General features: G+C 43.1%; 160 protein-coding genes, 2 tRNA genes, 1 other RNA gene, 10 pseudogenes and 1 riboswitch (1 of these 174 cut by a window edge). Of the genes and pseudogenes, 25 read left to right on the forward strand and 148 right to left on the reverse strand.

Translation table 11 applies throughout. The annotated features are described in order from the left end of the window. Together DXA60_RS00300 and DXA60_RS00305 are read right to left on the reverse strand one after the other, a co-directional pair. Positions 1-514, reverse strand: the 5' portion of a protein-coding gene (locus tag DXA60_RS00300) for an MATE family efflux transporter (RefSeq protein WP_117918553.1). The gene continues 833 nt to the left of window position 1, outside the view; 514 of the gene's 1347 nt are visible here — the first part of the coding sequence; its start codon is at positions 512-514; its stop codon lies off the left edge, out of view. A 138-nt stretch (positions 515-652) separates the two neighbouring features. Continuing rightward, positions 653-2539 (reverse strand): ATP-dependent nuclease, encoded by a 1887-nt coding sequence (locus DXA60_RS00305; RefSeq protein WP_117918555.1) that lies wholly within the window; start codon positions 2537-2539, stop codon positions 653-655. A gap of 188 nt (positions 2540-2727) precedes the next feature. Then, a riboswitch (THF riboswitch) is annotated at positions 2728-2837 on the forward strand. A gap of 63 nt (positions 2838-2900) precedes the next feature. Here DXA60_RS00305 and DXA60_RS00310 point away from each other — a divergent pair. After that, the gene (locus tag DXA60_RS00310; RefSeq protein ID WP_117918557.1) at positions 2901-3482 is read left to right on the forward strand and encodes a folate family ECF transporter S component; all 582 of its coding nucleotides are present in this window, start codon (positions 2901-2903) and stop codon (positions 3480-3482) included. Between the two features lie 78 nt (positions 3483-3560). On the opposite strand, the pseudogene DXA60_RS19865 reads toward DXA60_RS00310, so the two are convergent. The 69 genes and pseudogenes from DXA60_RS19865 to DXA60_RS00645 all read right to left on the reverse strand — a co-directional run. Further along, a pseudogene (locus DXA60_RS19865) lies at positions 3561-3848 on the reverse strand (MATE family efflux transporter); the annotation flags it as partial. Between the two features lie 50 nt (positions 3849-3898). Beyond that, entirely contained in the window at positions 3899-4147 is a 249-nt protein-coding gene (locus DXA60_RS19870; protein WP_330418357.1) for an MATE family efflux transporter, read from the reverse strand. Between the two features lie 117 nt (positions 4148-4264). Beyond that, complete coding sequence (locus tag DXA60_RS00325; protein WP_117918563.1) at positions 4265-5806, reverse strand: RsmF rRNA methyltransferase first C-terminal domain-containing protein; 1542 nt, start codon at positions 5804-5806, stop codon at positions 4265-4267. A gap of 62 nt (positions 5807-5868) precedes the next feature. Then, positions 5869-7371, reverse strand: a complete 1503-nt coding sequence (locus DXA60_RS00330) for an ATP-binding protein (protein ID WP_117918565.1) — start codon at positions 7369-7371, stop codon at positions 5869-5871. Next, positions 7287-7715: a DUF1016 N-terminal domain-containing protein gene (locus DXA60_RS00335; protein WP_330414588.1), complete on the reverse strand. Its 429-nt coding sequence runs from the start codon at positions 7713-7715 to the stop codon at positions 7287-7289. The genes DXA60_RS00330 and DXA60_RS00335 overlap by 85 nt, the downstream gene beginning before the upstream one ends. Before the next feature lie 164 nt (positions 7716-7879). Then, complete coding sequence (locus tag DXA60_RS18795; RefSeq protein WP_199536167.1) at positions 7880-8023, reverse strand: hypothetical protein; 144 nt, start codon at positions 8021-8023, stop codon at positions 7880-7882. 34 nt (positions 8024-8057) lie between these two features. Further along, positions 8058-8513, reverse strand: coding sequence for a hypothetical protein (locus DXA60_RS00340; RefSeq protein ID WP_243006707.1), 456 nt, complete (start codon positions 8511-8513; stop codon positions 8058-8060). Then, on the reverse strand, positions 8461-8709 hold the full coding sequence (locus tag DXA60_RS00345; protein WP_117918567.1) for a hypothetical protein: 249 nt from the start codon (positions 8707-8709) through the stop codon (positions 8461-8463). The genes DXA60_RS00340 and DXA60_RS00345 overlap by 53 nt, the downstream gene beginning before the upstream one ends. Before the next feature lie 64 nt (positions 8710-8773). Further along, positions 8774-11485, reverse strand: a complete 2712-nt coding sequence (locus tag DXA60_RS00350) for a translation factor GTPase family protein (RefSeq protein ID WP_117918569.1) — start codon at positions 11483-11485, stop codon at positions 8774-8776. A gap of 56 nt (positions 11486-11541) precedes the next feature. Then, a complete protein-coding gene (locus DXA60_RS00355; protein WP_117918571.1) occupies positions 11542-12573 on the reverse strand; it encodes a hypothetical protein in 1032 nt (343 codons plus the stop codon). Between the two features lie 16 nt (positions 12574-12589). Next, positions 12590-14011, reverse strand: a complete 1422-nt coding sequence (mgtE, locus tag DXA60_RS00360) for a magnesium transporter (protein WP_117918573.1) — start codon at positions 14009-14011, stop codon at positions 12590-12592. Between the two features lie 263 nt (positions 14012-14274). Next, complete coding sequence (locus DXA60_RS00365; protein WP_117918575.1) at positions 14275-16770, reverse strand: excinuclease ABC subunit UvrA; 2496 nt, start codon at positions 16768-16770, stop codon at positions 14275-14277. A gap of 640 nt (positions 16771-17410) precedes the next feature. Continuing rightward, on the reverse strand, positions 17411-19162 hold the full coding sequence (locus DXA60_RS00370) for an ABC transporter ATP-binding protein (RefSeq protein ID WP_117918576.1): 1752 nt from the start codon (positions 19160-19162) through the stop codon (positions 17411-17413). Next, complete coding sequence (locus DXA60_RS00375) at positions 19162-20955, reverse strand: ABC transporter ATP-binding protein (protein WP_117918578.1); 1794 nt, start codon at positions 20953-20955, stop codon at positions 19162-19164. The genes DXA60_RS00370 and DXA60_RS00375 overlap by 1 nt, the downstream gene beginning before the upstream one ends. A gap of 83 nt (positions 20956-21038) precedes the next feature. Beyond that, positions 21039-21911, reverse strand: a complete 873-nt coding sequence (locus tag DXA60_RS00380) for a hypothetical protein (RefSeq protein ID WP_243006708.1) — start codon at positions 21909-21911, stop codon at positions 21039-21041. Positions 21912-22024: 113 nt separating this feature from the next. Next, complete coding sequence (locus DXA60_RS00385) at positions 22025-23050, reverse strand: helix-turn-helix domain-containing protein (RefSeq protein WP_117918580.1); 1026 nt, start codon at positions 23048-23050, stop codon at positions 22025-22027. Positions 23051-23307: 257 nt separating this feature from the next. Further along, on the reverse strand, positions 23308-23949 hold the full coding sequence (locus tag DXA60_RS00390; RefSeq protein ID WP_117918582.1) for a helix-turn-helix domain-containing protein: 642 nt from the start codon (positions 23947-23949) through the stop codon (positions 23308-23310). After that, entirely contained in the window at positions 23924-24604 is a 681-nt protein-coding gene (locus tag DXA60_RS00395; protein ID WP_117918584.1) for a DUF3990 domain-containing protein, read from the reverse strand. Before DXA60_RS00395 ends, DXA60_RS00390 begins: the two co-directional genes overlap by 26 nt. Before the next feature lie 130 nt (positions 24605-24734). Continuing rightward, positions 24735-26438 carry an ABC-ATPase domain-containing protein gene (locus DXA60_RS00400; protein WP_117918586.1) on the reverse strand — a complete coding sequence of 568 codons (1704 nt, stop codon included), beginning with the start codon at positions 26436-26438 and terminating at the stop codon, positions 24735-24737. Positions 26439-26450: 12 nt separating this feature from the next. Continuing rightward, the gene (locus DXA60_RS00405) at positions 26451-27713 is read right to left on the reverse strand and encodes a Wadjet anti-phage system protein JetD domain-containing protein (protein ID WP_117918588.1); all 1263 of its coding nucleotides are present in this window, start codon (positions 27711-27713) and stop codon (positions 26451-26453) included. 6 nt (positions 27714-27719) lie between these two features. Then, complete coding sequence (locus DXA60_RS00410; RefSeq protein WP_117918590.1) at positions 27720-31076, reverse strand: ATP-binding protein; 3357 nt, start codon at positions 31074-31076, stop codon at positions 27720-27722. After that, on the reverse strand, positions 31051-31803 hold the full coding sequence (locus tag DXA60_RS00415; RefSeq protein ID WP_117918592.1) for a DUF4194 domain-containing protein: 753 nt from the start codon (positions 31801-31803) through the stop codon (positions 31051-31053). Before DXA60_RS00415 ends, DXA60_RS00410 begins: the two co-directional genes overlap by 26 nt. Beyond that, positions 31803-33266 (reverse strand): Wadjet anti-phage system protein JetA family protein, encoded by a 1464-nt coding sequence (locus tag DXA60_RS00420; protein WP_117918594.1) that lies wholly within the window; start codon positions 33264-33266, stop codon positions 31803-31805. Before DXA60_RS00420 ends, DXA60_RS00415 begins: the two co-directional genes overlap by 1 nt. 111 nt (positions 33267-33377) lie before the next feature. Continuing rightward, the gene (locus DXA60_RS00425) at positions 33378-34829 is read right to left on the reverse strand and encodes a nicotinate phosphoribosyltransferase (protein WP_117918596.1); all 1452 of its coding nucleotides are present in this window, start codon (positions 34827-34829) and stop codon (positions 33378-33380) included. Between the two features lie 43 nt (positions 34830-34872). Then, entirely contained in the window at positions 34873-36360 is a 1488-nt protein-coding gene (locus DXA60_RS00430) for an AAA family ATPase (RefSeq protein WP_117918598.1), read from the reverse strand. Positions 36361-36505: 145 nt separating this feature from the next. Continuing rightward, positions 36506-36634, reverse strand: a complete 129-nt coding sequence (locus DXA60_RS19410) for a hypothetical protein (RefSeq protein ID WP_256451912.1) — start codon at positions 36632-36634, stop codon at positions 36506-36508. Then, positions 36624-37976, reverse strand: coding sequence for a glycoside hydrolase family 5 protein (locus tag DXA60_RS00435; protein WP_243006709.1), 1353 nt, complete (start codon positions 37974-37976; stop codon positions 36624-36626). Before DXA60_RS00435 ends, DXA60_RS19410 begins: the two co-directional genes overlap by 11 nt. A gap of 23 nt (positions 37977-37999) precedes the next feature. Continuing rightward, the gene (locus tag DXA60_RS00440) at positions 38000-39022 is read right to left on the reverse strand and encodes a glycoside hydrolase family 130 protein (RefSeq protein WP_117918602.1); all 1023 of its coding nucleotides are present in this window, start codon (positions 39020-39022) and stop codon (positions 38000-38002) included. A gap of 205 nt (positions 39023-39227) precedes the next feature. Further along, positions 39228-40241 (reverse strand): LacI family DNA-binding transcriptional regulator, encoded by a 1014-nt coding sequence (locus DXA60_RS00445; protein WP_117918604.1) that lies wholly within the window; start codon positions 40239-40241, stop codon positions 39228-39230. Between the two features lie 22 nt (positions 40242-40263). After that, positions 40264-40908: a YesL family protein gene (locus DXA60_RS00450; protein WP_147345367.1), complete on the reverse strand. Its 645-nt coding sequence runs from the start codon at positions 40906-40908 to the stop codon at positions 40264-40266. A gap of 419 nt (positions 40909-41327) precedes the next feature. Continuing rightward, a complete protein-coding gene (locus tag DXA60_RS00455) occupies positions 41328-42815 on the reverse strand; it encodes an ABC transporter substrate-binding protein (protein WP_117918608.1) in 1488 nt (495 codons plus the stop codon). Between the two features lie 51 nt (positions 42816-42866). Beyond that, positions 42867-43835: a carbohydrate ABC transporter permease gene (locus DXA60_RS00460; RefSeq protein ID WP_117918610.1), complete on the reverse strand. Its 969-nt coding sequence runs from the start codon at positions 43833-43835 to the stop codon at positions 42867-42869. A 16-nt stretch (positions 43836-43851) separates the two neighbouring features. Next, positions 43852-44760 carry a carbohydrate ABC transporter permease gene (locus DXA60_RS00465; RefSeq protein WP_117918612.1) on the reverse strand — a complete coding sequence of 303 codons (909 nt, stop codon included), beginning with the start codon at positions 44758-44760 and terminating at the stop codon, positions 43852-43854. Continuing rightward, positions 44760-47324, reverse strand: coding sequence for a DUF5696 domain-containing protein (locus DXA60_RS00470; protein WP_117918614.1), 2565 nt, complete (start codon positions 47322-47324; stop codon positions 44760-44762). Before DXA60_RS00470 ends, DXA60_RS00465 begins: the two co-directional genes overlap by 1 nt. Before the next feature lie 27 nt (positions 47325-47351). Then, entirely contained in the window at positions 47352-47972 is a 621-nt protein-coding gene (locus DXA60_RS00475) for a Yip1 family protein (protein ID WP_117918616.1), read from the reverse strand. Next, complete coding sequence (locus DXA60_RS00480) at positions 47965-49443, reverse strand: NHL repeat-containing protein (RefSeq protein WP_117918618.1); 1479 nt, start codon at positions 49441-49443, stop codon at positions 47965-47967. Before DXA60_RS00480 ends, DXA60_RS00475 begins: the two co-directional genes overlap by 8 nt. A gap of 15 nt (positions 49444-49458) precedes the next feature. Next, a complete protein-coding gene (locus DXA60_RS00485; protein WP_186899482.1) occupies positions 49459-50364 on the reverse strand; it encodes a carbohydrate ABC transporter permease in 906 nt (301 codons plus the stop codon). Continuing rightward, the gene (locus DXA60_RS00490; protein ID WP_241070948.1) at positions 50357-51289 is read right to left on the reverse strand and encodes a carbohydrate ABC transporter permease; all 933 of its coding nucleotides are present in this window, start codon (positions 51287-51289) and stop codon (positions 50357-50359) included. The genes DXA60_RS00485 and DXA60_RS00490 overlap by 8 nt, the downstream gene beginning before the upstream one ends. 32 nt (positions 51290-51321) lie before the next feature. After that, a complete protein-coding gene (locus DXA60_RS00495; protein ID WP_117918622.1) occupies positions 51322-54291 on the reverse strand; it encodes an extracellular solute-binding protein in 2970 nt (989 codons plus the stop codon). A 464-nt stretch (positions 54292-54755) separates the two neighbouring features. Further along, positions 54756-55226, reverse strand: coding sequence for a hypothetical protein (locus DXA60_RS00500; RefSeq protein ID WP_117918624.1), 471 nt, complete (start codon positions 55224-55226; stop codon positions 54756-54758). Continuing rightward, the gene (locus DXA60_RS00505; RefSeq protein ID WP_117918626.1) at positions 55216-56535 is read right to left on the reverse strand and encodes a vWA domain-containing protein; all 1320 of its coding nucleotides are present in this window, start codon (positions 56533-56535) and stop codon (positions 55216-55218) included. Before DXA60_RS00505 ends, DXA60_RS00500 begins: the two co-directional genes overlap by 11 nt. A 53-nt stretch (positions 56536-56588) precedes the next feature. After that, on the reverse strand, positions 56589-57608 hold the full coding sequence (locus DXA60_RS00510) for a leucine-rich repeat domain-containing protein (RefSeq protein WP_117918628.1): 1020 nt from the start codon (positions 57606-57608) through the stop codon (positions 56589-56591). A gap of 8 nt (positions 57609-57616) precedes the next feature. Further along, entirely contained in the window at positions 57617-58585 is a 969-nt protein-coding gene (locus tag DXA60_RS00515; protein WP_117918629.1) for a GTP-binding protein, read from the reverse strand. A 135-nt stretch (positions 58586-58720) separates the two neighbouring features. Then, positions 58721-60043, reverse strand: a complete 1323-nt coding sequence (locus tag DXA60_RS00520) for a M14 family metallopeptidase (RefSeq protein WP_117918631.1) — start codon at positions 60041-60043, stop codon at positions 58721-58723. A 63-nt stretch (positions 60044-60106) separates the two neighbouring features. After that, on the reverse strand, positions 60107-62266 hold the full coding sequence (locus DXA60_RS00525; RefSeq protein WP_117918633.1) for an alpha/beta hydrolase family protein: 2160 nt from the start codon (positions 62264-62266) through the stop codon (positions 60107-60109). Positions 62267-62269: 3 nt separating this feature from the next. Continuing rightward, a complete protein-coding gene (locus DXA60_RS00530) occupies positions 62270-64192 on the reverse strand; it encodes a GGDEF domain-containing protein (RefSeq protein ID WP_117918635.1) in 1923 nt (640 codons plus the stop codon). A 105-nt stretch (positions 64193-64297) separates the two neighbouring features. Next, a complete protein-coding gene (efp, locus tag DXA60_RS00535) occupies positions 64298-64855 on the reverse strand; it encodes an elongation factor P (protein WP_015560810.1) in 558 nt (185 codons plus the stop codon). A gap of 126 nt (positions 64856-64981) precedes the next feature. Beyond that, a complete protein-coding gene (gene rpiB, locus DXA60_RS00540) occupies positions 64982-65428 on the reverse strand; it encodes a ribose 5-phosphate isomerase B (protein WP_117918637.1) in 447 nt (148 codons plus the stop codon). Between the two features lie 82 nt (positions 65429-65510). Next, a complete protein-coding gene (locus tag DXA60_RS00545; RefSeq protein ID WP_117918639.1) occupies positions 65511-66029 on the reverse strand; it encodes a YqeG family HAD IIIA-type phosphatase in 519 nt (172 codons plus the stop codon). A 174-nt stretch (positions 66030-66203) separates the two neighbouring features. After that, positions 66204-66578 (reverse strand): hypothetical protein, encoded by a 375-nt coding sequence (locus DXA60_RS00550; protein WP_117918641.1) that lies wholly within the window; start codon positions 66576-66578, stop codon positions 66204-66206. 88 nt (positions 66579-66666) lie between these two features. After that, positions 66667-67119, reverse strand: a complete 453-nt coding sequence (gene nrdR, locus DXA60_RS00555) for a transcriptional regulator NrdR (protein WP_006858655.1) — start codon at positions 67117-67119, stop codon at positions 66667-66669. A 169-nt stretch (positions 67120-67288) separates the two neighbouring features. Continuing rightward, a complete protein-coding gene (locus tag DXA60_RS00560) occupies positions 67289-67549 on the reverse strand; it encodes a YlmC/YmxH family sporulation protein (protein ID WP_117918643.1) in 261 nt (86 codons plus the stop codon). 64 nt (positions 67550-67613) lie between these two features. Continuing rightward, positions 67614-68714: a redox-regulated ATPase YchF gene (gene ychF, locus DXA60_RS00565; protein WP_117918645.1), complete on the reverse strand. Its 1101-nt coding sequence runs from the start codon at positions 68712-68714 to the stop codon at positions 67614-67616. Continuing rightward, complete coding sequence (locus tag DXA60_RS00570; protein ID WP_117918647.1) at positions 68711-70156, reverse strand: hypothetical protein; 1446 nt, start codon at positions 70154-70156, stop codon at positions 68711-68713. Before DXA60_RS00570 ends, ychF begins: the two co-directional genes overlap by 4 nt. A 135-nt stretch (positions 70157-70291) precedes the next feature. Continuing rightward, positions 70292-71380, reverse strand: coding sequence for an HD domain-containing phosphohydrolase (locus DXA60_RS00575; RefSeq protein ID WP_117918649.1), 1089 nt, complete (start codon positions 71378-71380; stop codon positions 70292-70294). Then, positions 71370-72068 carry a FapA family protein gene (locus DXA60_RS00580; protein ID WP_117918651.1) on the reverse strand — a complete coding sequence of 233 codons (699 nt, stop codon included), beginning with the start codon at positions 72066-72068 and terminating at the stop codon, positions 71370-71372. The genes DXA60_RS00575 and DXA60_RS00580 overlap by 11 nt, the downstream gene beginning before the upstream one ends. 126 nt (positions 72069-72194) lie before the next feature. After that, positions 72195-72554: an Hpt domain-containing protein gene (locus tag DXA60_RS00585; protein ID WP_117918653.1), complete on the reverse strand. Its 360-nt coding sequence runs from the start codon at positions 72552-72554 to the stop codon at positions 72195-72197. Between the two features lie 137 nt (positions 72555-72691). Next, positions 72692-73366 (reverse strand): thiamine diphosphokinase, encoded by a 675-nt coding sequence (locus DXA60_RS00590; protein WP_117918794.1) that lies wholly within the window; start codon positions 73364-73366, stop codon positions 72692-72694. Positions 73367-73380: 14 nt separating this feature from the next. Beyond that, positions 73381-74034 (reverse strand): ribulose-phosphate 3-epimerase, encoded by a 654-nt coding sequence (gene rpe / locus DXA60_RS00595; RefSeq protein ID WP_117918655.1) that lies wholly within the window; start codon positions 74032-74034, stop codon positions 73381-73383. A gap of 27 nt (positions 74035-74061) precedes the next feature. Further along, the gene (gene rsgA, locus DXA60_RS00600; protein WP_117918657.1) at positions 74062-74940 is read right to left on the reverse strand and encodes a ribosome small subunit-dependent GTPase A; all 879 of its coding nucleotides are present in this window, start codon (positions 74938-74940) and stop codon (positions 74062-74064) included. Positions 74941-74948: 8 nt separating this feature from the next. Continuing rightward, the gene (pknB, locus tag DXA60_RS00605; protein WP_117918659.1) at positions 74949-77057 is read right to left on the reverse strand and encodes a Stk1 family PASTA domain-containing Ser/Thr kinase; all 2109 of its coding nucleotides are present in this window, start codon (positions 77055-77057) and stop codon (positions 74949-74951) included. Continuing rightward, positions 77051-77797 carry a Stp1/IreP family PP2C-type Ser/Thr phosphatase gene (locus tag DXA60_RS00610; protein ID WP_117918661.1) on the reverse strand — a complete coding sequence of 249 codons (747 nt, stop codon included), beginning with the start codon at positions 77795-77797 and terminating at the stop codon, positions 77051-77053. The genes pknB and DXA60_RS00610 overlap by 7 nt, the downstream gene beginning before the upstream one ends. A 12-nt stretch (positions 77798-77809) precedes the next feature. Continuing rightward, on the reverse strand, positions 77810-78859 hold the full coding sequence (gene rlmN, locus DXA60_RS00615; protein WP_117918663.1) for a 23S rRNA (adenine(2503)-C(2))-methyltransferase RlmN: 1050 nt from the start codon (positions 78857-78859) through the stop codon (positions 77810-77812). A 31-nt stretch (positions 78860-78890) separates the two neighbouring features. Further along, positions 78891-80249, reverse strand: a complete 1359-nt coding sequence (gene rsmB, locus DXA60_RS00620; protein WP_117918665.1) for a 16S rRNA (cytosine(967)-C(5))-methyltransferase RsmB — start codon at positions 80247-80249, stop codon at positions 78891-78893. Then, positions 80242-80952, reverse strand: coding sequence for a zinc metallopeptidase (locus tag DXA60_RS00625; protein WP_117918667.1), 711 nt, complete (start codon positions 80950-80952; stop codon positions 80242-80244). Before DXA60_RS00625 ends, rsmB begins: the two co-directional genes overlap by 8 nt. 19 nt (positions 80953-80971) lie before the next feature. Next, entirely contained in the window at positions 80972-81907 is a 936-nt protein-coding gene (gene fmt / locus DXA60_RS00630; protein WP_117918669.1) for a methionyl-tRNA formyltransferase, read from the reverse strand. A gap of 3 nt (positions 81908-81910) precedes the next feature. Further along, on the reverse strand, positions 81911-82387 hold the full coding sequence (gene def / locus DXA60_RS00635) for a peptide deformylase (RefSeq protein ID WP_186899498.1): 477 nt from the start codon (positions 82385-82387) through the stop codon (positions 81911-81913). Between the two features lie 24 nt (positions 82388-82411). Further along, positions 82412-84655, reverse strand: a complete 2244-nt coding sequence (gene priA, locus DXA60_RS00640) for a replication restart helicase PriA (RefSeq protein WP_117918673.1) — start codon at positions 84653-84655, stop codon at positions 82412-82414. Between the two features lies 1 nt (position 84656). Continuing rightward, entirely contained in the window at positions 84657-86225 is a 1569-nt protein-coding gene (locus DXA60_RS00645; RefSeq protein ID WP_117918675.1) for a UDP-N-acetylmuramoyl-L-alanyl-D-glutamate--2,6-diaminopimelate ligase, read from the reverse strand. A gap of 149 nt (positions 86226-86374) precedes the next feature. Between DXA60_RS00645 and DXA60_RS00650 the strand changes: the two genes are divergently transcribed. From DXA60_RS00650 to DXA60_RS00660, 3 genes are all read left to right on the forward strand, one after another. Continuing rightward, positions 86375-86779, forward strand: a complete 405-nt coding sequence (locus DXA60_RS00650) for a putative ABC transporter permease (RefSeq protein ID WP_117918676.1) — start codon at positions 86375-86377, stop codon at positions 86777-86779. A gap of 157 nt (positions 86780-86936) precedes the next feature. Then, on the forward strand, positions 86937-87857 hold the full coding sequence (gene pyrB / locus DXA60_RS00655) for an aspartate carbamoyltransferase (protein ID WP_117918678.1): 921 nt from the start codon (positions 86937-86939) through the stop codon (positions 87855-87857). A gap of 11 nt (positions 87858-87868) precedes the next feature. Then, complete coding sequence (locus tag DXA60_RS00660; protein WP_117918680.1) at positions 87869-88306, forward strand: aspartate carbamoyltransferase regulatory subunit; 438 nt, start codon at positions 87869-87871, stop codon at positions 88304-88306. 84 nt (positions 88307-88390) lie between these two features. Here DXA60_RS00660 and DXA60_RS00665 read toward each other — a convergent pair whose 3' ends face one another. The 16 genes from DXA60_RS00665 to DXA60_RS00740 all read right to left on the reverse strand — a co-directional run bounded on the left by DXA60_RS00665 (position 88391) and on the right by DXA60_RS00740 (position 105801). After that, complete coding sequence (locus tag DXA60_RS00665; protein ID WP_117918681.1) at positions 88391-89023, reverse strand: DnaJ domain-containing protein; 633 nt, start codon at positions 89021-89023, stop codon at positions 88391-88393. A gap of 13 nt (positions 89024-89036) precedes the next feature. Then, positions 89037-89900 carry a DUF5685 family protein gene (locus tag DXA60_RS00670; protein WP_117918683.1) on the reverse strand — a complete coding sequence of 288 codons (864 nt, stop codon included), beginning with the start codon at positions 89898-89900 and terminating at the stop codon, positions 89037-89039. A gap of 17 nt (positions 89901-89917) precedes the next feature. Then, positions 89918-90313, reverse strand: a complete 396-nt coding sequence (locus DXA60_RS00675) for a hypothetical protein (protein ID WP_117918685.1) — start codon at positions 90311-90313, stop codon at positions 89918-89920. A gap of 186 nt (positions 90314-90499) precedes the next feature. Further along, positions 90500-90859: RNase P RNA component class A (gene rnpB / locus DXA60_RS00680), an RNA gene on the reverse strand. An 89-nt stretch (positions 90860-90948) separates the two neighbouring features. Beyond that, a complete protein-coding gene (locus tag DXA60_RS00685) occupies positions 90949-92619 on the reverse strand; it encodes a nucleoside kinase (RefSeq protein ID WP_117918687.1) in 1671 nt (556 codons plus the stop codon). A 78-nt stretch (positions 92620-92697) separates the two neighbouring features. Further along, entirely contained in the window at positions 92698-93471 is a 774-nt protein-coding gene (locus DXA60_RS00690) for a tRNA (adenine(22)-N(1))-methyltransferase (protein WP_117918689.1), read from the reverse strand. Between the two features lies 1 nt (position 93472). Then, positions 93473-94666, reverse strand: a complete 1194-nt coding sequence (rpoD, locus tag DXA60_RS00695; RefSeq protein WP_117918691.1) for an RNA polymerase sigma factor RpoD — start codon at positions 94664-94666, stop codon at positions 93473-93475. Positions 94667-94703: 37 nt separating this feature from the next. Continuing rightward, positions 94704-96536, reverse strand: a complete 1833-nt coding sequence (dnaG, locus tag DXA60_RS00700) for a DNA primase (RefSeq protein WP_117918693.1) — start codon at positions 96534-96536, stop codon at positions 94704-94706. Between the two features lie 292 nt (positions 96537-96828). Next, positions 96829-97842 carry a deoxyguanosinetriphosphate triphosphohydrolase gene (locus tag DXA60_RS00705; RefSeq protein ID WP_117918695.1) on the reverse strand — a complete coding sequence of 338 codons (1014 nt, stop codon included), beginning with the start codon at positions 97840-97842 and terminating at the stop codon, positions 96829-96831. A gap of 131 nt (positions 97843-97973) precedes the next feature. Then, entirely contained in the window at positions 97974-98954 is a 981-nt protein-coding gene (locus DXA60_RS00710) for a guanosine polyphosphate pyrophosphohydrolase (RefSeq protein WP_117918796.1), read from the reverse strand. 116 nt (positions 98955-99070) lie between these two features. Beyond that, positions 99071-100252: a fibronectin type III domain-containing protein gene (locus DXA60_RS00715; RefSeq protein ID WP_117918697.1), complete on the reverse strand. Its 1182-nt coding sequence runs from the start codon at positions 100250-100252 to the stop codon at positions 99071-99073. Between the two features lie 266 nt (positions 100253-100518). Continuing rightward, a tRNA-Leu gene (locus tag DXA60_RS00720) sits at positions 100519-100602 on the reverse strand. Positions 100603-100629: 27 nt separating this feature from the next. After that, positions 100630-100714 (reverse strand) — tRNA-Leu (locus tag DXA60_RS00725). A 144-nt stretch (positions 100715-100858) separates the two neighbouring features. After that, positions 100859-103510: a sensor domain-containing phosphodiesterase gene (locus DXA60_RS00730; RefSeq protein ID WP_117918699.1), complete on the reverse strand. Its 2652-nt coding sequence runs from the start codon at positions 103508-103510 to the stop codon at positions 100859-100861. Positions 103511-103515: 5 nt separating this feature from the next. After that, a complete protein-coding gene (locus tag DXA60_RS00735) occupies positions 103516-105012 on the reverse strand; it encodes a methyltransferase (RefSeq protein WP_117918701.1) in 1497 nt (498 codons plus the stop codon). A 33-nt stretch (positions 105013-105045) separates the two neighbouring features. Then, on the reverse strand, positions 105046-105801 hold the full coding sequence (locus DXA60_RS00740) for a peptidoglycan recognition protein family protein (RefSeq protein WP_117918703.1): 756 nt from the start codon (positions 105799-105801) through the stop codon (positions 105046-105048). Positions 105802-106084: 283 nt separating this feature from the next. On the opposite strand from DXA60_RS00740, the gene DXA60_RS00745 reads away from it, so the two are divergent. Then, positions 106085-106216 carry a thioredoxin gene (locus tag DXA60_RS00745; protein WP_117918705.1) on the forward strand — a complete coding sequence of 44 codons (132 nt, stop codon included), beginning with the start codon at positions 106085-106087 and terminating at the stop codon, positions 106214-106216. Between the two features lie 65 nt (positions 106217-106281). Here DXA60_RS00745 and fliB read toward each other — a convergent pair whose 3' ends face one another. The 11 genes from fliB to DXA60_RS00800 form a co-directional block, all read right to left on the reverse strand. Further along, positions 106282-107355 carry a flagellin lysine-N-methylase gene (gene fliB, locus DXA60_RS00750; RefSeq protein ID WP_117918707.1) on the reverse strand — a complete coding sequence of 358 codons (1074 nt, stop codon included), beginning with the start codon at positions 107353-107355 and terminating at the stop codon, positions 106282-106284. A gap of 28 nt (positions 107356-107383) precedes the next feature. After that, complete coding sequence (locus DXA60_RS00755; RefSeq protein WP_117918709.1) at positions 107384-107632, reverse strand: phospho-N-acetylmuramoyl-pentapeptide-transferase; 249 nt, start codon at positions 107630-107632, stop codon at positions 107384-107386. 17 nt (positions 107633-107649) lie between these two features. After that, positions 107650-108168: an anaerobic ribonucleoside-triphosphate reductase activating protein gene (gene nrdG / locus DXA60_RS00760; protein ID WP_117918711.1), complete on the reverse strand. Its 519-nt coding sequence runs from the start codon at positions 108166-108168 to the stop codon at positions 107650-107652. Positions 108169-108171: 3 nt separating this feature from the next. After that, positions 108172-109275, reverse strand: a complete 1104-nt coding sequence (locus DXA60_RS00765) for a GntR family transcriptional regulator (protein ID WP_117918713.1) — start codon at positions 109273-109275, stop codon at positions 108172-108174. 23 nt (positions 109276-109298) lie between these two features. Beyond that, on the reverse strand, positions 109299-109949 hold the full coding sequence (locus DXA60_RS00770) for a ribonuclease H1 domain-containing protein (protein ID WP_117918715.1): 651 nt from the start codon (positions 109947-109949) through the stop codon (positions 109299-109301). A 63-nt stretch (positions 109950-110012) separates the two neighbouring features. After that, entirely contained in the window at positions 110013-110783 is a 771-nt protein-coding gene (locus DXA60_RS00775; protein WP_006858825.1) for a YdcF family protein, read from the reverse strand. A gap of 11 nt (positions 110784-110794) precedes the next feature. Further along, entirely contained in the window at positions 110795-111145 is a 351-nt protein-coding gene (locus DXA60_RS00780) for a hypothetical protein (RefSeq protein WP_117918717.1), read from the reverse strand. Between the two features lie 13 nt (positions 111146-111158). Further along, the gene (locus DXA60_RS00785) at positions 111159-111866 is read right to left on the reverse strand and encodes a ZIP family metal transporter (RefSeq protein WP_117918798.1); all 708 of its coding nucleotides are present in this window, start codon (positions 111864-111866) and stop codon (positions 111159-111161) included. A gap of 78 nt (positions 111867-111944) precedes the next feature. Continuing rightward, positions 111945-112334 carry a thioesterase family protein gene (locus DXA60_RS00790; RefSeq protein WP_117918719.1) on the reverse strand — a complete coding sequence of 130 codons (390 nt, stop codon included), beginning with the start codon at positions 112332-112334 and terminating at the stop codon, positions 111945-111947. Positions 112335-112445: 111 nt separating this feature from the next. Continuing rightward, a complete protein-coding gene (gene nrdD / locus DXA60_RS00795; RefSeq protein ID WP_117918721.1) occupies positions 112446-114635 on the reverse strand; it encodes an anaerobic ribonucleoside-triphosphate reductase in 2190 nt (729 codons plus the stop codon). Positions 114636-114910: 275 nt separating this feature from the next. Next, positions 114911-115390, reverse strand: a complete 480-nt coding sequence (locus tag DXA60_RS00800) for a MarR family winged helix-turn-helix transcriptional regulator (RefSeq protein ID WP_243006710.1) — start codon at positions 115388-115390, stop codon at positions 114911-114913. A 124-nt stretch (positions 115391-115514) separates the two neighbouring features. Between DXA60_RS00800 and DXA60_RS00805 the strand changes: the two genes are divergently transcribed. Together DXA60_RS00805 and DXA60_RS00810 are read left to right on the forward strand one after the other, a co-directional pair. Then, positions 115515-117263, forward strand: coding sequence for an ABC transporter ATP-binding protein (locus DXA60_RS00805; RefSeq protein ID WP_117918723.1), 1749 nt, complete (start codon positions 115515-115517; stop codon positions 117261-117263). Continuing rightward, positions 117263-119191, forward strand: a complete 1929-nt coding sequence (locus DXA60_RS00810; RefSeq protein WP_117918725.1) for an ABC transporter ATP-binding protein — start codon at positions 117263-117265, stop codon at positions 119189-119191. Before DXA60_RS00805 ends, DXA60_RS00810 begins: the two co-directional genes overlap by 1 nt. 125 nt (positions 119192-119316) lie before the next feature. Here DXA60_RS00810 and DXA60_RS00815 read toward each other — a convergent pair whose 3' ends face one another. From DXA60_RS00815 to dinB, 19 genes and pseudogenes are all read right to left on the reverse strand, one after another. Further along, positions 119317-119829 carry an HD domain-containing protein gene (locus DXA60_RS00815; RefSeq protein ID WP_330414587.1) on the reverse strand — a complete coding sequence of 171 codons (513 nt, stop codon included), beginning with the start codon at positions 119827-119829 and terminating at the stop codon, positions 119317-119319. A 372-nt stretch (positions 119830-120201) separates the two neighbouring features. Beyond that, positions 120202-121632 carry an Asp-tRNA(Asn)/Glu-tRNA(Gln) amidotransferase subunit GatB gene (gatB, locus tag DXA60_RS00820; protein ID WP_117918728.1) on the reverse strand — a complete coding sequence of 477 codons (1431 nt, stop codon included), beginning with the start codon at positions 121630-121632 and terminating at the stop codon, positions 120202-120204. Between the two features lie 21 nt (positions 121633-121653). After that, a complete protein-coding gene (gene gatA, locus DXA60_RS00825; RefSeq protein ID WP_117918800.1) occupies positions 121654-123111 on the reverse strand; it encodes an Asp-tRNA(Asn)/Glu-tRNA(Gln) amidotransferase subunit GatA in 1458 nt (485 codons plus the stop codon). Positions 123112-123191: 80 nt separating this feature from the next. After that, positions 123192-123509, reverse strand: a complete 318-nt coding sequence (gene gatC, locus DXA60_RS19680; RefSeq protein ID WP_334294382.1) for an Asp-tRNA(Asn)/Glu-tRNA(Gln) amidotransferase subunit GatC — start codon at positions 123507-123509, stop codon at positions 123192-123194. Positions 123510-123659: 150 nt separating this feature from the next. Continuing rightward, a pseudogene (locus tag DXA60_RS19685) lies at positions 123660-124109 on the reverse strand (GNAT family N-acetyltransferase); the annotation flags it as partial. Between the two features lie 122 nt (positions 124110-124231). After that, a complete protein-coding gene (gene aspS / locus DXA60_RS00835) occupies positions 124232-125563 on the reverse strand; it encodes an aspartate--tRNA(Asn) ligase (protein ID WP_117918732.1) in 1332 nt (443 codons plus the stop codon). Positions 125564-126149: 586 nt separating this feature from the next. Then, positions 126150-128465 (reverse strand): Ig-like domain-containing protein, encoded by a 2316-nt coding sequence (locus tag DXA60_RS19050; RefSeq protein ID WP_278336426.1) that lies wholly within the window; start codon positions 128463-128465, stop codon positions 126150-126152. A gap of 114 nt (positions 128466-128579) precedes the next feature. Continuing rightward, positions 128580-131675 (reverse strand): annotated as a pseudogene (locus tag DXA60_RS19495) (alpha-amylase family glycosyl hydrolase); the annotation flags it as partial. Between the two features lie 342 nt (positions 131676-132017). Then, positions 132018-132476 carry a low molecular weight protein-tyrosine-phosphatase gene (locus DXA60_RS00845; protein WP_243006711.1) on the reverse strand — a complete coding sequence of 153 codons (459 nt, stop codon included), beginning with the start codon at positions 132474-132476 and terminating at the stop codon, positions 132018-132020. 286 nt (positions 132477-132762) lie between these two features. Then, positions 132763-133962, reverse strand: a complete 1200-nt coding sequence (locus DXA60_RS00855; protein ID WP_117918736.1) for a site-specific integrase — start codon at positions 133960-133962, stop codon at positions 132763-132765. Between the two features lie 81 nt (positions 133963-134043). Further along, the gene (locus tag DXA60_RS00860; RefSeq protein WP_243006712.1) at positions 134044-134271 is read right to left on the reverse strand and encodes an excisionase; all 228 of its coding nucleotides are present in this window, start codon (positions 134269-134271) and stop codon (positions 134044-134046) included. Next, the gene (locus DXA60_RS00865) at positions 134264-134629 is read right to left on the reverse strand and encodes a type II toxin-antitoxin system PemK/MazF family toxin (RefSeq protein ID WP_117918740.1); all 366 of its coding nucleotides are present in this window, start codon (positions 134627-134629) and stop codon (positions 134264-134266) included. The genes DXA60_RS00860 and DXA60_RS00865 overlap by 8 nt, the downstream gene beginning before the upstream one ends. Then, positions 134626-135045, reverse strand: coding sequence for a recombinase family protein (locus DXA60_RS00870; RefSeq protein WP_117918743.1), 420 nt, complete (start codon positions 135043-135045; stop codon positions 134626-134628). The genes DXA60_RS00865 and DXA60_RS00870 overlap by 4 nt, the downstream gene beginning before the upstream one ends. Before the next feature lies 1 nt (position 135046). Beyond that, complete coding sequence (locus DXA60_RS00875; protein ID WP_117918745.1) at positions 135047-135397, reverse strand: helix-turn-helix transcriptional regulator; 351 nt, start codon at positions 135395-135397, stop codon at positions 135047-135049. Positions 135398-135540: 143 nt separating this feature from the next. Beyond that, entirely contained in the window at positions 135541-135909 is a 369-nt protein-coding gene (locus tag DXA60_RS00880) for a recombinase family protein (protein WP_117918747.1), read from the reverse strand. A gap of 154 nt (positions 135910-136063) precedes the next feature. Then, positions 136064-136411 (reverse strand): helix-turn-helix domain-containing protein, encoded by a 348-nt coding sequence (locus DXA60_RS00885; protein ID WP_117918749.1) that lies wholly within the window; start codon positions 136409-136411, stop codon positions 136064-136066. Positions 136412-136961: 550 nt separating this feature from the next. Continuing rightward, positions 136962-137207, reverse strand: coding sequence for a hypothetical protein (locus DXA60_RS00895; protein WP_154266625.1), 246 nt, complete (start codon positions 137205-137207; stop codon positions 136962-136964). Positions 137208-137221: 14 nt separating this feature from the next. Next, positions 137222-137464 carry a LexA family protein gene (locus DXA60_RS00900; RefSeq protein WP_117918753.1) on the reverse strand — a complete coding sequence of 81 codons (243 nt, stop codon included), beginning with the start codon at positions 137462-137464 and terminating at the stop codon, positions 137222-137224. 163 nt (positions 137465-137627) lie between these two features. After that, the gene (gene dinB, locus DXA60_RS00905) at positions 137628-138878 is read right to left on the reverse strand and encodes a DNA polymerase IV (RefSeq protein WP_117918804.1); all 1251 of its coding nucleotides are present in this window, start codon (positions 138876-138878) and stop codon (positions 137628-137630) included. Positions 138879-139114: 236 nt separating this feature from the next. Here dinB and DXA60_RS00910 point away from each other — a divergent pair, with 236 nt between their 5' ends. Beyond that, complete coding sequence (locus DXA60_RS00910; protein ID WP_117613581.1) at positions 139115-139849, forward strand: XRE family transcriptional regulator; 735 nt, start codon at positions 139115-139117, stop codon at positions 139847-139849. An 85-nt stretch (positions 139850-139934) separates the two neighbouring features. Continuing rightward, positions 139935-140135, forward strand: a complete 201-nt coding sequence (locus DXA60_RS00915; protein ID WP_022171364.1) for a helix-turn-helix transcriptional regulator — start codon at positions 139935-139937, stop codon at positions 140133-140135. Positions 140136-140180: 45 nt separating this feature from the next. Here DXA60_RS00915 and DXA60_RS00920 read toward each other — a convergent pair whose 3' ends face one another. From DXA60_RS00920 to DXA60_RS00935, 4 genes and pseudogenes are all read right to left on the reverse strand, one after another. Further along, a complete protein-coding gene (locus DXA60_RS00920; protein ID WP_117613580.1) occupies positions 140181-140639 on the reverse strand; it encodes a hypothetical protein in 459 nt (152 codons plus the stop codon). Between the two features lie 17 nt (positions 140640-140656). Further along, on the reverse strand, positions 140657-141046 hold the full coding sequence (locus tag DXA60_RS19060) for a DNA-directed RNA polymerase subunit alpha C-terminal domain-containing protein (RefSeq protein WP_242999696.1): 390 nt from the start codon (positions 141044-141046) through the stop codon (positions 140657-140659). A gap of 20 nt (positions 141047-141066) precedes the next feature. Then, positions 141067-141351 (reverse strand): annotated as a pseudogene (locus DXA60_RS00930) (macro domain-containing protein); the annotation flags it as partial. Further along, positions 141334-143033, reverse strand: a pseudogene (locus DXA60_RS00935) (recombinase family protein); the annotation flags it as partial. The pseudogenes DXA60_RS00935 and DXA60_RS00930, both read right to left, overlap by 18 nt. Before the next feature lie 164 nt (positions 143034-143197). Here DXA60_RS00935 and DXA60_RS00940 point away from each other — a divergent pair. The 10 genes and pseudogenes from DXA60_RS00940 to DXA60_RS00985 all read left to right on the forward strand — a co-directional run. Further along, the gene (locus DXA60_RS00940; RefSeq protein WP_002604486.1) at positions 143198-143416 is read left to right on the forward strand and encodes a hypothetical protein; all 219 of its coding nucleotides are present in this window, start codon (positions 143198-143200) and stop codon (positions 143414-143416) included. Positions 143417-143544: 128 nt separating this feature from the next. Next, positions 143545-144489 (forward strand): DUF6017 domain-containing protein, encoded by a 945-nt coding sequence (locus DXA60_RS00945; protein ID WP_002604485.1) that lies wholly within the window; start codon positions 143545-143547, stop codon positions 144487-144489. A 36-nt stretch (positions 144490-144525) separates the two neighbouring features. Beyond that, complete coding sequence (locus DXA60_RS00950) at positions 144526-144999, forward strand: PcfB family protein (protein ID WP_002604484.1); 474 nt, start codon at positions 144526-144528, stop codon at positions 144997-144999. Beyond that, the gene (locus tag DXA60_RS00955) at positions 144996-146780 is read left to right on the forward strand and encodes a VirD4-like conjugal transfer protein, CD1115 family (protein WP_070087586.1); all 1785 of its coding nucleotides are present in this window, start codon (positions 144996-144998) and stop codon (positions 146778-146780) included. The genes DXA60_RS00950 and DXA60_RS00955 overlap by 4 nt, the downstream gene beginning before the upstream one ends. A 63-nt stretch (positions 146781-146843) precedes the next feature. After that, positions 146844-146984: a Maff2 family mobile element protein gene (locus tag DXA60_RS00960; RefSeq protein WP_087292267.1), complete on the forward strand. Its 141-nt coding sequence runs from the start codon at positions 146844-146846 to the stop codon at positions 146982-146984. A gap of 139 nt (positions 146985-147123) precedes the next feature. After that, a complete protein-coding gene (locus tag DXA60_RS00965; RefSeq protein WP_002591345.1) occupies positions 147124-147498 on the forward strand; it encodes a hypothetical protein in 375 nt (124 codons plus the stop codon). A gap of 686 nt (positions 147499-148184) precedes the next feature. Then, entirely contained in the window at positions 148185-150347 is a 2163-nt protein-coding gene (locus DXA60_RS00970) for a HelD family protein (protein ID WP_117500820.1), read from the forward strand. Between the two features lie 206 nt (positions 150348-150553). After that, complete coding sequence (locus DXA60_RS00975) at positions 150554-150973, forward strand: winged helix-turn-helix domain-containing protein (protein ID WP_173821045.1); 420 nt, start codon at positions 150554-150556, stop codon at positions 150971-150973. Between the two features lie 340 nt (positions 150974-151313). Next, positions 151314-151709, forward strand: a complete 396-nt coding sequence (locus tag DXA60_RS00980; protein ID WP_117500819.1) for a plasmid mobilization protein — start codon at positions 151314-151316, stop codon at positions 151707-151709. Positions 151710-151769: 60 nt separating this feature from the next. Further along, positions 151770-152507: pseudogene (locus DXA60_RS00985) on the forward strand (VirB4-like conjugal transfer ATPase, CD1110 family); the annotation flags it as partial. Here DXA60_RS00985 and DXA60_RS00990 read toward each other — a convergent pair. The 3 genes from DXA60_RS00990 to DXA60_RS01000 form a co-directional block, all read right to left on the reverse strand. After that, positions 152458-153765: a relaxase/mobilization nuclease domain-containing protein gene (locus tag DXA60_RS00990; protein ID WP_117500818.1), complete on the reverse strand. Its 1308-nt coding sequence runs from the start codon at positions 153763-153765 to the stop codon at positions 152458-152460. The pseudogene DXA60_RS00985 and the gene DXA60_RS00990 overlap by 50 nt on opposite strands. After that, positions 153726-154055 (reverse strand): plasmid mobilization protein, encoded by a 330-nt coding sequence (locus DXA60_RS00995; protein ID WP_002584958.1) that lies wholly within the window; start codon positions 154053-154055, stop codon positions 153726-153728. Before DXA60_RS00995 ends, DXA60_RS00990 begins: the two co-directional genes overlap by 40 nt. 199 nt (positions 154056-154254) lie before the next feature. Continuing rightward, complete coding sequence (locus tag DXA60_RS01000; RefSeq protein ID WP_044942672.1) at positions 154255-154611, reverse strand: helix-turn-helix transcriptional regulator; 357 nt, start codon at positions 154609-154611, stop codon at positions 154255-154257. Between the two features lie 398 nt (positions 154612-155009). Between DXA60_RS01000 and DXA60_RS01005 the strand changes: the two genes are divergently transcribed. The 6 genes from DXA60_RS01005 to DXA60_RS01035 all read left to right on the forward strand — a co-directional run bounded on the left by DXA60_RS01005 (position 155010) and on the right by DXA60_RS01035 (position 159714). Beyond that, complete coding sequence (locus tag DXA60_RS01005) at positions 155010-155195, forward strand: cysteine-rich KTR domain-containing protein (RefSeq protein WP_003431289.1); 186 nt, start codon at positions 155010-155012, stop codon at positions 155193-155195. 16 nt (positions 155196-155211) lie between these two features. Further along, positions 155212-156198 (forward strand): 23S rRNA (adenine(2503)-C(2))-methyltransferase RlmN, encoded by a 987-nt coding sequence (rlmN, locus tag DXA60_RS01010; protein ID WP_006774449.1) that lies wholly within the window; start codon positions 155212-155214, stop codon positions 156196-156198. Positions 156199-156667: 469 nt separating this feature from the next. After that, positions 156668-157105, forward strand: a complete 438-nt coding sequence (locus DXA60_RS01015; protein WP_002604474.1) for a sigma-70 family RNA polymerase sigma factor — start codon at positions 156668-156670, stop codon at positions 157103-157105. Then, on the forward strand, positions 157089-157331 hold the full coding sequence (locus DXA60_RS01020) for a helix-turn-helix domain-containing protein (protein ID WP_002604473.1): 243 nt from the start codon (positions 157089-157091) through the stop codon (positions 157329-157331). The genes DXA60_RS01015 and DXA60_RS01020 overlap by 17 nt, the downstream gene beginning before the upstream one ends. A gap of 458 nt (positions 157332-157789) precedes the next feature. Then, entirely contained in the window at positions 157790-157963 is a 174-nt protein-coding gene (locus DXA60_RS01030) for a transposon-encoded TnpW family protein (RefSeq protein WP_002604472.1), read from the forward strand. A gap of 77 nt (positions 157964-158040) precedes the next feature. Continuing rightward, on the forward strand, positions 158041-159714 hold the full coding sequence (locus DXA60_RS01035) for a recombinase family protein (RefSeq protein ID WP_002604471.1): 1674 nt from the start codon (positions 158041-158043) through the stop codon (positions 159712-159714). Between the two features lie 7 nt (positions 159715-159721). Here the strand turns inward: DXA60_RS01035 and DXA60_RS01040 are convergent. The 24 genes and pseudogenes from DXA60_RS01040 to DXA60_RS01160 all read right to left on the reverse strand — a co-directional run. Then, positions 159722-159913: pseudogene (locus DXA60_RS01040) on the reverse strand (recombinase family protein); the annotation flags it as partial. 54 nt (positions 159914-159967) lie between these two features. Continuing rightward, a complete protein-coding gene (locus tag DXA60_RS01045; RefSeq protein ID WP_001820669.1) occupies positions 159968-160159 on the reverse strand; it encodes a hypothetical protein in 192 nt (63 codons plus the stop codon). Positions 160160-160230: 71 nt separating this feature from the next. Next, positions 160231-160461 carry a YdbC family protein gene (locus tag DXA60_RS01050; protein WP_001206986.1) on the reverse strand — a complete coding sequence of 77 codons (231 nt, stop codon included), beginning with the start codon at positions 160459-160461 and terminating at the stop codon, positions 160231-160233. Between the two features lie 45 nt (positions 160462-160506). Then, positions 160507-161361 (reverse strand): ParB/RepB/Spo0J family partition protein, encoded by an 855-nt coding sequence (locus tag DXA60_RS01055; RefSeq protein WP_000743700.1) that lies wholly within the window; start codon positions 161359-161361, stop codon positions 160507-160509. 8 nt (positions 161362-161369) lie between these two features. Beyond that, positions 161370-162335, reverse strand: coding sequence for a MobV family relaxase (gene mobV, locus DXA60_RS01060; RefSeq protein WP_001820668.1), 966 nt, complete (start codon positions 162333-162335; stop codon positions 161370-161372). A 517-nt stretch (positions 162336-162852) separates the two neighbouring features. Next, positions 162853-163885, reverse strand: a pseudogene (locus tag DXA60_RS01065) (AAA family ATPase). Positions 163886-164039: 154 nt separating this feature from the next. Next, a pseudogene (locus DXA60_RS01070) lies at positions 164040-164514 on the reverse strand (RNA polymerase sigma factor). Between the two features lie 83 nt (positions 164515-164597). Beyond that, positions 164598-165023 carry a sigma-70 family RNA polymerase sigma factor gene (locus DXA60_RS01075; protein WP_000323895.1) on the reverse strand — a complete coding sequence of 142 codons (426 nt, stop codon included), beginning with the start codon at positions 165021-165023 and terminating at the stop codon, positions 164598-164600. Positions 165024-165117: 94 nt separating this feature from the next. Beyond that, entirely contained in the window at positions 165118-165627 is a 510-nt protein-coding gene (locus DXA60_RS01080; RefSeq protein WP_105116765.1) for a sigma-70 family RNA polymerase sigma factor, read from the reverse strand. Positions 165628-166226: 599 nt separating this feature from the next. Beyond that, a complete protein-coding gene (tet(40), locus tag DXA60_RS01090) occupies positions 166227-167447 on the reverse strand; it encodes a tetracycline efflux MFS transporter Tet(40) (RefSeq protein WP_024407615.1) in 1221 nt (406 codons plus the stop codon). 50 nt (positions 167448-167497) lie between these two features. Beyond that, on the reverse strand, positions 167498-169417 hold the full coding sequence (tet(O), locus tag DXA60_RS01095; RefSeq protein ID WP_117686175.1) for a tetracycline resistance ribosomal protection protein Tet(O): 1920 nt from the start codon (positions 169415-169417) through the stop codon (positions 167498-167500). A gap of 366 nt (positions 169418-169783) precedes the next feature. After that, positions 169784-170158 carry a TnpV protein gene (locus DXA60_RS01100; RefSeq protein ID WP_001129922.1) on the reverse strand — a complete coding sequence of 125 codons (375 nt, stop codon included), beginning with the start codon at positions 170156-170158 and terminating at the stop codon, positions 169784-169786. Between the two features lie 54 nt (positions 170159-170212). Next, a pseudogene (locus DXA60_RS01105) lies at positions 170213-170455 on the reverse strand (macro domain-containing protein); the annotation flags it as partial. After that, entirely contained in the window at positions 170456-170797 is a 342-nt protein-coding gene (locus tag DXA60_RS01110; RefSeq protein ID WP_117918755.1) for an arsenate reductase family protein, read from the reverse strand. A 1-nt stretch (position 170798) separates the two neighbouring features. Continuing rightward, positions 170799-171017 carry an aspartate dehydrogenase gene (locus DXA60_RS01115; protein WP_117918756.1) on the reverse strand — a complete coding sequence of 73 codons (219 nt, stop codon included), beginning with the start codon at positions 171015-171017 and terminating at the stop codon, positions 170799-170801. Continuing rightward, positions 171004-171477 carry a YaiI/YqxD family protein gene (locus tag DXA60_RS01120; protein ID WP_117918759.1) on the reverse strand — a complete coding sequence of 158 codons (474 nt, stop codon included), beginning with the start codon at positions 171475-171477 and terminating at the stop codon, positions 171004-171006. Before DXA60_RS01120 ends, DXA60_RS01115 begins: the two co-directional genes overlap by 14 nt. A 21-nt stretch (positions 171478-171498) precedes the next feature. Next, positions 171499-171870: a VOC family protein gene (locus tag DXA60_RS01125; protein ID WP_117918761.1), complete on the reverse strand. Its 372-nt coding sequence runs from the start codon at positions 171868-171870 to the stop codon at positions 171499-171501. Further along, positions 171867-172247 (reverse strand): DUF4186 domain-containing protein, encoded by a 381-nt coding sequence (locus tag DXA60_RS01130; RefSeq protein ID WP_117918763.1) that lies wholly within the window; start codon positions 172245-172247, stop codon positions 171867-171869. Before DXA60_RS01130 ends, DXA60_RS01125 begins: the two co-directional genes overlap by 4 nt. Before the next feature lie 4 nt (positions 172248-172251). Continuing rightward, the gene (locus DXA60_RS01135; RefSeq protein ID WP_117918765.1) at positions 172252-172938 is read right to left on the reverse strand and encodes a PAS domain-containing protein; all 687 of its coding nucleotides are present in this window, start codon (positions 172936-172938) and stop codon (positions 172252-172254) included. A 135-nt stretch (positions 172939-173073) separates the two neighbouring features. Continuing rightward, on the reverse strand, positions 173074-174000 hold the full coding sequence (locus DXA60_RS01140) for a DUF6674 family protein (RefSeq protein WP_117918767.1): 927 nt from the start codon (positions 173998-174000) through the stop codon (positions 173074-173076). Between the two features lie 60 nt (positions 174001-174060). Then, complete coding sequence (locus tag DXA60_RS01145) at positions 174061-174750, reverse strand: SpoVG family protein (RefSeq protein WP_005340521.1); 690 nt, start codon at positions 174748-174750, stop codon at positions 174061-174063. 33 nt (positions 174751-174783) lie between these two features. Next, a complete protein-coding gene (locus DXA60_RS01150; protein WP_117918769.1) occupies positions 174784-175152 on the reverse strand; it encodes a hypothetical protein in 369 nt (122 codons plus the stop codon). After that, entirely contained in the window at positions 175145-175762 is a 618-nt protein-coding gene (locus DXA60_RS01155) for a class D sortase (protein WP_117918770.1), read from the reverse strand. The genes DXA60_RS01150 and DXA60_RS01155 overlap by 8 nt, the downstream gene beginning before the upstream one ends. 13 nt (positions 175763-175775) lie before the next feature. Next, a partial coding sequence (locus tag DXA60_RS01160; RefSeq protein WP_158570849.1) for a helicase-related protein occupies positions 175776-179862 on the reverse strand: 4087 nt, incomplete at its 5' end.

Raw genomic sequence — 179862 nt, forward strand, 5'->3', positions numbered from 1 at the left:
TCAAAAAGATCAGTGGTGTCATGGAATCCCCGATTGCGCGCAGGACATTTGCACACATATTATAAGCAAGCGTTACGAACATGCCGAGCACCAGAATACTGATATAAGTATACGCCATCTCTTTTTGTTCTGCCGGCACATGCATTACCGTAAGAAGCGGTCGTAAGAATACAAACACTCCTGTTACCAGTATGGCTGCCGTTATAAATCCTAAGAGAATCGTTCCCGCAACACTTCTTTTTAATTTTTCTGTGTCTCCTGCTCCAAAATACCTTGCAGTCACAACCGAAAATCCAAGTGTCATTCCATTAAAGAAACCGGTTAACAGGTTATAAAGGATTGAGACAGAACCGACTGCTGCAAGTGCGCCCTCGCCAAGCGTGCTCCCAACGATTTTTGTATCGATCAACCCATAAAAAAGCTGAAATAAATTGCCTAAAAACACCGGAATCGCAAACTGTAAGATCAGTTTTACTGGTTTTCCATCTGTCAGATTTGCACCATTTCGTTTCATTTTATTTTTATCTCCATATTAATCTCCATTCTTGCGCTGTTTTTTCAATAAAAACAGCGTTTTTATTTGCATCACAAGTTTGTGAGAAGCACAAATCTTGCGTGTGAAAAATGTATTTTTCACACTATGTTCTTCATATTATCTGAAATCTCCGTCCTTTTTTCTGCTCTCAAAATAAATAAAATGATCGATTGCATCTAAAATATCGGAAAAATCTTCCTGCGGCGCAAGGTCAATATAACGTTTTAAAAGCTCCTCTTCCTGATCTTTGTATCTTCCATAAAAAATATCATACAGGTTATGCCCGCGCAGATAGATTTTTATCTCCTCCATATGTTCTTTAATGTCGGATACACTCTGCATCTCATATCCTAATACTTCTGTCAGATGTCTGCCACTGCTGAGACGATACAGATATTCCTTCCATTTATCAAACAGCGTCTCATAAAATGCCTCCTCAGATGCGACCACTCCGAGTTCCGCCATCACTTTCGGATTAAAGAAATAGTTTTCAAAGGAATAATATTTTAAGATCAGAACATTCTCCGGTCTTACCTTTGGCAGTGTGTCGACATCCTCTAAACTCCGCTGTTCATAATAACGGCAGAGCTGTTTTCCTAATTCCATCCTGTCTTTTCCATCTCCGTCACGTATCATCAGAAACTGGTCACGCAGATAGATCTGATTCATATATTTCAGATTGGCATAAGTTTTGATATTTGTACAACTGTTTGTCGTGATGATCGCAATTCTTGAAAGTTTTCCATTTTCATCATAAGTCTCTGAATAATACTTCCGGATCAGAAGCGGCAGACGGCTCTTATCCTGCTTGCCTTCCACGATAAATACGAAATTCACATTCATCAGATCATTTGCCGTATAACCAAGGTCTTCAAGGATCGCACTCACATCCGTCTTTGCACACATCTTTGAATATCCTTCGCCATCTAAAACAATCTGTCTTATCTGCCTGCTGTTAAAATTTGCCAGCAAATTCGGCGAGTGCGTGGAAAAAATCACCTGATTTTTTCTGGACAGACGGTATAAAATCTCACCGGAAACCTTCTGAAGTTTCGGGTGAAGAAATATCTCCGGATCTTCGATCATAAGAATACTTGGAATCCGCCCTTTCGTCCCCGTATAAGTCTCAAGTAAAGACAACATATAAATGCTGCGCATGCCTTTTCCCATCTTCGCTACCGGTCTGGTCAGATTCTGCGCCGGATTATGGATCTCCGTCGTAACTTTTAACATCCGCTCCACATCGCGGTTCATGGAATAAAGGATTTCATCCTGTCCGCCGTTCTTCTTATAATTCTGGTTTACTTTTTTCGCAAATTCATCCAGATTCAACTGGTAAAGTTTATAATCTAACAGCTTTGCTGTCTCAAATGCATCCAGCTCTGCAGGCGACTTTTTCTCGATCAGACCAATACAGGAAAAACAGTGGCCGCATTTTTTTGCCTGATTAAACATACAGGTGTCCGCGCGCATCCGCTTTAACAGCTCATCCTCCTGAAGCATTAAAAGATCTCCCTGAAGCTGATTTAGATCACGCTCTGCATCCAGATAGTATATCTTTGGAAATATCTGTGGGATGCAGGAATTATTTTTGTGCTCCTTATCCTGATACCGCACCCATCCATCCCTGTGCGCGATAAAGGTAAACTGCAGCGCACCGCCTTCTTCGTTATTTTCTTTTACCGAAAAAGAAGGCAGCTTTTTGCAGAAATCTTCAAACCATGTCTCATATCTTTTATACTGGCTGACCACGCCATTCTGATGCAGCCATTTCAGATCTTCATCCAAAAATTCCAGTGACAGATCCATCTCGATATTGGCGCTGTCCCCGTCAAAATCTTCCGAAGAAATGCGATAGTCTCCAAAAGCCGCACGGATCGCCTCTAAGATTGTCGTCTTTCCGGTATTATTCTGCCCTACTAAGATCAGCGCATTTTCAATGTTATCGATCTTCATCTCATGGATTGCTTTAAAATTTTTAATATGGATACCGGTCAGCTTCATTTCCGTCTCCCTTCCTGCATCATTCTTTTCTTTTTTATTTTAACACCGAAATACCCGTCCGTCATCCATCTTTTTCCTTCCATAACTTATCAGTCATATTAAAAAATATAGTATGAAATATAAGTTCTTCTTTACAATGTTATAGCAGTGTGCTATAACAGAACTTGTCAAAACTAATATTTCATATTAGCAGAGTAGAACTCTGTGCGTTAAGTGCCATGTGAACAGGGAGTTGTCACACGGACGAAAAACAAAAGCAATGCTTTTGTTTGCGGTACAGAATTCGCATCCCGCTGCTGCATAAAGGTATATGTCTCCTCTATGCGGTTTTAGGAAACTGCTAAGGAAGGAGGCTTTTTTTATGAAAAAATTAAAAGAACTGTATCAACAATCACTAAAAGAGCTGTGTCGCACAAAGACGATCGTGCTCTGTGGACTCTTAGCTGCACTCGCCATCGTGCTTAGTCTTGTGGCAAGTATCCAGCTTGGTCCCTACATCAAGATCGGCTTTTCCGGTCTGCCGAACCGCATTGTCGAATTTTTGTTTGGTCCGGTTGTCGGATGCCTGTTTGGCGGTGCACTTGACCTGTTAAAGTATGTCTTAAAGCCGGATGGTCCTTTTTTCTTTGGATTCACCTTTAATGCCATGCTTTCCGGTCTGATCTACGGCAGCCTGCTCTACCGTCGTCCAGTCTCCATCAAGCGTATCGTGATCGCCGAGTTTTTTGTAAAGCTGGTCATCAACTGCGGTCTGAATACGCTCTGGATCTCCATGCTTTACGGCAAAGGATTTATTGCACTGCTCGGCCCGCGTGTGATCAAAAACGTGATCATGCTGCCGATCGACAGCTTTATCTTATTTTTCGCCCTGACTTACGCCAGAAAAATCGCAGCACAGTTTGGATTTTTCACAATAACAACAGGTGCCAAAGAGCGCGCCTGACAGGAATCCGATTTCATTAAAACAAGAACAACTTCTGCCCGTAGGGCTTTTTATGTAATAGGGAAAGACACTCCTTCACTACTCTGTGAAAGGGTGTCTTTTTAAATAATATCGGATTCCATACACATCTGCAAGCAGCCATCCGATCGGGATTGCCACCCAGATGCCGATCACTCCTATTCCGGCTATTTTCGGCAGTGTGTATGCCAGAAGAACTCTTGTTCCAAGTGAAATGATCGTCAGTATCAGAGACATTTTCGGAATATTCACCGCCCGGTAATAACCGTAAAGCATAAAAAGTACACCGATTCCGATATAACATGCCCCTTCAATCCTTAAATAGGTCACTCCGACTTCTATGATTTCTTTCTTACCCGCTCCCACAAATGCAGACATTACGACCGTGCCAAAGCTGTTTACGACGGATAACATATATGATAATAGATCATCAGTCCCACTCCCGATATATACTGGGAAATGGTCGTCGCCTCTGCAGTCCCTTTGATTCCCACCGCTGCCATCGCATCCGATCCGATATATCTGCCAACGATCCAGGTATCTGCCAGATTATAAAACTGCTGCATGACATTGCCAAGCATGAGCGGCAGTGCAAACATCCACAGCTTCGATGTGATATTTCCTGTTGTAAGATCCTGCTGTAACATACTAATCTTCATTTTTACACTGTTTTAAGCACAAATCTTGCGTGTAAAAAATGTATTTTTCACACTATCCTCATTTTTTGCTGTTCTTTGTACATTCCATATTTGTACAAAAATACACTACCACGTTTTCCGCAGTCCTTTCGGATAATGATTTTTCATGACTCCACCAGCCAGTTTTCCCCAGCCGGTACTAAATCCAGCCGCCGTGATCAGGTACCAGCCCTTTTCACCATCATAAGAAAATGTTCCACCGTTTAAGTAACTGCGGATCATATCTCCATCCGAAGCTAAATCTGCAGCATAACGAACCTGTTCTTTTTTCAGTGCCAGAGCAAGTGCATGGGATGGCTCCAGACGATTCTTCTTTAACGTTCCAAGATGTAGTCCCGGACGTAAGACTTTAAGACCTTTTACAGACGGCATACCCTTCGGTGCAAGGTAAAGCTGATCTCCAAACTTCAGATATGTACCATTTTTCTCCAGTCCGGCTAATGTCTGCGGATCTAATGTATCTTTCGCAAAATCCAAAAATTCTACAATTCCCTTTCCCTGTACTTTCAGATCTTTTGCCGCGATTCCTTTTTCTTCACCATTCCGGCAATATCCCTGTCTTAGCGTTCCTTCTTTTTTAAGCACAGCCAGATAATGTCCTTCTCCATTTAAATGCTGTGGCCAGAGCCGGATCGTCTGTGCGATCTCCAGGAGTACCTGTCCTTTCTCTTCTTCAAAATAAGCCCACTCCGGTACTCCTGCCGACATGCCTTCTGCCTTTTTTACTTCCACGATATGAAACTCCGGGTGCCGCAACAAAAAGCGTGTCATGCTTCCTTCATTTTCTGCCGGTGCAAAAGTACATGTTGAATACACGATTCTGCCACCCGGTGCAAGCATGGATGCCGCACAGTCTAAAATGCCATCCTGCCTTTCGGCACAGATTTTAACATTTTCTGTACTCCATTCTTCACACGCCGCCTCATTTTTACGGAACATTCCTTCCCCGGAACACGGTGCATCCACCAGAATCCTTGTAAAATACTCCTCAAACACCTCTGCTAAACGCTGCGGTGTTTCATTTGTCACCATCGCATTTGCAATGCCCATCCGCTCCACATTTTCGGACAAAATCTTTGCCCGTGCCGGATGGATCTCGTTACAGATGAGAAGACCCTGCTCGTTCCACTGACCGGATATATACATTTCATTCATTCTTGCCGCGATCTGTGTACTCTTTCCACCCGGTGCTGCGCAAAGATCTAAGATCCGCTCCTGACAGGATGCAGCCTCTTTGTGCGCTATATCATGAAGCTCCGCTTCATGATCGCTATCTACACTCGCTCCGCTCGGCAGTCTTTTTATATCATAATCCCCCATCAGATAAGATACCGGAGCCATGGCACTCGGCTCCTGGATATAATACACACCAGCCTCATGAAGCGGATACTTTCCAGGGGTATCATCCTTTTCATAGTAAAATCCGTCTTTCGCCCATGCTACGGGCTGTAATTGAAACGGCACCTTGTCTTTCATCTGCGCAATATCTCCCTTGATGCTGTTTAACCGCAGTGCCTGATATTTTTCTTTCTCATAACTTTCTAAAAATGCTGGATATTCCTCTCCAAGCATCGATTCCATTCTGTTTAAAAACGCTTGTGGAAGCATTTTAAATCCTCCCTGCTTCTTCTTCCGATTCTTTCTGCTATAATTTTAATTCTTCCATTCGTTCAGCTCTGCTTAATTATCCAATAGCCACTTTTACTTGAGCCCTCATATTCAATTAAGCCATTATCTTTCAATTTATTTATCGAACGCTTAACCGTGCTTAATGAAACCTTCATCTGACTTGCCATTTCGTCCCGTGTCACATGCCCATCCTGGCGAATCAAATTCAAAAGTCCTTCTTCCAAAACACCAAGTCTTTGGGGGTCATTTTGAGGTTCATTTTGGGGTTCATTTTGAGGTTCATTTTGAGGTTCATTTTTTCTCTGATATACCCTACCAATCACATCATTCACCCTCTGGTAAATTTTCTCGTTAATTTCTGTATCAGTCTCCTTTTTTCGATATAAATTTACCCTAAAATCGCCATCAAAATCAATCAGCTCCGGTTTAGGCAAACCATACTCCTCGCAGGCTTCAAATAACCTCGGTATTCCGGTTCCCCATTTTTCAATGATTTTCATGTATGCAAAAGCTCTTGCGATTGCAGGATTTCTCGGTTTTGAGTAACCTTCCATCATTTTTGCAATCGTAACATTGTTCAGAAGCATACCTGGAGAAGTAATCTCCAGCCTGTTATCATACAATGCTACCTGTATGTTTCCCGGTTCCAGGTAACTACGATGTGCAACAGCATTTGCAATCAACTCTCTGATACTGTCTGTAGGCAGCTCATACACATCCTGTCTATACATTCCTTTTATCGTCATACCCATATTGATTTTTTCAAGTACATACTGGTATGCAGCTTCCATCTGTTCCTGAATGGAACCTTCAAATTCTCTTCGATCCACAAAATGGGCTCTATTGATTCCCTTGAATACACCACATTGAATAACTGGCTGCTGAAACATCCGTCCGGTCAGAAGTGCATACGCATTCGTCGGATATACATTTCCGCCTTCTTCCTTCAGAACCCCCCATGAAATCAGCACATTTTTGGTAACATCCTTAATCTTTGCCTTTTCGCTGTCCTGCCATGTATTTCGTATAGCAGTCTCTTTCATGCTCTTACAAAGTTCCTCAATCTCACCGTCAGTTATTTTCATATTCTGGCATATTTCACTGTCAAAATAGCGATTCTTCCCCTCCAGAATCAGTTCTTTTAACATATAATCTTCCACATGTCTGGTCGTGCCTGCCACACGCACATAAGTACCCTCAAACATGCCCTGTGATTTGATATAATACGGACGCTCTGCACCCGGAAGTATCTCCAACACAATCACTGTCTTATCCCTGACGGCCTGCATAGCAACATCTGGTCTGATAGCCGGCTCACAGGAATCAGAAATTGCATTGGTAATGGCATCCATGGTCTTATAAATATTATCTACATCCATTCCAACAACATCTAAAGACTTATCATCTATTCCAAAAACAATCCTGCCACCTCTGCCATTGGCAAAAGCTACCACTGTTTTCATGTATTTTTCGCTTTTTTCTGGTACAGTAATCTTGTACTCAACATTCTTTGATTCGCCGGAAAACAACGTATCTTCTGCCATATTGCTACCTCCTGATCTGAAATCAAATTGGTTTCTTTGTAAAGTTTCTGCAAATTTGTAATAATGCATGCTTCAAGTTTTGTTTCTGTAAAAGATATATCCGGCGTCAGCCCCAAAAATTCAACGACAACCGGATTTTTTATAAACTCCAGTTTATCCTGCTGATAAGTCAGAGTTTTTTCTTTCATTTCATGCTCTACGGGTTCTTTGTCTTTAGACTGTAATAAACGGTAATAATACTGTGTATCTATATTTCTCTGTAACGTGCGCACACTCCAGGTCTGTTCATATGCTTCTTTCTCATACCATTTACGTGCAGCTTCGTCATGCACCTGTAATAAAATTCTATAATGTTCTGTACATCATTCAGGATATTATCTGTTTTTTGAAAATTATTCATAATATCATTATGATCCATTTTTGTCACAACATTCATCCGTCATTTCTCCTCTGATAAAAAGGATCTGGTATATATGCCCAGATCCTTTCAAATTTAATTCCAATTTTCTCAGTCACAGATCGGTATCCGGTATTTTACCTTGCGGAAAATCTTCCACACAATAATTATCGGCATAGCCAATACCAGATAAGCCGTGGACAAAAGTCCTGCGGCACCACCAACGATCATCATAACCCAAATAAGAATCTGCATTTTTTCTACCTCTCATAAAATAATATTTTTGTTTTTATTTCATGAGAGAAAAAATGCCATTCTTTTTTCCATCCGCCCTTCTCACAAACTGCACTAAAAGCAGTCCCCGTGGAATGATCTCATCCGCCCTGCGGTACCAGATACTCCAGAACTGCAGGATCAGTGCCGGCAGTATGACAAGAAGTATCCTTACCGTGACCCCCGCCATTCTGCGCCAGTTTATAGAAGCAAATTCTTTTGCTCTCCCGCTTTCTAATGTCTCAGAGCGTCCTCTGGCAGTCTCTAACAATGCATCATGTGTTTTTACGATACGCTCGCCGGAAAGCATTGTCTGACCGGATGTTTTCTCATAAGATATCAGCTGAAAGACATCCGACTGGCTGCCCACGCAGGTCGTAAGCAGGATCATCCATGCGAAAAATAACGGCAATATTCTTTTATAACAGGTTTGTAAATTTACCAATTTCCTTCGCTTTTTTGTATATCTCATCACAGTTCATCTCCAGATAGACTTCTAACCCTGCTACTTCCTTATCGGAAAATCCATGATTCTTTGTAATTTTTCCCGGCGGAACCATGCCTTCTGCAATATCACTTCCACGTTCAAATCTCACAGACACTCTTTTTTTCCCATCGATCTTTAAAAATCCGGACTGTGTAAAGTTTACTTCTTCCTTTTTATTCATGAGAATCTCCATTCCTGCGCATATCAAGCTGATGCATAAGCACAAATCTTACCTGTGAAAAATGTTATTTTTCACACTGATCCGCTTTTCTGACTGCTTCTGCTACCTCAGCAGAAATATGCTCTGCCATATGTACCTTCTTCTCCGGCTCACGTTTTGCATGATATGTCTCTAACATTTCCCCGCGTTTGCGTGCGATCTCTTTTTCCAGCTCTCTTGCGGAGATCAGCACACATCCGGCTCCCCGGATGATGATCTGCTCTAAACCATCCGAAGTCGCAACCGTCACACGGTATTTTCTGCCATTTTCATGTGCGAATTTCTCGATATACTGATCGGCAGTCTCTGCCTCTCTCGTATAAACCACATGAATATTGTGGTAATCAAACATTTCTGTCTTATGCCCCTGCACACGGTATGCGTCAAACACCACGATCAGCTCACATCCGCGCATACCCTGATAATCACACATAATATCGAGAAGTTTTCCACGCGCCCCGTCTACATTATCACGGGCAAGTTCATTTAACTCATCCCATGCAAAAATGACATTGTAGCCATCCACAAGCAGATATTCTTTTTCCGACAGCGGCGGCGTATAAGTTCTTGTCACCAGCGGTACATTTGCACTGCTCCCTCCTGACCTTTTCCAGACATTGCGCCCCGGAGCAGATTTTTCCCGTTTATTAGCATTGTATGTCTGATTTAAGATTCTGTCAATCTCATCCGTGCCAATCCATTCTTCTTCCCTGCTCTGCTGCTGCATGTAAACCTGCTTTGGCTGCCATTCCTCTGTTTCTTTTGCCGGCTTTAGCACACTTTCCAAATGCATATAATCCATAACCTGATCCCATGGGACAACAAATCCTGCTCCATGGGCACAGAATACGGAACCTGTCGGATTTGCCAGATCGCGCTCTGAATCATAACCAAGCGCCTCGACAACCTCCTCTGTATTATGGCATGGCAGATAACCGTGCAGCGTACAGGTAAGGCTTCCATGTCCCTTGGTATATGCCATAACATCTTTTGCATAATCACGTATCGATGCAACCGGAACGATTCCTGTGAGTACTGCCATCTCCCCGTTCCGGTCCGGAGCATCAAATTTACCTGACATTCCTTCGATATCATTCATGGCACGTCCAATACATTCATTCGGTAGTTCAAGCCTGAAATCATACCATGGCTCTAACAGAACGGACTGTGCCTGTTTTAATCCCTGCCTTAAGGCACGGTAAGTAGCCTGTCTGAAATCGCCGCCCTCTGTATGTTTTAAATGTGCACGTCCGGCAACCAACGTGACCTTCATATCTGTAACCGGTGAGCCTGTCAGCACACCGACATGTTCTTTTTCCTCTAAATGGGTAAGCACCAGTCTCTGCCAGTTTCTTGCCAGCATATCCTCACTGACATCCGCTGCAAAGGTAAGACCGCTGCTGTTTTCTCCCGGCTCTAGCAAAAGATGTACCTCCGCATAATGACGCAGTGGTTCAAAATGTCCCACTCCCTCCACGGTATCTGCGATCGTCTCACGGTAAAGGATCTTTCCTGTGCCAAATTCCACCTCCACACCAAAACGCTCAAAGATCAGTGCTTTTAAAATCTCGATCTGCACTTCCCCCATGATCTGTATCTTGATCTCCTGCAGTTGTTCATTCCACACAATGTGAAGTTCCGGCTCTTCTTCCTCCAACATTGCAAGTTTCGGCATCATTGCCTGTGGCTGCACACCATCCGGCAGGATCAGTTCGTAGGTCAGCACCGGCTCTAAAATCGGCAGTTCCGACTCCGTCTGGATTCCTAATCCCTCACCCGGATAGGTATAGGATAATCCGGTCACGGCACAGATGGTTCCCGCTTCCACCTCATCTTTTGTCTCATATTTTTCACCGGAATAGATACGGATCTGGTTTACCTTTTCCTCCCAGATATCCTCCGGCTTATTCTGTTTATGTCCTGTCAGCAGATTTCTAGCCTTGAGCACACCGCCTGTAACTTTTAAGTGTGTGAGACGGCTGCCCTGCGCATCGCGTGTGATCTTAAATACGGTTGCACCAAACTTTTCCTGATACTCCGGCATTTTCGTATATTCAGAAAGTGCAAAAAGCAGCTCCTCGATCCCTTCCATTTTCAGTGCAGAACCGAAGAAACATGGAAATAACTCCCTTTTCTGTATCATTTCACGGACAGATTCATCTTCGATACTGCCGCCTTCTAAATATGTTTCTAAGACTTTTTCATTGCAGACAGCCACGTTCTCATAAAAATCCTCATCCAGATATGTTCCATCTGTATTTTTTGAAAAATCCACACAGGCACTGCCCAATGTATCTTTGATCTGTGCCAATAATTTGTCGTGGTCTGTTCCCTGCTGATCCATCTTATTGACAAAGATAAACGTCGGGATATTATAACGTGCCAGAAGACGCCAAAGTGTCCTCGTATGTCCCTGCACACCGTCCGCACCGCTTATGATCAGCACAGCATAGTCAAGCACCTGCAAGGTACGCTCCATTTCCGCAGAAAAATCCACATGTCCCGGTGTATCTAACAGTATAAATTCGCATCCTCCATACGAAAAAACTGCCTGTTTGGAAAAAATCGTGATTCCACGGTTTCTTTCCATTTCATTTGTATCTAAAAATGCATCTTTATTATCCACACGTCCGGCTTTGCGGATGCTGCCGCTTTTATATAATAACGCCTCTGATAATGTCGTCTTTCCGGCGTCAACATGTGCTAACATTGCAATATTTATATGAGTCTGTGTCATAAAAATCTCCACTCCTGCTTTCTTTCACCTGCACTCATGATAACACAAAATTTGCATTAATGCCTTGCTTTTTTCTCTTCTCCCAGTATTGTTTTATGACACAAAAATAATTCAACGGATATCTCCCCCTCAAAGCCTTCCTCCACTGCTTCTAACTGGCATACCCTGTTTTTGTATCCCATCGGTCCGATCTGCGTGTCCGGACGCATCGCGAAAAATAATGCCAAAGAATGATGCTTTGGTGCGCATTTCAGATATTCCGTTGTGTAAAACTGCATCTGATAATCCCTGTCGCACTCATATTCGATCATGGGCAGGACACAGCCTTTGGGACATATCTGCGGCAGAAGTTCCATAAAGTCGTGCTTCATCTGTGCAATCTGTTCTTTGCTGAAATGTTCCAGATAGTGTTTATCTTCAAAACGTGTCTCTGCCTCTTTCCAGACATCATGGAAACGGATGCCATGAATATAAACACTGCTTTCTGCCTCTCCGGTCAGATGGAGCACTTTGGGTTTTGTATATTCCCCCGTCTTTAAGCGGAATCTTTTTTGTACCAGAACAGATCGGTGCTGTTCTGACAGCGTAACCGTAACATCCTCATTTCCCATATTCCAGAATGCTTCTTCGGACAATTCCTGCCCGTCTTTTCCCGTCAGTTCATAGCAGGTGATAAACAGCCTGTCAAGCTCCACCTGTTCTAACTCCCCTAACTCCGCTCCCTGTCCAAGCATATATAAAAACTGTATCTGTTCCTCTATATTATATCTCTCGCCAAGACAGGTGCCTGTTGCTGAAGCGGCCTCAAAACAGCAGCCACCGCTTACAATTTTTTCGATCCACACCTGGTCTGCTTCTTCCAGATTCTGCTTTAACTCTGCCCGGTTTGTCTTCGCTTCTTTGTATGTTCTGTTTCTGTGTTCATATTCCTGTTCCGACATGGCTGAAATTTCCCACAGATAAAATGTATCCTCTTTTTTTGCAATCATGGGAAGCACTGTATAATGTTCTCCCTCGCCATATGACAGATTCAGTATTTTTTGTTTCGTTACAGTTGGAAAAAGGGTTCTTAAATTTTGTGTATTCATAATATCTCCGTTCCTCCTAAATATGAAAAATATCGATCAGAAATACCATCGCCAATCCATAATAAGTGATCACTGCAACCAGATCATTCACCGTCGTGATCAGCGGACCGGATGCAACTGCCGGATCAATATGGATCTTGTGGAAGAACATCGGGATGATCGTACCTACAAAACCAGAGATTACCATCGCAACGACCAGAGAAATCCCAACGCACCCGGAAATCAGGAATGCTGACATCCAGGCATATTTTTTGAACAGGTGGATGTAAATGCCAAGAAATACAAGTGCCATGACGCCAAGGCTCGCTCCGTTTAAAAAGCCGATCTTCATTTCTTTTCCGAGAAGAGCCAGTTTTTTTCTGGTATCTAAATCCTCATCCACAAGTACACGGATCGTTACTGCAAGCGACTGCGTACCAACATTTCCTGCCATATCAAGCACCAGCGACTGAAAGCAGATCACGATCGGCAGAACTGCAACCACAGATTCAAATATTCCGACAACAGAGGACACTGTCATCCCAAGGAACAACAGTATGATCAGCCACGGCAGTCTCTTTTTCATACTCACGATCGTCGGTTCCTTTAAATCCTCCTCGGAGGTCAGACCTGCAAGTTTTGCATAGTCATCTCCCATCGCATCATCTACTAACTCCACGATATCTGTTGCAGTCAGAATACCGGCTATCTTTCCATCCTGTGTCAGTACCGGGATGGAATCCTCCTCATAATCTGCGATCTTTTCCACACATTCACTGATATTTTCATGTTCATACACATATGGATAAGAGCTGCTTATGATCTCCTGCAGAGGTGTATTTTCTCTCGCGATGATCAGATCTTTCAGATCGATCGCTCCGGCAAATTTTTCCTCTGTATCAGTAACATAAATCGTTGAAATATTATCATGTTCCCCCGCCTGGCGGACCAGTTCGCTCATCGCTTCCCGGATGGACAGCTCCTCTGAAATACAGACAAAGTTGTTCGTCATGCAGCTTCCAATCTCATCCTCCTCATAGGAGAGCAGTTTCTGCACATCTTTCTGTGCGTCCGCATCCAGATGGCTCACGATCTCATTTTTCTTTGACTCGGACAAATCATCTAACACGTCAAGTGCATCATCTGCATCCATGTAGGAAATTACTTTTGCTGCCTGATCTAAAGACAGTTCCTCCAAGTACATTTCCGCATCATCAAAATAGGAAAATATCTCTGCGATCCTTTCAGAGCCGAGCACACGGTAGAGATGCTTCCGCTCAGTCTCCGTCAGAAATGTGATTGCCTCCGCGATATCTTTCTCATGATAATCTGACAGCAGATTCCGTAATTTCTGCTCATCTTTTGTAACACGGATGATCTTTATCAGTTCTTTTACATAGTCTTTTTTCGGGATTAATACTTTTCTCATTGTGACCTCCTTTTCGCCTGAAATGGGCATAAAAATACATCGCTTCATTGTGATTGCAAGGATCCTCTGATGCGATGTATAAAAAGGTGCTCAACAATATAGAATATGGCGGTCAGACTTTCACAGACAGCCACATTCTTTTTTTACATCTTCGTACATCGCATATTTTACTTCGTCCTACGCTATCGCAACTGTCCATGAAAATTCACCTCCATTAAAATTTGAATTTGGATATATCTAAAAATGACGTGGTCATTGTAGCAGAAATGGATGAGAAACGCAACCCCTGTTCTTTATAGATATTTCCCCGTAACACTCTCCTCATTCGCTGCAATCTGCTCCGGTGTCCCGCAGGCGACCACTCTGCCGCCCTCCTCTCCGCCGCCGGGGCCCATATCAATGATATAATCTGCATTTCGGATCACATCCAGATCATGTTCAATGACGAGCACAGTCGCCCCGTTATCGACCAGCGCCTGAAATACGCCAAGTAACGTCTGTACATCCAACGGATGCAGTCCGATGGTCGGCTCATCAAACACAAAGACAGAATCCGACTGTCCTTTTCCCATTTCACTGGCAAGTTTCAGTCTCTGTGCCTCGCCGCCGGAAAGACTCGGTGTTTCCTCCCCCAGCGTCAGATATCCAAGTCCTAAATTTTTCAGGACACCAAGCCTCTGGTGCACCAGTTTCAGATCCTTGACTGCCTGCAGCGCCGTATTGACATCCATCTCCATCAGTTCCGGCAGGGAATACCTGTTTCCCTGTTTATTTTCATAGCTGATCTGCCATGCCTCTTTCGCGTACCGGGAACCGCCACATTCCGGGCATGGGATGTCCACATCCGGTAAAAACTGTACATCCAGACTGATCTGCCCGGTTCCATCGCAGACCGGGCAGCGCAGCTTTCCAGTATTGTAGGAAAAATCCCCCGCTTTGTATTTCCGGTCTTTCGCATCCGCTGTTTTTGCATAGATTTTGCGGAGTTCATCATGTATGTTTGCATAAGTTGCCACCGTTGAACGGACATTGATACCGATCGGTGAGGCATCGATCAGTTTCACATGGGCAATCCCTTCCGCCGAAATACTCTTCACATGTTTCGGCAGATGTTCCCCGCAAAAAGAGGCTTCCAGTCCCGGAATCAGACTCTCTAAAACCATCGTGGTCTTCCCCGAACCGGAAACACCGGTCACCACGGTAAGTCTGCCCTTTGGAATATCCACTTCCAATGGCTTTACCGTGTGAATGTTATCCGTGGATAAATGCAGTTTTCCAAGTGCAAAAACTTCCTCTTTCCCTGCCTGTGTGCGGACATGCATATCTGCCGTTTTCGCCAGAAAAGGACCGATCATGGATTTTTTATTGGAAATAATCTGCGGAATGCTGCCCTCCGCGATCACATATCCTCCTCCCACACCGGCTTCGGGTCCCATCTCGATCAGCCAGTCCGCCTCCGATAATATCTGCGTATCGTGGTCTACCAGAAGAACGGAATTGCCGTCCGCGACCAGATCATGCATCACGGCATTAAGCCCTTTGATATTCGACGGGTGCAGACCGATCGAAGGCTCATCTAACACAAACAAAACGCCTGTCGTGCGGTTTCGTACCGCTCTGGCAAGCTGCATCCGCTGCCTCTCTCCGGTCGACAATGTTGAGGCCGTCCGGTCAAGCGACAGATAAGAAAGTCCCAGATCCATCAGCCTTTTCGCAACGGCCTGAAACGATTCACAGATGGATTCTGCCATGGGACGCATTTCTTCCGGCAGGGAATCCGGCACTCCTGCCACCCAGTCCACCAGTTCTTTTAAGGTCATTTTGCAGGCTTCATCCAGACTTATCCCACGGAGCCTTGGTGCTCTCGCAGCTTCAGAAAGCCTGCTGCCGCCACATTCCGGACAGATATCTTCCTTTAAAAATTTTTCCACGCGCTTCATGCCCTTCTCATCTTTTACTTTTGCAAGCGCATTTTCCACGGTGTAAACGGCATTATAATAGGTAAAATCCAGTTCACCCGCCTGGTTGGATTTTTTTGCCTTATAAAAAATATGTTTTTTCTCAGCCGGGCCGTGATAGACGATCTCTTTCTCCTCGTCTGTCAGTTCCCGGAATGGGACATCCGTGCGCACGCCCATCTCACGGCAGACATCTGTCATCAGTGACCACATCAGACTGTTCCACGGTGCGACCGCTCCCTCATCAATGCTGATCGAATCGTCCGGCACCAGCGAATCAAAATCCACTGTCAGCACACTTCCCGTACCGCCGCATCTTTGGCACGCCCCCTGTGAATTAAAGGCAAGTTCTTCCGCACTCGGTGCATGTACTTTTTCCCCGCACACCGGACATAAGATTTCCTGCTCTGCTGCTACTTTTAACGTAGGCTCTATGTAATGTCCATTCGGACAGCGGTGGGATGCCAGTCTCGAATACATCAGCCTTAAGCTGTTCAAAAGTTCAGTTCCGGTTCCAAACGTACTGCGGATCCCCGGTATTCCCGGACGCTGATGGAGTGCTAAAGCTGCCGGGACATATAACACCTCGTCCACCTGTGCTTTCGCCGCTCCTGTCATACGCCTTCTTGTATAAGTAGAAAGTGACTCCAGATATCGTCTGGAACCCTCTGCATACAAAACACCAAGTGCCAGCGAAGATTTGCCCGAACCGGACACACCTGCGACCCCCACGATCTGATGCAGGGGGACATCCACATTTACATTTTTCAGGTTGTGGACTCTCGCCCCTTTTACCCTGATATATTTTGGTTCATTATGGTTGGTTTCCATGATGGTACTCCTTATTTATTCGTCTTATCCTGCTCACAGAACAAAGAGTCGCTTGCGACTCTTTCGCGCCCGAGCGGTGCTGTTTACAGCAAACTCTTCTCCGCGAAGAGCGCATCCCGCCCGTAGGGCTTTTTGAGTCATAGGACGTAATTTCCTATGAAGATTCGGGTGTCAAAAGGTGGATTTTAATTTAGTGGCTGGCAAATTGCACAAAGCAGAGACTGTTTTTGTGACTTGGAGAGAAAATTAGAAAATCTTAGTTTGCCTGTCGATGCGCAGTGTTTTGCTGCCATGGACGGCAGCAAAAGTCTTAATGTCCCATGGACGTCATCGTGCCATAACTGGCGCGAGTTTAAGACGTACACGTCACTTTGAGAGAATTTAACACAGGCAGACTTAGATTTTCTTATTTTCGGACAACGGAACAAAACAGCCCCGGCTTTGTACAATTTGACAATCAAAAATTTGGAAGCCACCTTTTGACACCCGAATCCTATGAATCAAAAAACTTTCCTGACACAGTATAACATAAAATAATGGATTGCACTCCCCTCTATCCCCATAAAAAAGACAGGCATCTTAAAAATTCCTCTAAAAGAACCTGTCTTTCTTATGATTTTATCGTTTTTCAGTTCAACTTTTACCTGCCATTCAGCTTCCAGTCCGCCGAAGCCGTCTGCAGTTCTACCAGTCTTGCATAAAGTCCGTTCTTTTTCATCAGTTCATCATGTGTTCCGCTCTCTGCAACAACACCTCCGTCAAGGACAACGATCTTGTCTGCATTTTCAACGGTTCTCATTCTGTGCGCAATGACAAGGACTGTCTTTCCTTTTACCAGCTTAGAAATTGCTTCCTGGATCTCTGTCTCATTGTCCACATCAAGAGACGCTGTCGCTTCGTCTAACAGAATGACCGGCGCATCTTTTAAAAGTGCACGGGCAATGGAAAGACGCTGGCACTCGCCACCGGAAAGTGTGGAGCCGTTTTCTCCGATCACGGTCTGATAGCCGTCCGGCAGTTTTTCAATAAACGTATGACAGCGCGCCGCCTTTGCAGCAGCGATCACCTCTTCATCGGTCGCATCTTTGCGCCCTATACGGATATTTTCCATAATGGTATTGTTGAAAAGAACTACGTTCTGGAATACCACGGAAAAATCTCTCATCATGGCAACTGAATCGATCGGTGCAATATCCGTGCCACCAAGTGTGATTTTTCCACCGTTCACATCGTAAAAACCAGCCGCTAAATTTGCCACCGTACTCTTTCCCCCGCCGGACGGTCCGACAAGGGCTGTTACCTGTCCCTGTTTTGCAGTGAAAGAAACATCCCGCAACACCGGTTTGCCAGGTTCGTAGGCAAAACTTACATGGTCGAATGTAATATCATAGCCGTCTGTCTGATACTCTTTCTTCTTATTTTCCTCTTTATAATCCTGGATTTCTTTCAGGCGCTTTACCTGAAGATCCACGGAAAACAGCTCTGCCATATTTGCCATTGCCCCGGAAAGTGGAGCATATAGTCTTGAAGCTGCGATCAGGAATAAAATGTAGGAAAACAGTGTGGTCTGATGGTTGATCATCAAAGTATTTCCGACAACAATGACCGTCGCAAGTCCAAGCTGCAAAAACATCTGCCCTGTAGTCACAAGGCTTGCCGTTACCATCTCCGAAGAGATCTGTGCCTTTTCCGCGGCATCCATTTTTTCATCCAGCTTTTTCAGATATACCGTTTCCTGATTGCACGCCTTAATGTCCTGCACCGTCTCTAAGCATTCCTGTATTCCATCTGCCAGTGCAAGTTTTGCATCGATATGTTTCTGCCCCTGCTTTGTCTGCAGCTTTCTGGAAAAAAGAACGATTGCAAACGCCACCGGCGCTACCCCAAGCAGCGCAAGTCCCATTCTCCAGTCATAGATCAAAAGCACGATGCACACGATCGCAGTCGACAGGATCGAACCCCAGAACTGCGGTACGGTATGCGAAAATGCGTGTTCAAAACCTGCGCAGTCCCCCATGATCGTACTCGTCAGATCAGACAGATCACGCTCATGGAAAAACCGAAGCGGCATCGTCCTTAACTTTTCCGCGATTGAAATCCTGCGGCGTTCACTCTCCTGATAGGTTCCCATATAGGTCAGTGTATACTGCAGATAATGCATCACAAATATGACTGCTAAAATGACGATTCCGATCACCGTGTACAGTAAAATATTTCCACCCTGCCCGCTGTCCCAGGACAATGCTATAAGGAAAGAATCAAGCACACATGCAAGCAGTGCAACCGGAAGCATCAGGCTGACATAAGCCAGAACTGAATAAAGGATTCCTTTACACAGGTCTTTTGCGCCCTGCTTACTCAATGCATATTTGTTTTGAAAATATTTTGTCATTATTTCGTCTCCTTTCCGACTTTCCAATGAACCGAGGTCTGATAATTGTTCCACATGGACGCATATCTGCCGCCTGCAGCCAGCAGTGAATCATGTGTGCCGCGCTCAATGATTTTTCCTCCATCAAACACTAAAATCAGATCCGCATTCTGTATCGTCGAGAGACGGTGTGCGATCATGAGAACCGTTTTTTCTGCTGTCAGTTTTTCAAAAGCAAGCTGTATCTGATGCTCGTTCTCCGCATCTGCAAAGGCAGTCGCCTCATCCAAGACGATGATCGGAGCGTCCTTTAAAATCGCTCTCGCTAATGCGATTCTCTGATTTTCTCCACCGGATAAATAAGTGCCGCCATTTCCCACAACCGTATCAATCCCGTCCGACAGACGGTCAATGATCTCTCTGCACTGGGCAGCTTCCACGGCACACATCACTTCTTCGCGTGTTGCCTCCGGTCTTGCAGCGCGGATATTTTCAAGCAGAGTATCCCCAAATAGTTTTGTGTTCTGGAATACAAACGCGATCTGGTTCATCAGGGTTTTCTTATCCATCTGTCTGACATCAACGCCTCCTACACAGACACTTCCATCCGTCACATCATAAAACCGTGGGATCAGTTTTGCTGCCGTAGATTTACCACTGCCTGATGCACCCACAAGCGCAACCGTCTTTCCTTCTGGGATCTCAAATGTGATCTGGTCGAGTGCTTTTTCTTTTGTTCCTGCGTAACAGAATGACACATTTTCAAATGCTACAGAAGCATCTTTCGGCTGCATTGGGTTGGAAGGCTCCGCTAACGGCTGTTCTTTTAACACTTCCTCAATACGTATCACTGCACTTTTTGCAGCCATCAACTGCTCACTGGCAAACATGACACGGTTCATCATCGTTGTGCAGACCGGCGTGAACAGACTGTAAAACAGGAAATCCAAAATAACGTCCTGATATGCAGCCTGACCGCTTACTCCCGTCATAATCATACACGCAACCGGAATCAGCAGGATAAATGTGCCATTTAATGCAACCTGAAAACCGGTCAGAGGGATACGGCATTTTAACGCATACCCGGAAGCATATTTTTCGTACTCCCCGATCGCTGCATGGAAATTTTTAAAGGAATAGACCGTCTGCTGGAACACTTTTACAACCGGGATTCCACGGATATATTCGACGGCTTCCTTATTCATGGTTTCAAGTGCTGTCATGTAACCTTCCATAAAGTTTGCATTGTCGCCACCCATCATCTGCTTTAAAAAGAAAAGACTGATGGCAAGCGGAACCATGCAGCAAAGACCTAACCGCCAGTCAAAAACTAAGATCAGCACGAACACTGCGACCGGCATCACCACTGCCCCGGTAAGATCAGGAAGCTGATGTGCCAGAAAATTCTCAGTCAGTCCTGCATTGTCATCAATCACTTTCCTTAGGCGTCCACTGGCATTTGCACTAAAATATCCTAACGGCAGTGTGACGATATGATGCATAGCTGCCTTTTTCATATTTGTTGCAGTGCGGAATGCCGCCAGATGCGAACAGCACAGTGCAATAAAATAAAGTAAAATACTTAAGACCGAAAAACAAACTGCCCACCACGCATAAGTACTGCTATGGGAAGCAAGACTGATATCTCCTTCCATCATCGCATTTAACATGTCACGGACAACAAACCATATACAGACAAACGGGATCATGGACAACACCGTACTCAGTCCCGCAAAGATCATACCTGCGATCGTCAGCCAGTGGCGGTTTCCGGCATATTGAAACATTCTGGATATCTCAGAATTCTTTTTCATGAAAAAATATCCTCCTTATCTAAAAACTGGCAGGAATCCGACACTTTCCTGATTCCTGCCGAAAATGATTCTGCCGTGTTTCTTTACTCAGACAAATTTTCTGTACAGAATAACTGAATGCAGTTCTCGATCATCGTCTGATCATAATCCGTTGAAATACCGGAAGCAAGCCAGTAAGCATAATCTCCGGCATCATACTGACCTAATGCATCCAGATCGCTGCCATAACGTAACTCAATATGATAGGTCGTATCGGAAGTATCCGGCGCGATGCAAAAATAAGTAAACTCTCCGGAATCAGCATCATCGCTCTCATACTCGTACAGACCACGGATCTTTTCCATGCCTACATAGTGATAGGTATGTGCAAACAATTCTTTTCCGTTTTTATCATAACCCTTGATCATCGAAGAATCACCGTCAAATTCCAATGTGTCTACACCCTGTGTGAAAGAACAGTCATAAACTCCATTGCCATCCGTATAGGCTTCCACAGCTTTCTCACCATAAATCTCTCCACTAACCATAGATGCCAGCTTTTCATACGCTGCCTTAGCATTTTCCTCACCAACGAGCTCGCCACAGTTGTCAATCCAGAGTTTTTCATACTCATCTGAAAGGATCACCGGCCAGAGTTCCTGATATGTACCCGTCAGGTCAACAAGAAGCTGCTCTGCTGTTTGACTGTCATCCGCTGTCTCCGTCGCATCTGCAACTTCTTCTGCTGCCGTACTCTCTGATACCTCTGTGTTTTCTGTTGCTATGCTCTCTGATTCCATTGTGCTTTCTGTTGCTGCACTCTCTGATTCCGCTACACTCGCCGAAGTTCCGGCTGCCTCTGTACTCGCATCACCAGTGTCCGCATTTGCCCCGTTACCGGAATTTCCGCATCCGGCTGCCATGGAAAATGCCAATGTTGCTGCCAAAAACAGGTTCATAATTTTTTTCTTTTTCATGATAGATCCTCCTCAAACTGAAAATGCTGCAGTTAGTATTTTCTAACTGCAGCACTCATTCTAAAGGATTCAATTTTGATTTACAATTACTGAACGGTCTTTTTTCTATCCATTCAGACTTTTTTCCGATACTCCCTCGGCGGCATCCCATACTCCGCGCAAAAGGCAGATGTAAACTTATTCGGATTCAGATAACCGATCTGCGCAGCAATCTCCCCCACCGTGAGGCTGCTCTCTTTTAACAGCCGCTCCGCCACCTGCAGGCGGTACCGTTTCATGTAGGCATAGACAGAATCTCCGTAAACGCCCCGGAAACATTTTTTCATGACCGTCGGCGAAATTTCAAACCGCCCGGAAAGCACGTCGATCGTATAATGTTCACTGAAATGTGCCGTGAGAAAAGCATGGATCTGTTTGATCACTTCGATCTGGGTCTCAGAAAAATGTACATGCTCTTCCCTGTCCTCCATGGGGTTTAATTCTGTCAGCACCAAAAGCAGCTCTAAAACTTTTACCCGGATATAACCATGCCGGATTTTTTCAGGGACCGTATACAACTCTGAAAAAATATGTTCTATGGTTGAATTTGCCCGAATGATCGTAAAATCACGCATCCTGGAAAGTTCCCTGATCCGCTCTAAATCTACTGCCAGAAGCTCCAACACATTTTTCATCTCATCTGTGATCATGGAAAAATCAATGGTAACGGTAATACCGTGGTAATGGCTGGTCGGGAATTCCGACTGGTGCGAATTGTCCTGCAGGGAACAAAAAGACAGATCTCCGGCAGACATATAGCAATACTGATGCTCTCCAAACAGACACTCACTCCGTCCCTCCCTGCAATAGTTGATCTCCATCACATCAGAAGCAGGTTCCTGCTGTTTGTTGCAGTACGCCATGTGCATGTCATTGTAGACTAACTCCATGCCGGGAAACACCCGGTACAGCGTGATATCTCCCGTACCACTCTCATTTTCAAGATGAAAACAACTGCTGCTTCCATCGTCTTCGCTCTTTTCATGCACCGAAGCTCCATATAAACCGATGCTGGTAAATCCGTCTGCGGCTGGTGAAATGTCAGACTTGTCCTTATCCTGCTGTAATATATTTTTTGCAAATTCGTAGGGATTGTTCATCCGAACCTCCTTTGCAGCTTTCGTTTGCCATTAAATAACTGTTTCCAATGCTTTTATTTACAGACTTCCATATGTTCTAAGTATCAGACACATTCAGAACAGATCCAGCATATTATCCAGATATATTTCTTCCCTGACCTTTAACTGATACTCAGGTTTTGTCATATAATAGAGCAGGAACTCTAAGATCAGGGCGCTGCCAAGTCCCCTGCCTTCAATTTTGTTCTCATTTTTTTATACTTCTTAATAGAATCCATTTATATCTCTAACAGTGCCTCATCCCTGCAGCCTAATACCCGTGCCAGCCGGAATACATCGATGGCTTTCGTATGGTTGATATCTCTTTGTCTCTGCTCAAAAAGCTGTATCTGTCTGATAGAAACGCCTGATAATTCTGCCAGTTCGCTCTGCGAAAGCCCTGATGCTTTTCTGAGCCTTTTCAAATTTGTATCAACATAATATTCTTTCCACAATTCATTCAACCGTTCAACAAAATGCATAATATCCATCTCATGATATACCTCATACATATCACATATCTGGCTTGGTTTTATCACATTGTTAATCCTTGCAAATGTTCTGACGGTATACCACTGATAATATGCAAGAGCCCACCCTGTCCAATATTCCGGTGACTTATCTATAAACATCTGATCTTCCTGCTGTAAATATGGAAGACCAACGCTTACCACAACTTCCTTAACTATTTCGCAGCCTGTCTTTCCCGCAATATAGGTTGGATTTCCCTCCTGAAACTGCCGTGAAACATCTGACACCAGAAACATGCTGTAATATTCATCTATGTCCATGTCACATGTATTAACGGCAAAGTCAAACATATCCCCTAATATTCTCTGTGCCAGATTAATATAATCATCTGGATAGGCGCGCATCTCCATTTTCCATGCCCTCCCTCATAATGTCAATGATATACAGCTCATGATACGTAGCATCGGCTCTTTTTCTGACCCTGTATTCTTTCTTTGCCTCCCGTTCTCTTTCTCTCTTTTTAGAATAATAGATCTCACAGGAAACATTTTCTTTATCTATAAATTTGATCTGTCGAAATGCTTTTTCACTCTTGAGGACAATTTGTTCCCCTAATTTTCCAAGTCTCATGGCCTCTGATAATTTTTCCAACGAAATCGTACCCGCCACAAAATCCTGTGCAAAAGAAAAATAGGAATCATCTGCCCGGTATCCCCTGATCACATCATACGCTGATATATCAATCAGAAAATGTTTTTTTACATATTCTTTTGCTTCTTCCGCTATCGTTCCATTTTGCCAATAGGTTCTGTTATCCGCAAGAATCGCAAGCCAGTTTAAAATATTGTATTTTGGGTCATTCAAATTGAGTACATTCAGTCCCGACATATCAAATTCATAGATATTCACATATCCGTCATGATTTTTCGCACATGCCCACTCTCTGGCTAATTCTATATCTTCCGTGCAATAAAATCCTCTGCCGTAGTCGTTATTACGCATGCCTTTTCCATATTCCGGAACTTCTATAATGTTTTCTGAACCATGATATAATCTTAATTTCATGTGAGCACCCTCCAGACCTGTATTCCTCAACGGCTTGTATATAATTATATCGCTATTGCGATACTTTTTCAAGCATGGCTACCTTCAGACCAGTTTCCCTCAATGGTTTGTATATCATGACTGCCTACAGCTACAGTCCCAGCTTCCGGTACCGGTTCACGCACGCAAACACTTCCTGCTTTCTTGGCATTGCAAGTCCGCAAGGAAGATAACTGCTCTCGCAGACGGCTGCGATTCCTTTCTTCTGCAAAACATCCCAAAGCGCATCGACCGCCTGTGTCAGTGTATGTTTCCCATCAAAAAAGTGGATCTGCATATATTTTAACATATACCCCAGTGATGCAAGCTGTTCCGTATCCATAAGCTGTTCCACATAGCGGACGTCTATGACTTCCCGGTTGATGGAAATAGAATCCTTTCCCATCGTTTTCATCTTTAAGCGGTTGTCCTCACGAAACATCCGGTCAGGCTTTACTTTTCTATCAAAATCAGGCTGCTTTGACGGAGCAATGTCCTGTTTTGGAAGCGGGAACTCTGCCGCTGCCTGCTTTGCTGACTCAGTGATCTCAATCGGCTCGTAACGGTTCATCTGGATGATGCAGTCTGCCTTGTGAAAATAGGAACCGGAGCTTCCGGCAACAAGAACCGTTGAAATACCATATGTGTGATACAGTTCCTCCACACGGTCAATAAAAGGCACGATCGGCTCTGCATCACGGTTGACCACACGCTGCATCAGCTCGTCACGGATCATAAAGTTCGTTGCACTGGTATCCTCGTCGATCAGAAATGCTTTTGTGCCCGCCTCCATCGCCTCGATTACATTCGCCGCCTGCGACGTGCTTCCGCTGGCATCTTCCGTATAAAAGGATACCGTATCTTTCCCATTCGGCAGGTCATGAATAAACATGGAAATATCCACGTCACGGATGCTTCTTCCATCCTCGGCACGGATTTTCATCGCTGTATCGTCCGTGATGACATACTCCCTGCCATCCCCTGCAATGTGGTTATAGACACCTGTCTCAAGCGCTTTTAACAGTGTTGATTTTCCATGGTAACCACCGCCTACGATCAGCGTGATGCCCTTCTTTATTCCCATTCCGGTCAGTTTTCCGTGGTGTGGCAGCGTCAGCGTGACGGAGAGACTTTCCGGTGACTGAAAACGCACTGCATCCTTCATCGGTCTGCCGGAGACACCGGACTCCCGCGGCAGGATCGCACCATCCGCCACAAACGCACAGAGTCCCATCGGATTTAACTGCTCCCTGATATATTCCTGATCCTCGGCGAGATCTGCTGCTGCCTCTACCGCTTCTTTTTTCAGTGAACGATAATATAGAGAACCTTTCACACACTCCGGCAGAAAATCAAAGAAAATCTTTTCGAGTTCTCTTGCATTGACCGTTCTCCCGTTTGCCGGAAAACCGATCTCCATGCGCAGCACAATATCGCCGTTTTTTGCATCCATCTGACAGGCACTGCGCTCTAACACTTCCTGTCCCGGACGGCTGACCGCCATAAGACCGCTCTTTCCGGAACCTTTCGCTTTAAAGGAAACTTTCTCGACTTGGCGCGCAAACTGGCGCAGCAGATAATCCTGCACAGCGATTCTTCTGCAGTCTTTCTGATAAAGATGTTCCGGAAATCCCGCCTGTTTTCCACGGACATGGATGCTTACCTTCGATGGTGCTGCAAACGGATCTCCCTGCACATGGTCAATGGAAAGCACATATCCAGGAAACTCATAAGTCCCCCTTGTGTCCTTATATGCCGGATAACCTTTATGGTCGATACGCTGTAATAAATTTTTTAACTCTGCTGCTGTCTGCATAATTCCCTCCTGCTAAAAAAGCATACTTTCCTGCTCTATCGTACAACCGGTTTTTAAAATATAATCCTTAAGTTCTTTTAATTCTGCCGGAACTTCTGTGTCCCTTACTTTTTGCAAATATTTTTCATCCCGTTTTTCCCCATATTCCTGATATTTGAAAAACGTCTCCCCATCCATTGCAAGCGGTTTCACATCCGGAAAAATTTTCTCTTTTATATTCATAAATATACGGATTCCGCCATAATCTAAGTCACTGGTATGAAAATACTCTGCCCCCTGCTCTCCCAGACACTCCCTGAGATTTTTCAGGAAAAGCCTCTCTTTCGGTGAGAAAAAACCGTGCGAATAGACAAGCAGCGTTCCCTCTTCATATGACATTTCCATAAAATTGGCTTTATTTTCAACCGTTACAATTTTTCGAATTGTCTGCTCCGGCAATAGTTTTGCATATTTTAATGTCTCTGCATTTAAGATCGTACCATAGGCAAACAGGGCGGTATCAATTTTGTTTCCTGCAAGTTCAAACTGCAGCGAACCTTTGACAGAAAGTTCCTGATGGTATGTCTCAATCCCAATTTCCGATAATACTTCGTCATTTCCCATAACTTCTTCGTCAGCATCCACATCCGGGCAAAATTTTCTCGCATCCGAAATAATTTTATCCTGGACTGCTCTCTGAAATGATTTTGAATTTTTCAGGTATTTTTTACTGAATATCCGTCTTGAAACCGGTTCCTCTATCTCATTTAATCCGGCTAACGTGTTAAAATAAATTTCCTTTGTTTCTTCATCTTTGCATATTTTCGGAATTTTTTCACGTTCCAGGTCATTTTCCAGCTCCCCAATACATTGATCGATCCATGGTTTCCAGGTCTGCTGGCGCCCTCTTAATTTCTGTAACTCCTGACGAAGTTTCAAAAATGGTTCAAAATAGCGCTCATATTTTGGCACCCGCCCATCCATTTCATAAAATCTCGGAATATCAGACAAACGATATACGATCTGCTCTAGTTCACTTCCCCTTGTGTACCATCCACTTATCTTCTGCCCTTTTCCATCCTGTAACAGATGACGTGCCTGCAACTCTAAAACCTGCCTGTTCAGCTCTGTTTTTCCGATTTCATCATACAGCGCCTGAACGATCCTGATAGAACGTTTCCCATCATTTTGCCCCTGATTAGGATATTTTCTCCAATCAGTATCGCCATGTTCATAATCATCAAGGATCACCTGAACGATACTGGTTCTTGTCTCTTTTTCCTTCTCCTTCTTCAACCGCTCTTACTCCTCCTCCACAACCAACTGTGAAAAATCCTTTTTCTCAAACTCCTGAATCGAAATGCTCTTCTTATTCGGATTCGCATAAACGAATGTCTTATCTACATTTTCAATGTAATTCTGGATCTTATCGTTTGTTGCACTGATGATCGCCTGAAAACCAAGCCCGCGGATGAGCTCGATACAGCTCGCCACTTTCTCTGCATCCATCTTGGAAAATGCCTCATCTAAAACAACAAGACGGATCGTCGGACGTCTTGTCAGTCTTGCAGACAGATTGATATGGTATGCCTGCGCAAAACTTGCAAGCAGTGCAATGTAAAGCGGGTTCTGTCCCTCACCACCGGAATTTTTCTTGATCATCTTGCTAAGACCAATGACAAGACGTTCGTCACCTTCCACGATCTGTTCCATCTCAAATGAAAGATACGTACGGTAATCTGCATACTTCACCATGTTCTGTTTTGCCTCATCAAGTTCCTGCTGCGTGGCATTTTCCGGCGGAATAAAGATATGGATCAGATCACTCATCAACATACCGTATTTATTTTCATGCTCCATCGAAAACAGATTCATTTGATGCTCCATCGGCGATGCAAGTGAGGACGGATCGATATCTAAGTCCTCATCCATAAACATATCATAAAATGCGCCGTCGGCTCCCTTATTTCTCGTGATCTTAAACTGATAGCGGTCTTTACCAAAATTCAGGTTGCGGATGATACGGTTTAATTCATCCCTGCGCACATAGGCTTCTTTGATAGCGCTGCGGATCTTGTATACAAAATCCTCCTTAAAATGCTCCACTGCTGCCTTTGCCTGCTCAGCCGCTTTTTTCTGGTATTCTTCCAGTTCATTGCAGGAAAGCTCCGAGAGCAGGCTGTCATAATCGTCATTATTCTCTGCGCTCGCTGAGAAATCACGTTTTGGATGATTCTGAAGATAATTCATACGTACATCCACCAGTTTATTTTTCTGTACATCACACTGACCGGACACCTGTTCCATTTCTCCCTGTGTCGATGCTTTCAGGCTGTCATACTTCTTATTTTTCTGCCCGGCAATATAAACCTCAAATGCCTCTTCTTCCGCAGCGGAACCGCGAAGTTCTCTTTTTTTCGTAAGAAGTTCCTCATTTTTTGTAATGAAATCACTGCTGTCTTTTTCAATGGCATCTTCTTTTTTCCGGATCTGGTATTTTAAGTCATCGATCTTATCTTCCAGATCTTTTTGTTTTTCGTGAATCTCTTCTGCCTGTTTCTTTAAGATCTCAACCGTACCGGCACCGATCTCTGCCATTTTCTTTTCTGTTTTTGCCTTTTGTTTTTCCTTTTCTTTCTTCTCCGAAAGATCTGATATCAGGTTCTGGTATTCCTCGACTGTATCATTTAAAAATTCCTGGGCAAGAATATTTTTCGCCTCTGTCTCGCGCTCTCTGTATTCTGCTCTGTCCTGCTCTAATTTCTCCAGGCTGGCTGCAAGTTCCTTCTGGCGCTGTTTCTTACTCTTTTCACCAATATATACATGTTTCTTATAATTGTCCGGATTTAAACGGCGTAACTGATAACTCTGGTATAATAAACAGTCTGCCGTCACACCGATCTTGCACTGGCGCAGTTCGTCCACCGAAGTACACTTGATGACATTTCCGAGTAAGAAGTCCACAAATGTCCTCACATATGGCTCTTTTGCTTCTACTTCTTCTGCAAGCGCATTGTCTTTTACGCGCCAATCCTCCTGCATCAGTTTTTCCGTATCCACTAAAGATACACGGAAGAAACGCTTCTCGTCGAGTGTTTCGTATACTTCCATCGCCTGTTTGACATAGGCAGGCTCCACGATCAGCGCAAGTTTGTTCCAGGAAAGATAACCCTCGATCGCATTACGCCATGTTTCATCTTTAATATCAATGAGATCTGCAAAAATACGGACCTGGATATTTTTTCCGGTCAGTTCAGAAAGTTTTCTTGCAATTTCGGATCTCGCAAGTTCTAACTCTCTCGGATATGCTTTTTTACCAAGTTTTAACTCTGTGAGTTCTTTCTCTAACACATCCGCTTCTTTATTCATGGAACGGATCTCCGAGGAAGCCTCCTGCCTGTCCTTTTCCGCCTCTTTCTGTACTTCGACCAGGCTTCGTTTCAAACGTTCGATCTCCTCTCCGGTGATCGTGCCTTCTTTGAACTTCTCGATATCCCATAGAATCTGATTCGAAACGATATCTACATCTTCCCAGCCGTTTAATCTTGCACAGATACCATCCCACTTGTTTTTACTTCGCTCTAAAAGGCTTAAGTTTTCTTCCAAACTCTTTAACTGCTCTTCTAATCTTGCATAACCGGTTCCGGCGATCTGCTCATTGATCTCGCCGTATTCTTTTTCATAATTTTCTTTTACCTGAAGCAATTCTGTAAGACTTTCATTCTGCAGTACGACATCCTTTTTCCAGTTTTCCACACGCTGCTGCATTTCCTCTATGGTCTGCTCTAACTGTAAGATCGTCAGTTTGTCCATCCGGTAACGGCAGTTTAACAGTTCTTTTTTCTTCTCCTCCATCACCTGATACTGTGCACTGATCTGCTTTAATTCTTCGATTTCCTGCATCGTGGCTTCGATCTTACGGCACATTCTGCCATAAAGCATCGCCCCCTCCTGCATGTCCTCGATATGGATGTCCTGCTCCATGCAGATATATTCTTTTACAAAATCCTCTAACCGGATATTCATTTTAAATGGGATCGCACGCTTAAACAGGCGCGGGAATTTTTCCATATCCAGTCCGCCTAAATAGACATCATAAAGGTTTCTGCGGAATCTCTCATTATTAGAAGTGTAAAACATCTCATCTTTTGGGAAATTCTGCTGTAAATAGCTGCGCACTTCACTGATCGTCATTGCGCGGCTCTCTGTCCGGTAATCCCCCGGGATCAGCTCGCCCTTATGCCAGAAAAACAGCCTGTTTATCTCATTGGTAGCGGTCTCCACATCAAACACAACACCGATACATTCTTTTTCTTTTGTGATCGTCTGTTCCATCTCAAGAACGATCGTCGTGGAAAAGTTTTTGTTTCGCTTATACTCTGCCTGATTATTCTCACCAATGTTGATCATGCCGCGCAGATACTCGATCAGGCTTCGGTCAGAATCATCTGCCGCTGCCTTGTTGAAAAATCCACGTCCATCCGTGTTCGCATAAAGCACGATCTGCATCGCATCGATTACGGTGGACTTTCCACTGCCGGAATGTCCGGTAAAAAAATTGATGCTCTCGTTTAACCCTAACACCTTACGGTCAATATAATGCCAGTTATTGAGGCAGATTCTGGTAAAAACTTTATATGCCTGATTCATCTGTTCCATCTTCTGTCTCTCCTTCCTCATCCACATTCATTTCTTCTGGTTCAAGATCACTTTCTTCATCCGTCATATCATTTTCTGAAAGTGCTTCCTCACTGTTCCACTCCAGATTCTCCTGACCGGCTACCTCATCACTTTTTACCTCATCAGAAAAACTGCCGAGCAGCCCGTTTACATCCTCCCGCATCAGCACTAAATTGATGCACGGATAGATCATGATCCTCGTATTTTCAAGCTGTTCTTCGAACACATCCAGAAATTCTACCATCTGATATTTCTTTAAAATAGCAAATGCTTTTTTTATCTCAGTCATGGAGGACGGACCTTTGATCAGACGGAACTCTCCTGCTTTTCCATTCAGTTCTCCAAACGTCGTTATAACATTGACACTGGAGGAAACTGCCGCCATCTTTTCGTCGTAGATCAGTTTTAAAAGCAGCAGGTAAATCGTTGCAAGTTTCGGCAGTTTCTCCCCGATTCCGTCTGTTCCCTCCAGATAAATGATTCCAAGCTCTGTATCCTGGCTTAGTTTTATCCCTGCAACCGCAAAATACTCCGTCAGAAATTCCAAATGCCTGTCGCAAAAATCGTACATGCGATCCGGCATCATGCGTCCGTATTTTTTATCATATTTTCGTTCCGGCAGAAATGTCTGGGAGAGCAATGTTCTTATCACTTCCTGCATCCGCTCCACATCCTGCGTATTTAACTCTTCGTAACCTTCAAACATTAATTCTGTTCACTTTCTATTGATTTTTGCTTTGTGCTAAAAGTCATTTTCGGATAACAATAATTGCCATTCTGAATCTGACTATCCTCCACCTGTACCCGGTATCTGCTGTTTTTGCGCATACTGATATCGTAGGCAAGGATCAGCTTTTCAAATGACTCATCATCCGCTATATCCATATGTTCTGTTTCTAAAATACCATCTGTCATCTTCTCTTCGATGAACTCTTCGATCTGTTTTGCCGTATAACGGTGTTCAATCTTATTTAAGCGCAGTACATCTTCCCTGGAAAGCTCTGCATCTTCCTCTTCTTCCTGCAGATCATCCTCAAATTTTCTGCGGCGTCTTCTCTTATAAAGAGGATTATCACTCAAAACATCAAAAGATGACAGATTCATGTGCCCCGCCACTTCTTTTAACATCTCACTCTGTTCACTTTCCGTCTCAGCCGCTCCAAGTCTGTTCAAAAGCAGGATCAGCATACCGTGACGCTCTGTCTCATCACTGAGCAGATAATTTAACCGGCTCACAGTTGCACGGATATACTTGCTGTGTTCTTTGTCCATGTTTGAGATCCGGTGTTCAATGTCATCAAATCCACGCTCGATCTGGTCGATCAGATCCAACACATCTTCCTGTCTGTTTCTTCTCGCATGTAAAAATGGCAGATCCTCTTCTGACCGCTGCGGTTCAAGTACAGAAGACCTGCTTCCTGCATTTTTCTGCTCCATGCGCTGTTTCTGCCGGATGCGCTCCACCCAGACGTCATCCTCCCGCATTTCCTTTAACCAGCGTTTAATGTCCATTTTATAAATATAAAAATTGTCACTCGTCTTTAAAATGTGGTATTTGCGTCTGACAACTTCCTCCACATAGCCCTCTAAATGCTCCTTTAACAGTTCGTCGTAAGACTGTTTGTTCAAAAGGCGTTCAAAAAATTTATCCATGTTGTGCAGCATATCCTGCAGTGCCTTATTCAGTTTTCTGGTATTGACAAGTGCTGTCTTTAACATAGCAAGATTCATGCGGTGGTCATTCTTAAAAGAAAAAAGAGTCGCATAAACATTCTGGATATAAAGATCCGTGTCATCTAACGGTTCGTCCGCTAATTTTTCAAATGCCTCGATCATCACTGCCGCATAATCCGGTATGACGATATTGGTAGTCATTGCCTCATAATCTTCAATTTTTCTAAGCCATTTTGCGCGTACCAGCCAGTTTAGGATTCGTCCCGGCAATGCAGTTTCTACATCTTCCTCTGTCTCATTATCCTCTCTCATAAAGGCATAACGACGAGAGGAGCACATGTCACTTAAAATCTGGACACATGCTTCTCTGCTTAAAAAGTAATTGTTGTACTGGTATTCGTCATTGATGGTCAGAAGTGCTTCTATATAGATGTCCCGGTTTACGGACCGGAACAGGCCCCAGAAAGATGCTGGGATGTCGTATATCAATTTCACGTTATTCTTTCCTTACTATCATTTCTTACAATCTCATGATACACTGCTTATCTGTATCTGCACACGTCTTATTTTTGCACAATGCATGCAGCATATCCGTCTGCACACACTTTATCTGGTGCGTGATTCATGCAGCATATCCATCTTCATCTCGTAATATGCCGGACTCATATCCAGATAATGTTCATGTGGATTTTCAAAACGCTGTTCTTCTTCCCACACTTCGGTATTAAGCTGTTTTTCCACATAAGCTCTGATATCTTCTAAGGTTTCCGGCTCCACGATACGTTTTCCTGCCTTTACGACCTGCTGCTGAAGTTTTTTCGCTGTGCAGTTTTCAAAAGAACGGTTTTTCCATGGTTTTACCGGATCCGCATAGCGGTATGGCACAGACATATCAACTTTCTCTCCTGCCTTTGTGATCAGATCCGCAACGGAGTGTCCTGCTTCATCATAGATACGGTACACATCTTTGAGTCCCGGATTTGTGATCTTCTCCACATTTTCTGAGATCTTGATACGCGGAGCAAATGTACCGTTTTCCTCCACTGCCGAAATCTTATATACGGCACCAAAGACAGGATCTGATTTTGCAGTAATCAGACGTTCACCGACACCAAAACTGTCGATCTTTCCGCCCTGCTGTAAAATGGATGTAATCGTATACTCATCTAAGCTGTTTGAAACAACGATCTTGCAATCCTCTAATCCCACATCATCTAACATCTTACGGATTTTTTTGGAAAGGTATGCAAGGTCACCGCTGTCGATACGGATTCCCTTTAATCTTTTTCCCATCGGCTCTAAAACTTCTTTTGCCACACGGATCGCATTCGGGATACCGGAACCGATGACATCATAAGTATCCACTAAAAGCACTGTCCCATCCGGATAATTCTCTGCATAATGTTTAAATGCCTCAAATTCATCCTTATAATACATCACCCAGCTATGTGCCATGGTCCCGCTGACCGGAATATCAAACATCTGACCGGCAAGCACAGTTGCCGTTCCGACAGCGCCTCCGATATAAGCAGCTCTGGCGCCATAAACTGCAGCATCCATATTATGGGCACGGCGTGCACCAAAATCAGAAACTGCACGTCCCTCTGCCGCACTCACGATACGTCTTGTTTTTGTTGCGATCAGCGACTGATGATTGACCTGTGCAAGCAGTGCTGTCTCAATAAGCTGTGCATCGATTAACGGTGCAACTACCGTAATGACCGGCTCATTCGGGTACATGATCGTTCCTTCCCGGAACGCATAAATATCACCGCTGAATTTAAAATCTTTCAGATAAGTGAGAAAATCTTCGGTAAAAATGTGAAGTGAACGGAAATATGCAATGTCCTCCTCATCAAAATGAAGATTTTCAATGTACTCCAAAATCTGCTCTAATCCTGCAAAGATCGCAAATCCACCGCCGTCCGGATTACTGCGGTAAAATACATCAAATGCAACTCTCGTATCCTTGTCCTGATCGTTAAAATAACCATTTGCCATCGTCATTTCATACAGATCCATCATCATTGTAAGATTTCTTGTTTCACTCTGTTTCATCATAATCCTCCATGCCTGCACCTTGCTGCGCAGGGTGTATTTCCTATCGTTTCAATTCCGATAACAGTTCTCTTTTCCGTTTTCCGATCAGAAGCTGTTCATTATATGTCATATACCGATCACAGGTATGCTCCGCCAAAAACATTGCCGCTTCCGGTGACAAGGTCAATTCTGTCACAAACACAACCATCTCCTCACCATCCTCAAATGCCTGTTCCATAAAATCAAATGCATGCTCTAACGCATCCGATGCATCCTGCTCTGATTCCTCTAATGTCTCTCTTTGGATATCAAATCCTGTCTTCGCCTGCGCAAAACTTTCCTTTGCATCCAGACCTTTATCCGGCATATTTTCTTTCCAGAGAGCAAATATCTGTTCCCATCCGGCTGCCTGTGCCTTCGTACAAAGCTCCGCCTGTTTTTCTGCTTCTACCATTGCCATTTTCTCCTCAAGCAATGCCTGATAACAGTCTGCCGGTGCTTCGCCCTCTTTCAGATGTCTTTGATATTCTTTTAAAAATTCATACCAGTTATCCGTGATCTTTTTCTTTTCCTGCACTTTTACAAAAAATGCAGACAGACCATCCAGCAAAAGATTGACCACACTCAGTCTCTCATCGAATGATGCCGCGTAAATCCTTGCAAATGTCTCCGGTCTTATCCTGCCCGCAAGGATATCTGTGATCCCATAGTCATCCCGGTACTTGCGGTACAGTTCAAAATATGCCGCTGCATCTTCCGCCACATCCTCATGATGGATAAACTCACGGATGACACCCTCATCCACCGGCAGATCCATCTCCTCATAAACCTGCATCAGATTGCTCAAATCTTCCCAGCCACGCGCTGTCACAAAGCGGATACCATCCACATCTGCCTCCACGCGGTAAAAATTTTTCTGTCTGAGTTCCAGATAACTTAAAATGGCATTGTGGAGATGTTTTGCCCTCGCATATTCTTTCCATACCTTATAATCAGCCTCAATATTCAGATAACGCACACGATCTAAGGTGACCATATCAAAATCGCGGACTGACTTGTTGTATTCCGGCGGGTTTCCGGCTGCAACGATCAGCCAGCCTTCCGGGATCGCCTGGTTGCCAAACGTCTTACACTGTAAAAACTGCAGCATCGTCGGCGCCAATGTCTCTGAGACACAGTTAATCTCATCAATAAACAGGATTCCCTCTTTCTGCCCGGTTTTCTTCATCTTGCGGTAAATACTTGCAATGATCTCACTCATGGTATATTCCGTAACAGAATATGTCTTTCCTTCAAAAGACTCCTCTTTTATCATCGGAAGTCCGACTGCACTCTGTCTCGTATGATGAGTGATCGTATAGGCGACCAGTCCGATCTTACACTCTGCGGCGATCTGTTCCATGATCTGCGTCTTTCCAATGCCGGGCGGTCCCATCAGAAGGATCGGACGCTGTCTGATCGCAGGGATACGGTACTCTCCCTGTGCGTCTTTCGCAAGATACGCCATCACCGTATGCTTAATTTCTTCTTTTGCCTGTTTTATATTCATTTTCGAAATCTCGTTCCTTTATTTGTTCGCCTACTATCTTAATACATTTTTGCTGTTTTTCCAATCATTTTTGGATTTTATTTCAAAAAAAGACAGGCAAACACAATCTTTACGATTTGCCTGCCTGCTTTTTCATACTATACCCTTATCTTCCTTCAAGATTCTTAAGAATCACATCCATATCATACTCCGGTGCCATCTGCAACCCAACTTTTAACGATGCTCTTACATCGAGAACATTTCTGTTCCTAATCAGCAACACCTTATTCAGCATACTTCATCATTGCATCCACGATCTCCGGGTATCTCCAGGTAACTGTCTTACGGTCAAGAAGTCCAAATAACTCTCCGTCCCCTGTGAATGCATTATTATCCCACCAGTTGCAGCTCATGCCGTAAGCGCGTGCTGCAGCAACATAGTATGCAGTACAATCTACACGGCTCTGCAGGTTTCCGTTTTTGTCACGGGAACCGAACTCTCCGATCATAACCGGTATCTCATTACTGATGTATTTTGCATACAGTTTTTCCATCATCTGATCGATATCATTGGTACTTGTCTTGTCGGAAGCATCAAAATGATCTGTGCTCTCATTTTCCGCTGCAGCCTGCAGTGCAAAATGATATGGGATATAAGCATGCACAGAAACAATGATCTTCCCATCATTTCCGGCAGTATCTGACGGCAGTACAAACTTGTCATTTAAGACTCCGTCCGCCGACGCATCATAACCCGGCACCATCAGATAGCGTATAGCATTATTGCCTCCGGTTTTCCGCACAACATCCACAAAGTTCTGGTTCCATTCATTGATACATTCTACTGCCTCCACACATTCCGCAGCATTCATATCCAGCCACCACTCATGATCAGTATCTTTCAGCCGCGGCTCGTTGATGCTCTCAAAGATCACATGATCATCATAACCTCCAAAGCGGTCGGCAAGCTGCTCCCAGATGGATGTCATGTAGGAAAGAGACTGTTCTAAATGCTCTTTATCCGGATAACAGTATTCGAGATCCGTATCATGATGGATATTTAAGATCACATACATATCGTTATCTATCGCATAATCTAAAACTTCCTGCACACGGTCAAGCCATGCCGCACTGATCGTATATTGATCCCCGGATACATGATTATGCCATGATACCGGCAGACGCAGCGTCTGAAATCCTGCTGCTTTCACTGCATCGATCATCTCTTTTGTTGTCTTTTCACCGCACCATGACCACTCAATACTAAGTTCATCCTCTTTCTGCGCATTTGTAATTGCATCAAATGTATTACCGAGATTCCAGCCGACTTTCATATTCCGCACAAATGCCATTCCGTCTGTATCCGGTATCTCCTTCGGTTCGATCACAACTTCTGGTATTGTCACCCCAGCATCCTCCATTTCTGTCTCTGAATTATCCTGTTCTGCCACCACATCTTCTGTTGACACGTCTTTCACTTCTGTATCTTCTGCATTTTCATTCTTTTCTGCCGCCACATCAGCAGCACTTCCGGTCTCTGTTACTTTATCCGCCGGATCTCCTGTTCCACAGCCGCTAAGCAGCATACATCCTGCCACGCACAAGGCGGCTAACTTTCCCAATTTATTTAACTTCATAACAATCTCCATTTCAGAGGAACTTATCTTCTTCCGATCTCCGTATCGGATTCCCCTGTTACACTGTGTTCCTTGATATATGTTACAATCTCGTCTGCTGTTGTAAATGCAAGACCGACATAACTGTCCGCAGCACCGTAGTAAATTGCAATTCTTCCGGTTGCAGAGTCGTGGATCGTTGCACATGGGAAGCAGACATTCGGAACAAATCCGCGTTCCTCATACCATTCTTCCGGTGTCAACAGGAAATCCGTACAGCGGTATTTTACGATAGATGGATTTTCTTTATCTAAGATTGCTCCGCCGATCGAGTATACATATCCGTTACAGGTTCCACTGACACCATGATAAAACAGCAGCCAGCTATCTTCCAATTCGATCGGTGCTGCTCCGCCGCCGATCTTTAAAGACTCCCACCATTCATTGCCGCGTCCCATCACATGACGGTGTTTTCCCCAGTAAGTAAGATCTTTGCTCTCACTGATAAAGATATCACCAAACGGTGTATGTCCGCTGTCGGACGGTCTTGACAACATCAGGAAATTTCCATTTACCTTACGCGGGAACAGCACTGCATTCCGATTAAATGGCAGAAATGGATTTTCAATCCTGGTAAATGTCTTAAAGTCCTTTGTCTTAGCCATTCCGATCGCTGCACCATAAAAATCGCCACACCAGATAATATAATAGGTATCTTCTACTTTTACCAGCCGCGGATCATATGCATATACCGGCATAAAATCGTTTCCGTCTTCATCGACAAAGCGTACTTTATCTTTCTCAAAATCCCAGTGAATACCATCTTCACTTCTTCCTAAATAAACATATGGTATTCCATTTGTCTGCTCCCCGCGGAACACACCGATGAACTTTCCTTCATACGGTATGACAGCACTGTTAAAAATCCTTGCCACCCCTTCTACCGGATTTCTTCCAATGATCGGATTCTCCTTATAACGCCATACCGGCGCATTCACGATTTTCTCCGGTCTCTCCTGCCACGGCATGTTTGGCACTGCCGGACTGATCATTTTTACATTTCCCATCTTGCTCCTCCATTCTGCACAGACTTTCATTTTATATTTTTATTTTGTATCTAAAACCTGTGCGATCCTTCTCCATTTTTATTCATAGCGGCATCTGTTTTCTGCCGTTTCTGAATCATTTCATTTATACCCCTGTCAACCGCTTTTTACGGTATCTCTGACTGATTTACGGCTCTGTCGCCGATTAACAGTCATTTCGAAACCGTTACGGCTCCGCCACTCTTCCGGTTGATTCCCGGATCACGATATGACCACTTACCACACGTCTCACAAATGTTTCTCTTTTTTCATTGAGGCGTTCTAATAAAAGTTCTACTCCCTCAGATGCCATCATAGCGATATCCACATCCACAGTCGTGAGTCCCGACGCATTACGCCGGATGAACGGATAATTATCAAAACCTGTGACCGAAATATCCTCCGGCACACGATACCCCATCTTTTCTAACTTTTCGATCAATATACATGCTATCTCATCATTATTGCAGACAAATGCCGTCGGCATATCTTCCGGCAGAACCAGTTCTTTAAATAACCGATCTGCTCCCCTGTCCTCTATCAGATAGTCCTCCCTGTAAGGGATGTTGTAATGATGTAATGCCCTTCTGTATCCCAAATACCGGTCCATGATACTCGTGGTAGCATCAATAGAACCAACATAGGCTATTTTTTTATGTCCAAGTCCGATCAGATACTCTGTCATCTTGTATTCTGCACTGATATTGTCCATACTGACGGAATCCGTCTCCATGGAAAGATCATAGAAATCCATATAGATCATCGGTAGATTAGTCTGTCTGAGTTTTTCCAGATACGATTCATCCAGCTCCCCCATTAAGATCATCCCGTCTAACCGGTTGTCGTCCACGATCTGTGGCAGGATCATCATTTCCTGCATCCGCGTATCAGCCAGTTCAAGCATTGTCGCATAATCATAATTGGTCAGACATTTTGCAACACACTGATACATTTTCACATAAAAAGCATTGCTCGTATCATCTGTATAATAGGAAGGGATAATTACACCAACATTATAATTTTTCCCCTCTTTCAATCCTTTTGCCCCAAGGTTATAACGATATCCAAGCCTGTCGGCTTCTTTTTTTATTTTTTCACGAAGTTCCTCACTGACTCCAGCTTTTCCCGTGAGTGCCTTCGATACGGAAACGATGCTTATTCCCAGCTTTTCCGCAATATCACGCATAGTCACGTTTGCCATCTGAATTCCTCCTAAAAACCGCTTACCGGTAATACCATTTTTCTTCGTCTTCTTTTGTTTCCGGTTTTGCCATATATTTTCTCAAAATCCTCTCCATAAGGAAACTTCCCACATAACAGCATACACCCGGCATAACAAAGATCATCGGAACCGGGATCAATAATGCAGACACTATGCCGGCTGTTACGATCAGTAAAAGTAAAATAGTCGTCGGAAAATGTTTAAAGACCATAAACAATGCCAGTTTAAAGCACGAAAATGCATCCATCGTAAATCTCGACAACACCGGGAACAGATAAAGCACGATCCCTGCGATCACAAACGCAAGTAACAGATATACCATTTCAAGCGCCCCTGCCATGATCGATATCTGCTTTACCGTATAACTGTGATCAAGCCACAACACTGCCGCTAACACAAGAAAAATAACCGTCAGCAGTATCCCCGTTTTTAAATTCTGCCGGTAAGAACGGATAAACTCTTTTGACACATATCCTTCCTCACACCGCACAGCTTTTACCATTGCATAATACATTGCGATCGTCGATGTTCCGATCGTAACAACCGGAATGCATCCGATCAGCCATAAGACCGACACCAGAAGTATATTTCCAATCTTATTCGTTACCTTAAAAAACTTCGTCTCCGGTCCAAACATACTATTCATACTTTCTGTCCCTTTCCCTGAAAAAAATTCTGCAAGATAAATATCGGTCAGATATTTGTTTTGCACAATTCTTTTCGCCGGAATATTTTAATTCCGATCCGGATTACAAATGGTTAGTTATACCACGCAGCGTTTGGCAGATTGATAAAGGCACAGATTATTTTGTGACTTTGGAAGAGAATTAGAAAATCTTAGTATACCTGTCAACATACAGTGTTGTGCTGCCACGGAAGGCAGCGCAAGTCTTAATGTGCCATGGAAGGCACATTTAAGACGTACACGTCACTCTGCCATAAACTATATCAGGTATACTTAGTTTTTCTTATTCTCGTACATTGGAACAAAATCAGCAGTGACTTTATCAATCTGCCAATCACTCAACATGGCATACCATTTGTCATCCGAATCAGAATCACATATTACTGGATCTTTAATGTATCAATCTCATCCTGTAAGATCTGTTTGTTAGACTCAATCGCCTGTGATACTGTGCTGTCGCCATTTACAACATCACCGTAAAATACTTTGCTGACTGCACCCTCAGAGTCAATACTGTTCCAGAGATCATTGTTTGCAAGTGCACCAAGTTTGTTTGCAAGTGCAACCTGATCCTCATCAACGAAACCGGACTCAAACCACTCAGGATCATCACGGTAAGAAATATCATCATGATACCAGTTCATCATCTCCTCAAATACACAGTAAACAGAAGTTGCATCCTCAACACCAACCGGAATCATGTAGTTGTTTGTGATCATAGCAGGTGTCATGCTTCCATCTCCGCTTGGTCCAACCGGTGCCGGGCAGATTCTCATATCAAAATCATGATTGTCGATCTCCTGGATTAAGATCCATGGCTGTGCAAATGCGAAAGCTACTTTTCCGGAAGAGAAAGCTAAAAGATCGTTGTTCCAGTCATCCTGATAAGGTCTTGCAGATTTATCTACATTGTATAACTGATCGATAAAGTTGAATGCCTCAACTGTCTTAGGATCACTTAAACCTTCTGTGTCGGAATCTGCGATCGTAGCATTGTTCGATGCGCAGAAGCCCTGAACCGTCAGTGTCCATGCGCTGCCGTATCCATATACATCCATGTTGCCGTCACCGTCAGTATCCTGTGTGCATGCTTTTGCGTATTCTGCGAATTTATCCCAGGTCCACTCTCCTTTTTCTGCAAGGGATTCCGGAGCCTCTAAACCTAAGGAATCGATCATGGCTGCATTGTATGTCATATACATTGCGCCGGATGGGATCGTGGTTGATTCATGGAATAAATAATCATCATTACCAAGCAGGTTCTGTTTTGTAAATACGGTTCCGTCTGTCATGATATCAGAATCAGCCGGTGCATAATCAGAAATTTTCTGTACATATCCGTTTGCAACCGGTGAGATACCAAACTGAAGATCTGTCAGATAGATATCGCAGTCCGGTGTACCTGCTGTGACAGAGGTATTGATACTGTCGATGATTCCATCCCAGCCAAGATTTACCCATTCGATCTTGCAGTTCCATTTTTCCTCTACGGCACGGACTGCATCCAATTTCATCTGCATAGTCTCCTCATTTGTCCAGGAGCCGCCTGCTGCCTCAATATCATCCAGAGACTGATAATTGCTGTCCCAGTATTCATCCCACCAGAGACCGATCTTTATGGTTCTTCCTCCTAAATCCTTTGCCTCATAACCGCTGTCAGCCACTGCTGCATCAGAGCCTTCCTCAGTATCTGCTGCTGTTTCGCTCTCTGCACTGTTCGTTTCTTCCTTCGCGCCAGCATCTGCTGCGTTATTTCCTGCATCTGCCCCCGTGTTAGCAGTATTTCCACCGCATGCTGTAAGTGATGCTGCAAGTGCACCTGCTAAAAGTACTGAAACCACCTTGTTTCCAACTGTTTTCCTTCTCATGTGAAAACCTCCTTCTTATAAATAAAAATATATGTTTCCGAAGTTACCATGCTAGCCAACGATACCGCTGCGGCTGGCTCCCTCGATAAAACGCTTCTGTAATAAAATGTAAATAATGACGATCGGTATTACCATCAGCACGATTCCGGCATACAGATAAAGCTGTGATACCGCTGTATCTTTGATCTGATCGATAAACTCGATCGATGCCCTTAAAGTAGAAATTCTCATACTCATTAAAAGTTTTGAGTTGATGGAAAATAATTTTGCATAAAATGTATCATTGTACTGCCATACCAGTGAGAAAATGCTGACAGTCAGTACAGACGGCATCGCATTGACTAACATGATACGAAAATACGTGTAAAACGATCCTGCACCATCCACAACCGCTGCTTCTTCAATCTCCTTTGGCAGTCCGCGGAAAAACTGGTTAAAAATATAAATATAAAGTCCTGACCGCAGTCCACAGCCTAATGCTGTCATAATATACATCGGGACTTCCGTGCTTAAAAGATTGATGCCATGTCCTGTCACAAGATGTAATATTCCAAAGATATCAAAGTTACGGAACTGTGTGTATAGCGGAAGCATCAATGTATCATTTGGAATGACGATCGTTAAGATCACACAGCCGAACAATACTTTTTTAAACGGAAACTCATATCTTGCAAATCCATACCCTGCCATGGAACAGATCAGAATCTGGATCAGTGTCAGTGAGATCACATATGCAAATGTTGTCGCAAGTGTTCTCGGATACGTCATTCTTGTAAAAGAAGTGATGTAATTCTGCAGCGTACCCTCTGCCGGAAGCAGCATGACGACCGGATTGTAGAGGTCATTTGCCGTAAAAAATGAATTTGCAATGATCGTGATCAGCGGTCCTAATATAATGTAGGAAATACCGATAATGATCACAACTTTAAGCAGCCCGATCAGAAAACCTTTGATCTGTCTTCCTGCTTTTTTTACCTGAATCTCATCGAGAGGCTGGTCTTTTAAATTTCTGATATTCATATACTCTGCCACCCCCCTAATTATAGTAAAATACTTTCTTTGAAATCAGTTTACATACAATGATCAGCAATGTGATGACGATCACGGAGCTAAGTAAACTCATCGCTACACTCACACCCCAGTCAAAGTTGACAAATGCCATATCATATGCTTTTTCCACAACATCACTGTCTACGAAAGAATCAACGATCGTATACACAACATTTGTGATGATAAGCGGAGATACCATCGGGAAAGTTACTTTCCAGAATGTCTCATATCCTGTTGCACCCTCGATCTTTGCAACCTCATATAACGCTCCCGGCACTGACTGCAATGCTGCAATAAAAATGATGATCTGCACACCGGATGCCTGCACGATATCGAAAATCCTTCCGACTGCCGCTGTGATGTAGTCGAGCAATGCGACCGGAAATCCAAGATCCATAAACAGGCTCATAAAATAATCTACATTTACACCCGATGCAACTGCCGCCTCCGCAGATACTGCTGCAACACCGCCGGTAACTGCCTCCCTTGCCATCTCGATTGCATTATTAATCGCTCCGGCATTCATGATGATAGGCAAAAATAAGATTGCACGGACAAGTGTTCTCCCCTTAAACTTTCCATTACAGATCATCGCGATGAACAGACTGAAAAAGATGATCAACGGAACATCAATGATGATATCCCGAATGGAAGTTGCTAAGATCTGGTTGTAAGTCGGGTCCTGAAACAGTGCATATTTGAAATTATCAAGTCCGGTAAACTTTAACGTATATCCACCGGATTCAAGCATCTCCATTTTGCTTAAACTAAACCGCACTGCCTGGATCAGGCTTTTTACATAAAACCATAAAAATCCGATCAGCCACGGTGTGATAAATGCAAAACCTGTCAGGGCACGTTTCTGCAATAACGATAACTTTTTCTTTTTCTTCATTATGCCTTACCTCCCTTTACCTGATAACTCATTGCATCTACGGTCACACCGCCCTCTGTGATACTCTTATCTGTTTTATTAATGTAAATAGAAACGCCGTTGTCATATTCTGTCTTAACAAGACCGTCATCTGTCACTTCGTGATGAACCATTGCTGCTCCCTGCACCTGTTTTAATGCCCCATTGATCGTCTGGTATGCATTTATGGCATCTTCCATCCAGGTCTGATAACAGGTGGAATACTGGTCTGCCGAGGAAGTATATTTCATAATGCTGGAATCTTCCCAGGAAAATGTAAATCTCGGTGCACATCCATACTCGATATAAGTAAGAAGAAGCGCATCATCAATATCTGCATCCCTAAGGTTCAGTGCCTCCCCGGAGTAATCAATACTTCCATGAATGACCATCTGGTAAAATGGGATCTGCTCATCAATGATATAAAACTGGCTGTATTCTACCGGCGCGTCAATGATGTCGGACACATAACCAAATGTGTATGCGTTGCCGCCCTCTTCCATCAGTGTCTTTTCTGTCGCCGCAAGTTTTCCATATTGTGCTTCCACAATCTGTTTCGCTGCCTGTCTGTCGATCAGTTCTGTTCTCTTTTTGTCAGAGGCAAGAACATTGGAAAGATCCCTTAAACAGATACCGCTGATATCGTAATTTGTGATCTTACCTGTAAATTGATCTACATAACGGTTTAAAAACTTCGGTGAGATCATATAATATGCAAGCTCATCATACCATTCTAAGGTACTTGTCTGACGCATTGTCGCCGGGTTTACGGCTCCGAGTTCTACCACATAACCGGAATAATATTTGGATGCCTCAAGCACATCATTAAAACGTTTCGAAGTATAAGGTACTTTCTGGAATGAAACATTTCCATATAAAGCTCCACCGTTTTCCTCTAAAACATCACTTAAATGTTCAAGTTCTTTTTTACTTCCGACTTTCTTAACCAGTTTGATCTTATCTGCCACATCATGATAGATGCCGCCGTTGAACCAGCCTTCGTAATTCATACGGATCTTTGTGATATCCTCGCCGTAAAACTCCTCTAAGATCTTTTCCGCTTCCTCGTAAGTGGTCATCGCAGAGATTCCTGTGTAAGGAACACCCATCACATGTTTTTTCATCTCCACACCGCCAAGAACATCTAAGTACAATGGAATATCTCCGGTTTCGTTTGTCTCCTTTAAGGTACCCTCTTTGATGAGCTGATCCCGGTAACATTTTGCCATACCGGAATAATCTGCCTTATTTCCGGAAAGGAAGGAATAACATACGGTAAGATTTTCATCGTAAATATTATTTTCAAGTACCGGTACGTCTGCCTGGTTTCCGCTGACACCAAACATATTTAAAAGCTCAATCTCTCTGACGCAGAACTCCGGATAAACATAATTGTAACTGTTGAGTTTTCCGGATACATCTGCATTTACGATCGCAAGTGCATCACCACCTGTGATCCTGCCTAAAAATGCGCTGTCACCGTTTTTCATTCCGAATACCGGAATCCTTGCATCCTCCGTATATTCTGTCACAACGTAACTCTGCACAACCGGATCGATTCCATAGATGTTCTGGCTGTATGCAGCATTTTTACATCCATTATTTAAATTGATCAGTGCTCCTGATCCGTCCGGCACAAACATATAACCATCCGCATCCGTTCCCGCTGCCCCGAAGAATGGCAGAACCCTTATTCTTGAAATTACAGCTCCGCCTTTTTCCTCGATCTCTTTTGTCGGAACAGATACGCTAAGTCCATTGTCTGTCAGGCGGTACTCAAGTGGAATGGTAAAGGAAATATTCTCTTTCTCATCCGTCTCTGCCATATCTACTGCATAGTCATCTGCAGTGTATCCTGCCTGTTCGAATAATTTATTTAATTTTCCCATTCCGACTTTTGAGGACTGCGCCTTTTCATTCAGTTTATATACCCCGTCTTTCAGACGGAACTTTGCTTTTACCGTCCTGGCATCTTTCTTATCCAGCTTATCTAACACCAGTGTCTGCAGACGTTCCTCTGTGATCTGTAACGGCACGATTCCGGTTGCCGAATCAAGATCCGCAAGTGTATATGTATAGCGGATACCATTTTCAATGCTCTCTGCTGTGAACTGTCCTTTTTCGATGCTCATATCATAATTGTTCATCGTAGCACTGTTCCTTGCCGCATTGTAATAGGTAAGTGTTAGTGTTGCGCTCAGTTCTGCCGCATTTACCCCGGAAGCGATCGCATCAGAATCACGTCCCACCGGATTGGAATAAGTAATATTACCGGATTCTTTTTCATAAACCGCGATCTCTGTCGTCTCTGTGTTGGTATAAAGTTTTAACGTATCGTTTTCTGCAACTAAGACCATGCCAGGTACACATGTTTTATCATCTTTTGCTGCCTGAAATTCGCTTCCGCTCTCCACTTCATAGGAAGAAAGATACTGTTTGTACGCATCATATCTGAAATAACGGAATACGACATTTGCGATCACACCCACGGCTATGACCGCTGCCCCTGCGGCTACAACCACTTTCCATTTTATTTTCCGTTTCATAGTAAACTCCATTTCTGCCCCCATTTTCTATATACGCAGCATGATCTCGTTATAGAGACTCTCTACAAATGCGACCACCTGACCGATCAGTGAAAATAAAAGCATTACCACAAAAATAATGATCAGCATTGCAATAAAAGTCAGTATCATGGTTGCAAGTGTTTTTCCCAGTGTATAATTATGTACCGTCATGATACCCACCAGCACCAGGAACAAAAACCATGCGATCCCGACTGCTAAGAGCAGATAATAAAATGCTTCTTCATCTTCTGCCACTACCTGTGAAAACAGGATCGCCGGAATAAATGTAAGTATCATTGGAAGCATTGCGTAACCGCACACTGTAACGATATCCTTAAATCTTCCTTCCCCATCCATCAGACAGGTGATCGACCAGTTTCCGACACAGAATAAAAGGAATAAAAGAAATACTGCACAGATCTCAGCAAGGCTGTTGATCTCCATCGGATTCACATGATTGACCACAAACCCCGCATACTGTCTGTTTGCCGAAAAACAGACTGCAAACAGAAAAACAAACAGAATAGAGAGTCCCACGCTTCCTCTGCCACGGTGTCTGATCTCGTAAAAACCATCGGACGGATGCCCCAGTGTATAAAATGCATACTTTACTTTTTCCTTAAACATGAGACGCCCTCCTCTCTTTCCATTTCTTTTTACCTGTCTTATTCCAAAGTATCAAAAGAATAATAAGGATCAGTGCTCCGGTCAGATAACCTGCCAGGTTTTCCTTTAAGATTTCATTCCGGTAACGCTTATATGCGATGGAATAATACTGTCTGTTGTTTCCGGTCTTAAAGCACTCCATTGCTTTTTTGTTTTCCCCTGCGGCAAGGTAACTTTTTCCGATTCCGACATAGGCAAGCTCAAAGTTGGAATCTAATTTTAAAACTTCCTTCCAGCACTCCACAGCACTTACCTCGTCACCGTCGTAACGGAGACCGACCGCCTGATTGATCAGGGAGCCATAATTTGTTGCTCTGTATTTATCCACAAGGTTTTTTGAACCATCTAATACAATGATCTCATCTCCGATCGTATCGATCGCAGTCGGTGTGTCAAAAGTTCCCTCCTGGCTTCCGATACCGCCAAAAACATAGAGAAGATTGCCTTCGTGGTCGTAGGTGAAGATCCTTCCTCTCGTGGAATCAATGATTGAATAGATTCCCTTATCCCTGACCACGACATCAGTGATGCGGGATGCTCCTGAATAGTCGCCGGTAAGCCGCCATGTAAGATCTCCGGATACCCCGGCAGCCCCTTTCTGGATCACATCCTCACCACTTGGATTTAATCGGCGTACAGACTGTTCTCCCTCTGCGTCCACGTTCGTTGCATAAACGAAACCGTCAGAGTCGATCTCCATTCCGGTAAATTCTGTCGGAATAAAAAGCTGCTGTTTGGCACGCTGTGCTTTTGTGGACAGCTTTCTCCAGATGATCTCTGCTGTTGTGATCTGCACATTGATGGTTCCGGTAAAACCGGTAAAGTTTCCCTCTGCATCAAATGCCATGATTCCCTCAAACTGATTCTGTGCTATGACATAAATTCTGTCTGCATAATCAACAGCCACCTTGAGCGGAGAAAACACATAATTTTCTCCAAGGATATCTGACTGTGGATTTTCAATGATCTGGATCAGATTTCCATCTTTATCTAACTCTACCACACGGTAATTTCCGGTATCTGCAACATACAGATATCCGTTTTCTGAAATATAAACTCCATTCGGAGAGGAAAAAGTATCTTCCTTTCCATCATTTAAGAACCCTTCGATCACCGTCTTTAACCGGAAACCGGCATCTGTCACAACGATCCTGTTATTTCCGGTATCTGCGATATAGACATTTCCGTCTGCATCGGTATTTAAGTCCTGCGGACTGGAAAAATTCCCGCACCCGATGGCATCCCCCGTTACCGTGCCATCCGGCACATAAGCTGCCGGTGTGTATTTGATATCTTCGTAATAGTCGTAATTATAAGTTTCATAAGGCACATTCTCTCCGGCATAAACAGCCGTCCCCCCGATATCGGAAAGAAGTACTGCAACTGCTGCTGCCGCCGCAAATATGCACTTTCGCATTCCTTTTTCTGGCATTTTCTTCTCCCCCTGTTAGTCCTTCATACCGGACGTGGTCATCGTCTCGATGACGTTACTCTGGCATATGATAAAGAACGTGATCGGTATTGCAGCAATGATAAGCTGTACTACCGCACCAGCTCCCTGTCTTGCCGGCCCTCCTGCAACGATCTGATACAGTGCATACTGAAGAGGCTTTAACTGCTCACTTCTTAAAAATCCGCTTCCTGTATTTGCCCATAATGTCTGGAACTGGAAGATCGCAAGTGTCAGCCATGCAGGCTTTACATTCGGCATGATAATGGAAAAGAAGATCCGGAACTCTCCGGCTCCGTCAAGTCTTGCCGATTCGATCAGTGAATCCGGGATCTGCTCCATGAACTGTTTCATCAGGTAAAGTCCGAGTCCATATGCAAATGCCGGTAAGATTACCGCTAAATATGTATTGTTGATCCCCAGCCAGGAAATGATCATGTAGTTCGGGATGGCGGTAACATTGTACGAAAACATCAATGATAATACGACTATCGAGAATAAAAATTTCTTTCCCGGAAAATCATGTTTTGCAAGCGGATATGCTGCCAAAGATGCAAACAGCACATGTCCTACGGTTCCAAGTCCTGTAATGATCAGGGTATTTAACACGTATCTGGTAAAAGGCACCCAGGAACTTGACATCAGTACATACAGATCACTGAAGTTATCCAGTGACGGGTTCCGCACAAAGATCTGCGGCGGATAGCGGAATAATTCATCTAACGGTTTTAATGCATTGTTTAAGATCATTACTAACGGCAGTGCCATGAACACACCACAGATTCCCATGATCACAAACAATATCGTGTTTCCCGCCATGGAACGGTTTAACTGTTTCGTGTGTTTTATTTTCCACCGGGATGGTTTTTTATAGTAATCTTTTTTACGCTTCAAACTATTCACCCACCCTTCTGATTGCTTTTTGTACAAGCTGGTTCGTTCCAACCATCAATGCAAACAGGACAGTTGCGATTGCACATGCATAACCCATCTCATAACGGGTACCACTGCCGTAATCGATCAGATGTGTCACGATCGTCGCACCAGAATAATTCACACTCGGATTTCCTGCAAGATTGATGGAAATATCCGCCACTGCAAATGACTGTGTGATCTGCATAACTGCACCAAACATGAGCTGCGGCCGCATGGACGGGATCGTGATATACCACAATTCCTGCCAGCGGTTTTTGATTCCATCCATCGCTCCCGCCTCATAAAGGCTCTTGTCAACGGTCTGTAAACCTGCGATAAAGGTTAAGAATCCGGTTCCAAGACTCAGCCATAGCTGTACGATAATGAGGATCGGCAGTACGTATTTTTCTGTTTTCATCCACTGGATCGGCTCGTAGAGAAATGACCATTTCATCAGCCATCCATTTAAGTAACCGTAACGGTCACCGGAGATAATGATCGACCATACCATAAAGGCGTTGCCTGAAATCGACGGTGCATAAAAGATCAATGTCAGAAATGCTCTTAGTTTTCCTTTAAACTCATTGATGATCCACGCAAACAGGAAACACATGATATAACTTAACGGTCCTGTTACCACCGCAAAAATGATTGTGTTTTTGAATGCTTTCTTAAAAACATCATCATCCAAAAGCAGTTTGATATAATTTCTCCAGCCGACAAAATTCGGTGTCTCTAACATGTTGAAATCGGTAAAACTGATCCCGATCGAGGCAAGTACCGGCAAAACTGTGAATAAGAAGAAAAGAATAAAATACGGTGCGATCATCACATAGGACATTTTGTATTTTTTCATTTCCAGTTTTGTCTGCTGCCACTTACTCCTTTTTTGCATTTTCTTTGTTTCTCCCATCCCAATCTCCATTCCCTTTGTCCGATATACATTTACTGTTTCGTATCGGACGCGGTTTTCATACCAAACTCCTCGCGTTTACTTGTGATCTCAGCATTGATGTATTCGAGATATTCATAAAGTGCTTCTCTTGGCTGCATCCTCTTATCTTCATCTGCAACTACAACTGTATAGAACGCATTGTTTACATTTCGCCATGTAAAATAGCTTCCCGGAACCTGACGGATTCCTTTTACATTTGCAAACTGGGCTTCTAAGGCTTCATAGTCATCCGTCGGCCACGGAAGATTTGCAAATGCCTCGATGTTTGCTGTCGGATAACGCGCTGCCTCACCCATCAGCCCCTCCATCTCTTCGCCATAAGAAGTCTGTATCTCTGAAGAAAGCCACCATTTCATAAACTCCCAGGAAGCTTCCTTATCCTTTGTTCCGCTCATCATCATACATGCAAGTCCTGTGCTTGCAGAGGTATTATTGATGGTTCCGTCTTCCTCTTTTACACCCGGCAGTGCCGTAAATCCCCATAAACCTTTGATATCCGGTGCTGATACTTCAAGTACGTTGTAAGTCGTATAGTCAGCAATGATGATCGGTGATTCTCCGGTACGGAAACGCTGTTCCACAGAAGTCTCACGGTCTAATTTGTAATCTGTATAGAACTCACAGTATGTCTTAAATGCATTGACCGCCTCATCCGAATCTAATGCAGATGCAGTTGCATCTTCATTGTAAAGCTCTCCATCGTGCTGATATAAAAGACTGGTAAAAGTCAGTTCCGTCGGCAGCATGCCAAGCGACATCTGGTTTTTGGAAAGTTCAGATAATACAACCTTCATATCATCCCATGTCTTTGGTATCTCAATTCCAAGTTCATTCAGAATATCTTTCCGGTAGAACATCATCTCAAATGACTGTGTCTCCGGCAGTGCGTATAATGCCCCATCATACATAAACGACTCCACTGCGCTTTCACGGAAGCGTTTTACCACATCCTTATAATCGGAAAACTGTGTCAGATCCACAACTGCACTTCTGAGTCCGTAGTTGACCGGAAGATCATTTGATGATGCAGTCGTTCCGGTGGAAGATGTCGCTACCGTTCCATTCGTGCCATTTGCTACCTGAAGTGCCACATCCGGTCCCTGTCCGGCTAACGTTGCCTGCAGCAATGTATTCATATCTACAAGCTGTACATTGACATTGATATTTGTCTCCGGTGTAAATGTCTCATCGATCAGTGCCTTAATAACATTCGCCTGGTCACGTCCGCTTCCGATCCACACAGTGATCGTCCGGCTGTCCTCGCCCTCCTCTGCAACATTTCCGATTGCATTGTAATCTACGATAAAAGAATAAAATAATTTCTTAAACTCGTGCACGACACTGGCTGCCACGGAACCCTTATCTTCCGTCACTTTCTGGTCCGGTGAAGTAATATAGATGGCATCTAACTGCAGTGGCTGCTGCTGTGCGTTGGTGATCCAGGTTCCAAGTGCACTGACATTTGTTTTAAATGCCTTCACCATTTTCGTGATCTTTTCTGTATCACACAGGATCTCATTTAGCTGATCCCTCATGGTAATGATGACTGTCTCCTCGCTTCCGGCAACTCCTAATGTATCAAGTGTATCTAACACCTCATCAAGTTCATCACGGATCACTTTCAGTTCTCCCTCCAGCTCCGGCAGACGTTTTTCTATCTGATAATCACGGTACTCATCCGGTGAAACACCAGTAATTCTTATGATCTTGCGGTATTCACTGTTTAACTCCGTCACAATGCTCTGCACATCGCTGATAACTCCGGCGAAATCTCCAAGTACCACCTGCATGCGCAGTGTGTGATGTCCTTTATCCAGATAAAACCGGTATGCATCTCCTGCATGATCAGAGAGCGTTGTCATTTTCCAGGTACTGTCATAAGTAAAACCATAATGATTTAATTCCTCAAAAGGTACTTCTCCATCGATCATGATCTTACGGGAAACATAGATTCCTTTTACGAAATTCTGTTTAGAATGTAAGGTGATATTGTAAAAACCATTCTCCTCCACATCAAATTCCCATTCGATCCACTGACCTGTCAGTCTCCAGCTGTTACCACCGATGGAGTTATTTTTCAATACTTTTGCACTGTACGGTGTGATCGCCGGTGAGGATTGGTCCTGTACCGGATAGAGCATTCTGGATGATTTCTTTGTCGCATGTTCTGCCTGAATCTCAATGCACTGCCCACTGGTATCGGCTGCTCCGTCCTTTTGCTGCTGCTCATATACCGTCTGATAATCTAAAAGATTTTCTTCATTCTGTAAGCAGATCGAATGAAGGATCATCGGCTCTCTGCGTGAAACGATAGTGATCTCATGTTTTCCCTTTGTAAGGAAAACTGAAAGCGGCTCCGTCACATACCCATCCTGATCATAAAACCGTGAAAAAAGCCATTCAGGTGACTCCACCTGCGTAGGCTTTAAATCATTTCCCTGATTGTCTTCATCCCAGATATCTGAGGTATTTACCCAGACTCTGGAAAATTCGATCAGTGAAAGTTCCCGGTACGGAAGCTCGCCGTCCACAAAAAAACTTCGCTGGATGGAAGAACCATTTCCCTCTACCGGATAATAAGAGATACCAAATTCATACATTCCCTCATCAGCAATGTCTACCTCATAGGTAAGCATCCCGCTCTCTCCGGTATAAACAGAAGTTCCTTCCATCCCCTCGTAATCGGTAAGAACTTCCGGCTCCATACCTGCACAGTCAATGTAATCGGCACCGTTGATCTCATAAGACTTTTCCGGCTTTTTTATATTTTCAAGCCCTTCCTTATATGCTTCATACCCCTGATATTCCGCCGTATAATTGAGGATCTTTTTATAATCCTCATATGTCTTTGCCTTTGTCTGTGCATGAAGTGTCACACTCTGCCCTATACAAAGCCCTCCGGATGTAAAAATCATCACTGCCGCCAGTGCACCCGAAACCCCCTGTTTCAAAAATCCCATCTTCACAGCTATCCCCCTCTTATTTATAACAGTGTTTCTAACCTTCGAACCCTCCAAGATAACTTTGTTAGCTTTGATAACTTTGTTAACCTTGTTAATATTTAAGTTATCGTTAACTTAATTTTTATTATATATATTGTATTATTTTGCGTCAATATTTTCAATTATTTTTGTATAATCTGCACATTTTTCTACTTCTTTTTTTGTAGAATATATTTCACTAAATTTTCATATTTTGTTTATATTTACTTAATTTTTAATTTTTTAAGTTATTTCCACGCTGCTTTTCAGGCAATATCCACAGAAACTGTTGTGTGGTAAATAAGTACTACTCTATGTATTTTCGCTTATTTTCGTTATATTTTACATGTTGTCTGACAATTAAATTTAAAAAATTTTATGCATTACAACATATAATTTTTAATTTGTTGACACAGAATTTATTATAACAGTTGTCGTTTTTCTCAAATACTGTAATTTCTGGACTTTTTTTGCATGAATTTTCTGCGAAAATACCTTTTTATCAGATTGTAAAATTTCCTGTCACAAAAAAACATGCAGCTTCTAAAATTATCGATCACCCAGACGATCGGTTCGATATCTGTTCCGTCTAAAATTGCAGCTTTTGCATCCGTTATGATATCCCACCACTGCGGTGTCTCATATTCTTCTGTCACAAACTCTGCCAGTGCCGGATGTTCTGACTGAATATAAAGTCCCATCGTTCCTACCGGTTTTGGTCTGTTCATGCTCTCGGAGATTGACGCAAACATCGGATAACACCAGAAATCCGTGCAGTAAGTTCCGGGAATCGTATACTCTTCCCGGATTCCGGTACCGAAGAACAGAACTTTTCTGCCCTCTGCCACCGCATGTTTTAATTTCTCATACTTATTCTCTATGCCGCTTCCTGTTTCACAATTTTCATGGTGCACTGCGTTTTTCTTTAAATTCTTCCAGCTCAAGTCTTAGCCGGATTGCCCAAGGCGGAACCGCCGCATCATCATAGTCCTCCAAAAATAAAAATGCTGTCTGATAGTCCGGTCTTGCTTTCGGATAAATCCCCCTGCCATCCGTAAAATACAATAAACCGCCAATATTTTTTAACTCCCCACATTCGATCAGGTCATTGACATAGGAAAATACCGGCCGGAAATCCGTACTGCCGCCTCCTGCTACCGTAAAATCCTGCATCAGTGCCGTAATATCACGTTCACTTTTTAATTCAATATCCGACCGGATCTGGTTATCACATTGGATGACACGTATCCTAGACTGCGAAAAAAAACTGTTTTTCTGTGTCAGTATCGAAAATGTCTCCTTTAAAAACTGTTCCACCAGTGTGCCGCTTGTGGAATAGCTGGTATCAATAGCGATCACAAACTCCCGGATCTTTTTGACTTCCCGGCTCTCAAGCGGCTCCATTAACGGCATATTTCCATACAATTTCAATCCATATGTATAATAATTCAGATCAAACTCATCCTGGTTTACACCGATTTCCTCACGCAGTACCGAAAAACGCTGTAAAAAGTCCTTATAACTTCTTCTGCTTTTTTCTGCTGTCGCCTGTGCCAAAAATAAATCCTCACCGTCCGTTGTCTCACCGCCACGCAGTTCCTGCTCCATCTTCGTCTGTCTTGCGATCTTATTCCACTGATCCTGGTTTCTTACCGCCTGTTCCTGCTTTGCCTGTCCATCCTCTTTTTTCGGCCAATAACAATGGTCATCCGTGTAAAATTCCTTTTGCAGCAGAATCTTTTGTTCTAACTCATCCCCCTCGATCATCCGGTATATCACAGCTGCAGAGATCCCCTGTTTCTGCTCTTTTAATCTGTCATACATCTGTTTTCTCGTCCAGCTTAAAATACGTTTTGTACATTCCGCCTGCATCTGGTCGATCGTATATTCCACTGCGATATCACATGCTAAATTCCATGTCCTTCTGTCCCTGCTTCCTCCGATCCACAAATGCGAAAAAATGCAGTGCAGTACCGTATGCAGATATGCACGGTCTAAATACAGCGCATTCTTTTCAAAAATCCCGATCAGCCATTCCGGTGCTACATAAAGATATGCACCGTCTGTTGCAAATGCCCGCAGATTCGGATCAATTTTTAACTGTAACTGCGACAATGCCAGTTTTAAATACCGCAGTTCCATATATAATTCATGCCGTACAAACTCCATGATCTTTGCCGACATCTCTTCCTGCCATTCTGACTCCGTCTGTATATGTGCCACGTTTTTCTCCTCTGATACAATAAACTATATGCCATGCGAAACATGACGCGCTGTTACCATAACTCATCAAATGTATATCGTTCTTTTTTGGGTTCCGTAAAATATTGACTCTTTAGACGCAAAAGCTCCGCCGTTCCTTCTGCCCACTCCATCCGGGAAGCCTGTTCTAATCCTGCCTTCACTGCCCCCTGCGTGATCCAGCCATTTTCACAGAAAAAAGTGATCATTTCCATATTTTTCTGCTCCACAAGTTTCGGTATCATATATGATTCCTGCTCTTTTAAATATTTTACATAGCGTTCTTTGGCCTCCTCTGTGAGACTGACCGGATACCGTAACCGCAGGCTTAATATGTGAAGCAGTGTGCTTTTCTTTTCTTCTGCACATGCTTTTGGAAAAATGAGGTCATACTGACTTAAGTCCGGGATTCCCTCCTTAAAACACTGCCTTGCCCGGAAGCCTTCTCCCTCAATGCTCCGTCCAAAAATATGAGCCGGTGCGATCTCATCATAGCTCTCATAATATTCCGGATAAAATACCGCCGTCTGTCTGCTCTCTCCCGCAAACGTCACTTCCATATCTGCCGAAATCCGGCTTAAGATCTGTTTTGCCCCACTGCCCTCAAAAACATCACAGCGTATCATCAGAAAATGAAACTTTTTACAGTTCATAAAAGCGTCGCTTCCGATCTCCTCAAGATATTTCCCGATCTCAAGTGTTTCTAATGCATTACAATTATAAAATGCATAATTTCCAATTTTATGCACTGTATCCGGCAGTGTCAGTTTTTTTAATCTTTCCCCGCCAAGTTCCACAAGGCGCATGCTCCAGTCCGCACTATCTGCCGGCATTTTCTGCCATGTTTTTTTCTCCGTGTCATAGATACAGACTGTGTGCTCATACTCCGTTTTCAAATGCGCTGACGCAGCAAAACAATAATCGCCAGTTTCCGTCACTGCATATCCCTCTATCGTATCCGGTATGACAGCTTCTTCTGACTCACCAAAAACGCGCAGAATCTTTATGTTTTCCCCATCTTTTTTTTCCCAGTAAAACTGATAATATGTCTGCATATTGCTCCTTATTCCTGTGTGTGAAAAATATTTTTTTCACCCTGCTTCTCTTCCAGACAACTGCGTATCGCATCCTCCGACAGTTGTTCTCCTATGACGATAATGACTTCCTGTCCCATCCCGATCGGTGAAACCACCAGATTGTTTTTTGTCGCATTCAGCTCGATCCACTGTTCGTTTTCATTTTTCATAAATCCCTTGATACGAAAAACTTTTCCACAGGATTTGTCTAAGAACAGTTTTTGGGTTACTTCCTGTAATCGTTCTTCTGTCATATGCATATTCATAAAGTAGAGAGACTGAAACGTTTCCTCCTGTGTCAAATCCGGTTTGCGGTAATTTTCCATACGGTAGCCACAGGATACGATCTGCCTGAAGTCCTCATCTGTCATCTGCTCCCAGTCTTTAGAAAAGACCTCCTCAAACTGTCTTTTACACCTAATATTTTTCAATGCTCTGTTTAGATGGGAAACTGCTTTTTTCTGTTCCTCTTCGGTTGTTTCCTGTGTCTTACTTAAAACAATACATCCTGCATCTGCCGCCTGTGATGCCAGCAGAAATTCTGCGCTTTCCGGCAGATTTTCTTCCAGATTCGAATCTAAAACTGTGATCACATTTCCGATTTCATACCATCCGTCTAACGGCTCCTCATGCAGTGTGTCAAAAAACTCGTCCACATCATAGATCCCGGAAGGCTCCACGATCACACGGTCATATCCGCACATGCCCATGGATATCAGTTTCGTCTTAAAACGTCTCCTGTGCGTGTCAGCATCACAGCCGCCCGATATCATCTCAAGTTCACAGTTATCTCCCCTTAGATCACCAAGCAGCATCATATCCACATTGACTGCACCGAAATCGTTTTCCAAAATTCCGATATTCTGTCCCTGTGTGATCAGATAAGAAGCATATTTTCTTAAAAAAGTTGTTTTCCCGGAGCCTAAAAATCCGGTGATCAGATCTATTTTCACCATTGCATTCTCCCCTTTTCCATGTAAATCTCTGCTGGCAGCATGCGCAAAACTTTATATGGGGCTGCGAAGTTACAGTTCACAGGGTAATCTGTGAACTGCAACTTTTTCTGCATCTGCCATTCTTTTCTTCTGATTTTACCGCAGCTGCATCATGCCGCCAACTAAAATTCCTTTATTATCGTGATAAATTCTCTCAAACTGTGTCATCGGAAGCGGATTTTCTCCCATGCCAGCCTCGATCGTATAACCTGGTCTGTCATATTCCTTAATAAACCAGTCTTTATATCCGGCATAACCTGACGCACCAGGTGTTTCTTCCACCGCATATCCGCTCACACGCCCGAAGTAGTCTGCGATCTCTTTTGACCTTGCCGGTTCGTAATCCAGATATTTCCAGTAAATAACCTCACCCTGTGTGTGATATGCCAGGATCAGCAGAAAGTCATTTTCTCTTGTCAGCTCATACACTGCTACACTCTCCGGCGCCGTAAGCGGTGCTTCCCCCACATAGTCCCGCGGTGCAGGTTTGTCATACCCCTGCGAAAACTTGATCTGTTTTGCCATCTCCCATCCTGCCGGAAACTGCAGGTTCAGATCCACCCCCTCAATATTTGCCTTCCATCCGTCCGGGAACGGAATTGCAGGATAATCCTCCGCGATCAGTCTCGCCCTGCGGTAATAAACACCACTGTTTAACAAACCATTGACTAAATCCACACCATCCGGATTCACAAGCGGCACCATGCATAACTGAAATTCATTATATAGAGTACGCGCATCCACCGACTCCTGTCCCATATCCGTCTGTCCATCATTTTCCGCACCGGCAGCAGATGAAAAAACAATGTTTCCACCTGAAGCGTAAGATGCCGCATATTCCTCCGCAAATGCTAACAGCACCGGGGTTGTAATACTCTCATTTGCATGGTAGGATGCACTGTAAAATACCTGTTTTGCACCAGTTCCGATCCAGATGCTCCAGATATCTTTTCCCATCACACTTTTTCCTATGACACCGGCAGATAAAAACGGATAGCGCACTACAAGACCTTCTACGATCCACCTTGTCAGAACCGAAGTATATTTTACCATCTGCGGAACTAGCGGAAATCCAAGTGGAATCGCTAAAATGGCATCGATCACAAGCTCATCCGGATCAATCAGCGGATTCGCAGTAAGAATCGCTTCCTCCGTTGTCCCATATCTGCGCGCCAGTCCAAAAACCGTATCTCCTTTTTTAATCGTATGCATACGGTATCCGGTCAGATAAGGTTTTAAATTTTCCCATACCACACGGTTTACCGTACAATTATCAGTATCCCCGGTAAAATCTTTCAGTGCCTGACAGGTACGCTCCCCGAAAATTCCGTCGATTCTAGCCGGATATCCCGCTCTGGTCAGTGCAAGCTGTAAATATTCCACCCATACGCCGCGGTCCCCCTGTATTAAAAATTGCATGAACTCCCCTTTGTATCATTCTTTCTGCTATTATATGCAGCTTACAGTAAAAATTTTCTTTCCCTACTTCACAAAAGCGATGTTATCTAAGTTTATGGCACCATTTTCTATCCTGTCAAATACAAACCGGATACTTTTGATCTGTTCCCGGTTAAATCCATCTTCCGCCACAAACTGATCTGCTGTGATATGCACGGTCTGAAGCTGTCTTTTATATTCACTTTTTCCTGTGAGATACTGGATTTTGGAAAGTTTTACCGGAAATGCCGGATAAAGGATCACAGAATCACTCACAGAACTGACTGCATGATTTCCATGGATATCCGTCAGAACTACAGAAAAATCCATCGGTTCATCATCTGCTTCTTCCCTTAAATCCATCGCGTCAAAACAGATTCCTCCATCTTCCATCGCCATCTGTCCATCTGACATGATCTCATAATATGCATCATTCGTATCTTTCCATTTCAGCCGCACTGCATGGTTCTCCCTCTTTCCCATCGCCGATTCAGAATCCGCCAATTCTTCCTCCGTCCACATCGTAAAATGTTCTGCAGATATGCTTCCCCCCGGCGCTGTCTCTAAATCAGAATCCTCCTCGTAGTCGGTAATAAACGAAGCATCTGAAGTCTCATATTGCTGCACATAAAGCGTTTTGGGCAGATATGCCGCATACTTTGCATAATCAGTCAGAAAATCCGCATAAGTATTATTTTCTTTTAAACTCTTATCTAAAAAAACAAGCGATGCGATCTTTAAGATTTCCTGCTGATCTTCCGCTGTAATGAAATTTTTTACATTCAGCCACAGCGAAAACGGTCTTCCGATATCATACCCGCCCCATTCCGTATTAAACTGTCCATGATTTGCCCCGGCAATATAGAGTGAAGATGCAATGTAAGCCCCGTCTTTTGAAAAGGAAACATTTTCATACTGCTCATTTCCAAGGAAAACACTGATATCCTGATCATTTGCTCCCTGTAAAACCAGATAATCAACATCTGAGAGTTCCGTCTCATGTCCTGCAGGCAGATACTGGTTGACCGACGGTGCCACTGCAATAAGTGCCTGGATCGAATAATGATAATCAAATGTAAACATCCCATTGCCCGGATATGCATCATACTCATTGAACAGGTAAGCATCTGCGATCATTTCTCCGCCCCTTGAGTGTCCCATCAGTGCAATATGATTTTCATCGATCTTACCGTATACCGGCAGTGACTCATCTTTATTTTTCTTTAAGATTTCCCCGATATTTTCCAGCAGCAGGACGGCACGCGCATCATTTTCCCCGCTTCTCTCGTTTAAGATATTTTCATCCACTGACACAAATACATAGCCGTGCGATGCTAAGTATTCACCGAGATAATCGTATCCCAGATAAGATTCTGCTGTAATGCTGTGGTTGCCATGCGCCATAAACACAACAGGACAGTTTTCTGCCTCCGCAGGATACCAGATCTTTCCCGCAACCGGCGCATCTTTTCTGGTATGCTTCGTAAAAAAATTCCGGTAGATTCTGTGCCACTTCTTCTCTTTTGCCACATATGGACTTAAATCCACAGTGCCGGTTGCCATATCTGTTTCACCATCCGGACCATAAGTCACACAGACCGGTGTATATTCTCCCTGTGCAATGTAATCCACAAACCCATCCACCTCGCCTGCCTGCGTCACATAAGTGTTATGATTCCGATACTTCGAAATATAATCATCCACAAATCCCTGCCCGAACAGAAATACCAGAAATACACACCAGATAACACATCCTGCCGCAAAGTGGATTCCGCAAAACAGCGTATGATGGCGTTTTACCAGCCACGCCCAGATGAAGCGTCCCGATAAGAGCAGTAAAATATAAATCAATGTAGCAAAAAAAGTGCTGACCATATGTTCATTGCCAACACTTCCATATACACAGCTACAGACGAATATCAAAGCTCCTGCAATCCCATACAGAATATTTCCAATATTCCTATGCCAGATGCGGTCACCGATACGTGAAAGCAGACATACTATGCCCACAAGCAGCATGTCACTTAATATCACGCCACCGGAAAAAAAATATATCCTGTTGCCAAAATACTCGGTTGCCAGTGCACCACAGAAAAAGCCAGTGATCACCAGCACCACTAATTTCATTCCCCATCCGGTATCTTTCAATTCACACCGGCACGCTCTGCCATATTCGAGCAGTCTGCCGCACAAATTTTTTTTCATCTGTCAACTGTCCCTGCTTACTTTTTTCTCCGTTTTCTCTTCATACATCAGCATCTCAGCCCGTTTGACATAGCTTTCCAGCGCATTTTCCTCGCCAGGTTGTGCAACAACAACACCAATACTTGCACTTAAGTCAAACGGTAGCTGCATTTTTTCCCGCAGCGCACTCAGTTCTGCCCTGATCTTATCTGCTAACAGCATGCCGGCTTCCTCATCTTTTGCACTTTCCAGCACAATAAATTCATCGCCGCCCGTCCGCGCTGTGATCGCATCTGCATCGCAGTGTTTTTGCATAGCCTTTGCAATAGAAACAATCGCAAAGTCACCATATTCATGTCCAAAGGTATCGTTAATATATTTCAAACGATCCAGGTCAACAAACATGACTAACACGGGGATCTTCTTCTCTCTCATAATAGAAAAGTAGCCCTCCGACAGCTTCTGATATCCCATACGGTTATAAAGCCCTGTCATGGAATCTTTGATATACAGACCCGATAAAATCTGGTTCATGTATTCTAATTTTTCTTTTTTATGCAGGTTCTCCATCGCATTCGTCAGCGTTTTTACCACCTGGAACAGATACTGTTTTTCCATCAGATAAACAGCATTTTCAATGACCAGATAACCGACTGTACGATTTCTGAAATGCATCGGAAGGAATAAGAAATCCGTGCCACCCGCCTGTGGTTCAAAAAATGGAAAAATACCTTCAATCTCCATCTGGTCTGTATCAATCATCCTGCCATTTTTATATGCAAATTTCACCTGCATACATTTCGGATAGCCTTCTACATGAAAATCTTCTTCATCAAAAAAACGAAGACTCCGGTGTGCTTTTACCTGCTCCTTATACGCATCCATGTGTGAATCAAGGATCAGATACATTGCGTCACATTTCAGGGAAGGAATACACTGTGGGATACAATACATCATCTCACGGACCGTATTACATTTGAGCAGTTCGTATTCCAGTGAAAATACCTCATCCTCAAACCGGGCAGTTTCAATTCCGTACATGATCTGCCCTTTGAGATAATTTGCCTGATCCGGCACTTTCGCCGCCTTACAGCCGCAACTGTCCCAGAAAATGCCTTCTGTATCCGTATAATAAAACCTTTCTGAATCTTCCCCTTTCCAGATGCGTAAGAATAAATCTGCACATGCAATTCCAACATTTTCCCGGATATGACCGATCGTTGAAATCCTCGGCTCATAATATGCTGCCTTGTCAAAATTATCAAAACCTGTCACACAGAAATCCTCTGGAACCTGATATCCATGTGCCGCTGCCGCCTCACATACACCGACGGCGATATTGTCATTTCCACAGATGATCGCCTCTGGCAGTGCATCATGCGTTTCAAGCAACCTCTCAAAGCCATTTACCCCACACTGATATTCAAAACTCTCGCAATAAAAATCAGATTCCGAATATACAAGCTGTTTTTCATCCATATATGTCTTTAAGGCAGATATTCTTTTTACATTCTCATAATTATCTTCCGATCCCATGACAAACCAGTATTTTTTACATCCGTGTTTCTCATGGAGATGTCCGATCATCATCCGCATTGCTTTTTCATTATTGATCCCGACATAATAAAAATCTTCGATCTCATTTGCAATGGAAATAACCGGTACACCGGACTCTTTTGCCCGCTGTATCACTTCTTCCCGTACCTTCGGATAAGCAATATTATTCAGATCAAGAATAACACCATCAAATTCGCACAATTCCGGAAGCCGGTAAATATTATATTCCCCAATATTGTATTCATTATCGCAGCTCCATCCACCGGAACTGTTAAAGATATACAGACTCACTTCTTCGCCAGTCTGCCTGATTCTCTGAAGAATACCTGCCGGCCATGCAAAAGTAAACCACCTTTTCCAGCCATCCATGATCAGCGCAATTTTCTTCATGATTCTCTCCTGTCCATCTTAATCCTAAAAGCACTATATTAGACGAAAAACCCCGGAAACAAAATGCTTCCGGGGCCTTTTATGCCAAATCAGCACTCGCACCCATTAAACTCTGGATAAGTACTCACCTGTTCTTGTATCAATCTTGATCACATCATCCTGCTCAACGAATAATGGAACAGATACAGTTGCACCAGTCTCAACAACTGCCGGTTTTGTAGCACCTGTTGCTGTATCACCTTTGAAACCTGGCTCTGTGTCAGTAATTCTTAACTCTACGAACAGAGGCGGCTCTACTGCGAATACGCTTCCGTTGTGAGAGCACATTTTTACCATTTCGTTCTCTTTTACGAATTTTAAGGCATCACCGATATCGTCTTTGGATAAAGCGATCTGGTCATATGTCTCAACATCCATGAAGTAGAATAAATCACCATCTGCATACAGATACTGATAATCTTTTCTGTCAATACGTGCCTGTGGGCATTTCTCTGTAGGACGGAATGTTTTCTCAACAACACCGCCACTCTTAATATTTTTTAACTTAGTTCTAACAAACGCTGCACCTTTACCTGGTTTAACGTGCTGGAATTCAATAATCTGGTAAATGTTCCCCTCTAACTCGATGGTAATACCATTTCTGAAATCTCCTGCTGAAATCATGTAACTTCCTCCTTAAACATACGCCCGAGTTTTGGACTCTCTGATTTTTCTATTTTATAATAAATGCCTGTACATTTCAAGTTTTTTTTCGTTTTGCTCCATCAAATTGACAAAAAAGACTTATATTTATGAATTTCGTTCCTCAATCTCATGGATCATATCAATTCTGGTCTGATGTCTTCCACCTAAAAATTCAGCATCTAAATACGCTTTTACAATATCTTTTGCCAGCTCTGTTCCAACGATTCTTGCACCGAATGCAATAATATTCGCATTATTATGCTCTTTTACAAGTCTTGCCGTTGCACAATCCGAGCATACAGCTGCACGCACGCCTTTTACTTTATTTGCTGCGATTGAAATACCGACACCTGTTCCACAGATCAGCACTCCACAGTCTGCCTCACCTGCCACAACAGCGCGTCCGACTTTTTCTCCATACTCCGGATAGTTGCAGCTATCTGACGTATCTGTTCCAAAATTAATAACCTCATGTCCTAATTCTTTCAGATAGTCCATAATAACAAATTTTAACTCAGTTGCTGCATGATCATTTCCAATAGCGATTTTCATTGTTCTCCTCATTTCCTTTTATTTATTTGCTCTTATAGAAACATTTTATTCCAAACAATAAATTTGCCCAAAAACATGCAATCTATTGTTTTGCTTTGTTTTTCTTTGCCAAATCCCTTCTGTAAAAAAACAGCACGATTTTTTCCAGATAGCGTTTTAACACGATCTGTATCTCTTCTTTCGGATGAATCGGTTTTACCAGAATGGAACGGATACCGGCACGCTTTGCACCGTATACGTCTGTAAAGATCTGATCCCCGACAAAAATGGTATTGCCGGTATCTGTACCTAACTCTTCCATTGCTTTTTTATAATTTGCCGGATTCGGTTTGCCTGCCTTGTAAATATATGAAACGTTCACTGCATCGTTAAACATTTTCACACGTGGCTCTTTATTATTCGATAAAAGCATACACGAAAATCCCAGTTCCTTTAAATGTGCAAACAGGGCACATGCACGCTCATCTGCCGGTGCTCCATGCCGTACCAGTGTATTGTCAATGTCAAATATCACCCCCCGGTACCCTTTCGCATATAATTGATCAAAATCTATCTCATAGGTTGAATCCAGATATTCATCCGGATAGAACTTTTCCATCATATTTTTCCTCTTTTTCATTTTCAGTTAAGTTCATATCTGCCGCATGATACTGCATACATGCTCATTGATATTTTTTATACGAGATACAGTGTACTATACTTTGAAAAAAATATCCAGTAAAAAAGAGAATCACTCACCAGCGGTTCTCTTTTTATCATCATTTATATTCTATAATTATAATGAAAAATTCTCATTCGGACGGATATATAATAATCCGGTCTGGCTCATGCGCTCTCCAACAAAGAACTGATACTGCTGCAATACCTGATCTTTCTTCATATCAGAAACAGCCTTCTCAACATCGAGACTTGCAATATCACTCGCAATTCCTTTCAACTCATATTCGGCATCCGGCTGATACTGTTTCGCATACTCCGTGGCACCATAATCCGGTTTGTTATCTCTCTCTCTTTCCGTAACCTCCGCCACTCGGGTGTCTTTTGCCACCTCATCTATGGTATTCGGTACCGTCTCCTCCTGAATCTGAGTATTCTTTATGGTATTGTAATCATAAAATCCCGCCTGTATGCGGATACCTGAAATATTCATACCACTACCCCATCTATCTGCATCTTCTACTTGATAAAAATATATCGGTCTGCCTTTGTAAATACTTTAGCACCATTTTAATGTTCTGTTACTTGTCTAACATCTTTTTCAATTCACTCATAAATGTATTCACGTCTTTGAACTCCCGATATACCGAAGCAAATCTCACATAAGCAACTGCCTCAAGATCCTTTAGCTTATCCATCACAAGCTCTCCGATCAGGCTGCTTGGTATTTCCTTCTCTTCACGGTTAAATATCTCCGTCTCAACCTCATCAACTAACTGATTGATCTGATTTACGGAAATCGGTCTCTTATGACATGCACGCAATACACCTGCCTCGATCTTAGAACGGTCATACTGTTCCCTGTTATTGTCCTTTTTAATAACGATAAGTGGTATGGTCTCTACTTTCTCATAAGTCGTGAAACGCTTCCCACATTCATCGCATAACCGTCTGCGGCGAATCGAATTATTATCGTCTGCCGGTCTCGAATCAATAACTCTTGTATTTTCACTGCTGCAAAACGGACACTTCATAAGCTACCTCCTATGCACAGACCCCCATTTACTAAAAGTATATCCATTGTTTTTGTAATTGTCAACATAATTTTCCCTGTCAGATACGCCTGTTTTTGGTCATTTCAACAAAATTTTTCGAAACGTTTTCGTTTTATTTTGACAATAAAATTTCTATATGTCCTATATTCTATTGTTGTATTTTCTTACGGACTTCCTTTTCTTCTACCTCAACCAGTATGATATCCGGCCCGATCTTTACGATCTTACACCACGGAATGTGCAGTTCAAATTCTCGGCCCACACATCCAAAAAATTTAGCCGGCCCCGGAATGATGATCGTCCGGATACATCCGTCATGTTCATCAAACTCCAGATCACATACATTTCCAAGGCACTTGCAGTCACAGACATTGATCACTTCTTTTTTCTGAAATTCACAAAAACGCATACAGTCTTCCAAACCAGTTCGTTTAAAAAACCATATGCGTCTTTGCATATTTTTAGACTATATTTTATACATTAAAGCGGAATAAGATCACATCCCCATCTTTGACGACATAATCTTTTCCTTCCATGCCCACGATTCCTTTTTCACGTGCTGCGGAAAGGCTTCCATTATCTAAAAGATCCTGATAGTTTACTACTTCTGCCTTGATAAATCCACGTTCAAAATCGGTGTGAATCTTTCCTGCCGCCTGCGGAGCTTTTGTGCCTTTTTTGATCGTCCATGCACGACACTCATCCTCCCCTGCAGTAAGGAAACTGATCAGTCCAAGCAGGCTGTAGCTTGCTGCCACAAGCTTATCGAGACCACTTGACTCTACACCAAGATCCTCAAGATATTCTTTCTTTTCATCCTCGTCGAGTTCTGCCAGTTCCTGCTCTATCTGTGCACAGATAACAAATACTTCTGCCCCTTCTTCTTTTGCCATTTCTCTTACTTTGGCAACATGTGGATTTGAAGCTCCGTCATCTGCAAGATCATCTTCAGATACATTTGCAGCATAAATCGTAGGTTTTGCAGTAAGAAGATTATAGCCCTTAAACCAGATCTGTGCATCCTCATCATCCGGCACTTCAAATGTTCTTGCCATTTTACCTTCTTCAAGATGTGCCTTTACTGCCTCTACAAGTTCAAGTTCTTTTGCAAGAGTTTTATCCATTCTCGCCTGTTTTGCAATTTTCGCAATTCTTCTGTCGAGAATCTCTACATCTGAGAAAATAAGTTCCAGATTGATTGTCTCAATATCCCTTGCCGGATCAACCGATCCATCAACATGAATGATATTCGTGTCTTCAAAGCAACGTACTACATGTACGATCGCATCTACTTCACGGATATTGGCAAGAAACTGGTTTCCAAGTCCCTCTCCTTTGCTTGCGCCCTTTACAAGACCCGCAATATCTACAAACTCGATCGTAGCAGGTGTAACTTTCTTTGTGTGATAGAGTTCACCAAGCTTTACGATTCTCTCATCCGGAACGGATACGATTCCGATATTTGGATCAATCGTTGCAAATGGATAGTTTGCGGAGAGTGCTCCCGCCTTTGTGAGTGAATTAAACAATGTAGACTTTCCGACGTTCGGAAGTCCGACAATTCCTAGTTTCATTTTATCTTATACCTGTCCGAAAATCCTTGATTTGTAGGGATTTTCGCCTTTCTATTGTTTTTTACTACACAAATTACTACACAATTTTTAAGGATTTCTCTGTAATTTGTTATTGTGTTAGGTCTAATACTATCCCCCTTTATATTTTCAATCCAATACTCAAACCATGCTTTGACTGTCATATCACCACAAGCATTGATTCCACCATGTTCATCCTCGAACCTAGCGTCTGCGTACCAATTACGGCATTCTTGAAGTTTCGGAAAATATCTTTGAACGGACTTTCCTGTACGCTTGCTGACAAATCCCGCTGTATACAATCCGTCTTTTCTTTGGCATATTCCTACGCCAAGCTCTCTTCCTTTTAAATCTTTGCCCGTAAAATCAACTCCTTTCTGCTGTGTAAGCATAAAGAGTTTGATACAGTCTAGTATTATATCATAAGTCTTGCAATTTTGTAACCACAAAATTTCACTTTGGTTTTTTCCCAACATATTAATAGTGAAAAATAGTAACAAATTAAGCACCTTCAGAAAGATATATCTCTTTTTTAACTCCGGTGCCTCGTTTAATTCTTTCACACTTGCCAGCGTCGGCATCTGAAACATATGTATCTGGTAAAGTTTTCCATCTACATATTGTTCAGCGTCATCTAAATCCGAGTGCTCTAATACGTAGTCAAAATACTCTATCATTTTTTCTACATATTCCCTAAGCTCCACTTTTCCTGCAAAATACATGCCCCGCCAGTAATTACAGTAGATCTCGTCCTCCATATCCAGCGGATTTTCGTTTTCCTTTAATACGTTATTATAAAGCTTTTCGATCACATCCTGTGACCGGCAGAACATATCCTCGCTTAAATCTTCCCTCTCATCCGTACCGCAGATCCAGTTGCCGTAAACATCATATTCCAGTTCTTCCTTTAAACCGTCAAGGTCATATTTATCCCCATCTAATGCCCGTACTTTTGGATCATCATAAACAGCGATTGCACGGTCTGTCTGTTCGATCAGACGTTTCTGAAATTCTACACTCTCGTTTTTTTCACCGTGTCCAAAACCAGCACGCATGTTTACCTGAACCACAACATAATTATAATAGGCAAACAGTATCTTTTTTCGGATTTCCCAGTCTTCTATTTCAAAATACCGGTCAAACGCCTCCCGTTCAATCTCAAAGCATGCAATACTTTTCTTTGCATCTTCTACTTCACTGTAACGGCTGTAAAAACCGCCAAGTATATGTGTGGTCAGAAGATACTTTTCCCAGACTCCTGTTTTCTGATAATATTTCTGAACAACCTGCGCCATACCAATACATATCAGCCTGTCACAATACCCTGACGCATTCATTCTGTCCAGCTGCTTATAAAACTCATCCGCAAGTTCATCATTTAATCTGTCTTCATGTTCGATAAAAGGCCTTGAGTGCCGTCTCATTTAAATATGCTTCCCGCTCCAGGTTTTTCGTATACTTTTCAAAAAAATCGGCTATATTGCTACTTGTAATCACGTTTGCACCTCTTAGGTTCTCTCAACAGATCAGTCTGGGAAACGTGTACTATTGTTTCTTAATTATTCCAGTCCGTCTGCAAATTGTTCAAATTTTGTTCTTACATTGCGGAATGTCTGCATCAGTTTCGGTGAAAACCCCCCACATTCTCCATTTACGATCATATGAAATGCATCTTCCTTTGAAAAGGCATCTTTATAACAACGCTCATTGATCAGTGCATCATATACATCTGCTACTGATACCAACTGTGCAGATACCGGAATCTCTTCTCCTTTTAATCCATCCGGATATCCTTTTCCGTCATAACGTTCATGGTGGGATCTTGCGATCTCATAAGTTACCCTCTGTGTGACCGGATCCCAGTCATCTTTCATGGAATCTAAGATCTCACATCCACGCAATGTATGAGATTTCATATACTCAAATTCATCTTTGGTCAGTTTTCCCGGTTTTAATAAGATACTGTCCGGAATCGCGATTTTTCCAAGGTCATGCAATGCACTCGCTGACACGATCGTATTGATCATATCCGGTGTCAGTTCATACTCCGGATAATTTTTTGCAAAATCCTCTGCAAGTATCCTCGTATAACCTTTTACCCGCTGGATATGTTCTCCACTCTCTAAATTACGGTACTCAACGATCGTACCAAGCATATCGATGATATCCTGGTTGCGCTTTTCAAGCATCTTCGTCTGCTGCTGCAGTTTATCATATGCCTTGCGCAATACGGCTGTCTGATCTGCCACTTTCTCTTCAAGCTGGTTTTTGTATACATACTGATTTACCATATTCTGTACACGTTTCTGTACCAGTGCTGTTTTATATGGTCTGCCGATAAAATCAGAAACACCGTAATCAAAGCATTTTTTCTCGATCTGCATGCTCGTCTCACCGCTGATTACGATAACCGGTATTTTATCTAAGATTTTTTTACTCTGCATATGCTCTAATACTTCAAATCCATCCATGACCGGCATAATAAGGTCAAGAAGCACTGCATTGATATTTCCTTTTTCTTTCTCAATGACCTCTAATGCTTCTTTGCCGTTCTCGGCTTCTAAAACATCATAATCATCTCTTAATATTTCTTTCAGAAGTTCCCTGTTTATATATGCATCATCTACAATGAGAATTTTATATCTCATATCTGCTCCTCCTCGTATATAAAGCTACACGTTCATCTGTTTTTCGGACCGTAACATTTGTAACTTCATCAGAAAACCATCTTGCACCATTTACATCTATCTTTACACCCTGATATATGGTTCCTTTTACGATCAGCTTCGCATGTTTGCTCTTTTCAATCTCTTCATCCAGATACACATCTTTTTTCTGTATCTCTTTCATTTCAAGTTCCTTTGTGTAAATCGCATCTTCAACCTTCAGATACATCGGATTTACATTCCGCTCCTCCGGCATATATCTTTTCTGAAAATTCTGATAAGCACTTCTTAGCAGCGATAATTCTTTTCCTACTGATTTCATCTGCAATACAAGCTGATTTTTATCATTGATATATTTATCTTCCCTGCCGACACAAACCTCGGTATGTAACCTTGCTTTATTACCAAGATCATACACCTCTAAGTTCTGCCCCGCCTGTGTAATGCCTCCGACGATCTTTCCCATTTTTCCGGCACTGATATGTCCTCTGTTTCGCGAATTGTTTCCTTTTCGCAGAATGATATTGGTCACTTCAACCTTTCCATTTCCGAGTTCCTTAATTGCCTCCTCATTGATTCCTGACACAACACCTTTTTCTTTTAACGATGAAAGTATCTGCTCTCTTGTAAGTACTGCGTTCTCATCGGTTAACAGTATATATGCTTCCATCTCGCAGTATACATCAGACTTGAATACTGTTCCACCGGAAGACTCATCTCGATTCCAAGACGGTGCCCCAGTTCAATCTCATGTTTCTGATCCTGCGTAAAAGTAAGTTCTTCTATATTCAGTAATTTACCCCTCCATTGCCATCTTATGAACGACTTCTACAAGTTTGGTGTACTGCTCTTTCACTTTCAAAAACAGGTCATCTGTTTCCTCTACTGTATCTTTTCCCCGCAGCTGTTCAGTCAGATCTGAACTTGCCTGATACAGTTTGTCAAATCCAAGATTCAGGCAAATTCCTTTTATGGTATGTGCCGCCCGAAATGCCTGGTCTGCATTTTTTTCTTTTAAACCATCCTCCAGCATCTGAAAACTCGGGTCATCTAAAAATTTAATCACAAATTTTTTTAAAATTACTTCACTTCCCAGTCTATCAAGCACTTCCTCATAGTTCTGTCCTAACTGTTCATAACATTCTTTAATTGTCATGTCCATCCTCTTCTCAAAGTACCTTTTTACCTATTATATTTATCTTAAGTATTTTTACAGTAAATGTCTACCATTTTTTTAGTACTTTTTTACCAAAAGACGGAATCTGTCGTAAAATTTACAGATTCCGTCTTTTTTTATATTTCATATGTCATTGCCGCATCATCCCTCGACTCAATGACGATCAATATTCCTTTTTCAAATGTAATTTCTGCCTGCTTTTCTGTAATCTCATTGCTTACTCCAAGCGAACAGAAACCCTTTAAGCAATAATCATCCAGCGGATATTTAAATCCTGTCAGACAAAGATGTTCCACCTTCGCAGTATACGGGATCAGTGAAACATATTTTCCAAACTGCTCCTCTTTCTTTAAAATCATGCCACAGTCTGTCATGCGGATACGGTTATTTGCATCCAGCAGCTCAATTTTAACGCCCGCTTCCAGACCTATGCCCAAAAGCTCAATATTTCCAAGCACATGGTCTAATCTCGAACCGGTTCCACCTAGTACTGTAATGAGCTCTGCCCCCATTGAAATCGCAAGGTGAATTGCAGACTCCGTATCGGTATCATCTTTTACCGGATTTAATTTATGCCAGATAATATCATCTTTCTTCTGAAACCACTCCAAAGTCCCGTTGCTCACTGAATCAAAGTCACCGATAATAATCTGGGGAATGATCTCGTTTCTCCGCAGAAATTCCATTCCTGAATCCGCTGCAATCACCGTTTTTTCAGCAACGCCATTTAAAACTGCTTTCGCAAATGCATCCTCAATTTTTCCACCCGATATGATAAAAAAACGTTTCATACATTCTGCTCCCATCATGCATTTATAATATTTAAGAAGCGGATCGTGTTCTCAGTCACATCTCCGGAGAAAACGGCACTGCCGGCAACAATGATGTTTGCTCCTGCATCCATCAATTCCCCAACGTTTGAAAGATTAACGCCTCCATCTACTTCGATATCTGTCTTTAATCCCTGCTCATCTACGATTTTTCTTAATTCACGGACTTTCTCCACTGTATAAGGAATCAGCTTCTGTCCTCCGAATCCCGGATTTACCGTCATAATAAGAACCATATCCACTTTTTCAAGTACACAGGATATTGCTGACACAGGTGTTGCAGGATTTAACGCAACTCCCGCCAAAAGTCCCTTTTCTTTGATTTTTTCTATCGTGCGGTCAAGGTGTCTGCAGCTCTCTGCATGGACAGTGATCAGATCTGCCCCCGCCTCAGCGAACTCATCAATATAACGTCCCGGTTCTTCGATCATCAGATGGACATCAAAAATACGGTCTGTACATCCTCTGATAGAACGGATAACCGGCATTCCAAATGAAATGCTCGGAACAAACATTCCGTCCATAACATCAATATGCACATACTGTGCTCCCGCCTCATCAAGTTCTCGTATCTGTTCTCCAAGCCGGCTGAAATCAGCAGATAATATAGATGGTGATAAACAATTCATTTCTTCCTCCGTAATTTTGTCGTTTATTTAATATTTCCGGACTGACTTTAATTCCTCATACAGCAATTTATAATTTTCATACCGCAGCAGGCTGATGCTTCCTTCTTCTAATCCCTGCTTGACGCCACAGTCCGGCTCACTGATATGATTACATCCCTTAAATCTGCAGTATGGCTCCCATCTGCCAAACTCCGGATAAAATTCTTTTAAATCTTCCTTTTCCATGCCCGGAATATAGAGTGTGGAAAAACCGGGAGTATCCATAATATAAGTATCCCCACCGATCGGTATGATTTCAGAATGCCGTGTTGTATGCCTTCCACGCTCAATCTTACGGCTGACTTCCCCTGTCTGCATCGTGATATTCGGCTGCAGACGGTTCACGAGTGAAGACTTACCAACCCCGGATGGGCCTGCCACCGCTGCTGTTTTCCCTTTCAGAAGTTCTAACAGTCCATCAACACCCTGTTCCTCTTTTGCACTCGCAAAAAGAGTATGATAACCGCATGCTGTATAGATATCTGCAAACGAATGGAGTTCCTCTTCTGTAACCAGATCTGTTTTGTTAAAGCAGATCGCAACCGATACCTTCTGATATTCCATCATAACAAGGAAACGGTCTAACAGATTAAAATTAGGCTGCGGTTTTGCAGCAGCAAAAATGATCAGTGCAAGATCAATATTTGCAACAGCCGGGCGCACCAGTTCATTTTCCCGCGTCAGGATCTTTTCAATATTTCCTTTTTTGTTTTCCTCATCCAACACGGCAATCTCAACATTATCCCCAACCAGAGGCTTGATATTCTGATTTCGGAATATGCCTTTTGCCTTACACTCATAAATTCCGGATTCTGCTACATGAATGTAGTAGAATCCGGAAATTCCTTTGATAATCTTTCCCCGCATAAATACTTTTACTCTTCCTGAAACTGTACATCAATGGTCTGATCTTTTAAATCATTGCCGTTTAGATCCAGCCAGGTAACTACAATCTTACCGCTGTCCGAAAGGATACCTGTCTTTGATAAAAGCAATCCTCCGGTACCAAAATCTGCAAGTGTCTTTCCATACCAGGTCTGTAAAACATTGCCCTGATCATCATATAAAACAATGTCTGCCCCGGAAATATTAGATGTATCCGACGGTAGCCGCAGACTGACATTCAATTTATAGGTCTTTGTTGTAATCTGCTGTGCCGGCTCCGGTCCAAGACTGACGGTGATCGTGATGGACGCACCCGGATCAGCCTGTGTTTCTGCTGCAAGAGACTGTCCGATTACGATTCCGGCATCCGTGTCACTGTATTTTGTCGTTGTTGAAACATTAAACTGTGATAACATTTCCCGCGCCTGTTCTTCAGACTTATAGCTTGTCGATACATCCGGCACTGTAATCTTCTCAGATCCAAGACTGATCTCAAGTGTGATCGTATCGCCTTCTTTTCCCTGTGTGTCTCCATTTGGTGTCTGGGAAATCACATATCCTTCCGCAACAGAAGAACTATAGGATGTTGTCTTTGTAACATTAAATCCCTTTGCCGTTAATGCCGCACTTGCATCTGTTTCACTCTGTCCGACAACATTTGGTATATCGACCGTATTTTCACTGCTGCCGTCAGCAGCTCCGCTGCTTATGATAACCTCGATCGTTGTATTCTTTTCCACAGTCTTTCCATCTGCCGGATCCTGGCTGATGATCTGTCCTTTTTCTACCGTATCTGATGATGCAGTTCCTGCCTGTCTGATACCGAGTCCTGTTCCGTTCAACTCCTGCTTTGCCTGATCCATAGTCTTTCCGGTCAGGGATGGTACTACCACGCCATCCTTGATCTGGGTACTCTGGCTGTCCCCTGTCTGTGTCTCCGTCTTTGTGGTCTCTGTATTCGAAGAAGTGTTCTTACCGGATTTCATACCGCCTGCTAACGTAATACACAGATAAATAATAATGATAATGATCACCACACCTGCTGCAATTCCCATGATCGTGATCGCCTTTTCCATCTTCGGATTGATATCGCCATCCTCATCATCAATATCATCATCGTCATCGTCGTCATCATCAATAACCGGTTCCTGAATTTTGATAGACGCAGGATCCACATAAACATTTGCAGTCTGCTTTTTGATCTGGTTTAAATCATCTGCTCCGATCACTCTGGTTTTATCCTGATTTGCAAGTGGAACCATTACAACAAAATCTTCATTCGGGCTGATCAGTGCTTTTCGCAGATCTGCCAAAAGAGCTGTCATGGAAGAATATCTTCTGTCAGGATTCTTCTGTGTACATTTTAAGATGATCTTTTCCATGCTGATTGGAAGATTCGGCGCATAGACACTTGGCGGCACCATTTCTTCCTGAAGATGCTGGATTGCAACTGCAACCGTCGTGTCACCATCAAACGGAACCCGTCCTGTCACCATCTCATACATCACGATACCCAGTGAATAGATATCACTCTTGCCATCCACAAATCCATTTCGCGCCTGTTCCGGAGATGAATAATGCACAGATCCCATCACATCTGAACTGATCGTATTAGATGTCGCTGCCCTCGCAATACCAAAATCCGTTACTTTTACCTTTCCCTCTGTAGAGATCATGATATTCTGCGGTTTGATGTCACGATGAACGATGTTTTTATTGTGTGCAGCTTCTATACCTCTGCCCACCTGGATTGCAATACTGACTGCTTCCTTAAAAGAAAGCTGTCCCTTTTTCTCAATGTATGTCTTTAATGTAATTCCTTCCACATATTCCATCACGATATAATGCAGACCATTCTCACTGCCGACATCGTAAATATTTACAATATTCGGGTGTTCTAACCCTGCAGCTGCCTGTGCCTCGGAACGGAATTTCGTTACAAAATTAATATCCTCGGAAAACTCTGCCTTTAATACTTTAATCGCTACAAATCTTCCCAGTGTAAGATCTTTTGCTTTATATACATCTGACATTCCGCCAGCGCCAACTTTACCTAAAATCTCATAGCGGTCTGCTATGTACATACCCTCTGTCAACATTCTTTCACCTCATCAGAAAATGGTTCTATCAATACAACCGTAATATTATCCTTGCCACCATTTCGATTGGCAGTCTCAACTAGCTTTTCTGCTTTCTCAACAATATCCCTCTGTCCCAGCACAATCTGTCTGATCTCATCATCTTCAATCATATTTGTCAGTCCATCGGAACACATCAAAATCTCATCTCCCGGTTTCAGACTGATCTCAAAGAAATCAGCTATTACCTCCGGCAATACACCAACTGCCCGTGTAATGATATTTTTATCCGGATGATCTTTTGCATCTTCTTTTCTCACTTCACCTAAGCGGACCATTTCCTCAACCAGAGAATGATCCCTTGTAATCTGTGTAATATCTTCCTGATTGATCACATACAATCTGCTGTCTCCAACATTTGCGGCATAAAGTGTATTCCCTATCACCGTTGCTGCGACAATCGTTGTTCCCATTCCATTTTTTGCCGGATCTGCCTGTGCCTCTGTCAAAAGCAGACTGTTTGCCATTGAAACAGCACTCTTCATAATTGCCACCGGCTCGTTCTCTACTGATTTACCAATCAATTCAACCAGTTTTTCTACTGTAAATCTGGAAGCATAATCACCTGCAGCGTGACCACCCATTCCATCCGCTACTAAAAAAAGATTCGGCAGATTTCCCACAGCAGTCTCTGATGTAAACATATAATCCTGATTCATTTCCCGTCGCTGCCCGATGTGCGTCATGGAAAACGTCTTCATCTTCTCTACTTCCTACCTTTCTGCATGACTGATATAACGTTTGCGCAATTGTCCGCATGCACCGTCTATATCCCTGCCCATTTCCCTTCTAATTGTAACTTGAATTGCATTTTTTTCAAGCCTATTTTTAAATTTAAGAATTGCTTCATGATCCGGCTGCACATAAGAACGCTCTTTGATCGGATTGACCGGAATCAGGTTTACATGACAATTCATACCGTGGATCAGCTCCACAAGCCTTCTTACGTCCTCCTCGGTATCATTGACACCGCCAACCAGACTATATTCAAATGTAACGCGCCTTCCGGTCTGTTCAAAATAATACCGGCACGCCTCGATCACCTCATGAATCTCATATTTATTGGCAACCGGCATCAGTTCTAACCTCTTCTCCTGTGAAGATGCATGCAGTGAAAGTGCCAGTGTGATCTGCAGCTTTTTATCTGCCAGTTCCCTCATCTTTGGAACAATGCCGCATGTCGAAACTGTCACGTTCCGCTGGCTGATATTCAGACCGTTTTCATCCGTCAGAAGTTCAATAAATCTGAGCAGGTTGTCAAAATTATCCATTGGTTCTCCGGTTCCCATCACAACAACATTAGAAACTCTCTCCCCGGTATCTCTTGTAATCCGGTAGATCTGATCTAACATTTCTGACGGTGTCAGTCCACGCACCAGACCATCTAACGTCGATGCACAGAACCGGCAGCCCATCCGGCAGCCGACCTGAGAGGAAATGCAGACCGAATTGCCATGCTTATAACGCATCAGGACGCTCTCTATCACATTTCCATCATCTAATGCGAACAGATATTTCCTGGTACCGTCTAATTTTGAAATTTGTACTGCCTCCTGCTTTAAACTGACAAAATGACATTCATTTTTTAGTTTTTCCTGAAGGGATTTTGACAGATTTGTCATTTCATCGAAGGATGATGCCTGCTTTTGATGCATCCACTGATACAGCTGTTTTGCACGGAATGCTTTCTCTCCGATGGATTCCATATATGATTTTAATTCTTCCAGATTCATAGACTTGATATCTGTTTTTTCCTGCTGCATAACTTTCTCTTTCCATTCTCTTTTTCAATAACTATGAGATACGTTTTAATTTCGCGTAGAAAAATCCATCTCCCACCTGCGCTCCCGGATAGATCTGTTCCATATCAAGCAGTTCAAATTCCGGATGTTTTCCCAGAAACCATGCAACGTTCTCCTGATTTTCTCCAGGATTGATCGTGCATGTAGAATAAACCATGATCCCATCTTTTCTGACATAGGAACAGACGGTATCTAAAATCCGGCGCTGAAGTTCTTCTAACTCTTCCTGCTGCCTGCGGCTCATTTTATAACGGATGTCAGTCTTTTTCCGCAGCACACCAAGTCCAGAACATGGAAGATCTGCAATCAGTACATCGGCTGTTTCCCTTGCGCTCTCATCTGACACCGTGGCATCCCAGACCTTTGTTGTCATATTTTTCACCTGATAACGGCTGATATTTTCCTCGATCAGCCCCGTCTTGTATTCCGTCAGATCCCGCGCCTCCACGCTTCCTGTGCCGTTTAACATTTCTGCAAGATGTATACTCTTACCTCCCGGAGCTGCACAGACATCGATCACATGTGCATCTTCCCCCGGTGCCGCAGTCTCCGCCACCATCATGGAACTGATATCCTGTACATAAAAAAGTCCCTCTCTAAATGAAGGAAGTGCCATCAGATGATCAAAACCGGAGATCGCAAAGGTATAATTATATGCCTTTGCATAACCAGATCCATCTGCATGCGGCAGTCCTTTATATTGAAGATCCTCTAACGTCTGGACCGTCACACCTTCCGCTTCTAACTGTTCTTTTAACGCTTCCGGTGTGATCTTTGTCACATTTGTGCGGATCGTAAGCGGTGCTTCTCTCGAAAATGCATCCAATATTGCCTTTGTCTGCTCTGATCCATATGCGCTAAGCCACTCTTCCACGATCCACTCCGGCATGGAATAATGGACACTCAAAGCACAAACCGGCTCTTTTTCTTCATCCGGATACTGGATGGAACCATGGTTTCTTGCAATATTTCTGAGCACACCATTCACAAAACCGCTCAATGTAGAAAATCCGCTTTTTCTTGCCAGTTTTACAGCCTCATTACATGCTGCCGAATCCGGCACAGAATCCATATAGCATATCTGATACACACCAAGTCTTAAAATATTGCGGATGACGGGTTTCATTTTTTTTACTTTCACTTTGGAAAACTGGTCAATCACATAATCAAGCTCTATCATGTGCTGGATCGTTCCCTCAACAAGTCTGGTTAAAAAGGCCCTCTCATATTTTTCCATATACTGATATTTTTCAAGTACTGCACGAAGCACCTGATTGCTGTATGCCCCATGCTCCGTCACTTCAACGAGAACATCTAATGCCAGTCTTCTTGTATTTACGGTATCAGTCATCACGATTACGTCCTCCAAACAAAAGAACCAGTCGAAGCAGCTGTAAGATTGCCGCAGCCGCACTTGCAACATAGGTCAGTGCCGCAGCTTTCAATACTTTTCTGGTATAAGGCAGTTCACTGTCAGATAAAATTCCCTGCTCGCCTAAAATCCGAAGTGCCCGGTATGAAGCATTAAATTCAACCGGAAGCGTTACAAGCTGGAATAACACTGCAAATGAAAAACATAAGATTCCTAGATCGATAAGCATCGCACCTGTTGACCGGTTAAAAAACAACCCGATCAGAATCAGCGGCCATGCCAGTGTTGAACCGATATTGGCAACCGGAACGATCGCTGTACGGAATGACAATGGCACATAATTTTTCTGATGCTGGATCGCATGTCCACACTCATGCGCTGCAACTCCGATCGCAGCAACGGAATTACTTCCGTACACGGAATCAGACAGATTCAGTGTCTTTTTCGACGGATTATAATGATCTGTCAGACTTCCTGATATATGACAGACTGTCACGTCATAAATTCCGGCAGAATTTAAGATACGCTCCGCTGCCTGTGCTCCTGTCATACCGCTCATGCTGCGGTACTGTGAATATTTATTAAAAGTACTCTTTACTCTTGCAGATGCGATCAGACAGATTACCGCACCAATTAAAACTAAAACATAAGTCGGATCAAAACCATAATAGTAATAAGGCATACTCATTACCTCCATTCACTTAACCACGTGTAAAATAAGTTCCTGCTTCCACCGTATAACCATTTAAAAATGCTTCCGTGGTCATACGTTTCTTTCCTTCTAACTGTACTTCAAGAAGCTCTAGGACACCATTTCCTGTCTGTACCAGAAAACTTCCCTTTTCCGCTTTTATAATGCAGCCCGGAGCAGCTTTGCCTTCATCCGGAAGTACATTCGCTCTCCATATCTTAAGTGTTTTTCCATCCAGTCTTGTATATGCACTCGGCCACGGATTTAAGCCACGGATCAGACATTCAATCTCTTTTGCACTCTTTTTCCATTCAATACTGCCTAATTCTTTGTGGATCTTTGCCGTATGTGTTGCTTTGCTGTTATCCTGCGGTGTATAAACAGCCGTGCCGTTTTCAATCGCTTCTATGGTCTTTACACAGAGTTTCGCTCCAACTTCTGCAAGACGGTCAAATAAACTTCCACCTGTTTCATCCGGCCGTATCTCAACTTTTTCTTCTAAAATGATATCTCCTGTATCAACGCCTTCGTCCATACGCTGTGTGGACACACCGGTATATGGATCGCCATTTATGACTGCCCATTGGATTGGTGCTGCACCACGGTATTTCGGCAGCAATGACGCATGTACATTTACACAGCCGTATTTTGGCATGTCTAACACTGCCTTTGGTATAATCTGCCCAAAAGCCACTACAATCATGATATCTGCATGAAAAGATTTCAGATATTCGATACATGCACTGTCCCTGACGCGCTCCGGCTGATATACCTCTATGCCATGTGCCAGGGCACACTCTTTCACCGGTGTATATTTTAATGCCTTGCTTCTTCCCACCGCTTTATCCGGCTGTGAGACAACCAGTACCACCTCATGACCGGCTTTTATGATTTCTTCTAATGTCCCCACCGAAAAATCCGGTGTTCCCATAAAAATAACTCGCATATATTATTCCTCCGGATCATCATAAGTTACATCATGTAACGGTCCTTCTACGAGTTCCGTGTACATATGTCCGTCAAGATGATCTAACTCATGGCAGATTGCCCGTGCCATAAGCTCTGTTCCCTCGATCTCGTATTCCTCCATATTTTCATCGAACGCACGCGCCTTCACATAATTTGGTCTTGTAACAGTACCGGCTTTTCCCGGAAGACTTAAGCATCCCTCATCCCCGGTCTGCTCACCGGATTTTTCAAGGATGACCGGATTGATCATAACGACCGGGCCTTCTCCGATATCAATGACTACGATTCTCTTTAACACACCAACCTGTGGGCCTGCAAGACCAACTCCGTTTGCCTCATACATGGTATCAAGCATATCGTCGATCAGTTCTTTGATCTTTGGTGTTATCTCTGTAATTTCCCTGCATTTTTTTGTAAGTACAGGATCTCCCTGTATTCTGATTGTTCTAAGTGCCATTTTTTTATCCTCCATTATACTATTTTAAAATCCGTTGACCGGGTTAAAATCAAATCCTACTGCCACATTCTGATACAGACGGTTATCCTTCATAAAACCTTCCAGTTTATCCTTTAAAAGAACAAGTGTCCTGTACTCTTTTGTTTTTACATAGATCACCTTCCGGTAGACATCGGATATTTTTGCAACCGGTGCATCTGACGGTCCGATCGGATAGATTCCCTCGCTGCTTTCTTTCGCCGCCTGACCGATTCTTTCCATCAACGCCATCGCTGCTTCCCCCGCTGCCATTTCATTTTTCGACGCACATAAAATATAAAGCATATTCCATACGGGTGGATATCGCATCAGTTTGCGGTATTCGATCTCCTGACCGTAAAAAGCCTCATAATTCTGTTCTTTTGCTGTCGTAATACTGTAATGCTCCGGGTCATAAGCCTGTATGATAACACTGCCCGGCACATCACCTCTGCCGGCACGTCCTGCCGCCTGCGTCAGAAGCTGAAAAGTCCGTTCAGCCGCACGGTAATCACTGATATGAAGCGAAAGGTCTGCCGCAAGCACACCCACTAACGTAACCCCGGCAAAATCATGTCCCTTTACGATCATCTGTGTACCGATCAGTATATCAGCCTCGTGATTTGCAAACGCTGACAAAATCTGTTCATACCCTTCTTTGCTCCTCGTGGTATCCATATCCATCCGAAGCACACGTGCCTGTGGGAAACGCGCCTTTACCACCTGTTCTATTTTCTGTGTTCCTGCCTTAAAGCCACTGATATACTTAGAGCCGCAGACCGGACACAGATCCGGCTGTGCCGTCGTATATCCACAATAATGACAGACTAAACGTGTCCTATCACCGCTTCCATGCTGACTCAGAGAAACATCGCAATGCGGACATTTTATCACATGACCGCAGGCTCTGCAAGAGACAAAGCCTGCCATGCCACGCCGGTTGATAAAAAGCATCGTCTGTTCTCCCTTTTTCAGACGGTCCTCCATGAGCTCACTCAGACGGTCACTTAAGATTGACCGGTTGCCCCTTCTTAACTCCTCCCGCAGGTCGATGATCTCGCACAAAGGCATCGGTCGTTTCTGTACTCTGTGTTTTAATTCTAACAGACAGTATTCATTTTTTTCTGCCTTATAATAACTCTCAAGAGATGGTGTAGCAGAACCAAGCACTACGATCGCGTCTGTCATTTCTGCCCTCTGTATCGCAGTTTCCCTCGCATGATATCTTGGCACTGTCTCGCTCTTATAGGAAGCCTCATGCTCCTCATCTATGATAATGATCCCCAGATCGGGGAACGGTGTAAATAACGCTGAACGCGGGCCGATCATCACTGAAATTTCTCCGTTTTTCGCACGTTCAAACTGGTCATACCGCTCTCCCGCCGAAAGTTTTGAATTTATGATCGATACCTGTGCCCCAAAACGGTTGTAAAAACGTCTCACCGTCTGGTAGGTTAACGCAATCTCCGGTATCAGCACGATCGCCTGTTTTCCCTGTGCGAGCACATGTGCGATCAGCTCCATATAAACTTCCGTCTTTCCGCTTCCGGTGACGCCTTTGATCAGATATGTCCTGCGTTCTCCCGCATCATACTCCGCCGTGATCTTTGAAACGATATTCTGCTGTTCCTCATTCAGTTGTTTTCGTTCCCCACCCGTGTCCAGTCCATCAACCGGATTGCGGTATGCTGTCTTACTGACAACTCTTACGATACCTGCTTCCTCCATTGCACGGATTACAGATGCTGAAACTGTCAATTGCTGCGTTGCCGTCTCCCATTCTAACTCCCGCTCATTTAACAGTGCCATAAGAAGTTTTGCCCTTGCCGTCTTATGCTTTCTCTCACATTCCGCCAGCTCATTTTTTGCCTCAACGGGATGCAGCGCAAGTCTTATTGTTCTCTGTTCTTTTGCTTTCTTTTTTTCCTTGACCGGCAGTACTGTCTTTAGGGCATGGTTCATGGTTCCGCCATAATTTTCCCGCATCCAGCCTGCGAGTGCGATCATCTGTGACTCGATCCGGACACCGTCTTTTACGACCGCGAGTATCTCTTTGATCTTATCTTCCTCATACTCACAGACATCTGTCAGTTCTATTACATATCCCTGCATTTTTCTGGAACCAAATGGAACTGAAACTAACATACCGACTGCGATCGTACTCTTTAGCCTCTCCGGCACCCGGTATTGAAACGTTTTATCTAATTTTCCCTGATAAATATCCACAATGATATTTGCATATTCTGCCATTTCAGTTACTATGCCTTTCTCTTTGTCTGTCCCGCTCTGCTGCCTTTTTTATAAGTTCTTTATCCTCCATCGGATAACGTACCCCGCAGATCTCCTGATAGTCCTCATGCCCTTTTCCTGCAAGAACGATAATATCTCCCTCTCTGGCGTGGTCAAATGCGTATGCCACCGCCAACCGCCGGTCTGCGATGCGTATGTATGCCCCTTCCGTACCCTTCATACCGTTCTCAATATCATCTAAGATCAGCTCCGGATCTTCCCATCTTGGGTTGTCGGATGTCAGAATCGTAAAATCTGCAAGCATTCCTGCCGTCTCACCCATTCTGCCTCTTCTTAATTTTGAACGGTTACCCCCGCAGCCGAAGATCACAATAAGCCTCCCCGGTTTAAATTCACGCAATGTCTGCAGCAGGTTGCGCAGACTCATCTCATTGTGCGCATAATCGATCAAAAACACGAATTCGTCTGATATTTTTGCATTTTCGCATCGTCCCGGAACCGTCTGTCTTTGCAGTGCATCTTTTATCACATTCTGCGCTATCTTAAAATGACGCACCACAAGAATGGCTGCAAGTGCATTTGAAACATTAAAAATTCCTGGCATCTGCAGCAGAAATTCTTCATTGCCATCCGTAAAAAAATGGCTGTATAATCTTCCTTCTTTCATGGAAAACGTAATCTTTTCTGCCACAATATCTGCCTTCTGCCCTAAAACTTCCATATGATTTTCTTTTTGCACAGAAAAAGTCTCTGTCTTACAGGTATGACCAAACAGTATTTTTTCTGTATTCCGGTCATCAAGATTGACAATCCCTGACGCACACTGCCTGAGCAGCCTGCTCTTACAATACAGATACTCTGCAAATGATGCGTGTTCTCCCGGTCCGATATGATCCGGTTCAATATTTAAAAATACCCCTATATCAAAAAAAATCCCTGCCACACGCTGCATCTTGATTCCCTGGGAAGATACTTCCATCACGCAGCACACACATCCATTTTTTACCATCTGCGCCAGTTCTTTTTGCAGATCGCTTGATTCCGGCGTCGTATGACCTGCTTTTTTTATATCTTTTCCATTATCCACCCAAATAGTGCCTATCATACCGGTCTTATATCCTGCTTCTTTTAAGATTCCTGCTATAAGAAATGATGTCGTCGTCTTTCCTTTTGTTCCGGTGATCCCGATCATCTTAAGTTTTTTTGCCGGATAGTCATAAAATGCTGCAGAAATCCGGGCAAGCGCCAATCTGGTATCATGTACCCCGATCACAGCCATGCCATAATTGCGTACCAGCTCATGCACACGCACTTTTCCATGCTCTGTATAAATAAAACATTCCCACCGGACATTTACCATACAGTTTTCATCCACTACCACCGCAAATGCACCTGCATTTACCGCATCCATAATATAATCGTGTCCATCCGTATATTGTCCCTTTATACAGACAAACAGGGACCCCCGCTTTACTCTTCCGGAATGATAACAGATATCCGTAATGATAAGGTCGTGGCTCCCCTTCACGCTTTCGTATGAAATATGTTCGAGTAATTGATTCAGCCGCATTCTCTTTCCTTGGAATACACTTGTTTTATTATATGACAGAACGTCTGTTTTTACAAGTTTTCCGCCTTTATTTTAGAAAAATGTTACATATTTTCCAATACCATGCGGCATACTGATATCATGATTTTATATAAAAGGAACACACGAACATGATTACAAAAAACTTCTTTGTCTGCGGACTGACCGGCTGGTGCATGGAAATTCTTTTTACTTCCACAGGCTCTTTTCTGAAACAGGATAAACGTCTGATCGGGCGGACATCCGTATGGATGTTTCCTATTTATGGAACTGCTGCGGTAATCGCACCACTGTACCGGCATATCAAAAATCTGCCGGCTCTCCTTCGTGGCTGTATCTATTCCGTTGGCATTTTTTCATTTGAATATATCAGCGGCACACTTTTAAAACACCATGGCATGTGTCCCTGGGATTACAGCCAGGCAAAAGCGAATATAGGCGGCGTCATCCGGCTTGATTATGCCCCACTGTGGATGGCTGCCGGATTGTTATTTGAACGCATTCTTATTCACTGTAACACTCCAGGCTCCTCCTGATATTTTTATTTTCAATTACTGATATATAGACTTATCTGCCCAAAAATATCTGAAAACGAGCGCATATTTTGTCAATATAACGTAAATTTTTTTCTTCTTGAAATCAGATAATGATTATTATATGATAGAAAAAATGCTGAATATTAGGAGGATTAATATGCGTCATTTAATGAGCCCATTGGACTTCTCCATCGATGAATTAGACAGGCTTTTAGACCTTGCCAATGATATTGAGAAGTACCCGAACAAATATGCACACGCATGTGAAGGCAAAAAATTAGCCACCTGTTTTTACGAACCAAGTACACGAACCCGATTAAGTTTTGAAGCTGCCATGTTAAATCTTGGCGGTTCTGTTTTAGGTTTCGCCAGTGCTGATTCCAGTTCCGCAGCAAAAGGCGAAAGTGTTTCCGATACAATCCGAGTTATCTCCAGTTACGCAGACATCTGTGCAATGCGTCATCCAAAAGAAGGTGCACCTCTTGTAGCTTCCCAAAAATCCAGAATTCCCGTTATCAATGCCGGTGACGGCGGTCATCAGCATCCAACCCAGACATTAGCCGATCTTCTTACCATCCGCTCCTTAAAAGGACGTCTTGACAATATGACGATCGGACTCTGCGGAGACTTAAAATTTGGCCGTACTGTTCACTCTCTGATCAGTGCCCTGATTCGTTATCCAGGCATTAAATTTGTACTGATCTCACCGGAAGAACTGCGTATTCCAAGTTATATCCGTGAAGATGTCCTGCGTGCAAATAATGTTCCATTTACTGAAGTTGAGCGTTTAGAGGATGCCATCCCACAGCTTGATGTACTTTATATGACAAGAGTCCAGAAAGAACGTTTCTTCAACGAGGAAGATTATGTCCGCTTAAAAGATTTCTATATCCTGACCAAAGCAAAAATGGATCTCGCACCGGAAGATATGATCGTTTTACATCCACTCCCACGTGTCAACGAGATCTCCGTAGAGGTAGATGACGATCCGAGAGCTGTTTATTTCAAACAGGCACAATATGCCGTCTATGTCCGTATGGCTCTGATCTTAACGCTGCTTGAAATTAAGGTTGAATAAGGAGGAGAACAATGTTAAATATCAGTGGAATCCATGAGGGCTTTGTCCTTGATCATATCCAGGCAGGTATGAGCCTGCAGATCTATCATGATTTAAAATTAGACCAGCTTGACTGTCCGGTTGCCATTATCAAAAATGCAAAGAGCAGTAAAATGGGTAAAAAGGATATTTTAAAGGTAGAATGTCCAACTGACGCACTCGATTTCGATATCTTAGGTTTTATCGATCACAATATCACGGTCAATGTGATCCAGAATGACCAGATCGTATCCAAAAAAGAACTTTGTCTCCCAAAACAGGTCAAAAATGTGATCAAATGTAAAAATCCACGCTGTATCACTTCGATCGAGCAGGAACTGGATCAGATTTTCGTTCTGACCGATCCGGAGAAAGAAATATACCGCTGTAAATACTGTGAGGAGAAATACACAAATCCAAACCGTCGTTAATCTAAAAATACTGCCAGATCATCCATTTATCGATCTGGCAGTATTTTTATGTAATCTTCTGTTTGCCAATATAAGCATATTTCTTTAGAACGGCCGCAGACAGCAGCAGTTACAGAGCATATTCAAAAACAGCATACTAAGACACCAGTTGCCTGCACTCGAATACGGTCTGTCGTAATTGCTTCCCATGTTTGTATACCATGTTCCGCCATACTCTAAATGCTGCAGGAACTGACGGTATTCAAAATTGCTCGGTTCCATCTCCACTGCACGTGTGGCATGCTCCTTTGCAATGATATTATTTCCTGCTCCCTGATTTGCCAGGGCACTGTAATAATACCAGCGTGCATTTCTTTCTGAAAAAGGAATCCCATTTAAAACATTAAGTGCTTCCGCATAACAACGGTTAGCTATGTAATTTGCAGCCGCCTGTATTTTGGGATTTTCAGTGCTCTGGTTATAATGATAGCTCTGTCCGCCCCCATATCCATAACCATTTCCTGAATTATATCCATAGCTGCTTCCCTGCTGCTTTTCCTTCATGATCTGGTCATATGCCTGCTGTACTTCTTTGAATTTTTCCTCAGCCTGCGCCTTGTTCGGATTATTGACATTGGCATCCGGATGATATTTACGGCTTAAGGAACGATATGCTTTTTTTATCTCTTCATCAGAGGCACTCCGTGAAACACCAAGCACCTGATATGGATCCATCATACATCAAACCTCATTATTTATGCTCTTTCTTTTTTGCCTTTTCCTGGGTTCTGCGCTTTTTAATCTGCAGATATTCATACTTCGACCATACACCTGAATACAGAATATTACGCAGAATATCCGCGTGCAAAAGAATTGGCAGACGTTCAAATGATTTTGCACATTCTGACATCATACTTGTCAAAAGCAGCCGGCACCAGGTATCAAGATCCTGCGCCTGTTCTTCCTGGACAAATGTGAGCGGATTATAACAGTTTTTCTTTTTATCCCTGTCATAATCTTCATACGCATCCATCAGATAGATAAATTTACCCATGTAAAATCCCATTGTGCGGAGTTCTTCTGCCCATTCATCTTCCTTCCAGCAAAACACTTCTGCAACCATCTCTCCGGTCAGACCGGCAACAAGATCAAGATTTGTCTCCCGGTGTTTTTCGGCATCTCCGATCTTTTTCATGTATTCCTCAATGGCACCTACCTGTCTCGGATATTTTGACATAATACGAGTATAATCCTTATCCAGCATTTTTGCAAATGCCTTCTTTGTATAAGCCCTGTCATCCTTCCAGTCATCAATAAGATTATGATATGCCAGAATCAGATTCATATCCGCAGCATATTTTGTAGCCTCGTTGATCCACGCATTCCGCTTCTGTGACGGATGCAGTGCACAGGTAAACTGTGACTTTTCATCCGGTAGTTCATACAGGCCGGTCAGCAGAACGATCAGAAACGTCATATCATATGCAAGCAGCATCTGTCCCTTGGTTCCACAATTTGATTTAAGCTGTCTGCAAAGTCCGCAGTAATATGCCTGATATGCTTTTTTGCCTTCTTCCGTCAGCTCTTTTTGATTGATATTAATATAACCAAACACAAAGCATTTCTCCTTTGTCAGCTTTTTTTGATAAATTCTGTCTTACATTTCGGACAGGTAATGCAGATCTTTCCTCTTCCCTTCGGCACCCGGACTGTCTGTCTGCACTGAGGGCATTTGAAAAAACGGTAAGTACCACGCTGTGCCCAGCGTTTTTTCATATTGTTTTTCTTTACCACTGCCTTGTATTTTGCATTTAGAAATCTCTGGTTCTCCTCATAACGTTTTGACACATTCCGCGAGAGTATTCTGAAATAAGAATAAATTAACAGTGCCAGTCCCAGCCAGTATAAAATATTCACCCGCAAAAATGTAGATACCAAAAGCAGTACCAGCGCAGCTATGATCTGCACTCTTGAAAGATCATCCACCCCATATCTGCCAATCATAAACTGTCGTAATTTTTCTCTCATCTATAACATTCCTTTCCATCCAGATGCCATCACATTTTTATATTTATGTACGGAAAAACGGTACCCATCTGGCACCGTTTTTTTGTCCATGACGCTATGGTAAACCCAATACACACAAACGTCAACATTCCTATTGTCTTTTAAGAAACATTTTAGATTTTGGTTATATTTCCCTTACTGATATCTGGTTTAAGCAGGACGATAAGCCGGGTTATGTCTAAACTGTGGCAAGCCACAGTCGGAATGATCATCTATCTAGGACGACTGTTACCAGCCGCCTCAAGCAACCTACCTAAAGCTGGCGGGCCACGTCAACGCTTTTGTTCGGTCTTGCTTCGGATGGGGTTTACATATGCCCTCTCTGTTACCAGAGAGACGGTAGTCTCTTACACTGCCCTTCCACCCTTACCCGGTATATACCGGGCGGTATATTTCTGTTGCACTATCCTTAGAGTCGCCTCTACCGGACGTTATCCGGCATCCTGCCCTGTGAAGCCCGGACTTTCCTCACCCCGATAAACGGGCCGCGATCATTTGTCCTACTTAAATCCATCATTTGCCAGCCGGCACATTCTGCCAGCAAGGCACCCGATTAACTATACACTTTTTTTCTTATTTGTGCAAGCCTGTTTTTCTTATACATTAAAACACGAACCACCGATAAATTCACGGATGATAGAATTCTGCCCGATTCCATCCGGGGACATCGGAAGAAAATAATCCAAAAACTTCAAAAGACGTTTTGCCTCAAGATATTCCGGACAATCCTTGTCAATGGCAAACAGCAATGGTTCTGCATATATCTTTAATACTGCCAGTTCATAGATCAGTGCAGAATTGAACATCACATCTGCCCCTTCCTGAAATGGAAAAATGTTCTTTTCCTCCCCACGGCGCACAGAATCCCACATGGCTATCGTTTCTTTTGCAGAGGTTCCTCTGGTTCTTGCATCACGCACGATACGGCGTATCATTCTTCCATCAGTAGTCGGCAGATAGTTATGCTCATCAATATTTAACTGTGTCAGCGCACTGATATAAATCTTAAATTTGCTCTCTACCGGAAGAGAATAGGACAATTTATCATTCAGTCCGTGAATACCCTCGATGACTAACACGTCATCTTTTCCCAGCTGCATGATCTTATCTTTGTATTCTCTTTTTCCTGTTTTAAAATTAAAGATCGGAAGATTCACTGCCTTTCCTGCCAGAAGTTCATTCATATCATGATTGAAAAGCTCCACATCCAGCGATTCAAGGCACTCAAAATCAAGTTCTCCGTTTTCATCACGCGGACACTTATCACGATCCACATAATAATCATCAAGTGGAAATGGATGCGGTTTTAAGCCTTTTGCCGCAAGCTGTATGGACAGGCGGTGTGAAAAAGTCGTTTTTCCAGATGAAGACGGTCCTGCGATCATGATAAACTTCTTGCCCTCTTCTTTTACGATCATTTCCGCAAGTGCGCCGATACGTTCTTCAAACAGTGCCTCCTGCGTCAAGATCATCTCCTGCGTCTTTCCTGCAGAGATTGCATCATTAAGAGCGCCGATCGTATCGATCTGCTGCAGTTTTCCCCAGTCTCTCGAACGTTTTAATGTATAAAACAATTTATCCGAAGGCACAAATTCCGAAACTTTTTTTGCATCTTCCCCAGGGAACAAAAGTACAAATCCATCCTGGTATGCTGTCACATCGTAATATCTTAAATATCCGGTAGACGGCACCATAAATCCATAAAAATAATCCTTATAATGATCCAGCTCGTAAATATTTACCCTGGAACTGCGCCGGTAACGGAACAGCTTCTCTTTATCTTTCATTCCAAGTTCATGGAATAAAGCTACTGCCTCATCCGTATTCATACTGTATTTTTCGATTGGCAGATCTGCCATCACAAGACGATACATCTCTTTTTTCAGTGATCCGATCATCGCCTCCGTGATCTTACAGCTTTCCCCGTCTTTCATCAGTTCACAGTAATATCCCTGACCGATGGCATATCTGACATGTACTCCAATATGCTCTTTGCTCCACAGATTCCACACTGCTTTTTGCATCAGCAGTGTGACACTCCTGCGGTAAGCACGTTTTCCGGTCTTATCAGAAGTTGTAAGAAAAGACAGTTCTCCATCTTTTTCTATGGTTTTCTTTAATTCACGCAGTCTGTTATTATACAATGCAAGCACGATATCATCCTCATACCGGTCCTGATATTCCTGCGCTATACTTAAAAAGCTGATTCCTGCCGGATACGTTTTTTCTTCTTCCCCGATTTTTACAATGATCTGTTCTTCTCCCATATGATTCTCCATTCCCGCCCATTTCTTAAGACAGCACAAATCCAGCATGTAAAAAATGTCATTTTCCACAAGGATGGCTTATGCTTTATAATATGCAAGTGCAGCTTCATTATAACCAAGCGATTCTTTTACTTCTCCGATACGTGCAGTTATTTTCTCTGACTCAGGCTGTTTTAAAAGATTATCCAGAATAGTTTCAAACACCTTGTGTTCTTTCTGCAGATACTGATGCAGTATGGGATTTTTTTCCATAAGTAAGTGTCTTCCGTATAAACATTCGACCTTATATCTGTTTTGATCCTGTCTTTCACAGTTTCCAGCATTTTTTAGCGCTGCGTCTTTTTCTGTTATATCTGTATTTTTATTTTTCCCTGTCTGATAATGCACACGCATCATCGGATAATATTTGCCATCCTCAAATACCATACGCTCTGCATCGATCATGTATCCGTTTTTCGCAAGGTAATCCCTGACACCGGACAGTTCCGATTGTGGCTGAAGTATCAATTCGTCTGCCGCCTGGCAGACAGCTTTTCCTTCTTCTAAAATATGCATCACAAGTCCGCCACCCATCCCTGCAACCAGTATGGAGTCTGCCTCGCCCATTTGTAACGCTGCAACTCCATCCGAAAGCCTGGTCTGTATGTATGCATCCATACCATATAAATGAATATGTTCCTTTGCACGTTCCAGTGGTCCCTTATTAATATCCATTGCGATCGCACATCTGATCTTCTTTTGTTCTAACAGATAAATCGGTACATAACCATGGTCTGTTCCCACATCTGCTAATACCACACCTTCACTGACCAATGAAGCCGCCGTTTTTAATCTGTCTGATATCTTTACCATCTTACTCCAGATAATCCTTTAACTTGCGGCTTCTGCTTGGATGACGCAGTTTACGCAGTGCTTTCGCCTCGATCTGACGAATACGTTCACGGGTAACATTAAACTCTTTTCCAACTTCCTCAAGTGTTCTTGCACGTCCATCCTCAAGACCAAAACGAAGTGTAAGCACCTTCTGTTCACGCTCTGTCAGTGTACCAAGCACTTCTTCTAACTGTTCTTTTAGCAGAGTAAATGCTGCCGCATCTGCCGGAACAGGTACATTATCATCCTGGATAAAGTCTCCAAGGTGGCTGTCCTCCTCCTCACCGATCGGGGTCTCTAAGGAAACCGGCTCCTGGGAAATCTTTAAGATTTCACGCACACGCTCTACCGGCATGTTCATCTCTGCTGCGATTTCTTCCGGGGTAGGTTCACGTCCTAACTCCTGCAGTAACTGTCTGCTCACGCGGATAAGTTTGTTGATCGTCTCTACCATGTGTACCGGGATACGGATCGTACGTGCCTGATCTGCAATAGCTCTTGTGATCGCCTGACGAATCCACCATGTTGCATATGTCGAGAACTTATATCCCTTTCGGTAATCAAACTTTTCAACTGCTTTGATCAGACCAAGATTTCCCTCCTGAATCAGGTCAAGGAATAACATACCACGTCCCACATAACGTTTTGCAATGCTGACTACAAGACGTAAGTTTGCCTCTGCAAGACGTTTTTTTGCTTCCTGATCGCCAAGCTCCATACGCTTTGCCAGCTCGATCTCCTCTTCTGCAGAAAGCAGCGGCACTTTACCGATCTCTTTTAAGTACATACGTACCGGATCTTCAATGGATACACCATCCGGAACAGAAAGATCGATCTTTTCTACCTCAATCTCGTCATCATCATCCACTTCAAGCAGAATATCATCATCTGCATCATCATCTGTGATTCTTAAAACATCGATATTGTTTGCCTCAAGGAAATCAAGAATTTTCTCAAATTTATCGGAATCAAGCTGCATATCAGCAAAGAAATCACTGATTTCCTGATACTCCAACATATTCTTTTTCTTTTTTGCAAGGCTTAAAAGTTCTTTTAATTTTTCCTGAAATTTTTCTCTTGCTGCTTCTGTCTCCGCATTATTTACTGCAGATGCATCCGCTTTCTTTCCGGAAACCTTCGTATTTTCGTTGTTTTCTTTCTTTTTTGTTGCCATTTTGTTTCATCCTCTCAGGTTTTCTACTATTTTGTCCTTAATCAATGGAAATATGCACTTTCTCTAATTCTTCAAGTGCCTTCTTATCCGCCACTGACCGTTGCAGCGCCGCCATATCAGTCGGTGCCATGTTCTTCAAGTGATACTCAATGCTGTTTTGTTTTACCCGGATAATGGTTTCTTTTAACGCTTTCTCAAACGTTTCTTTGGAATATCCACCATTTTCTTTGTCTCCTTCTGTCTCTACACCACGGATCGTGGCATGAAAAAGACCTGCGATCTCGCGCTGTTCTTCTTCATTCTGAAACATACTGACAATTTTTGCCGGGTTGACGGTACCGGTATCCCGATACTGTTCATATAATATTTCCGCCGCTTTATGATAAATCTCTTCTGTAAAATCTTCCGGCGAAATATATTTCTCAATCTTAGGAAATAATCCGGTATGCTCGATGAGCCAGGTCAAAAGCAGTTTCTGTGACTGTATCATACCGCTTTCCTTTTTCTTTGCACCGCCCTGGTCACGCCTGACTTCTGCCCGCTCTCTCACAGGTGATGCACCACCCGCTGCCATACCGATCTTTGCACCATACTGGTTTACCAGCCTGCGCAGATCTTCTATACCGATCATATACTTCTCTGCTACCGCAGCAATATAATTATCACGCTCTAATTTTTCCCCGAACGTACAAAGTTTCTCTGCAACCGCATTATAAAACTTTGTCTTGCTCTCCGGATCATGCATATCATACTGCTGCTCTAAGATACGTATTTCAAACATAAAACTGTTTTCTGCTGTATCGATCCGCTTCTGATATTCCTCTGCACCAAGTGCTTTGATAAATTCGTCCGGATCTTTGTACGGCTTCATATTGATAACTTTCGTGGTGATCCCAACTTCTTTTAAGATCGGGATTGCACGAAGCGCCGCCTTTACACCTGCTCCATCGCTGTCGTAGGTCAGATAAACATTTTTCGTGTAGCGCTTTAACAGATTTGCATGTCCACTCGTAAGTGCCGTTCCCAAAGAAGCAACTGCATTGTCAAACCCTGCCTGATGCAGGGCGATCACATCCATATAACCTTCACAAAGAAGAAGCTGTGGCTTTTTGGTGCTTCTTGCAAAATTTAATCCGTAAAGATTGCGGCTCTTATCAAAGATCTTTGTTTCCGGAGAATTCAGATATTTCGGCTCACCATCCCCCATGACACGTCCACCAAAACCAATAACCTTATTGTGTACATCCATAATCGGGAACATCGCACGGTTCCAGAACTTATCATACCCGCCGCGCCTCTCATCAATGCTGACTAAACCGGATTCTTTTAAAATATCATCTTCGTATCCTTTTTTGCGGAGATACTGGTAAAGATCATCGCTGTACTGGTCGGAATAACCGAGACCGAATTTCTGCATTGTCTCATCTGACAGCTCACGCTTTCTGAAATAGTTAAGCGCGCGCGCACCTCTCTCTCCACGCAGCAGCATGTAAAAATATTTTGCTGCTTCTTTATTAATTTCAAGCAGTCTTGCGCGCTTGTCCGCTTCCTGCCTCTGTGCACTGGTGTATTCCTGTTTTGGCAGTTCCACACCGGCGCGGTCGGCTAACGCTTCCATCGCCTCACCAAATGTAAAATTTTCATACTCCATCAGAAATGTAAATACATTTCCACCCGCGCCGCATCCGAAACAATAATACATCTGTTTGTTAGGCGACACGGAAAAGGAGCCTGTTTTTTCATTATGAAACGGGCAGAGTCCGAAATAGGTACTGCCCTTTTTTGAAAGACGCACATATTGGGAAATCACATCAACAATGTCATTCCTGGAACGCACTTCTTCTATGATGTCATCAGAATAATACGGCATCTTTTTCTCCTTTCGTTGTTTATATTCATCTTACATCTGCGAAATTCAACTTCAGTTTCCAACATTTGCGACAGATTGGCAGCTAAAACGAAAGTACGCTTGCGCTGCGTGTCGCTCGCAACGGTACTAAGCGACCAAAACACGGTTGCTAAGGACCGGCGGCTCCCCAGCACTTTCTTATTCAGCTGCCAATCTGTCGCAACCACTTTCGATTTCAATGAATTTCGCAATTGTAACTTTAATATCCATCTACCTGCCAGGCCGTGTGGCAATGCCACAGGCTTTTTAATTTCTAATATCCATCTACCTGCCAGGCCTGTGGCATGAAGTATTCGCTGAATTTTGTGATGGCGTACTGGTCTGTCATGCCGGAGATGTAATCGCAGATGATACGCTGGTCTGTTTCACCGGCATCACGCATGCGCAGATATTTCTCAGGGAGAAGGTCTACATGTTCCATATAATAGAAGAACAACTGCTCGATCATGGCTTTTGCCTTGGTCTCTTCCCCTTTTGCTACCGGATTTTTATAGACATGGCCGAACATAAATTTGCGCAGTTCGATCATAGCCTGCTCTACTTCCTCCGACATAATGATATCGTCTTTTCCAACACTGTTGCTGATGATGTTATGTATCAGTGTATTTAAACGCTGCCTCGTCGAAAATCCCAGTGTTTTCCGAAGTTCTAACGGTATATTCTCCTCTGTCAGTATCTGCGCCCTTATGGCATCGTCAATATCGTGATTGATATAGGCGATCTTATCCGACAGCCGGACGATCTTTCCTTCTAAAGTATGCGGCATCAGACTCGTCTGATGGTTTAAGATGCCATCCCTTACCTCCCAGGTCAGATTCAGTCCCTTACCGTCTTTTTCCAGCTTCTCAACGATCCTTACACTCTGCTCATTGTGATGGAAACCTTCATCGCACAGTCCATTCAGCACAAACTCACCAGCATGCCCAAACGGCGTATGTCCCAGATCATGCCCTAATGCGATCGCCTCGACAAGATCTTCATTGAGCCGCAGTGCTTTCGCGATCGTGCGGGCATTCTGTGATACCTCTAAGGTATGTGAAAGCCTCGTTCTGTAATGATCTCCTTTGGGTGTCAGAAACACCTGTGTTTTATTCTTCAACCGGCGGAATGCCTTACAGTGTAAAATCCGGTCTCTGTCGCGCTGGAATACAGGTCTTATATCACACTGTTCTTCCGGATAATCACGTCCTCTTGAATGTATGCTGAGCGTAGCATACGGACTTAAGTTCTCACATTCCATCCGTTCAATATCTTCCCGTATCGACATGTTGTTCCTCCTCTTTGGATAAACCTGCCACACAGTAATTACAATATATATATTCCGCGTTCTTTTTCGATTTCCTTTTTTTATTTTAAATTAATGACAAAATTTTGCCCTCAACTTTGCCCTCTTTTCCATTAATCATTTTGAAAACGAGATAAATGTTCATATGGAAGGATCAGTCTTCCCCGGTAAAGTCCACACCCATCATTGATCAGGCTGTTATCAATTGCCGAAAACATATTCACATCCAGTTTTGCCAGTTCGATCTGCTGCAGTTTCATTCCTCTTTCATATGCCTCATCAAAATAAATACATTCCCCCACCGGAACAGCATCACGTCTTGCACGTTCACTCTCCTGCTTCTTCTCATATCCCAGATGATTCGCTGGTCCGATTTCCGCTATATCATCCATCGCTTTTGTCCTAAGCTGCATTTCCATATAACAATGTGCACTGTTGTCAAAAAAAGTAATATGTAACGACCGGTATCCATCCGGTTCTTCATTCACAATATAATCCCTGTAATACGGCCGTACTTCTTCACTGAGCAGTGAAGAATCACTCAGCTTTATACCGCCTGCCGGTTCTGCCGTAAATCCCCGCTCCTCTAAAAATACCTTAAGCACATTTGCGATCTCATATAAATGTCTGATTTCTTCCTGTTCTCTTTCCTTTTCATCTCCCACATGGCATTTAGGCATGGATATGACAATGCGGTATGCAATCAGGTCCCTGAAGCAGCTCAGCCGTTCCTTTAATTCATCCACCGGAGGATAGGCATGGTTTTTCAGATAATAATTATAAACATGCTCTACGATATATCCGTTGAATTTTGCTTCCGCACGGATCAGTGATTTGATCCTTCCTTTAAAAGTAAAAGAAAGGTAAGGATATTGTTTCGCCATATACTGATAAAATTCCCGTATTTTCTGCGACTGTGCTGTCAAAAAGTCATTATGCTCTAGCAGTTCCATGATCTGCATCAGGAAATTACAGTGTAACCGATCCACCTCACTGTCATTTTCCTCTGCCACACGTTTTAAATCTTCTGTATATTTTTTTAAAATCCGAAATACCGTATCCCCGGAATAAAGATAATCATTTAAAGCAATCATTTTTCCATCCTTTGTTTTCCGCCTTCTGTGCCACATTGGTATCTATTATAAATGATTTCCTCCTAAATGCAAATAGCGCGGCAGTTTTTCTGCCGCGCCACTTATACCTTGCAGTCTTATTTTGTGATCTTTACTGATTTCGCCTCACTCCATGAGCCGTTTACTCTGTTGTCATCCTCGTCCACACGATATGCTCTGACACGCACATAATATTTTTTTCCTTTTGTCAGCTTTTTCAGAGTAACCTTTGTTGTCTTTGCGTTTGCCTTTTTGACTTTCACGCCCTTTTTAAACTTCTTGTCCGTGGAATACTGGATCTCATATCCCTTTGCATTGCTTACTTTGTTATATGTAACCTGTGCTTTCTTTCCTTTCACATTGGAAAGTTTGGAAATTTTGGTTTTTTTGACTGTGGTAATCTTTAAGTTTACCACACCCATGTTGTTCACACCGGTTTTTTTCAGGTTTGTCGGATCCAAGCTATCTTTATATGCTTCACTGCCTGCAATTTCAATATAGTAAGTACCGCTCTTTAATGTAACCTCTTTGGAACATGCAGAAGAATAATAATTTTCTGCAATATTCATACGCTCCAATACATTATGGTTCGAACGGTATAACGTCACACCTGTTTTGCTGCTTTCAAAAACACTTTCTCCCAGCGGATTCTCCAGTGAAAGGTTCAATCTTGCTGTTGTATCTCCGGATACTTTAAATTTAAACCAGCTTTTTCTTGTGTTGGAACTTAAAAATCCAGTTACTTTTTTATCCGTGGTAATCTGTTTTGCACGTCCCCAGGAACCATTCTTTGTTCCGGTTACATTCAGATACTGGGCTGCAACTGAAAGGCGGAACTCGCCATAACTGACATCATTGTAACTACCGTTTTTAGTTTTAGCAAAGCAAATCCAGTAATTTCCAGCATCGAGGCACAGATATTTTGACTTTCTCTCATTCCCCCATACAACAGTTACCTCGTCTCCGGTAACCAGATTCGAACAGTTTGCATCTGAATATACTGCAAATTCCTCAATCGCACCTAAAGAATCATAATCCTCATGCATAACTGTCGAATACGCAGACACATACACATATGACGGTTTGTTTAAGCTAAACTGTACCACATTACTGTATTCTCCGGTCGGGACCTTAATATTCGTAGAACCTACTGCCATCACATCCGTGATATCCTCCACAGCCGTGACAGGGATCTGTGTTGCTGCTGATACATTCTGTGGAAGAAGGATCAATGCAAATGCCAGAACCATTCCAAGAATATACGTCTTCATTTTCTTCATATAGATTTTCTCCTTTTCCTCTTTACTTCTCTAATGTAAAGAAACAATACGATTTCATTTTAGCATATTCTTTTTGTATTTTCTCTATGGAAAAAGTACTATTTTCACGGAACGTAATTTTCTCCCAAAGTCATAAAATGGGCCACGGCTTTGCGCAATTTGACAACCACTAAGTTGTGAGCCGCCTTTTGACACCCATGTCTTCTGTGAGAGAAAAAAAAGAAGCATCGAATCCTCAATGCTTCTTTCACCCTAACATATAAAAATGCAGGAGATGGGACTTGAACCCACACGATATTGCTACCACAGGCACCTGAAGCCTGCGCGTCTGCCAATTCCGCCACTCCTGCAAACCCGTCAATCAAAGAAATCTTTGATGCGGAAGATGGGACTTGAACCCACACGTTCGCAATGAACACAAGATCCTTAGTCTTGCTCGTCTGCCAATTCCGACACTTCCGCGTATCAATCACTCTCTCGCGACGACTCATTTATAATAACAGAGAAAAACAAATATGTCAACAGTTTTTTTGATATTTTTTTAATTTTATTTATTTTTTTAATTTTTGGAACTGTTTTGATTATTTAGATATTGAAAGACAGCCCTTACAGGAACTGTCTCTCAAACATCTCTGCCTTCATCGGTTTTCCAAAATAGAATCCCTGAATCAGTTGAACCTTTGATCCCATCAGCGCATCTAACTGTTCTTTTGTCTCCACGCCCTCTACACAGACATTCACATGGATCGCAGTTGCCAGTTCTCCGACCATTTTTACAAATGCGTTGGAGAAATCATCTTTTCCAATATCAATGATAAAACAGCGGTCGATCTTTATGACATCAATCGGCATCTCCCTGATATGATTTAAAGAAGAATAGCCTGTACCAAAATCATCCAGCGCAACACGTACTCCAAGATGTCTGATATCTGCAAGAATCCGTTTCATCCGGCTCATATCATTGACCGCAAGACTCTCTGTTACTTCTAAGGTAAGGTTCTGCGGTGTGATCCTTGTCTCCTCGATCACATGTGCGATCCGCTCTACGATATCGTTCTGTAAAAGCTGTACTACAGAGAGATTAACATTTACTTTGTACTCCGGATGCCCCATATCATTCCAGTATTTACAATGGATACACGCTTCACGCAAAACAAATTCGCCGATCGGGTTGATCAGTCCTAAATATTCCGCAAGCGGGATAAAATCTGTCGGCGGTATCAATCCAAGTTCCCCTGAATTCCAGCGTATCAGTGCTTCTGCACCGGCACATGGATTTCCTTCTTTTGTGATATTTACGATTGGCTGGAAATATACTTCAAATTCGCTGAATGCATTTCTCGTTGCATTGCGCATATTCTTTTCAAGATCAAGCCGCTTGTAAGAGGTAGACTCAACATTGTCATCATAAAACTCTATACGGTTCTTTCCTGCACACTTTGCAGAATAAAGGGCAATATCTGCTTTTTTGATCAGTTCTTCCACCGTGTCCCCATCTGCCGGGAAACGCACAACTCCCATACTCATCGTACAGTAATAATCTGTTCCTTTTAACATCCACGGTTTTGTAAATAACGATTTGATCTCATCTAAGATCTGCTGAAGCATTGTCATATGATGATGTGCCAGTATGATGATAAACTCATCACCGCCCATACGGTAACAGTTATTCTCCACACCGGGAATCCTCTGCAGGCTGCCGGAAATATTCTTAAGTAAAACATCACCATACTGATGTCCAAGTCCGTCATTGATATGCTTAAAATCATCCAGATCAATATAAAGTAATGCTCCCTCTCCACCAAACTCTTTCGTCTGACGGATATACCGTTCCAGATCCTGTTCACAGCGCATTCTGTTATAAAGCCCTGTCAGGAAATCATTGTTTGCCTGACGCTCAATCTTCTGCTGATATAATTTTTTATCTGTCACATCATAAATCGTACATAAAAGAACTTTTCTTCCGTCAACCCAGTTGATCCTTGTACTGTGCAGATCAAACCAGCGGTTTTCTTCTTTTGAGTAAACTTCCCTGAAATAAAGGCTGTCCTCTGACTGTGCTCCCTGTCTTAAACATTCTTCAATGCCGGCACTGTGTATATCTCCACCAAACGCTTTACGGAAACGCTGGTTTGTATACAGGATGGTATTTTCTTTTGTATCCATCACGTAGATTCCGCATCCCACATTTTCAAGAATCGCCTCCAGTGACGCATACGAACTTGCGAGTGAATTTTTCGCGATACGTTTTACCAGGATCGTCTGTATGATCCTTCTGACATCATTGACAAACTTAATCTCTCCACTGTCCCAGATACGTTCTTTTTCATCCTCACAGAAGCAGACATACATCCCTGTTTTCCCACCAACATCGATCGGCAGGAACAGCCCTGCTTTCATTTTCTGTGCATCAAATAGTCTGCGGAACGACTCAGGCATCTTCGAATCTGCAGAGATCATGTATGGTTTTCCATTAAAAAAAGGCAATTCTGCTTTTGGAATGTTCTGTGAAGCATCCATCCGGGACTCTCTTCCCGCGGAATAATACTCACTGATCATATTAACGGTTGCGCCGTCTATATTTTCCCGGAACAAAACCGCAGCAGAAATCTCAAGATACCCACATGCCTCCTTTAGAATATCCTGGACAATTCCATCAAAACTGTCCTCCGACTCAAGCATACGCACGATCGCTGTCATCGCCTCATTACGTTTTAATTCCGTCTCCATCTGTTCTTCCGACTCGCGGCTCTTTAAAAAAGCCTCCTGTGCTAAAAGTTCCTCTAATTTGACGGCAAACATCTGCTTTGACAATGTTTCCAAAAACTCGATCGACTTATAATAACGCTCCGGCGTTGTTCTCATCATGTAATCCGGTACATTTTCTCCGGCATCTTCCATTATACCGACCACGATCCAGATCGCAGATACCTCTCCGCTTACCTTTACAGCTACCCCGCACATCCGGATTCCATCTGCACCACAGTCCTCTTCAATCACGCTTTCAATCCTGCTGTTTTGCAGCCGTTCTAACAGCCCGGCATGTCTGTCCATGTCGATCACACTGCCCAGATACTCAAGTTCTTCCTTCGAACCATATGTCTTTGTGACTTCCGTGCGGTCTCTGTCAAGACACATCAGATACAGGTTATTCGCATCACAGAAACGGTCCTGCAGATTCTGCATCAGTGATACATCCAACAGTACCTGTTCTGATCTTAAAGGATCATCTTCCTTCTTCCTACTCAAAAGTGCCATTCCCTTTACCCCTTTATTCCAACGATATACAGACTAAAATGACGTTTCTCTGAAATCACAAACTCCTGTATCAACCTGTATTCTGTATGTAAACGAAGTTGTTTCTTTACAATGCCTTCTTCATTTGAATAAAAAATCATCGTTCCGCCCGGTGCTAAAATTTCTTTTGATTTTTCAAAAAATGAAGCATAAAGTGTATCCATCTCACCGCGTGACTGTTTTCCCCTTACCGGCATATTGGTAATGATCTCATCAAACAGATAATCATGTCTAAAATCAAAATAATCTCTATGGATAAAATTGATCTTTTCACCCGCTAAAGAGGCATTTTCCCTTGCTCCTTCAATCGCCGGTCCAAAAATATCGATCCCATACTTTTCCCTTGCCGGTTCTATAATGTCTCTCTCGATGAGCATTGTCCCCACTCCGCAGAATGGATCTAAGATCTGTGCATTTTCTTTGAGATATGGTCTTGCAAGTGCCACAAGCATTGCTGCCAGTGATGGATGAATGGATGCTGCAACTGCATTTTTCCGGTAGGCAAAACGCCGCATCGGGATCGTGTACAGTTTTAAAAATGGTGCAAATCCTCCATCTTTTTTCTTTATCAGACGAATCTCTATTTCATAATCACCCGTTGAATTGGTCAGCCATCTCGCTGATGCACGCTCTAACTGTATTGCAAATTTTTTCGCAAAAGAAGCTCTTTTGTCGTTCTCCATATCTGCCCGGATCTCTACACGAAAACGAAACGGGGTGTCCTGTTTATGACACTCCTTTAAAAAATCACTGATGCCGCTCTGCCAGATCGCATCTGCTAACTCATCTGCCTGCCCCTCATCCTGCTTTAAACGGATCGGAAACAAAAGTTCACGGTAAGTTCTCAGATTTGCCATAGCACGCACATCCTTTGTATACACTGCCACTCCGAGTGGATGTTTTGCCGTTTTTCTCCTGATATCCGCTGGAAGTTCCCCAATTTCCTTCAAGGTTACATCCGTACGTGTATGCCCGGTCAGCAGCAGCATCTCATGTGGATCTTTAAATCCGGTAAATGCGTGACTTTTGTTATCTTCTGCCTTTTCTAACAGCCTGCCAAGTGCACGAACCTCCTCATCAATATGCTTTTTTTCTTCTATTGCCGGAGTATAAGAGAGAAGTTCTTCCATCCTCTCTTTGAGCCGTTCCTGATATGCCGTAATATCCAAATAGGCAAGTGCCTTTAAATACGCGCTTTTTACAAAAAGAGTCTGCTCCCTTTCATATGCCGTAACTAATGCATCTGCAGCACCTGCCAGCCTCAGTTCCCCAAGGATCATCGCTGCATTTTTACGCACCTTAGGATCTTCTTCCTCTAACAGTTCTAACAGTAATCTGCCATCCCCGGTCAGTGACGCAAACTGTTTTCTGACGGTTTCATCTTTCATCCTGTTACGCAATTCTACAAGGTTTTCGCGGAGATTTTCTCTTTTTTGCAATGCTTCGTAATATTTCTCTATCATACTGCTTCCTTCGACATAATTGATACTCTCATTTTACTGTATTTCCTCTGTTTTTGCAATACCGTTGGTCTCTATGTAATTGACAAGATCCGACTTAAACTGCTCCCATGCAGCCTCGTTTTCCACATAATATTTCGGACATGCCTTTCCTGTTACATCATAATGTCTTATCACATCATCCGTAGTCAGATCATAACGTCCCATCAGCCATGTCACCAGATGAACCAGCGATCCATAAGTCGCATCCGTAAATTTTCCCGTATCATCCGGAATACAGCACTCTATGGAAATCGTATCGGCATTTCTCTCATTCGAAGCATATGCGATTTCATTGCATGGAATGCATTGGATGATCTCCCCACTGATCCCGATCACAAAATGACTGCTTGCATGCGTTTCCCCTGATTGCGCCAGTCCTTCAAAATAATCACGGTTCTGCTGCGCCGTTGTTCCCGGATTTGCGGTATAATGCACAACAATCCCATTTATTTTTTCAAGTGCCGTTCCCGGTCTTGAGAATTCATTATAATCTAAAAGCTGCACAGAAAAATCCGGCCGGTCCGCAATATATTTCGTTTCCTCCACAATGATCTCATCCTGTGTCTGTATTGTCCTGTGGGATATGCGCCATACACCATATAAAATCACTCCCACAAACATAACTGCCGTAAAGATCATGACACCGCCCGCAAACATCTGCTGTCTTTTCCGTTTCTTCTGTCTTCTTTTTCGTGCCTCGTATCTTCTTTTTTCCGCTTCACGTCTGCGGCCTGCTTCTCCCTGATCCATAGTCTCCCCTTTTTCTTATGTCAGAAATATTTTGTATAATATTTTTATTTTTCCCGTTTCATTTCTGGAAAAATAATCACTTTTTTAAATCTCAAGTAATATTATACAATTTTATTATGTGAAATCTAGTAAAAATACACACTTGTTATTTTCCTGCTTTTGTACAGTTTTTCGTCCGTCTCATCAGTTTTTGTATATATTGCACAATATGTCGAATTGTTTTTTGTTGATTTTCCCGATACATTATGCTATATTATAGAAAACAAATAAGGAGGTGTGTTGTATGACTTATGCAATCGATCCGGCAATGTCTTTCGTTGAAGTTGTTTCTTTCTATGAGAAATATATCGATGAGACAAAAGCCGCCGGGAAAAAGCCTGTATCTTTCCTGCATTTTCTCACAGGCAGATACTAAAAGCCGGTTGATTAGGCCGTCAGCTTATGAAAGCTGTCAGGTGCCCTGTCACCCGGCTTATTTTTTTACATGATCTGTGCAAGCAGATCTTTTACGGAAAATACGTCTTCAAACAAAAATGATTCTCCTAGCATTTCTATATTTTCTTCGGAATGCTCTACTTCTTTTGCATAAACTTTCGTTGTTTCGACACGGTCTGAAAGATCAAATTTCTGTCCGTTTTCCATCCAGACCATGACATCCATATCACGCACCATCAAAAAAGATGCAACTGCAAACTGCGCCTTTTCAAGCAGATTGTTATCATAGAATGCCCTCATAAAATAACGGAAAGTATAATATACCATCAGATGTTCATACTGATACTCGTTTTCCTTTTGTGACTCCATAAAAGCACGGTGCGTCTTTTCATAATTTTCTTCATTATAAAAATTCTTCAGCCTATCTTCCATATCAGACCACGCATCACCAATGGATTCAAGCTCCTCATACTGCGAAAGCCGCTGTAAGAATGCCTCGTAAAGGCTGATCTTTTCCGGTTCTTCCGTTTTTGGTGCTGTCTCAAACAGCTCCTTCTGCATCTGACAGCAATAATCGAGATACATTGCGATGCGCTTTGTTATGGAATGAGTGCGATCCTGAAGCAGGCCGATCGCATGTGCTCTTACTGCTTCAAGTTTCTCCGCAAGCTCATCATCCCCCTCCTCCCACTCATACTCATCATAATCTTCCGAAAGAATCTGTTCGTCAAATCCGATCGTTTCCGTATCTGAAAAGACGATACGCCCAACTTCCCCGCAGGAAAGACATAATACTTTTTCTCTCGTTTTCGGATACTCCGTCGTAAATCTCGGATATTCCGTACACACCTCTGACAGAGAATCCTCCCCCAAAGTCAGACATACCTCGCAGAGTCCCTTTTCATTCAGAAGCGGACACCATCCCTCTTCATTTAACACAAAACTGCCATCCTCGCTGATCGATGCACGGATTTTCTCTGCCATCGGTCCTTTCAGATCCTTATAATAATCCAGTGTATCCTCATCAATATCAATTTCCCATCCTCTGCAGCAATTATCCGGACATTTATCAGCAATGCACCGGAACTCTTTATAATATGACGGCACTCTAAACACCATTTTCTTTTCGTTCCTCTCTATGTATTTCTCAATCTTCCCTGAAATGACTGCTTAACATATACCCAATGCACCAGACTCCGCCTGCTAATGAAAGATATATAAATCCTTCAATCGCTGCAGCTGCCAGTCGTCCCAAAGACATGCTTCCTGCCATCTGCGCAAGGATCAGTCCCTTTACCGGACCAGTCAGGATCTTATAACCGCCAACATAGCACCAGCCCAGAACACCTAATGCATAACTTAATGCAGCAGCAATCATTTTCCATGAAAACTTCATCTTATTCCCCTTTTCCTTTATTCCATCAGTAATATAATTTCCTGGTTTTTTCTCGTTTCAGGCACATTAATGATTCTCTGGTTCGAAGATCCCCTGAAATTTAAGCCAATATCCTTTTTCCCTAAAATAAAAGGTCCATCCACCATAACATCGATCATTGATAAAAAAGGCTCTGATGCCTCACAATATGCCCTTCCGCCCGGCAGAAAATCCTCATACAGATATCCGCTGTACACCCAGATATTTTTATCCGGCAGTTCTTTTTTTATTCTCTGTAAAAGAGGAAGAAGCCCCTGCTGATTTTCCGGTTCCCCCGGATCTCCTCCAAGCAGTGTCAGTCCTGCAATGTAGGACGGTGCAAGCGCCTGCATGATCTCATCTTCCGTATTTTCTGTAAACGGTTTACCATAGGAAAAATCCCATGTTTCCTGATTAAAGCACTCTTTGCAGTGATGTCTGCATCCGGACACAAACAAAGACACCCTCACACCTGTACCATTCTCAATGGAACAGGGTTTGATCTGCGCATAGTTCATCTTTTATTCCTCCTTTTTCCGGGATATACAGGATTCCCGGATCACCAGCTTTGGTTTCACAAGGATCTGCTTTTCTGACTCCGGGACACTTCCCTCTTTCAGCAGTCCAAGAAGAAGCTCTGCTGCCATTTCACCTAATTTTTCCTGTGGATGAGCCACCGTGGTGAGCGGTACTTTTCCACTTGACGCAAGATAGGAATCATCATATCCTGTCACTGAAACATCATCCGGCACTTTAAGTCCTTCATCCTCTAATGCCCGGATGACCTCTAGTGCAATCTGGTCATTATACGATACCACACTGTCAAAGAAATGCTCACATCTCATCTTAGCCATATGACACATCTGTTCATATGGATGCGTTTTCCGGTCTTCCGTATAAAACCATACCACTTTATCCGGGTCATACGCAATCCCTGCTTCCTGTAAAGCCTGCACATACCCTTTGTGCCGCTGCTGTCCCTGCGTATCATCCGCTTTAAATATCCCTATGATGTGATGGTGCCCCAGTGAGATCAGATATCTTGTAACCAGATATCCTCCAAGGCAGTCATCTAAAAGGATATGGGGCTTTTCTGCAAGCTGCGCATAACTGCCCTGAATAAATACATATGGAATCCGATATTCATCCAGCGTCTGGTATAAATTAATATGTTTGCAGAAGATCTGACTTTTGCTTGGTTCTATGATCAGCCCATCAATTCCCTTCTGCAATAATTCTTCTAAACATTTTGCTTCCATATTTCTGGAATTTCTTGTATTCTTTAAAAGAATACTATATCCATTTTCCGTAAGGACTTTATCAATTCCCTGGATCACTCTCGGGAAAATATAATCAGACAGATATGTCGTGACCACTGCTATATTTTTCGTTTCACCCGTGCGTCTCGCCATCTCCGAACAAAACGTTCCACGTCCATGTTCCGCATAAATATATCCCTCGTTCTGAAGAATCTGCAGAGCTTTCCGTACAGTCTGTCTGCTTACCTGATATGTCCCGGAAAGTTCATTTTCCGATGGCAGTTTTTCTCCCGGCTTTATTTTTCCTGAAACGATCTGTTTTCTTAAGTCCTCCATCAGATCATAATATTTTAACTTTTTATCCATATATCTGCTCCCGGATTCCGGTTTTATATCTCATTCCCCACTGCCTGCTTTGCTAACATATCTGCTTCCTCATTGCCATCGATACCGGAATGTCCTTTTACCTTTACAAAACGGATCACAATCACATTTCTCACCGATGCCACATAATCACGGTATGCTGCTGTCCCTTTTTTATTGCACTTCCACGCACCGGTTGCCCACATTTCGATTCCCATGTAATCATAATAAATCGTTACTTCCGGCAATCCTAATTCGACCGCTTTTCTGATCGCAGCCATACTGCCGCAGATTTCCCCTGCGACATTGCGCATCGCTGCCATCTCTGCATCCTTATCACTCCCCTGCAGCACTTCTTTTATGCCATCATGAATCAGAAAGCCGCCATATCCGTAGACATGCGTTGCCACATTGTAAGAGCCATCCACAAACGCATAGACAGACGGCATCGCCCCATCTTCCTGCTGTATTGTTTTCTTCATTGCATTTCGCAGCTTTGGCGCAGCATCTGCTCCGGTATATGTCGCAGCTTTGGCAAAAGCCACTGCTTCTTCTCTTGTTTTAAAACTCTTATATACTGCTCCAGGAAAGCCGTCCACCATCGCTTTACATTCTGCCCAGCTCTGGTACACTCCCGGTTTTCTTCCTTTTTTTACTGCATAATATTTTCCTGGCATCTTTTCCTCTCTCTGACATTCCACTTTTTATTACTGCACTGTTTTTATAAAAATACTTCCACACTAATCCCAATGACGCAATTCATAATATAAAATGCCATACAGTTCCCTCACATAATAGGTGGGAAAATATACAAAAAATGTATGTGCCGGGGTACTGTAACTTTTCATTCCCAGCCTGGCTGCCATCTGATTCGCCCGATATTCATGAAATTCACTGGTAACCAGTGTCACAGTCATATCAAGTCCACGGTCTTTTAAAATTTCTCCGGTATATTTTAAATTTTCTTCCGTCGTTGTAGATCGTTCTTCTAAAATCAGACGATTTTCACTGATTCCCCGTTTTGTCAGCACTTCATACATGCACTGTGCTTCCGTGATATCTTCACCCGGTCCTCTGCCACCGGACAAAATACATACTGCATCTTTATTTACACTCAGATAATCATATGCAGCATCAATACGTTCCTCTAATATTCTGCTTGGTTTTGTACCTTTTACACTGCATCCTAAAACAACAGCTGTCGTATTTTGCGGCGGAGTGTGTAATGCTGAGTGGATCATCAGAAATGTCTCTGCCAACACTGTCATGATCATTATAAGTACAAGGACAAGCAGGAAAACACATATCCAGTGTGTTTTCCTGCCATTCCACAATATCAAAGCTCTCCTGTTCATACGCCCGAAAAAAATTCCATAACATAACAGGAATAACGAGATCAGAATCCCGGTCGCCGTTCCTATATTAAAAATTCCTTTGCATAACAGCGGCGCGAAGAACCAGAATAATAAAATGCCTCCGACCGCTATAATGACCATCTGTACACCGCGCATGAATTTCCTTTCTACATAAGCTCAAGTTTACAGTTTGCACGCATTTTCAACGGACATTCATAAACATTTTCATTTTTTTCTTTTGCAATGTAGGAAAGCGGACATTTTCTGCAGTCCCCTTTTGTAAAATCGCCTGCTACTTCAAACTTAAGTACTGCCGTCATGGTTCCCTTTTTCTGGTTTTCCTTGCGGATGTGATCCCACGCAAGCACCTGTCCGCATCCCGGACATTTATCAGTTCCTACTGTAACTGCCCTCTTACAGGTCGGACAGCCATAGTATGGTTTACCGCTCTGATCCAGTATCTCTACCACATCTGATGGAAATTGTTTGATCAACTGTTCTCTTAAATCGTTCTGCATATTTATTTGCTCCTTATCCTAATGCGACATCTAATATCATCATGATCAGAAATCCTGCTGCAAATCCAATTGTATTAATATTAGAATGTTCTCCTTCTGATGCTTCCGGAAGAAGTTCTTCCACTACCACATAAATCATTGCCCCTGCTGCAAATGCCAGCAGATATGGCAGCATGTGTGTAATAATTCCGGCTAATATGATCGTAATCCCCGCTGCGATCGGCTCTACCACACCGGACGCCACACCATACCAGAATGCCTTTTTCGTACTGCCGCCTTCACTTTTTAACGGAAGCGATATAATGGCGCCTTCCGGGAAATTCTGGATCGCGATCCCTATGGACAGCGAAAATGCTCCCGCTAACGTAATTGTGCTGTTACCTGATAAAAGTCCTGCAAATACGACTCCTACTGCCATCCCCTCCGGTATATTGTGAAGGGTAACAGCCAGTACCAACATGGTTGTTTTTTTTAGGTGGCTTGGCAGACCTTCCGGCTTTTCCTCATTCATATGAAGATGTGGAATGATCTTATCCATCAGCAGCAAAAACAGAATTCCAAATACAAATCCAACTGCTGCAGGCAGGAAAGCAAATCTTCCCATCGTCTCTGACATGTTAATCGATGGTATCAGCAGCGACCACACAGACGCCGCCACCATGACACCAGATGCAAAGCCAAGCAGTGCTTTCTGTACCAGACGGTTCAACCCGTTTTTCATAAAGAAAACACATGCTGCCCCTAATGAAGTTCCCAGAAAAGGAACCAGTAAACCAATAACTAAATTCAATGTTCCCTCCTATCTATTTAACTTGGCGTCCGCCTTATTCTGAAATTTTTCCGCCTGTACGATAAAACGCTCATGCGTTCCTTCCCCGATCTTCCCGGTTTCATCCTCTACTTCCACAGAAAATACAAGGCGTCTTTTATCCACTTCCACCAAAGTGGTATTGCAGGTCACCTTCATTCCCACCGGCGATGCGGCAAGATGTTTTACATTAAGGCTCGTTCCCACAGTCACACATCCTTCTTCGAGTTCATCTGCAACACTTTTCCATGCGGTCTCCTCGATCAGTGCAATCATTGCCGGTGTCGCAAATACTGCTAATGTACCGCTTTTCATCACTGCTGCCGTATTTTCTTTCTCTACTATAATTGTATGCTGTCCTTTGATTCCTGCTTCTAACATTTTATCCTCCAAAGTTAAATTATTATTTTAGTGATTTAGTACCATTACAGTTTATCATAAAAAGAACCGCACATCAATGTTGATATACGGTTCTTTTTCGCAATATGAATTTTATAAATGAAGCACTCTCTCTTTAATTTCCTGTGTTCTGCCCTGATTCCAGAACTGTGTTCCAATGTAGCCGCAGGTTCTGCGCGCCACACTCATCTTATTCTGGTCACGATTGCCACAGTTTGGACACTCCCAGACAAGTTTGCCGTCCTTATCATTGACGATCTTGATCTCTCCGGAATAACCGCATTCCATACAGTAATCGCTCTTGGTATTCAGCTCTGCGTACATAATATTGTCATAAATATACTGCATCACTGCAAGTACAGCGTCAAGATTATTCTGCATATTCGGCACTTCCACATAGCTGATCGCACCTCCCGGAGAAAGCTCCTGGAACTGTGACTCAAACTTCAACTTATCGAATGCACTGATTTCCTCTGTCACATGGACATGATAGCTGTTTGTGATGTAGTTCTTATCCGTCACTCCCGGAATAATGCCAAAACGCTTCTGAAGACATTTCGCGAACTTATAAGTCGTTGATTCCAGTGGTGTTCCGTACAGGCTGAAATCGATATTGTGTTTTTCTTTCCATTCCGTACATGCATCATTTAAACGGCGCATTACTTTTAATGCAAACTCTGTTCCTTCCGGCTCGGTGTGGGAAACCCCCTTCATGTATCTGGTACACTCACAAAGTCCGGCATAGCCAAGAGAAATCGTGGAATAACCGTCATATAAAAGTTTATCGATCGTCTCACCTTTTTTCAGACGTGCCAGTGCACCGTTCTGCCAGAGAATCGGTGCCACATCAGAAGGTGTACCGAGCAGTCTCTTATGACGGATAATCAGAGCCCTGTAACAAAGATCTAACCTTTCATCCAAAAGTTCCCAGAATTTATCCATATCTTTTCCGGAAGAGCATGCGACATCCACGAGATTTAAAGTGACAACTCCCTGGTTAAATCTGCCGTAATACTTCTTATCCGGAACGTAATTTTTTGCATTTGCATAATTTTCTTTTGTGCGGTCAACAGTCAGGAAAGATCTGCATCCCATACAGGTATAACAGTTGCCGTCTTTTAATTTCTTCATGATCTTCTCTGAAATATAATCCGGAACCATTCTCTTTGCAGTACATTCTGCTGCAAGTTTTGTCAGATACCAGTATTTCGTACCTTCGCGGATATTATCTGCCTCTAAGACATAGATCAGTTTCGGGAATGCAGGTGTAATGTACACGCCCTGCTCATTTTTCACTCCAAGGATTCTCTGGTGAAGCATTTCCTCGATCACGGCTGCAAGATCATCACGAAGCTGGCCTTCCGGCACCTCATCAAGATACATAAATACTGTAATAAACGGTGCCTGTCCGTTTGTTGTCATCAGGGTGATCACCTGATACTGGATCATCTGTACGCCACGGTTGATCTCTTCTTTTACACGGATCTCAGCAATTTTTTTCACCTTATCCTCTGTCGGTTCAACTCCGATCGCCTCAAGTTCTGCACGAACCTGTTTACGGTATTTTTCACGGCTGACCTGTACGAACGGTGCCAGATGGGAAAGTGAGATACTCTGTCCACCGTACTGGGAACTTGCGATCTGTGCGATTGCCTGTGTTGCGATATTGCATGCTGTAGAGAAACTCTTCGGACGGTCAATCATTGTTTCGCTGATAACAGTTCCGTTCTGAAGCATATCCTCTAAATTGACCAGACAGCAGTTGTGCATATGCTGTGCAAAATAATCCGCATCATGAAAATGAATGATTCCCTGCTCGTGCGCCTCCACGATATCCGGCGGCAGCAAAAATCTCTTTGTGATATCTTTGCTGACCTCTCCTGCCATATAATCTCTCTGCACGCTGTTTACCGTTGGATTTTTATTTGAATTTTCCTGTTTTACTTCCTCATTATTACACTCTAACAAACTTAAGATCTGTTCATCCGTTGAGTTGGATTTGCGCACCAGTTCCTGTTTGTAACGGTATGTAATATAGTTTCGTGCCACATTAAATGCACGCTGATTCATGATCTGGTTCTCAACCATATCCTGAATCTCTTCTACACTTGGAGAACGTTTCATATTTTCACAGGCAATTTCCACATTTTTTGATATCTCATCAATCTGCTTATCTGTCAGCTTCTCATAATCAATAACGCTGTTGTTTGCCCTGCGGATCGCCGCCTCAATTTTTTTAATATCAAAGGTATCCTCCATACCGCTTCTTTTAATAATTTTCATTTCCGATCAAATCCCTTTCTGTTTCTGACTGATGGCTGCCTGCCATACCCAAACGGCCGCATAACCTACGAGTACTTATTATACAATATATTGTGTCTTTGTCAATGTGTTTGGAACATATATATTTTCCCATTTTTATGATATCCGGGCAGAATCGATCGTTGCAACCCCAGTAAATACGCTGTCTTTATTCACTATTACCAAATTTAAGGTGATTTCTTCGTCATTTTTTTCACTTGTATATCCTGCATTATCAACCACAATATCTAGTGTTTCTATTTTTTCATGCCACCACAGAAAGAATTCTTCGGACAGGCAATATCCACATCCAGATTCAAAAGCATCCGGTCTAAATATTTCTTAAGATCTTTTACCTCTTCATCACTCAGTCCTTTCTCTAAAAGAGCTTCCATTTCACGCATATCCTGCTCTGACCTCTCTACCATAGTACGTGCTTTATCTGTCAGCACCAGTTTCTTCAGCCTCGCATCATGCTCCACCGTCTCACGGCGCACCAGCCCTTTCCGTTCCATGACTGCAAGCATGTTTGATGCGGTTGCCCGCGATACCGAAAATTCCATTTCAATATCCTTCTGATAGATATCCTTTCCATCATGATCCCGCAAAAATCCAAGCGTCCAGCGCTGCATTCCCGTAAGTGGTTCTTTTTCATTTTCCTGTTTTTTTGCCTCCATCCGCTTATGGATCTGGTTATGGATCAAACGTATTTTATATCCTATCGTATCTGTATGCATGATTTATCTCCTGCTGAAATAATATTATTTTTTACATTGACATTCTTTTTTTTATGCCTTATAACTATATTGTTAGCACACTAACAAATAAAAATCAATTATTTTTTGAAAAGGATGTGATGTTATGTTAAAAACTCTGGGAGCCCAGATCAAAGAATTTAAGAAAGATTCTTTCCTCACTCCTGTTTTCATGATCTTAGAAGTACTCATGGAAACGATCATCCCACTGATGATGGCATCGATCATCGATAACGGCGTGGAAGCCGGGGATATCCACCATATTTACGTCATGGGCGGATGTATGGTCATTGTCGCGTGTGTTTCCCTGTTTGCAGGAACGATGGGTGGAAAATACGGTGCCCGTGCTTCCGCAGGATTCGCCCGCAACTTACGAAAAGCAATGTACGAAAATATACAGACCTTTTCTTTTTCCAACATTGACAAATTCAGCACCGCAGGTCTTGTCACAAGGCTCACCACCGATGTGACGAATCTGCAGAACGCATATCAGATGCTGCTGCGTATGTGCGTGCGCGCACCGATCTCTTTAGTCTGCGCGATGATCATGGCATTTTTCATCAATGCGAAACTCGCATGCGTTTACCTGATCGCTGTTATCGTACTTGGTGTGATCCTTGCCTTTATTACAATACGGGCACATCATTACTTTATGGAAGTATTTCCAAAGTACGATGACTTAAATGCATCGGTACAGGAAAATGTCTCCGCGATCCGTGTAGTCAAAGCCTATGTCCGTGAGGATTATGAAAAGAAGAAGTTCACACAGGCAAGCAAAAATATTTATAACATGTTTGTCAAAGCAGAAAGCGTACTCGCTTTCAACTCCCCTGTCATGCAGATTGCTGTATATAGCTGTATCATCGCATTAAGCTGGCTGGGGGCAAAAATGATCGTTGCAGGTTCTCTTACCACAGGCGAACTGATGAGTCTTCTTACCTATTGTATGAACATCATGATGAGTCTGATGATGCTCTCAATGGTTTTCGTTATGTTAGCCATGAGTATCGCAAGTGCCGAGCGTATCTGTGAGGTTTTAAATGAAAAAAGTGATATCACAAACCCGGAAAATCCGGTTTACGAAGTAGCCGACGGCAGTGTCACATTTGACCATGTAACATTCCGTTATAACAAGACCTCAGATAAACCGATCCTTGATGATATCAATCTTACCATCCACTCCGGTGAGACCATCGGTGTCATCGGCGGTACAGGAAGTTCTAAATCTTCACTCGTCAACCTGATCAGCCGTCTTTATGACGTTTCGGAAGGTACTGTTCTCGTCGGCGGAAAAGATGTACGTTCCTACGATCTTGACACCCTGCGCGATGAGGTCTCCGTAGTATTGCAGAACAACGTGCTTTTCTCCGGAACCATCTATGAAAACCTCCGCTGGGGCGATAAAAATGCGACTGATGAAGAATGTCGCCACGCATGCCATCTTGCCTGCGCAGATGAATTTATCGACCGCTTCCCGGACGGCTACAACACTTACATTGAACAGGGTGGAACCAACGTATCCGGTGGTCAGAAACAGCGTCTGTGTATTGCAAGAGCCCTGTTAAAGAAACCGAAAATACTTATTTTAGATGACAGTACGAGTGCTGTTGATACCGCAACCGATGCAAAGATCCGCAAGGCTTTTGCCGAAGAGATTCCGGACACAACCAAATTCATCATCGCACAGCGAATCTCCTCCGTCCAGAATGCAGATCGCATCATCGTTTTAGATAACGGTGTTGTAAATGGCTTTGGCACACATGAAGAATTATTAGAATCCAATGATATCTACCGCGATGTCTATGAATCACAGACCAGCGGAAGCGGTGATTTCGATGAAGGAGGTGCTGCATAATGGCAGAAAAAAATACCAAACCGGTTCATGGTCCGGGTGGCAGAGGTCCAAAAGGCCCACGTCCGAAAGTTGAAAATCCCGGCAGACTTTTTATGCGTCTACTCGCTTACATTATGAAAAATTATGCAGTTCACTGTATTCTTGTCGTGATCTGTATTTTCATTACCGTACTTGCCAGTGTACAGGGTACCTGGTTTATGCAGACTCTGATCGACAGCTATATTCTGCCGCTCATCGGTCAGGCAGATCCTGATTTTTCCGGTCTGCTGCATGCCATCATGCGTGTTGCCGTTTTTTACCTGATCGGAGCAATCGCTTCTTATATATATACACGTATCATGGTAAATGTTTCACAGGGTACTTTAAAAAACCTGCGTGATGACATGTTTACCCATATGGAAGAACTTCCGATCCGCTACTTTGACACACATTATCACGGAGATATCATGTCCACCTATACGAACGATATCGATACACTCCGTCAGATGATCAGCCAGAGTATGCCACAGTTTTTGAACAGTATCATCACCATCGTGAGTGTATTTGTCAGCATGCTTCTCTTAAATGTTCCGTTGACAATCGTGACACTTCTTATGATCGGTGTCACACTTTTTGCCACAAAAAAGATCGGTGCACTCAGTGCAAAATACTTTATCGCACAGCAGAAAGATATCGCAACGGTCAACGGTTATATCGAAGAGATGATGAATGGTCAGAAAGTCGTCAAGGTCTTTACCCATGAAGAAGAAAGTATCGAAAACTTTAACAGATTGAATGACCAGCTCTTCCACAGTGCAGACAATGCCAATAAATTTGGTAATATTTTAATGCCTGTCAATGCACAGATCGGTAACATCAGCTATGTACTCTGTGCTTTAGTCGGCGGTGTACTCGCCTTAAACGGCATCGGCGGTTTTACACTCGGAAAACTTGCAAGTTTCCTTACCTATAATAAGAGTTTCAGCCAGCCGGTCAACCAGCTTAGTATGCAGCTCAACAATATCGTCATGGCCCTTGCCGGTTCCGAGCGTATCTTTAAGCTGCTTGATGAAGAACCGGAAACAGACGAAGGTTATGTTACACTCGTCCGCGCCAGAAAAGAAAACGGTCAGATCGTCGAATCAAAAGAACGTACCGGTATGTGGGCATGGAAACACACACATCAGGCTGACGGCAGTGTCGATTATATCGAGCTGAAAGGCGATGTTGTCTTTGATGATGTTGATTTCGGTTATAACCCGGATAAGATCGTGCTCCACAATGTAGACCTCTACGCAACACCTGGTCAGAAGATTGCTTTTGTCGGAAGTACCGGTGCCGGAAAGACTACGATCACGAACCTGATCAACCGTTTCTATGATATTCAGGATGGTAAGATCCGCTACGATGGTATCAATATCAATAAGATTAAAAAAGACGATCTGCGTCATTCCCTCGGCATCGTACTTCAGGACACACACCTGTTCACTGCAACCGTAATGGAAAATATCCGCTATGGAAAACTCGATGCCACAGATGAAGAAGTCATTGCAGCCGCAAAACTTGCCAATGCAGATACCTTTATCCACCAGTTGCCGGACGGTTACAACACACTTTTAACCGGTGACGGTGCAAACTTAAGCCAGGGACAGCGTCAGCTGCTCGCCATCGCACGCGCTGCGATCGCAGATCCGCCGGTACTGATCCTCGATGAGGCAACCAGTTCCATTGATACCAGAACAGAAAAGATCGTTCAGGATGGTATGGATAAACTGATGGCAGGACGTACCACTTTCGTGATCGCCCACCGCCTCTCCACAGTCAAGAACAGTGACTGCATTATCGTATTAGAGCAGGGACGCGTCATCGAACGCGGCAACCATGACAAACTCATGGAAGAAAAAGGAAAATATTATCAGCTTTACACGGGAAATCTTGCGGAAGGCTAGAATATATTTTAAATCGTATAGATATTTTTCTTTCTCTGTATTTTCATAAGTGACCTCAAAAAATGGGCATATATAAAGCCAAAAACTTTATATATGCCCATTTTCATCTCTATTTTTATATTACTCTAAACCACTTTTTCTTTCTTCTTCCATGGTAAAATAACTTTCTCCGGCATGCGTCCTTTCACAGTTTCTGCACCGGAACATATCTTATCCGCACAGCACAAGATCCAGCCTTCCATATATTTGGGCGGAACGATATTTAATGGAAACATATGACATTTTATCATATCTTTTTCTATTTCATTCAGATCCGGGATGTCACGCATGGCATTCTCGCACGCCCTTTCTGCATGATGAAATCCATGCCATTTATGCGACGCATCTTTTTCGTGCCAGTCATAAAGAAAATAATCATGCAGTAACGCTCCACGGATCAGCGAGTGGATATCCACAGGTGCGTTCATTTTCAATGCCAGATAATAGCTGAAATATGCAACCGATACGCTGTGGCGAAATACGCTGGTGTCTCCATGCTGTATATAGCGATGAGACTCTAACAGGCGGGACTGCCTGCAGAGTTCCTCTAAGGTGTCATAAAAGTATTTTTCCTGCTCGTCGGATAAATGATAGGTCATTTTGCTCCTTCTTTCCATGCTATTCTATGAAACAGTTATCTGGGCGAAACTCTGCTTTAGGCTGTGAACGTTGTGGGAAATTGACAGCTGAAACGAAAGCACGCTCTCGCTGCGTGTCGCTCGTAGCGGATACTAAGTGACCAAAATACGGTCACTAAGTACCGACGGCTCCCCAGCACTTTCTTTTTCATCTGTCAATTTTCCACAACATCGCCAGTTCATGAATGAGTTTCGCAATTAACTTAGTATATGCATGCATAAACAAGATTGTCAAGCTATCGCAAAAATATGAGGACTTTTTTCAGTCCTCATATTTTTATACACATGATGTTGGTATCAAATAGTGCATTTAAATATAACAAAATATGAACCTTATAGTAATTCTTTCAGAATCTGGTTCACAAGCGCCGGGTTTGCCTTTCCTTTCATGGCTTTCATGGTCTGGCCGACTAAGAATCCGATTGCCTTTTCTTTGCCGTTATGGTAATCCTCAACCGACTGTGGATTTTCTGCTAATATTTTCTGTACTGTCTCACGGAGTGCACCCTCGTCGTTGACTGTCTTTAAGCCTTTCTCTTCAACATATTTTTCCGGATCAATGTCGTCTTTAAAGATCAGTTCGAATACTTCCTTTGCGACCGTGTTTGTAATGGAACCGGAATCGGCAAGATTGATCAGTTTTGCAAGATTGACCGGTGAAAAACGGATATCCTCCGGATCCATGTTATTTTCTTTTAACAGGCGCATCGTCTCCACCATGATCCAGTTGGACACTTTTTTCGGTTTTCCACAGAGCTCGGTTGCCGCCTCAAACAGATCCGCAAATTTCTTATGTCCGGTAATGATCTCGGCATCATATTTCGGAAGATCAAATTCTTTCTGGTAACGCTCCAATTTCTCCGTGCGAAGCTCCGGCTGGTTTGCCTTTACTTTTGCGATCCACTCATCACTGATCACGATCGGCACAAGATCCGGCTCCGGGAAATAACGGTAATCCTGGGCGTCCTCTTTTGAACGCATTGCATGGGAAGATTCCTTATTGTCATCCCAGCGGCGTGTCTCCTGCACGATCTTCTTTCCGGCTTCAAGCAGTTCAATCTGACGTGCACGCTCTCCCTCGATAGCTCTTGCAATCGCTTTAAAGGAGTTTAAGTTTTTCATCTCGGTACGGGTTCCAAACTTCTTTGCGCCGGCTTCACGGACGGACAGGTTGACATCGGCACGCATGGAACCTTCATTTAATTTACAGTCGGAAGCGCCAAGATACTGGATGATCATGCGCAGTTTTTCAAGATATGCGATAACCTCCTCTGCGGAACGCATATCCGGCTCGGATACGATCTCAATCAGCGGTACACCGGAACGGTTGTAATCTACGATGGAGACATCTTCCCACTCATCATGTACAAGTTTTCCGGCATCCTCCTCCATATGGATCTCATGGATACCAATGATCTTCTTTCCGGCTGCCGTCTCGATCTCAACACCGCCGTTTCTGCAGATTGGCAGATATAGCTGGGAAATCTGATAGTTCTGCGGATTATCCGGATAAAAATAGTTCTTACGGTCAAATTTGCAGTACTGGGTGATGCTGCAGTTTGTGGCAATTCCCACTGCCATCGCATATTCCACCACCTGACGGTTTAATACAGGAAGAGAACCCGGCATACCGGTACACACCGGACAGGTATGTGTATTTGGTGCACCGCCGAATGCTGTGGAACAGCCGCAGAAGATTTTTGTTTTCGTTGCTAACTCAACATGGACCTCAAGTCCAATGACAGTTTCATATATTTTACTCATGTCTATTCCTCCATTTTCGGACTATGCAAGCGGGCTGTGCTCATAGGTTCTTGTCTGTTCAAATGCATATGCCGCGCGGATGATCTTCTTCTCTTCAAAACAGTTTCCAATGAGCTGTAACCCGATCGGCAGACCGTTTTTATCTTTGCCGCACGGCAGTGAAATACCAGGTAATCCGGCAAGGTTTACAGAAATCGTATAGATATCTCCTAAATACATCTTGATCGGATCACTTAAAGACTGTCCTAATTTTGGTGCAGTGGTCGGTGCTGCCGGTCCTAAAATGACATCATATTTTTCAAATGCTTTATCAAATGCCTGTTTGATCAACGCCTTGGTGCGGAGTGCTTTCAGATAATATGCATCATAATAACCGCTGCTCAGCACGAAAGAGCCAAGCATGATACGGCGTTTTACCTCCGGCCCGAATCCTTCGGAACGGGATTTTTTGTACATGTTGTGAAGTCCCTCGTATTCTTTGGTGCGGTAACCATATTTGACACCGTCAAATCTTGCAAGGTTCGAACTTGCCTCTGCACAGGCAATGACATAGTAAGCAGGAATCGCATATTCTACCAGACTTAAGTCAAACTCTTCCACGATGGCGCCCTTTTTCTTTAATTCCTCTGCTGCCTGTAAAACTGCTGCTTTTACTTCCGGATCTAAACCCTCCCCGAAATAATCACGCGGAATACCGATCTTCATTCCTGCAACATCATCCACCAGTGCACTGGTAAAATCGTAATCTTCTCTTTTTACAGAAGTGGAATCCTTTGTGTCATAAGAAGCAATCGTCTCTAAAATCGTTGCACAGTCAGTCACATCTTTCGCAACCGGCCCGATCTGATCTAAAGATGAACCATAGGCGATCAGTCCATAACGTGATACCGTTCCATAGGTCGGTTTGATTCCGGTCACACCACAGAAAGAACTCGGCTGACGGATAGAACCGCCAGTATCTGAACCAAGTGCAAAAACACATTCCTCAGCCGCAACTGCTGCACAGGAACCTCCCGAAGAACCTCCCGGCACATGCTCTGTGTTCCATGGATTTTTTGTCTCACCGTAAGCGGACGTCTCTGTCGTGCTTCCCATGGCAAACTCATCCATGTTGGTCTTTCCTAAAATAACTGCCCCTGCTTTTTCCAGATTTAAAACTGCCTCCGCCGTGTAGGTCGGAATAAAGTTATATAAAATCTTAGAAGAACAGGTGGTAAGCAGATCTTTCGTACACATATTATCCTTAATGGCAACCGGAACACCTGCAAGCGGTCCAGTCAAAATGCCGTCATCAATCTGTTTTTGTACTTCTTTTGCACGTTTCAGTGCGCCTTCTTTATCTACCGTCACAAAGCTGTTTACGAGTTTTTCTTTTTTCTCGATGGCATCTAATGCCGCCATAACAGCTTCTTCTACTGAGATTTCTTTTGCTTTTATCTTTTTGCCGAGTTCCACGGCAGTCAAACTCATAATATTCATATAAATCTCCATTCCTGCTCCTGCTTTTTATCCGAACATTTTCTTTGCCTGCTGCACAAAATGTTCTTTGAGCAATCTGATTAATCTCCAATTGTCTTTGGCACTTTAAATCCACCGTCTTTCTGTGCCGGTGCATTCGAAAGCGCCTCTTTGCTGCCGTCTCCGTTTGTCACTACATCTTCCCGGAATACATTGTTTACCGGAAATACATGTGACATAGGTTCCACTCCTGTGGTATCAAGTTCGTTTAATTTATCAATATAGTTGAGCATTTCTTCCATATCTTTCTTGGCATGCTCTTTTTCTTCCTCATTCAGCTCTAATTTTGCAAGGATTCCGACATACTCGATCGTCTCGTCTGAGATTTCGTTTTTGCGTCCGGTCTTAACTGCCGGAATTTCTTCCTCTTCCTCGATTCCCGGTTCTTCAGCTTCTTCCGGTTCTTCTACGATCACAGGTCCAACCACCAGACCATAATAAGCAACATCCCCGGCTCCAGAATTGTTCCACTCAGCCTGAATCGCTGTTCCTTCATATTTAAGGCCACACTTTTCCATCACTTTGGCTGAGTACGGATTTCTGGTATCACATCGCGCCGCGATCCTGCGTGCCCCAACTTCGTTAGTCAAGTATTCTACCACTGCCTCTAATGCTTCTGACATGATTCCTTTATTCCAGTAGTCACAGCTTAAACAATAACCGACTTCCATGGACTGCACTTTTTCATTGACAGCTACGACACCAATGCTGCCGATTGCCTCACCGATCTCTTTTAATTCGATACACCATTCATATTTTTCCGTTTTATCGTATGCAGCGATCCAGCCTTTTAAAATGCCTTTCGTCTCTTCTTCACTCTCATGTGCAGGCCACAGCAGATATCTTGTCACTTCCGGATCCGATGCCCAGTTACGGTACATCGGTTCTGCATCGGAAAGTGTAAATCGTCTTAAAACAAGACGTCTTGTTTCGATTGTTTTTGTTCCCAAATGTTTCACGGCTGTTCTCCTTTTTCATTCATATGATCCCTGTTTGCAAAACTCAATTTACATTCAATTTTGAACCTGATATGGATCTAAAATTATTTTGTTTTGGATTCTTTACATCTGTTCTAACCTGATTACGGCTCTAATCTGCTTAAATCACGAGGGAATAAAGTGGTTTCACGAACATTGTCCTCACCGACTAATTTCATGGTCAGACGCTCTAATCCGATTCCAAGTCCACCATGTGGCGGCATGCCATGTTTAAATACGGATAAGTACTGTTCCATTCCCTCAGACTCCATACCACGTTTTTCAATTTTCTCCATCAGCCTGTTATAATCGTGGATACGCTGTCCGCCGGTCGTGATCTCAAGTCCCTGATATAAGAGGTCAAAACTTAACGTATACGTCGGATCTGCCGGATCATCCATGGCATAAAACGGACGTTTCTTGGATGGGTAATGCGTAACAAATACGAAATCTGCATCATATTCTTCTTTAAAATACTGTCCGATCAGTGCTTCCTCCTCCGGTTCAAGATCGTATGGATTTCTGATCTGACGGTGATATTTTTCTGCTACTTTTTCTTTTGCCTCATCAAACCGCACGGTCGGGATCTTATCGACATTCGGCAATGTAACACCCAGTAATCTCAGTTCTTCCGCATAATCTTTCTTTAATAATGCGATCATATACTGTAAAAATCCGGTTTCCATCGCCATGATATCTTCGAATCCATCAATATATCCCATCTCAAAATCAAGACTGGTATATTCGTTTAAATGGCGCTTTGTATTATGCTTTTCTGCTCGAAATACCGGTGCTGTCTCAAATACACGGTCAAAGACACCTACCATCATCTGCTTGTAAAACTGTGGACTCTGCTGCAGTACAGCCGGTCTGTGGAAATATTCGAGACGGAACAGGTTTGCTCCACCCTCTGCACTTTTTGCACCGATCTTTGGTGTATGGATCTCTGTAAACCCCTGACTGTATAAGAAATCACGAAATCCCCGTACCACACCTTCCTGAATACGGAATTTTGCACGCTCCCTGACATTTCGAAGGGCGATCGCACGGTTGTTTAAATTCGCCTCCAAGGAGGTATTTAATTTCCATTTTGAGATTGCAAGCGGCATCGGTGCAGCCGGTTCGGACAATACATTGATTTTATCCAGACGGATCTCAAATCCGTGTGGTGCACGTTCCTCCGGTTTTACGGTTCCCTCCACCTCAATCGTTGCTGCCTCTTTTAAATCTTTTAAGTCAAACTGTGTTTTTCCTTCTTCGTAAACACACTGGAGCAGTCCTTCTCTCTTTCTTAAGACAATAAATGCAACTTCACCCATATCACGGATGGTATGCACTGCTCCGTTTACTTTTACACTTTTTCCCTCATAGCTGCCGGTCAGTAAATCACCGATCTCTAAGGTTTCCTTTTTGTTTACACCTGTCATGAATTCCATATTCTGTACACTCCTTTAGATATGATAAGGTGCGGGACGGGAACCTTTTTGAAAAACAAAACTCTGTCTTTCAGATTTTCAACAAATAATAGAATGCACGCTCCGCGAACATTCTATTATCATGAATACAAAAAACCCCGGAAAAGCATATGCTTTTCCGGGGCGAAATCTCTTAGTATCCCGCGGTACCACCCGCATTGAAAAATGATGTCGTTCTCATCATCTTTCCGCTCTCTGTGCTTAACGCGCACCCACGTACTGACCTACTTTCGATCCACTGCCGCTGTTTTTAAGATCAACCGCTCGTGCAAATTCCTGTTCAATCAGTCTGCTCCAGAGTGTTCCCTTGACCTTCTCTTTCAAACAGCGCTCTCAGTCGGTGACGCTGTATTCCTGTCGATGTCTAAAGATCAGAGTCTCTTTCATCGCTTTACTGTTTTAACGTTGTAACATTTATACCACATAGATTTCTTCTTTGCAATATTTTTTTGCAATTTTTTTTATTTTACACTTCATTATTTTTGAAACCATAAAAAGATACCGCGCAGATATTGGGTTTATCTGTGCGATATCTTTTCATTATTTTTTATTTTACAATAATTTTGCAAGTTGCTTTCTTTCCGCTTGCAGATTTTACTGTAATTGTTACAGTGCCTTTTTTCAGCGCCTTTACTTTACCATTCTTATCAACTGTTGCCACTTTTTTGTTGGAACTCGTCCAGGTAAGTTTATCTGTTGAGGAAGAAGGTGTCATAGTCGCTTTTAAGGTCAGAGTCCTGCCCTTTGCAACAGTCGCCTTGGTTTTGTTTAATTTTACCTTGGTTGCCGGTACTTTTACCGTCACTTTACAGGTTGCTTTCTTTCCACCTGATGTCTTTGCGGTAATCGTTACAGTACCTTTCTTTACAGCCATTACAACACCATTTTTATCGACTGTAGCTACTTTCTTGTTAGAACTGCTCCATGTCACTTTGTCCGTTGCATTCTTATCAAGAGTAGCTTTCAGCTGTTTTGTTGCATTTTGCTTTAATGTCAGTTTCTTTGCACTCAGTTTAATACCTGCTGACTTCTTATTACTCTTTACAACGGTCACTTTACAGGTTGCTTTCTTTCCACTCGACGTCTTTACCGTGATCGTAGCTGTTCCTGTCTTGATGCCTTTGATTTTTCCACGCTTTGTTACTGTCACTACCTTTTTGTTGGAAGTAGACCATGTAAGTTTATCTGTCGTTGTCTTCGGGAATACAGATGCTGTCAATTTTACCGAACTTCCCTTTTTGATACTCATTGCCGGTGTCAGATATACTTTGGTTGCCGGATCTGTAACCGTGATCTTACAGGTTGCCTTTAAACCATTCTTTGTGGTAGCTGTAATTGTAGCGGTTCCTGCTTTCTTTGCAGTTACTTTTCCGTTTGCATCTACTTTTGCAACAGAGGATTTGGAAGATTTCCATTTCACGGATTTATCCGTACAATCCTTCGGAGTGACTGTTGCCTTTAAGGTATATGTTTTTCCTTTTTTCAGGCTGAGTTTTGTCTTGTTTAATTTGATCTTCGCTCCCTGTACCTGATCTCCTACAGTTACTTTACATTCTGATGTAAACATTCCGTCTTTTGTTGTCACGGTAATTGTTGCAGTTCCTTTGGCATTTGCAGTTACATTACCATCTTTGTCAACTGAAGCAACTGTTTTGTCAGAAGTCTTGTATTTTACTGCTGTGTTTGTTGCATTCTGCGGTGCTACTACTACATTTTCAGAAATATTTGCTGTTTTACCTTTCTGTAAGGTAATCTCTGTCTTTTTCAGTGAAACTCCTGTTACTTTGACTGCACGTTCTTCTGCCTTAATCTTATATGCAGGATCAAAACCAGGTTTTAAGTTTTCTTCATCCACAGAAACCTGTTTTACATGACCCTTGTCTGTTAAGATCACACCATTGTATGCCGGAACATTTACCGTTACACTGCCGCCTGCTGCACTGCAGCTGTTTCCTGTGATCACATCTGCAAGTTCTGCTGCATTAATTCCAAGTTCTGCAACATTTACTGTCACAGACTTGTCTGCTGCACTGTTGTTCATCAAAACAAGCATGATATCCGAATCATCACTTCTGACATAGCCTAAAATTTCTTTATCTGTGCCATATACCGGCTCTACGGAGCCTGTTCTCAATGCACTGTAACTGCTTCTTATTGCAGCAAGTTTTGCATACCATTTTACCAGATTCTCATTTCCTTCGCCCCAGATCATCGCACGGCGGTCATCTGGATCATCTGCACCTACCATACCAAGCTCATCACCATAGTAGATCGTCGGTGCACCTGCATAGGTAAACTGCATTAACGCAACTAAATACTGTTTCTGTTTTGCTGCATCTGAAGTATTCTCGTAAGTCGGGAATGCCTCTGCAATTTCTTTCTGTTTTCTATCGTCATCAATACCATCTAAGTAAGATAACAAACGTGTTGTATCATGAGAGTCAACAAGGTTCATCATTGCATAAAATGCTTCTTTCGGATAACGCTCTCTCAAACGCTCTAAAGTATTTAATGCATCTGCGGAATTCCCGCCCTTTGCATAAGCGATCGCTGCTCCACGGAACATATAGTTCATAACGGAATCATACATGTCACCCATCAGATATTTTACCGCATCCGTCCAGATTTCTCCGATGATCACGTTATCACTGTCAAGTGCCTTCACGGATTTACGGAAGTGCTGCCAGGTCTCATCCGATACTTCATTGGCAACATCGAGTCTCCATCCGTCCATTCCTTTTGACAGCCAGTACTGTGTTACACTGTTATCTGCGGTCTTACTTGTCTCATTTTTTCCGATTACTTCTTCTGCCCAGGTACCGGTCTGATATTCGGAACCGTTCGTTGCCTTGATGATCGGCATGGAGTCATAACCCCACCATCCATCATAACCATATACTGGTTTTCCGGCACGAAGTCCTACGGAATCACATACTTCATCGTCATTGTCATCTTTTAAAGTTGTATCGGAAAATACATCAAACCATTCTGTATAGTCATAGTTTGTAATTCCATACTCTGCCGTAAAATATTCTTTTGCCTTTTTTTCTGCTTCCTCTTTGGAAATCTTTTTCTCGCTCATGGCATCGTATACATATGCCCAGTAAGGATAAGCTCCGATCGTATCGGTTCCATCTTCCAGATACTCATAGTAACGGTCAAAATAAACAGAATCATCCGATACATGATTGAATACACCATCCAATACAACATGCATATTATTCGCTTCTGCTACGCTGACCAGTTCCTCAAAATCTCCAAGTGTTCCAAGGATCGGATCAATATTTTTATAGTCGCTTGTATCATATCAGTGGCTGGAAATAGATTCAAATACCGGGTTTAAGTAGATCACGGTAATACCAAGTGCTTTTAAGTAGTCGATCCGTTTTGTAATACCCTTTAAATCTCCACCATAGATCTCATTGCTCCAGTTTCCATCGCCCTTATATGCGTAAGTCGGATAGGTATCCGGATGTAATGTGACCTGCTCCGGGTTCTCCGGTAAAATATACCAGTCATTCATATACTCATACTGTACCGTACCTCTTGCATCCGAAGTGATGGTATCGTTTGTCACATCGCCATTATAGAAACGATCCGGGAAGATCTGGTAGATCACTGCATTTTTCATCCAGTCGGGTGTCTTATAACCTGACTGATATACGATCTGATCATACGGTAACAGGCTTAATAAATCTGTTGCCATACCGGTTCCGTAATATCCGTCATCATCGCCATACATTACCACTGCCGTCTCATTATATACTGCAAAGAAATACTGGTATTCTCCAAGTCTGTCATAGCTTGTAGTAACAGACCATCTCTGTTTTCCATCTTCCGCACCCGCTGTTTTTTTCATGGAAAGTGTTTTCTTTTCCACACCTTTTACAACCAGTTTGACTGCAGTAACATCATCTCCGGTATCGATGGAGTAGGTAACTTCCTCTCCGGTTGCCACCGCACCGTATACTGATTTGTAAGCTGTATCCTTAGAATCAAATACAAGTTTGTTTGTTGCAACTTCTTTGTCAGAAGCATTCGAATAATAAATGCCTGATTCCGGATCATAATAGAATGTAACATCCTTTGTGGTATCTACCGTATATGGATCCATTTCAACAGTCTCATCCTCTGATACGATCTTCGTATCGGAATAAGTACCAGCTTCCATGTTTGCCACAGTTGCGCTGTAAATTCCGGTCAATCTGCTGTCAGAAAATCTTGTATCTGCCAGAATTCCTGTTCCCTGCAATAACAGGCTTGCCCCAAATTTATAATCAATACTGCATTTTGAATAATGGCTGAAGTCCGAATAATAAATCGTAACATCCTGAGGTTCTGTCACGGTAACTGCAATGTTAGATCCGCTTATAACACCGCCTGCTCCATAGTTTTCGCTCCAGTCACCCAGCGCAATCTTGTACTCGTAATTTGCCGCCGGAACATTTTTAAATGTATAGGAATATAACCCCTCTCCCATGTATGTCATTATATTTGATGCTGCATCCCAGCTTTTTCCAGGAAATGTACCCGGTATACAGACCATTCTGCCGGTAAATTTATCCCTGGTATAAGAAAGATAAGTATCTTTTCCAACTGTAACACCAGCGGATGTTTCAATGTCTTTTTTTACACCATCTACTTCGATGTAATATACGATGTCCAATGCATCATCTCCAAGGAAAATCGCATCCGTGGTATATGCATTTGCAACACTTTTATCTGCTGTCATGGTAACCGTCTTTAATGCAGAAGTTCCTTTTTCCTCCACCTCTGATTTTTTACCATAAACAACCTTTACTTTATCTTTTACGTTTTCTGCAACAGCCGTGAATGTGGTAGTTCCATCTGCATTGTCGACTGCCTGGTCCGATACCTCTTTTGTGGAAGCAAGTGTAATTGTTCCATCTTTATCCATGTACCAGTTCCAGGTGCCGTCTTTCTGGATATAATATACATCGGTTGGCGTTTCTGCTACAAATTTATCCAACAGTTTGTCGTAAGTATTGTCACCTGTTTTTGTATCATCCGCATTATCTGCATCTACAAACTGAAAGCCTCCGAATGTTCCTTTGACAGTGAGTTTGTAAAATCCATTCTCTTCTGCTGTGAAAAGATCTCCTTTAACACCCCATCCTGTAATCGTTTCCTGACCTTTTGTATCAGTGATGGTCAATTTGTCATTCCAATGCTGCATTGCAGGTTTTGACCATTTCGTTTCCGGTTTGATATGCATGGTAAGATAAACAAGTTCCGGCTCTTTTAAGGCTTCTGTGCCTGCTGCATCTAAATACCAGCCCCAGTTACCGTCTTTGCAGATGTAATAGAGATCTGTCGGAGTGTCACCAGTATATGATTTCATAGTGCTGACAAATCCCTGTCCTGCTGTGTTCTTTGACGGATCTGCATAATCTAAAAACTGGAATCCCGTAAAATTACCCTGTAAAGTTACACTATAGAAATTACCGCCTTTATCCTGCGTTAAAATCTGTCCGACAGCTTCTCCCCAACCGGTAATTTCCTGATCTGTCTTAACTGCACCGGATACGACAGTATTATCATCTCCCCAAAACTGCAGTGCAGGTGTTTTATACTTTGCAGCACTGTTATCAAAATGCAGTGTCAGGTTCATCGATCCTTCTGCAGCTTTTAATTCCTGCTCTGTTTCCGTCTCTTCCTGCTCCACTGCCTCCGTATCTTCTACTGTCCCAGACTCATCCTCAGCCACTTCTGTGTCAGCTGATTCCACATCTTCTGTCTCCGTTTCTGATGCTTCCACATCTTCTGTTTCTGCCGTATCTGTTTCTGATGCTGCCGTCTCTGTTTCTTTTTCTGTTTTCTGGTTTTCGCTTGTATCTGCTTCAACCTCTACAACTGGATTTTCTTCCTTCTCTGTCGTAACATCCGCTGTACTGTTTTCTTCTTTTACATTTTCCTCTGTACCAGTCTCAAGTTCTGCAGCTGCTGCAGATATGGCTCCCGGTGTTTCCGGTAACGTTACCAGCATTCCTAAAATTAAAAGCCAGCTAAGTGATTTCTTAGCGGCCTTCTGTAAAATCTTTTTGTTTCTCATTTTTCAAAGTCCCCCATTTTGGATTTTCAATCATACCCCTGTTTATGGATAAGATCACTAACCGGTCTTATACATTTACTTTTCCCCTCCTTTAAATTTCGTTTTTTTTCGTACCTCTATAGCATACATTTATTCGTTGATTTGAACAAGTTCTTTTTGTGTATTCTTTTAATTTTCGTCTCTTTCACCAATTTTACGAATCGATTTTTATATATTATTCGGGTATTGACTTTTAACGAAAATATACGAAAATATTTTCAAATAATAATTTGACAAAAAAAACAGTGTTCCGTATCAATATAAACACTGTTTTTTGGGGATATTTATTTATGAAATTTTTAATCAGATCTGTCCTGTTGCTTTCAGATGTGCAAGCAGCCCCTCACAGCCGGCTACGACATCTTCGTAGGTTTCATCAAATCTGCCAGAATACCAGGGATCTGATATGGATCTGCCTTTTCTTTTCGTATCTGTGGAAAAGTCCAAAAGCAGTTTTATCTTGCTGTCTACATCCTGCCCTGTAATCCGGATGGTGTTTTTGATATTGTTTGCATCTGCACAGAGCAGATAGTCATAATACCTGTAATCTTCTTTTGTTACCTGTTTTGCACGTTTTTCAGAAAAGTCTGTGTATGGCGTTTTCCCAATTCCATGTTTCCTCAACTCCGCCTGCGCCGGCGGATAGATCGGGTTGCCGGTGCCGTTCCAGATTTCTTCGGTGCTTGTGGCAGCGGAAGCGATCTCAAATTGGTCGGCTATACCACACTTTGATACCATATCTTTTAATATAAATTCGGCCATTGGGGAACGGCAGATGTTGCCGTGGCAAACAAATAAAATCTTGATTTTTCTCATATTTCCAGTATTTTCGGGCTTTTCAAGCCTTTTTACCTTTCTTCATTTTTCACTTATTCTGGCATATTTTGGCATATCTTTGCATATTTTTGTCATCAATTTTGGTAAAAACTTTGGTAAATTTCAAGTCTGTACCAAAGGCAAATCTGCCATTGGGAATCGACAGGTAAGAAATTGGGGATTAAGATAAATACTGGCATTCAGCCATTTTTCTCTCATTTTCATCAGGTCATTATGAATTAATTGCTTTTTGAAAATCTTCCTGTGCATCCTGAAATTTAACATGAGTATAGGTATTCATCGTAACACTGATATCCGAGTGTCCCATAATATACTGAAGCATCTTCGGATTCATTCCCGACTTAGCCATATTAGAACAAAATGTATGGCGACACACATGTGGTGTAATCGGCGGCATCTGAACCTTATATATGCTATTGTACTTTTCCCGAATATGTTGGAAATACTTTTCCCAATGTAATGCCACCATAGGCATATCATTCTTATCAAGGAATAAAAATCCTGTCATTCCATCAACCATCGGTTCAACTTTGGGATTGACCCTGTCCTTAAGTATTCTCTTGAAACAAGCCACCACCTCATCAGACATTGGAACATATCTCTCGCCACTTTCTGTCTTAGGCTTTTCAATGATATACTGCATCTGACTTGTTCTCTGTAATTGATGATTTACCCGTATTCTTTTGTTTTTAAAATCCAAATCTGATTTTGTAAGCCCACAGAACTCTGATATACGAAGTCCTGTGTTAAAGAGAATAAATATTGCATCATAGTACTTGCAAAAATGCGCATCTTCTTTTATGAATCTTAGAAATTCCCGCTCCTGCTTTCTTGTGACAGCTTCTCTTCTCACACTATCATTCACAATAACATTGACCAGTTCAAAGCCAAATGGATTTTTGCGAATCAAGTCATCTTCTTCCGCCATCTGAAATGCCGGTCTTAATACTCCCCGGATAGTATGAATTGAACTATAACCTTTTCCATCTACCCTCTGAAGCTTGATCAACCAGGCTTTCGCATCCGATAATTTCACTTTGTCGATTCTTTTTTTGCCAAAATCATCTTTTTTCAGCAGATTAATTACCGTCTTATAACCAGCATAAGTACTCTGTCTGACCCCTATTTTAAGACTTACATATTTCTCCACTAATTCAAGAACTGTAAGTCCTCCACCTCCTGGAACAAGTCCGTTAAACATATCCTGTTCCAGCTGTTTTTCCTTTTCTCTTAAAGAAAGCTCCATTTTCTTTCCTTTAGGTATAGGATCATTATGGTCCAAACGCCAACTATATAAATTCCCTTCATTTCCATGAATATCTACATATCTAAAACGATAACGTCCATCTGCTCTCTGGTACTCTCCTTCGTGAAGAATTCTATTGCGATTATCTCGTCTTTTCTCACTCATAGCTTTGTCTCCTTTCAAAAAAGAGAGCCCTAGCATGGTTATTGTACCACATTTGTGCCCCCTTTTCTACTACTTTACATATTAAATTGCAGTTGACTCTGCCAGAAATTGCTCAAATTTCTCTTTCTTAAACAAAACTTTGTTTCCTACTAACAGATAAAACTCCCCATTTGGATGGATATCTACAATTTGTCTAAGTCTCTTTTCACCAATGTGATAAAACTGTGCCGCTTCAGTTACAGAAAGCAAATATCGCTTCCATATAGGAATATCTATACTCTGATTCTCTAATTCATTTTCATCATCCATCATATTCTCCAATCTGCAGCTGTCTGACTAACATCGCATCAACCTTTTTTATTGCATCTGTGCTGACAATCATCCCGGCAGTCTGTATTATCTGTTCCTCATTTATTGTGACAAGCTGCTCCGGTAAAAACATTGTTGTATGTCTTAAAAATCCTCTAATTTCTGAAGGCTCAATATTGAAATGTACTGGAATATAATCCTTTTTCAACTTAGTTGTCCCCGGAACAACTGTGTATACAGGTGATTTTCCGTTTGCTTTGTCGCAGCTTATTACAATACATGGTCTCCTTCCAGCTTGTATATGCCTGAGTCCACTTTTTAATTCAGCCCACACAATCATATTTCTCTTTATCTTCACTGCAGATCACCTCTCTTTGGTGGAATATACAAGTCAACCTTGGGTTCCTTCTCATCTACACTGAATAATCTATACCCAGCTTCCCTTACTGCTCCTATTTTTAAATAAGAATCTGCTATTCCGTCTGAAATAGCATCGAGATTTGTTACGATAAGCGCATCTGCCTTTCCTGCTCTCATATATCTTATTGCCTTATAAAACACTTCATCCCTTAATCGTCGTCCAAAAATTCCTCTTCGGAATACTTTCATAGGAATAAGATTGTTATTGTCAGCAAATTCCATGATTCGTTTCAACTGCTTATTTTCCTTTTTCTCTGCTGCAATACAGTCATTCTCCTCATCAGAAGACAACATCACAACACACTTTATCGGCTGTATGGTCAGTGGCTTTTTCTTTCTTCCTGCTCTTCTCATTTCAAACCACTTCCTTTCTTGCCTCTAAGCCTTCAATAAAAATCAAACATGTAGACATTGCATATTCTCTATCATTTGGTTTAAGCATCTGCAATTTATCTTCCAATACAGACAAATCTTTATTCTCATGTTTTTCCCTGCTTTCAATTCCAAACAATGTATTAGGATCTACTCCATACTTTGTTACAATCTTCAGCATAAGTTCCAGACTCATCCGATGTCTTCCCTGCTCAATTTGCGAATAATGAATATAACTTACATCAAGGCTCTCCGCCATATCATTCTGTGTATATCCATATTTATTTCTAATACTTCTCAAAGTATTACCAACTGCATAAATATCATATATCATCCTGAATAACCTCACTCTCTAACCGATTCATGATGTATTCCACTGCCTCAGCCTCTGTTGGGCATTTGATGACTGGCTTCCCATAGTCATCAAATACCACTGTTTCAGAAGCAAATACAATGTAGGAATACCTGCCTGAATTCCTAACACTCAATCGCATAATTGTTGTACCTCGCACTCATAGTACCAAGGTCAAATATTGTCACACCCAAATCATTTATGCGATCCATCATTGACTTTAAATCTTCCGGATTTCTTGTAATCTCATAAATATCTTCTACGACAAGTACCTTGTAATCTGAAATCTCAAGAATTTCCATCAGCTGACGCATCTGAGGTCTGTCAACCGATGTAGATGCTCCATCATCTACAACAGTCTGATCACACTCAATTCCCACACTTAAAGCATATGTCTGATCAAGTTCTTTCTGTCGGTTCACATTATTCATACTCATCATTGACTTTATAAACAAAAGTCCTTTGTAAAGTTCTTTTCCGTTATACTTTTTCATGGCTATTACCTTCCTTAATTGAAATATTAAAGAAAGCATTGTGCACGCCGCTTTCAAACTCTGTGCTGTATCTCAAGCACAAGTATATTGTAATCTGCCACACCTTAATTGCCGACCGTGTACAGGCGACAATTATGTCGTGTAAACACGACAATCACTTTTCAACTGACACGCTTTTCATTGCTTTCATCATTGCAAGACACTGTCTTATCTGCAATTCATCCATATCTGAAAGAACATCCATTGCCTCAGATAATAGTTCTGAATTTTCTTCATTCTTTCCATACATTATGAAATCAACAGATACACCAAGTACGATTGCCAGATTATCTAATGTCTGTGTCTTAAAATCTCCACCATTTTCAATCGCAGATAATGCTTGTCTGCCTATACCTACTCTATGAGCTAACTCATCCTGTGATAATCCTATCGCCTTTCTCCTGTCAGCAATTCGTATTCCTCTCTCATAATCCTTTTCTCTTGTCTGTGCTTTACTGCTCATAAATCCTCCTTGCCGCCCTTGGAAACGAACAAGTCGGATTACCCTTTACATCACAAAAAAGACGCACGAGGAAACCAGTATCATAAATACTGTTCGTTTCCCCTGCGTCTCTGGTGCTTCCATCTTTCGATGTGCCCTTATCAGGTGGGCTGTAATTTAATTTTCAATCATTATATTCTGAAAGTCCCATTCTCAGAATGTTCCTTCATCATTCCCTCGGAATACTTCTTAAGTATCATCACTCGCTTGCATCTGTCACACTTAATTCCAATATTCTGAAGTGCCACAGCGAAATCATCACCGCATACAAAGTATTCCATCATTAACTTGTTGCATTTTTTACATCTAATTTCTATAACATTTCCTTTGTTCAATTCAGTTCGCTCCTTATTCATACAAAATCATCAATCTACAATTCTGTACTCGTAAAGGAAAGGGAAATCACCTTTGCAAGCCTTTTGCCGGGAGTTCCGATGAATGTCTGCACATTCCCCGGCTTTGCTGATCTAAAGCCAACTGATATGAATTGTGCTGTCAGCACACAATCACATCAGGCTCCGGCTCTTTCCATAAACCACATATTGTTATCTTCATAGAAAAGGAATATTTCCTTTCCATCTACCACACAGGTATAACGCTCTCCAACGCCGCCAGCCCTTGTACTGGCTGCTCTGCGCTTGTCTTTTACTCGTGTAATCTCATACTTTCTGCCATCTTCCCACGTTATCTCTTTGGGAATGAGCAGTCCGTCCTTTGAAAATTCTGCAAGTACATCAACATATACCTTATTGCTCAATGTAATCACCTTCCTTACAAGATTGCTATTGCTCTGGAAGCATCCATCTTCCTTGCTATATAGCCTTTTTCTTCTAATATTTTCAGATGTGCATAAACACTTGAAGTCGATGCCACCCCTACCATCTTGCATATCTCCCTGATAGTAGGAGCATAACCATTAACTCTCTGATATTGCATAATGCTTTCATACACATTCTGCTGCTTCTCCGTCAATGGTGCTCTGTCTACCAGATCAATTCTTTCTGCTTCGCTCATGTTCCGCCTCCCTCTTCTTTAACTCTATCGCTACTCGTAGTGCAGCTCAATTCCGCTTCGCTTCATTTCGCTCACGGCAGTCGCCGTATCAGATAACCAAGTCCCATATGTTTATGTACAAGCACAACACATCTGCGCCTTGATTATCTGGCACTTCTCGTTGCTAACCTGAGAAGTACCCATGTGGATGTACTGTGTGTTCTTCTTTTGCATTGACTGCCGACAGAATCCTGTCCCGGTACATGAGTCCCCTCTGGATACTGTAAAATCCAAATCTTCTGCGTATCTCATCAACCGCTGAATCCATCTTCATCTGCTTTTCACGCTTCTCCACACTTGAGAACAAATCAATCTGTTCCCAATAATTATCTGTTACTAAGTCTGCACCTCGGACACCAATACTGCGTATTGGTTTGCTCCAGTTATAGTTTTCCTTAAATATCTGATAAGCGTATGCAGCTATCTCTCCGGTGATATTCGTTGCGTGGTCAATCTTTTTCTGACGGGTAAAAGAGAATAGCTCATTATCCCTGACACTTATCTCAACCACTCTGCACCGGAATCCATTCTCACGAAGTCTTGCTGCAACACTCTCAGCCAGAATATAAAGAACAATCTTTACATCCTCATCGCATACTAAATCCTTTGGTGTCGTTGTGCTGTTTCCCACCGATTTGATTGGAGCGTGGGTATTCTCCAGTTTGACAGGTGATTCATCATAGCCATTAGCAAATGACCATAAGATGCTGCCCATCTTTCCAAGGTGGCTGTTAAGCATCCCTTCATCTGCCCTTGCAAGATCACCTATGGTTCTGATACCGAATTTTGCAAGCTTCTGATTCGTGCTCCTTCCGACATATAGCAGATCACTTACCGGAAGTGCCCATGCCTTCTGCTTAAACTCACTCTTATACATAGTTGTGATTGCATCCGGCTTCTTATAATCTGAACCAAGCTTTGCAAATATCTTATTGAAAGAAACACCAACACTCACTGTGATGCCAAGCTCTGACTTCATTCTCTTGCTGATTTCCTGTGCAATGAGCAATCCATCCCCTTTAAGGGAGCTGCTCCCTGTCACATCAAGCCAGCACTCATCAATTCCATATGGCTCCTGCTTGTCCGTATATTCTGCATATATCTCATGCGCCATCCTTGAGAACCGAAGATATAAGTCCATTCTTGGTGAAACAAATGTTATGTCCGGACAGACCTGCTTTGCCTGCCAGAGCGCCATTCCTGTTTTCACACCGTACTTCTTGGCAATATAGTCAGCAGTTAAGACAATCCCATGTCTTGCCTCCGGGTCACCGCCTACTGCCAGTGGCTTTCCTGCAAGCTCCGGATGATGCAGATGCTCAATCGAAGCATAACAACAGTTGATATCTGAATGAAGTATTACCCTGTCTCCCATCTGCATAACCTCCTGCATTTAATCTATCACTACCATAACCTTTAGTCCAAGTATATGAGTAATGTTCCTTACAGGGCATAGTATAACCCCAAGAATAATCGACTGTCAACGGACACATGTGTCTGTTTTCTCATTATATTGGATTTTTAACTTGAATAATTGGTACTATTGCTATATACTATGGAGTGAAAAGAGACATTAGAAATCAACTAATTGGAAAGAAAAGAGGCGTATGTATGTACTCAATCGGAGAAATCATTTCAACATATAGAAAAAAGAAAGGCTTGCTCCAGCAGGATCTCGCTGATGAACTGGCAAAAGAAGGCATCAAGATTTCCTATAAAGCCATATCCAACTGGGAGAGAAATCTTGCTGAACCAAGCGTTACCATATTTTACAAAGTGTGTAGAATCCTTGGTATCACTAATATGTATGAAGCATATTTTGGAGTAAATCCTGCTGATCCTTTTTCATCACTTACTGATGAAGGCAGGGAAAAGGCTATGGATTATATCAATCTGCTCCACGCATCCGGAATGTATGAAAAGCAAACTGCTAAGATAATTCCATTCAGAAGCATTGATATTTTTGAAAATGCAGTATCAGCCGGAACCGGTAACTTTCTCGTAGACGGACCTAAAGAGACTGTACGCATAGATGAATCTATTCTGCCGGAAGATACAACTTTCGGTGTACGCATTAGTGGTGACAGTATGGAACCTGAATTCCACGATGGTCAGATTGCATGGGTATTGCAACAGGAATCTGTTGCTAATGGAGAAATCGGCATCTTCGCTCTGAACGGAGAAGCCTATATCAAGAAGTTAAAGGACGACAAAGACGGAATTTTCCTTATCTCACTCAACGAAAAGTATGCACCTATCAAGGTTGGAGAAAATGACCGCTTAGACATATTTGGAAAAGTTCTTGGAAAATCTGATGCTTCTGCTCTTACCGATCATTGCCGATAAAAACGCAAGTCCTTTTTATTGGACACATTTTTTTGCATAATTGACAATAAGAAAATATCTATAGAACTGAAAGAAGGGATTTTTTATGGTGGTCACAAATAATATCAGAGAAATCCGTGAACAGCGTGGCATTTACCAGAATGACCTTGCCGCTGCTATCGGATTCAGCACCAAAACTGTCAGCAGGGTAGAACGTGGGGACGGCGCCCCATCTGCCGAATTTATGCTACGAGTATCTAAGTACTTTAATATGCTGGTGGAAGATGTATTTCATGTAGAGGAATAACGTGGAGCGAGTGAGCTCAATATTCAGCTCGCTCCGCTATCTTTCTTAAACTGAAAATCTTCTTTTATCTATTCCATATTCACACCAAATATGTTCTATCATACCATCTCCTCGTCCCAAAAAATCAACTTGTTCGCGCCATGCATTAATACCAGCTTCATCAAGCAACTTTTCAAATTCAACATATTCATCACTATTCAAATTTTTCCTCATAAGATTTTTTAATAATGTATCCTCCTCAGATTGAACATAATCTACACTTATTGGTTCGTCTTTTATTAATTCTTTTATAGCACAGTATGTATTAAATATCGAATCGTTCTTTTTAAGTGTTTTCTCAAGGACTTGCTGAACCAATTGCTTCTCATAATATTTTACATACACTTTATCAACCGCTGGATAAATAAACAATTCTTTAATATTTGTATAATCATCATCAGTGGAAAATACATCGTCATCATAACTTAAAACACATTTACCATCAATATAGTATCTTTTTTCCATAGTTCTCCTTTCGCAAATTAACCATAAATTGCTTTCAACTTTTTAAATCTAACAAATAGTCTCTTATCCTTAGGACACATCTTTTCAAGTTTCTCAAGACTATATCTTTTCAAATCATCCTTGCTTTTTATCCCCATTCCAAACGCATCCAAACATAGAAAGTCATCAAATATGACTCCATGTTCCCTATCATTCAGATCTTCTACACTACGAAGCTTTATGCCTTGCTCTTCACAAATCTGATATAATTCCTGCAATGTTGCCTGCCCCATATTGCGAAACTTTATAAAATGCTCCTTTGGATATTCTCTCAATCCTTCCAATGACTCAAATCCATTTCTTCTTAGGATATTCCGTAATCTGCTCGACATTTCAATATCATCATAATCTGTTTTTTCAGCGTACATAAAAGCTCCCTTTCGTCATTTTATTTGTCGTATAACTTATCAACCTCAGCTTCGTACACTGATTCAGTATGAGTATCAAATAGCACCCATTCCACCAGATCAAAGCTATCCGGATTGTCCTGCAAAAATCTGTTTACTGTATGTACTGCAATCTTTGCCGCTAACTCAACCGGAAAACTATATACTCCCGTTGATATGGAAGGAAATGCAATAGACCTAATTCCATTATCCATTGCCAGATTCATAGAATTAAAATAGCAGTTAGCAAGAAGTTCCTCTTCTCTATCCCTGCCACCATTCCATATCAGTCGGTCATTTTTTGCGGACAGTTCATACATGCTATCCTTTTCTGTTCTCTGCTCCTGCGTTTGCTCTCGTTTGATTTCTCCCTCCGTATCTTCTTGGCACAAGCAGGACAATACCTTGATGCACCAGAGCCCGGGACATATTCAACGCCGCACACCGTACAATTTTTAGCGGGCATTGCTGCCCACCGTTTTGTAGGTATGATATGTAATTCATCGACAAAGCCGATGAATTTATAGTAAATCTTGATTTCCTGCTTCACTGTTCCGTCTGCCATCTTCTCACGCTCCGAAACAAGTATCTTGTCTATGAGTGCGTTTATAACTGTTGCATCCAGTTCTTTTAAGCCTTGATAATTTCGGATAAGGGCGAGGAAGTCACGGATTCCCCGTGATTTCTCGTAGCTTTCATTAAGAGTTTCCGTCACCTCTTTCAGCCTTGCTTCAATTTCAAGCTGCTCTTTCTGGTATTTCCCCGACATCATCTCAAAATTCCGCTCGGTAATACGCTCCATGACCTTATCCTCGTAGAGAGAGGAAAACAGCCTGTCCAGTTCCGCAAGGCGTTTGTTCAGCTTCTTACGTTCTTTCTCTAATGCTTTCGCCCTGCTCTGGTCTGTTTCCGTGAGCCGCTTTTCTATGGCCCTGACCGCCTTTTCATCATTCACTGCCATATCCGCAAAACAGTTGATGTCGGCAAGAACGGCATTGAATAAATCCCTTGCTTCTATATTGTGGGCACTACACTCGCTTCTTCCGTTTCTTGCATAATTATTACATGAATACTGTACACAGTCGATAATCTCTGGGCGTTTCCTCCTGTGTACGTTCATTGCCCGCAGAGCACATCCGCAGTCCACACACTTGATAACGCCTGCAAAAATATTTACAAATCCTCCCTTGTTCTGTGGAAGCCTACGACTTGTAATAAGCTGTTGGACAATATCAAATTCCTCCTGCGTGACTATTCCCTCATGGGTATTGGGTATCACTTCCCATTCTTCGGGCAGCTTAGAGGGGCGTTTCTTGCTTTTCATATTGGCGGCAATCCGTTTGTAGCCTACAAGATTTCCCGCATATATCGGGCTTCTTAAAATGCTCCTCACGCTGTTCCCACTCCAAATATAGCGTTTGTCCTCGTTCCCCTCAAAATGACGTTCAAAGCCTGTTTCGCCACGCTCCGCCGCATAAGCGGCAGGGCGTAGGATATGCTGTTTATTAAGATGTCTGCAAATTTTGGCAACTCCATTCCCTTTTAATGCAAGGTCGAATATCTCTTTTACAACATGTGCCACTTTATCATCTATCAGCAGATGGTTGTGGTCGGCAGGGTCTTTGATATAGCCATAAGGGGCGGTAGTTCCCATGAATTTCCCCTGTTGAAACCTCGCCCGATATGCCGATTTTATCTTAACAGATATGTCAGCGGCATACATTTCGTTTAAAATGTTGCGGAAAGGCGTGATGTCCATAGCAGATTTATTCAAGGTATCTACGCCGTCATTGACCGCTATATACCTCACGTTATGCTCTGGGAAGAAAACTTCCAGATATAACCCACAATCAAGATAGTTTCTCCCCAGACGGGATAAATCTTTCGTAATCACGCAGTTTATCAGACCGCTTTCAATGTCTTTTATCATATTCTGGAAACTTGGTCTTTGGAATAATGAGGTGTGATAGCGATAGCGGCAAAAAGCTAATAAAATCAATGGTTTTGCGGACAGCGGATAGACAGGGAATGTGTTAAAAACTGAATACGCACACAAACGGCGTTACCTTAACCCCTTTGGGGGAGAAAGTAACGCCGTTTTTTTATGCCCGCAGGAAAGGAGGTGCAGCCGGAATGTATTTCACAAAGGGCAAGCAGCGGGCGTTTGAATTGCTCATGCAGCAGAAGCCGGGATTTGACCGCTATCAATCCGGTTGTGCCGGAGATGATGAAGATTGCGGCACTTGCCGTTTCTACCGCCCCGGGTGGAAATATGAGTTTTGCGTTTTCAAAGAGTGTCCCTATTGCCCCGGCAAAAGGACGCGGAAAACGCACGCCAGCATGGACAAATAGACGGGCAAAAGCCCTTGTGCCATGCGGCTTTGCAGACGCGAAAACGGCAAAGGGCATATTGCAATACCAAAACAGCCGAAAACGGCTTTCTAATTGTCCACGCATACCAAGAGAGGAAGTGAGGAAATATGGCAGTTTTCAGAGTGGAGCGAAATACGGGATATACCGTTATGAGCAACCACCACTTGCGAAACAAGGAATTGTCCTTAAAGGCAAAGGGCTTGTTGTCGCAAATGCTTTCGCTGCCCGAAGATTGGGATTATACCCTTGCGGGCTTATCCCATATCAACCGGGAGAAGATCGACGCAATCCGCGAAGCGGTAAAGGAACTCGAAAAAGCCGGATATATCGTGCGCAGCCGGGAGCGCGACGAAAAGGGACGCTTGCGGGGCGCAGATTACGTCATATACGAGCAGCCGCAGCCGCGAGAGCCGGAAGCAGCTACCAGCGGCGGACAGCCGCCTATATTGGATTTACCTACATTGGAAAATCCAACATTGGATAATCCAACGTTGGAAAAACCTACGCAGGAAAAACCTACGTTGGAAAATCCAACGCAATTAAATAAAGATATATTAAGTAAAGAACAATCAATTACTGATTTATCAAGTACCGATTCCATTCCTTTCCATTCCCTAAACCCCTTGCCCTTTGCGCATGGCGAAGCGGCTACGCCGCCGGAAAGGAAAAGAACGGAAGCGAAAAGCAATAGCGCAGTAGAGATTTACAGGGAGATTATCAAGGACAATATCGAATACGACCATCTCATTCAAAACTGCAAAATTGACAAAGACCGTTTGGACGAGATTGTTGACCTTATGCTGGAAACCGTCTGCACAGCCCGAAAGACAATCCGTATTGCCGGGGACGACTACCCCGCCGAATTGGTGAAATCCAAGTTTTTGAAGCTGAACAGCAGCCATATTGAGTTTGTTTTGGATTGCATGAGGGAGAACACAACCAAAGTGCGCAACATCAAGCAGTATCTAAAAGCGGTGCTGTTCAACGCGCCGAGTACCATTGACAGCTACTATACCGCCCTTGTCAATCACGACTTATACGGCGGCGAATGAGCATAGCCGCATTTTACCGGGAAAGGAGTTGATACCTTGCAGGAGGAAGTAACCCAAAAAACGATTGCCCTATACGTCAAAGTGGGAAAAGGCGCGGCGCGGCTTACCGAACAGGCGTTGCAGAAAGCAATCCAAAAGTTTTTGGAGCAGAAAAGCAAGCCCGCGCATGGGAAACAGACCATGCGGCAGCTTATGAAGCAGAACGCGGGTGTTTCCAACATCGAGATCACCGACAGCAATATTAAAGCCTTTGAGAGTACGGCGAAGAAATACAACATAGATTTTTCGCTGAAAAAGGTTAAGGGCGAGCAGACCCGCTACCTTGTGTTTTTCAAAGGCCGGGACGCAGACGTTATGACCGCAGCGTTTCAAGAGTTTTCCGCAAAGAAGCTGAACAGGGAGAAAAAGCCCTCTATCCGCAAAGCCCTTGCCGCTGCAAAGGACAAGGCAAAGCAGCTTAACGCCGCCCGCGACAAGGTAAAGAAAATGGACAGGGGGCGCGAGATATGAAGCAGATTAACTACAAAAAGCTAATACTTCCGAATATCCCCTATGTGTTCTTTGTCTATCTCTTTGATAAAGTCGGACAGGCGGTGCGGCTTGCCCCCGGCGCGGATATTTCCGCAAAGATACTGAATATCACGCAGGGATTTTCCGCAGCCTTTGAAAGTGCCTTGCCGAGCATTTACCCGCTGGATTTGCTTGTCGGCATTGTCGGCGCGGTGATTATCCGCTTGATTGTCTATGTCAAAGGGAAAAACGCGAAGAAATACCGCAAGGGCGCGGAGTACGGCTCTGCCCGATGGGGAAACGCCGAAGATATTAAGCCCTACATAGACCCGGAGTTTCAAAACAACATCATTTTGACACAGACGGAACGCCTTACCATGAACAGCCGCCCGAAGCAGCCGAAGTACGCAAGAAATAAGAACGTCGTCGTGATCGGCGGCAGCGGCAGCGGAAAAACAAGGTTTTTCGTCAAGCCGAATTTAATGCAGCTTCATTCCTCTTACGTCTTGACAGACCCGAAAGGTACGGTTTTGATTGAGTGCGGGAAGCTGCTGCAACGGGCGGGCTACCGCATTAAGGTACTGAATACGATTAACTTCAAAAAATCTATGCACTACAACCCCTTTGTGTATATCCGCAGCGAGAAAGATATTTTGAAGCTGGTAAACACGTTGATAGCGAATACCAAAGGCGAGGGAGAAAAAAGTGCGGAGGATTTTTGGGTAAAAGCGGAAAGGTTATTGTATTGCGCATTGGTTGGCTACATCTGGTATGAAGCCCCCGCCGAGGAAATGAACTTTATTACCCTGTTGGAACTTATCAACGCCAGCGAAGCCCGCGAGGACGACGAGGAATATCAAAGCCCCGTCGATCTGCTGTTTGCCGACTTGGAAGAACGCGACCCCGACCATTTCGCGGTGAAGCAGTACCGAAAATATAAATTGGCGGCGGGCAAAACAGCAAAATCAATCCTCATTTCTTGCGGTGCGAGGCTTGCGCCTTTTGATATTAAGGAATTGCGCGATCTCATGTCCTACGACGAATTAGAACTTGACACGTTAGGCGACAGAAAGAGCGCACTTTTCCTCATAATGAGCGATACGGACAGCACGTTTAATTTTGTTATCGCTATGCTGCAATCGCAGCTTTTCAATTTGCTTTGCGACAAAGCGGACGACGAATATAACGGCAAATTGCCTGTTCACGTCCGCTTTTTGCTTGACGAGTTTGCGAACATCGGACAGATACCCCGATTTGATAAACTGATTGCCACAATCCGCAGCCGGGAAATGTCCGCTTCTATCATTCTGCAATCGCAGAGCCAGCTAAAAGCCATTTACAAGGACGCGGCAGAAATCATACTTGATAATGCCGACAGCACCTTGTTTTTGGGAGGACGTGGGAAAAATGCAAAGGATATTTCGGATAACTTGGGACGGGAAACAATTGACAGTTTCAACACTTCCGAAAATCGCGGCACGCAGGTTTCTCATGGACTTACTTATCAAAAATTAGGAAAGGAGTTGATGACACAGGACGAAATAGCAGTTATGGACGGTGGGAAATGTATTTTGCAGCTACGCGGTGTACGTCCCTTTTTAAGCGACAAATACGATATAACGAAACACCCGAACTACAAATACCTTTCCGACTTCGACAAGAAAAACGCTTTTGATGTGGAACGGTATATGTCTACCCGCCCGGCAATAGTAAAGCCCGATGAAGCCTTTGACATATACGAAATAGATTTGTCCGACGAGGACGCAGCCGCCGAGGAATAACGGCGGCATTTTCATTTTCAACAACATTTTTTGAGCCGCAAAGCGGCAGAAAGCGAGGTTTATATGGATTTCTTTAACAGCGCAGTTGGTGTATTGCAGACTTTGGTTATCGCGCTTGGCGCAGGTCTTGGCATTTGGGGGGCTATCAACCTCATGGAGGGTTACGGCAACGACAATCCGGGCGCAAATGCTCATGTGCCATAAAGTAACACACTGATAAATGCAGACAGCCAACCTCTATTCCGTATAAAATGGCATATATGGCATTTCAAATATGTGGTTCAGAAGTAGAAGAAAACTGAAAACAGTATTCCACAATTTGAAAGGATAGAGGTAATTGAGCATGGAAAAAACAGTATATATCACAGAGGAAGAACGGGAAAAGTGTCGCAAAGTGATTGATGTGTTTGAGGAACTGTACGAAATAGAGGACGAAGATATTTTGTTGGTTGATGTTGGTAGGTATGGCTTTGTTAAACTGCAATGCTATACAGCGTCACATGGCTTTGAGGAGCTTGACACCTATACAGACAGTAACAGCTTATTTGAGGGGCTTTGGGAGGAATGGCTTAGTCTAAATGTATTTTTGCTTGCGAGAGAAATGCAGTTAGCTGATGTTCTTTATGATGATTTATTCAACAATCTTCCAAAGGAAAAACAGTCAGAGCTTACCGGGAGAAAAGACTACTTTGCAAAAAAGGCGGGTATCACTCTGTAAAATGAATTTTGCAGAAAGGAAACGCTCTATGTAGTGGATAAAAAAAGATTAGAATGGCTCTGTATATAATAACATACAGGGCTTTTCTTTTCCGAACCAACGACCAAAAGACAAACATTGTGGAAATGTGCATAACAGGCTATGGAATCATGGATAACTCTATTCACAGCACATGGAAAAGCTAAAGTGCAGCTTTCCCACGTCCTGCAAACAGAGTTACCCACAATTCCATGATACAGTCAGTTATACACATTACGCACAATGCCGACTACTACGGAATCCAACTCATTTTTTCACAGAACAAGATTTGCTTTTACAGAAAGAGATTATAGGTTGGAATGGAGATACGGGAGCCTGCATAGAGCACAGTGGAAAAGTTGAAGAAACTGATTGAGGAAGAATTTGTCGGGCTTGTGTTTCTGTCTGCTGAAGATATGGAGTAATAGCAAATTGGGACATAGCGGTATAACTGCTTTGTCCCAATTTGTTTATTGCTTAAATTACACGTCCGTATTAGAATTGATATGCTTGCAGAAATCAAATATCTAACATACTTCTTCCCACTATAATAATACCATACAAATTTTATAAATACAAGACTGTTTATATAAGCTGACACATGCTAAACTAGCCTAGCAATGTTTCAGTAAAACTTTCTTTCATTTTTCAAGGAGGTCATAATCATTATGGGGAATAATCAGACAGAAAAAGCGTTTGAAGAAAAAAGATTAGCACAAACAATCTCTTTAGCCGAGGAACAATTAAAGCAGGCAAAAGAAGCGGCAGACAAAAAGAAATCAGAAATTATCGAAGCCAAAAAAGATGTGCGTGAAAATACAGAACACGGCATTACATCACTGTACACATCAGACGGTTTCGAGGCACTTGTTGAATTAAGCCAATATATCAATCCTGTTACAGACAAAATTATAGATTATGAAGAAGAAGAACATAAAATACTTCTGTTAGAAAAGATGATAAAATCGCCCTATTTTGCCCGAATTGATTTTAAATTTGATGATGAGGACGAATTTGAAAAAATATACATTGGACGTTCTTCTCTACGAAAAAACAGCTATCAAGAGATGTATGTTTATGATTGGAGATCGCCGATTGCCAGTGTTTTCTATCGTTTTATGACAGGCGAAGCGTTTTATGACGCTCCATGTGGACGAGTAACAGGTGAACTCAATTTGAAACGCCAATATGAAATAAAAAACGGAATACTGGAATATTTTTTTGATTCAGATGTTCAGATTGTTGATGAATTTTTAAGGCAATTACTGTCACAAAACACTACTGCTAAAATGAAAGCTATTGTTGAAACAATTCAGCATGAACAGGACGTGGTTATTAGAGATATGGAAAATGACCTGCTAATGGTACAGGGTGTAGCGGGAAGTGGAAAAACCTCTATTGCTCTCCACCGGGCTGCTTATCTTATGTATCAAGGTTTACAAACAAAGCTGTCCGCAAATAACATTATGATTATTTCCCCAAATTCTATATTTGAGCAATATATTTCAAATGTATTGCCCGAATTGGGAGAAGATAATGTTATTTCTTCCGTGTTTGAAGATATACTTAGTGAGTTATTAAATGGCAGGAAAATTCAGTCAAGAAATGATTTTTTAGAAAACTTGATTGTCAATTCAAAATACAAGGAAATTTCAAGAAATAGTATAGAATTTAAAACGTCAAGTTTTTTTAGGGAAATTTTAGACCAATTTCTCATTGATATACCCCGCCAGTGGATAGAATTTGAAGATGTTTATTATGAGGGAAAATGCGTTGTAAGCGGGCAAATTCTAAAAGACAAGATATTAGGAAGACCAGAAACACCATTAGGCATAAAATTAGAACAATTAGAAGATTATATTTTAGAACAAATATTTGGAACAGGAAAAGGGCGGGGGCATAAAGAAGAAAAAAATCTAATCAAGCAGGAAATACAGAAATTTATAAAAATTGACATTGTTGAATTATATAAAATATTATTTAGCAATGAAGCCTATTTTTATAGCCTGCTGCAAAATAGCAATCCGTCACAAAACATAAAAAATATTTGGAAATATACTAAGGAAAATTTGGAAGCAGACAGCTTGTATTATGATGACGCAATAGCAATCGCTTATTTGTATTTAAAAATATACGGAACAAATAAATATAAAAATATTAAGCAGGTAGTCATTGATGAAGCACAGGACTACTACCCTCTCCAATATGAAATATTTAATTTGCTTTTTTCTAATGCCAAATTTACTATTTTAGGAGATATGAAACAGACTCTTGCCAAAAAAGAAGATATTTCTTTCTACGAACAAATTCAAAAAATATTGAACAAGAAAAAATCTTCTCTTATTATGTTGGATAAAAGTTTCCGTTGTACGAATGAAATTTTAAATTTTAGTTTAAAGTTCATTGAACAAAGTTCACAGATAAAAAGTTTTAATCGGAATGGCGATAGCCCAAAAGTATATATTGCTGATAATTCCGAAATCTTCATTGATGAAATTGTTAAGGAAATAAAATTATGCCAAGAGAAAGGGTTTCAGTCGATATGCTTAATTTGTAAAACCGAAAAAAATTCAACCTATCTATTTAATAAAATTAAACACAAACTTGATATTCAATTAATTAAAAATGGGAGCGTATCAGATTTACAAGGCGTGTTTATCTTACCAGTATATATGTCAAAGGGATTAGAATTTGATACTGTCTTAATTTGTGATGCAGATAGCCAAAACTACCATGATGAAGATGATAAAAACCTCTTATATGTTGCCTGCACAAGAGCGCTTCACAAACTTAGCTTATTTTGTGAAAATGAGGTTAGCCCGCTGATATAGATAAATTTACAATATATTGAATTGCCTAAATGCCAAACGCAGCGTAAGTGCATATGAACAAAATGATAATAATTAGACAGACCATCTTTCTCTTTTAATGGCATTAAATTGACATTACGCTCTCTATCATATATATTTGTTGCTTACTGTCAAAAACACGACAGAAAAATATAGTTTAAATTCAACGGATAAAAGAGGTAATGAACATGGGGAAATTACTACTGCTGACACTTAACGAACAAGAGGAAACAGCGATTGACAAAATCATATCGGCAATATCTGATTATATACAGATTGAACCCATGCAGATCACAACCGCTTCCGTGTTATCTTTTCCGGGACTGGAAATAAAGCAGAACCAACGCCGGGTATTTCAAGACGGGGAGGAAGTAAGCCTTACCCGCCTTGAATACAGTACCCTTGTATATCTTGCTTCCAACCCCGGCATTGTCCTCACACGGACACAAATATTTGAAGCCGTTTGGAACATGGAAAGTGAAAGCTGCCAGTCAAGCGTTGCAAATGTGATTTACAACCTGCGGAAAAAAATAGAGCCGGACAGCCGCAAGCCCATTTACATAAAAACCGTTTTAGGTATGGGCTACAAGTTTGCTTCCGGGGAATGACAACAGAATAACCGCCGCCCGTTACAGCGGCATACCATGACAGGAAATCAGAAAAGGTTTCCTGTTTTTTTGCGCCAAAAACCGCGCTGATTTTCCAGCTTTGTCGAAAAGTTTTATCAAAAAGTTTTTCAAAACTTTGCCATATTTGCATTTCTCTGCGTAGTAAGGAGTAAAGGGGGAGTTTCGCCGTTTTCTTAGAGCAAGATTCTACCACAGTACCAAATTTCGCCTACCGGCTCATTTTGTCCTATGGGAATCTTGTTGGGGTTGCCACCCCAAGCCCGCCTTTTGCGGCTTGCGCCGCTTGAAAAAATCCACCCACGAAAGGAGGTTCACAGCCATGAAAAGATACAACACGCCCCACCGAAGCCGGGTAATCAAGACACGCTTGACCGAGGAAGAATACGCCGAGTTTTCCGAGCGTGTCACCCTCTGCAAAATGAGCCAAGCCGAATTTATCCGACAAGCCCTCATTAAGTCAAGCATACGCCCGGTCATTACTGTTTCCCCGGTCAATGATGAGTTACTCTCTGCCGTTGGGAAACTCACAGCCGAATACGGGAAAATCGGCGGCAACTTAAACCAGATTGCCCGCTGTCTGAACGAGTACGGCGCACCCTATAACGCCCTCTCCCAAGAGGTACGAGCCGCCACAGCGGAGCTTGCCGCCTTGAAGTTTGAAGTCTTGCAGAAAGTAGGTGAAGCCGTTGGCAACATTCAAACATATCAGCTCTAAAAATGCCGACTATGGAGCTGCCGAGCAGTACCTAACCTTTGAACATGACGAGTTTACCATGAAGCCCACACCCTCAACCATTTTAAGGTGATCGGCGCGGCGGCGCGGGTATTGGACGGGAAACAGCGTCTTGAAGTGCTGCATGGGATTTTCCACCCGGACGGGGAACGCTTTAACTTTGCGTGGGAATGGCTACCCGCAAGCGGTCTTTCTGTCAAAGACTTTATCGCGCCGTCCTCTTTCCGATTTGGCGACGGGCGAATGTTTCAAATGGGCGGCAAGTTTGGCGCAGTTTCCTTTTTGCAGATCGTCGCGCCGGAACTCTCCGACCGTATGCTTGCCGACTTCATGGACGCGGAAAACGGGATTATCGTCAATCTGCACATTCAGAGTATCGACCACAACGAAGCAATCAAGACGATTAAGCGCAAGATTACCGACCTTGACCGTATGAAAATCGAGGAACAGAAAAAAGCAATCCGCAGCGGCTACGACATGGATATTATTCCGTCCGACCTTGCCACCTACGGCGGGGAAGCAAAAAACCTACTCCGCGATTTGCAGAGCCGCAACGAAAGAATGTTTCTGCTTACGCTGCTTGTCTTAAACCTTGCAGATACCAAGCAGAAATTGGATAACGAAGTATTTGGAGCGGCGGCAATCGCGCAGAAATACAACTGCATTTTGACCCGCCTTGACTACCGGCAGGAACAGGGGCTTATGTCCTCTATCCCGTTGGGGGAAAACCTTATCCATATCCAGCGCGGCTTGACGACCAGCAGCACCGCCGTTTTCGTTCTTGCATTTGCTTTTTCGCTTGGCGGTAATCCTCATACAATTTGCTTTTTCTGTCGTTTAAGCTGCTATACTCCTTGCGCAGCGCGGCGAGATCGGGCAGCTTCTTTATCTGCATTTCCTTTAATGCCCTTGCCGCAGCTTCAAACAGGATAATTTCGCTTTCATGCCCCCGCAGATACTTTTCCTTGTCCCGCGACTTCTTGTATTCCTCGTAAATCGGTTTTAATTGTCGGTATGTGGTCGTGTGCTTGATAAGCAGCGACAAATCAGACATACGCTGCTCTACGTCCTTAACCGCCCTTGCCGCCGCGTCATGGGCGGTCATAATATCGGCTATCTTGCTTTCAAGTTCGCTATAATACTCAATCTTGTTTTCGGTTAGGAAGTTCATGCTTTTAGCAGCCTGTTTCAGATTATGGATTTTTGCCCACCGTTCATAGCCCGCCGACTGTTGGGCTTTGATACTGTTTTCAAGATCGACGACAAGCCGGATTTTCTTATCTTCCCGCAGCGTTTTTGTTTTGGCAACATACACGCCCTTGATACGCTCCTTTATCGCTTCTTCCGTATAGGCCGCGCCGAGCGTCTTTGTGCGGGTAAACCGTTCCTGTCCGGCAGCGCGAAAGGAAATGTATTTGCCCTGTTTGATTTCATACCCCATTTCCTGCAAGCGGCGCAGCAGTTCGTCAAAATCTTTCACTTGGGGAATGAGAGTATCTATCGCCGTTTTCAGCTTTGCTTTGTAGCTTGTCCCTTGCTTTTCGGCGGTGTATTCTGCATAGCTTTTTCCCTTGTCCTGTCCCGGTACGACGACGGATAGCCCATGCTCTTTACATATCCTGTCGCTGGTGCGCCGGATAAAGTGATAGCTTTGCTTGTTGGAATGGTACTTTTTGTAGTCAACGAAGCTAACCGCGTTGAAAATCAAGTGATTATGCAGATGGTCTTTATCGACGTGAGTTGTCAAAACAAACTCATACTTGCCGCCTAATACCGCCCCGGCAAGTTCCATGCCGATTTTGTGCGCTTCTTCCGGTGTGGTTTCTCCCACCGCAAAGGATTGTATCAAGTGCCGCCCTAAATGTGTGCCGCGATCTCCGGCAGCTTCCCGCGTCCATGCAAACTCAATATCGGCGGTTTCCAGCCCGCAGCCGAAAGAGGACGCAAGCAGCTTCCCGTCTGTCTTTTCGGGATTTAAGATATAGTCTATCGCAGCCTTTAAGGTTGATTTAATAGGGTGCGTCTTTGTAACCGCCATATCTCGTCCACCGCCTTTTTAATGTCCTCTATATCCTGCCTGTAAACCGTCCCCGTCGCATTGGCGCGTTTTGCAATCTGGTTGATGTTCCGGCTCACCGCTTGCAGTTCCCGGATATATGCTTTTGTGTCGCTTCGGTCAACGACAAGAATATACCCGTCTATCGCCATTTTACGGAAGTATGCCCCATACTGCTTTATGGGAAGCTGCTTCATCTTCTCGTCGATCAGCCGCTTTTCTTCTTCCGTAACGTAAAACTTCATCTGTATATTTCTCTTTCGGTTTTCCATTTCCGCACCGCCTTTCGGTATAAGGGTTTGGGATTATCCCAACAAGCACTTTTCGCAAACGGGTACTCGTTTGCTGTGCTTGCTATCTACTCCTTATCCCGTTTCAAAGGCAGCGTTTGTTGCACTCTCTTTCTAATTTGGCGCAAAAAAAGATTGCAGCCCCTATGCGCTGCAATCTCCTGCTTCCCATATTGTGAGGTTAGTCCTCTGCTTGTTCGACTTCTGTTATCTCCCTTGCCGTTGCGGTTACAATCCGTATGCCTTTATCGCTCATACCGTCCAGCAGCGCGTCAAGCTGCCGCCGCCCGGTGGATTTCTCCGCATTGCTGTTCGGGAAGAAAAATTGATCTACCGAAATATGATACCGGGTTACAAGGTCATAGAATACCTGTAAACTCGGCTGTTGTCCCTTGTTCTCGATATTCGCAAGGTAGCGCGGGGAAATATATAACTCGTCGCTTACCTTTTTGCGGCTCTCGCCGTATTCATTTCTCGCGGCTTTTATAGCTGCCCCGAAAGCCTTAAAGTCGTACAATGGTACGGGTCTTTTTGCCATTTTCATTCACCCTGTTACATTTTACAGTTCACCTTTCTTTTTGGATATGTCCACACAATTCATATCATTAGGTTAAATACTTCCTGTTGTGTATTGACAGTAGACTGATTTTCTGATAAAATAAAATTTATGTAAAAGGAGGCGGCGTTTATGTTGCATAGCATGCGTATTAGATAAGCATTGAAAAAAAGGATTTTCCCATTTTCAACATGGGCTTTTTTGTCATGCTTATTTTGCGGATGCTATACAAAAAACTAACGACGTATAGATATAGTATAGACATAGTGCAAGCTATGCCTTAGTTTTGTTGTACTGCTCTGTGCATTATAAATGCAGGTCAATGCTCATGTTGAGGATTGACCTGCATTTTTTTGTGTAAAAAGGACGAGTGAAATATAATGCTTAAAAAATATTGGATAAAATGTCCGATTTGTAACGGAAAGACGAGAGTTCAAGTATTTCATAATACTGTATTAAAAGATTTTCCTCTTTTCTGCCCTAAATGCAAATTGACGCATATCATTGATGTAGAAAAATTAGAGATTGTAATCAAAAATACAGAAAAACAAACTTTTATTATTTAGAAGAAAGGATATAAAAATGAAACGTTTACCTAAATATACGCCTGCGGAAGTACGGAATGATCCATACGGATTTACTTACAAAGAAATGTCGGAAGTTATTGGCGAGAATGAAGCAAAAGCCTTATATGAAGAATTATATAAGCAATTACCACGCAAAAAAAATCTATCAATGTTGGTAAAAAATATTTGCAAAAGCAGTGATACTGAAAAGTATGTTTACGAACTGAAAGACAACAAATACATTGAAACGGTTTTTATCAAGCGGCGAGATGGTGGAACTGTTTGCGTGAGCACACAAGTCGGTTGTCCTGTTGGTTGTATTTTTTGTGAGTCCGGGCGAAATGGCTTTGTTCGTAATCTAACATCGTCAGAAATCGTACAACAGATTATATTGTTGCGTCGAAAAGTAAACCGTATCGTTTTTATGGGTATGGGAGAGCCTTTATTCAATTATGACAACTTGATAAAAGCAATCCATATTCTCCGAGATAGATATGGGCTCAACTTTCCAACCGACGGCATTACCATATCAACAGTTGGTCCGGTCGATCAATTAAAAAAATTGCGCGAGGAACATCTTAAAATTCAGTTGACAATATCTTTACACGCAGCAACACAATCTGCAAGAAATCGTATTATTCCTCACATGCGCATATATGCTATTGAAGATGTTGTTAAGCAAGCCTTATCCTATTCTGAAAGGCATAATCGCAAAATTGTCTTTGCGTATTTGCTTTTACCGGGTATAAATGACCGGCCCTCAGATGTAAGACAACTTGCAAAATGGTTTCGGGGCAAAAAAGTTATGATTAACGTGTTACAATACAACCCAACAAGCAATTCAAGAATTAAAGCACCACAGAAACGGGAAATAGTTGCATTCAAACATCAATTAGAGCAAGCAGGACTTGAAGTTACTATGAGAGTTTCTCATGGCAGAGAGATTAACGCGGCTTGTGGACAGTTAGCTAACACATATAATAAATTCAAAAAAAATGATTAAAAGTGCCAGACGCATAGACGCAGAGCCGATAACGCATTAGGTCAAAAAACCTATGTGTTATCGGCTTTTTTATTTAATATTGCGCAAAAGCCGCTGTTCCCTATTATAGAATGGATTGCGGGTAGTGTATTAAAGTCGCCCTTTTTTAAGGATACGGCGGTATCGGGGAGGTATCGCCGTGTCCATTTTTATTTACTGTAACCCGCCTAATGCTTTGCGGTCAAAAAAAGCTATGCTCCGCAAGCGGGATATTCCGGCTATGAATGTGAACTGTCAATACATTTAGCTACTGCTTACATTTCCTTTGCGCCCGTCCGCGTCTTGCGGACGGGCGCATTTTGCTTTTTTCAACTTTTTTCTGAAAAGCGCACTCAAGAGCCATCTCCCGAACGGGTACGGAGCGAAAGGGGCAGAGAGGACAAGCCCTTAACTCCCGTCCTCTACTCCACGCGGGAAGGAGGTGAACTCTATGGAGCTATCTTCTTCCGACAAGGAAAGAATACAACATCAGTACGACGCATTAGCAAAGAAAACTTTGGTCGGCGAAGCGAAAAGCCACCGCCGCACTCTTGCGAAACGCGCAGCACGCGAAGTTACTTTTTCGGATTTGAGCGAAAGCGAACTCGCGCAGCTTTTCACAACGGACGAATACGAAAGCGATTATTTCCGTTTTCAAGTGTCCGGCTTTGATGTACTCGTCAAAAATGAACTGCTTGCCGAAGCCCTTAACGCTTTGCCCGAAAGGAAACGCGACATTATCCTTTTGTCCTACTTCTTGGATATGAGCGACGCGGAAATTGGCGAACTGCTGAATGTTGTACGCACGACGGTTTTCCGGCACAGGAAATCCGCGCTTGCGAAAATCAAACAGTATTTGGAGGGAAAAGCAGATGATGAATACCGTTAGGAAGTCTGAAAATCTGTTGCCGTTCCCTGTCATTTCCGCAGCGGCAAACGGCGACACAACCGCCATGTGCGCGATCTTGAAGCACTACGAGGGTTACATAGCGAAACTTTGTACCCGCACGCTGAAAGACGACGCGGGCAATACCTATTCCTATGTGGACGAGGAAATGCGTAACAGGCTGCAAGTGCGCCTTATTACCCGCACCCTTGCTTTTCATGTAGGATAATCTTTTAGCCCATGCGGGGAGCGTGTCCCCTTTCCACGCTTCCCGTTATGGGCTATTTGTCGTTCCGCAAAAGCATATCCGCTGTTGATGTGCTTTTGCAGGCCGACAAAGCCTATTGTTCTTTGACAAAGAAAGCGGCCTTTGGTGCGCAGCATAACAGGCAAACGGGTACATTCCGTCTGTACCGAGCCAGTCGGCGGGTACGCCATGACAGCTTTTCCCCATAGGGGAAAAGCCGAGCGAGAACTACCGCGCCGTAAAACAGGTTTAGCAGCTTGTGGGCGACGACATACAAGGCGGCACAATGATACTCCCGCGTTGAACACCCTCAAAGTATTGCGCGGCGCACCCATAAGCATGGGCCGGGGTGAAACTCCCGTGAGGTTGCAGCTAACAACCGCCCGTTTTTGCCTTTTGACGAATATAGTTTATCCATACAGGAAAAGGAGGTTTTTCTAATGGATAAAAAACAGACAATTACAACCGAACGCAAAATAGGGAAAATCACCTATCTTGTTCAAGCGTTGCCGAGTGAAAAGGCAACCGATACAATCCATAAAAAGATTGAGAAACTCATTGTAAAGGATTTGCAGAAAAAGCCCGGAAATCCGGGATTTTTAGCGTCCGAGTAGTGCATTAGGCGGCGGGATATGGTATAATGATAGCAACACATTATACCTGTTTATTCGGCTGTCGGAAAGGAGGACTAATGTTACAGTCGAATAAAATCACCGCCCTTTACTGCCGTTTAAGTCAAGAGGATATGCAAGCCGGAGAAAGCGGAAGCATACAGCACCAAAAAATGATACTTCAACGCTATGCGGACGAACACCATTTTTTGAACACAAAGTTTTTTGTGGACGACGGATTTTCCGGCGTGAGTTTTGAGCGCGAGGGGCTGCAAGCGATGTTGCAGGAAGTGGAAGCCGGACGAGTGGCGACGGTCATTACCAAAGACCTTTCCCGTCTTGGCAGAAACTATCTGAAAACGGGCGAACTCATAGAGATTGTATTTCCCGAAAACGGAGTACGCTATATCGCGATCAACGACGGAGTTGACACAGCGCGGGAGGATAACGAGTTTACCCCCTTGCGGAACTGGTTTAACGAGTTTTACGCCCGCGACACAAGCAAGAAAATCCGCGCAGTTAAACAGGCACAGGCGCAAAAAGGCGAGCGCGTCAACGGGGAATATCCATACGGCTATATCCCAGACCCGAACAACCGCCACCACCTTATACCCGACCCGGAAACCGCGCCGATTGTCAAACAGGTTTTCGCTATGTTTGTTAGCGGCGTGCGTATGTGCGAAATCCAAAAATGGCTTGCGGAAAACAAAGTCTTGACGATTGGAGCGTTGCGCTATCAGCGTACAGGACAGGCGCGGTATCAGCGGGCAATGATCGCCCCCTATACTTGGCCGGACAAAACGCTCTATGACATATTAGCAAGGCAGGAATATTTAGGGCATACCATAACCGCGAAAACTCACAAGGTATCCTACAAGTCGAAAAAGACCCGGAAGAACGAAGAAGAACAACGCTATTTCTTCCCAAACACCCATGAGCCGCTTGTTGACGAGGAAACCTTTGAACTTGCGCAAAAGCGGATTGCTACCCGCCACCGCCCGACAAAAGCAGCGGAGATTGATATTTTTTCCGGCTTGCTGTTTTGCGCTGGTTGCAGACATAAGATGTATTACCAACAGGGCGTAAATATCGAGCCGCGCAAGTTTTCCTATTCTTGCGGCGCATGGCGCAACAGGGCAAGGACAGGCAGCGAGTGTACCTCTCATTATATCCGCAAAAACGTACTTCTTGATTTAGTGCTGGAAGATATGCGGCGGGTTTTGCGGTATGTTAAGGAACACGAACAGGACTTTATCTGTAAAGCTACCGAGTACGGCGACATGGAAGCGAGAAAGGCATTAGCGCAGCAGCAAAAGGAACTTTTCAAAGCACAGGCGCGTATGACCGAACTTGACACGCTTTTCCGCAAGCTGTATGAGGACAACGCATTAGGCAGACTGACAGATGAACGGTTTGTGTTTCTAACTTCCGGCTATGAGGACGAAAAGAAATCCCTTGCCGCAAGGATAGACGAGTTACAACAGCAGATCGCAACCGTTACCGAGCGAAAAAGGGATATATCAAGGTTTATTCAGATTGTCGGGAAATACAGCGACATACAGGAATTGACCTATGAAAACGTCCATGAGTTTATCGACCGTATTTTGATACATGAATTAGACCGGGAAACCAACACCCGGAAAATCGAAATCCATTATAGCTTTGTCGGACAGGTTGATACCGAGCAGGAGCCGACGCAAGTTGTCAACCATGACCGCCGCAACATGGTAGATGTAAAAAGTATCGCTATCTAACCCCAGCAAAATTTGTACCAGAATAACCATCGTCCACATACGTTTTTGCTATGTGCCATCCCTGCTTTTTCACATAATCCGTGAGGATGGATTTCTGTGTCGCAATGCTCGCACTCTCGTTATCCGTACCATCGTCTTTAGATAAGCGGCAATAAATGCCGACTAAATAGATTTTCTTTTCTTCTTTGATTCCTGCCATACTGTAAAACCTCCGTATCTGTCCTATCTGTTTTCATGTCCCATTGCGTACATTCTAAGCGGACAGCCCCTCATTGTCGAAGGTGTCGCCCTCGGCAATCTTCTTCCGAATATCCTCGGAGATAATCGGGACAAACGCTTCTGTAACGGTCTGTGTGCCGACATATTCACGGCTGATTATCATCTGCACTGGTGCTTTTGGCACGATACGCTTTCTCTTTTTATCTGCTTTCTTATCCTCGCCCATACTTAAATCTTCCTTTCCAGACAGGGCAGGGAAGAGTTTGGAAATGTCCCCGCCCTGCCAATCAGATACCATTAATCCTCGCTGTTTAATTCTTTCTGTAATGCTTTAAGGAGTGCCGCCGCTTCATCAGCGTTCAGCGTGATTCCCTTGCCGCACTTTTCACGGTTCGGGGAAAAGCTGCGGATGTCATACTTCGGCTCTTTCCCATTCCATGAAATGAGATTGATTTCCTTTGTGTAGCCACTGTCGCCCGTAGACAATACTGCGATTTCCTTTACGATTTCATACTGGATTTCTCTCATTCTCCATACCTCAACTCTCTGTATTTACTTCCCGAAAAAAGAAGATTAGCGGCTGTCACGGTTGCGTTTCCTCTGCAACTCACGCTCCAAAAGTTTGATGATGGTTTCCTCCATCTGCTTCGGCGTTGTGTTCTTCGGAAAGTATTTTTTCAGCTTGCTTGTGTTGATTTTCAAGGTTTCTTTCTGGTTGCCCTTTTCCTCCGTCATAATCGCAAATATCGTATCCATGTCAAGCCGCCCGCTCTGGCTTAACTGTTTCATCCGCTGTGCCTGTGAGAGTGAGGGCGTTGCTTCTTCGCTCTCCATCGTGGCAAAGAGGTTTTCCTGCTCGTCTTTCTTCAAGAAGGACAGTTCCACCGCAGGCGTGAGGGCGATTTTCCCCTCGTCCACCATCTGCAAAATCGGCGGTATCAGTTCCGTCAGGCGGATAAAACGCTGCACGGTCATCCTGCCCACGCCGAAGCCCTGTGCCACCTTGTCGTCCGTCCGCAACTTCGTCACAACTTGTGACGAGGTTAAGTCTGTGCGGAAACCCTGCCGCTTCATGGCTTCGGATTTCATCTTGTAAGCAAACGCCCGCTCCGATGGCAGGATATTCTCACGCTGCAAATTGCTGTCTACAAGGGTGATGATGGCTCGGTCACGGTCTAAGGGCAGGACAAACGCAGGCACGGTATTTATCCCTGCAAGTTCAGAAGCACGGACACGCCGCTGTCCTGCAATCACTTCATAACCGTCCCCGTCCTCTTTCGGGCGTGTGATTATCGGCGTGACAATGCCAAATTCCTTGATGCTTTCCGCTAACTCTGACAGTGTTTCATCTTCTGCCACATGAAACGGATTGTCGGGGAACGGGTACAAGTCTTTGGTCTTTAACACCTTAAAATCCTGTTTCTTCATTCACATATCTACCTTTCTTTCGCTCTGCTTCTATGATTTTTCTGCAATTCTTCCAACACTTCGGGCGGTATTTTTGACAGCAGCCGCCCCATCTGCTCGTTGGTTCTCTGCAATTCAAATATCTTCTGATTCGCTTTCTGCACCTTTAGTTCCTGCTCGTACTTTTCATCACGCATACGCCCCGCATAGTCTGATTCCTGCCCAATTCTCTCTTTCAAACTGTCGATATACGCCTGCTGTTTCCCGATTTCCTTAGAGAATTTCTCCACGTCTGGCAGCCATGCAGAGAGTAAATCTAACGCTTTATCCCTTTTCTTCCCTGCGTTAAAGGCGTTGATGTCGGATAGGGCAGACACGATTTCTTCATACTGTTTATCAAGCCTGCCGCCTAATTTATAGAGCCATGTGGGGACGTGTTTCCGCTTGGTTTCCATTGAGGACTGCCCCCGTTCAAGCTGATTCCACCGTGAGGACATCCGCTCATGGTAGGCGGTCTGCCACTCGGATAATGATTTCTGGTTGCCTAAGATAGCTTTCGCTGACAGCTTATTGTCTGGCGTAATCGGCACAAAGCAGAGGTGCATATGGGGCGTTCTCTCGTCCATATGGACGACAGCGGAGAGGATATTCTGCTTTCCAACACGCTCCGAAATGAAGTCAAGAGCCGTCTGGAAATACGCTTTTTGTTCTTCGGGCGGTAACTGGTTCATAAATTCTGGTGAAGCTGTGATGAGCGTTTCCACCATCATCACGCTGTCTTTCCTTGTCCTGCACCCCGCTTCGGCTACCATGCGGTTAATCTCTTTCTTGTAGGTGTACTTTGGTGGTGCTATGAGATGGTAATTGTTTTTAGAGCGTTCCATATCTATATCTGGGTTGCTTTTGTAGGCTTCTTTCTTCCGCTCGTTGTGGCGTTCACAAGCCGCAACGCCGCCCGCTTTTCGTTTCTGGAAACGCAGGATTGCATAAGGCATAGGCGGATTCCTCCTTTCTTTCGGCGGGTGACCGTCCTTTGGGGTGACAGCGGTGACGGTGGTGACAGCAGTTTTGGGATACCCCCTGCCGACTGCCGCAACTGTCACCCTCACCCCCTGCATGACGGTCATGTCGATGATGACGGTGTTTTTGGGATACCCCCCTCGCAAGAGCCGTCACCGTCATGCCGCCATTCTTTTATCCGAAGCCGTAAGGCGTAGGATAGCAGGGCACAGCCCTGCCTTAAGGGAGTCCAGAGGGAACGTCTGGCACACGACTTTGCAGGGCAAAGTGTAGTGTGTTACACCCTGTAAACGCAGTCGGAAAAATCGGAATGATTTTTCTGACCGCAGGGGTGGTTTTACACGACCGAAAAGGGCGAGTAAATCTCACGCCTGCATTTTGCGTTTACGGGGTGTTCTCCCGTAGGGATGACAGCGGCAGGGTATCCTAAAATCACTGTCACCACCGTCACTGCTGTCACCCGCAGGGCAGAGCCGCCAGCTTTACATGGCTTTAAGCGTCAATGACAGTAACAGGGGGGTATCCTAATATCGCTGTCACCACCATCACCGCTGTCACCCGCCCTCCTTGCAAGGGCAATCCGCCTGCCGTCTTTCCTGCGGCTGTACTGGTAGCAGATACGGTTCTCGCTTAAAAATGTGGTGCGGTATTCATTCAGCCATTTCGTAATCACCGTGGGTATGGTTTCCGTTTCCCCCATAGCGGCTAACAGTTCCGTTGCCGTGCCTATCCATTCTTCCTTATCCCTCATAAAATCCACCAACCGAAAAAGGACATCTGGTATCGTTTCTTTCGCAAGCTGCTCCTGCGTTTTCCGCTCCACAAGCTCCCAACGGCAATCACGGAAACGCAGCGTGTATTCCTGATAAGGCGTGTCCCTGCCCGTCACATACAGCTTGGCGGTGTCAGACGCACGTTTCTCCTTTTCCAGAACAAAGGTAGCGTCCGCACTCCCCGTTAATCCTGTCGTCCCAGACACCTTGTTGAACACGTCGCTGTCATTCTGCTTTCGGATGTGGTGTACGACAATGACCGCCAGAGAGTGCCTGTCGGCAAAGTCTTTGATGAGGGAGATGTCCCCATAGTCGCTTGCATAGGCATTGTCTTTTGAAGCTGTACGGACTTTCTGCAAGGTATCAATGACAATGAGCCTGCTGTCTGGGTAATCTTTCAGATAATCTTCAAGCTGCACGATAAGACCGTCTGACAGCTTGCAGCTTGCCACGGCAAAGTGGAGCCGCCCGCTTGCTTCGTCCGTCAAACGAAATAACCTGTCCTGTATGCGGCAGAACGTGTCCTCAAGGCAGAGGTAAAGCACATCGCCCTCCATTGTCGGCATATCCCATAAAGGGATTCCCTGCGACACGCATAAGCATAGCTTCAGCATGAGCCAGCTTTTGCCTATCTTCTGTGAGCCGCAGAACAGCGATAAGCCTGTCGGGATAAGGCTGTCCACCACAAAGGATGGTTTCTCAAGCGGTTCATAAAGGAGCGTTTCGGCGTTGACTGTCTGTAACTTCTGCATGGCTTTCCTCCTTTCGGGCGGTGTCTTTGTTTTCGTTGCACATAGGCGTTGACCTCCTTAAAAATAGATTTACTCCCACGGAAAAAAGTGAGAGTATGTAATGCCGCCAATCCCACACAAATAAAAAACAGATTTCTTTTTCGGGCGGTGTCGGTCACGGTTGGAGATATTTCTTCAATTTCCGCCTTTACTTTCTCCTTTGCAATCGCAACAGATTTCTGTATTGCCGAAGCGGTGCAATGCTCCATAGCGGCGATTTGGTAAAAATTGAACTCATACTCGTAGTAGAGCAGGAAACGCCGCCTTTGTATCTCTGGAAGGCTCCCAACCGCCTTATAGAGCGTTTCATTCCGTTCTTCCTCAACCATGCGTTCATCAAGGCTCTTAGGCACACGCAACGCCCGTCTGTAAAGGGTTTCGTCCCATACCTCGTTAAACTCCCTGTGCCGCTCGTCCCATTAGAAAAGATTCCTGTTCCTGCGCTCCATCTGCCGAAACTCCATAAAGAACTGTTCCGACACTTCCAACTCGTGGGATTTGCCCTGCCCGTCCTTAAAGCTGATAAAATACCTTGTGCCGCTTTCCGTGGATTCCTCCCGAAGCGTGTATGCCTTAACCCTGTATGCCATCCTGTTGTCCTCCTGCAAAAAATGAGTGAGGGGATTTCCATCCCTCACCCAGTAGCCCGCAGGATGGCAGGCTGTTTTAGAAGCTATAAAATTTTCCGCAGCTTCTTCCGCAGATGGTCTAACCTCGCATAGATGGCACCAGTCGTCAAATGCACAAGCGGGGCAATCTCCTTTGTGGAATACCCCTGCATTTTCAGCAGGACGATTTTCAAGGTACGCCCGTCCACCGTGACTAATACTTGATAGAGATTTTCGCTCTCAATCTCTTCCAGTAACTCCGCAACCGTACCCACTTCCGCCTGCCGCTCCCTGCCTGCCATGTCCTCAAGATATTCCGCAACGTCATTCGTCCATCGGTAAAACCGCCTGTTGGAATTGAAGTCTGCCCTGTCCGCCATGCGTATCTGCTCAATGGTCGCTTCATCAACGCCGCACTCACGCAGCAGCTTTTCCTCCGCTTCTTTCCAGATACGCCATTTCCTGTCCTCCCGTCCGTGGTTGTATGCCATTCTTACTTCCTCCAATCAGAATTGATTGAGAGGGCAGAGAAAAGCCCCCTCATCTTCCCAAAGGAAAAAACAAGGGGGCTGAACGCCTTAAATTTTAATTTTCTATTATCTTTCTTAGTTTTATTAGGATTCTGGCTTTGCGTTTGTTTACAACGCTCTGGGTTATGCCCAACCTCGCCCCGACTTCACGCTCGGAAAGTCCGTCAAAAAAGATTGCCTGTATCAGCTCCTGTTCACTATCCGACAGCAAAGGCAGGGCGGCTTTCAGCCTGTCCACCATGACCGCATTGACAACGGTTTCTGCAATGTCCACCGCTTCATCAGTGATAAAGTCCAGAGGATTCCCCTCGCTGTCCGTAAATCCGTCGAGAGATAGCAGTCTATTCTTTGTATCTAATTTTTGCAGATAACGCCACCGTTCCTTGTCACGGTAGAAGTCTGTGTATTGCTCCCTCACGACTTCAAGCAGACAGCCTTGAATGGGGATAAACAGCTTGTCCATATAGGTCTGGTCGGATTCCCTGCAACGGCAGAACTCCGTGTAGGATAATTCCACATAGCCGCCACTTTCTCTGATATATACCTTTCTTGGTGCATATTTCACCATAAATACCTCCCATCTGAATTTTTGAAATGTAAAAAATCCAGATGGAGAGGCGGAGAACGACACCGCATATCAGAAACAGCCCTACGGCACTTTCCAACAAAAATCGACAAAAGAAAAACCGCAAAGGCTCTGTGACCTTTACGGTTATAGGAAATAGTAATTCTATTGTATGGAGATTGTACTTCTACTTTCAAGGTGAGAAGTACCGTTGCACTGGCAGAAATTTTTTTAACTGGTTTCCTGCCGTTCTCTGATATGCTATGTATTGATAAATTTTGCTTCGTATGAGCAGATAGATAACTGCCCGAAAAAAGGACATAAAAAAATCCCTCCAAATTTAAAAACAAATTCAGAGGGTAATTTAGGGTATAACAAAATAACCCACCCGAATATCGTTTTTTTTATTTGGTGAGTTTGTTCTTTCAAATACGAAACAAATGCTCATGTACGGTAAAGTATCACAAGAAAATTATGTCGAATTGACAGCCGCCTCCGCTATACCGAATAAGGAAATAAAGAGTCCTCAAATTTTGCGCTACTAAATGAAGACGAGCGGAAGTAATCTCCCGCTCGTCAGTAAACTTAACTATGCCATATCAATCCCGCTTCTTTCCCGCCACCGGCACTAAGAACAGCGCGGGCAACAGCAGGAAAGCGGTACAGACCAGCCCCCAGGGTATGGACACCTGCTGGGCTACCAGCCCCACAATAGGCCCGCCGATGATCTGCCCGAAAGAGTCCAGCTGTCCGCTGGTGGAAAAGACTGTGGCGCGCATTTTCTCATCCACATGGTCGTTCATCCAGGCGGCCAGCACAGGCTCCTTGATGGTGCGCATAAGCCCCGCCAGCAGGAACACCAACAACATGAACCAAAAGCTCCGCCCCACCGCGAAGAGAACCAGGCACAGGATATACCCGGCACTGGTGGACATGACCACACTGGTTCGGCTGACAGTCCCTTTTTTCTCCATGCGGGCGATGAGCAACTGAGAAGCCAGAATACCTAAGCCGTTGCCGATAAGACTGATAACACCGAACCAAGTGACGCTGTTCAGCGGCCCGATAACGGGTATTACCGTGTCATCCAGAAAATGAGCGGTGGAGAGCCGGTCAAAGCCTTCACTGGCAAGTCCCCCGCATAGTGTGATTGCTAAGAGCGCCAGCAACACAGGTGCGCCTTTCACAAAGCCCAGGTTGAGCTTGAACAGGCAGACAAAGTCTTTAAGCAAGCCCTGCCGTTCCTCAATAGCAGGGGAGAAGTTGGTTTCTGGCATGATGCGAACCATCACCAGCCCCAACAACAAGCACAAACTGCCCCCCAAGATGACAGGCATTTGCAGGTTTATGTTTCCCAGCAGTGTGCCCAGCACCACGCCCAGAACGCCGCCGATTTGCCCCATTTGACTGCCCCGCAGGAACACCTTGTCTATGGGTTTGTCCTCTTCCTCCGAGGCAATCCACGCCTCCAGAGCGCCGGTGATGAAGGTATCACCGCAACCCCAGACAACCTGGGCCAGCAGAACCGGCGCGAACCACGGTAGCGCACCCTCCATCAGAAAGCCCAGGCCGTAGAGGAACATTCCAATCAGCACCGAGCGCCGACGGCTATACAAATCCGCCACCACACCGGTGGGTATCTCGAACAGAAAGCAGGAGGTCTCCAGAACCGTCCCTACCAGGACAAGCTGGAAAGCATCCAGCTGCACCACCTCCAGGTGGTACACGATGGAAAGCACTGTGGACATAGAAACCGCCAGGGAACAGACAAATCGGAACAGCAGGTAGACAGAATATGCCTTTGAATTTTTAGCAAACATGAAGTTACATTCTCCTTTCAAATCTCATTTTATATGACTTTTGCAAGCTGTTAAGCTAACTTGTGGAACATATGCCGAACCTTATCTATACGGCTATTCGGGCGGCGGGGTTGGCAAATAAATTTACCAATAGCTGGCTGGTATCCTTTTAACTCTGTCAAGCAGACTCCCTGCCCATTTGTGAAATAAGTTAAATCGTTCCTGTATTCTTGAATACATCTAGCAGGGATTTCTCCTTTCAGAATGACCTCGTCATTCTTTATCTGAGTACTTACAATATCTGCACAATACCTTGGAGCATCATGATACGCCCGTGAGAGATATTCCTGCGGTGCATAAATTTCAAAGTGGAGATATGGCTCTAATAGTTCTGTCCCTGCTTTTTTTAAAGCCTGCTCCAATACGATAGGGGAAAGCAGCCGAAAGTCTGCGGGGGTACTTACAGGACTATAATACAATCCATATTCAAAACAGATTTTACAGTCTGTCACTTTCCATCCATACAGCCCCTGCTCGCAGCCATAAAGAACCCCCTCCATAACCGCATTTTGGAACGATTGATTTAAATATCCAAGTGAAACTCTGCTTTCATACTGCACTCCGCTTCCAATAGGGAGCGGCTCTATGGACAACCCGACAGAAGCCCAGAAAGGATTTGGCGGGACTTCTATGTGGATGGTATATTCTGCTTTTCTAAGCGGTCTTTCCATATATATAACAGTAGGCTCTTTTATTTCTGCCTCCACATGATATTTTTCCTCAAGGATGGCACAAATGACTTCCATCTGCACATTCCCCAAAAAAGAAAGTATAATCTCATGCGTTGTAGTATCCACATAATATTTTAAAAGAGGGTCGCCATCTGAAATTTCTGTAAGTGCCCCAAGCAATATTTCCCGCTGTTCAGGTTTCTTTACTGCAATCGTTGTTTGGAGCATAGGGAGAGGATTTTCAATAAATTTTCTCTGCGGCAACAGCATTTCGTTCCCCAAAATACTGTTTAGCTGCAAAACATCATTTGGTAAAATTACAATATCACCAGAGCAGGCTGTATCGGATGGATATAATTCACCGTTTGTCGGAACACACATCTCTGTGATTTTTATTTTCTCTTTTTCAGATATTCTAATAACATCCCTCAAATGCAATGTTCCGCTATATATACGCACATAAACAAAACGCCGCCTTTTCTCTGAATATTCAATCTTAAAAACCTGCCCGCATAATTCAGATTGACCTTCAGGCGTTGATGAATAAAATTTACTGGCAATCACTTCTATAAGCTGCCGAATCCCCAGATTGTTTTTAGCGCTTCCGTGATAAACGGGAAATAACGTTCCGTTTTGGAATCTCCTGTTTTCTTCCTGTTCCAGTTCTGACATTTTAAACGGTTTCCCTGACATATATTTCTCTAATAGTTCATCGTTTCCCATAATTACCGCATCCCACTGTTCCATATCGTCATTGTCCGTTACATTTATATGGGGATGCTGCCCAACCTTTTGCTTCACTATAATTTCCGAAGAAAGCTTTGCTTTCATTTCCCGATATACCATTGGCAAATCAATCCCCTCTTGGTCAATTTTATTGATGAAAAAAATTGTCGGAATCTTCATTATCTGTAGTGCATGAAACAGTATACGGGTCTGTGCCTGTATGCCATCCTTTGCAGAAACTAATAATACTGCTCCGTCTAATACGGATAAAGAACGGTATACTTCCGCCAAAAAATCCATATGGCCTGGCGTATCTATAATGTTGACTTTTACATCCTCCCACTGAAAAGATGTCACTGCTGTCTGGATAGTGATTCCCCTTTGACGCTCCAAATTCATTGTATCTGTCCTTGTTGTGCCTTCATCTACGCTCCCTAGTTCTGCAATTGCACCACTGGTATACAATAAACTTTCCGTTAATGTTGTCTTTCCTGCGTCAACGTGAGCCAGAATGCCTAAGTTAATTATTTTCATGTGATTTTCCTCCTATCAACACCCAAAAAAGGGCATAAAAATACCCAGTGATAAATACTCCTATCACTGGGTAAATAACTCCAATAGCCCCAAAACACTTATATGTTTTCGGGCATATAAAATTACATGATAAAAGTATTCTTAAACTGGGTACAAAAAACTAAGCCCCATATTAAAAGTGAAACGGGACTGCTACTTTTTGTTCCCACTATCAAATTGACAGTTTATTTAAGAATACCTTGCCGCATATTTATTAACTCCTTGTATAATACTGAATCTAATTATATTCCTTAACCCTTTATTTGTCAAGCTGACAAACTAAAGCAGAAAAAGCGGCAGGATTTCCCCCTGCCACTAATCATCTGTTTATGCAAAAATAATTTCCTTTTCCACAATCTCCCTCGCACAAGCCCTTATGTTATTGAGGCATCCTGTCCATTCTAAGGCGTTTTCTGCCTTTAGCTGTTCCGTTATGCCCTGTGCCTGTTTCATACCCTCTATGAGCCTTTCAAAGCGTTCCTGTGCCTGTCTGTTGATGTCGGCAAGGTAGGCGTTTAGCCTGCCGCTTGTAAGAAGATTGGTGTATGTAACTTTACGGTACTGTTTTAGATAATCTAAATGCCGTTGCCCCCAGATGCCTATTGCCTGTTCTTCTTCGGCGGGTACAGTTAAGCACGGTATCAAATAATCCCCTTGCCTTTCGTATTTGCCGCCCAGTTCCTCAAATAATGATTTTGCCATTGTCTGTTACCTCCACATTCTTTTTTATTTTGAATGTCCGCAAAATCCGTCCTACATCGGTCCTACAGTATGTATCACATAATCACATGACAGATTATATCCTTTTGTTATCTTTGCTTCTCCAGTCTCACATCCGTGTAGTGTCCTGCACTCCGCCAGAAGCTCCGGTCCTGCTGCTCTATGAATTGCACCATCTACACCGCCTCCGCCAAGAAGAGAGTTATTTGCTGCATTCACAATTGCCTGCACATCTGTTACTTTTGTTATATCTCCCATTAAAGTCTTAATTAAGTACATTTAGTTCCATCCTTTCCAGATATCCGGCTGATAACCAAATGTTGATTGCTTTCCGTTTCTTACTACTGGTGTTTTAATTACTTGTGGATTCTCAAGCACTTTTTCAAGCTTATCTTCATCTGCGATATACTTAATAAGAGCAAGTAAATCTTTGTCCTTACCATCCCAGTTAACCATATTTTCTAATCCACCATTTGCCTGAGCTACTGAATTAAATTCTCCTTTGCTCATACCTTTTTCTTTCATATCAATGAACTGATACTTTATGCCCCGCTCCTTGAAAAAACGCTCCGCCTTCTTAGTATCATTGCATTTCTTTGTTCCAAATATCTGTATATTCATATCAGTATTCCTTTTCTATCTCTCCATCTATTCCATACATTTTCTTGAATGCATCAAGGTCTGCCTGGTTCTTAATCAGCATAACCTCTTCTATTTTACCTGTATGAATATCCTTAAAACCTGCAACTTGTTCACCATTACATATGCTGGCCTTAATTACCGGTTTCTTATTTTCCTTATCATATGTCTTTGTAACTGTCTTTTTCCTAAATAGTCCCACTTTGAGCACCTTCTTTTGACTTTGCCATCAGTATAAGTTTTTCAAAGGACTGTGCAAAGCGTACATCATCTTCTTCCGTATGCTTTCTCGGTCCTTTCATATGATTCTTATGAGAGCTGCGTCTTGCCTTCTTGTTAAGATGTCGCTCCATAAGCATCTGATCTATGTTCTCATTCGTGTACCACTTGCCTGATTGGTGAATAACATATGCACCTTTCCCAAGTGCCATTGCAGCGACACCATAATCCTGCGATACTACTACATCCCCTTTATGACATATGCTAATTAGTTTATAATCTACTGCATCTGCTCCTGCGCCTACCACAATCACCTCACTGTAATCAGAATACAAAATATGATTCGTATCACACAGCAATGTGATGGAAATATTGTATTTCTCTGCTATTGTCTCAACAATGTCCACTGCCGGACACGCATCCGCATCTACAAATATCTGCATTTTTTCTCAAATCCGCTTTCTTCAGTTGTGGCTAACTGGTGTTCGTACTTCTATAAGATTTCCTGATGGATCATAAAATCTTACAAGCTTCTGTCCACATTCAAGTTCCATTAAATCCGTAACATAACTTACAACATACTTGCCAGACTCCAGTTTTTCAATAATACCTTCTATATCATTATCTTCAAAATAAAGTTCTGTCATATTGTTATGTGGAGTTGTATGTATTTTTGTACTATCATACCATACATCTACATCCTGCAATACAAGCCCCTCTGACATTATCACATTACCTTCCTGCCTTGTAATCACACGCAGTCCAAACAGTTCTTCATAAAAATCAATTGATTCGTCAATGTTATCAACAATAATCAATACATTTTTCAAACTCATATTTTATGTTCCTGCCTCTCCATTTCTTTTTGAATCCATGTCATAATTACATCTACAAGATAATCCTGCTGCACCTGACTTAGTTCCTTGCCAGGCTGCATTTTATGCCACTTTCGGATGCGCTCCCTGCAGCATGTTGCTGTAGCGTGCTGAGCAATAAATACTGGATGTCCACGCATTGGTGTCTGTTTGCCATCATTTGCTATATATGCCGGAGCTTCTCTCTTTGCAATAAAATCCTTTGCATGTTGTCTTATTGTATCAAGACCTTTTTCATTTATGTAATCAATATCTTTCTGCTTCAGATGGAAACTGCTTCTGAACTTGGAATTATCCAGTCTCTCAAATAACTGCTTGTACCATTCATCCTTAGTCATATCATCACCACAAATCGTATGGTTTCATGGTTTCTGAATTTCGATATTCATGTTTCTCATAATATCCTATCAGATTACCCTCATCTCTGAGTGCCACCATGTAAACATCTTTATTCTGTTTCTCATTATGAAAAGTATAAACGATATTATGTCTTTCATCTGCTGCAAACCAGTCCACTACCTGCTGTATTCTATCTCTTGATTCCGGATTATGGCAGTCTAACAGGCTTCTTCCGATAAGTTTGTCGCCTCCTCGCTTCGCATAGCTGGTAACAGCTGCCGGATTCATGTAGATAATCTCATGTTTGAGATTGCATATAACAACGGATGCCCTGTCCTGATCAACAATGCTCTTATAAAAGCTGACATATGATTTAAACTCAATCAACTTTTCACTATCAAGCCTCTTCTGAAGTTGTGGTTTCTTTCTTCGATAATAATCGTATATCTCTCCATCTGGTATCCAGATTTGTGCCTCATTTATCTTATCAAGTACAGCTTCAACAATCTGTTCATCAGCTAATGAATCCGGGGCTTTTTCATGTTCTGCTACATATTTTTTATATTCTTCATACACCCAGCCTGTAATCTTATCCTTCTGTTTCATCTTGAGATTACTAAACTTCTTGTTCATCTGTAAAAGCTGACCATCTATCTTTTTATGTGTTTTTGTCTTTTTACTTTTTGCCAAATTTCTCCCACCTTTATATAATTAATAACTTTTGCTAGTATAGCGCATGTTTCGCATTTATCTTTTCACATTATAACATCTATCAAATTGATCCGCACTAAAAAAGGACGCAGAATCTCTCCCACGTCCTCAAAACTATCTGGCTTTATCTTCTCTTACCTTTGATACTTCCTTATGTGCCGCTTCCTGCTTCACCTCATCCACACCTCTAGCATCAAATGCATCTGCATTATACTGATACTCCTGTGGTTCAGCAACCATCGGTGAATATACAACCTCTGCTTCCACTCGCTCAGCTTCTGCCCTCTCCGGCTCTGTCTGTTCCTGTTCCTTTGTTTTCACATTCTCCATATACTTTTCCTTATCAAGCTGCACATTCATAGCCAGATTATCCAGCTTATCTATAGATGCATCCAAATGCAGCTCCATTGATACAAACAACTTTCTCACTGCTTTCATAGGTGCAAGCACCGCCTTTGTAATGGGATGTTTCTGCTCTTTCTGTGAATAATCCACCTCTGGCTTGTCAGCAAAAGTACGGAATGCATTAGCTGCTGTCTGACCAGCTTCACGAAATCCTTTTGTAAGAAGCGCTGTCTTTGCTATATCCTTATCCGTGGTCTTGATTGCACCTCTTACATTCTCTCGGATATCAAGAAGCCTTTTCTTAATTGCTAAGAACTCCGACACCCTGTATAATGCAGTTCTTCCCTTTGCCTTTGCTTCATCAACTATGCTCTTTGCTGTAGATTTGACCTGTTCTTTCACTTCTAATACCTGTGACTTTATCTGCTCACATCTGGTATTAAGTCGCTCCTGTGCTTCTGACAATGCCTTTTTTGCATTATTGACAAGTGTATCTTCCTGCATTTCTTTGATCTGGTTCTGCATGTTGGTGAGTTCTTCCATCATGGAATCAATCTTTTTCTCCAGACCATCCACATAACTGCATATTTCAAATACATCATTTGCCTGCTCTTTCATGGTATTCTTTTTTAGTAATTTGAGAAGTTCCCTTATAACCTCCTCATTGGTAAGTGTTTTTCCTGCTTCCATATCCATTCTGTTTCCTCCATTCTGTAAATGGGGCAGCCTTGGCCGCCCCTGTACTCTGATTACTGATTATCGAAAGGGCGTCGCCTCTTTGTCCTTCTCTTTATCGGGATTGCCATGATGTTTCTCTGCACTCTCTCTTGCCTTTTCGTTGCTCTTATCCTTTGCTTTCTCATATTCAGAGATAATCTCATTATAGAGTTTTTCCCTGAAATCCTTTGTGACCGGATAGCAGACATCCTGATAGATTGGCTTGCCCTGCTCATCCACCTGCTTTGTCTTATAAGAAGGCATTGATACAAAGATTTTCTCTTTACCCTGCACGATATTGATATTATTTACGATGAAACTGTTTTCAAAATAAATGCGTGCAAGTCCCTTGATGTTACTACCTTCCCTCTCATAAGGTGTCACAGTTACGGAAAACTCCGGCATTTCCTGTGTACGCTCCTGCTTCTGTGTCTCCTCTTTCTCCGGTTCCTTAATTCTTGCATAGGCATCAAGGATATTGGTATAGAGTTCCTCTCGAAACTCTGCTGTAATAGGATTGCACACATCCTTATAGATCACACCGTTGCTTTCATCACGCTCATTGGAGCGGTATCTTGGCATTGATACGAAAAGCTCTCCCTTATCCTTATTCTCAAGGATTGCAATATTGGTGATCTTAAATGAATCACCGAATACCACTGTTGCAAATCCTTTGATATTGCTGCCCTCTTTTGCCCTTACTTCGTTTACCTTAATTGAATACTTCATATGCTATTCCTCGCTTTCTTTTTGTTCTTTGTTTTACTCCGGTATGATAAACTCACACCAAAGCTGTTCTATCTGTTCACAAGACAATCTGCCATTTAACCAGTTGCCAAGTGTAACGACCATTCCGTCCTGCTCATAGTAGAGCCACTCCTGTGTTTCAATGTTCCCCTCATACACGATGGTCACATCAAAATCAGGCATAAATAATCCTTCCACTGCATCCCATACACAGGCTATTCCCTGTCTGAGTGTCAGATTCAGGCTTTCGACATACACAGACCAGCCGCTTACGACTATCTGAAATTCATCATCAATCTCTGCAATATCATCCTCGATGTCAATTAGCTCTTCCATTTCCGATACTGCCTCTTCTATCTCACCTAACCGGTATCTCTTATTCATCCATCTCCGCCTCCTTATAAATGCACCTGACTACAAAACGCATGGTTCCTTTCTGGGAACAGGTAAAAAGAGTTAGTTCTTTTTCATCACCCTGTGTCTTGATGCTGTTATCATACGGATTTACTACATCTGTCTCTGTTACCTCATAGATATGCTTCTGTCCATTTTTGTCGGTTATCATTACTTCATCACCTATGGATATCTGACTTAGTGGTGTAAAAAATGTGCCATATCTGCTGCCATTGTGACCGCACAATACACAGTTGCCACTCTCCCCAATCCCTGCTGTTTCTTCTATATGACCGATCCCGGCATTAAGCACTTTACTTGTGGTTCCTTCCATTACCGGATACCGGATATCTATGCCCGGTATCTCAATGATACCGATAACACCGCCTTCTTTAAAAATGGCTTCATCCTCTTCACTAATGGAGGTTTGCTCTTCCTCCACACCTGTTTCTTCATCGTAATCATCCTCCAATGTCTGCTCAAATTCACTTATGAGCTGTTCTGTCTGTTTTTCTCCTGTTGCCCGCCAGAAAAAAGGGACTGCCATAATGGCAATCCCTGCTGTAATCAGTAGTCCTGCGACCACTTTTCTTATGCTCATATTATTCACTCTCCTATCGTGTTCTGCCCTCTCTGTCGGCTGGATAAGCACCTTTATCCTCTGCCACAATTGCTGCAGATTCCATCCTGTCATCTGTTTCTCTTTCTTTCTCCGGTCCGCTCAGGTCTGCATCCACAGCCTTTGCGTTCTCAAGGTCAAGCTGAGCATTCAGTTCACACTGCCTTGCCAGTTTTTCTTCCAGTTCCTTGCTGTATGCAAATGGCTTGTCATACTCTGCCTTTGAAGCTTCAAGGTCATTCTGGTACTGCTCAATCTTCTTTTCTAAGAAATCAATGTTCTCATGGAGTCCATTGAACAGGTTTTCCAGCTTTACCATGCTGCCGACCGGACTTGTGGAAAGTTCTGCCTTGTACTCAGTCTTTCCACGAAGCACCATATAATTGATGTCAAGGAAGTTCTTTTCCACAAGCAGCTCAAATCCATGGAACTTGCCGATTGCAGTTGTCTCTCCGGTCTTGCATTTGCTGATTGCTTCAAGCATCATCGTTCCGCCATCCACACGCTCAGTGTAAGTTGCTTTGCCTATAGTAATGGCAAATTCCGGATTATCAATCAGCTCCTTATCCCTTGCCTTTACATCCTCACGGACATTGGCAAGCTTTTCTGTTGCTGTCTTAATGAGCTTCGGGTACTTAATCATAAAGTTGTCCTGAAGTCCATATCTCTGATTGTCATAGGATGCCTTTAAGAGCTTTAATCTCTGGACATCATTGTCAATCTCCATCTTTTCTTTGATCAAAGGATTACCTGTGGCAACCGCCTTAATCTCTGCATAGGAAAGTGTTGCCTCGTCGATATCCTCGCAGCTTCGGCTTACTGCCTTGCTTGTCATAACCTGACTGATGAAACGCTGCTTATTTTCAACGAGCGACCAGTTGTATGCATCAAAGGTTCCTTTGGTGACATATCTGTAGATTGCCACCTCTTCATTTTCGTTGCCTTGTCGTATGCCTCGTCCTTCCCTCTGTTCAATAGAAGAAGGCTTCCACGGACAATCCACATGATGCATTGCAACAAGGTGTGTCTGCACATTGACACCCGTTCCACACTTGTCCGTTGAACCAATAAGAACTTTCTTTTTACCTGTCCTCATCTCCTTAAAAAGTGCATCCCTCTGTGCATCTGTCTTGGCATCATGGATAAATGCTATCTCTTCTGCCGGAATACCATACTGGATAAGAGTTTCCTTCAGATAATCATAAATAGTGAAGTCCTTATCCGGTCCCGGTGTGCCGATATCCGAAAAAATAAGCTGGCAGCCTATATGACCGTTGGCATTTCCTTTCTCATATTCTTTCCACACATTTTCTGCTACCTTATTGAGCTTTCCGTCAGGATTATTTGGTGCATCCTTATCAATCAGTCTTGCATCTGTTCCAAGAAGTCTTGCCTCATGGGTAATCTTTAAGAAGTTATCCACACTTGGATCAACTCCACCACCTCTGATACGCTCTGCCCTCACAACAAAGTCTTCCATAACCTGCTTCACATACCAGTCAGGCTCCGACTCCACAATAATAGGCTTGCCTCCTCTGAGGGCTGGCACATCAAGGTCAAGCATGTCTGCGGTCTGCACATCAGCTACCTCTCTAAAGATATTCATAAGCTCCGGCAGATTCGTAAACTTATTAAACCTGCTCTTAAAACGGAAACCGCTTCCCTCTACAGTAAGCTCAAGTGCTGTTGTCACTTCACCAAAGTTCGCTGCCCATGAATCAAAGTGATAAATCCCCATCTCTTCAAGTGCCGCTTTCTGTAAGTAAAGCTGCATGACATACATCTCACACATGGTATTGGATATTGGCGTACCTGTCGCAAACACAATGCCTCTGCCATCATTTATCTCAGACAAATACTGGCATTTAAGCTGCATATCCGTTGACTTCTTCGCTCCACTGCTGCTGATACCTGACACATTATTCATCTTGGAAAAAATCGCAAGGTTCTTAAAATTGTGCGCTTCGTCAACCATGATAGAGTCCACACCAAGTTCCTCAAAGGTTATAAGGTCATCCTTCCTGCTCTCATCTGATAAGGATTTCAGCTGCTCCTCCAGCTTTTTCTTCTGGCTTTCCATCTGTTTTACAGTCCAACGCTCCCCGTTACGCTCCTTCATCTCATCAATCGCATAGCTGATTTCATCAATCTGCTCATTGAGCATTCTTTCCTTTCTCTCTGCTGAGATCGGGATTTTTTCAAACTGCGAGTGCGACATGATGATACAGTCATAGTCACCTGTTGCAATCCTTGATACGAACTGCTTCCTGCGGCTCTTTTCAAAATCACGCTCTGTGGCAACCAGGATATTTGCTGACGGATAAAGCCTTAAAAACTCTGATGCCGTCTGACCGATAAGTGGCTTTGGAACAACCATGATCGTCTTATTGGCAAGTCCGAGTCTCTTCTGCTCCATGCAGGCAGCCATCATCTCAAAGGACTTTCCGGCACCAACGCAGTGTGCCAACAGGGTGTTTCCTCCAAGAAGGATTCTTGCCACCGCATTCTTCTGATGTGGCTTTAACTCAATCGCCGGATTCATTCCCGGAAACTGTAAGTGACTTCCATCATACTCACGCAGACGGATGTTATTGAATGTCTCGTTGTAATACTCCACATATTTCTGTCTTCGCTCCGGCTCTGCAAACAGCCATTCCTTGAACTTCTCCTTGATCATGTTCTGCTTTTCCCTTGCAAGCATTGTCTCATTCTTATTGACTTCGTAATGATATTTGCCATCACCGTCATCAATCCTATCCCTTACTGTTACAGTTTTAAGATTCAGCGTATCCTCAAAAATAGAATAAGCATCCATGCGGCTTGTACCATAAGTCTTAGTAGCTGCCACTGAATGCTTATCCATGCTCTTATTCTCGATGAACCATTCCATGCTCATCTTATTTAAGTGTACCTGAATGCCTGTATTGTAAAACTGGCTTCTGACTGCCCTTGCTCTTCTTGGTGTATTGAGAAGCTCATAGATAAACTGCTCATAATCAAGCGACTCAATCCATGTCGTACCAATCTTTACATCAATATCCGAAGCTTCAATCCATTCCGGCTGCACCTTTTCAAGTGCTGCCACATTGCCTGCAAATCTTTCTGCCTGCGGATTGTCTGTATCAGCCGCCATAGCCTTTGCTACACGAAGTTTGTCTCTCACATTTCCCGAAAGATACTCGTCTGCTGTCTCCCAGCCGATGTCGGGATTGTTCTCGTTGTAGCGGTCTGGATTGAGGAAAACCAGTCCGTCCAGCTCTTCCACAAGAACTGCCCTTTTAAGCTCTGCCAAAGCATCATCACTTAGCGTTATCTCATCCACTGTCTGTCCGGACTTTTCTGCAAGTTCTTCCTTTGCATTAATAATATCCGGCTCATAGATAGAAAGCATATAGGCAAGATTTACATATCCAAATTCATTGACGGATACATTTAATGCTTCCACAGCGGTCTCCACTCTGTCTATGACTGTCTTTGCCTTAATCGTCTGCTTATAAAACATATCCGCTTTTTTCACCTCCCCATCTTCGTTTACTTCCTCAAGGCTGCAAAGAAGTGGATAATCGCTGTCATCCCTGAATGCTATTCTGTTTGCTTTTGAAGTAATGGCTCCATACTGCTTTACGAAGGCATCATATTTTACATTAAGAAGTTTCTGCTTATCAGAAAGCTCCTCCTCGCTGCAGCCATCCATCTGGATATCAATCAGCTCTCTTGTTATCTGTCTGATTTCATCAAGGCTTCGGATTCGCTCTTCGGCAGTCTGTGATACTTCTTTTTTTACCATCTCGGAATTTTCCCTGTAATAGAGTTTTCCTTCAAAAAATGTGTAAGTGTAGTTTCTCACATCCGGATCAGCCGGGATAACTTCCTCCGTCTGCTCCGCCTCATCTGCCACTCTCTCAAAATCTGTCATCTGGGCTTTGATATTACCGATAGCCTTATTGAGAGTCTCATACATATTGAAGTTCTCATCATTATTCACACAGACTGTATATCTGCTGTCCTGTCCGTAAATCCTTGTGTCATATTCCATAGATCCAAGCATCATCTCCGGATGCTCTGCAAAATAAGAGTTGACT

The sequence above is a fragment of the Roseburia sp. OF03-24 genome (genome assembly GCF_003463035.1).
GTDB classification, from domain to species: Bacteria; Bacillota; Clostridia; order Lachnospirales; family Lachnospiraceae; genus Roseburia; species Roseburia rectibacter.

Coding starts and splice junctions, on each gene's coding strand:
- DXA60_RS00875 (WP_117918745.1), bottom strand. CDS start 135,397: ATGATATATGATATTTATGCAGTTGGTAATACTTTGAGAAGTATTAGA.
- DXA60_RS00980 (WP_117500819.1), top strand. CDS start 151,314: ATGAAAAGATACAACACGCCCCACCGAAGCCGGGTAATCAAGACACGC.
- DXA60_RS00385 (WP_117918580.1), bottom strand. CDS start 23,050: ATGAACAATCCCTACGAATTTGCAAAAAATATATTACAGCAGGATAAG.
- DXA60_RS01075 (WP_000323895.1), bottom strand. CDS start 165,023: ATGGCATACAACCACGGACGGGAGGACAGGAAATGGCGTATCTGGAAA.
- DXA60_RS00560 (WP_117918643.1), bottom strand. CDS start 67,549: ATGCGTTTTTGTGAATTTCAGAAAAAAGAAGTGATCAATGTCTGTGAC.
- mobV (WP_001820668.1), bottom strand. CDS start 162,335: ATGCCTTATGCAATCCTGCGTTTCCAGAAACGAAAAGCGGGCGGCGTT.
- DXA60_RS00395 (WP_117918584.1), bottom strand. CDS start 24,604: ATGAAATTAAGATTATATCATGGTTCAGAAAACATTATAGAAGTTCCG.
- DXA60_RS00465 (WP_117918612.1), bottom strand. CDS start 44,760: ATGAAGAAAAAGAAAAAGTTATCGTTATTGCAGAAACGTGCCCTGACA.
- DXA60_RS00775 (WP_006858825.1), bottom strand. CDS start 110,783: ATGCGCGGTGTACAGATGGTCATTATAGCGGTCGGAGGCATTTTATTA.
- DXA60_RS01125 (WP_117918761.1), bottom strand. CDS start 171,870: ATGAGTTTGAAAAATGTATTGATTATTGTTGATAACATTGACGAATCA.
- DXA60_RS00900 (WP_117918753.1), bottom strand. CDS start 137,464: ATGAGCGAAGCAGAAAGAATTGATCTGGTAGACAGAGCACCATTGACG.
- DXA60_RS00910 (WP_117613581.1), top strand. CDS start 139,115: ATGTACTCAATCGGAGAAATCATTTCAACATATAGAAAAAAGAAAGGC.
- DXA60_RS00735 (WP_117918701.1), bottom strand. CDS start 105,012: ATGATAGAGAAATATTACGAAGCATTGCAAAAAAGAGAAAATCTCCGC.
- DXA60_RS18795 (WP_199536167.1), bottom strand. CDS start 8,023: ATGCAGATTCTTATTTGGGTTATGATGATCGTTGGTGGTGCCGCAGGA.
- fmt (WP_117918669.1), bottom strand. CDS start 81,907: ATGCGAGTTATTTTTATGGGAACACCGGATTTTTCGGTGGGGACATTA.
- nrdR (WP_006858655.1), bottom strand. CDS start 67,119: ATGAAGTGTCCGTTTTGCAGCAGTGAAAATACAAGAGTTATTGATTCG.
- DXA60_RS00710 (WP_117918796.1), bottom strand. CDS start 98,954: ATGATTGCTTTAAATGATTATCTTTATTCCGGGGATACGGTATTTCGG.
- DXA60_RS00975 (WP_173821045.1), top strand. CDS start 150,554: ATGGGGAAATTACTACTGCTGACACTTAACGAACAAGAGGAAACAGCG.
- rpoD (WP_117918691.1), bottom strand. CDS start 94,666: ATGGCAACAAAAAAGAAAGAAAACAACGAAAATACGAAGGTTTCCGGA.
- DXA60_RS01130 (WP_117918763.1), bottom strand. CDS start 172,247: ATGACTAAGGATGAATGGTACAAGCAGTTATTTGAGAGACTGGATAAT.
- DXA60_RS00870 (WP_117918743.1), bottom strand. CDS start 135,045: ATGAGAAGAGCAGGAAGAAAGAAAAAGCCACTGACCATACAGCCGATA.
- DXA60_RS00785 (WP_117918798.1), bottom strand. CDS start 111,866: ATGAAAAACGGGTTGAACCGTCTGGTACAGAAAGCACTGCTTGGCTTT.
- DXA60_RS00960 (WP_087292267.1), top strand. CDS start 146,844: ATGGATTTCTTTAACAGCGCAGTTGGTGTATTGCAGACTTTGGTTATC.
- DXA60_RS00855 (WP_117918736.1), bottom strand. CDS start 133,962: ATGAGTGAGAAAAGACGAGATAATCGCAATAGAATTCTTCACGAAGGA.
- DXA60_RS00430 (WP_117918598.1), bottom strand. CDS start 36,360: ATGAATATAAAACAGGCAAAAGAAGAAATTAAGCATACGGTGATGGCG.
- dinB (WP_117918804.1), bottom strand. CDS start 138,878: ATGGGAGACAGGGTAATACTTCATTCAGATATCAACTGTTGTTATGCT.
- DXA60_RS00480 (WP_117918618.1), bottom strand. CDS start 49,443: ATGCCAGAAAAAGGAATGCGAAAGTGCATATTTGCGGCGGCAGCAGCA.
- DXA60_RS00730 (WP_117918699.1), bottom strand. CDS start 103,510: ATGGCACTTTTGAGTAGGAAGAAGGAAGATGATCCTTTAAGATCAGAA.
- DXA60_RS00400 (WP_117918586.1), bottom strand. CDS start 26,438: ATGCAGACAGCAGCAGAGTTAAAAAATTTATTACAGCGTATCGACCAT.
- DXA60_RS00970 (WP_117500820.1), top strand. CDS start 148,185: ATGGGGAATAATCAGACAGAAAAAGCGTTTGAAGAAAAAAGATTAGCA.
- DXA60_RS01000 (WP_044942672.1), bottom strand. CDS start 154,611: ATGGCAAAAAGACCCGTACCATTGTACGACTTTAAGGCTTTCGGGGCA.
- DXA60_RS00915 (WP_022171364.1), top strand. CDS start 139,935: ATGGTGGTCACAAATAATATCAGAGAAATCCGTGAACAGCGTGGCATT.
- DXA60_RS19870 (WP_330418357.1), bottom strand. CDS start 4,147: ATGTTACAGCAGGATCTTACAACAGGAAATATCACATCGAAGCTGTGG.
- DXA60_RS00885 (WP_117918749.1), bottom strand. CDS start 136,411: ATGAGCAGTAAAGCACAGACAAGAGAAAAGGATTATGAGAGAGGAATA.
- rsgA (WP_117918657.1), bottom strand. CDS start 74,940: ATGCGGGGAAAGATTATCAAAGGAATTTCCGGATTCTACTACATTCAT.
- DXA60_RS00610 (WP_117918661.1), bottom strand. CDS start 77,797: ATGAAGACGTTTTCCATGACGCACATCGGGCAGCGACGGGAAATGAAT.
- efp (WP_015560810.1), bottom strand. CDS start 64,855: ATGATTTCAGCAGGAGATTTCAGAAATGGTATTACCATCGAGTTAGAG.
- DXA60_RS19050 (WP_278336426.1), bottom strand. CDS start 128,465: ATGCCGATCATCAAGGCAACGAACGGTTCCGAATATCAGACCGGTACC.
- DXA60_RS00545 (WP_117918639.1), bottom strand. CDS start 66,029: ATGATGGAAAAGTTCTATCCGGATGAATATCTGGATTCAACCTATGAG.
- nrdG (WP_117918711.1), bottom strand. CDS start 108,168: ATGAACTATGCGCAGATCAAACCCTGTTCCATTGAGAATGGTACAGGT.
- DXA60_RS00325 (WP_117918563.1), bottom strand. CDS start 5,806: ATGCTTCCACAAGCGTTTTTAAACAGAATGGAATCGATGCTTGGAGAG.
- DXA60_RS00845 (WP_243006711.1), bottom strand. CDS start 132,476: ATGGCCGAATTTATATTAAAAGATATGGTATCAAAGTGTGGTATAGCC.
- DXA60_RS00580 (WP_117918651.1), bottom strand. CDS start 72,068: ATGGAAGCATATATACTGTTAACCGATGAGAACGCAGTACTTACAAGA.
- gatB (WP_117918728.1), bottom strand. CDS start 121,632: ATGAGTAAAATATATGAAACTGTCATTGGACTTGAGGTCCATGTTGAG.
- DXA60_RS00305 (WP_117918555.1), bottom strand. CDS start 2,539: ATGAAGCTGACCGGTATCCATATTAAAAATTTTAAAGCAATCCATGAG.
- DXA60_RS00310 (WP_117918557.1), top strand. CDS start 2,901: ATGAAAAAATTAAAAGAACTGTATCAACAATCACTAAAAGAGCTGTGT.
- DXA60_RS00940 (WP_002604486.1), top strand. CDS start 143,198: ATGTATTTCACAAAGGGCAAGCAGCGGGCGTTTGAATTGCTCATGCAG.
- DXA60_RS00410 (WP_117918590.1), bottom strand. CDS start 31,076: ATGGAACAGATGAATCAGGCATATAAAGTTTTTACCAGAATCTGCCTC.
- DXA60_RS19060 (WP_242999696.1), bottom strand. CDS start 141,046: ATGTACGCTGAAAAAACAGATTATGATGATATTGAAATGTCGAGCAGA.
- DXA60_RS01145 (WP_005340521.1), bottom strand. CDS start 174,750: ATGAAGTATTCAATTAAGGTAAACGAAGTAAGGGCAAAAGAGGGCAGC.
- DXA60_RS00740 (WP_117918703.1), bottom strand. CDS start 105,801: ATGGATCAGGGAGAAGCAGGCCGCAGACGTGAAGCGGAAAAAAGAAGA.
- DXA60_RS00645 (WP_117918675.1), bottom strand. CDS start 86,225: ATGCGGCTGAATCAATTACTCGAACATATTTCATACGAAAGCGTGAAG.
- rlmN (WP_117918663.1), bottom strand. CDS start 78,859: ATGCAGCAGGAAAAAACAGATATCAAGTCTATGAATCTGGAAGAATTA.
- rsmB (WP_117918665.1), bottom strand. CDS start 80,249: ATGACTGATACCGTAAATACAAGAAGACTGGCATTAGATGTTCTCGTT.
- fliB (WP_117918707.1), bottom strand. CDS start 107,355: ATGGTGTTTAGAGTGCCGTCATATTATAAAGAGTTCCGGTGCATTGCT.
- DXA60_RS00765 (WP_117918713.1), bottom strand. CDS start 109,275: ATGGATAAAAAGTTAAAATATTATGATCTGATGGAGGACTTAAGAAAA.
- DXA60_RS01100 (WP_001129922.1), bottom strand. CDS start 170,158: ATGGCAAAATCATTATTTGAGGAACTGGGCGGCAAATACGAAAGGCAA.
- DXA60_RS00510 (WP_117918628.1), bottom strand. CDS start 57,608: ATGCAGACATATTATCAGTTTTACTGGGAAAAAAAAGATGGGGAAAAC.
- ychF (WP_117918645.1), bottom strand. CDS start 68,714: ATGAAACTAGGAATTGTCGGACTTCCGAACGTCGGAAAGTCTACATTG.
- def (WP_186899498.1), bottom strand. CDS start 82,387: ATGGCACTTAGAACAATCAGAATACAGGGAGATCCTGTACTTACAAAA.
- DXA60_RS00705 (WP_117918695.1), bottom strand. CDS start 97,842: ATGTCGATACGGGAAGATATTGAACGGATGGAATGTGAGAACTTAAGT.
- DXA60_RS01005 (WP_003431289.1), top strand. CDS start 155,010: ATGCTTAAAAAATATTGGATAAAATGTCCGATTTGTAACGGAAAGACG.
- DXA60_RS00355 (WP_117918571.1), bottom strand. CDS start 12,573: ATGAATACACAAAATTTAAGAACCCTTTTTCCAACTGTAACGAAACAA.
- DXA60_RS19410 (WP_256451912.1), bottom strand. CDS start 36,634: ATGCTGAATAAGGTGTTGCTGATTAGGAACAGAAATGTTCTCGATGTA.
- DXA60_RS01020 (WP_002604473.1), top strand. CDS start 157,089: ATGATGAATACCGTTAGGAAGTCTGAAAATCTGTTGCCGTTCCCTGTC.
- DXA60_RS00375 (WP_117918578.1), bottom strand. CDS start 20,955: ATGAAAAAGAATTCTGAGATATCCAGAATGTTTCAATATGCCGGAAAC.
- DXA60_RS01120 (WP_117918759.1), bottom strand. CDS start 171,477: ATGCAGATATTTGTAGATGCGGATGCGTGTCCGGCAGTGGACATTGTT.
- DXA60_RS00955 (WP_070087586.1), top strand. CDS start 144,996: ATGAAGCAGATTAACTACAAAAAGCTAATACTTCCGAATATCCCCTAT.
- DXA60_RS00715 (WP_117918697.1), bottom strand. CDS start 100,252: ATGAAGAAAATGAAGACGTATATTCTTGGAATGGTTCTGGCATTTGCA.
- mgtE (WP_117918573.1), bottom strand. CDS start 14,011: ATGCCCATTTCAGGCGAAAAGGAGGTCACAATGAGAAAAGTATTAATC.
- DXA60_RS01015 (WP_002604474.1), top strand. CDS start 156,668: ATGGAGCTATCTTCTTCCGACAAGGAAAGAATACAACATCAGTACGAC.
- DXA60_RS00495 (WP_117918622.1), bottom strand. CDS start 54,291: ATGGGATTTTTGAAACAGGGGGTTTCGGGTGCACTGGCGGCAGTGATG.
- DXA60_RS00790 (WP_117918719.1), bottom strand. CDS start 112,334: ATGTTAGAAGCAGGAATCAAAGGACAGCATACAATTATAGTAGAGAAA.
- DXA60_RS00665 (WP_117918681.1), bottom strand. CDS start 89,023: ATGATGGATCCATATCAGGTGCTTGGTGTTTCACGGAGTGCCTCTGAT.
- rpiB (WP_117918637.1), bottom strand. CDS start 65,428: ATGAAAATCGCTATTGGAAATGATCATGCAGCAACTGAGTTAAAATTT.
- DXA60_RS00450 (WP_147345367.1), bottom strand. CDS start 40,908: ATGAATAGTATGTTTGGACCGGAGACGAAGTTTTTTAAGGTAACGAAT.
- DXA60_RS01150 (WP_117918769.1), bottom strand. CDS start 175,152: ATGAATAAGAGATACCGGTTAGGTGAGATAGAAGAGGCAGTATCGGAA.
- DXA60_RS00415 (WP_117918592.1), bottom strand. CDS start 31,803: ATGTTTGAAGGTTACGAAGAGTTAAATACGCAGGATGTGGAGCGGATG.
- DXA60_RS00650 (WP_117918676.1), top strand. CDS start 86,375: ATGATTACAAAAAACTTCTTTGTCTGCGGACTGACCGGCTGGTGCATG.
- DXA60_RS00390 (WP_117918582.1), bottom strand. CDS start 23,949: ATGGAGATGCGCGCCTATCCAGATGATTATATTAATCTGGCACAGAGA.
- DXA60_RS00455 (WP_117918608.1), bottom strand. CDS start 42,815: ATGAGAAGGAAAACAGTTGGAAACAAGGTGGTTTCAGTACTTTTAGCA.
- DXA60_RS00625 (WP_117918667.1), bottom strand. CDS start 80,952: ATGCCTTATTACTATTATGGTTTTGATCCGACTTATGTTTTAGTTTTA.
- DXA60_RS00675 (WP_117918685.1), bottom strand. CDS start 90,313: ATGAGAGAAAAATTACGACAGTTTATGATTGGCAGATATGGGGTGGAT.
- DXA60_RS00585 (WP_117918653.1), bottom strand. CDS start 72,554: ATGACAATTAAAGAATGTTATGAACAGTTAGGACAGAACTATGAGGAA.
- DXA60_RS00340 (WP_243006707.1), bottom strand. CDS start 8,513: ATGAGATATACAAAAAAGCGAAGGAAATTGGTAAATTTACAAACCTGT.
- DXA60_RS00815 (WP_330414587.1), bottom strand. CDS start 119,829: ATGACCTATCATTTATCCGACGAGCAGGAAAAATACTTTTATGACACC.
- DXA60_RS00530 (WP_117918635.1), bottom strand. CDS start 64,192: ATGAAGAAAATTGCGCTGATCATGGATGGCTGGAAAAGGTGGTTTACT.
- DXA60_RS00945 (WP_002604485.1), top strand. CDS start 143,545: ATGGCAGTTTTCAGAGTGGAGCGAAATACGGGATATACCGTTATGAGC.
- DXA60_RS00780 (WP_117918717.1), bottom strand. CDS start 111,145: ATGCAGAACGATTTAAGAGAACAGTTGATCAAACAATTTCCATCAGAT.
- DXA60_RS00370 (WP_117918576.1), bottom strand. CDS start 19,162: ATGACAAAATATTTTCAAAACAAATATGCATTGAGTAAGCAGGGCGCA.
- DXA60_RS00490 (WP_241070948.1), bottom strand. CDS start 51,289: ATGGGAGAAACAAAGAAAATGCAAAAAAGGAGTAAGTGGCAGCAGACA.
- rlmN (WP_006774449.1), top strand. CDS start 155,212: ATGAAACGTTTACCTAAATATACGCCTGCGGAAGTACGGAATGATCCA.
- DXA60_RS00745 (WP_117918705.1), top strand. CDS start 106,085: ATGACTTATGCAATCGATCCGGCAATGTCTTTCGTTGAAGTTGTTTCT.
- DXA60_RS00445 (WP_117918604.1), bottom strand. CDS start 40,241: ATGGCAAACGTGACTATGCGTGATATTGCGGAAAAGCTGGGAATAAGC.
- DXA60_RS00380 (WP_243006708.1), bottom strand. CDS start 21,911: ATGAAAAAGAAAAAAATTATGAACCTGTTTTTGGCAGCAACATTGGCA.
- DXA60_RS00590 (WP_117918794.1), bottom strand. CDS start 73,366: ATGAAACGTTTTTTTATCATATCGGGTGGAAAAATTGAGGATGCATTT.
- aspS (WP_117918732.1), bottom strand. CDS start 125,563: ATGGAATTCATGACAGGTGTAAACAAAAAGGAAACCTTAGAGATCGGT.
- DXA60_RS00810 (WP_117918725.1), top strand. CDS start 117,263: ATGGCAGAAAAAAATACCAAACCGGTTCATGGTCCGGGTGGCAGAGGT.
- DXA60_RS01035 (WP_002604471.1), top strand. CDS start 158,041: ATGTTACAGTCGAATAAAATCACCGCCCTTTACTGCCGTTTAAGTCAA.
- DXA60_RS01110 (WP_117918755.1), bottom strand. CDS start 170,797: ATGAATATACAGATATTTGGAACAAAGAAATGCAATGATACTAAGAAG.
- DXA60_RS00520 (WP_117918631.1), bottom strand. CDS start 60,043: ATGCAATTTTTAATACAGGGGGACCGCGGCGTATGGGTGGAATATTTA.
- DXA60_RS00350 (WP_117918569.1), bottom strand. CDS start 11,485: ATGACACAGACTCATATAAATATTGCAATGTTAGCACATGTTGACGCC.
- DXA60_RS01050 (WP_001206986.1), bottom strand. CDS start 160,461: ATGAGAGAAATCCAGTATGAAATCGTAAAGGAAATCGCAGTATTGTCT.
- DXA60_RS01155 (WP_117918770.1), bottom strand. CDS start 175,762: ATGAGCATAAGAAAAGTGGTCGCAGGACTACTGATTACAGCAGGGATT.
- DXA60_RS00920 (WP_117613580.1), bottom strand. CDS start 140,639: ATGGAAAAAAGATACTATATTGATGGTAAATGTGTTTTAAGTTATGAT.
- pyrB (WP_117918678.1), top strand. CDS start 86,937: ATGCGTCATTTAATGAGCCCATTGGACTTCTCCATCGATGAATTAGAC.
- DXA60_RS00525 (WP_117918633.1), bottom strand. CDS start 62,266: ATGAAAAAAAATTTGTGCGGCAGACTGCTCGAATATGGCAGAGCGTGC.
- DXA60_RS00685 (WP_117918687.1), bottom strand. CDS start 92,619: ATGGGAGAAGAACAGATCATTGTAAAAATCGGGGAAGAAGAAAAAACG.
- DXA60_RS00345 (WP_117918567.1), bottom strand. CDS start 8,709: ATGAATAAAAAGGAAGAAGTAAACTTTACACAGTCCGGATTTTTAAAG.
- DXA60_RS01055 (WP_000743700.1), bottom strand. CDS start 161,361: ATGAAGAAACAGGATTTTAAGGTGTTAAAGACCAAAGACTTGTACCCG.
- DXA60_RS00880 (WP_117918747.1), bottom strand. CDS start 135,909: ATGAAAAAGTATAACGGAAAAGAACTTTACAAAGGACTTTTGTTTATA.
- DXA60_RS00990 (WP_117500818.1), bottom strand. CDS start 153,765: ATGGCGGTTACAAAGACGCACCCTATTAAATCAACCTTAAAGGCTGCG.
- DXA60_RS00475 (WP_117918616.1), bottom strand. CDS start 47,972: ATGTTTAAGGAAAAAGTAAAGTATGCATTTTATACACTGGGGCATCCG.
- DXA60_RS00575 (WP_117918649.1), bottom strand. CDS start 71,380: ATGAGATATAAAATTCTCATTGTAGATGATGCATATATAAACAGGGAA.
- DXA60_RS00435 (WP_243006709.1), bottom strand. CDS start 37,976: ATGAAGTTAAATAAATTGGGAAAGTTAGCCGCCTTGTGCGTGGCAGGA.
- DXA60_RS00365 (WP_117918575.1), bottom strand. CDS start 16,770: ATGGAAACCAACCATAATGAACCAAAATATATCAGGGTAAAAGGGGCG.
- DXA60_RS00460 (WP_117918610.1), bottom strand. CDS start 43,835: ATGAATATCAGAAATTTAAAAGACCAGCCTCTCGATGAGATTCAGGTA.
- rpe (WP_117918655.1), bottom strand. CDS start 74,034: ATGAATTGTTTATCACCATCTATATTATCTGCTGATTTCAGCCGGCTT.
- DXA60_RS00995 (WP_002584958.1), bottom strand. CDS start 154,055: ATGGAAAACCGAAAGAGAAATATACAGATGAAGTTTTACGTTACGGAA.
- DXA60_RS00860 (WP_243006712.1), bottom strand. CDS start 134,271: ATGGATGATGAAAATGAATTAGAGAATCAGAGTATAGATATTCCTATA.
- DXA60_RS00770 (WP_117918715.1), bottom strand. CDS start 109,949: ATGCCAGGAAAATATTATGCAGTAAAAAAAGGAAGAAAACCGGGAGTG.
- nrdD (WP_117918721.1), bottom strand. CDS start 114,635: ATGAAAATTATTAAAAGAAGCGGTATGGAGGATACCTTTGATATTAAA.
- DXA60_RS01045 (WP_001820669.1), bottom strand. CDS start 160,159: ATGGGCGAGGATAAGAAAGCAGATAAAAAGAGAAAGCGTATCGTGCCA.
- DXA60_RS00550 (WP_117918641.1), bottom strand. CDS start 66,578: ATGAATATTTCAGGTATCCGCATACAGGCGGGATTTTATGATTACAAT.
- DXA60_RS00660 (WP_117918680.1), top strand. CDS start 87,869: ATGTTAAATATCAGTGGAATCCATGAGGGCTTTGTCCTTGATCATATC.
- DXA60_RS00570 (WP_117918647.1), bottom strand. CDS start 70,156: ATGAGACGGCACTCAAGGCCTTTTATCGAACATGAAGACAGATTAAAT.
- DXA60_RS00425 (WP_117918596.1), bottom strand. CDS start 34,829: ATGAAACAGAGTGAAACAAGAAATCTTACAATGATGATGGATCTGTAT.
- DXA60_RS00515 (WP_117918629.1), bottom strand. CDS start 58,585: ATGGTGAAAATAGATCTGATCACCGGATTTTTAGGCTCCGGGAAAACA.
- DXA60_RS00800 (WP_243006710.1), bottom strand. CDS start 115,390: ATGCATACAGATACGATAGGATATAAAATACGTTTGATCCATAACCAG.
- DXA60_RS00690 (WP_117918689.1), bottom strand. CDS start 93,471: ATGGTAAAGATATCAGACAGATTAAAAACGGCGGCTTCATTGGTCAGT.
- gatA (WP_117918800.1), bottom strand. CDS start 123,111: ATGAATATTATGAGTTTGACTGCCGTGGAACTCGGCAAAAAGATAAAA.
- priA (WP_117918673.1), bottom strand. CDS start 84,655: ATGGCAGAATATGCAAATATCATTGTGGATATTTATCAGGGAAAATTA.
- pknB (WP_117918659.1), bottom strand. CDS start 77,057: ATGTTGACAGAGGGTATGTACATAGCAGACCGCTATGAGATTTTAGGT.
- DXA60_RS00805 (WP_117918723.1), top strand. CDS start 115,515: ATGTTAAAAACTCTGGGAGCCCAGATCAAAGAATTTAAGAAAGATTCT.
- DXA60_RS00965 (WP_002591345.1), top strand. CDS start 147,124: ATGGAAAAAACAGTATATATCACAGAGGAAGAACGGGAAAAGTGTCGC.
- DXA60_RS01140 (WP_117918767.1), bottom strand. CDS start 174,000: ATGGATATGGAAGCAGGAAAAACACTTACCAATGAGGAGGTTATAAGG.
- DXA60_RS00440 (WP_117918602.1), bottom strand. CDS start 39,022: ATGGGAAATGTAAAAATGATCAGTCCGGCAGTGCCAAACATGCCGTGG.
- DXA60_RS00470 (WP_117918614.1), bottom strand. CDS start 47,324: ATGAAACGGAAAATAAAATGGAAAGTGGTTGTAGCCGCAGGGGCAGCG.
- DXA60_RS00755 (WP_117918709.1), bottom strand. CDS start 107,632: ATGAAGTTTTCATGGAAAATGATTGCTGCTGCATTAAGTTATGCATTA.
- DXA60_RS01030 (WP_002604472.1), top strand. CDS start 157,790: ATGGATAAAAAACAGACAATTACAACCGAACGCAAAATAGGGAAAATC.
- dnaG (WP_117918693.1), bottom strand. CDS start 96,536: ATGCCGTATTATTCTGATGACATCATAGAAGAAGTGCGTTCCAGGAAT.
- DXA60_RS00330 (WP_117918565.1), bottom strand. CDS start 7,371: ATGGCAGAAGATACGTTGTTTTCCGGCGAATCAAAGAATGTTGAGTAC.